Annotated in this window: 171 protein-coding genes, 1 tRNA gene and 2 pseudogenes; 140 read left to right on the forward strand and 34 right to left on the reverse strand. The window is 35.3% G+C overall.

The features are described 5' to 3' along the window. Window positions 1–126 precede the first annotated feature (126 nt). Window positions 127–270: a hypothetical protein gene (locus tag EZV73_RS04020; RefSeq protein WP_240838506.1), complete on the reverse strand. Its 144-nt coding sequence runs from the start codon at window positions 268–270 to the stop codon at window positions 127–129. Window positions 271–397: 127 nt separating this feature from the next. Between EZV73_RS04020 and EZV73_RS04025 the strand changes: the two genes are divergently transcribed. The 5 genes and pseudogenes from EZV73_RS04025 (at window position 398) to EZV73_RS04045 (ending at window position 5,695) form a co-directional block, all read left to right on the forward strand. After that, window positions 398–1,138: an N-acetylmuramoyl-L-alanine amidase gene (locus EZV73_RS04025; RefSeq protein WP_240838508.1), complete on the forward strand. Its 741-nt coding sequence runs from the start codon at window positions 398–400 to the stop codon at window positions 1,136–1,138. A gap of 117 nt (window positions 1,139–1,255) precedes the next feature. Next, a pseudogene (locus EZV73_RS04030) lies at window positions 1,256–1,567 on the forward strand (ArsC/Spx/MgsR family protein); the annotation flags it as partial. A 288-nt stretch (window positions 1,568–1,855) separates the two neighbouring features. After that, window positions 1,856–4,069 (forward strand): methyl-accepting chemotaxis protein, encoded by a 2,214-nt coding sequence (locus EZV73_RS04035; RefSeq protein WP_240838513.1) that lies wholly within the window; start codon window positions 1,856–1,858, stop codon window positions 4,067–4,069. Window positions 4,070–4,246: 177 nt separating this feature from the next. Further along, window positions 4,247–4,786: a DsbA family protein gene (locus EZV73_RS04040; protein ID WP_330636951.1), complete on the forward strand. Its 540-nt coding sequence runs from the start codon at window positions 4,247–4,249 to the stop codon at window positions 4,784–4,786. 87 nt (window positions 4,787–4,873) lie between these two features. After that, window positions 4,874–5,695 (forward strand): nucleotidyltransferase domain-containing protein, encoded by an 822-nt coding sequence (locus EZV73_RS04045; protein WP_240838514.1) that lies wholly within the window; start codon window positions 4,874–4,876, stop codon window positions 5,693–5,695. A gap of 8 nt (window positions 5,696–5,703) precedes the next feature. Here the strand turns inward: EZV73_RS04045 and EZV73_RS04050 are convergent, their stop codons facing one another. Beyond that, on the reverse strand, window positions 5,704–6,396 hold the full coding sequence (locus EZV73_RS04050; protein WP_240838516.1) for a cyclic nucleotide-binding domain-containing protein: 693 nt from the start codon (window positions 6,394–6,396) through the stop codon (window positions 5,704–5,706). 91 nt (window positions 6,397–6,487) lie between these two features. On the opposite strand from EZV73_RS04050, the gene EZV73_RS04055 reads away from it, so the two are divergent. Continuing rightward, complete coding sequence (locus EZV73_RS04055; RefSeq protein WP_240838518.1) at window positions 6,488–6,910, forward strand: DMT family transporter; 423 nt, start codon at window positions 6,488–6,490, stop codon at window positions 6,908–6,910. A 9-nt stretch (window positions 6,911–6,919) separates the two neighbouring features. Continuing rightward, window positions 6,920–7,378, forward strand: a complete 459-nt coding sequence (locus EZV73_RS04060; RefSeq protein ID WP_240838520.1) for a DMT family transporter — start codon at window positions 6,920–6,922, stop codon at window positions 7,376–7,378. 75 nt (window positions 7,379–7,453) lie between these two features. On the opposite strand, the gene srtB is transcribed toward EZV73_RS04060, so the two are convergent. Continuing rightward, window positions 7,454–8,200 carry a class B sortase gene (srtB, locus tag EZV73_RS04065; RefSeq protein WP_240838522.1) on the reverse strand — a complete coding sequence of 249 codons (747 nt, stop codon included), beginning with the start codon at window positions 8,198–8,200 and terminating at the stop codon, window positions 7,454–7,456. Between the two features lie 168 nt (window positions 8,201–8,368). Between srtB and EZV73_RS04070 the strand changes: the two genes are divergently transcribed. From EZV73_RS04070 to EZV73_RS04090, 5 genes are all read left to right on the forward strand, one after another. After that, on the forward strand, window positions 8,369–9,838 hold the full coding sequence (locus EZV73_RS04070) for a fasciclin domain-containing protein (RefSeq protein WP_240838524.1): 1,470 nt from the start codon (window positions 8,369–8,371) through the stop codon (window positions 9,836–9,838). Window positions 9,839–9,851: 13 nt separating this feature from the next. Next, on the forward strand, window positions 9,852–10,694 hold the full coding sequence (locus EZV73_RS04075) for a helix-turn-helix domain-containing protein (protein WP_240838526.1): 843 nt from the start codon (window positions 9,852–9,854) through the stop codon (window positions 10,692–10,694). Between the two features lie 347 nt (window positions 10,695–11,041). Beyond that, the gene (locus tag EZV73_RS04080; protein WP_240838528.1) at window positions 11,042–11,824 is read left to right on the forward strand and encodes an amino acid ABC transporter substrate-binding protein; all 783 of its coding nucleotides are present in this window, start codon (window positions 11,042–11,044) and stop codon (window positions 11,822–11,824) included. Window positions 11,825–11,830: 6 nt separating this feature from the next. After that, window positions 11,831–12,505: an amino acid ABC transporter permease gene (locus EZV73_RS04085; RefSeq protein ID WP_240838530.1), complete on the forward strand. Its 675-nt coding sequence runs from the start codon at window positions 11,831–11,833 to the stop codon at window positions 12,503–12,505. Further along, on the forward strand, window positions 12,502–13,230 hold the full coding sequence (locus EZV73_RS04090; RefSeq protein WP_240838532.1) for an amino acid ABC transporter ATP-binding protein: 729 nt from the start codon (window positions 12,502–12,504) through the stop codon (window positions 13,228–13,230). Before EZV73_RS04085 ends, EZV73_RS04090 begins: the two co-directional genes overlap by 4 nt. A 64-nt stretch (window positions 13,231–13,294) precedes the next feature. On the opposite strand, the gene EZV73_RS04095 is transcribed toward EZV73_RS04090, so the two are convergent. From EZV73_RS04095 to EZV73_RS04120, 6 genes are all read right to left on the reverse strand, one after another. Continuing rightward, the gene (locus tag EZV73_RS04095; protein WP_240838534.1) at window positions 13,295–14,956 is read right to left on the reverse strand and encodes a SulP family inorganic anion transporter; all 1,662 of its coding nucleotides are present in this window, start codon (window positions 14,954–14,956) and stop codon (window positions 13,295–13,297) included. Window positions 14,957–15,253: 297 nt separating this feature from the next. Continuing rightward, window positions 15,254–15,613, reverse strand: a complete 360-nt coding sequence (locus EZV73_RS04100; protein ID WP_240838537.1) for a hypothetical protein — start codon at window positions 15,611–15,613, stop codon at window positions 15,254–15,256. A gap of 149 nt (window positions 15,614–15,762) precedes the next feature. Then, a complete protein-coding gene (locus tag EZV73_RS04105) occupies window positions 15,763–17,295 on the reverse strand; it encodes an S-layer homology domain-containing protein (protein WP_240838539.1) in 1,533 nt (510 codons plus the stop codon). A 174-nt stretch (window positions 17,296–17,469) separates the two neighbouring features. Beyond that, window positions 17,470–17,566: transfer RNA gene (locus EZV73_RS04110), tRNA-Sec, on the reverse strand. A gap of 213 nt (window positions 17,567–17,779) precedes the next feature. Further along, window positions 17,780–18,973 (reverse strand): S41 family peptidase, encoded by a 1,194-nt coding sequence (locus EZV73_RS04115; RefSeq protein ID WP_240838542.1) that lies wholly within the window; start codon window positions 18,971–18,973, stop codon window positions 17,780–17,782. A 109-nt stretch (window positions 18,974–19,082) separates the two neighbouring features. Further along, on the reverse strand, window positions 19,083–19,709 hold the full coding sequence (locus EZV73_RS04120) for a 50S ribosomal protein L25 (protein ID WP_240838543.1): 627 nt from the start codon (window positions 19,707–19,709) through the stop codon (window positions 19,083–19,085). Window positions 19,710–19,860: 151 nt separating this feature from the next. Between EZV73_RS04120 and EZV73_RS04125 the strand changes: the two genes are divergently transcribed. The 3 genes from EZV73_RS04125 to EZV73_RS04135 are packed head-to-tail and all read left to right on the forward strand — an operon-like array spanning window position 19,861 to window position 22,842. Beyond that, window positions 19,861–20,229 (forward strand): GntR family transcriptional regulator, encoded by a 369-nt coding sequence (locus EZV73_RS04125; protein ID WP_240838545.1) that lies wholly within the window; start codon window positions 19,861–19,863, stop codon window positions 20,227–20,229. Then, window positions 20,226–21,125 carry an ABC transporter ATP-binding protein gene (locus EZV73_RS04130; protein ID WP_240838547.1) on the forward strand — a complete coding sequence of 300 codons (900 nt, stop codon included), beginning with the start codon at window positions 20,226–20,228 and terminating at the stop codon, window positions 21,123–21,125. Before EZV73_RS04125 ends, EZV73_RS04130 begins: the two co-directional genes overlap by 4 nt. Next, window positions 21,100–22,842: a hypothetical protein gene (locus tag EZV73_RS04135; RefSeq protein ID WP_240838549.1), complete on the forward strand. Its 1,743-nt coding sequence runs from the start codon at window positions 21,100–21,102 to the stop codon at window positions 22,840–22,842. The genes EZV73_RS04130 and EZV73_RS04135 overlap by 26 nt, the downstream gene beginning before the upstream one ends. A gap of 80 nt (window positions 22,843–22,922) precedes the next feature. On the opposite strand, the gene EZV73_RS04140 is transcribed toward EZV73_RS04135, so the two are convergent. Both EZV73_RS04140 and EZV73_RS04145 read right to left on the reverse strand, forming a co-directional pair. Continuing rightward, window positions 22,923–24,998, reverse strand: a complete 2,076-nt coding sequence (locus EZV73_RS04140; protein WP_240838550.1) for a UvrD-helicase domain-containing protein — start codon at window positions 24,996–24,998, stop codon at window positions 22,923–22,925. A gap of 140 nt (window positions 24,999–25,138) precedes the next feature. Beyond that, window positions 25,139–25,567 (reverse strand): hypothetical protein, encoded by a 429-nt coding sequence (locus EZV73_RS04145; RefSeq protein WP_240838551.1) that lies wholly within the window; start codon window positions 25,565–25,567, stop codon window positions 25,139–25,141. Window positions 25,568–25,752: 185 nt separating this feature from the next. Between EZV73_RS04145 and EZV73_RS04150 the strand changes: the two genes are divergently transcribed. The 6 genes from EZV73_RS04150 to EZV73_RS04175 all read left to right on the forward strand — a co-directional run bounded on the left by EZV73_RS04150 (window position 25,753) and on the right by EZV73_RS04175 (window position 31,154). Next, window positions 25,753–26,436, forward strand: coding sequence for a cytochrome c biogenesis CcdA family protein (locus EZV73_RS04150; protein ID WP_240838552.1), 684 nt, complete (start codon window positions 25,753–25,755; stop codon window positions 26,434–26,436). 11 nt (window positions 26,437–26,447) lie between these two features. Then, entirely contained in the window at window positions 26,448–27,164 is a 717-nt protein-coding gene (locus tag EZV73_RS04155; protein ID WP_240838554.1) for a TlpA disulfide reductase family protein, read from the forward strand. An 8-nt stretch (window positions 27,165–27,172) separates the two neighbouring features. Then, the gene (gene msrB / locus EZV73_RS04160) at window positions 27,173–28,303 is read left to right on the forward strand and encodes a peptide-methionine (R)-S-oxide reductase MsrB (protein WP_330636944.1); all 1,131 of its coding nucleotides are present in this window, start codon (window positions 27,173–27,175) and stop codon (window positions 28,301–28,303) included. A gap of 8 nt (window positions 28,304–28,311) precedes the next feature. Continuing rightward, entirely contained in the window at window positions 28,312–29,046 is a 735-nt protein-coding gene (locus EZV73_RS04165) for a response regulator (RefSeq protein WP_240838555.1), read from the forward strand. Continuing rightward, window positions 29,039–30,691 carry a sensor histidine kinase gene (locus EZV73_RS04170; RefSeq protein WP_240838557.1) on the forward strand — a complete coding sequence of 551 codons (1,653 nt, stop codon included), beginning with the start codon at window positions 29,039–29,041 and terminating at the stop codon, window positions 30,689–30,691. The genes EZV73_RS04165 and EZV73_RS04170 overlap by 8 nt, the downstream gene beginning before the upstream one ends. Window positions 30,692–30,788: 97 nt before the next feature. Further along, window positions 30,789–31,154 (forward strand): RidA family protein, encoded by a 366-nt coding sequence (locus tag EZV73_RS04175; RefSeq protein WP_240838560.1) that lies wholly within the window; start codon window positions 30,789–30,791, stop codon window positions 31,152–31,154. A gap of 31 nt (window positions 31,155–31,185) precedes the next feature. On the opposite strand, the gene EZV73_RS04180 is transcribed toward EZV73_RS04175, so the two are convergent. Genes EZV73_RS04180 through EZV73_RS04195 form a run of 4 tightly spaced genes read right to left on the reverse strand, consistent with a single transcriptional unit; the run spans window position 31,186 to window position 33,948 of the window. Beyond that, window positions 31,186–31,407, reverse strand: coding sequence for a hypothetical protein (locus tag EZV73_RS04180; protein WP_240838562.1), 222 nt, complete (start codon window positions 31,405–31,407; stop codon window positions 31,186–31,188). 56 nt (window positions 31,408–31,463) lie between these two features. Further along, entirely contained in the window at window positions 31,464–32,219 is a 756-nt protein-coding gene (locus EZV73_RS04185) for a RimK family alpha-L-glutamate ligase (RefSeq protein WP_240838563.1), read from the reverse strand. After that, window positions 32,216–33,103 carry a RimK family alpha-L-glutamate ligase gene (locus EZV73_RS04190; protein WP_240838565.1) on the reverse strand — a complete coding sequence of 296 codons (888 nt, stop codon included), beginning with the start codon at window positions 33,101–33,103 and terminating at the stop codon, window positions 32,216–32,218. The genes EZV73_RS04185 and EZV73_RS04190 overlap by 4 nt, the downstream gene beginning before the upstream one ends. After that, complete coding sequence (locus EZV73_RS04195; RefSeq protein WP_240838568.1) at window positions 33,097–33,948, reverse strand: RimK family alpha-L-glutamate ligase; 852 nt, start codon at window positions 33,946–33,948, stop codon at window positions 33,097–33,099. Before EZV73_RS04195 ends, EZV73_RS04190 begins: the two co-directional genes overlap by 7 nt. A 101-nt stretch (window positions 33,949–34,049) precedes the next feature. Here EZV73_RS04195 and EZV73_RS04200 point away from each other — a divergent pair, with 101 nt between their 5' ends. Continuing rightward, the gene (locus EZV73_RS04200; RefSeq protein ID WP_240838570.1) at window positions 34,050–34,400 is read left to right on the forward strand and encodes a hypothetical protein; all 351 of its coding nucleotides are present in this window, start codon (window positions 34,050–34,052) and stop codon (window positions 34,398–34,400) included. A gap of 12 nt (window positions 34,401–34,412) precedes the next feature. On the opposite strand, the gene EZV73_RS04205 is transcribed toward EZV73_RS04200, so the two are convergent. Further along, window positions 34,413–35,342: an AEC family transporter gene (locus tag EZV73_RS04205; RefSeq protein WP_240838571.1), complete on the reverse strand. Its 930-nt coding sequence runs from the start codon at window positions 35,340–35,342 to the stop codon at window positions 34,413–34,415. Window positions 35,343–35,574: 232 nt separating this feature from the next. Here EZV73_RS04205 and EZV73_RS04210 point away from each other — a divergent pair, with 232 nt between their 5' ends. The 23 genes from EZV73_RS04210 (at window position 35,575) to EZV73_RS04320 (ending at window position 55,326) form a co-directional block, all read left to right on the forward strand. Continuing rightward, window positions 35,575–36,402, forward strand: coding sequence for an exodeoxyribonuclease III (locus tag EZV73_RS04210; RefSeq protein ID WP_240838572.1), 828 nt, complete (start codon window positions 35,575–35,577; stop codon window positions 36,400–36,402). A 104-nt stretch (window positions 36,403–36,506) separates the two neighbouring features. Next, window positions 36,507–37,418, forward strand: coding sequence for an SDR family NAD(P)-dependent oxidoreductase (locus tag EZV73_RS04215; protein ID WP_240838574.1), 912 nt, complete (start codon window positions 36,507–36,509; stop codon window positions 37,416–37,418). 67 nt (window positions 37,419–37,485) lie between these two features. Beyond that, window positions 37,486–38,031 (forward strand): hypothetical protein, encoded by a 546-nt coding sequence (locus EZV73_RS04220; protein WP_240838575.1) that lies wholly within the window; start codon window positions 37,486–37,488, stop codon window positions 38,029–38,031. Window positions 38,032–38,133: 102 nt separating this feature from the next. Further along, on the forward strand, window positions 38,134–38,562 hold the full coding sequence (locus tag EZV73_RS04225; protein WP_240838576.1) for a VOC family protein: 429 nt from the start codon (window positions 38,134–38,136) through the stop codon (window positions 38,560–38,562). A 21-nt stretch (window positions 38,563–38,583) separates the two neighbouring features. After that, window positions 38,584–39,429, forward strand: coding sequence for a hypothetical protein (locus tag EZV73_RS04230; RefSeq protein WP_240838578.1), 846 nt, complete (start codon window positions 38,584–38,586; stop codon window positions 39,427–39,429). Window positions 39,430–39,632: 203 nt separating this feature from the next. After that, window positions 39,633–40,475, forward strand: coding sequence for a class I SAM-dependent methyltransferase (locus tag EZV73_RS04235; RefSeq protein WP_240838580.1), 843 nt, complete (start codon window positions 39,633–39,635; stop codon window positions 40,473–40,475). Between the two features lie 72 nt (window positions 40,476–40,547). Beyond that, window positions 40,548–41,576 carry a DPP IV N-terminal domain-containing protein gene (locus EZV73_RS04240; RefSeq protein ID WP_240838581.1) on the forward strand — a complete coding sequence of 343 codons (1,029 nt, stop codon included), beginning with the start codon at window positions 40,548–40,550 and terminating at the stop codon, window positions 41,574–41,576. Between the two features lie 11 nt (window positions 41,577–41,587). Beyond that, window positions 41,588–42,337 carry a hypothetical protein gene (locus EZV73_RS04245; RefSeq protein ID WP_240838582.1) on the forward strand — a complete coding sequence of 250 codons (750 nt, stop codon included), beginning with the start codon at window positions 41,588–41,590 and terminating at the stop codon, window positions 42,335–42,337. Window positions 42,338–42,485: 148 nt separating this feature from the next. Continuing rightward, window positions 42,486–43,310 (forward strand): AraC family transcriptional regulator, encoded by an 825-nt coding sequence (locus tag EZV73_RS04250; RefSeq protein WP_240838584.1) that lies wholly within the window; start codon window positions 42,486–42,488, stop codon window positions 43,308–43,310. Further along, the gene (locus tag EZV73_RS04255; protein WP_240838586.1) at window positions 43,300–44,199 is read left to right on the forward strand and encodes a hypothetical protein; all 900 of its coding nucleotides are present in this window, start codon (window positions 43,300–43,302) and stop codon (window positions 44,197–44,199) included. The genes EZV73_RS04250 and EZV73_RS04255 overlap by 11 nt, the downstream gene beginning before the upstream one ends. A gap of 577 nt (window positions 44,200–44,776) precedes the next feature. Next, the gene (locus EZV73_RS04260) at window positions 44,777–45,265 is read left to right on the forward strand and encodes a hypothetical protein (RefSeq protein WP_240838588.1); all 489 of its coding nucleotides are present in this window, start codon (window positions 44,777–44,779) and stop codon (window positions 45,263–45,265) included. Between the two features lie 53 nt (window positions 45,266–45,318). Continuing rightward, the gene (locus EZV73_RS04265; protein WP_240838589.1) at window positions 45,319–45,783 is read left to right on the forward strand and encodes a hypothetical protein; all 465 of its coding nucleotides are present in this window, start codon (window positions 45,319–45,321) and stop codon (window positions 45,781–45,783) included. Between the two features lie 117 nt (window positions 45,784–45,900). Then, on the forward strand, window positions 45,901–46,251 hold the full coding sequence (locus tag EZV73_RS04270) for a hypothetical protein (RefSeq protein ID WP_240838590.1): 351 nt from the start codon (window positions 45,901–45,903) through the stop codon (window positions 46,249–46,251). Window positions 46,252–46,400: 149 nt separating this feature from the next. Beyond that, on the forward strand, window positions 46,401–47,213 hold the full coding sequence (locus EZV73_RS04275) for an alpha/beta fold hydrolase (protein WP_240838592.1): 813 nt from the start codon (window positions 46,401–46,403) through the stop codon (window positions 47,211–47,213). A gap of 16 nt (window positions 47,214–47,229) precedes the next feature. Beyond that, on the forward strand, window positions 47,230–48,180 hold the full coding sequence (locus tag EZV73_RS04280; RefSeq protein ID WP_240838594.1) for a methyltransferase domain-containing protein: 951 nt from the start codon (window positions 47,230–47,232) through the stop codon (window positions 48,178–48,180). 39 nt (window positions 48,181–48,219) lie between these two features. Continuing rightward, window positions 48,220–48,669 (forward strand): GNAT family N-acetyltransferase, encoded by a 450-nt coding sequence (locus tag EZV73_RS04285; RefSeq protein WP_240838596.1) that lies wholly within the window; start codon window positions 48,220–48,222, stop codon window positions 48,667–48,669. A 77-nt stretch (window positions 48,670–48,746) separates the two neighbouring features. Continuing rightward, the gene (locus EZV73_RS04290; RefSeq protein WP_240838598.1) at window positions 48,747–49,388 is read left to right on the forward strand and encodes a TetR/AcrR family transcriptional regulator; all 642 of its coding nucleotides are present in this window, start codon (window positions 48,747–48,749) and stop codon (window positions 49,386–49,388) included. 23 nt (window positions 49,389–49,411) lie between these two features. Then, the gene (locus tag EZV73_RS04295) at window positions 49,412–51,967 is read left to right on the forward strand and encodes a PEP/pyruvate-binding domain-containing protein (protein ID WP_240838600.1); all 2,556 of its coding nucleotides are present in this window, start codon (window positions 49,412–49,414) and stop codon (window positions 51,965–51,967) included. Between the two features lie 126 nt (window positions 51,968–52,093). Further along, entirely contained in the window at window positions 52,094–52,552 is a 459-nt protein-coding gene (locus EZV73_RS04300; protein WP_240838602.1) for a YbaK/EbsC family protein, read from the forward strand. Window positions 52,553–52,769: 217 nt separating this feature from the next. Then, the gene (locus EZV73_RS04305; RefSeq protein ID WP_240838604.1) at window positions 52,770–53,081 is read left to right on the forward strand and encodes a hypothetical protein; all 312 of its coding nucleotides are present in this window, start codon (window positions 52,770–52,772) and stop codon (window positions 53,079–53,081) included. Between the two features lie 156 nt (window positions 53,082–53,237). Beyond that, complete coding sequence (locus tag EZV73_RS04310; RefSeq protein WP_240838606.1) at window positions 53,238–53,786, forward strand: Type 1 glutamine amidotransferase-like domain-containing protein; 549 nt, start codon at window positions 53,238–53,240, stop codon at window positions 53,784–53,786. A gap of 24 nt (window positions 53,787–53,810) precedes the next feature. Continuing rightward, a complete protein-coding gene (locus EZV73_RS04315; RefSeq protein WP_240838608.1) occupies window positions 53,811–54,095 on the forward strand; it encodes a hypothetical protein in 285 nt (94 codons plus the stop codon). Window positions 54,096–54,117: 22 nt separating this feature from the next. Further along, window positions 54,118–55,326, forward strand: coding sequence for a winged helix-turn-helix domain-containing protein (locus tag EZV73_RS04320; protein ID WP_240838611.1), 1,209 nt, complete (start codon window positions 54,118–54,120; stop codon window positions 55,324–55,326). Window positions 55,327–55,554: 228 nt separating this feature from the next. Here the strand turns inward: EZV73_RS04320 and EZV73_RS04325 are convergent, their stop codons facing one another. Further along, the gene (locus EZV73_RS04325) at window positions 55,555–56,448 is read right to left on the reverse strand and encodes a hypothetical protein (protein WP_240838613.1); all 894 of its coding nucleotides are present in this window, start codon (window positions 56,446–56,448) and stop codon (window positions 55,555–55,557) included. Between the two features lie 151 nt (window positions 56,449–56,599). Here EZV73_RS04325 and EZV73_RS04330 point away from each other — a divergent pair, with 151 nt between their 5' ends. Then, complete coding sequence (locus tag EZV73_RS04330; RefSeq protein ID WP_240838616.1) at window positions 56,600–57,484, forward strand: alpha/beta hydrolase; 885 nt, start codon at window positions 56,600–56,602, stop codon at window positions 57,482–57,484. 4 nt (window positions 57,485–57,488) lie between these two features. On the opposite strand, the gene EZV73_RS04335 is transcribed toward EZV73_RS04330, so the two are convergent. The 5 genes from EZV73_RS04335 to plsY all read right to left on the reverse strand — a co-directional run bounded on the left by EZV73_RS04335 (window position 57,489) and on the right by plsY (window position 61,401). Beyond that, entirely contained in the window at window positions 57,489–58,055 is a 567-nt protein-coding gene (locus tag EZV73_RS04335) for a YdeI family protein (protein ID WP_240838619.1), read from the reverse strand. 3 nt (window positions 58,056–58,058) lie between these two features. Then, complete coding sequence (locus tag EZV73_RS04340; protein ID WP_240838621.1) at window positions 58,059–59,072, reverse strand: low specificity L-threonine aldolase; 1,014 nt, start codon at window positions 59,070–59,072, stop codon at window positions 58,059–58,061. A 48-nt stretch (window positions 59,073–59,120) separates the two neighbouring features. Continuing rightward, on the reverse strand, window positions 59,121–59,621 hold the full coding sequence (locus EZV73_RS04345) for a leucine-rich repeat domain-containing protein (protein ID WP_240838624.1): 501 nt from the start codon (window positions 59,619–59,621) through the stop codon (window positions 59,121–59,123). Between the two features lie 67 nt (window positions 59,622–59,688). Beyond that, window positions 59,689–60,774, reverse strand: a complete 1,086-nt coding sequence (locus EZV73_RS04350; protein WP_240838626.1) for a DUF3524 domain-containing protein — start codon at window positions 60,772–60,774, stop codon at window positions 59,689–59,691. Between the two features lie 36 nt (window positions 60,775–60,810). Next, window positions 60,811–61,401, reverse strand: a complete 591-nt coding sequence (gene plsY / locus EZV73_RS04355; RefSeq protein ID WP_240838629.1) for a glycerol-3-phosphate 1-O-acyltransferase PlsY — start codon at window positions 61,399–61,401, stop codon at window positions 60,811–60,813. Window positions 61,402–61,560: 159 nt separating this feature from the next. On the opposite strand from plsY, the gene EZV73_RS04360 reads away from it, so the two are divergent. The 22 genes from EZV73_RS04360 (at window position 61,561) to EZV73_RS04465 (ending at window position 83,195) form a co-directional block, all read left to right on the forward strand. After that, complete coding sequence (locus EZV73_RS04360; RefSeq protein ID WP_240838632.1) at window positions 61,561–62,448, forward strand: alpha/beta hydrolase; 888 nt, start codon at window positions 61,561–61,563, stop codon at window positions 62,446–62,448. Between the two features lie 10 nt (window positions 62,449–62,458). Further along, window positions 62,459–63,169 carry a response regulator transcription factor gene (locus EZV73_RS04365; RefSeq protein ID WP_240838634.1) on the forward strand — a complete coding sequence of 237 codons (711 nt, stop codon included), beginning with the start codon at window positions 62,459–62,461 and terminating at the stop codon, window positions 63,167–63,169. Beyond that, window positions 63,162–64,175: a cell wall metabolism sensor histidine kinase WalK gene (locus EZV73_RS04370; protein WP_240838636.1), complete on the forward strand. Its 1,014-nt coding sequence runs from the start codon at window positions 63,162–63,164 to the stop codon at window positions 64,173–64,175. The genes EZV73_RS04365 and EZV73_RS04370 overlap by 8 nt, the downstream gene beginning before the upstream one ends. Continuing rightward, window positions 64,172–65,074, forward strand: coding sequence for an ATP-binding cassette domain-containing protein (locus EZV73_RS04375; protein WP_240838638.1), 903 nt, complete (start codon window positions 64,172–64,174; stop codon window positions 65,072–65,074). The genes EZV73_RS04370 and EZV73_RS04375 overlap by 4 nt, the downstream gene beginning before the upstream one ends. After that, window positions 65,075–65,785: an ABC transporter permease gene (locus tag EZV73_RS04380; protein ID WP_240838641.1), complete on the forward strand. Its 711-nt coding sequence runs from the start codon at window positions 65,075–65,077 to the stop codon at window positions 65,783–65,785. Then, window positions 65,782–66,672, forward strand: coding sequence for an ABC transporter ATP-binding protein (locus EZV73_RS04385; protein ID WP_240838643.1), 891 nt, complete (start codon window positions 65,782–65,784; stop codon window positions 66,670–66,672). The genes EZV73_RS04380 and EZV73_RS04385 overlap by 4 nt, the downstream gene beginning before the upstream one ends. 4 nt (window positions 66,673–66,676) lie before the next feature. Next, window positions 66,677–67,405, forward strand: coding sequence for an ABC transporter permease (locus EZV73_RS04390; protein WP_240838645.1), 729 nt, complete (start codon window positions 66,677–66,679; stop codon window positions 67,403–67,405). A 1-nt stretch (window position 67,406) separates the two neighbouring features. Next, window positions 67,407–67,940, forward strand: a complete 534-nt coding sequence (locus EZV73_RS04395; protein ID WP_240838648.1) for a GNAT family N-acetyltransferase — start codon at window positions 67,407–67,409, stop codon at window positions 67,938–67,940. Window positions 67,941–68,034: 94 nt separating this feature from the next. Next, entirely contained in the window at window positions 68,035–68,643 is a 609-nt protein-coding gene (locus EZV73_RS04400) for a TetR/AcrR family transcriptional regulator (protein ID WP_240838651.1), read from the forward strand. An 8-nt stretch (window positions 68,644–68,651) separates the two neighbouring features. Continuing rightward, the gene (locus tag EZV73_RS04405; RefSeq protein WP_240838654.1) at window positions 68,652–69,731 is read left to right on the forward strand and encodes an efflux RND transporter periplasmic adaptor subunit; all 1,080 of its coding nucleotides are present in this window, start codon (window positions 68,652–68,654) and stop codon (window positions 69,729–69,731) included. After that, window positions 69,728–72,796 (forward strand): efflux RND transporter permease subunit, encoded by a 3,069-nt coding sequence (locus EZV73_RS04410; protein ID WP_240838657.1) that lies wholly within the window; start codon window positions 69,728–69,730, stop codon window positions 72,794–72,796. Before EZV73_RS04405 ends, EZV73_RS04410 begins: the two co-directional genes overlap by 4 nt. Before the next feature lie 64 nt (window positions 72,797–72,860). Then, window positions 72,861–73,745: a N(4)-(beta-N-acetylglucosaminyl)-L-asparaginase gene (locus EZV73_RS04415; protein WP_240838660.1), complete on the forward strand. Its 885-nt coding sequence runs from the start codon at window positions 72,861–72,863 to the stop codon at window positions 73,743–73,745. Next, window positions 73,739–74,401 (forward strand): copper homeostasis protein CutC, encoded by a 663-nt coding sequence (locus EZV73_RS04420; protein WP_240838662.1) that lies wholly within the window; start codon window positions 73,739–73,741, stop codon window positions 74,399–74,401. The genes EZV73_RS04415 and EZV73_RS04420 overlap by 7 nt, the downstream gene beginning before the upstream one ends. A 134-nt stretch (window positions 74,402–74,535) precedes the next feature. Then, complete coding sequence (gene pcp / locus EZV73_RS04425) at window positions 74,536–75,174, forward strand: pyroglutamyl-peptidase I (protein ID WP_240838664.1); 639 nt, start codon at window positions 74,536–74,538, stop codon at window positions 75,172–75,174. A gap of 20 nt (window positions 75,175–75,194) precedes the next feature. Then, window positions 75,195–75,443 (forward strand): helix-turn-helix transcriptional regulator, encoded by a 249-nt coding sequence (locus EZV73_RS04430; protein ID WP_240838667.1) that lies wholly within the window; start codon window positions 75,195–75,197, stop codon window positions 75,441–75,443. An 84-nt stretch (window positions 75,444–75,527) separates the two neighbouring features. After that, entirely contained in the window at window positions 75,528–76,616 is a 1,089-nt protein-coding gene (locus tag EZV73_RS04435) for an SPFH domain-containing protein (protein WP_240838668.1), read from the forward strand. Between the two features lie 2 nt (window positions 76,617–76,618). After that, complete coding sequence (locus tag EZV73_RS04440; RefSeq protein ID WP_240838671.1) at window positions 76,619–77,704, forward strand: hypothetical protein; 1,086 nt, start codon at window positions 76,619–76,621, stop codon at window positions 77,702–77,704. After that, the gene (locus EZV73_RS04445; RefSeq protein ID WP_240838674.1) at window positions 77,705–78,769 is read left to right on the forward strand and encodes a hypothetical protein; all 1,065 of its coding nucleotides are present in this window, start codon (window positions 77,705–77,707) and stop codon (window positions 78,767–78,769) included. Between the two features lie 37 nt (window positions 78,770–78,806). Further along, complete coding sequence (locus EZV73_RS04450; protein WP_240838677.1) at window positions 78,807–79,256, forward strand: zinc ribbon domain-containing protein; 450 nt, start codon at window positions 78,807–78,809, stop codon at window positions 79,254–79,256. Between the two features lies 1 nt (window position 79,257). Continuing rightward, entirely contained in the window at window positions 79,258–80,913 is a 1,656-nt protein-coding gene (locus tag EZV73_RS04455) for a zinc ribbon domain-containing protein (RefSeq protein WP_240838679.1), read from the forward strand. Between the two features lie 53 nt (window positions 80,914–80,966). Then, window positions 80,967–82,190, forward strand: a complete 1,224-nt coding sequence (locus EZV73_RS04460; protein ID WP_240838682.1) for a hypothetical protein — start codon at window positions 80,967–80,969, stop codon at window positions 82,188–82,190. Between the two features lie 129 nt (window positions 82,191–82,319). Next, entirely contained in the window at window positions 82,320–83,195 is an 876-nt protein-coding gene (locus tag EZV73_RS04465) for a hypothetical protein (RefSeq protein ID WP_240838683.1), read from the forward strand. Window positions 83,196–83,223: 28 nt separating this feature from the next. Here EZV73_RS04465 and EZV73_RS04470 read toward each other — a convergent pair whose 3' ends face one another. Then, on the reverse strand, window positions 83,224–84,222 hold the full coding sequence (locus tag EZV73_RS04470; RefSeq protein WP_240838686.1) for a zinc dependent phospholipase C family protein: 999 nt from the start codon (window positions 84,220–84,222) through the stop codon (window positions 83,224–83,226). 103 nt (window positions 84,223–84,325) lie between these two features. Between EZV73_RS04470 and EZV73_RS04475 the strand changes: the two genes are divergently transcribed. The 3 genes from EZV73_RS04475 to EZV73_RS04485 all read left to right on the forward strand — a co-directional run bounded on the left by EZV73_RS04475 (window position 84,326) and on the right by EZV73_RS04485 (window position 88,090). Continuing rightward, window positions 84,326–85,561, forward strand: coding sequence for an MFS transporter (locus EZV73_RS04475; protein WP_240838689.1), 1,236 nt, complete (start codon window positions 84,326–84,328; stop codon window positions 85,559–85,561). Window positions 85,562–85,643: 82 nt separating this feature from the next. Beyond that, window positions 85,644–87,023, forward strand: a complete 1,380-nt coding sequence (locus tag EZV73_RS04480; RefSeq protein WP_240838692.1) for an MATE family efflux transporter — start codon at window positions 85,644–85,646, stop codon at window positions 87,021–87,023. Next, window positions 87,020–88,090 (forward strand): Xaa-Pro peptidase family protein, encoded by a 1,071-nt coding sequence (locus tag EZV73_RS04485; RefSeq protein ID WP_240838695.1) that lies wholly within the window; start codon window positions 87,020–87,022, stop codon window positions 88,088–88,090. Before EZV73_RS04480 ends, EZV73_RS04485 begins: the two co-directional genes overlap by 4 nt. 33 nt (window positions 88,091–88,123) lie before the next feature. On the opposite strand, the gene EZV73_RS04490 is transcribed toward EZV73_RS04485, so the two are convergent. Continuing rightward, window positions 88,124–89,470 carry an MATE family efflux transporter gene (locus EZV73_RS04490; protein WP_240838697.1) on the reverse strand — a complete coding sequence of 449 codons (1,347 nt, stop codon included), beginning with the start codon at window positions 89,468–89,470 and terminating at the stop codon, window positions 88,124–88,126. Window positions 89,471–89,576: 106 nt separating this feature from the next. Between EZV73_RS04490 and EZV73_RS28775 the strand changes: the two genes are divergently transcribed. From EZV73_RS28775 to EZV73_RS04575, 16 genes are all read left to right on the forward strand, one after another. Next, a complete protein-coding gene (locus EZV73_RS28775) occupies window positions 89,577–90,113 on the forward strand; it encodes a peroxidase-related enzyme (protein WP_305037106.1) in 537 nt (178 codons plus the stop codon). Between the two features lie 75 nt (window positions 90,114–90,188). Next, on the forward strand, window positions 90,189–92,312 hold the full coding sequence (locus EZV73_RS04505) for a hypothetical protein (protein WP_240838705.1): 2,124 nt from the start codon (window positions 90,189–90,191) through the stop codon (window positions 92,310–92,312). A gap of 78 nt (window positions 92,313–92,390) precedes the next feature. Then, window positions 92,391–94,709 carry an ATP-dependent Clp protease ATP-binding subunit gene (locus EZV73_RS04510; RefSeq protein WP_240838708.1) on the forward strand — a complete coding sequence of 773 codons (2,319 nt, stop codon included), beginning with the start codon at window positions 92,391–92,393 and terminating at the stop codon, window positions 94,707–94,709. A 119-nt stretch (window positions 94,710–94,828) separates the two neighbouring features. Next, a complete protein-coding gene (locus tag EZV73_RS04515) occupies window positions 94,829–97,249 on the forward strand; it encodes a hypothetical protein (RefSeq protein ID WP_240838711.1) in 2,421 nt (806 codons plus the stop codon). 100 nt (window positions 97,250–97,349) lie between these two features. Beyond that, window positions 97,350–97,670: a hypothetical protein gene (locus EZV73_RS04520; RefSeq protein WP_240838713.1), complete on the forward strand. Its 321-nt coding sequence runs from the start codon at window positions 97,350–97,352 to the stop codon at window positions 97,668–97,670. Window positions 97,671–97,961: 291 nt separating this feature from the next. Beyond that, window positions 97,962–98,483: a peroxiredoxin gene (locus EZV73_RS04525; RefSeq protein ID WP_240838715.1), complete on the forward strand. Its 522-nt coding sequence runs from the start codon at window positions 97,962–97,964 to the stop codon at window positions 98,481–98,483. Window positions 98,484–98,633: 150 nt separating this feature from the next. Next, window positions 98,634–99,449 (forward strand): diguanylate cyclase, encoded by an 816-nt coding sequence (locus EZV73_RS04530; RefSeq protein ID WP_240838717.1) that lies wholly within the window; start codon window positions 98,634–98,636, stop codon window positions 99,447–99,449. Further along, window positions 99,433–100,095: an SPOR domain-containing protein gene (locus tag EZV73_RS04535; RefSeq protein ID WP_240838720.1), complete on the forward strand. Its 663-nt coding sequence runs from the start codon at window positions 99,433–99,435 to the stop codon at window positions 100,093–100,095. The genes EZV73_RS04530 and EZV73_RS04535 overlap by 17 nt, the downstream gene beginning before the upstream one ends. Before the next feature lie 51 nt (window positions 100,096–100,146). Then, the gene (locus EZV73_RS04540) at window positions 100,147–100,338 is read left to right on the forward strand and encodes a rubredoxin (RefSeq protein WP_240838723.1); all 192 of its coding nucleotides are present in this window, start codon (window positions 100,147–100,149) and stop codon (window positions 100,336–100,338) included. A gap of 92 nt (window positions 100,339–100,430) precedes the next feature. Then, entirely contained in the window at window positions 100,431–101,354 is a 924-nt protein-coding gene (cysK, locus tag EZV73_RS04545) for a cysteine synthase A (RefSeq protein WP_240838725.1), read from the forward strand. 11 nt (window positions 101,355–101,365) lie between these two features. Continuing rightward, window positions 101,366–102,142 carry a 3'(2'),5'-bisphosphate nucleotidase CysQ gene (gene cysQ, locus EZV73_RS04550; protein ID WP_240838728.1) on the forward strand — a complete coding sequence of 259 codons (777 nt, stop codon included), beginning with the start codon at window positions 101,366–101,368 and terminating at the stop codon, window positions 102,140–102,142. A 105-nt stretch (window positions 102,143–102,247) separates the two neighbouring features. Beyond that, window positions 102,248–103,597: an MATE family efflux transporter gene (locus EZV73_RS04555; protein ID WP_240838731.1), complete on the forward strand. Its 1,350-nt coding sequence runs from the start codon at window positions 102,248–102,250 to the stop codon at window positions 103,595–103,597. Between the two features lie 77 nt (window positions 103,598–103,674). Then, window positions 103,675–104,673 (forward strand): LacI family DNA-binding transcriptional regulator, encoded by a 999-nt coding sequence (locus tag EZV73_RS04560; RefSeq protein WP_240838733.1) that lies wholly within the window; start codon window positions 103,675–103,677, stop codon window positions 104,671–104,673. Window positions 104,674–104,742: 69 nt separating this feature from the next. Further along, window positions 104,743–105,906 (forward strand): galactokinase, encoded by a 1,164-nt coding sequence (locus EZV73_RS04565; protein ID WP_240838736.1) that lies wholly within the window; start codon window positions 104,743–104,745, stop codon window positions 105,904–105,906. After that, the gene (gene galE, locus EZV73_RS04570; protein WP_240838739.1) at window positions 105,907–106,896 is read left to right on the forward strand and encodes a UDP-glucose 4-epimerase GalE; all 990 of its coding nucleotides are present in this window, start codon (window positions 105,907–105,909) and stop codon (window positions 106,894–106,896) included. 2 nt (window positions 106,897–106,898) lie between these two features. After that, a complete protein-coding gene (locus EZV73_RS04575; protein WP_240838741.1) occupies window positions 106,899–108,362 on the forward strand; it encodes a UDP-glucose--hexose-1-phosphate uridylyltransferase in 1,464 nt (487 codons plus the stop codon). A 39-nt stretch (window positions 108,363–108,401) separates the two neighbouring features. Here the strand turns inward: EZV73_RS04575 and EZV73_RS04580 are convergent, their stop codons facing one another. Further along, entirely contained in the window at window positions 108,402–109,523 is a 1,122-nt protein-coding gene (locus tag EZV73_RS04580; RefSeq protein ID WP_240838744.1) for a ribose-phosphate pyrophosphokinase, read from the reverse strand. A gap of 207 nt (window positions 109,524–109,730) precedes the next feature. On the opposite strand from EZV73_RS04580, the gene EZV73_RS04585 reads away from it, so the two are divergent. The 5 genes from EZV73_RS04585 to EZV73_RS04605 all read left to right on the forward strand — a co-directional run bounded on the left by EZV73_RS04585 (window position 109,731) and on the right by EZV73_RS04605 (window position 111,986). After that, complete coding sequence (locus EZV73_RS04585) at window positions 109,731–110,105, forward strand: desulfoferrodoxin (RefSeq protein WP_240838746.1); 375 nt, start codon at window positions 109,731–109,733, stop codon at window positions 110,103–110,105. A gap of 68 nt (window positions 110,106–110,173) precedes the next feature. Then, entirely contained in the window at window positions 110,174–110,731 is a 558-nt protein-coding gene (locus tag EZV73_RS04590; RefSeq protein WP_240838749.1) for an ATP-binding cassette domain-containing protein, read from the forward strand. Then, window positions 110,721–111,143 carry a hypothetical protein gene (locus tag EZV73_RS04595; protein ID WP_240838752.1) on the forward strand — a complete coding sequence of 141 codons (423 nt, stop codon included), beginning with the start codon at window positions 110,721–110,723 and terminating at the stop codon, window positions 111,141–111,143. The genes EZV73_RS04590 and EZV73_RS04595 overlap by 11 nt, the downstream gene beginning before the upstream one ends. Further along, on the forward strand, window positions 111,130–111,630 hold the full coding sequence (locus EZV73_RS04600; protein WP_240838754.1) for a GNAT family N-acetyltransferase: 501 nt from the start codon (window positions 111,130–111,132) through the stop codon (window positions 111,628–111,630). Before EZV73_RS04595 ends, EZV73_RS04600 begins: the two co-directional genes overlap by 14 nt. Further along, complete coding sequence (locus EZV73_RS04605; RefSeq protein ID WP_240838755.1) at window positions 111,627–111,986, forward strand: glyoxalase/bleomycin resistance/extradiol dioxygenase family protein; 360 nt, start codon at window positions 111,627–111,629, stop codon at window positions 111,984–111,986. Before EZV73_RS04600 ends, EZV73_RS04605 begins: the two co-directional genes overlap by 4 nt. Window positions 111,987–112,010: 24 nt before the next feature. On the opposite strand, the gene EZV73_RS04610 is transcribed toward EZV73_RS04605, so the two are convergent. Further along, window positions 112,011–113,744 (reverse strand): ABC-F family ATP-binding cassette domain-containing protein, encoded by a 1,734-nt coding sequence (locus tag EZV73_RS04610; RefSeq protein WP_240838757.1) that lies wholly within the window; start codon window positions 113,742–113,744, stop codon window positions 112,011–112,013. 218 nt (window positions 113,745–113,962) lie between these two features. Between EZV73_RS04610 and EZV73_RS04615 the strand changes: the two genes are divergently transcribed. From EZV73_RS04615 to EZV73_RS04735, 25 genes are all read left to right on the forward strand, one after another. Continuing rightward, the gene (locus tag EZV73_RS04615; RefSeq protein WP_240838758.1) at window positions 113,963–115,603 is read left to right on the forward strand and encodes an amylo-alpha-1,6-glucosidase; all 1,641 of its coding nucleotides are present in this window, start codon (window positions 113,963–113,965) and stop codon (window positions 115,601–115,603) included. A 97-nt stretch (window positions 115,604–115,700) separates the two neighbouring features. After that, entirely contained in the window at window positions 115,701–116,423 is a 723-nt protein-coding gene (locus EZV73_RS04620) for a type II toxin-antitoxin system prevent-host-death family antitoxin (protein WP_240838759.1), read from the forward strand. A 14-nt stretch (window positions 116,424–116,437) separates the two neighbouring features. After that, window positions 116,438–117,031, forward strand: a complete 594-nt coding sequence (locus tag EZV73_RS04625; RefSeq protein WP_240838760.1) for a hypothetical protein — start codon at window positions 116,438–116,440, stop codon at window positions 117,029–117,031. 76 nt (window positions 117,032–117,107) lie between these two features. Continuing rightward, complete coding sequence (locus EZV73_RS04630) at window positions 117,108–117,911, forward strand: hypothetical protein (protein WP_240838761.1); 804 nt, start codon at window positions 117,108–117,110, stop codon at window positions 117,909–117,911. A 1-nt stretch (window position 117,912) separates the two neighbouring features. After that, window positions 117,913–118,455, forward strand: a complete 543-nt coding sequence (locus EZV73_RS04635; protein WP_240838763.1) for a nuclear transport factor 2 family protein — start codon at window positions 117,913–117,915, stop codon at window positions 118,453–118,455. Between the two features lie 61 nt (window positions 118,456–118,516). After that, a complete protein-coding gene (locus EZV73_RS04640) occupies window positions 118,517–118,687 on the forward strand; it encodes a hypothetical protein (protein WP_240838765.1) in 171 nt (56 codons plus the stop codon). A 142-nt stretch (window positions 118,688–118,829) separates the two neighbouring features. Continuing rightward, a complete protein-coding gene (locus tag EZV73_RS04645) occupies window positions 118,830–119,495 on the forward strand; it encodes a hypothetical protein (protein WP_240838767.1) in 666 nt (221 codons plus the stop codon). Window positions 119,496–119,559: 64 nt separating this feature from the next. After that, complete coding sequence (locus EZV73_RS04650; RefSeq protein ID WP_240838769.1) at window positions 119,560–120,090, forward strand: hypothetical protein; 531 nt, start codon at window positions 119,560–119,562, stop codon at window positions 120,088–120,090. Window positions 120,091–120,182: 92 nt separating this feature from the next. Next, window positions 120,183–121,856 (forward strand): sigma-54-dependent Fis family transcriptional regulator, encoded by a 1,674-nt coding sequence (locus tag EZV73_RS04655; protein WP_240838771.1) that lies wholly within the window; start codon window positions 120,183–120,185, stop codon window positions 121,854–121,856. Window positions 121,857–121,940: 84 nt separating this feature from the next. Next, entirely contained in the window at window positions 121,941–123,089 is a 1,149-nt protein-coding gene (gene alr / locus EZV73_RS04660) for an alanine racemase (protein WP_240838773.1), read from the forward strand. 17 nt (window positions 123,090–123,106) lie between these two features. After that, the gene (locus tag EZV73_RS04665; protein WP_240838775.1) at window positions 123,107–125,083 is read left to right on the forward strand and encodes a sigma-54-dependent Fis family transcriptional regulator; all 1,977 of its coding nucleotides are present in this window, start codon (window positions 123,107–123,109) and stop codon (window positions 125,081–125,083) included. A 198-nt stretch (window positions 125,084–125,281) separates the two neighbouring features. Then, window positions 125,282–126,013, forward strand: coding sequence for a gamma-glutamyl-gamma-aminobutyrate hydrolase family protein (locus EZV73_RS04670; RefSeq protein ID WP_240838777.1), 732 nt, complete (start codon window positions 125,282–125,284; stop codon window positions 126,011–126,013). Window positions 126,014–126,037: 24 nt separating this feature from the next. Then, on the forward strand, window positions 126,038–127,567 hold the full coding sequence (locus EZV73_RS04675; RefSeq protein ID WP_240838779.1) for an ABC transporter substrate-binding protein: 1,530 nt from the start codon (window positions 126,038–126,040) through the stop codon (window positions 127,565–127,567). Window positions 127,568–127,719: 152 nt separating this feature from the next. Continuing rightward, window positions 127,720–128,649, forward strand: coding sequence for a nickel ABC transporter permease (nikB, locus tag EZV73_RS04680; RefSeq protein WP_240838781.1), 930 nt, complete (start codon window positions 127,720–127,722; stop codon window positions 128,647–128,649). A gap of 8 nt (window positions 128,650–128,657) precedes the next feature. Then, entirely contained in the window at window positions 128,658–129,527 is an 870-nt protein-coding gene (locus EZV73_RS04685) for an ABC transporter permease (RefSeq protein ID WP_240838783.1), read from the forward strand. A 9-nt stretch (window positions 129,528–129,536) separates the two neighbouring features. Next, entirely contained in the window at window positions 129,537–130,502 is a 966-nt protein-coding gene (locus tag EZV73_RS04690) for an ABC transporter ATP-binding protein (protein WP_240838785.1), read from the forward strand. Continuing rightward, window positions 130,502–131,455, forward strand: coding sequence for an ABC transporter ATP-binding protein (locus tag EZV73_RS04695; protein WP_255812829.1), 954 nt, complete (start codon window positions 130,502–130,504; stop codon window positions 131,453–131,455). The genes EZV73_RS04690 and EZV73_RS04695 overlap by 1 nt, the downstream gene beginning before the upstream one ends. Window positions 131,456–131,546: 91 nt before the next feature. Then, on the forward strand, window positions 131,547–131,876 hold the full coding sequence (locus EZV73_RS04700) for a hypothetical protein (RefSeq protein ID WP_240838787.1): 330 nt from the start codon (window positions 131,547–131,549) through the stop codon (window positions 131,874–131,876). After that, window positions 131,869–132,117 carry a hypothetical protein gene (locus EZV73_RS04705; RefSeq protein WP_240838789.1) on the forward strand — a complete coding sequence of 83 codons (249 nt, stop codon included), beginning with the start codon at window positions 131,869–131,871 and terminating at the stop codon, window positions 132,115–132,117. Before EZV73_RS04700 ends, EZV73_RS04705 begins: the two co-directional genes overlap by 8 nt. Before the next feature lie 55 nt (window positions 132,118–132,172). Then, entirely contained in the window at window positions 132,173–132,931 is a 759-nt protein-coding gene (locus tag EZV73_RS04710) for a TSUP family transporter (RefSeq protein ID WP_240838791.1), read from the forward strand. Window position 132,932: 1 nt separating this feature from the next. After that, a complete protein-coding gene (locus tag EZV73_RS04715) occupies window positions 132,933–133,364 on the forward strand; it encodes a MarR family winged helix-turn-helix transcriptional regulator (protein ID WP_240838793.1) in 432 nt (143 codons plus the stop codon). 59 nt (window positions 133,365–133,423) lie between these two features. Next, window positions 133,424–136,036, forward strand: a complete 2,613-nt coding sequence (locus tag EZV73_RS04720; protein WP_240838795.1) for an ATP-binding protein — start codon at window positions 133,424–133,426, stop codon at window positions 136,034–136,036. Beyond that, the gene (locus EZV73_RS04725; RefSeq protein ID WP_240838797.1) at window positions 136,036–137,085 is read left to right on the forward strand and encodes an HD domain-containing phosphohydrolase; all 1,050 of its coding nucleotides are present in this window, start codon (window positions 136,036–136,038) and stop codon (window positions 137,083–137,085) included. Before EZV73_RS04720 ends, EZV73_RS04725 begins: the two co-directional genes overlap by 1 nt. 98 nt (window positions 137,086–137,183) lie before the next feature. Continuing rightward, window positions 137,184–137,744 (forward strand): CD3073 family putative ECF transporter S component, encoded by a 561-nt coding sequence (locus tag EZV73_RS04730; RefSeq protein ID WP_240838799.1) that lies wholly within the window; start codon window positions 137,184–137,186, stop codon window positions 137,742–137,744. Then, window positions 137,744–138,253 carry a CD3072 family TudS-related putative desulfidase gene (locus EZV73_RS04735; protein WP_240838801.1) on the forward strand — a complete coding sequence of 170 codons (510 nt, stop codon included), beginning with the start codon at window positions 137,744–137,746 and terminating at the stop codon, window positions 138,251–138,253. Before EZV73_RS04730 ends, EZV73_RS04735 begins: the two co-directional genes overlap by 1 nt. On the opposite strand, the gene EZV73_RS04740 is transcribed toward EZV73_RS04735, so the two are convergent. Continuing rightward, window positions 138,250–139,350, reverse strand: coding sequence for a DEAD/DEAH box helicase (locus EZV73_RS04740; RefSeq protein ID WP_240838803.1), 1,101 nt, complete (start codon window positions 139,348–139,350; stop codon window positions 138,250–138,252). The two genes, EZV73_RS04735 and EZV73_RS04740, sit on opposite strands and share 4 nt — an antisense overlap. A gap of 149 nt (window positions 139,351–139,499) precedes the next feature. On the opposite strand from EZV73_RS04740, the gene EZV73_RS04745 reads away from it, so the two are divergent. Both EZV73_RS04745 and EZV73_RS04750 read left to right on the forward strand, forming a co-directional pair. Next, a complete protein-coding gene (locus tag EZV73_RS04745) occupies window positions 139,500–140,465 on the forward strand; it encodes a DegV family protein (RefSeq protein WP_240838805.1) in 966 nt (321 codons plus the stop codon). Beyond that, window positions 140,465–140,992 carry a GNAT family N-acetyltransferase gene (locus EZV73_RS04750; protein ID WP_240838807.1) on the forward strand — a complete coding sequence of 176 codons (528 nt, stop codon included), beginning with the start codon at window positions 140,465–140,467 and terminating at the stop codon, window positions 140,990–140,992. Before EZV73_RS04745 ends, EZV73_RS04750 begins: the two co-directional genes overlap by 1 nt. 14 nt (window positions 140,993–141,006) lie before the next feature. Here the strand turns inward: EZV73_RS04750 and EZV73_RS04755 are convergent, their stop codons facing one another. Beyond that, window positions 141,007–141,381 (reverse strand): VOC family protein, encoded by a 375-nt coding sequence (locus EZV73_RS04755; protein ID WP_240838809.1) that lies wholly within the window; start codon window positions 141,379–141,381, stop codon window positions 141,007–141,009. Window positions 141,382–141,504: 123 nt separating this feature from the next. Here EZV73_RS04755 and EZV73_RS04760 point away from each other — a divergent pair, with 123 nt between their 5' ends. From EZV73_RS04760 to EZV73_RS04770, 3 genes are all read left to right on the forward strand, one after another. Then, on the forward strand, window positions 141,505–143,832 hold the full coding sequence (locus EZV73_RS04760) for a cadherin-like beta sandwich domain-containing protein (protein WP_240838811.1): 2,328 nt from the start codon (window positions 141,505–141,507) through the stop codon (window positions 143,830–143,832). A gap of 65 nt (window positions 143,833–143,897) precedes the next feature. Then, on the forward strand, window positions 143,898–144,797 hold the full coding sequence (locus EZV73_RS04765) for an AraC family transcriptional regulator (RefSeq protein ID WP_240838813.1): 900 nt from the start codon (window positions 143,898–143,900) through the stop codon (window positions 144,795–144,797). A 103-nt stretch (window positions 144,798–144,900) separates the two neighbouring features. Further along, the gene (locus EZV73_RS04770; protein WP_240838815.1) at window positions 144,901–146,205 is read left to right on the forward strand and encodes an extracellular solute-binding protein; all 1,305 of its coding nucleotides are present in this window, start codon (window positions 144,901–144,903) and stop codon (window positions 146,203–146,205) included. A gap of 72 nt (window positions 146,206–146,277) precedes the next feature. On the opposite strand, the gene EZV73_RS04775 is transcribed toward EZV73_RS04770, so the two are convergent. Continuing rightward, the gene (locus EZV73_RS04775; RefSeq protein WP_240838817.1) at window positions 146,278–146,577 is read right to left on the reverse strand and encodes a hypothetical protein; all 300 of its coding nucleotides are present in this window, start codon (window positions 146,575–146,577) and stop codon (window positions 146,278–146,280) included. Between the two features lie 131 nt (window positions 146,578–146,708). Here EZV73_RS04775 and EZV73_RS04780 point away from each other — a divergent pair, with 131 nt between their 5' ends. The 4 genes from EZV73_RS04780 to EZV73_RS04795 all read left to right on the forward strand — a co-directional run bounded on the left by EZV73_RS04780 (window position 146,709) and on the right by EZV73_RS04795 (window position 154,063). Then, window positions 146,709–147,581, forward strand: a complete 873-nt coding sequence (locus tag EZV73_RS04780; protein WP_240838819.1) for a helix-turn-helix domain-containing protein — start codon at window positions 146,709–146,711, stop codon at window positions 147,579–147,581. Between the two features lie 38 nt (window positions 147,582–147,619). After that, window positions 147,620–147,988 carry a VOC family protein gene (locus EZV73_RS04785; RefSeq protein ID WP_240838822.1) on the forward strand — a complete coding sequence of 123 codons (369 nt, stop codon included), beginning with the start codon at window positions 147,620–147,622 and terminating at the stop codon, window positions 147,986–147,988. Window positions 147,989–148,167: 179 nt separating this feature from the next. After that, complete coding sequence (gene gltB / locus EZV73_RS04790; protein WP_240838824.1) at window positions 148,168–152,664, forward strand: glutamate synthase large subunit; 4,497 nt, start codon at window positions 148,168–148,170, stop codon at window positions 152,662–152,664. Window positions 152,665–152,683: 19 nt separating this feature from the next. Then, on the forward strand, window positions 152,684–154,063 hold the full coding sequence (locus EZV73_RS04795) for a glutamate synthase subunit beta (protein ID WP_240838826.1): 1,380 nt from the start codon (window positions 152,684–152,686) through the stop codon (window positions 154,061–154,063). Window positions 154,064–154,083: 20 nt separating this feature from the next. On the opposite strand, the gene EZV73_RS04800 is transcribed toward EZV73_RS04795, so the two are convergent. Beyond that, a complete protein-coding gene (locus tag EZV73_RS04800) occupies window positions 154,084–155,592 on the reverse strand; it encodes a DUF1846 domain-containing protein (protein ID WP_240838828.1) in 1,509 nt (502 codons plus the stop codon). A gap of 271 nt (window positions 155,593–155,863) precedes the next feature. Between EZV73_RS04800 and EZV73_RS04805 the strand changes: the two genes are divergently transcribed. The 4 genes from EZV73_RS04805 (at window position 155,864) to EZV73_RS04820 (ending at window position 160,653) form a co-directional block, all read left to right on the forward strand. Next, window positions 155,864–156,340, forward strand: a complete 477-nt coding sequence (locus EZV73_RS04805) for an RNA polymerase sigma factor (RefSeq protein ID WP_240838830.1) — start codon at window positions 155,864–155,866, stop codon at window positions 156,338–156,340. Further along, window positions 156,333–157,505: an anti sigma factor C-terminal domain-containing protein gene (locus tag EZV73_RS04810; protein ID WP_240838832.1), complete on the forward strand. Its 1,173-nt coding sequence runs from the start codon at window positions 156,333–156,335 to the stop codon at window positions 157,503–157,505. Before EZV73_RS04805 ends, EZV73_RS04810 begins: the two co-directional genes overlap by 8 nt. A 103-nt stretch (window positions 157,506–157,608) precedes the next feature. Beyond that, a complete protein-coding gene (locus tag EZV73_RS04815; protein ID WP_240838833.1) occupies window positions 157,609–159,615 on the forward strand; it encodes a prolyl oligopeptidase family protein in 2,007 nt (668 codons plus the stop codon). 117 nt (window positions 159,616–159,732) lie between these two features. Next, complete coding sequence (locus EZV73_RS04820) at window positions 159,733–160,653, forward strand: HD-GYP domain-containing protein (RefSeq protein WP_240838835.1); 921 nt, start codon at window positions 159,733–159,735, stop codon at window positions 160,651–160,653. Window positions 160,654–160,673: 20 nt separating this feature from the next. Here the strand turns inward: EZV73_RS04820 and EZV73_RS04825 are convergent, their stop codons facing one another. Beyond that, on the reverse strand, window positions 160,674–162,176 hold the full coding sequence (locus tag EZV73_RS04825; RefSeq protein ID WP_240838837.1) for a methyl-accepting chemotaxis protein: 1,503 nt from the start codon (window positions 162,174–162,176) through the stop codon (window positions 160,674–160,676). 180 nt (window positions 162,177–162,356) lie between these two features. Here EZV73_RS04825 and EZV73_RS04830 point away from each other — a divergent pair, with 180 nt between their 5' ends. From EZV73_RS04830 to EZV73_RS04840, 3 genes are all read left to right on the forward strand, one after another. Beyond that, window positions 162,357–163,343, forward strand: coding sequence for a hypothetical protein (locus EZV73_RS04830; RefSeq protein ID WP_240838839.1), 987 nt, complete (start codon window positions 162,357–162,359; stop codon window positions 163,341–163,343). Between the two features lie 116 nt (window positions 163,344–163,459). After that, window positions 163,460–163,729: a hypothetical protein gene (locus EZV73_RS04835; protein ID WP_240838841.1), complete on the forward strand. Its 270-nt coding sequence runs from the start codon at window positions 163,460–163,462 to the stop codon at window positions 163,727–163,729. 23 nt (window positions 163,730–163,752) lie between these two features. Further along, window positions 163,753–164,361, forward strand: a complete 609-nt coding sequence (locus EZV73_RS04840) for a hypothetical protein (protein WP_240838843.1) — start codon at window positions 163,753–163,755, stop codon at window positions 164,359–164,361. A gap of 39 nt (window positions 164,362–164,400) precedes the next feature. On the opposite strand, the pseudogene EZV73_RS04845 reads toward EZV73_RS04840, so the two are convergent. Together EZV73_RS04845 and EZV73_RS04850 are read right to left on the reverse strand one after the other, a co-directional pair. Beyond that, window positions 164,401–165,003, reverse strand: a pseudogene (locus EZV73_RS04845) (DUF3179 domain-containing (seleno)protein); the annotation flags it as partial. Window positions 165,004–165,018: 15 nt separating this feature from the next. Continuing rightward, window positions 165,019–165,255: a hypothetical protein gene (locus tag EZV73_RS04850; RefSeq protein ID WP_240838846.1), complete on the reverse strand. Its 237-nt coding sequence runs from the start codon at window positions 165,253–165,255 to the stop codon at window positions 165,019–165,021. A 146-nt stretch (window positions 165,256–165,401) separates the two neighbouring features. On the opposite strand from EZV73_RS04850, the gene EZV73_RS04855 reads away from it, so the two are divergent. The 3 genes from EZV73_RS04855 to EZV73_RS04865 all read left to right on the forward strand — a co-directional run bounded on the left by EZV73_RS04855 (window position 165,402) and on the right by EZV73_RS04865 (window position 168,003). Continuing rightward, window positions 165,402–166,046 carry a pirin family protein gene (locus EZV73_RS04855; RefSeq protein WP_240838847.1) on the forward strand — a complete coding sequence of 215 codons (645 nt, stop codon included), beginning with the start codon at window positions 165,402–165,404 and terminating at the stop codon, window positions 166,044–166,046. A gap of 132 nt (window positions 166,047–166,178) precedes the next feature. After that, a complete protein-coding gene (locus tag EZV73_RS04860) occupies window positions 166,179–167,624 on the forward strand; it encodes a transposase (RefSeq protein ID WP_240838848.1) in 1,446 nt (481 codons plus the stop codon). A 28-nt stretch (window positions 167,625–167,652) separates the two neighbouring features. Further along, on the forward strand, window positions 167,653–168,003 hold the full coding sequence (locus EZV73_RS04865) for a pirin-like C-terminal cupin domain-containing protein (protein WP_240838849.1): 351 nt from the start codon (window positions 167,653–167,655) through the stop codon (window positions 168,001–168,003). Window positions 168,004–168,037: 34 nt separating this feature from the next. On the opposite strand, the gene EZV73_RS04870 is transcribed toward EZV73_RS04865, so the two are convergent. Further along, a complete protein-coding gene (locus EZV73_RS04870) occupies window positions 168,038–168,814 on the reverse strand; it encodes a TspO/MBR family protein (protein ID WP_240838851.1) in 777 nt (258 codons plus the stop codon). 248 nt (window positions 168,815–169,062) lie between these two features. Between EZV73_RS04870 and EZV73_RS04875 the strand changes: the two genes are divergently transcribed. The 4 genes from EZV73_RS04875 (at window position 169,063) to EZV73_RS04890 (ending at window position 171,118) form a co-directional block, all read left to right on the forward strand. Continuing rightward, window positions 169,063–169,500, forward strand: coding sequence for a MarR family winged helix-turn-helix transcriptional regulator (locus tag EZV73_RS04875; protein WP_240838853.1), 438 nt, complete (start codon window positions 169,063–169,065; stop codon window positions 169,498–169,500). Window positions 169,501–169,632: 132 nt separating this feature from the next. After that, window positions 169,633–170,193, forward strand: a complete 561-nt coding sequence (locus EZV73_RS04880; protein WP_240838855.1) for a flavin reductase family protein — start codon at window positions 169,633–169,635, stop codon at window positions 170,191–170,193. 1 nt (window position 170,194) lies between these two features. Further along, window positions 170,195–170,539 carry a hypothetical protein gene (locus EZV73_RS04885; protein WP_240838857.1) on the forward strand — a complete coding sequence of 115 codons (345 nt, stop codon included), beginning with the start codon at window positions 170,195–170,197 and terminating at the stop codon, window positions 170,537–170,539. A 9-nt stretch (window positions 170,540–170,548) separates the two neighbouring features. Further along, window positions 170,549–171,118 (forward strand): flavodoxin family protein, encoded by a 570-nt coding sequence (locus EZV73_RS04890; protein WP_240838859.1) that lies wholly within the window; start codon window positions 170,549–170,551, stop codon window positions 171,116–171,118. Window positions 171,119–171,264: the final 146 nt, after the last annotated feature.

The raw sequence follows: 171,264 nt of genomic DNA on the forward strand, positions 1-171,264 counted from the left end.
ATGACAAGAACAAATGTTCTGTTCTGATGCTTCATTCCATTTAGTGCCATTTAGAGAATTACACTCACAAATATTGACAAACATTCATGCTCTAACTCACAACTAAAGTAACGAGTGTGCGAGCACTTATTCATCAATTTGGTATACGATGCACTCTGTGTTCTTGTTGTGGCAGAAATCCTCTACATAATGATCAATTGAGTTTAATACCTTAAACTGTGGATCTGCATGTGTAAATGGGCAGTTGTCAAATTTTTCGCAAGTCTTCATTGTATGTACTCCTTGACCATTTTCTACCCACCATTTAAGTAGTAAAACATAAAATGTTTATCCAAATATGTTATAATTTTCAATAGTTTAAAAGATGTGTTCATGGTATCTTTAAAGAGAGGTAGACATGAAAGAAATTATTATTATTACAACAATCATCATGAGGTTAGTCCTTTCTTATGCTCCTTTAGCTGATAACATTCAAATTCAAGCTGGCAGAGAAGCAATAGAACAAGTACAAGTTATAAGAACTGTTTGTATCGATCCGGGGCATCAAGCGGTAGGGGATTATAATGAAGAGCCTATAGGACCTGGTATGAATCAAACAAAACCTAGGGCAACGAATGGCACCAAGGGCATTTCCAGTGGGATTTATGAATACCAGCTGGTACTTGATGTCTCATTAAAGTTAAAGACTGAATTGGAAGAATCTGGTTATGGTGTTGTTATGACAAGAGAAGTACATGATGTTAACATCAGCAATATGGAAAGAGCCCAAATTGCTAATGAATCTGCAGACATCTTTGTTCGAATCCATGCAGATGAAAATTACGATGAGAACCTTACAGGCATCAGTGTCTTGTGTCCAAGTGACAATGAATGGACTGGTCATATCTTTAATGAAAGTTATCAACTATCTGACCATATACTTACAGGGCTTATTGAAAATACTGGTGCCGACAATCTTGGCATCATCTATAGACAAGACATATCAGGATTTAACTGGTCAGAAGTTCCTGTTGTTCTAAATGAGATGGGTTTTATGAGTAACCCAAAAGAGGATGAGTTACTAAATACACAAGCTTATCAAGATCGGATTATTAAAGGCCTTTTGGAGGGGATTGAGGCATATTTTAAAGAAAAGTAGGATTTCTGCTCGACAGGATTTAAAGAATTCTGTATGATTGTGGTGTGGTTATAGAATAAAGAAAAGGAGAATGAGGCAATGTTATTTTTACATTATCCATCGTGAACAAGTAGTAGAAAAGCCAAGGCTTGGCTAGATGAGCACAATATAGAATATGAGTTAAGATTGATTCATAAAGACAATCCTAAAGCTGATGAAGTTAGAAATTGGATGGCAATCAGTGGTTTAGAGTTAAAAAGATTTTTTAATACCAATGGTAAACTCTACAAGGAAATGAAGCTAAAAGATAAATGGGATTCTTTAACTGAAGATGAACTTTTAGAGATTTTAGCTTCTGATGGTATGATTCATAAAAGACCCGTTCTAGTTGGTGATGATTTTGCACTAACAGGTTTTAAAGTAAAAGAATGGGAAGAAAAACTGGGTTAAAAGATGCAGCTTCTAAGGGAGCTGCTTTTCTAATACTATATACAAATTTCTAATGGCCCGATTCATAATATTCAAAAATACTTATAAAAAGACAGAATTAATTGTATAATTGGAAAATAATATAAAAAAATTGCGTTTTGAACTATAATCTACAGAGTTTTGAGGTATATATTACAATAGCAACTTGTTTTCCTTGTAATTTATTTAGAATATCAAAATACTTACTGTTTATATTTAACACAATGTGATAAAATAATCTTGGTATATAAGAACTTTAGGGAGGAACTTATGAGAAGCATTAGAGCAAAAATCTTAATAGCAATCACAGCATGTGCGATCTTATCTGTACTGGTGTCCAGCATGATGATTACAAGGACTGGATCCGATGGTATTTACGATGAAGCAAAGGCAAGACTTGAGTATCAATCAAAGGAAATTGGCTTAAGAATTCAAGCTTTGTTAACAAGTACTGAAGAAACAGTAGGACACACAGCATCTACTATCGAAAATACAGTAGATATGAAAAAATATGAGATTGAGAATTCTTACAGGAGTTTGACATCGAACAACTTAAAAAGAATTTTAACAAATGTTGCTGAAAGTTTAGAAGGTGCTCATGAAGCTTACTTAATAATTGATCCTTCAATTGCAATAGATGAACATCAAATTTCTATCACAAACGATGAAACTGGTGCAGTCCTCAATAAGGTGCCGCTTGATATGTCACAATTTGATGTGAGTGATGAAACTGCACCGCCAGCAGAAATTGCTTGGTTTTACGAGGCAAAACTGGCCGGTAAGCAAGCTGTAGATGATAAAGTACCACAAGAAGGTTTCTGGTCAGAACCTTATTATGATGAAGAAGCTGAAAAGGTACTCATTAGATATACAAGACCAATCTATAGATACTTTACTTTCTTAGGTGTAACTGGTGTAACTATAGACTACGCTGTTATTGAAAATCAAGTAAATGATGCAAAAGTTTATGAAGATGGTTTCGCATATTTATTGGATGAAGAAATGAGATTCCTAGTACATCGTGATTTTGAAGTTGGAGCTGACTTAATGTCGGTTGGTGAAGGTGTTAAACCTTTATATGATGCCATGTCGACTACTGATTTTGATGTAACAGAATATGAACTTGATGGTGAAGACAGAATTACAGGATTTGTTCATTTAAGTAATGGTTGGACAGTGGGTATCTCTCCACCAATGGACGAAATATTTGCAGCAAGAGATGGTATGAATAGGATCTTTATTGGTGTATTAATTGCTGTTATGGTGATTTCATCAGTCATTGCAATTATATTATCAACCATGCTTGCTAAACCACTTAACAAGGTAACCAATGCCTTAGGTCAGGTAAGTGAGTTAAACTTACAAGATGACGAAAATGTTGATAAGTTGATGAAGGCAAAAGATGAAACTGGTAAAATGGCTATTCAGCTGGCAAACATGAAAGTTGCCTTAACTGAAATTGTTATAAGATTACAAGGTTTATCGTCTGAATTGTTTACGAAATCTGAGTCTATGACGATTGTCGGTAATGATTCAATGGAATCTATTAATACGGTTTATGCATCTGTAGAAGACCTAACGATGGGTGCTAATGACCAAGCAGAAGAAGCTCAAAAGTCTAATGAAGAATTACTTGTTTTAAATACTAAGATTAATACAGTTATTGAAAGTGTTGGTAAAGTGCTTGAGTTCTCTAACTCTACAAAAGAAATCAATGAGTCATCGATTGAAGTTGTTGAGTCGCTTAAGAAATCAACTATTGAAAATGCTGAAAATACAGATGTTATGGAATCAAACGTTTCAGAACTTCTTAGAAAATCTAATCAGATTGAAGAAATTGTTAACGTTATTAAAAATATCGCAAGTCAAACAAATCTCCTTGCACTGAATGCTTCTATTGAGGCTGCTAGAGCTGGAGAAGCTGGTAGAGGTTTTGCAGTAGTTGCTGAGGAAATTAGAAAATTAGCTGTTCAAACTTCTGAATCAACTTCTAAGATCGAAGAATTTACTTTAGATATTGAAAACCAAGTTAAGGTTGTTTCTGATAATATTCAGGTGGCAAGATCTAATGCAGACCAAACTGAAGAAGTTACAAAGAACGTTGAGTACTCAATTTCTAATACCATTGAAAGTGTTAAAGGTATTATTGATTTAATCGAAAGATTAACAAATGAGTTAAATGAAGTAAACTCTTCTAAAGATGTTGTTGTTAACTCTATCGGTAACATTGCAGCTGTTACAGAAGAATCATCTGCAGCTGCAGATTCTGTATCGTCTATGATGGAAAATCAGATTTCCAATATGGATCAAATTCAAACCATGACAAGTGATATAGCTAAAGTTGCTGAAATGATTGAAGTTGAAATGCACAAGTTTAAAGTTGAATCAAATTTCGAAGCAAGAAAAGCTGAACATGTAGAAGAAATAATTGAAGATACTATAGAAGAAGTAGAACCTATCAATGATGAGGATTTTGTTGAATAAATGATTGAAGCCTAAGTTAATTCTTAGGCTTTTCTTTTTGTATTATCACTTATTAAGAAAGTATAAGTTGATTGATAAACTAGACCTATGTGGTATAATTTAGTTATTATATGAAAGAAGGTTTATATGAAATATACAATTAAAATGTATTCTGATTATTTGTGACCATACTGCTATATCGGTAATGGTATTATCGACAAGTTAAGACAAGAATACGACATAGAAGTTATTCATAATGGATTTGAAATACATCCAGATGTGCCTGAAGAGGGCATGCTTTTAAAGGACTATTTTCCAAATGCAGGTCAAATGTTTTCTCAGTTAAAGATGTTTGCAGGTTCATATGGTTTAGAAGTATCTGAAGTAACGACGATGCCTAATACCAACAAGATGCTTCAGCTTGGAGAATATGCAAAAGATGTTGGTAAGTCAGAAGCTTTTGAAAAAATCGTCTTTAAAGCTGTTTTTGTAGAAGACAGAAACATCAGTACAATGGATGAAATTATCAGCTTATGTGAAAAAGCCGGCATTACGAAAGAGGAGGTCGATTCAGTCTTATCCTCTGATAAATACAAAGAGAAACTTGAAGACAATAAGAGGTTCTGTAGAGAAAATAACATCACATCAGTACCGACATTTATCATTAATGATCAGGTAGCCATTGTAGGCGCTCAAGGTCCAGATAGCTTCAAGAAAGCTTTTAGTCAAGTTAAGTAGATATTTAAGAACATCGTAAATTGATGTTCTTTTTTATTATCAACTTCTATTCTATGTGATATACTATCTCAGGAAAAGAGGTGTAGTATGTATTTTGAGAAATTAGTAGAAAGAATGAAAGAACATCCTAAAGTGGTTGGTATTATGTTAGGAGGCTCAAGGGCGAATGGTAGTCATGACGATAAATCAGATTATGATGTATATGTTTATGTTGAAGATGAGATTCCTGAAGAAGAAAGAAGACATATGATAGCCCCATTTGTCGGATATATGGAATACTCCAATAGATTTTGGGAGTTAGAAGATGATGGCATCTTGTTAAATGGCGTGGACATTGAGTTTATTTACAGGGCCATAGATGACATAGATTCAAGTCTTCAAGATATTGTACTTAACCATAATGCCTGGAGTGGTTACACAACATGTTTTTGGGATAACTTAGTTCATTCTAAGATACTTTATGATAAAGATTCTAGATTACAAGACTTGGTTGAAAAGTACAGTCTTTCATACCCTCAAGCTTTAAAAATGAACATAGTGGTTAAGAACTGTCTCTTGTTAAGCGATTATATGCCATCATTTTATTATCAACTTGAAAAGGCGGTTAATAGAAATGATATGGTCAGTATCAATCATAGATTAACAGAGCTGTTAGCTTCCTACTTTGATGTAATATTTGCCTTAAATGAGACCTTACATCCCGGCGAGAAGAGGTTAATTGAAAAGACAAAGAATCTTGAAATACTGCCTAGTGATTATCTAGATCTTCTTGAAAAAGCCTTAAACTTAAATGGCCAAGAAAAACTGTCAGCTGTTAAACAGATGATTCTTAATCTATATGACCTCGTTAAGGATCAAGGGATAAGCATTACGGTTGATTCTTATGCAAATGCAAAAAGTGACTTATAGTCACTTTTTTAGCTGTAGAGGTCATTTGCCATCAAATTAAGTGGTGCTCTATTGACGATCTCATAACCTTTTTTAGTTTTTCTAAGTATACCTTTTTCAACAAAGGAGGTAACTGTACGGTGTAAGTGTCTGTAGCTTGTTCCAAGAAGTTCTGAAATCTCAGTCAATGAATCATAAAATGTAAGAACTCTATTTTCTGATGATTCTTTTGTATCGATAGCCATAATGTAAGAAGCCAATCTGTTTTCTAAAGGATACAAGAGATTGATAGAAGAGTTATTAGAACACCTATCTAACTTTTTACCTAAGTCCTTACAGAGCATTTGAAGAAATTTATTGTCCTCAATTAAGTTTGTTCTTACATAATCAATTGGGAGTCCTATACAGTAGGACTCGGAGATAGTTTTGACATTGACTTTTACACAATCCTCATTAAAAAGCTCAATATCTCCCATGATCTGAAGTGGTTTATAAAAGCTTAAAAGAAGAGATTTTCCATTAGATAGTCTGCTAAAGACCTTAGCCTTGCCTTCTACAAAGAAGTAAAAGTAATCGAGATAATCTCCATCTCTGTAGATATATTCACTTGCTTCAAATTTAAAAACACTCAAGTGGTCAAGCACATCTTTATCAAAGAAGTTGAGAATATTGTATTTCTTTAGGTACATGTTCATTCTATGATGATCATCAATTTTTATCATAAAAGCCTCACTTTTTTCTTTTATTATGACATATGTCATAATAAGATTCAAATAACCTGTGTTATTCTCTAATTGAGAAAAGGAGATGTTTATGAATAAATTATCATCAGCATTTGTAGGTTCTTTAATTGCCATTATGATATTTCTTAATGGGACACTTGCAAATGCATTAGGCAACTATACATCATCAGTCATTATTCATGGGATTGGTTTATTAGGTATTATTCTTATTTTGATTTTGAGTAAATCTAAAGTCGAGTTTCACAAGTCTGTTCCTAAGTATGCTTATACTGCAGGGATCATAGGTGTGATGCCCATCATATTTAACAACATTGGTTTTGATGTGCTTGGTGTTTCATTGACCCTTGCACTTGGCATGTTTGGTCAGTCGATTACAGCTATTGTAGTTGATCATTATGGTCTATTGGGTATGCCTGTTGTTAAGTTTAACAAGAAAAAGCTCGTTGGCTTATGCATCATCATGGCTGGTATGATCGTCATGACTGTATTTTAGGAGGAGACTATGTTTATAATTGCAATACTGGTATCTATTATAGCTGGTGGCTTAATTGTCTTCACCAGAATATTTAACTTTAAGATGGCAGATAAAATGGGCTTGTTCCAAGGTGCTTCAATTAACTATATAGCAGGACTTTTATTTTCCATTATCCTAGCACTATTTCTAAAGAGTGATCTGACTCCAAGCTTTCAAGGCATACCGACATGGGCTTATCTAGGTGGCTTATTCGGTGTTGGAGTGATTGTACTTTCTTCTTACTTAACCAAGAGGGTATCATCTTTTTATTTAACACTTCTTATATTTTTAGGTCAACTGGCAACTGGTATGGTGATAGACTACTTTATTAGTGGCGACGTGCCATTATCAAAAATAATCGGCGGTGTATTGGTTGTCATCGGCTTCAGCTACAACCTAGTAGTCGATAGCAAACCGGATCATGAATCCTACTCAAAAGCTGCATAGACTTAATAAAAAAGGAACCATCAGATTGATATGATGGTTCCTTTTGTTGAAAATAAATATTACTATATTGGCTTATCACTTTTTAACCGCATGAACGATCATCCTTCCATTGTTTAGTATATAGTTACATGTTGATAAAGTAAGGATTCTATCACCATTTTGATATTGATAGTCTGTTTTGAAAAGTGAGTTACTAATAAATTTATTGACAACTTCATCATTAATTTCATAATCTAAAATGTAGTCATCCGCTGACACATAATAAGCTGATATTACTTCATATTCATAATCATTGTATAAATCCTTAAATGAAAGGATTTTATTTTCGTTAAAGAAATCCTCCTGCAAGTAATTGTTTATATCAGTAAACATTGAACCGTTTTTCATGTAATGTCCGTAAATGATGGTATGCTTGTCAAACTCGTTGGCTAAGTTTCTTCTATCCATAAAGATGGCGCCTGCAATGTTTTCTTCTAAGTCGTAATTATGATTTAAGTAGTAGTCATTATTTTTTGCTTTTACGACTGGATAATTTATTCTGGTGTTTTTTATTTGGATCCAACCTACGTAGTTTTCGATTTCGTTTATCAAATCTATATTAGGATTGTAATCGAATACAAACTGACTAGGTTCTTGTAAATTGTTTTCTTTAATATAAGTAGGAAAATCATCTTTCTCTTCTTTTGTCATAATTTCTGACTTTAATGTCTGTAAAGTTTTTATCTCATTTTGTGATATAGCTCTATCTTGTCTAATACTAGTGGCAAAAAAGATGGAAAAAAATAAAATTAGGACAAATGTGCTTGAAACAAGTGTTTTCATATGATCACCTCATGGTAATTGTATCACAAAACGTGTTAGAAATCAAGTTAATTGAAAATAATTATCATTCACTCCTTTACAAATACCACATAATGCGATATTGTATAGTTGTAATCAACAATTTCCACAGACGTGGTGAACATAATCATACATAAGGAGGAAGAAATAATGAAACAAATTACTAGTATCATAATGATTGTCATTCTTCTATTTGGAATGACAGGTGTTTACGCAGCAGAGGGCGATATTGTAGATATCGCATCAAATATTGAGGATTTCTCAATTTTAGTCACAGCACTACAGGAAGCAGATTTAGTTGGTGCTTTACAAGGTGAAGGTCCATTTACAGTATTTGCACCTAATGATCAAGCTTTTTCAAATCTATTGTCAGATTTGAACATAACAGCAGAAGAACTTCTAGGTCATCCACAGCTTTCAGAAGTTTTACTATATCATGTGGTATCAGGAAAAGTCATGAGTACAGATTTATCAGATGGCATGATGGCTGGCACTCTACAAGGTGAGTCACTTCAAGTAGATTTATCATCAGGTGTTATGATAGATATGTCAAATGTTACTTCAGCTGATGTTGAAGCTACAAATGGCGTGATTCATGTAATCGATAAGGTTTTAGTACCGGATTCATTCATTCTTGACGTAGATCAAGATGACATTGTAGATATTGCATCTTCAATAGACTACTTTTCAGTTCTGGTAGCAGCATTACAAGAAGCGGATTTAGTTGGTGCCTTACAAGGTGAAGGTCCATTTACAGTCTTCGCACCAACAGATGAAGCATTTGTCCAGTTACTAGGTGAATTAAATATCACAGCAGAGGACTTATTAGGTCATCCTCAATTATCAGAAGTACTTTTATACCATGTGGTTTCAGGAAAGGTAATGAGTAGTGACTTGTCAGATGGCATGATGGCTGAAACTTTGCAGGGGGAATCTGTTCAAGTCGACTTATCGTCAGGTGTTATGATCGATATGAGTAATGTGAAAACTCCTAACATTGAAGCTTCTAATGGTGTTATTCACATCGTAGATAAGGTTTTAGTTCCTGATTCATTTGTATTAGGCGAAAAAGGAACAATGGTTGAAAAAGATATAGTAGATATCGCTTTAGGTAATGATGACTTTAGTATGTTGGTTTCTTTATTACAAGAGGCAGATCTAGTTGAGGTTTTACAAGGTGAGGGACCTTATACAGTGTTTGCACCTACAAATGAGGCCTTTATGGACTTGCTAGATACTTTAAATATCACGCCTGCTGAGCTAATGGCTCAACCAGACTTAAGCAAAGTATTGTTATATCATGTGGTTTCTGGTAAGGTAATGAGTACAGACTTGACCGATGGTCTAATGGCACCAACCGTTAATGGTAATGATATTAAATTCGATCTATCAAATGGCGTTATGGTGAATCAAGGCAATGTGATTTCGGCAGATATTGAAGCAACAAATGGTGTTGTTCATGTAGTAGATTCGGTATTGATACCTTCAGATTTTATGTTACTAAGTGTCAATATGGGCGAATCTTTACCAAAGACTAGTGATATCGGATTAACACCATATGTCTTAATGGCCATAGTCAGTATAGGTGGTATAGGTTTTATCAATAGAAAGAAAAAGTAGTTAGGAGGGTGTGATGGTTACTTTTGGCAATAATCTAAAACAACTTAGAAAGAGAAATAAACTGAGTCAAAAACAACTAGCTGAACTGATCGGAGTAGGTCAAACAACCATTGCAAACTATGAAAATGATTCTAGATTTCCAAATCAGATTATATTAAATAAACTCGTAGATGCACTGAATATAAGTTATGATAACTTAATAGGTAGACAAGAAACCAAGGAATATGGTGAATTGTCTACCTATGTAGATAAAGTTCTTTACCATCTGCTTGAAGGTGGGGAAAAAGAGGCCATTGACTTTATTGTAAATATGGCCAAAAAGGGCGTTGATGTTATAGATATATACTATGAACTATTAACTAAGATCCTTTATAAGGTTGGTGATCTTTGGGAAATGGGTTTGGTCTCTATCCCTATGGAGCATCATATAACAGGCATTATCGATCAAATAATGGTCCTCTTAAGTCCTTATATTAAACTAAATGAAGCAAACGGTAAAAGTGCAGTGTTTATGGCACCGAGTAATGAACCCCATTTGGTAGGACTAAAAATTATCAAAGAAGCGTTTCGCAAGTATGGTTGGAAAACTTACTTCATTGGCAACAGTGTTCCGTGGACCAGCTTGACAAGTTGGATTAAAGAACATGATGTTGATTTATTAGTTATTTCAACAACTATGAATGACAACATCAATCAAGTTGAAGGATTAGTTGATTTTATAAGAAATGAAACAGATGCAAAAGTCATGATTGGTGGCCAAGTGTATGAAATGAAAGAATATTTGATTAATCAGGTGAAACCAGATTACTTCTTAAATACAAAATTAGAGCTTTTATCTTTTTTAGAATCACAATAGAATATCTTCTATCTTAAGCAGTTTCAGTTGATCTGGAGCTGTTTTTATTTTGGAATACGAAAACAAATACATTAATCCTATAGGAAATATGTATAAAAGTGTTGACAGATCGCTTAAAGTCATTTATGATGTTGTCAGAAAGTAAAGTGAGGTAGAAAAATGAAACATTCAATTTTAGGAAATAGCAAAATTTCATATACATGCTGTAGCTGTTGTTGTGTTTATAAAACTTAAGAATGGCATTTTAGCGTGATTTACTTTATTTTAATATAATTGTTTAAAATAGAAGGGATGACCTTCTATTTTTGTATTTCAGAAGGTGTTCAGATAATTATTGGAGGAAAAAAATGAAAAAGATTGGTTTAGGCGTTTTACTTGTTATATTGGTTGCAGTATCAGTAATGATAGGTACTAACATAGGTGGAAACGAAAAAGAAAATGATAAGATTGTTGTCGGCATGAGCGGGGGTTATAAACCTTATACTTATTCTGATGAGAAGGGTAATTTAGTTGGCTTTGAAGTAGATACATGGAATGAAATCGGTAAAAGAATCGGTCGTGAAGTTGAGTTTATGACAGCAGATTTCAGTGGTTTGTTTGGTTTATTAGACTCTGGAAAAATTCATACTATTTCAAATCAAATAACTGTAAACGACAAGAGAAAAGAAAAATATATATTCTCAGAACCTTATGTTTACTATGGTGCTCAGTTAGTTGTACGTTCGGATAATAATGACATCCTTGATTTGGAGTCATTAAAAGGAAAATCAGTGGGGGTTAGCCTTGGATCTAACTATGAAGAGATGATTAAGAAATTTGATGTAAAAAACGAAATTGATGTAATCACTTATGAATCTTATCAGGGCTCTTTACAGGACGTATCCCTTGGTAGAATTGATGCTGTTTTAAATGATAAGTTGGCTGGATTGACAGCTATTGAGGAATCTGGACTTGATTTAAAACTAGGTGGAGAGCCAATAGAAATGCTCTTTAATGCCTTCCCGTTTGTTCAAAGTCAGGACGCAGTCTTGATAGAACAAGTGAATGAGGCTATTAATGCTATGTATGCTGATGGAACTTTTGAAGAAATCGCTCTAAGATGGTTCCCAGTTAATATCACTGAAAAGTAGGTTTTTATGTCAGGATTTGATTTTTTATATTTATTGAGGGTTTTGCCTGTAATACTACAGGCTTTACCCATTACCATCAGTATTGGTACAATCTCAATGGTTTTCGGTCTGGTTCTTGGACTCCTAATTACATTTCTAAGAAGATCAAACCATGTTATTGTAGTGAAGAGTGCTGAGGTATATGTATCCTATTTCAGAGGTACCCCTTTAATGGTTCAGTTGTTTATATTCTTCTTTGGACTGCCACAACTATTTCCTGTACTTTCACAAATAGATGCATATTTTGCAGCCATCATTGTTCTGAGTATCAACGCAAGTGCTTATATATCTGAAGTTATGAAGTCTAGTATTGATGCTGTTGACTATGGACAATATGAAGCTGCCCTGTCAGTGGGGATGTCTAATATGCAGGCAATGGAACGTATCATATTGCCTCAAGCTTTTAAGATAGCAGTTTTGCCTTTAGGTAATACTTTTATCAGTTTGATTCAGGGGACAGCCGTGACTTTTATGATAGGTCTAAAAGACATAATGGGTGTAGCCAAGGTAAGTTCAGCGGCTTCCTATAGATTCTTCGAAGCGTTTTTAGCAGTTGGTTTTATATACTGGATTCTGACTTTAATCATTACTAAGTTGATTAACATATTAGCATTTAAGTTAAGTAAAGGTGGTGTTATATGATTACTCTTAAAGATGTCCATAAGTCTTTTGATGACTTAAAGGTCTTAAATGGTATAAGTTTTACAATGAAAAAAGGAGAAATCATTTCCGTTATTGGCTCATCAGGTTCTGGGAAATCTACTTTATTAAGAGTCATCAATGGCCTTGAAAGCGCCTCTCGTGGACATATGAAAATAGATGATGATACCTTTGACTTAAGCACCATGCATGAAAAGGATAAAAGGCGCATTAGAAAAAGAGTTTCCATGGTCTTTCAAAACTACAATTTGTTTAAGCATAAAACTGCTTTAGAAAATGTTATAGAAGGACTAATTGTCGATGGTATGAAAAAAGACAAGGCCATAGAACTTGGGATCTCTTTACTTGATAAGGTGGGATTAGTTGATCGAAAAAATCACTATCCTTCACAGCTGTCAGGTGGACAGCAACAAAGGGTCGGTATTGCAAGAGCCTTAGCCCTAAAACCCCAAGTGATCTTATTTGATGAACCAACATCTGCTCTGGATCCTGAGTTGGTTCAAGAGGTCTTATCTGTTATAAGAAAGCTTGTAGATGAGTCGGTAACCATACTTATCGTCACGCATGAAATGACCTTTGCAAAGGAAATTTCGGATAGGATTGTTTTTATGAGCGAGGGTGTTATTGAAGTGGATACCCATCCGCAAGCTTTGTATCAATCAAATAACAACAAGTTAAGAGCGTTTTTAGGTAAAGCAGATAAGTAAAAAAATCTTACCAATAGTGGTAAGATTTTTATGGTTTAAACTGATGTATTAAAGTACCTATGCCTTATTCCACTGACAGCATAGCAAACTCGATAGCATCTTTTTTACTGACGAAAAAGTTTTCTTGACCAACACGATCCATGATGCCATGCTTTTTAAGGACATCTTTTGGTTTGTCTCTTAAACCAGTGATAATCACTTTGATATTATTTTTTTCGCATCTGCTGATCACAGTTTCTAATGATCTAAGGCCAGTTGAGTCAATGACAGAAACATGTCTCATTCTTAAAATAAGAAACTCGCAGTCACCAGATATCTTTGTAAAATGGTCGATGAATGTTTCAGCAGCACCAAAAAAGAGTGGACCGTTTATTTCATAGACTTGTATTAAATTGTTGTTTGCATTCATTTCAGTTTTAGAGTCTATGCGGCCACTTGTCACATTGACTTCACCTGCATCATCAATAAGCTCCTTGATGTAGGTGGATTCTGACATTCTTCTCATAAAGATAAATGCAGAGATGACCATACCGAATTCGATGGCTACGACCAGGTCTACAAAAACGGTTAAGGCAAATGTCAATAAGAGGACCAGCACATCACCCTTAGGGCTTTTTAACATTTTCATAAACACATGAATTTCACTCATGTTATAAGCAACAATGATCAAGATGCCTGCAAGTGCTGGCATTGGTATAAGTTTAGCAAGTGGCATAAAGAGTAAAAAGATGACCAAGAGTACAAGGGCATGAACCATACCTGCAACAGGTGTTCTACCACCATTTTTTATGTTTGCTGTCGTTCTAGCTATGGCACCTGTAGCTGGTATACCGCCAAATAATGCGGAAAATATATTGGCAATACCTTGTGCAATAAGTTCTGTATTAGACCTATGTTTACCACCTGTCATCCCGTCTGCAACAACTGCAGATAGCAAAGACTCTATGGAACCGAGCAGTGCGATTGTAAGCGCTGAAGGGAAAAGTTGTCTGATGATATCCATGTTGACGTGAGGTATATTGATTGTTGGTAGTTTAGTTGTCAAGTCACCAAATACAGAACCAATAGTAGCTACATTTAAGTCAAATACCGATACAATAACCGAAGTCACGATTAAGGCGACAAATGCCCCTGGAATTCTCTTTGTTAGCTTTGGCGTTAAGAGAATAATAACTATAGTAATCAAACCGATAAGGAGTGCTTGGTGGTTGATGGTATTAAGATGATTAAATATAGACTCCCATTTGCTTATAAACTCTGATGGCATATCTTCTATTTTCAGACCTAATAAGTCTTTGATTTGAGATGTAAAGATGGTAACTGCTATACCTGTTGTAAAACCAATTGTGATGGTACAAGGAATAAACTTAACAACTGTTCCTAGTCGCAAAAGTCCAAACACCACCATCATAATACCGCCCATGAGTGTGGCAATAATCAGACCGTTCATACCATACTGAGCAACAATGCCAAATACTATTATCATGAAAGCCCCTGTAGGACCACCTATTTGAACGCGGCTACCACCCAGTAATGAAATGATAAATCCTGCAATAATAGCAGTATATAAACCTTGTTCAGGTGTTACACCTGATGATATGGCTAAAGCGATAGATAGGGGGAGGGCGATAATTGCAACAATAATACCGGCTAGAGCATCTCTTGTAAAGTCGGAGAAGGTGTAATCTTTTAATGTTGTTAGTAACTTAGGATGAAATGTGTTCATAAAATCTCCAATCCCGCAATGCGGTTTATGTATGTTTGAAAGTCCCTGATGTTTCGTGTATAGAAACTTTTTTTAATCAACCTTAGTTATCATATGCCAATTATTTTGTCTTGTCAATCCATAAGAATGCAATTTCTTATAATCAAGTATAGTTATAATATTCAGTGAACTATGGAATGGATGTCAATCAAAAATATGGATAAACCTAAAGAAATCTAACTGACTAAAAAGATATTGGACAAGATTTCAAAGCAAAAAAATAAGCGACACATGTCTGCCGCTTCTTGTTAAATCAACTTATCGCCATAAAAAGATTAATGTCAAAACTAGGTGAATCATTGTTAGACTCAAGTAAGAGATTTTTATCTCTAAGTCATTTCTTAATGTAGAAGTATGTCTCGATATTTCATCGAGCTCCTCAATTCTTAGAGACATATAAGTTGGATTGTGAGAAATTCTTGATAGATTTAATCCAGGTGTGACGTGAACACTAGATGTTCTCTCATAGTCAACAAACTGCCTATATAGTCTGATGCTGTAAATAATTCCCCATAGTGCAAATAGGTTTTCTAAACCATAGTGTCTAAACAAAACGATGAACATTACTTCGATTGGTATGAGTACAATAATAACTGTATATTTAGAGTTAACCTTCATAAAGCCCTCCTCTCAATATAATGCTATTACATATATACCCTAAATTAGAGAATCAACTCATATGAAGAGTCATACTGTGAAAATGACCGCTTCTGAGCACTTTGTTTACAAAAAAGCAGCCAAAAGTGAGCATATTGATTAAAGCTTATTCAGTCTAAGTCAAAGAACTCAAGCGCGTACTCAAAGCTTGTTTCTTGGCCAGAATGTGTATAGAGACCACTGACTTCAACTTTGTAGATTTCACCACTCTTATATGTTTGTCCGTTCATGAGCGGTCTGAAAATAATACAATAAGGAATTGCATAGTAGTTGGTTTCTACATTGAAGTATTGGCCTAATTTATCGGTATCATCCCATCCGAGTTGCCAGACCGTGTTGTCATTAACTCTTGTCAGTGTAACACTTATTTCTGAAGTCTTTGAACGATCATACTGTGCTGGGTTTAGAATAATTGACCAAGGTGTATCAGTAGATACAAACTCAGTAGGGAAGGCTATTTCATTTGGCCATAGCACATAGTCATAATCTCTTTCAACAGTCGTCAGATTTCTAAAAACTTTCATGGTAGAAAAATAACGCCAAGATTCTACGCCCTTTACATGTCCAAAACCAACTTCATTTAACTTCGGCAGTAAAAACCATCTTCTGTGTCCAACTCTATCGATATTTGACTCGTCAGCGTCTTCCATAAGATATCTTATAGCTTGAGAAAGATTTCTAGAACCCATGGCTAGATTGCTTGAAGAAGTCGCATCATAAGCTAATTGATAGAAATCATTGTCCATATCAGCGGGCTGGTCTGGTGTATGAGAAAAACCAGCGACTGCATTTAAAAGAGCACCATGTTGGGCTGCAGTGTTAGCTGTTTCAGACACGTAAATATCGTCACTTAGTCCAGATAATATTCTTACATATTTAAGAGTGTTTAAGGCATCTTGAATAAATAAGTCCTCTAGACTTCCGGCAACATAAGGCGCAACAATACTAGGCTGAATCACAAATCGATTACCTTCATAAGTTGGCTTGAGTATAGTCCATTTATGTTTAAGATAAGCTACTCTTTGGTCGAAGTCTGTTTTGTCTGTCAGTACAGGCAGGGTAATTCTATCTGGTTCTAAGAGTTTGTTGAGAACAACAGCAGCCTGTGCACGTGTGGCATTACCGTTTAAAGAGAATGTACCATCAGGATAACCACCAATGATGCCTGTTGTAAAGACTCTTAAAGAAATATCTTGCCAATAAGAATCCATATCATTAAAGTCAACAATCATACCAGCATAGTCTAGATAGTTGTCAGGTACGTCTAGATTACTGGCCCTTAAAATGATACGACTCATTTCACCTCTTGTAATATCTCTTTGATAGTTATCGAACTCACCTTCTAAGACATAACCAAGATCAAGAGATTTTTGAATAAAACCGTCTGACCATCTTTTCTTATCCATGATCACTTCATCTTCACCGACAACCTTAATAGTAATTGTAATAAATTCTTCTACAGATATGTTAGCATTAGGCCTATAGGTGTCATCAGGAAAACCACTTACATAACCTTGGCTTTTTAACTGGATAACATCATAGGAAAACCAGTCCTCATCTGAAACATCAATAAAGTCATTAAAGCCATAAGAAACAGTCGTCATTAAACATAGACATATTAATAGCATTGCTATTTTTTTCATAAAATCACCTCATTTTATGAATACCCATACATAAGTCCTTACTATCAGTATATTGCTTATGTTTATCATGTATAAGAAGATTGATTTATCTAAAGCCTCAGATAGTACATTTTATTGTAAAGTTAAACTCAATCAAAAAAAGAAAAATGACCCTAGTAAACTAGAGTCATTTAATGGCGGGAATGCGTGGGAATCGAACCCACCTAACGGGCTCCTAACCCGCCAAGCTGGTTTTGAAGACCAGAGGACACACCAGCGCCCATCCACTCCCAAATACAATTGAAATTCTAATTGAATTATCAATACAAAAACAAGTTAGTTTCTTGTTTTGCTTGGTTACTGAACTATTATATAAATTTATATATGTAATGTCAAGTAAAGCATGTTTTCATTCAATCGAAAAAATCTATGGTTCTTATAGAAAACCACTCAGTCTTTCCTTTGGTATTTAATTCTACTAAAAAAGATGATCGCTTTGATCATCTTAATTTTGTATCTTGTTCATGATATACTCATAAGCATTTTCTGATTGGTCCAGTAGGACATCAGGTGTTGTACCAAACTCCTCGCTGTTTCTACCGTTTGACGAGATACCATAGTGAGTAGAGTACTTTACAAGAATACCTGTATGAGGTAGCGGTACAAGAATCGGATCAAATCCAATACCATCACCACCAGTGTTGTGTCCAATCAGGGTTGCAAAGTCCGTTACTTTACAGAAGTCAATAAACTCCTCAGAAGCAGAGTAATTGTTTGGACCTACTAGTACATAAATATTGCCCATAAATCCTTCTGAGATTGGCTTGTACTGATGATTAATCGGTACAATATGCGACAGCTTAGTTATGTCATCTAAGTTAATTTCAGTGAAGTTTTCCATATCCATTGAAGAGATGGGTTGGCTATTACTTGAATCTAGCTTAGAGCTGATGAAATCTCTTGTATAATCATTTTCTTTATAAAGAATATAGTTCTCATATTCATAAGACTTAGTTGAAAGTGGTTCAATGATATTTAATCTAGCATAGTCACTTGAGCCACCTGAGTTATTTCGAATATCAAATATCAGATTGTCATACTCTTTGATTTCTTCATAGAAACTCAATAAAGCATCGTGATCGTCTGCAATATACTCAGAACCAAATGATTCAATATTCAAATAGGCTGTACTGTAGTTATCGTATTTGATAAGGGTAATATTACCTTCAGATACTTGATTGTCACTTTCTGGTGCATCTTCTATATAGTCATCATAGAATGACATGGTTGCCTGGTTGTTAAGCGTTCTATACCATTTAGAGTCTTCAGGATAGCTTGAATAGTAATGATTAAAATCTTCTTTTAAAACAAGTCCCATATGGCCATTGTTATTAAATTCTTCAGTGAACTGAATCATAAAATCATAAAACTCATCTTGAGATTCTACACATTCTACACGTTTTCTATATTGCTTGATGATTCTATTTATATCTATATCTTGTCTTTGGATCATACCGATGTAAGGGTAGGTTTCATAGACCATTTTTGTTAAATATTCAAAGTCCTCAACAAAGGAGATTGTTTCACTAGGAAGTTCCTGTATAACTACTTGGGAAGGCTGTTTAGAACCTGTACCTTGAGTTGTACTTTGACATCCTATTAATGATAATGCAAGTAATGCTATAATGATTCTTTTCATAAATTTCCTTTCATTTCAGACTTAGTATAGCAAAGAATGATTACAAAAGATATTAAAAAGTTATTAACATAAGATGAAGATGTTAACAATTGTTAACATCTTCAAGGGTTTATTCTTCTTCGCCAACTTCAGGAACTTCCTCAGCTGGTGTAACTTCTAAATCAGGTTCTTGCTCTAAGTGAACCTTAGATTCTGAAATTGTAAATAGTAGTGTATCTGGTTGATCAAGAATTTCATATGCATCACTCTTAAGTGTTTCTACATCTGCAACCGTAACGGTTGTATCTGTAGTGGCATTGGCTAAATCAACCTCTACATATTCAATTAAATCTTTTGGTAATACCTGAACTTCAATTTCATGATGTAACTCTTGGAAGATAAATCCTGCAGGTACTTGATCTTTATTTAAGTAATGAACAGGTACTTTAACTTTGATTTTTTCACCTTTAGCTAGAGCTTGGAACTCTACATGATAGGTGAGGTTCTTTAGTGAGTTATATTGTACATCTTTTAAGAGTACAAAAGACTTCTTGCCATCTATTTCTAAGTCTAAACTAGCACCAATACCATGCCTTTTGTAGAACTTGTCAAAGTCATGCTCATCAATCTTGATATGTACATTATCAATGTGATGACCATAGAGCACACCAGGTATGAAATGAGCTTTTCTAACTTGTTTAACAGGGTTTTTACCGACTTCGTTTCTTACACTTGCTTTTAAAACTTCATTTGACATAATTATAACCTCCCTTATATTTGTTTCTTTTATATCCAAAAAAACACAAAATATTCATAAAGAATGAAGATTCTTGACAAAAACTGTATTAGACAATATAATACAGTTATTAAAGTGTACTATACTTACTAATACAGTTGGGAGTGGTAATGTGATACAGCTTAACGAAAAAAGTAAGATACCAATTTATCAACAAGTATACGATGGCTTATTAGATTTGATTGTTCTCAAGGTCTTAGACGAAGAAGAAAAACTTCCGTCAGTAAGAGAATTAGCACTTATGTTAGAAATCAATCCTAATACCATTCAAAAGGCTTATAAGGCCCTTGAAGCAGACGGTTATATATTATCAGTCAAAGGAAAGGGTAACTTTGTTGCTAGGTATCAAGAAATTATTAGTGTTTACGAAAATAGCACCGTTGAGAAGTTAAGACAGGTTTTAAAAGAGTTGATGGTAATGGGACTTACCAAAGATGAGATTTTAAAGCATGTGACGAGTGCTTTGGAGGGGTTAGAATGATAAAGGTAATTGATTTAAAAAAGAGTTTTGAAACTCATCATGTCCTGAATGGCATTCAAATGAACGTTGAAAAAGGCAAGATCTATGGTTTGGTTGGTTCTAATGGTTGTGGCAAAACAACTGTTTTAAAACATATTATGGGTATCTATAAGCCAGATGAGGGACAAATACTTTATGAAAATGTGTTTATAGAAAAAACAGACTATCTCGAAAATGTATACTATGTGCAGGATGATTTGTTTTTTCCAATGAACTATTCATTGGATGATTTATTTTCATATGAAAAGATGATGTATCCAAATATGAGTGATGAGAAATATAAGAAACTTGTAGATTTCTTTAAGATAGATCATGGTAAAAAACTGAGAATGCTCAGTAAAGGTCAGAAAAAACAAGCTGCGTTTATTTTGGCTGTTGCTTCGATGACAGAGACGATTTTACTAGATGAAATAGTAGATGGTTTAGATGCTGTTGTAAGAAAGAAGTTTTGGAAAGTTATTTTAGCGGAAGTAATGGACAGAGACTTAACCATTGTGATTTCTTCACATGCACTTACAGAACTTGATAATATATGTGATACAGTTGGTATCTTACACGAAGGCAAAATTGTAAGAGAAGACAATATAGATAAATTAAAAGAAGAGACCAAGCGTATTCAATTCGCCCTTAAAGATCCATTTATAGATGAACCTTCTAATGACTATCAAATTATTAAAACATCTTTAATCGGTAAAGTATATTTTGTGACGGTTAAAGGCGATGTAGAAAGTTTCAGACAAGATTTATATGGCAAACATGATGTACTTATTTATGAGGAGCTTAGCATGAATCTTGAGGAAATATTCGTTACTGAGTTAGGAGGTCTGGGTTATGGAACAGAAGAGTATAATGTCTAAAAGAACCAAAGAGCTTTTGATTCAAAGTATAAAAGAAAAGAAACAATGGGCACTTTTAACATTGGTAGTATTAGTCGTTACAGTGATTGTACTGCCCCTTATGATGGAACATGATATATCAGAAGAGTTTATTGCACTTGGCATATTTGAAATCTTTGTGGTTATGTTTGTAAACTTACTCATCGATTTTAATTATCTTCATGATTCAAGAAAATTTGGCTATTACTTATCAAAACCATTTGGTGCTGTTAATAAGATGCATACTGTTATGTTGTCCAACAGTATCTTTGCCCTAATTTTCTTGGGTGGCTTATTTATCATATCGGCTATAGGCGGTCTTGAGTTGATGGAACTCTTTTTAGTACCTATTGCATGGCTAGCCTACCTGGTATTTATAACTGCCTTAGCCAGTCATATATCAGGTAATACCATCATAGCAGGTTTGGTGACGATTTTCATATATGGTCTACCAGTTCTTATACTAGGTGTTATCTACTATGCCGTATCTTTTGTGAGTGATTTAGCTGTTGGCTTTAATGTTAACATCATTATGGAGTTTGTTTTAAATAACATATATAAGCTGGATGTATTGTATCTCATTAAGTACGTTGACGATTTTTCTATAGGTTACTTTGTGGTTGTGTTCTTGGTCTTGCTTATAGTTTACAGCTTAACCAGATGGATCATACAGCACAGAAAAAATGAGCGTATTGGTGAGTTTATTATGTTTAGAGGATTTAAGTACTTCGTAGCTGTCATTATGTCAGTTATGGTACCATTTATCTTCTCTAATATGCTTAATAGTAACGAAACATTGGTTATGGTTTTATCATTTGTTATTTTAGGTGTACTGACTTATTATGTTGCTCTAGTGATACTTGATAAATCATTTAAGATTAAGAAAATGGCCATTAAAGTACTTCTTATATTTATGTCAATTTTCCTAGCTATCGTCTTGATATCTGGACTTGTTGTGACAAGTGTTCAAGGTAACACCCCTGATATTGATAAAATAAAAGGTATATATGTTTCGACTTCTGGTTCAGTTTATTTACCGAATGCAGAAAATGAGTATGTAGATGTTTCGAGACTAGACTATGAAGATATAATAAAACATGATCTACCTATTTATACATCAAGAGAAGCCAAGCAGACTATTATAGACCTCCATAAGGCCATTGTTGATGATTCTTCATTTAATAGGTATATGGATATAAACATCATCTACTATATGGAAAGCGGCGCAAAAACAAGTCGATACTTCTCTTTAGAATATAGAGGAGAATCCTATAATGCTGAAATTCTAAAATCCATTAAGGCCTTGATGAAAACTGATGAGAATAAGATCATCAGGTTCCCTTTATTCTATGATCCAGCTTATAGAAGTCACTTTAGAGATTTAGATGCCAATATTTATGGCGGTGATTTAGATCTGGAGTTAACATCGAGACAAACAGATGAGTTGATTCAGATGATGCGAAAAGACTTAGACCTTTACATTGGTCAATATGACGATGATATTTATTCTATTGGTTATAACAATTCATATGTATCTTTCCCATATGTTGAGATTTCTCAGGAGACCAAGGGCTACAGAGATTATCTAAGTGTTCAGTTTGTTAATAACAAGACACGTTTTCAAAATTATGATATTCCTGAATACTTTGAGCATACAAGACTTTATGTACAAAAGCTTATAGATGATGGTAATAATTAAAATAATCCCAGCAGATTTCTGCTGGGATTTGCTTATTTGTATGAAAACTTGATTTCATAAGTAAGTAATGTGCAGACTTCTTATTCTATAAATACCAAGTCATGTTTAGCTCGAGTGGCTGCTGTATAGGCAAACTGCTTGTGAAGGGGATGGTCCTTCTTTTTATTTAGATAAATAACCGCATCAAACTCAAGACCTTTGGCAAAGTATACTGGTAAGATGATGCGTTTATGATGAAGGCTTTTGTCGTAACCTGTCATGGCATAAACATCTTTTAGCTTTCTTGAGAGTTTTCTGGCTTCTGAAGATGTATGAACAATAATAGCCGTTGTTGCATGATGATCAAGTCGATCTAGTGCAGCTTGAAGGTCTCTTATCAAATTCTTTGACTCAATAAACTCTGGCTGACTGCCTTGTCTTGAAAAAGCCTTAACTTCATCTTCAATAAATTGACCAGCAAAATCTGTGATGGATGTTGTTGATCTATAGCAGGTTTGAAGCGACAAATGTTTAACATGGCTAGGATCAAAGATTCTTTCTAACTGCATTTCATAATGCTTTTCCTTATGATGATGAAGGGTCTGATTCATATCTCCTAAAATGGTGAAATGACTCCCTGGGAAAAGGGCTTTAATGACCCTTAATTGAACAGGGTTATAATCTTGTGATTCATCTATAACAACATATTTGAAATGCTTGTAGTCGTTTACAGGGTGAATCCAAGTTTTATAAAGTAGGATACCATGTTGGTCCTCATAGTTGTTGTTTCTTATAAAGAAATCATCTGGAATCTCAAAATCTACAAGTGAACGAAGGACTTGTTTGTTTTCAAACATTTTTTCATAAATGTTTCTAGCTTTAAGATTGAGTGATTTGTTTAACCTAGACTTAAAAGCTCTATTATAGAGGGTCATTTTTCTCTGAATGGCCTCTTCTTTATGGAGAGGATAATTGTTCAGTTTTAAGACAATGTCTTTTACTTTTCCTTTTACATGCTTTTGCATGTAGCTTTGATGTGAGTATGACTTGTCCTTCAATTGATTGATGCCCACACTTAAAGGTGTTTTCATAAAGTGTCTAAGATACCATGACTTAATGGTCTGTCTGGTCACAATGGTATCATTATGATAATAAATGTCTTCATATTCATGGATATGAGTTAGGTAGTATCTAAACCATGTTTCTAGTAAGACATAATAGTTTTCTGTGTTTTTAAAGTGTGAAATCTTATTTCTCATGACCCTGTCCATATGGTGGCTGTATGTTTCTACGTGGTCGCCAACACATTCTACCAAGAAGTCTTCAAAAGTCTTTTGAGAAACACTTTTTTCACCTAGTTCAGGCAGTACTTCATCGATGTATTCTTTAAAATATTCGTTAGGGGACACGATAAGCATATTAGAAGAGGTATACTTCTTCTGTCCATGATACATTAGATATGCGAGTCTATGCATGGCAATGATGGACTTACCGCTGCCTGGTACGCCTTTTACAAACAAAAGATCAATGTCATCGGTTCTGATGATTTCATTTTGTCTTTCCTGGATGGTTTCAACAACTGAATGAAGCTTCTGGTCACCCTTTGAAGATAAAACTTCTAATAGTTGTGTATCAACAACATTTTCTTTTAGATCAAAGTAGGCTTCAATGGTTTTATTGTCATAATAAAACTGTCTTTTTAAAGAAACGTCACCATAAACCATGCCTTGAGGTGACTCATAAGACAGCCTGCCGTACTTGTTTTCATAATAAAGGCCTGCAATAGGAGACCGCCAGTCATAGACGACAATATCAAGGGTTTCATCATCAAATAGATGTGAGATGCCTATGTAAAGTGATTCTGTATCATAACCGTCTTCTTTGAAATCCAGTCTACCAAAATAAGGTTTGTCTTTCATACGTATCAACTTTTCTACTTTATTAGAAGAGTTTTTAAGACTGGTCTCTTTCTGTTGAAAGCTTTGAAGATATTGACTGAGCTCAGCTCGAACTTGAGGATCTGAATAATCAGTAGAGACTTCCTCCATCATCTCCTTGTTATAGCTTCTTGCGTCATGTCTTAAATAAGAAAGAAAGGCTTCTTCTTTGTTTAAACTCTTGTCAATGACAGTCAAAGTCTTTTGATGATAATCTTGTTCTAGTTTTAGTATATCCATGGCACCTCCTAGGCTAGAAGTATATTATAGAGCATTTGGCTGCAAATGGGTAGTCTTTAATTTTTATTTTGTTTGTGCTATAATTATTACAGAAGCAGAGAGAAATCTCTGCTTTTTCTACGTTAAAAAGAGGCTTCTTATTAAGCCTCTTTCATCATTTTAAACTCTTCTAAAGCATCTTTAAAGTATTTGGCATTGATGACTCTAGAGCTATGGTTATCTGCAAATGTTTCAAACCTATCTAAATGCTGTTCAACAGTATCTACTGATAAGAGGGTCTTTGAGTCAATGATTAGAAACATAGGGGGATGAAGATCGTATTCATAATGATCTAAAAAAGTCTCTAATCGATTGAGTGAATCTTTTGAATCCAAAACAGTCATATAAATGACCAGTTCAGACCTTGTAAGTATTTCATTGATTTCATGACACTTCTCTTTAGAGGTAATGTTTTTTAAGCTGACGACATTGGTTTCAATGTTCTTTGATTCTAATGTATAAATCAACTCAGATAGTTTGCTATCAGCATTCGAATGATTCATGTTTACATTAATAAGTGTAAATAACATTTTGCCACCTCCTTATCATTATTATACAAGTCTTTTTATGGTAATTGTGAGATTTGTATGATTTCTAATTAGAGTTTAATTTTACTCTAATACAATCGTATCAAAACAAAGTTTTTTGAGATTATATTCTATACCTTATTGGTGTAAATAGGGCTATAATGGTATCAAAGAAAGGAAGTGACACAATGTTAGGAGAACAAATTTTTATTTCTACAGTATTTATAGCAGGACTATTATCTTTCTTTGCACCATGTGTATTTCCATTGATGCCAGTATATGTAGGTATATTGACAGACAATGAAAAGGGGGGCAAGTGGAGACCGTATCTTAAAACATTCTTATTTGTAGGTGGTCTATCAACAAGCTTTGTACTTTTGGGATTTGGTGCTGGCGCTTTAGGAAGATTTATAAACGGCAGATGGTTTTCAATAGTAACAGGTTTACTTGTTGTTATATTAGGACTACATCAAATGGGCTTATTCAATCTGAAGTTTTTAAATAAATACAAAACACTTAAAGTTAAAGAAAGTAAAAACGATTTGATCAGTACATATTTATTAGGTTTTACATTTTCATTTGGATGGACGCCATGTGTGGGACCTGTATTGGGTGCAGTATTGGTTGTATCTGCTGATGGTGGACAGGCTTTATATGGTGGATTTCTTATGATGATCTATGCAATAGGTCTAGCAATCCCGTTTTTAGTAATAGCAGCATTATCAAGTGTAATCATAGATAAACTAGAAAAGGTAGATAAATATCTGCCGATCATTAAAAAAGTAGGCGGGGCGTTAATTGTCTTAATGGGGATATTCTTAATGACAGAAAAATTAACAGCTATTACAGTTTGGTTTGAAAACTTATTATAGGAGGAGAAAAAATGAAAAAAATATTAATCGCTATCTTGGTAGTAGCAGTAGTTGGATTAGGTGCTATGTTTGCATTAAATAGCAATGATGATATGGATAAAAGCATGAATGATGATATGACTAAGTCAGAGATGGGTGAGTCTGATCATATGGAAAAAGAAGACGATATGGCATCAGATGATATGGAAAAAGAAGACGATATGGCTATGGAAGATGACATGGACAAAGAAGATGACATGGACAAAGAAGATGACATGGACATAGAAGACGATAAGACTAAAGATGACATGGTTGAAGTCATGAATGAAGGTGAAATGGCTGAAATGTTTGAGCTTATGACACTTGATGGAGACATGGTTAAACTAGCTGACTTAAAAGGTGACAAGGTTTATGTGAAGTTTTGGGCTTCATGGTGCTCGATTTGTGTTTCAGGCTTAGAGGAATTAGATGAACTTTCAGGTATGGAAAGTGACTTTACAGTACTGACTATTATTGCACCTGATTACAATGGTGAACAAAGTTTAGATAAGTTTAAAGCATGGTTTGAAAAAAGAGGCCATGACAATATGACAGTTCTTGTAGATACTGATGGTGAAGTAACTAGAGCATTTGGTGTTAGAGGTTATCCAACATCTGCTTACATTGGTTCAGATGGTGTGTTAGTTAAGACGCTACCAGGTCATATGGGAAATGACAAAATTAAAATGACTTTCCAAGAGATTAAATAGGAGGCATTATGAAAAATATGATGATTGCAGCAGTGGTCATAGGACTATTGGGTATGGTCTTCTATGGCAGTGCTAGACTCAAGCTAAACAATCAAGTGGCAGAAGATATGGAAGTTAAGGTTGTCGATCAGACAGTCAGTGCAGCACTGATGTCTGACCATTTACCTAAGAATCCAAACAACACACTTGAGTTTGATACAGAAAATTTAAAAGACATTTACTTAGCAGGGGGGTGCTTCTGGGGACTTGAAGCATACTTGACAAGAATCCCTGGAGTCTATGATGCAACAGTCGGTTATGCAAATGGTTTGACAGAAAATCCATCTTATGAGGATTTGATTTACAGGAACTCAGGTCATGCAGAGACGGTTCATTTAAGATATGATCCTAAGTTGGTATCTTTAGAGACCGTTATAAATTATTACTTCAAGGTAATTGATCCAACATCTCTAAACAAGCAAGGCAACGATAGAGGTACTCAGTATAGAACTGGTATTTACTTTACAAGCGAAAATGAAGAAAAACTAGTTGAAGCTTTAATTGAAAAAGAGCAAATGGACTATGACGACAAGATAGTTGTTGAAGTGTTACCGCTTGAACACTATTATTTAGCTGAAGAATACCACCAGGATTATCTAGAGAAAAATCCTAATGGCTACTGCCATATCGATATCAATGAAGTCACAGAAGGTGTATCTAATTATGTTAAACCTTCAGATAGTGAACTTAGAGATATGTTAACAGATCTTCAATATGATGTGACTCAAAATGGTGGTACTGAAAGACCATTTGAAAATGAGTATTGGGACAATAAAGAAAAAGGTATCTATGTAGATATCGTGACAGGCGAACCTTTATTTTCTTCAATAGATAAATACGATTCTGGTACAGGATGGCCAAGTTTTACACGACCAATAGAAGAATCTGTTATAATGGAAGTAGTAGATAAAAAATTTGGTATGAATCGAACAGAAGTGAAGAGTTTAAGTGGCGACAGTCATCTAGGCCATGTCTTTAATGATGGTCCTGTAGATCAGGGTGGTTTAAGATACTGTATCAACTCAGCATCACTCAAATTTATACCTTATGAAGATATGGAAGCTATGGGTTATGGCCACCTAATGTATTTATTTGAATAGAGGATTTTATGTTAAAACTGTTGATAGTAGATGATGAACCACTAATTAGACGAGGGATTAAATCTCTCGTCGACTTTGATTTATTAAATATCAAGGAAGTAAGAGAAGCAAAAAACGGACAAGAAGCATTGGAGATCTTTAAAGACTTTAAACCTCACTTAGTGCTTGCAGACATCAATATGCCTAAAATGGATGGTTTGACCTTTACGGAACATGCCAAGGCAATATCGCCTGATGTTAAGATTGCTTTGGTAACAGGTTATGATTATTTTGATTATGCTGTGCAAGCTCTTAAGTTAGGTGTAGATGATTATGTTTTAAAACCAATATCTAAAAAAGATATTGAAGAAGTCCTTAAAAAGCTTATAGCAAAACTTGAAGTTAAAAACACAGAAGAGATTGTTGGTAAGTTTGAAGAAGAAAATGAAATTGCAGCTTTTTTAAATGATCACCAGTTTGAAATGGATTTTTCACTCAAGAAGTTAAGTGATCTGATGGGTTATTCAAGTAATCATTTAAGCACACTCTTTAAAAAGAAGTATGGCGTTACATTTCAAGATTATCTTTTGCAGGTAAGAATAGATAAAGCCAAAAGATTGATACTGACCACTTCTTTAAAAAACTATGAAATTGCTGAAATGGTAGGTTTTTCTGATGTAAATTATTTTGGTACCCGTTTTAAGAAGATTGTCGGTATGTCTCCTAAGCAATATAAGGATCAGGTGAGAAAAGGTCATGACTAGATTTTTTAAGCAAATAAAAGTTCAAATGACAGCCTATTATCTACTGGTATCTTTATTGATGATTTTGATTATGTCTGGTGTATTTTTCTTTTCTACATCACAGTTAATCTTATCTGATACTTTTGACCAGACTACTTATGCAGTAGAAAAGTCCAGTCAGGATTTAATGAGTTATATTTCAAGAATGAAAACAACAGCTGTCTATATCAGTGAAAATGAATCAGTACTTGACTATCTATCTGGTCAAACCCATCATGCAGGTGAGGTGATAGACCAAGCCTTAAACACTGAACCATCGATTCTTTCTATAGTGATTGTTGGTAAAGAAGGCAAGGTTTTGTCAAATGAAAAGAATCTAGGCATGGCAGTATCTGATGATATGATGAAGGAGTCTTGGTACATAAGTGCCATTGACAATCAAAAAATGCCTGCACTTTCATCCGCTCGCCAACAAGATTTTACCATGGACAAAGATACCTGGGTTATATCACTCAGTCAGGAAATTTTAGATCCTGATGGTAAGAACTTAGGTGTTTTGCTTCTGGATTTAAAATACAATGTTATAGAAGAGTATTTGGATCATTTACCTCTTGGCGAGGAAGGTTTTGCCTTTATTATGGATGACAGTGGACAAGTGGTTTACCATCAAGATCCATCCTATTTTACTGATGAAAAAAAGAAGGCGGAGTTAAAGAACTTACTTACTTTAGAATCGGGTGTTGTCGAAAAGAGATTGGTTCACCAGGTCTCAATTGAAGGGACCCACTGGACACTGGTCGGTGTATCATCTCTAGACCGTTTAAATGTTTTAAGTCGACAGATTATTGAAGTGCTTATTTTTGTAGGTATCATAGCGCTTTTATTCATCATTGGTGGTTCTTATATGATTGCCAATAGGATTACAAGTCCAATTAAGCAATTGCAAAATGCTATGGCTAAATTAGAAACCTTTACACTTGAAAAAGCTTCCTATGAAGTAGAAGATTTATCTTCTTCTTACCATAAGATGTTGGATGAGATAGAATCGCTTCTGAAGGAAATAAAATCCAATGAACAGTATTTAAGAGAATATGAACTCAATGCGCTTCATAGTCAAATCAATCCCCATTTTCTTTACAATACATTAGATACCATTGTATGGATGGCTGAGTTTAATGACAGTGAAAAGGTTATAGAAGTAACAAAAGCCTTGTCTCAGTTCTTTAGGATTTCTTTATCCAAAGGGCAGGAGCTTATTAATCTTGAAAGTGAAATAGACCATGTAAGACAGTACCTCTTTATACAGAAGATGAGATATGAAGATGAACTGAATTATAGCTTAGAACTCCAAGATGACTTAGAAGACTTTAAGATTCCTAAGATCGTTTTACAGCCTTTAGTGGAGAACGCTATCTATCACGGCATTAAAGAAAAAGCTGATGAAGGCCATATCGACATCAAGTGTTATAAGACAGATCAAGTATATATTGTTATAAAAGACGATGGTGTTGGTTTTGATTCTAAAAAAGGTAATCTAAAACTAGGTGGTGTCGGCCTTGAAAATGTTAAGAAGCGTATTAAACTCGTGTACCCAGATTCAGACTTTATTGTAGATTCGAAGAAAAATGTTGGTACTGAGATAACAATTGTAATTCCATATAAATAGTATTTAACCAGTCAAGAGGCTGGTTATTTTTCTTGACGAATTAGAACGTATGTTCTATACTTGTATAAAGAGATAAAAAGATAAATAAGGAGGATTCATGTCAAATATAATTAGAAAAGATGTCAATCAGGACTGGGCACATGCTGGAGTGATTGAAGCTGGCAATATGGTTTTTGTAGGTTACTGTGTCGGCAATACCGGACAATCTATAGAAAATCAAATAGAAGGTGCTTTTGATCATTTAGAAGAGAGACTTGAATTGGTCGGTCTGACATTAGAATCGGTGGTACAAATGGACTGTCTATTTAGGGATATTTGGCATATTCCATTGATGGAAGAAGTCATCAAAGAACGCTTTAATGGCAAATATCCAGTGAGGAAATCTATTCAAACAGAGTTTGCTCATGCAGGAGGACCAAATGGACTTTTATTTCAATTAGACGCCATCGCATTTAAAGGTTAAAAATATCCCTATCTCATGATAGGGATTAGCTTTAATCGTAATTTTCGTATTTGTAACGGTTGTATTCAGTAGAACCGTCATTGTACTTTATTTCACTAGGATCACCAAGTAGGGCAATAACCAGTAAAGCCCAAAAACCGAATATTAAGCCAGCTATAAACCAACCGCCACTGGATCGGTGTTTGTTTCTTGCCACTGTAGAACATGCCGATGCAATAACCAGTGATACAACTATACCCACAATAAAACCCATATTAACCTCCTAATACTTAACTCAATTATAAGCACAATAGGAAATTATTTCAAGTTTTATGATTTTACTTTTAACTTGTCTGCAATTAGCCTTATATAATCTTTGACGATGTTTTTATCTGTAAGGTTATAAAGCATCTTTGCACCTACTGGATCTTCAATTTCATTTAAGACAAGTTTGTCATCCTTGAATAAGAAATCAATCCCTCCATAGAAAATCGGAAGTCTATCCAGTACTTTGTAGACAATTTCAGTTTCCTCTTGTGACAGTGTATAGAGTTCAGCCTTTCCTCCAAGAGAATAGTTGGACTTGAAGTTGTCCTCACATCTTCTTAATACTGCTTCATAGATTTGATTGTCTAGTATGTAAACTCTTAAATCCTTACCAGGTGTCGCCATTTCCTGAGCGACATAGTCATCAGAAAAGTTACTTTTTTCCTTTACTAAATGAACGTCATCCCCACCATGACCATACCTCGATTTGATAATAATCGGGTATATGGTGTTAGAACTTACGAGCCAAGTTTTCATCATGGGTACGATACCTTTAAATGTTTGATAAGTCAGCCACTTATCATTGGCAACTTTGGTCACCTCTGGGTCATTAAAGTGGATGCAGTCGTATTTCACGCTAAGCTCATAAAACCTAGACCTGTTAATTATAAAGTCAGGGGTTTTATCTGGTAATGAATTCTGTGTAACAAGATACAGGTCAAGACCTTGAGCTTTAGCCTCATCAATAAGCCAATTGATAAAGTTTCTATTGGTTGACCTGTCCACATCTTTTTGGTCGTAGATAAGATAACCTCTCATGACATGTCCCTTATGATATACTCTATGATGTCTTTTGACACATCTATGCCTGTACATTCATAGATGCTCTTAAAGTGCGGGTTACCGTTTATCTCACAAAGAACGGGACCCTTGTCTCCGAATAGTAGGTCCACACCTGAAAAGTCTAAGTTGAGCAGTTGACTGCATTTGATAGCAAGTGCTTCTTCTTCAGGAGTAGGTGTATAGGCTTTTGCTTTACCACCATTGGTAATATTGGCTCTAAAGTCACTCTCAGAAACTCTCATCATAGAAGTTATAACTTTATCACCTACAACATTAAGTCTAATGTCTTTACCGTGACTGCTTTTAATATATTCTTGAAAAAGATGCGGTTTGTTACCAATCGACTTAACTGTTTCTAAGAGCTCTAATCTATCATTTACCATGTATACTTGAGCGCCGAATGAACCATACGCTTCTTTGATGATCATAGGAAAACCAAGCATTTCAATGATCTGATCATAGATGGTAAACTCAGTGATTTGACAGTTAGAAAAGACCATAGGTGCAATCACTGTTTTAGGAACACTGATACCGTGACCTGCAAGAAACTTTGTCATTAAGACCTTATTGTCACAGGCATGAATCCCTTCTGCATGGTTGTAAACTTTGATATTCATCAGCTCAAAGTGTCTAGCGAGAGGGATATCCTTGTCCCAAGAAATCACAAAATCAGGTAGTGTCGTTTCTGACATATGTTTGAGTTGTGGAACTGATTCATTGTCGAAGTAGAAGAGGATATCACTGTTCTTTACAGGTATCATCTCAATATCATAATCTTTTGCTGTATTTTGTAACCACTCTACCAGTTCATAGATCTTATCTGATTTTAGGTTACCGTTGTATATGATCCATCCTAACATGATTGTCTCCTTAAATAATCCATCATTGCATAAGGTATGTTAAACTTTGAAGTTAGACCGACAGTCCTAAAGCCTGGTACGCCATTGACTTCACATACAGTATAACCATTCTCCGTAAAAAGAATGTCTACACCTGAAAAGTCTAAACCTAAAGCTTTTGTTGAATCAATGGCCAGTTTTTTGACGATTTCATCAGGCTCATAGTTTTCAGCATAACCACCTTGGGAGAAGTTTGATTTAAAGCCGGAATGAGACTTTCTTAAAACGGAAGTGACTGCCTCGTCTCCAATTACATGAACTCTGATATCTTTACCAAAGGAAGCTTTTATGTATTCTTGAAAGATTGGATGATCACATTCATCTACAGCCTGATAAAACTCTTTTTCATCATTGATTAAATAAACATGCTCACCCTTAGCACCGTATATGTCTTTGATGATGAAAGGTAGCTTCAAGATTTTTTCAATGTCCTCAAAAGTGACTGGATGTTCCGAAAATAACGTTCTTGGAGAAGGGATGCCATGTTTGGAAAGCTCTTGATGTGTTGTCCATTTATCATGACAGTTTCTCATAGCCTGACTAGAATTAAAGACTGGTAGACCTGCAAGTTCTAGTTGTTTTAAAAGGTGGAGGTCATAACATCTTGTTAAGACAAGGTCAGGATAATCTTGTAACTCCCCCTTGTAGTAAATATTAAGTTTATCAGAGGCTTCTATAATAATATCTTCAGCAAATAAAACCTCTGCATCAAAACCACAAGCATTTGCTTCATCAACCATCCATGAGATGGCATTATTTTTATTTGGATTCAAAACAACTTTTGAATAAATTATCCACAATTTCATTTTAACTCCTTGTATATGTTTGAGTTGATTTTCTCTGGGTATTTGTGTTATGAGCATACCATTTTTAGAAGAAAATTAATAGACTGAAAGGAGGAATTTTAATGGCAGATAGTTTCATTCAAGTGAGTGAACCTATAGACTACAAAGCACATCAACATTTGTTTATTCATAAAAACCAACATAAAATGTTTTGTCTTTTAAAGGGCAAGTTGAAAATGATAAATGGAGAGAAAGTATTGTCTGGCGGTGACGCCTTTGGTTTAGAGCATATTTTAAATCTAGAGCCAATTGAGGAAGATTTTGAAGTCTTAGAAGATGCAACAATCATAGCGATAGAAACAATGATGATGCATGAACCTAAGATTATGAACGGTATCATCAACAACATTGTTGACTATATTAGAGAAGTGAGAGAAAAACTCCTAAAAGGAACCACATCATGCAGGCCATGATGTGGCTATTTTTTAGTATAGATACCCTAGTACAGATAAACCGATGATATAAGTTATAAGAGAAAACGCTGTGGTCATTATAACGATGTTTGCAGCAAGGGCTGCATTGTTGTTCATGGCTTTTGCCATTATAAATGAACTGATGGCAGAAGGTGATCCGAATAACATAAAAATGGTTACTGTTTCCACATAGTCAAAACCTAGTAGATAAGCTCCGCTCGTTGCGATAAGTGGAAAGACCACTATTTTCAAAAGGACAGCTAAATAAGTTGGTACTGAAGAGCTAAGTTCTTTAAAGTTTAGATAAGAACCGATACCAATCAAACCAAGTGGTGTACCAACAGCGCCTAACATAGAAAGTGTTGATTTGATGCTGTTATGGATAGGCAGTTTTAGAATAGAAGCCACTAAACCAAAGACTATAGCCAATATTAATGGGTTCTTGGCAATTTTAACAAAGGCATCCTTGTACTTGTTTGCACCTTCTGATTTGTTAAGAACAATGATGGCTAGAATATTGAAAACGGGTATGACCATAACCATTGAAACGGCTAGAGGCTCTGTTGCCTCAGCGCCGAACATGCTCATTAAGATGGCGCCACCAATTAAGATGTAATTACTCCTAAATGCACCTTGGACAAAAGCGCCTTCAATGCTTTTGAAGTAAGCCTTTGAAACGAAAACAGAAATGACAAACATGATGGCGATGACAATAAACATGTATAGTACCAGTTTCATGTTGTCTGGATGAAAGAGCTTAGAAAACTCTGACTGGCTGACTTTTAGAAAGAGTAGTGAAGGCAGTGCAATGGTAAAGACGATTTTCATAGCCTTAGTTACAAAGTCTTCATCTATGATTTGCTTTGACTTTAAGAAATAGCCTAAGTAGATAATAATAAAAATAGGAATAACCACTTCAACTGCTGATAATATATGTGTCATAATAAGCCTCCTAAAGCTATTATATGTTGTAAGAGATACTTAGGCAATGCCATTTTTTTGTTGTTAGTATTAGAAGAAGATACCATTAACTACTAAAACGGTATAAAATATATAATTTAACTAAAATCTTTGTTGATTCATTTCATTTTGGGTATAAAATGCATTATAATATAGGGGAACACTGGCGTGTTTATTATTAAAGATGATGAAGTTTACATAAAGGAGGACGAAATTGAGATTTATTTCATGGAATATAGATTCATTAAATGCAGCCTTAACAAGTGATTCAAATAGAGCTGTTATGACAAGAAAGGTGATTGAAACCATCTTAGAAAAAGATCCGGATGTTATTGCTCTACAAGAAACCAAGTTACCTTCTAAGGGACCAAGTAAAAAACATATAACACTTTTAGGTGAGTTTTTTAAGGGTTACTCTTATGAATGGCGTTCATCTCAGGAACCTGCTAGAAAAGGTTATGCAGGTACTATGTTCTTATACAAGGACAAGTTTACACCTGAGGTCTCTTATCCTGAAATCGGTGCACCGGATACAATGGATTTAGAAGGTAGAATCATGACACTTGATTTTGGTGATTTCTATTTGACACAAGTATATACACCAAATGCGGGTGATGGTTTAAAGAGATTAGAAGACAGACAGGTATGGGATATTAAATATGCTGACTACCTTGCGACTTTAGACAAAGAAAAACCAGTACTGGCAACAGGAGATTACAATGTAGCCCATAAAGAAATCGACTTGGCAAATCCTCAGTCCAATCATCGTTCAGCTGGTTTTACTGATGAGGAAAGAGAAGGTTTTACGAACTTGCTTTCTAAAGGTTTTACGGATACCTTTAGACATCTTCATGGTGATGTGACTGGCATGTACTCGTGGTGGGCACAAAGAGTAAAGACAAGTAAGATTAATAACACTGGCTGGAGAATTGATTACTGGCTAGTCAGTGATAGGGTAGCCGATAAGGTGACGAAGTCTGAAATGGTTGATTCAGGTGAAAGACAAGATCATACGCCGACTATACTAGAAATTGATTTATAGTTATTAAGATACTTTGCATGTGCAAGGTATCTTTTTTAATATATACAGAGATAGTGGGTATAAAAGTAAGAGAAATGATATGAATGATATGATAGGAGGCTTCGATGAGGGTTTTAATCACTGGTGGTACCAATGGTATGGGGAAAGGACTGGCAAGAGCTTTGGCATCTGATAAAGGAAGTCACGAAATAATCATACTGTGTCGCTCTAAAGAACGTGGTTTATCGACTATTGAAGAGCTAGAAGTTCTAGGACATAACCACAAGATTTCTTTTGTTGAGTGTGATTTGATGAAACTTAAAGATGTGAAAAGAGCAGTTAACAAGATTAAGGCGACCTATGACTACCTAGATGCTGTATTCATCAATGCAGGCGTTGGTTATGCACCTAAACGCCTAGTATCTGAAGATGGTATGATGGCACATTTTCAAGTGAATTATCTATCTCAGTTTATATTGACTCTGAATGTGCTGGACTTGCTTGAGGAGTCAAAAGCAGGTGGACGGATTGTTTTTAATGCGACTAGGACTGGAAAAATAAACTGGGATGACCTTCAATTAGACCATAAATGGTCTTATGAGGAAGGCATTCATCAATCTATGGTTGCCAAAAGAATGTTTCTTAATAAATTAGATAAAATCTATAATCAAAGAGAGAAAAAGGTATCTTTTATAGGCTTTGAGATTTCAAAAATAGTATGGACCAATCAGATCAATATCATACCGTTTTATATGAAAGTCATGTCTAGAATTATGAAACTGTTTGGTTCTTTTATTTCCATAGATACATGTGGTTCTATTTTACTACCGCTCTTTATTGAAGAATGGGAAGCTTCACTTAAACGGTCTGGTTCATTTATAACATGGAAAAAAGGTCAGTTCGAAAAGCTTGAAGAAGAAGATTTTGTTCTAGATGATGTCAATCAAAACCGCCTTTGGGATATCAGTTTAGATTTAAGTAAGGATGAAGTGACGAGACAAGTGTCTCAAAGGCTTCATGACTTAGACCAAGCTTAATACTATGTTAATGTATGATTTTCTTATTATGTAGTAGTATTTAATTAGACTATATAATGGAGGCGACATGAAAAGAAAACATTTGATCATATTTGCAGTATTCCTTTTAATATTTAGCGTCGCGATTCTTTCTTATGCCTTTTATGAAGAGGAAGATCATACACCCAAACAAGCGAAATTGAATGCCTTTATACCAGATAAGGAAATCATAGAAGCTCTCGGTATTAAAGGTGATGAAACAAATACAGATACACAAACAATAGAAACGACCATAGATTTCAATGTTAGAAGAGATAAAATATCAGGACAGGGTTATTTTACACTTTATGGTTCTAAAGTGTATGTAGATGCCAGTGGTGAATACAGAACTTATGCATTAGAAGGCTTTGTTGATTTTTATAGCGGAAGATTAAAAGGAGTGATGGATATCAATGGTCATAAATGGGATATTGTTTTGAACTACTCTGACTACGATGGTCACATCAAGTATGTTATAGGTGTTCAATCTAAAGAAGATACTGAACTGTTTTCTGCCTTTAAGTTTAATAACTACAGTTTTGAACCAGGACTTTTAGAAGGCTATAAGTTGAAAAGCAATCATCAGAAGAAATGAGTTTGATGTTTACAGAAATTTTAGACTATAAAATTATGTAATGGGTCATTTGTCTTAAAGGTTTGGTGACTTGTATGGTATATTCTATTGGAGGAGGCTTATATGAAACAATCAATTGTACACATTGCCTTAGTTGTAGATGATTACGATGAAGCGATAGAGTTTTACACAAGAAAGCTAAAGTTTGAACTGATAGAAGATACTTATCAACCGGAGCAAGATAAGAGATGGGTGGTTGTTGCACCACCAGGTGCTAAGGGAACATCTATACTACTTGCAAGAGCATCTAAGCAAGAACAGGAGAAGTTTGTTGGCAATCAAGCTGGTGGAAGAGTCTTTCTTTTCTTAAACACAGATGACTTCTGGAGAGATTACAATAGAATGATAGAAGAAGGCATTGAGTTTGTCAGACCACCAAAAGAGGCTGATTATGGGATCGTTGCAGTTTTTAAAGATTTGTACGGCAACTTATGGGATCTCTTAGAACTTAATGAAGATACACCTATAATCAAGCATCTGAGTAGCTTTTAAGGCACTTAATGGAGAAATATTATGAAGATTATTAACACTTTTGAAGGCATTTTAAGTCTGGCTGATGAATACAAACATTTAGATTGTGACTATATTGAAATATGGGATAAGTACATGTCTGAGTATCCTAGATTAAGAGATTTGTGTTATCAGGATATGCTTGAGTTTAATCAAATGGACTATGTTCATCGAGATGCTGACTATGCATTAACAAGTGGTTTAGATAAGGTTAAACAGGCAAGTGAGAATTTTAATAAGGTCTCTTTTCTTATTAAAGATCGCTTTAATGAGTTTTGCCCATATGGTGATCAAATAAATCTCTATTTCTATATGGGGCTGTCTAATGCTGCAGGTTGGGCAACAGAAATTGATGATGTTGGTACCATATTAATTGGTGCGGAAAAAGTTGTGTCACTAGATTGGCATGGGTACAGTCAGATGAAAAATTTGATTGCTCACGAATTAGCTCATGAAGCCCATCGATTATTCCGCGGTGAAAGTATTGACCAGACATTTGACCAACCAGATATGGCTTCAATATGGCAGATTTATATAGAGGGTTTTGGACAAAGGGCTCAGCAACTGATTTCTGATGATTCAAACTATCATCAGGATGATGGTAAATGGCTAGAATTTTGTCAGTCAAATGAGGAAAGATTAAGAAGTCTGTATTACGAGTTAACTATCAACAATAAGTCTACACAAGATTTCTTTGGAGACTGGTGCAAGATAGAAGGGTATAGTGACATAGGTTATTATCTGGGTTCAAAGTGGGTTGACAGATTACATGAGACCTATTCGTTTGAGGAAATCGCAAGATTTGACTATGATAAGATCAAACAAGAGTTCATTAGATTTTTTTCTTAAATATAAAATGAGTATGTTTTAGGTATATCATAATTATTTATGAAAATGACTTGATATGACTTTAACTTTTGTGATACAATGCTATACAGTTATGTGAGGGATATTCCGACAGGAATATTCTCTTTTGTTTTTTGAGTTTATAACTCAAGACTTATGTGTATTTCCTTTGGAGATACACTTTTTTATGTTTTTGGAGGATGATTATGAAAAAAAATTACAAGAGAAATGAAAAATTGGCATCTACTTTTGATTTGGTAGCAAAAGACTTTGAAAGTATTGGACCAAAATATTTTACTCATTTCGGACATAAGCTTGTAGAAGAATCTGGCTTAAAAGAGGGTCAGGACGTGCTTGATATTGCTTGTGGCAGAGGTGCTTCACTGTTTAAGTCATCTGAACTTAAAGGTCTTAAGGGTAGATTGGTTGGTGTAGATTTTTCAAAAGAGATGATTAAAAATATTCGTGAGACTGCATCGGAGAAAGAAATTGAAGATCTAGAAGCCTATCAGATGGATGCGGAAAAGCTCTTGTTTGATGCAGAAACTTTTGACTGTGTTTATTGTGGCTTATCCATGCATTTCTTTTCTAGTCCTAGATTAAGTCTAGAAGAGATGTATAGGGTCTTAAAAGAAAATGGGAAGGTGGCTATTAGCACTTGGGGCATTAAAAAAGAATCTGGTAAGAAAGGCGTTTACGAAAGAGCTTATGAGAAAATCTTTTCTAAAAGAGCTACTAAAGGTAAAAGTAGAGAAATAGACTTATCCTCAGTAGAAGGTCTGAAAACCTTTCTTACATCGGTAAGATTTATGGATGTAAGGGTAGTAGTTGAATCAAAGAATTTCTACTATAAGTCTAAGGAGGAATGGTGGACAGAACAATCTAATAATGCTACAAGAGGCTTTTTTGAAAGAATCCAGACAGACCATCCTGACTTATTTATGGCTTTCAAGAAAGCCTGCTTTGATGAAGTAGAAAAAGAAATGGTAGAGGGGCGTATTAAATTTGAAGCGACTGTGCTCTATGGATATGGCATTAAGTCCTTTTAGGTCACTTTGGATACGTGGAGGATACATGAGGGTTCTACAATAATTTTAGATATAAATTATTGGAGGTAAGATATGAAAAAATTAGGTTTACTGATATTAGTATTAACCCTATTGGTAAGTGGATGTGGTGTGAACAATCAAGTTTCAAATAAGATAGACTCAGATTTGAAGTCAGAGATAAAAAAATCTTTGCCAGCCTATAAAGTTGCTTTTGCATCTGTCAATAAAAAAGGTGGCAGTGACATTTGGATTGCAGATGTAGATGGTAGTAATGAAAAGCAGTTAACAAGTGGTGATGGACAAGACATTTATCCTGAGTGGTCAAGTAATGGTGAGTTCGTTTACTATACAGGCAACAAGCACGGTGGTGCTCTAGAACTATACCGTGTTAACTCAAAAGGTGAACCAAAACCAGTTCAGCTTTCCATGTTTGGAAAAGAAGTTAGGTCGATTTCTCTATCAAAGGATAACTCTATGATAGCTCTTGGTATTATGAGTACAAATGTGCCTATGGGAGCTGATTTAAAAGATTACAGTGCTGATTTATTTGTACTTAAGATGGAAGTCCTTGATAAAGCGCTTGCAAGTAATCAAATGGTTACCTTAGAGGATTTAGAACTAATATTATCTGAACCTGAGGAAAAACATATTTGGCATGAACAACCTTGTTTTCAAAAGACAGATGAAGAGAATCCATATATTGCTTATGTAAGAACTGAAAATTATGATAACGACCCGATTATGAAGGATGCCGTTTATCTTGTAAAAGCTGACGGAAGTGATAACATGGAACTTCTTTCGCAAGGTTCTATGCCTCAATGGACTTTTGATGATAAACATGTTGTGACTCATGAATTTATGATCTATGATCTAGCATCAAAGACTCAAAAGAAACTTAAAATAGATGGTCTTTCAGGTGATGCGGGTTCACCTTCTATTTCGCCAGATGGTAAATATGTGATATTTGAATCGAGTGACCGTAAGCGTTTAGCTGGAGTGTCTAAAGTCGTTTTAGAAGGTGATAAAACAGAGAATCCTATAGTAGTATTTTCAAAGCGACCAGTATTTGAACCTAGATGGTCACCAGTACCTATAGAGTAGGGAGACATTAAATGAAGAAATTTATATATACATTGATTTGGTTGGTTACAGCATTTTGTCTTATAATTTCGTGTACTTCAAATAAGGAAAGTAAGCTCTTGAGTCAAAGTGTTATAAGTCATGTTAAAGAAAACCTAGAGATGAAGACAATTAAAGATCTATCTCAACAGTTTACATCAGATGACAACTGGTTTGAAGTTGGTGGTCACATGGAACAAGTTGAAAGTATAGGCTACATGAAATCAGACAGTGAAGAAATTGCAGAAGCATGGTATAAATACAATCAAACTCTTTCATCATCAAAAGATTTTATTATCTCGGCTGAGGTAAAAGTACCAAAGCACTGGGATAAGAGTGGTAAAGCGGATGGCCAAGTAGGCATAGGTCTTTTCGTTGGTAAAAGAGGTGACGAAGGCCAGTTGGTCTTTGAATGTGATCTATGTGTAATCAATGAAGGCATGCGTTTTGTACAAGGGCAAATGATCAAAAATCGTAAAGGTGGTGAACCAGTAGCTGTTGAGATGAAAGAAGTCAATGATGAATCTGGTGTGATTGAGATTCTTTATAAAGCAGATGATAATAGTTTGACTTTAATCTTTAATGACCAAGTCATATCAACCCAGAAAATAGATGGAAATGGTCCTGTAAATTTGGAGGTGGCAGAAGGAGATGAGTTTGTTGTAGGCTTTATGGGATTTTCTGAATGGATTAAAATAGAAAGTGATTCCCCGAGCCTTCAAAGCGTAACAATTTCAAATTAAATATACAGACTCCTAACTATAATAAAAGTTAGGAGTTTTTTCGTGCAATATCAAAGTATAGACTAAAGGTAAACAAGATTTATCAGTCATTAGCATTTGATAAATGATATAATTAGCCTGTACTAGTACTTAGTTTAAGGATGGAAATATGAGTTATTATGAGTATATAATGAAGTCTATAGACTTCGTAGAAAATAATTTAATACATGACTTATCTCTAGAAAACTGTAGCAGATCAGCAGGTTATTCAGAATATTATTATCATAAGATATTTAAGTCGACAGTTGGTTTAACCTTGGGTGAATATATTCGAAAAAGGCGATTAACAAAGGCTTCTAAGATGCTATTGGAATCAAGTCTATCAGTATTTCAAGTTGCAATCAATTGTGGCTATAATTCAACAGAAAATTTTGTTCGTTCATTTAAAAAAGAGCATGGTATCAGTCCTTTAGAACATAGAAAACTAAGAAACAGTTTACATCTATTAGAACCTTATAAAAGAACTGATCAGAAAGATGTAATGATCATCCCTGATTTAGTTGAGTTATCACCAATTCCACTAAGATGTAATCGATACAAAATGAATTCAGAAAATAGACATTGTGTAATACCAAGAGCATGGAATAGGTATCATAAATCGATGAAATTCAATGATGATGTGAGTTCCTATGATTATGGATGGCTAGAAGTCCATGATGATCTTTTATATTACTGGATAGGGACAGAATCTGGAGATGGAGAATATATCATGACGATACCAAAAGGTTTGTATTTAAAGTTTGAAACACCAAAGGCCGACGCCTTTACATTTGTTGAAACCATTCATGAGACATTGGATAATGTGTATAAGTATCTAGAGGAAAACAATATTAGACAAAACGGATCCTATGCATTTGAGAGATATATAGAGTCGTCTCGGACTTTTTCTGAAGAAATTTTTATATCTGTCAAGGAGGTAAAGTTTGATGAATAATACTATGAAAAAATTAGGTTACACACATTCATTTGTAAAATCACTTAAAGCTGTATCAGAATGTTTTGTAGACATTCCAATAGAGACAATCGCAAGCTTATCTGGATTTTCTTTTAGAACAATTGTACATAAAGATTTATGTCTGAGTGCCATGAGTGTATTTGATTGGTCTTTACTTAAGCAATCAGCAGAAGATATAGGCTTTGAAGTAGCCCTTGTTACAAGGCTTTGGAATGAGGAACACTTAGAAGTCGAAAGAAGAGAAAAAGCTTACTCTGTTATTGAGAAAAGTAAATACCCGCTTATAGCATGGGATTTGTCTATACCTGAATGGGAGTTGATCACAGGATTTGACTCAAAAAACAGCACTTATAAAGGTATTTCTGTAAGTGGTGAAGACATTACTTTTGAAAGATCTGAACTTGGCAGAAGAGAAATTCCTATCTTATTTGTGATGGCTTTAAAAGGCTACAAAAAACCAGATGGTGCATTGATGAAGTTGATGGATCTAATCGTTAACCATCATGAAGAAAAAGAAGCCATTGCTTTGCCTGATTATCGTGAAGGTTTTAGAGCTTACGACTATTGGATTGACTATATGAAAACTCTTGACAAAGATGATTTTGAAAGCAGGTATTACTTTGAGACTTATACTGTGATGAAATCCTATGCAGCTAGTTATTTCAGTCAACTGGATAATCCGGAGTTCGATGATTTCTGTGGTTTGTTAAAGCACTTATCCGTTTTATATGGCAATATGCTAAAGCACAGAAAGGATGAATCTTTTCCAAATAATAAAGATATTATTATTGAGTATCTTAAAGAAGCCAAGACTATAGAAGAAAAAATCTACTTAGAGGCGAAAGATCTACAAGCCAGTTCTGTATAGCATTCTTACAATCAATTGTCAGGGACGTTTTATGGTCGTACATAGTGAAAAGATGCTAGCCCATGCGGGATGAGCTTTCTTATTGTTATGTTCATCATAAGAAAAAAACTTGCATAGACTGTAGGATAGAATGTGAAAATAAGCCTGTATCCTATCGAAAGGTAGGTTAAGGATTGTGTTAATAGAAAGAAAATTCTTTTTTGCAGTGAGTATCCTTGTCTTATTCTAAAAAGTTAGATGAAAATTACCAAGAGAAATATGATGAAACACTGATAAGGAACTTAATAATCATTGATAAGAAAGGTGTAAATTTTTACTTAAGTCATGAAGGTGGGCGTTTGTAATGCCCTAAGTGCGAAGGTGTCTTAAACATACAGGATAAATTATGTTCGGTGTGTGGTACAACTTATAAAATTGAATAGTAGAAAATGGTTAAAATGAAGGCATCTAAAAATGGACCTTCATTTTTTAAGTTGATTGTTTAAAGAGGGTTTAGAAGATTGACTAGATTTAATAGTTTAATAATGGCTGTTAATTGAAATATCTGGTAAGATGATATTAGATCAAAGGAGGCAATATGGACAAAAAGAGATGGGCCATGTTTATATTAGGGTTAACGCTGATATCTTCAACATTGCTCACATCAGCTAGTCTTATGTCAAGATATTTGGGCGTCAGCTCGTCATATATAACATTAGATCTAGCTTCTAGAGGTGGTTTGGATAATTTAGAGAGTTTTGTAGTAGATGTATTAGATGTTAAAGATTCAGAAGTAAAGGTTTATACCATATGGGATAGAGTTGTCATCTGTTTACCTGATATGAGTCTTGAGGCATTACATGATTTATCTTCTGAAATTGGCGAGAATTATCATGGAGAATACAAGCTCGAAGGTCATGGTCATTACTCGAGACCGGCATTAGATCTTAAAAGTATGAATCCCATTTTACATGTTATTAATATAGGTCATATACTAGTTACACTACTGGGATTTGCTTTAGTAATGACTTCTGTGATACATTTCTTTAGAATTAAGCTTAGACTTAGAAAATATAGGACATACTAGTATGGTAAGTTTAAAAAAATACAGTAAATTAAGTAGAAATTATTGGAGTGGAAATGATAGAAGCTGGTAAAGGGGTCATGAGATATTTTATAGGGATAACACTTATGTTTCTCATTCTGATGGCCCTGTATTCATGTGAACATTACAGTAAGTTTGAATCAGATATCTTGGATGATTATCTAGATGAACTAAGTGAAGAATATGATTTCGTAGTAGAAGATACAAATGCTTATAAATCACAGAGAGGTGTCACCATAAAAATCTACTTTAAAAGTGAAGAAAATAAAGATTTTGATGAAGCCATATATATGGATTTGAAAGTTTTCTTCTGGGAGGTTGAGGTGCAAAATGAAATCATTGAGAAGTCTGATAAGAAGCAGTTAGAAGGTTCTAATTATCCAGAAATAAGGGTTTACTTCATTGATAAAAATGATGTTAGGTCTCATTATATTAGTACACCTGTGGAGTATGTTGACTTTAAATCCAATGATCTTGTACAAAACAGGTACCTTGAATAGAATCCAGCTTTTTATGTCAAAGGACTTAAATAAAATCTGATGAAATTGTGAAGAATCACCTTATTATTGGGTATAGATATACTAACAATATACTCAACAGATAGAAAAGAGGTATAAATGAAATGGTGCAATACTTGTGAAAAAGAATGTGAAGACGTTTTAGATGTTTGTCCTACTTGTGGTGAATCTTTATCTGATGTACTCAAAACAGAGCATGATTTTGATGATATGGTCAGCGGTGATTATGAAGCTTTAACCCATATTAAAGACAATGTAGAAGCCAATGTATTTATCTCATACCTGAATGCCAATGGTATTGAGACATATGTACACTATGAGAATGAAGGTCCTTACAAAGCCTTGTTAACTGAACCTGGTACAGAAGGCACTTTAATTCTGGTTTCAAGTAATCAACTAGAGGATGCAAAAGTATTAATGGAAGCATTTGAATACGATCACGAATCATAAGATTTTAAGGAGGCTAAATGCCTCTTTTTATATTGCATCTTAACTCATAGTTTATGTCACTGATGTTAACAATTGAGGTGAAATTTAATTGTAATGAAAACAAAGACAATAGTATTGTAAAATTATATTATAGAAAATTGGGAGGGAATATGAAAATAGATGTGAGTATGGCAAACATAGATTATGAGATTATTGGCGACGGGATTCCAGTCTTGATGATACATGGATTTTCTTTAGATAAACATGTGATGAAGGGGGCTTATGAGCCAATCTTTGAAAAAATATCGGGTTTTAAGAGAATCTATTTGGATTTACCTGTCATGGGTGATTCTAAGGCAAAAGAAGGTCTTAAAACAAGTGATGACATGTTAGAATGTATCATTGAGTTTGTTGATAAAGTACTTGGAGAGGAAAAATTTATACTTATTGGCCAGTCATTTGGCGGTTATCTTGCCCAAGGACTAGTATCAAAAGTACCAGATAAAACACTGGGATTAGGACTTGTGTGTCCAGTTGTCTTAGCCGATTCTGATAAAAGAAATCTTCCTGATCACAAGATGATGGTTGATGAAAGTAGCATGATAAATTACGGAGATAAAGAAGACTTTGAAGAGTTTTTAGAATACGCTGTTGTAGCAACTCAAACGACGTATGATAGATATGTAAGTGACATCCTAGTAGGTTTTGAAAAGGCAACAAGTGATCTTTTACAGATCATTAGAGAAGAACACTATGAACTTAAGCCAGAACCTTATGAAAGAATTAAGAACTATGATAAGCCTAGTTTAATATTAGTTGGTAAACAAGATTGTACAGTTGGTTATAAAGATGTTTTAAGACTAGATGCAGAGTTTTCCAATCTATCTATTAGTATGATCAACAAGGCTGGACATGGCCTTCAGTATGAACAAGTGGATATCTTTAATGATTTAACATTAAGATGGCTTAAAGAGTTTAAATAATGTAAATGGAGTACAAATGACAAACAGTAGATTAATATCAGAAAGACATTGGAATCTATCGGATAAAGGTGAAAGAGAAAACAAACGAGAGGAAATGTTCATAGATGATATCATCCAAAAGGCACACATTGAGCGAGAAATACTATCTAATCTAGATGGCATAAAGACTGTGTTTGATGGAGGAGCCGGTGCTGGAAGATTTTCGATTATGCTTGCAAAAAAAGGGATACGTGTCACACATTTTGACATATCAGAACCTATGATTAAAAAGGCTAAAGAGCTAGCAAGACAAGCGGGTGTTGAGGATAAGCTTACCTTTATTAAGGGTGCACTAGAGGATTTGGACCAGTTTGACGATCATGCTTTTGATATGGTCATATCTTTTGATGCACCAATTTCATATACTTATCCAAATCAAGAAAAAGTCATAGAAAACTTGGTGAGAATAGGTAAAAAGAAGATAATTATCAGTGTTTCATCTAGACTTGGTACACTACCTTATTTTACGAATCCTATACAGAAAAGCCAGTTTATTATAGATAGAGATTCAGAAGATAACTTTGTTAGATGGTGTGTGGACCATGAAGCATCTCAAATAGATAACTTTAAGTACAACAAAGACTTTGTAGACATGGTTTATAGAGAGGGCTTATGCGATGACTTAGACAATACGATAGAGGCTTTTAATGAAGGCAAGTCACCTTGGCCAATAACTTATCTTTTTATGCCAGATGAGTTAGAAGACTTACTTGATAAAAATGGTGTAGAAAATATACGTTTGGCAGGACCTGGCGCATATGCAAGGACAATTCCTCGTGAGATACTAATGAAACTCATTCATGATGAAAATCAAAAACGTGATTTTTTAGATTTCTGCTACAGATATGACAATAACAAGTATGTTTGTGGTATGGGTAAAGATAACCTGCTTGCAGTTGGTGATTTAAGAGAATCAACTGTGAAATAGAAGGAGTAGGTATAATATTATTTTAGAAAAGGATATGACATGCAAGAAGCAATTAAACTTAGTAAAGAGGATATAGATAGTCTAGTAGAGCTAGAGAAAATCTGTTTTCCAGATGATGCCTATAAGAAAGAGACTTTCATAGAAATGATGAATGATGAAAGAGTCTTTGTGTTTGGGTACAAAGATGACACGAAACTCACTGGGATGATTTTCTTGTACAACTGGAAAGGCCTGAAGGATTTTATTAAAATTATTAATATAGGAGTGCATCCTGACTACAGAAATAAAGGTTATTGTCATGATTTTATAAAACTTACAATTGATATGATGAAAGAAGATAATTTATCAAAAGTAAAAGCAGAGACAAGAAAGTCCAATATACCTATGCAAAAGGTGTTAGAGGACTTTGGATTTACTATAGATGAGGAAATAGATAAATATTATACGAATCCTGAAGAGGATGCTTATAGGTATCAACTGAAAGTTTGATAAGACATAATAGCTCTTTAGGTTAGATGTATAAAAAACAGACCAATATGGTCTGTTTTTCTTGACTTATGTGGAATTTGTGTTTTATACTTAAAACAGACCAAAGTGGTCTGTGGAAAGGTTGTGATTTTATCGATATCAAGAACAAGAAAGTGATAGCAGTTGTAAACGCAGGATTAGAGGAATTTTCAAAGTATGGATTTGAAAAAGCATCACTCAATAATATTTTAAAGACAGCAGGCATATCAAAGGGTGGCTTTTATCATCATTTCAAAGATAAACAAGATTTACTTGATTATTTGTTAGACTACATAAGTGAACTTAATATTGTGCTAATGGAAGAGACCATTGATTTTGATAACCCTGATATATTGTATAGGGTCTGTGAAATTACCAAAAGTAAACTCGCTTATCAGCTAGACCATCCTTATATGGTAAGTTTTACAGAAAACTTTATCGATGTTTTGTTTACAGATGAAAAAAAAGCAGAGCTTGATGAATGGCGTAAAAAGATCTATACCCACAATATCGATGAAAGTCTGTTTAAAGAGGGCATTAGCTTGAAAGAGATACTTCAGATTTCCAGATGGACTTTTAAAGGTTTGTTTATAGATTTAAAGAAGGCAAAAAATAGTGTGTTAGATGCTGAGGATATACATGCTTTATTTAAAGCATGTGATGCTTATTATATAAAGCTTAAATTAGTATTATATAAATGATGGGTTAAATTGGAGGTGCTTTAATGATTTATATGTTCAATGAAAAAACGATACCAGCTATTACCTCTGTAGGAGGTAAAGCCAAAGCATTGATGGAAACTACAAAATTTGGATTACCTGTTCCTGAAGGATATGTCATGTCAGTTGACTTCTTTGGTGATTGGTTAAATGAGATTAAATCATCAGAGCTTTTCATATCAGCAATTAAAGAGACGACAAAGGAAAACTGTGAACTTCTTAAATCATTTGCAGAGAGTCTAACTTTTTCTGAAAACCAAGAAAAATTATTCTTGAGATCTCAGGAGCAGTTAACAGGTGATGTTTTTGCTATACGTTCGTCATCACCTGAAGAAGACTTAGAAGATACAAGTTTTGCAGGTATGTATGATACTTTTTTAGGTGTAACAAGTAAGATGCTTAAAGCTCATATTTCCAGAGCTTTTGCCTCATGTTTTGATTACCGTGTTATGTCATATAAAAAGCAAAATAGCATTGATTTATCTCAAACAAGCATTGCTGTTATAGTTCAAAGACAAATTGCTTCAGATATTAGTGGTGTAGGTTTTTCTTTGAATCCTCTTAACAATTGCTTTGATGAAGTAACGATTAATTCCAGTTTTGGTTTAGGTGAAGCCATTGTTTCTGGTATTGTAACACCTGATATGTACACATATGATATTGTAGATAAGAAAATTATCACTAAAAAAATTAGTATAAAAGACATAGGTCTTTGGCTGAACTCAGATGGTGGTATCGAAAAAAAAGAAAATGAGCATAAGGAAAAAGAGTCACTTATGGATTCTCAAGTCACCGCTTTAGTAGATTTGATAAAGTTATGTGAGAAGCATTATGGATTTCCAGTAGATACAGAGTGGACATTTTCAGATAACAAACTGTATTTATTACAAGTGCGTCCTATAACAACTCATTTTCCTTTCTATAAGGAGTTGTTAACTGAACCAGGGAAGAATAAGAGATTTTACATTGATTTGATAGCCTTAACCCAAGGCTTTGATGAACCGATGAGTGTACTTGGGATGGAACTTTGGTCAGATATGCTGTTAGAGATAAAAATGCACATGATGTCTCCACAAGCCAATGGTTCGACACCTGCACTTTATGGTAAAGAATACTTTTCTATTACTGCTTTTCAAAAAGTTGTGGGGAAAAAAGCTGGCTTAAAATTTGTGAACAGCTATGACAGCAATGTCAGAAAAATATTTGAAGAAATTGATTTAGATTTACATCCTTTTGAGGGTCCTGTAGTTGGAACAGAACAAGCTAAAAAGAGAATGTTTAAATCTGTTCTAACCATGATTCCAGGTGCACTTCAGGGTGTCTTTGGTAACTATCAAAAAGGCATCAAGAACTACTTGAAGATATCAGAAAGCATTCTATCTGATACAGACAAGTTATCTAATAAAGGTTCTTTTTCAAAACTCTCAGCTGATGCCCTTAAAATAATGAACGAAGCTATGGGGACAGCGCCTGTTATATTTGCTGGTATGATTTCTAAAGCTAATATGGCTAAAATATTTAAAGGTGAAGATGTAGAAAAAGAACTATCTGCCATGAATATGGATTTAGATGGTAACCCAACTAGTGAAATGGGACATCTTCTGTATAAAATGGCTAGTGAAAAGACCTTTATAGAAGTTACTTCTAAAGAGGAATTTAAAAACCGTCTATCACAAAAAAGATATTCTAATGACTTCTTAGCCCTGTATGATGAGTTTATGGACAAGTTTTCTGCTAGAGGTTTTAAGGAAATTGATGTAGCCAGCAAACGTGTGTATGAAGATATTGGTATCTTGTATGACAAGCTTAAGGAGATCAATCTAGAAGACAATCAGATGCTTACTGTAAAGTTAAAAAGAGACCAAGCGTATAATAGACTATTAGATGTTGCTAGGAAAAAAGGGAAAGAAAAGAAGTTTGTTAATGCTGCAAATAGGATGAAGGCAACATTCGGTTATAGAGAACATCCTAAATACCTTATTGTTATGATTATGGCAAAGCTCCATGATATTTGCCTTGAAATTGCCGAAAAGTGGGTTAAAGAAGGGCGTATAGATAAATCATATGATATCTTTGATTTAAAATCAGCGCAAATTGATAAAGGTCAAAATGATTCATCCTTTGATCTAAGACAGGCCAGAAAAGAGAATCTAGATGGCTACATTCATAAGGCCGACTGGCCATTAGTGATCGATAGTCGTGGAAAAATTTACAAACCTAAGATGCAAGTTGAAGATGGTGATATCATAGGTGATGCAATTGCACCTGGAAAAGTAGTCGGTAAGGCTAAAGTGCTTCGCTTGCCATATGAGAAGCCTTTGGAGTCCGGTGAAATCTTAATCGCTAAGTTTACTGAACCATCATGGACGCCTATTTTTACAAATGCATCAGGTGTAGTAATGGAAATTGGTGGACCGCTTCAACATGGAGGCATTATTGCAAGAGAGTATGGCATACCATGCGTCAGTGGCTTAATGGGGATTATGGATCTAGTAAAGGATGGCGACCTACTTGAAGTAGATGGTTACAATGGTGTGGTAAAAATATTAGAAAGTAATTAATTAATGCAATCGTTTGATGGTTGCATTTTCAAGTGTATGTTTTTTAAACAATTCTATGAGGCATCTTGTATTTGTATAAATATTCTATTAAACTAATATTTATAATGAATAGTAAGGAGAAGGGCTATGAGTATAGAGAGTGTAAAGAAACAGTTTTTAGATGAGAATCTACCACTTGAAGTGATAGAGATGGATATTTCAACTGCTACAGTGGATTTAGCTGCAGCAGCATTAGGTGTTGAGCCAGCAAGGATTGCTAAGACAATGGCTATTAGATTAAAGGAAAGAGATATCCTACTTTTATCAAGGGGTGATTTAAAACTTGATAATAAGAAGTTCAAGACTGAGTTTAAGCAAAAGGCTAAGTTTATTGGCTTTGATGAAGTAGCTGAAGTTACGGGTCATCCAGTTGGAGGTGTCTGTCCATTTGGACTTGTGAAGCCATTAGAGGTGTATTTAGATGAATCTTTAAAGGATTTTGATTATGTTTATCCAGCAGGTGGTGGTCCAAATACAGCTGTGAAGATAGATGTTGATTACTTATCAAATGTTACTGGCGGTGTATGGGTTGATGTCTTTAAATAATTAAAAGTTTGTAAAGAAGCGGCAGGACAAATAATCCTGAAGCTTTTTTTATTAGTGAATATTTTTCTGAAATATAGCAATATACGGCCTTTGAGACTATGTAACATTTTTACTTTAAATAGCATGCAAAAAAAGCATACTTGACCTTATGTTTATAAGAAAACTCAATTGTTCAATTTTGTATTAATTTGTTATGATGAAGTCAAAGGAGGCGTATATGAAAATACAAACTAATCAAGAAACATTAGATGCTATTAAAACTGTTATGGCTGAACAAGAGTTTGACAGTGTTAGAATTTATATTGCTGGTATGGGCTGTTCTGGTCCTACATTTGGTCTAACGATCGATAAAGAGGGTGTTGATGATGTTAAGAGTGAAGAAAATGATGTAACATTCTTAATGACAAAAGACAACTATGACCAAGTTGGTGATATGATTGTAGAATTAACTTCAGGTGGCTACATGGTGAAGCCGGTTACACCTTTAGAGGTTGGCTGTGCTTCATGCGCTGGAAGCTGCGGACAGTGATGACTTAGAAGAAGTTTTAGGATCCCCTAAAACTTCTTCTTTTTTTACTCTTTATTGCTGCTTGAATGCATCAAATATCTGATATAATCATATATAAGGATATATGAAAGGAAAACATATAAAGTGACTGACACTTTATGAGTATAATAGGAGATTATGAAGAAAATTGTGTTAACATCTGCAGGTTTTGACAATCCAAATATTGCAGATAAAGTAAAGGAATTATTGAGTAAAGATGTCAATAACTTAAGCGTATTGTTTGTGGTATCTGCAGCTGTCACAGAGAGTCAAAAGAAGATTTTGCCACTGTGTAAAAGTGAGATTGTTGATTTAGGTATAAACGAAAAGCAGATAGTAAGTTATGATTTTGATTATGAAATATCTTCAAAGGAGATCCTTGATTATGATATGATTTATGTTGCTGGTGGCTCTACTCAGGCTTTATTAAATAAGATGGGTGACTTTAAAAGCACATTAGATGCTTTTTTAGATCAAGGCGGTGTCTATGTCGGTGTCTCAGCAGGCTCCGTAGCACTTGCCAGTAATTATGAGGATGGATTAGGCTATGTTTCTTGTCCTATAAAGGTACATCAAGCAGCAGGTACTAGAGAAGGCAAAATTGTGTCTGATAGTATAGATGAGATTTTACTAACGGATGTGCAGGCTCTACTTGTATCGGATCAATGTTTGGAAGTCATTAGTTAATATGCTTTTAGGTAAGGGGTGTTTATGAGAAGTAGAATGAAGTTTATGGTTATCATCTTGATAATATGGCTTCTGGTATTCAGCATTGATACAGTATTGGTTTTCGCATTCAATGCAAAACCAGTTTTTACAATAGAGGATTCAAGCGCTCAAAAGGATGGATGCGGTAACTATTATGGTTTAGGCTATCATTACGATATTGAAGGTCATTTCGATGATTGTGACTGTATTTTACAAGGTGTAGTAGAAGCTGACATGTACATCTTTGGACAGCCGGTCCATCATATGATTAGAGTATTTGAACCTTAGAATAACAGATTTGGAGATTTTGATGAATGAAATAAAAGTAACAAAAGCTGATGTAAGACGTTTTCTAGTGGATTACCATGGCATGTTGGATAAGGAACTTGCAAAAGGTAAAGAAGGTGTACTTGATTATGTAAAAAAGGTTGGTTGTATTCAATTTGATCCTTTAAACGTAGTGGGTAGAAATCCTGATCTGGTACTTCAATCGAAGATTGAAAATTATTCGCCTAAGATGTTAGAGGAACTTTTATACAAAGATAGAAAACTAATAGATGGTTGGGATAAGATGATGGCTATATACAGTGTGGATGACTGGCCGTATTTTAAGAGAATCAGATCATCTCATGCCAAATCAACCATCAACACCATGGCATACAGATCAACTGAAGAAGCACTAGATTATTTAGACCATGTCTTAGAAATACTTTATAATGAAGGGCCGAAGTTCTCAAGAGAAATTAATATTGGAGGTAAGGCGAAAGGCAGATGGGCTTCTAGTCGTTTTTCAAATGTCGCCTTAGACCATTTGTTTCATCTTGGAAAGGTAGGAGTTGTTGAGAAAAAGAACAATCAAAAGTTGTTTGATTTGATAGAAAATCTACTGGATAAAGATCTTCTAGAAAAAGAAGATCCATTTGATAATGATAGAGAGTTCGTGAAATGGTACATCTTAAGAAGGATTAAGAGTGTTGGTATCTTATGGTCTAAAAATGGTGGTGGTTGGTTAGGCCACTATCTTAATAAGAAACCTTTAAGAGCAGAGATTATTGAAGAGTTACTGGAACAGGGTCTAATTGAAAGTGTTCTTGTAGAAGGCATTAAAGATAAATTTTATATAGCTAAAGAGCATTTAGATAGTCTCTTAACCGCTAATGAGCCTGAAAATAAAAGTATCAGATTTTTAGCCCCACTTGATAATATAATGTGGGATAGGGGCCTTATCAGTAAAATATTTGATTTTGAATATACTTGGGAAGTATACGTACCTAAAGATAAGAGAAAGTATGGTTATTATGTGCTTCCAGTACTTTACGGAAGTGAGATTGTAGCAAGATTTGAACCTGAAAAGCCAGAGGATGGTAGATTAACCATAGCCAATTGGTGGTGGGAAGAGGGCGTTGAAGTTGATTCTGAAATGAAAGAAGCTGTAAAAGATGCTTTTGAGGATTTTTCTAGGTATCTAAAACTAAAGATTTCAAAAAGAAATATCAATAAAGTCATGAAAACATCCTAAGGGATGTTTTTGACTTTTCTATATTTGTTTTTCCAGCGTAGAAGTTGAAAAAGTATCTACATCCGATAATCTTGATGTACTTACTTGAGATATATTCTTTGAAATGATAACAATTGATTCTGTATCTTGGTCAAATTAAAGATAATATCGATTTTCTTATTAATCATACCCTGGCTTTGGAGTTCAATAAATATTAAGTTGTCTGGTTCTTTTTATGAAATGTTTCCATTATAATGTCTCCAATCGATAAAACCTTTTATCTGAATAACAGGATATAGCCAGCAATTCTATTAGACAGTTTTCTTTTTCGATTTGGTCTAGCTCTGCGACCATGGTAGCGTTGATTTTCATACCATGCGTACTGAGATGTTCAGCTTCAAAATGCAATCCATAATATATCATTCCACTAGGGAACTTATATGAGGGATCTATAGGACATACTTCAAGTTGAATAGATTCGTTTGTTTCATATGGCAAAAATATAGTGATATCTTTATGTTTAGATTTCTTTTTATGCTCTAAATAATCTTGAAGATTATCTTGATTTGCGGTTTGCCAGTTGTATAACTCTAATCCTTTTAGATAACATGTGAATGTTCTATTATCGATAGGATGCTTAAGAGTTAATGCCACTTCATTTTTAAAATCCAAAAGATATTCTTTCTCAATCAAGTAATAGATTTTTCTTGAATCAATCAAGAGTTCTAGACTGTATAAGAATTCTTTAAGACCATATTGATAATATTCTTTGCAATCAATCTTCTCTTTAAATTCAAGTTGAAGAATGATTGTGTTCTCGTTAGTATAGTTTTTATTAAGATAAGATGAAAAATGATTGAAAATTTCTTCATAGTTAGTTGATTTAGGGTAATAATGATTTGCTTTACCATTGCAATAAATATAATTTCTTATTGATAGTCCTAAGATTTCAATATTTGATCTAAAAAGTATGTCGTTCATGAGATGACTTCTTTGACTGTTAACTGTTAGATTCTTATCATGCAATTTTTTATCAATTTGGTAAGCATACCAAAGACTCTTATCATTAATGGATAAGATTTTAATGTCTTTATCATGGTGAGTAAATGTTTTGTTGATGATGATTTCGTTTGAAAAGTTCATGAGTTTCCCCCTTATATAAGCCTACATCCAATTTTATACATTTACAACAGATTCACTAAAACTCATATAAGATATTTGTTTAAAAGGGATTTAACTATATATACTTTTAGTCTTTTGAGATAAGATTGAATAGAAGAGAAAGGAAAATATTATGTCTTTTGAAAGTATTGAAAAAGAGTATTATAGAAAATGGTTTGAAGAAGGCTTAAAAGATCAAGCCCTCTTAATGGTGGAAAAGGCTTATAAAGACTATCCAGAACATCATGAGCAATTGCTGCTTGATCTGATTATGTTATACGGACAATTGAAGCAAGTAGACAAATGTAAGTCCTACTTTAATCATGCTTTAGACAAAGGTTACTGGTATCCATCTCCATATCTAAATGATATTTTGTTTACGCATGACTACCAAGAGGAAACTGTTAGGTGGGAAGAACTTTCAAAAAACTTACGTAAAAAACCCTTTATCAAAGTGGTTAAACCTATAAACTACAAGCCAACTAGAGCCATGCCGCTTGTAGTAAGTCTTCATGGATGGGGTGAGGACTTAGAACTGTTTTCGAAGTTCTGGAAGAGTGACTTGATTGATGAAGACTATGTCCATCTTATGGTGGAATCGTCTCAGCAGATTGGCTACAAGCATTTTTCTTGGAATGACCGCGAAAGGGCGTTTAAAGATGTGGAGAAAGCAATAAAAGACTTAAAAGGGCGTTATGCCATTGGTGACATAATATTCACTGGTTTCTCTCAAGGTGCCACTCTGGCAATTGATATGGCTGCAAATAGCAAGCTTAAGAACATTAAAGGTTTCATTGCCTTATGTCCTGATCTTCCTGAATCTATAAAGGATCAAGAATTAGAACTGAAGGGGACAATTATAACTGGTGATTTAGATCATGCTTATGAATCCCAAGTTAAGCTAAAGGACTACTTAGGGTGTGATTTTGAAGTTGTAAAAGACTTTGGTCACTGGTTCCCAGAAGACCTATCTGAAAGACTTTCAAGAGCTTTAAGAAAGATAAGAAACAACTCGTGAATTTTCACAAGTTGTTTTTTTCTCCGTTTAAAATGCCAATGACTTTTAAACAACGTCTTATTTTTGTTTTTTCTTGTTTGGCATCCAAAATGTAGTGGATAAACATACGCCTCTGACTGTTTGTTTCCTTATTAAATAATTCAAGTGCATTATGTTCTTTTAGTAAATCTAGAAAAAAGTCTGGAATAGTTTGTTTGCCGGATTTAATTTTTTCCTCTTCAGCTTCGAGTTCAGGTAATTGTTCTATCAACTTTAAATCAAAAGTCTTTAGACCGAGTTCTGTCATTTGGCCAGATTCTATCAAGGCTTTCATACGTTTGATGTTACTGATTGACCAGTTACTTTTTTCTTTTCTCTTTGCAAAGTATTGGATGAACTTTATATCATCATAGGAGTTGGTAGTGGCGTCTATCCAGCCAAAACATAAAGCTGTTCTGACAGCATCTTCATAGCCCATCCCCTTGTCTAAATGCTTCTTTTTGTAGATGAAAATCTTTCTACCTACTGAATCATGATTTTTTTTTAACCAGTTTCTAAAATCTTCTTTTGATTTAAAATCTAGAATCTCCATCTATTAGCCTTCTTTTATGATTTCTATCAGCTTATCTACTTGTGATTGATCTGTAGCCCAAGAAGTTACCAAACGGATAGCAGCATAATCCTCATCAATCTGGTCCCATATGTAAAAAGAGAAATGCTCTTCTAATTTCTTTATAAGAGTCATATTTAATATAGGGAAGATCTGATTGGTATTTGAATCTGTATAGAGTTTATGACCTGCTTGGATAAATGCTTCTTTCATACGCATGGCTTCTTGATTGGCATAAGCAGCTAGCTTAAAAATCAACTCATCTTTGAATAGCTCATCAAACTGAATGCCTAGAAGTCTACCTTTTGCAAGCAGTGCACCTCTTTGTTTGATTAAGTAGCGCATGTCTCTTTTAAGATTTGGATTAGAGATAATGAATGCTTCTCCAAGGATGGCACCGTTTTTAGTACCCCCTATAAAAAAGGCGTCAGTTAACTCAGCAAGGTCTTTTAGTGTTACGTCACTTGATACGATTGCTGTAGCCAGTCTAGCACCGTCAAGGTATAAAAGAAGGTCATTGTCTTTACAAACCTTGTTAAGAGCTGTTAATTCTTCTTTTGAATATGTTGTGCCTACTTCTGTAGGATTTGATATATAAACCAGTCTAGGTTTTACCATATGCTCATCTGCATGATACTTGACTTGGTCAATGACTTGATGAGGCTTCACTTTGCCGTCATCAGATGTAACTGTAATCACCTTGTGTCCTGTTGCTTCAATAGCACCAGTCTCGTGAACATTAATATGACCAGAATCAGCTGATATACATGCTTCATGTGGTCTTAAAAAGGAGCTGATGGCAAGAAGATTGGTTTGGGTACCACCTGAAATAAGGTGGACATCTACATGGTCGCCTGTGAATTCCTTTATTCTTTTTACTGCATTTTCAGTATACATATCTTCTGTATAGCCCTCTGCTTGAACCATGTTTGTTTCATGAAGTCTATTTAGGATATTGATATGCATGCCTTCGCTATAATCATTTTTAAAACTGTACATAATTGCCTCCTTTATCCATTATAAAAGATAGATAAGAAAAAAGAAACCTTATTGGTTTCTATGGATTCTCACTTCATTACAGCCCATAAAGGCTTTTTCGTGAATAATGGTATCCTCAGGCACATAAATATCTGTTAGTGCTGTGCAGTCTTTAAAGGCCATGCCGTGGATACGTTTGGTGCCTTTGTTAATATAAACAGTTTTCAAATCTTTACATTGATTGAATGTAAAGGGGATAATTTCTTTAAGTGAACCTGGAATTTCAATGGTTTCAATGGCCATTCTAGTTAATGCGTACTGCCACATGTCATCCAGATGACTTGGAAGCTTGATGGTCTTTAGGTTTTCGCAACCATCAAAAACAAACCCACCAATTTGCGTCACTGTGTCTGGTATTTCAACGGATGTAATCTCTGTATGATTTTTAAATAATTTGTCTCCTAATATAGAAACGGTAATATTTTGTGGAAATTCAACACTAGAAGAATTGCCATTATAGCCTGTTAAACAGTATGTACCATCTGGTACTGCCTTGTAATAAAAACTCATGATGTCCTCCAATCAGGCTTATTATATCATACTCTCATGAAAAATAAAGAAGATTGATAAAAATATATCAATCTATAAATGCTTGGTCATATGTCTCGATGATTGAGTCCCAGTCATAAGGCTTACAAAGGTCTCTGTAGCTTTTATGATCTTTTTCATCAAGTGCATTTCTAAGCTTATCGATAAACTCATCTTGTGTTTCGTAAAAGATTTCAGGATTTTCCTTAATCTTATATAAGTCTGGATAGGTCAGCCTGTTTGGAAGAATAGGGTAGGTATCCATGTAGATGGCTTCCATAACCGAGATGCCAAAGAAATCGTGTATACTTGTTACTGGTAAAATATCGGCTGCTTGTAGCCATGAAGAGTATGTTTCTTTTGTCATAAAACCTGTAACAAGGACATCTTCTTTAAAGTATTCAAGACCATGGCTTAAACTCTTTGGTGCATTTTTATAAACTTCACCTAGAAGGGCAAGCTTAAAGGCATAACCTTCTTTTCTAAGTGTGATTAAGGCATCAAAGAAATCGGCAGGGTTTTTATCAAACTCCCATCTGTGGTTCCATAGAATTAAAGGTTCTTGACCCCTATAAGGTAAATCTACTTCAATGTCATGGTGTTTTAAGTGGATGCCGATTGGTAAGACCTGAGATTTTTTATATAGTTCTTCAATGGTCTTATGTCTCTTGTCTGGCATGGCTTTTAGAATCTTTCTCATGGCTTCATAAAATGATGTCATGTTGTGTTTGGAGTTAAAAAGAATCTTATCAGCAACCAAGGCAGAGTTGTAGTTCATAAAACCGTAATGCAAATCTCGATTGTTCCTTTTGTCTTCGCCATCTTCTTTCCATGGATAAGCCATTTGGTTCTCATGAAAATACAAAAATATTTTCTTATCTTTGACTTTCTCTTTGGCAAGTGCAACAAAAGTTGCCAAATCAAGCATGTCTGTGGCTAAGATGATATCAGGATCAAAATCTAAGTCTAGATACATTTGAGCCAGTGTATATGCGCCACCATACATGCGCCATTTCCAAAACTTACCTGGCAAGCTTAAAATCTCAATATGATGATTCGAGTTATTTTTGAACTGATCTGCCCATGATTTGTGTGAACCTGAGTAGAAGGGTTCGATTAATAGAATTTTTTTCATTATATTTCCTCAAAAGAATAAAAAGTCCCATAGGGACTATTTGTCAAACAAAGTTGTTTTAGATTCATTTCCAGATAGTAATCTTTGTATGTTGGCTCTGTGCTTGAATACGATCAAAGCACCTAAGAAGATTGAGCCTATTCTTACAATTGGTGAATCATATAAAATCCAAAATGTGATTGGATAGATAATCGCTGCTGTAATTGATGCAAGTGATACATACTTAGTTGTCTTAATAACACCAAACATGTAGATGAATAAGCCAAGTGCAACAAGTGGGTTGGTACCAATGATCATACCACCGGCTGTTGCAACACCTTTACCACCTTTAAAACCAAGTGTAATTGGGTAGCAGTGACCGATAACTGCAAAGATTGCACATAAGACTGCGCCATCCATACCTAAGACCATCTGACCGATAATAGCAGGTATAACACCTTTTAGAACATCACCTATAAGCGCGTAGAGTGCTGCTTTTTTGCCAACCGTTCTTAAAACATTGGTTGCCCCAGCATTACCAGACCCATGTTCTCTCACATCGATGTTGCCCATCATTTTGCCAACAAGATAAGAACAAGGGATTGTTCCAATTAAATAACCTACTATAATTAATAAAATGTAATTCATAAATGCCTCCATTCCTTAATATGATACCATTAATTGTTCCCTTGTTCTAGTATAAATATTGAATTTTTCTAATCAGGTATTAATACCTGGTCATAAGTGTGTTTGTTTCTCATTCCATTTTTTATATGATACAATTAAATGAGTCGAAAGGAGCATGTGATGATAAAGAAATTAAACCAAGATGTATCCGTGTTTTACGAGCATTGGCAAGCAAAAGAAGCAGAAAAAGGTGTCGTACTTTTAGTACACGGCATGGCTGAGCATATTATGAGATACAATGAATTTGCAACCTATTTATCAAATAGTGGTTATCATGTCTATGGATATGATCAAAGAGGTCATGGCAAGACTGCTGGAAGCGTAGATAACTTAGGCTATTTTGGGCCTGGTGGTTGGCATGCGGTTGTTGAAGATGTAAAAGATATGGCAGCATTTATAAGAGAAACACATGAGTGTCCAGTTTATTTATTTGGACATAGTATGGGGTCGTTTGTATCAAGAGACTTTGCATCTAAGTATTCTCATATGATAGATGGTTTAATTTTATCAGGTACAGGTTATAAGTCTGGTCTAACAGGCCAGATTATGATTGGATTAGCCTCTTTACAGACTGCTCTTAGAGGACCTAAATATCCAAGCAAGTTGATCAGTGGTATGTCTAACAATGTTTTTAACTCAAAGTTTAAACCTTTAAGAACAGAATTTGATTGGTTATCAATTGATGAAACCAATGTAGACACTTATATAAATGATCCTTATTGCGGGACTGTATTTTCTTCAAGTTTTTATAAAGATCTTTTTACAGCAGTAGAAAGAGTTAATAAAGAGGATCGCGTATTAAACATACGTCATGATTTGCCTATTCATATATTTTCGGGTGAAGATGACCCTGTAGGTGGTCATGGTGATGGTGTTAAGAAGGTTTATAAGCTCTTTAGTAAACATGATGTCAGTATGAAACTCTATAAGGGGCGTCACGAAATGCTTAATGAAGATAATAAAGATCAGGTATATAAAGACATATTGGAATGGCTAGATACAAAGTAGTGGAGGCAAGATGAGAAGATCAAAGATCTTGGTTGTAGAAGATGAAAGAGAGATAGGATTACTTCTAAAAAAATATTTGGAGGTAGAAAACTACGATGTGGTCTGCAAAGAAGACGGCAAAAGAGGCTTGAATGCCTTTAATGAAGATGTTTTTGATTTAGTTATTTCAGACATAATGATGCCAGAAATGGATGGTGTTGCCTTATGTAAGGCCATTAGGAAAATTTCAAATGTACCTATTATTTTTCTAACGGCTAAAGATGATGAAGTGGACAAGCTATTGGGTCTTATGCAAGGGGCAGATGATTACATCACAAAGCCTTTTAGCATCAAGGAAGTGGTAGCACGTGTGAAGGCGATTTTGAGAAGGTATTTAGAACTCAGTCAAGGTGTTATTCCTGTGGCGATACTTGAAGGCGAAGATATTTCCATTGATTTTACAAACAATACAGTTATAAAAAATGGTCAAGAAGTCAGCCTCAGGACAAAGGAATATGAAATACTTGAGCTTCTAGCCAAACAACCAGATAAGGTTTTCTCCAAAGGTCAAATATTTGAAAAAGTATGGGGTTCTGAATACCTAGGTGACGATAATACCGTAATGGTTCATATAAGAAGAATAAGAAACAAATTAGAAGACGATCCTAATGAGCCAAGATATATCCAAACTGTTTGGGGACTAGGTTATAAGTTTACATTGAAAGATGAATCAGATGAATAAAACATATGTAAGAAGCACAGTCATAGTTTTGATTTTTATTGCCATGATTGTGTCATTTATAAATCAAACAAATCAGCTTGCCTATGTTCTTTTAGGCGTGCTTCTTTTGAGTCTATATTTACTCTGGGGAGATTTAAAGGATAAGAAGGATTTAAAAGAGGTTCTTTCGAGTTTGAATCATTTTTCTGAATCCAAGAAAACAAAGAAAATTCTTGTTCATGGTGATTCGACTTACAAGGACTTAATTTTAAAGCTCAATATGCTTTATGAGGCTTATGAGACCATTGATGTTGAAAAAAGAGTCCAGGCAGAAAGATCAAAGCAGCTCTTATCTAACTTATCACATGATATCAGAACGCCTTTAACGTCAATAATTGGTTATGTGGATGCATTAAATGATGGTGTTATCACAGATGAAGAAGAACTGAAAGAGTTTTTTGAGATTCTTTCTATGAAGTCTAAAAATCTCAAACATCTGACAGAACAGATTTTTAATGTGGCTCGTATTGATGCTGAAGATGTCATGATGGCTTTTGAATACCTTGAACTCAATGAGTTTTTAAGGAATATCGTCATTGATTTTATACCTCAATTTGAAAAGTATGAGATTGATTTTATCAATGAAATCAAAGAAGTCAGATATATGGTCTATGCAGATAAAATTGCCCTTACCAGGGTTTTTCAGAACATTCTTAAAAATGCCATTCAACACGGTAAAGACGGTAAAGTTATTGGAGTAAGAACTAGAATTGAAAACACCTATTACAGAGTGATTATATGGGATAAGGGCAAGGGGATTCCAAAGGCCAAACAGCAGCATATCTTTGAACGCCTCTTTAAGGTGGATGATGCCAGAAAATTCGGCGCATCCAACTCTGGCCTAGGTATGTCTATTGCTAAAAAAATTGTCTTAAAGCATAATGGTCGAATTGATCTAAAAAGTCAGGAAAACCAGTTGACTGAGTTTTTCGTAGAGTTACCAATATTGAAAGAGTTAAAGATATGATAATAGAGTTAAAAAACTTGTCTAAGGTTATCAAGGGCAAAAGGCTGTTAAAGCAGGTTTCTTTAGGTGTTGAAGCAGGTTCTATCTATGGCTTAATAGGTTCTGACCATTCAAGAAAGAGCCTCTTGATTAAAATTATGCTTGGCTTGTCATTAGCGACTGAAGGAGGGGTTCATTTTTTTGATGAACCCTTTAGAAGTGACATGTTAAAGGAAATCGGTGTTTCTATCGATGAAATCAGCTTTTATAAGAATTTCACAGGTAAAGAGAATATCCTTTATTATCTAGAAAACTACAAAGATAAGTTTTTAGATATAGACAAGGAAGGTCATATTGAGTATTACTTTAAGAAGTTTGACCTTTTTACCAATATGAATATGGAGGTAGAAAAGTATTCCTTGGGTATGCTTCAAAAGCTTAGAATCATAAGAGCCTTGATCATAGAACCCAAGATACTTATCTTAGATGAACCGGCAAAATCTTTAGATCCTGTTGCCTTGAAGGCTTTAAAAGATGAGCTGATAAAGCAATCTGAGGCTGGTGTTACTATTTTTATTGCAACATCAATGCTGGACTTTATCTCAGATTTGGCCAGTCATATTGGTATTTTGCATTATGGTGAAATCATCTATGAGATGGAGACTGATAAAAGGGAAGAAAATCAGCAGTCTTTTTTAGAAATACATTCTGATGACCTGCCTAAGCTGATTTTAACCATTGAAAGGCAGTTAAGCATCTTTGATTATGAAGTGATTCATGATCATGTCATTAGAATCACAGAGAAGGTTGATAATAACTTGGTTATCAAAACTTTGATTGAAAATGATATTCAGATATCTCATGTAAAAGATGGATTTAAAAGTTTAGAGGAAATTTTTCTGGAGGCAGTAGGGGATTAGATGAACTTATTTAGGTATGAACTGAAAAAGTTAAGTAGCGCCAACTATTTGGTTGCTTCTTTCTTGGTTATGTTATTGGTACCACTGATCACACTCTTGTGGATTTCTTTAAATCCAAGAGCTTTTTTGCTGGGTGACTTTAATAAGATGAACTTGATTTTTCTAGGCCTTATTGGGACAAAAACCATTTTTCCTATGACAGGCATGCTTTTGATGAAGGTAGAATATGATTCAAATGGCTTTATCAGTGCCTTTGTGTCACCTTTAGAAAGACGGAAACTTTTTTTAATCAAGTTCGTAATAGCCAGTGTTTGGTCTGTTTTGCTGATTTTATTTTCTGTTTTGGTTGTTATTGTTACTGAGGTTATTTTGTTTAATGACTTGAGCATAATCGGTTTAATTATCAGTCAAATAGACGCTTATTTTTACTTAATACTTTACACCATTCCATTTATCGTCTTTGGCATGTTTTTGGCCTATGCTTTCAAACATACCATCATTCCTCTAATTGGTATGTCTGTGACCATTGTAACTGGTTATTTGATGCAACTCTTTAACAAGAACTTGTACTTGCCAAGTGCCATTCCGGAGTTTATATTATCACCTTATAGAGAAGCTAAAATCAACACAGCCTATCTTATCCTTTATACCTTTGGGATTTTAACAGTCCTACTTATGGATAGGATGATTTACAAAAGGGACAACATATGAAATACATGATAGAAACACGAGGTTTGACAAAAACATATGGAGAAGAAACGGTTATAGATGGTCTTGATCTAAAGATTCACACAGGGGAAATTTTTGCTCTGTTAGGCCTTAATGGAGCTGGTAAGACAACAACCATTAAGATGTTGATGGGTCTTACTCATCCATCTTCCGGTCAGATTCGATATATGGGTAGTGAAATTGATAAAGATGTCTTTAAAAGAATCGGGAGTGTATTAGAAAGACCTGGCTTTTATAAGAATATGACAGTTTATAAAAACCTGCAGCTCATACAAAATATCGTTGGCAGCCATCAGGCAGATAATATTGACGAGGTTTTAAAGTCTCTTAAGATGGATGCCTTTAAATACGAGAAGGTAAAGAACTTAACAGACGCTCAAATACAGAAACTGGCTCTTTGTAGGGCTCTCTTAAACAGTCCTGAAATACTTATTTTAGATGAACCTATGAACGGTCTTGACCCTAAGTCTGTTAACGAGATAAGAAGGCTTTTGATCCGTTTGTCCAAGGAAAAGAATATGACTATTTTAATATCCTCTCATGTATTATCTGAAGTAGAGAGGATGGCAGATAGAATAGGTATCCTAAAAGAGGGTAAGTTGGCAGAAATTGTTGGTAGGGGGGACTTCTATCAAAGAGCCAGCGACCGTTATTTAATAAAGGTTAAGGATAAGGCAGGGGTGACCTTGTTTTTAAGGTCTCAAGGCTACTACTGCATGGAGTCAAGAAGTGGTGATTTGTTGGTAAGGATAAGAGAAGACCAGGTCAAAGATTTGTTGTCTCTTCTAGTTAAACAGGACTTTGCAATTCAAGAGGCTTACTTTAAGTCCCTTGACTTAGAAGATATATTTTTGGAGTTGGTAAAGTAGGCTTATGATAAGAAAATTAACGAACGAATTTACAAAACTAAGGTATTCACGAATCCTTTATTTCATAGTGACCTCTACTATTCTCATGCCTGTATCTGTACTGATGTTGGTTGTCATTTTAAACTCAGACATAAGATATGACAGTGTGACTTATCTGGAGTATATGGCCATGATCTTAAAGGCTTTGATATCTCTTGTAGCCATAACCATATATAACTGGGTTGCAGCTGATCTTGTGGCCAGAGAATTTAAAATGGATACCATAAAGTCTCAATTGACCATCCCCATTGAACGTGGCTCTTTTATCTTTACAAAACTCTTGTTTATCAGTTTGATTTTGATGATTATGACCCTCAGTGTTTTCTTAATAGCTACTTTTATCTCTATAGGTATGTCCATGAAGGGCTTTACCCTAACAACTGCAGGTGATCTTTTGATTGTTTTTCTAAAGTCAGGTCTTCTTATGTTGCCCTATGCTTATTTTACAGTTTTTTTGGTATTGGTGCATAAGAATACCTTGATACCTATGGTTATTAATATCATCTTACTTTTAATTGCAAGTGCTATAGGGGGAACGGAGATATCGACTATCTTCCCATGGGCAGCGCCTTATCATATCATCTTTATGAACGATTTAATTTTTTCTTTACAGAAATCTTATATATCTATTTATTTGTTGGGTATAATAAGTATGTACTTATGTAACCTGAAGATAAATAAAATGGAGATATAATATGTATGAGACAAAGCGCTTATTGTTAAAGACACCTAAAGAGATTCAGATAGAAGATGTACTGGATTATTATAGGGAGAACAAGACTTTTCTTGAGCCCTTTGAACCTAAGAGGGAACCTGATTTTTATACATTTAGACAGCAATCTATAGATCTATACAACGATGTTTTTCATTTTGAGCATGGCTCGGCTTTAAAGCTTTATATATTCTTGAAAACGGGTGGTCCAATGATTGGTATTTTAAACTTTTCACAAATCATTGGTGGTCCCTTTAAATCTTGTTATGTCGGTTATTCACTGCTTGAAAGCAAGCAAAAACATGGTTATATGACAGAGGCTTTAATCAGAGGCATTGAGATTATGTTTGAAGAGTATGGTCTGCATAGGATAGAGGGCAATGTTATGCCTAGAAATACAGCATCTATTCATATACTGATAAATACAGGTTTTGTATACGAAGGCACTGCAAGAAAATATTTGATGATCAACGGTCTTTGGGAAGACCATGAACACTATGTACTTTTAAATGAATAGGAATGAATTGTTAATTTTGTTAGATGAACACTTGTTTATTGATGGCCATATGGTAGACTATAATAAACAAGTGTTTATTTTAATTGGAGGTAACATGCAAGTTTTAAAGGAAAGTATTAGGGAAAGAATTGATCAGTCTGCAATAGAATTGTTCAGAAGTCACGGATTTGAGAAGGTATCCATGAGAAAAATTGCTGCCGCCTCACATATGACTGTGGGTAATATATACAGATATTATGATAGCAAGGATCACTTATTTGAAAGTCTTGTTATGCCAACCTTTAACAAAATCAAGGGACTGGTCAGTGATGAGATTACAAAGGAGTTCATAGATACACCAGAACGTAATGCACTATTTGTAAAAAGAATCATTGATATATTTTTAGATATTCATGAAAAAGACGAAGCTGTTTTAGATATATTAATCAATTCTTGTGAAGGATCGTCTATTGATAGTCCGGCAGTGGTTATCTCTAACATGCTTGCCATTCGTATGGAGAGTCTCATAGATAGGTATAATAAAAAGCAGAAGTATAAGATTGATTCCAACTTTATGGCATCCATCTTATGCGAGTCTTTAGTAGATAATTTTATTAAGACACTCTTTAGATTTGACAACAACGATCAAAGACGTATGCATATGTATCATTTGACTCAAGTCTATACAGGCATGTTTATATCAAAAATAGTAGAAAGTGAGTAGTGATTGTTATGAAAAAGCTTTTTATTTTTTTCATATTACTATTGGTAGTTGGTTGTAATCAAGAGCCGCCAGTTGATCTTGAACCAATCCCTAAAAGGGTTCAAGTAGAGTCTGTCAGCGTTCGGTCATTTAAAGATTATGAAGTTTATGTGGGCCACGTTAAAAGTGCGGGTCTTGTGAAACATGCCTTTGAAGTTGATGGCAAAGTAGATCAAGTTATGGTCTCCGTGGGTGATAGGGTAGATCAGGGTCAATTACTAGCAACAGTAGATACTGAAGGTTATAGCTATGCCTTAGATGCAGCTAGAGCAGAGCTGTCATCTGCCCAGTCTCAGTATAATAAGGCTCTAGAATCTTTAACCTATGCAGAAGATCTGTTTTCAGATGTAGATAAACTGTATAAAGAAGGTATTTCTACCAAGTCTGAATATGACAAGGTAAAACTTAATTTAGATGTAGCTTCAAGTGATGTTGACAGTGCAAGAGGTCTTGTTAATCAAGCCAGGACACAAGTGGATGTTAAAGAGTATATGCTAGAACAAACGGACCTTTTTGCCAGTAAGTCTGGTATTGTTGTTGATGTATTAAATGAATCAGGTGAACTTGTTTCAGCAGGGTATCCAGTCCTTGTTCTAAGAGATGCATTACCTGTTTTGTCTTTTGGTGTTTCACAAGAGGACCTTGCTTTTCTGGAAATTGATCAAGTCGTAGATATTACTTATAATGACAGGTTGCTTACAGGTGCTGTTATCAGCATCAATCAAGTACCTGACAGGACAACACAGACCTATGAAGTTGAACTGTCTTTAAATGAAGATTTGCCTTTAGGTGCGATTGCCACTATAAAACTTACGACAAAAGACCTTGAAGGTGTTAAGCTTCCTTTATCAGCCATTAGATCTGATGGGGAAGATTATGTTTATGTGGTTGTTAATGGGCGTGTTGTAAGAAAAAACATTGAGGTTCTGGCAATCTTTAATCAAGAAGTAGTTGTGAGAGGATTAGATGGTGATTGTCTTTTAATCATAGAAGGTATTATGGGTTTAACACCTGGAGATGAGGTTGAATTAGTGGGTGACGAGTCATGATGTCCTTTATAAAAGGAGCAATCCTTAAAAGAAAAATCACACTTTTCATCCTTATGATAGCCATAGGATTTGGTATTTACAACTATATCATCTCCCCAAGACAGGAAACGCCAGAAATAGTTGCCCCGGTTGCCTTGGTATCTGTTGTTTATCCTGGTGCTTCTCCTGAGGACATTGAAGGACTTGTGACGTCTAAAATAGAGGATGAAGTTAGTGAGCTTGAAGGTTATGATTACTCATATTCTTATTCTAGAAACTCCATTGGCGTTATCATTGTAAGATTGGTTTATGATACAGATATTGAAGGTGCTTGGGACGATCTTCGTCAAAGAATGATTGACTTACAATCAGAACTGCCTTCTGAATGTGAAACCATCAGTGTCAATACAGACTTAACTGATACAGCTGGTATGCTGATTGCTATGTCTAGTGATACCTATTCTTATGATCAACTGGAATCTTATGCAAATCGATTTAGAAAAGCACTGGGTCGTATAGATGGTGTTGCTAGAATGGATGTTGTAGGTAAGCAGGAAAAGGAATTGGTTGTTGAAGTAGATTATGAAAAACTCAATGCTTATCAGCTGTCTTACAATGATTTTGTTAATCTGATTAAATCTCAAAATATAGAAATTCCATCTGGTACTGTTGGACATGGCAAAGATAAAATCAATGTAAAGGTATCGGGCTTGTTTGAATCTATTGAGGATGTAGAAAATATTGTTATTGCTGTATCAGAAGAGAATGGGTCTATAGCAAGACTTAAGGATGTAGCGACAGTAGAGCTTAAACTTAAAGATTCAAACTATAAGATCATTCATGACAACAATCAGGCGATTTTACTGTCTGTCTATTTTCAAAACAATAAGAATGTAGTTGCCATCGGTAAGGAAGTGGATACAACTATAGAAGCGCTTCAAAAGACACTACCGGATGATATTGTCTTTACAACCATATTGGATCAACCTAAAACCGTAGATGCCTCGGTTAGAAATTTTGCCTTGAATTTGCTACAGGGTGTAGTCTTTGTTATCATCGTTGTTTTTATTGGCATGGGACTAAGAAACGCTGTTATTGTTTCTACAGCGATTCCTTCATCCATACTCATAACCTTTGCACTGATGAAGGTTGCCGGTATCAAGATTCATCAAATTTCCATTGCCGCCCTTATTGTTGCCCTGGGTATGCTTGTAGACAATGCCATAGTTGTTTCTGATGCCATTCAGGTTAGACTTGATAATGACGAAGATAGTCTGTCGGCGTGCTTAAATGGTGTCAAAGAAGTGGCAATACCTGTCTTAACATCGACACTTACAACAGTGGCTGCTTTTTTACCATTGTTACTTTTGAATTCCATTGCAGGTGAGTATATTTCAAGTCTGCCTTTAATTGTTATGATTTCTTTGGCTGTTTCATACTTAATTGCAATTTTAATCACACCAACCATGGCTTATATCTTCTTTAAGAAGAGAGATGATAAAAACAAGGTAGGTTTCTTTAAGAAAATGTTTGACACTTTCTTACAAGTCGGCTTTAAACTCAAATGGCTGATCGTGCTTATGATGATAGGAATCTTTTGTATCACCATTTATCTAGGCTTTGATTTAGGTCTGCAGTTCTTTCCATTTGCAGATACAGACATGCTTTATATAGAGATAAAGAGTGAACAACCTAGTAATTTTTCAGCCACAGAGGATTTGGTGGATAAAGTTGTAGGTGTCATCAACAAAGAAGAAGTAGTTAACAATTATACAGTGGCAATAGGTGATGGTTTGCCAAAATTTTATCAGACCATGCCAGTGCCGACACCTTCTAAAGACTATGCTCAGATGATGGTTATAGTAGATTTGAATCAGTTTGGAAGAGAGGGTCAATATGAAAATATGACCCAGTATATTGATCATTTACAGGTTGAGATGGACAAACATGTTTATGGTGGTTCTGTAACGGTTAAGCAACTAGAACAGGGCGAGCCAATTGGTGCACCAGTAGTAGTTCGAATCTCAGGAGACAACCTAGATGCTCAAGGAAAGTTTGCAAGTCAAGTTGTAGAAATTTTAAAGGAGATTCCTGGAACTGTCAATGTAGAAAGTGACTTTGGCGAGTACTCTTATGAGTTTTTTGTAGATGTAGATGATTACGAAGCTGGTTATTATGGGATATCCAAATACGATATCCAAAATGAAGTCTCTATTGCTCTTTATGGAAGAAATGCAGGCGTTTACAATAAAGATGCTCATGAATATGATATTCGACTGGTTTCAAATATTAAAGACAAGGATTCACTTGATAATTTAGGTATTAAATCGACGGTTGCACCGTCTAAGGTTATGTTAAAGTCAATTGCTGATATTAGAACATCTAGTTCTTTGCCTGTTATCAAGAAGTATGATCGTGCTTTAACGGTTAGGGTTTATTCCAATGTTAAGTATGGTTACAGCCCTGTAGAAATACAGTCTGAACTGGACAAAAGATTAGAGGGCATCGTACCTTCTGGCATGGAGAAAACCTTTGATGGCGAAAAACAAAAGATACAGGAAAACTTTGGTGAAGTGGGGGAATCTGCGGTTATAGCCCTAGTACTTGTTTATTTGATTCTTCTGATTCAATTTAACTCATTCAAACAACCCCTAGTTATTCTTTTGACCATTCCACTTTCAACATTTGGTTCTATTATGGGTCTAACCCTTTCAGGTCAGAGCTTATCCTTTACAGGGATATTAGGTATTGTGAGTTTGCTGGGGATTGTTGTTAACAATGCCATCGTACTTGTGGACTTTATCAATACAGAAAGAGCTGAAGGCAAGTCCATAGAGGTGGCCTGTAAAGATGCAGTTAATAAGCGTTTTAGACCCATTATGCTGTCTACTATTACAACGGTTATCGGCTTAACACCTCTTATATACTCGGGTAGTGAACTCTTTGTACCGATGGCGATTTCATTGATGTCCGGACTCATGATATCAACTATATTTACATTGATTGTGATTCCTGTTGTTTATAGCATTTTTATGAAAGACTATAAAAAAACAAGTCATGCTCTTAAGATACATGTTAGGCGTTAAATTGACCTGCAAGGATGTTCATCCTTGCAGGTTTTTGTTAAAATAGACAGAGGAGGAGATTTTTATGTGGGGAATAATTGGTACTTGGGCTATGGTAGAAGAAGGTATCCTATTAGGCGGCAGACATTTGAGTGAAAATGGGTCTGTCATGGATGCGATTGAAATGGCTGTTAAAGATGTAGAAAAGAATGAAGCGTACACTTCTGTGGGCCTTGGCGGTCTTCCTAATGAAGCTGGTCAAGTGGAACTAGATGCAGCCTTTATGGATGGTAAAACACTTTCTGTAGGTGCTGTTGCTGGTATTAAAGATTTCTTACATCCGGTTTCTATAGCCAGAAGTCTATTGGATGGTGTATTTAATAACTTTCTAATAGGACCTGGAGCTGAAAAGTATGCTATAGAAAATGGCTTTGAAAGATATCCTATGTTAACACAAAAGGCCAAAGAAAGATGGGAAACACATAAGCTGGAAGTCGAAGGTGGTTTAGCGCCTTATATAGGTCATGATACAGTTTGCGTTGTTGGTATAGACAGTCATAAACATATGGCTACATGTACATCTACAAGTGGTTTATTTTATAAAAAGGAAGGTCGTGTTGGTGACTCTCCAATTCCTGGTTCGGGCTATTATGTCGATGAATCCATAGGTGGTGCAGCAGCAACAGGTCTAGGTGAGGACATTATGAAGGGATGTCTCAGTTATGAAATTGTTATGAAGATGAAAGAAATGTCACCTCAAGCGGCATGCGAAGAGGCTGTTAAATCATTTAATGACAAGTTAATCGAAAGACGAGGGAAGGCTGGAGATATTTCTGTAGTTGCTATGAACTCAGAAGGTGAGTTTGGTGCAGCAACAAACATAGAGTGTTTCCCGTTTGTTGTGATGACACAAACGCGTGGTCTTATGAAGTTTGAAGTCAATCAAAAAGGAGAAATAAAGTCATGTTAGAAGTAATCGCTCAATCAGTAGAAGATGCTAAGGCCATAGAACTTGGTGGTGCAGACAGGATTGAACTTGTCAGTGCTATTTCTGTTGGTGGTTTAACACCTTCTTATGCCATGGTAGAAGAAGTTGTAAAAGCTGTCTATATACCAGTTAATGTAATGATTAGACCGCACGGCTATCATTTCAATTATAAGACTGATGAACTGAAAGTTATGAAAAGAGATATGGAACTGCTGCAAGATCTTGGTATCAATGGTTTTGTTTTAGGTGTCTTAGATGGCAAAAAAGTAGATACAAGGGCTTTAGAATATCTTTTAGAGAATATTAAGTGTCAGGTGACTTTTCATAGGGCTATAGATGAGACAAATGTTGTTGAATCTTTTAAGGCTTTGAGTAAAATCGACAAAATCACCCAAATTCTTACGTCAGGAGGGCCTGGTAAAGCATATGATCATCAGGACATCTTAGATCAACTTTATGAAATAGCGCCAGAAAAACTGCTTTTAGGCTCTGGTATAACCATTAACAATATGAGTGATTTGTTAGAAAAATATCCTCAAGCAGGCTATCATATTGGATCGGATGCCAGAGTTAATCAAACATTTAGTAATAGAATTGATGAAAATCATATCAGAATGATAGTTGATTTGATGAAATAACGACTAAGGAATATTTTTACATTTTCTTGGCTAAATAGACACATATACGGCTATATAAGATAAATAAGGTGAAAAAATGTGTTGTTTGCTATAACATTAGAATATACTTTTATAGCGAATCACAGGGAGGAACTATGAAAGTCTTGTTAACAGGGTTCGACCCTTTTGGTGGCGAATCCATTAATCCTGCATATGAAGCAGTTAAATTGGTAAGAGATAAAATCGGACAGTGCGAGATTATCAAACTCGAGATACCGACTGTATTCAAAAAATCAGTTGAATGTATTGAGGATGCAATTGAAAAATATAAGCCTGAGATGGTGCTGGCAATAGGTCAGGCTGGTGGAAGAGCAACAATTGCCGTTGAGCGTGTTGGTATCAATGTAAATGATGCCAGGATACCGGACAATGAAGGTAATCAACCGATTGATGAAGTGATTTTCGAAGATGGAAACACAGCATATTTTTCTAACTTGCCAATCAAGAAAATGGTAAAGGCTATGCAAGAGCAGCATGTGCCTGCAAGTGTGTCGAATTCAGCTGGAACTTATGTATGTAACCATGTGCTTTACAGCATCATGTATCTGGTTGATAAAAAGTATCCTCAAATGAGAGGAGGCTTTATACACGTACCTTTTATACCTGATCAAGTTAAGGGGAGAGAAGTCGCTTCTTTGCCTGTTGAGACGATCAAGATAGGTATTGAGATTGCCATTGAGACTGCTGTTCATAACCTTAAGGATGAAAAGTTTGTAGGTGGTTCAATATTCTAGAGTAGGTTGGAGGTAAAGGGATGTCGAGAGTAATAGGCAACAGAATAAGGATTTATCGTAAGATGAATGATATGAGACAACAAGCTTTGGCTGATGAGTTAGGTATTAACAGAACATATTTGTCAAAACTGGAGAATTACATTCATAACCCTAGTCCTGAGTTAATGATTAAGGTTTGTGAAGTATTTGAATGTAACTTAGGAGAGATGTTTACAATCGGTACAGACCATTTGGATACAATGGCACCGAGTTTTACAAATCGCGACTAATGAACTGGAAACAGTTCATTTTTTTTTAATGTTTAAATCATCGATTTTGTATTATAATTATATTAGTTATAGATGGAGGTCAAAATGGGATTATTTAAGAAATTTATTAAGAGTCAGTTTATTGAAGTAATTGAATGGACTGAGGTTCAATCTGACCGTATGGTGTACAGATTTCCTGTAGAGAATAAAGAAATTAAGATGGGGGCTCAACTGACAGTAAGACCCTCTCAAATAGCTGTGTTTATTAACGAGGGACAAATAGCGGATGTGTTTGCGCCAGGTCGTTATGAATTAACCACTCAGAACATGCCTGTCATGACAAAGTTAAAGTCTTGGAAGTATGGTTTTGATTCACCTTTTAAGGCGGAGGTTTATTTTGTTTCAACCAAACAGTTTACCAATATGAAGTGGGGAACCAAGAATCCTGTTATGATGCGTGATCAAGAATTTGGTCGTGTGAGAATCAGAGCGCTTGGTGTTTACGCTTTTAAGGTGAATGATGCTGTTCTATTCTTGAGAGAGATTTTCGGAACAACTGGTGATTTTAGAACGGAAGCTATTCAAGATTATTTAAGGGGGATTGTTGTAGGTTCTTTATCAGACCTGTTTGCAGAATCAAACATCCCTGTTATGGATTTCACTTCAAACTTAGATGAACTTGCACAAGGTGGTAAAAGCAAACTTCAGGAAGCCTTCAATGAAATTGGTTTTGAACTGACTAAGTTTGTGATAGAAAATATATCACTACCAGAAGAAGTGATGTTAGCTATGGATGAACGCAATAAGATGTCAATGTTAGGTGTTGATAATTATGCAACTTATAAGACCCTTGATGCTGTAGGCAAGGCTGCAGAAAACCCTGGTGGCGGTATGGCAGGAGCTGGTGTTGGTTTAGGTGCTGGTGCAGCACTTGGTAATATGATGGCTGATGCAATGAAGACCAAGTCAGTATCTTGTAAACATTGTCAGGCTTCAATTCCAGAAGGCTCAAAGTTTTGTCCGTCATGTGGACAGGCAACGACTGATTTAACACCTTGTATTTCATGTGGTCAGCCATTAGAAAAGAACAGTAAGTTTTGCTCATCATGCGGCGCTAAACAAGAGAAGACTTGTCCATCTTGCAATAAGCCTGTATCGGGTAATTTCTGTCCAGACTGTGGTACTAAGGTATAATTATGAGTGAAGAATTATTACAAATAGATTCGGACCAGTTTCCTTGTCCATCATGTGGTGCTTTTATGGTCTATTCTCCTCAGTCACATGGTCTTAAGTGTGATTACTGTGGTCATGAAGTAGATATTACAAAAGACAATAGAGAAATCAAAGAGCATGCCCTTGATAGGATGGATGAAACATTTAACCATGAATGGGCGAGTGATAAACGGGTAATCAAGTGTGAATCCTGTGGTGGTGAAAGTATGATTACGACCACAGATTTGACATCAGCGTGTGTTTTTTGTGGATCGGCTCATGTGGTCGTAGAAACTATGAAAGAGGGGATACCGCCTGAGGGCATCCTGCCTTTTATGATTACAAGACATGCTGCAAAAGAGGGCATAGACAAGTGGGTTTCATCTAAATTTTATGCACCAAAAACATTGAAGGACTTAAAGCGACTAGATACCATTAAGTCGGTTTATATACCCTATTTTACATACGATGCAGAGACTTCAACTTTCTACACCGCTAGAAGAGGTGACCATTATTATGTGACCCGTACAAAGGTTGTTGATGGTAAGACCAAAACTGTAAGAGAAAGACGAACAAGATGGCGAAGGGTTGAAGGTGTTTACAAGGAAGCTTTTGATGATGTGCTTGTACATGCCTCTAAGAAGGTTGAAGAGTCCTTGATTGCAAAGATGAAGTCCTTTGATCTTTCTAAGGTAGAAGCTTTCCAGGAAGCTTACTTGATTGGTCATCATGCAGAAAGGTACAACAAGTCCTTAGGGGATGGCTTTGATGACGCATGTGAGATCATGGACCAGGCTATATACTCAGGTATCAGACATCAAGTTGGTGGCGACGAGTTTCAACTGACTCATCATCAAACCAATTATGGCAACACAACTTACAAGCATTTGCTATTACCTGTGTGGATGACTCATTATACATTTAAAGAAAAGATGTATCATGTTTATATCAATGGCCAGACAGGTCGTGTGGTAGGTGATTATCCAAAGTCCATATGGAAAATTTTATTAACCATAGGTGGTTTCTTGGCTGTGGCCTTTATCATCTATTTTGTACTGACGAGGTTTTAAATGAAGAAGTTTATATTGATCCTTTTTGTGGTCTTATTGGTAGGCTGTCAGAAGGAAGTTGAAGTACCTGTTGAGGAAGAAGTTATTCCTTTGGATTTAGATAATGTTCATAATGTTAAGTTAAAGACTTACAACAACACACTGCCTCATATTATCAGATCTTATGTTGAGATGGATGATAATACTTATGGTACATATAAAATAGAAATGTATGATACCAATTATGATTCTGTATGGGCCTATTTATGGCGTGATCTCAATAAAGAAGATGGCGACTTGATGTCGAATTATGTCATATACGAGAATTTTATCATCGTGAATGTTCAAGGGGCTGTTTCGGTTCATAACCTGTCAACAGGAGCCTTCTTGTGGGAGTTAGAAACCAATAAAAAACAGGGCCAGATGACGGCTTCTGGAAACATATTGTATGTACTGGGTTATGAAGAAGATTTTATTACAGGTGTTTCTCTTGAAAATGGAGAAGTCCTACTTAGAATAAAAGATGAGAATTATCTTGATGCGGATGCCCTTGTAATGAAAGATCAGGAGTTGATTGCCTATAAGCAGTCAGATAGGGTGACTAGAAATGCAGTCGCATTTGACATGGAAGGCAATCTTCTTAAGACCTTTAACCATATGCAAAAGGAAACCCTAAAGGCGACTTGGGATAAGATAGAATCCTCAGATGAATCTGAAGATGCCGTTCGTTTGATAGATGGTAATCTTAAAACCTGTTATTCTGAGTCTGTGAAAGGGTATGGTGAAAAGGAATGGATAGAACTCACACGTGTTTTACCAACAACGGTTCATAAGTTAAGAATTGCCAATGGTGATCATTCGTCAGAAAAGGCCTACAAAGAAAATGCAAAACTCAAACAGGTAACCCTGTCAGTTGGTGATGGCAAGAGTTTTACTTACAAGTTTTCAAATTTTGAATATGGCTATGTAGATGAAATATGTTTTGTTAAACCGATTATTGCAGACTATGTTTTAATGACCATTATTGAAGTAGAACCTGGTGAACTGTATAAGAATACATCATTTAGTGAGATTGAAACTGAATGATAAGGATATATCAACAAGTTGAAAAGAGGAGGTAATTATGGGTTTTTTAGATGATTTAGGAAAAAGTTTAAACAAAGTAGGTCAAAAGACAAGTGAAATGGCCAATGAAGCCAAGTTGAAGTTAGAGATTACCAAGAACAAGTCTAACATTGATAAAAAATATGAGGAACTTGGTGCAAGAATTTATTTCTTAGCTAAAGAGAACATGGAACCAGATGAATCTGTTGCTACAATTATTGAAGAAATTGATCAACTTTTCTTAAATATTGCCAACTTAGAAAAAGAGTTAAGTGATGGTCTTCAGGAAGAGGAAGCTGTAGAATCAAACTTATGTAAAAACTGTGGTGCGGCGCTTGCTGAAGGTGTTAAGTTCTGTGGTTCATGTGGTGCTCAAGTTGAGGAAGAAAGTAAGAAGTTATGTCCTAATTGTGGTGCTGAAGTTGGAGAATCTAAGTTCTGTAATTCATGTGGGACGAGTTTAGAATAATATGACGATAATATGTAAACATTGTGGACATGAGAATCATTTAGAAGCAGATGAGTGTGTAGAATGCGGTCAGCCTTTTAACAAGGATGAAGTCTATGTGGTATGTAGTACATGTGGTATCAGCAATCCTGAGTCATCAAAGACGTGTAGATCTTGTGGTGAAAAGCTAGAAGGCACTTCTTCCTTTGTAGTGAACACAGAGGACAAGCCGGATCAGAAAAAAAGTGATCCACTAAAAAAAGATAAAACTAAAAGGGAGAAAAAAGACTTAGGCAAACTGAGACAATATGGTATTGTAGGTGCTTTAGGTCTATTGGTTCTTGCTTTGATTTATCTTATTGTCATGCTCTTTTTAGGAAGACCGGTTTACTTATCACCTGACGATGGTTTTTACTATGTGACTGAAACCGGCGTCTTACATGTCGTTGACGAAACAGGTAAAGATTTTGAAGTTGCCTATGACATTTCTGATGAGCCAGACGTAAGAGTTTATGGTTCTAAAGTTTATGTCCTTCATGATGAAATTTTAACCTTATTTGATGGTACTTCTAAACTTATTTCGAATGAAGTAACATCTTTTAAGGTAAATCTCTATGGTGATCAAGTGCTTTACACTCGGTATACTGGAGATGGTGTAGGTGATTTATACAAGTATTCTTCAGAAGGCAATGTAAGAATTGATGGTAATGTTGGCCTAAGTAGGTACATATTCGGCTTAGGTGATGATGTCTATTATGTCAATCAGATAACGGACGATGAAAGTCTTGGTCTGCTTTATCTGAAAAGTGGAGATAAGGAAAGTCTCATGATTGCTGAAGATGTCTATGAGCCCTTGTTTTCTTTAAGAAAGAACTCGGTTTACTATGTAAGAGAGGATATAGAAAACGCTGTTCGATTTGACTTATTTTACATTAGAGACAATCGAGTGACTGAGATTAGAAGAAATGTTTCTCAGATATATTACAATCCTAAGGATGAAAGCTTCACCCTGGTCCAGTTAAAAGATGATAAAGAGCATCTTTATGAGATTTACAGAGATAAAAGCGATCTGATCCAAGGTGATTTTGTTAAGTCTGGTTTGTACTCATTTAATGATTCAAAACCTGTGACTCAGGCTCAATCATTAAGGCTGATTTTACAAGACGACTTAGCCATGAACCATTTATACGATGGCAGTTTAAAATCTTTGTTTAACTTTGATGAGTTCTATTTAAAAGAGTCGAGTGAGACCATCTATACAATCAAAGATGAAGAACTCTTTTATAGTAAACTTAAAGGTGGTGCTGGTCCTCTTAGTCTTGATAGGCATGTTCAAGTACTGGATATTTCGAGTTCGGGATCTAGTCTTGTCTATAACTCAGACAAGATCACTAAAGTTTATGGTCAGACACCATACACTTATGAAAAAGATTTAGAAAAAGTCTGGTTTTCTGATGATGAAAAGTATATCCTGTATCTAGAGGATACAGATGCTTATGTTTTAAAGTTAGGTGCCAATGAACCTGTATTTTTAGGTAGTCATGTATCGAGTATATTCAATAAAGGGGTTTATGTTTATACGGTAATCGATCAAGAAATCTATAGATACAAGTTAGGTAAATTTTCATCTAACGAGCAAATAACTCGATTTAGGTATTGGGATTTTTTGAATAATTAAATGAATGACTCGGGCAAACAGCCCGAGCATTTGTACGCTAGTAGGGAGGATACATGGGTTTTTTAAAAGGCATATTAAATTTTATACTGATGATTGTTTTAGCAGTGTGCCTAATGGTTTGGTTTGGCTATGGTTTGTTTGATGCATCGGTTTTATCATTTGATGAAAACCAAAAAATGATTGAGCAAACTGAGTTTACAGAAGAAGTCACCAGTGAGATTTTATCTAGATACAATACAAAGCTGACAGACTTGTCGGTAGATGATGACGTCTTATTAAATTTTGTCAATGAATCTGGTTTAGGTGTTATGGGCTATATTTTTTCTGAATATGATGAGATGCCTTCAGTTGACGTAACTTTCTTAAAGGATTATGTTATCAGAGATGTTGCAGTCATGGAAGCTGGTAAGCTTTATGGAAATGTGGACTTCAATGACTTGATAGCTGCCCTTAGAATGATACCGGAGGGAGAAAGTGTTACCAATAATTTTGAATCTTATCTAGATGAAAATAACTTATCTGTTCATCAAGAAGATGTCGATCAAGTGATCAAGCTTTATCTTGAAAACAAGGATTTAGATGATCAAGCTCTTATTGACAAGATTATCGGAGAAATGGCCTATGAAAAGCTTAATGTTGATCAGATGTCGACAGACTTATCTTTACAATCATTGTTTGATTCTTTAACAGATAGAAATCCTTTTACACTAGTAAGAGATTTATTGAATCATGTTAAGAGAAATGTTTATGGCTATATAACCATTACCATGGTGGTGGTTGTTTTGATGATCTTGGTTTCTGAATTTAGAGTTTCAACGTTTTCAGTTTGGATGTCGCTAGCTTTTCTATTGGCAATCATTCCACTTCAGGCAATCAGACTTGTTGATTTCTTAGTTGATAGAAATTACTTTGACTTGATCAATGGCATGGAGTCTTATAAGAATTACATGCTTGATGTGATGATACAAAAGCTCAATGTTTATACGATTATTACTTTGGTTTTAATTGTTGTATTATTCATTTTAAGTAAGATTATAAGCAAACGAGTAGACTCCAAAATTGAGGGGTTAGAAGAGAAGCGTTCAAGACCTTATGCCTTGGTTAGATTTGCTATTTTCTTAGTATTGGCCTTAGGTTTGTTCCTTAATGTAAAGGGCATGTACAGATACAATATGCAAGTGGTTAATGAAATACAAGCCATTTCGCCAGACGATTTTGATCCAAATGACTTGGATGTTACATTAAGTAATTTATTAAATATTGATTATGATTTTTAAGGAGCGCAAGCTCCTTTTTTCGAGTTTCTTAAAGGTTATTAAGGAAGAATTAAAATACAGAAGTTCACATTTACACTCTGTTTTTTGAGTGGTAGGATATAGTTAATAAAAAACAGTTTGGAGGAATGTATGCAATTTACTCACTCGGTGAAAATCGCTGAGATCTTAAATAGGGGGTTTAAGAACTTTAAATCGACGTTTAAGCCATTCTTCAAATATGCATTATTGGCTGTTGTAATCTCTTATATTATACAATTATATATAGCTGTAATGGATACGATACTCTTCGACAATGAAGTATTGTATATTGCAAGCATTGTTTTAATGGTATTGGTTTTTCTACCTGTTGCCTACTTCACCGTAAGGATGAACATGACTGCATCAGGAAAATATAAAGCAGTTAAAGAAGGGCAACCTTTTGACTTTAAGGAAAAATTTAATGACAGTAAACATGAATTTTGGCGTGTATTTTTTGTACTAGCTTCAAAATTCTTTATAAGAGTTATTATGATGATCTGCTTTATGCCTTTAGTAATGTTTATTTTTACACCAGTCCTTCCAGAAGGATTAAGTTTCTCTGGTTTTAGTGGTAGTTTGGTCTTAATTGTATCGACCTCTGCAGGACTCGCGTTTTTATACTTACTAACAAGGTTAGAATTTGCGACCTTGATTATCTACTGGCAAGTAGACACAGAACATTCAGATCTCCGTACGAGTATGGAGATGACCAGAACACAATATTTAGAGAAACTCAAACTTATCATCGTAGCACAAATTCCTAAAATTATCATGAACATGGTTATGTTTATGAATGTATTCATCATGCCATTTGGTCAAACGCCAATGGGCAGATGGACTTATTTAATTGGTTTAATCATATTTGAAGCCGCTTCTTACGCATGGCCATTATCATTCTATTATCCACTTTTTAAACAGATGAAGGCTTTTCCATTACAATCGGATGTTCTTATCGATGAGGAAGGTAAGGAATGGTTAACTTTCTAAAGTAAAAAAACTCCCAAAGGAGTTTTTTCTACTTATAATGAACAATGATGTTATCATTTTTCATTTCACATTCATAATTTAGACCAGTATCGTACTTGAGATTACCAATCTTATCAAGAAACTGTTTTTCTGTGACAGTATTGATCATGTAATAGGATAAAACCTTGATTAAATCACTTGATCGTTTGGATCCGCTAGAGATGAGTTCTAGAAAACTTGTCTTATAAACAAGATTGTCATCACAAGGGTGAAACCACTCTTTCTTTTGGATGTTTAAGTGGTCCACCTTAGGGTCAAACTTAGCAGGAAATGTTGCTGTGGTTATTTTGCCATCAGCTTTTTTTATTTTATCAATCCATTTAAAAGGATGTCTTTTAATTTTCATTGGATCATACATGGCCTTTAAAGTTCTGCCCATATCTTTTATACATTTTGAAATGATTTCTTCATTAACACTGATCTTATGTGAATCTCTTACAACCTTTGAAAGAAAAAGACTGATGAGTTTATTATCTGAGTTTGTAAGTTCAATGGCTTTACCGGTATTGTGAACCTTTAACTTCTTACCGTCATAGATATCTGAAATAAGGGTGTCTAGTATACATTCAAAGTATTTATGATTGTAGCCAGAATCTACTCCAGAAAAGTAAAATATAAATGGGTGACCAATGGTGTCCATGGCATAGTGACTAAAGAAACCTGATATGTAGGCAAACTCTTTATGTAGTGCAGTATCTTTTTTCTCTGATTTAAAGAATCCTATGGGATCGGCTGCAATGGCATGCTTGATTCTATTGGCACCAGCTAAGAAAAAATCATTGATGCCATCTTGGTGAAGTTTTGATCCATAGTCTCTAATGTCTTTTGCTTCGCCACCTGATAGGGGCTTGTAATAGAAAAACAAATCGGGTCCCTGAGCACCAAGATGGTATATATGCTTGTTATTAATTAAAATCTCTTTAATGTCCTCGTTTAAATGATTGAGTGTTTCTTCAGAACATACCATGTGAGTTAAAACGTCAGGCATAATGACTCCTTTCAAATTATCTAAATATTCTTAACTTGATTATAACAGGTTATAAGGTTTTATGTGCTATAATTATGATATAAAATAAAAAAAGGGGATAATTATGAAATTTAATAAGCAAGAAATCAGCTGGATTCTCTATGATTGTGGTAATTCGGCTTATTCTATGGCCATTACAACAGCCTTGCTGCCAGTGTATTTTGGTATGTTTAAAGCAGGTGATTCCATGGATTTAGGTTATTTTAATTCTATAGCAAGTATTATAGTCGCTATATTAAGCCCGATTTTAGGTACCATAGCGGATTATAAGGATACTAAGAAACGTTTCTTTACCTTCTTTGCCATACTGGGGATTTTCTTTACAGCAGCCCTTACATTTGTACCATTTGGTGTATGGCAAATGCTGATTTTATTCTATGTCCTGACTGTAGTCGGCTTTTCAGGTGCAAATATATTTTACGATTCTTTCTTGGTGGATATTACATCTAACGAAAGAATGGACAAGGTATCTTCAAATGGTTTCGCTTGGGGTTATATCGCCAGTGTTATTCCTTTTGCCATTTCTCTTGGGATTATAGCCTTAATAGGCTTAGATGAAATTCTTGGTTATCAACTGAGTTTTCTAATCACAGCATTATGGTGGGGCCTCTTTACAATTCCGTTTTTTAGACATGTCAAGCAAGTTCATTACATAGAAAGAGAACCTAGTCCAGTTAAGAATAGCTTTAAAAGAATCTGGAAAACAGTTAGAGAGATTAGAAAACATAAGGTTATTGCAATCTTTATGTTGTCTTATTTCTTCTATATAAATGGTGTGGGTACTATTATAAAAATGTGTGTACCTTATGCTCAAGTTGTGTTAGGTGCAGATTCCATGGATATGTTTGCCATGTTAGGCATCCTTCTAATTGTTCAAATCATTGCTTTTCCATGTGCTATATTGTATGGCATACTTGCAAAAAAGTATTCATCAAAACGCATGCTTATTATAGGGATGGTTACCTATATCATTGCGACCATTTATGCTTTTAATATGAACTCAATAACAGATGTTTTTATTCTAGGTGCTATGATTGGTTCTGCTCAAGGTGGTATGCAGGCGCTATCTAGATCCTATTTCGCCAAGTTAGTGCCTAAAAAGCAATCCAATGAGTTTTTTGGCTTTTACAACATCAATGGTAAGTTTGCAACAGTACTAGGACCTTTTATGATGTCTCTAACAGCTGATATAACAGGCAATGGCCGTTATTCCATACTAGCTATCATTCCACTCTTTATTATTGGTTTGATTGTATTCTTACGATTACCAAGTGACAAGTTAGTGAATGAAGGATCTTAAGACACGATTCGTGTCTTTTTTTGTTGTATAATAGTCATTCCTTGTGTATAATCTGTATTGGGTAATTATTTAGGAGGGCGAAATGAATAACAAAAACGATTTAACCAAAGATAGAATATTTACATCCATTCTATTTTTAGCATTACCTATCATGGGTACATCCTTCGTTCAGATGGCATACAACTTAATCGATATGATATGGATTGGTAAGTTAGGTTCATCTTCAACAGCAGCTGTAGGCACTGCTGGTTTCTATATGTGGTTTTCTATGGGTATCATATTCTTATGTAGAATTGGTGCTGAAGTGCTGGTTGCCCAGAGTGTTGGTAGAAAAGACTTGGATGCAACAAAAGAAACGGTTCAAAATGTATTACAGATGACACTCTTTTCGTCACTGTTTTTTATGATAATTGTTTTACTTTTTAAAGATCAGATGATTGCTTTCTTTGATATCAAAGAAGCACATGTTGTAGAAATGGCTGTCAGTTATTTGGGCATAGTTGCTCTTGGATTTGTTTTTACTTTTTTAAATCCAATCTTTACGGCTATTTTCAATGGCTATGGTAAGAGTGGTGTGCCTTTTGCAATTAACACCATTGGTCTTGTTTTTAACATTATCTTTGACCCTCTTTTGATATTTGGTCTAGGACCATTTCCAGCATTAGGTGTTAAAGGTGCGGCCATTGCTACTGTAACAGCTCAAATGATAGTAACGTTAGTCTTTATCTTCTATATCAGAAGAAATAAAGATATTCATATGTTTGAAGGGCTTCATATCTTTAACAAGCCCAATAAGGACAGAGTATTACGCATCTTAAAGATTGGTTTGCCGGCTGGCTTACAATCTATGCTTTTTACCATCTTTGCAATGATTATTGCTAGAATCATTGCTGATTGGGGTGCAGTTGCCATCGCAGTCCAGAAGGTTGGCAGTCAGATAGAATCTGTATCATGGATGACGGCTTCAGGTTTTTCAACAGCAACGTCTACCTTTGTTGGACAAAACTATGGTGCAGGTAAATATGACCGTATCAAGTATGGTTACAGAATTTCCTTAATCATTATGACAGTGATTGGTTTGATGACGACATTTGGCTTGATTTACTTTGCTGAACCACTCTTTAGGATATTTATCAATGAAGAAGTCGCTCTAAAAGAAGGGGTTATATATCTTCAGATTTTAGGTGTATCACAGCTCTTTATGTGTATTGAGATCGTAACCAATGGCGCCTTTAACGGACTGGGTAAAACCATGTATCCAGCGGTTAACTCAACGGTCTTTAACTTCTTAAGAATTCCTTTGGCCCTATACTTGTCATCAACGGTACTTTCTTTGCAAGGTGTATGGTGGTCTATCTCCATTTCTAGTATACTAAAAGGGATAGTGATTGTTTCGCTATTTATTTGGACATTGTTTAAAGTAAAAAGAGAGTTAGAACAACCTTTTAAGGAGGCCGTATGAATCAATCGAGACTAAATAGAATTCTAGAACAGATGAAGTTGAATAACTTAGATCAAATTATCATAACAGCACCAAACTCGTTGTATTACTTGTTAGATCAAATGTTTCATCCGGGTGAAAGAATGTTAGCCTTGTACATCAACAAGGAAGGCAAACATGCCATGATTGCCAATGCTTTATTTCCAAGTGCCAAACATTTAGATACTCAAGTGCTTTTTTACGATGATACTCAAGATCCTGTAGAAATCCTAAAGGGGCTATTAATAGATGGAAACTTTGGTGTAGATAAAGAATGGCCATCGCATTTTCTTGTGCGTTTGATGAAGAAGGTGCCGAATTTAACAATTGAAATCGGCTCTGTTTCTGTAGATACACCGAGAATGATGAAAGATGCAGATGAAGTTAAACGTATGAAACATGCATCAAAGGTTAATGATCAAGCTATGGAGCAAGTTGTTGCTGCCTTAAGAGAAAAGAAATACTCAGAAATTGAATTAAAGAAGTTGATTCCAACTTTTTATGAATCATTAGAGACCCATGAAGTATCGTTTTCGCCATCGGTTTGTTATGGTGAAAATGGTGCTGTACCACATCATGATTCGAATGAAACCATGCCAGGTGAAGGTGCAGTTTTAATTGATATGGGTGGTCGTACAGATGGTTATTGTTCAGATATGACCAGATCATTTTATTATGGTCAGCCTACAGAAGAATATAGGAAAGTCTATGATTTGGTCCTTGAGGCAAATTTAGCAGGTATTGCTGCAGTAAAGCCGGGTATTAAGATTTATCAAGTAGACGATGCCAGTAGAAAAGTAATTGCAGATGCAGGCTATGGCGATTACTTTACACATAGAACAGGACATGGTATTGGTATTGAAGTTCACGAGTTCCCAGATTGTTCTGGCGTTAGTGAAACGGTTCTAGAAGAAGGCATGACCTTTACAATTGAGCCGGGCATTTACCTAGAAGGCAAGTTCGGTGTTAGAATTGAAGATGTTGTCTTAGTGACTAAGGATGGTTGCGAAGTTTTAAACTCATATCCAAAAGCATTACAAAGTTTATAAAAAGAGTCCGCTCAACCGAGCGGACTTAATTTTTTAGTCAACTTTTATAGATGCCCATTTCTTAGAATTGAAACGTCTATATATGATGAATGAGAAGAAGGCAATGGATGCAATTTCAGCATACCATACACCTTGAACACCAGATCCTATGATGACGATGAATAAGAATGACAATGGAATAAAGAACAACCACAATCTAGCAATTGTATAGTACATGAGTCTTCTTGTATCACCTGCACCCCTTAATGCACCACCCATAACAATCATAAAGTTAAGAAGTGGTTGATTAAGGGCTAAAAATGGAATGACAGGCACGCCTAAAAGTACGATGGCCTGGTCAGTCGTAAATGCCTTAATTGAAAGCTCAGGTATCAGCATAAAGACAATTGCCATGAATATGCCCCAGGCAACACCCATAAATGCTGATGCAAAACCTGTTTCAGTACCCTTATCGACATCCTTTTCACCCAGTGATTTACCAACGAGGGTTGCTGCTGCAATTGAAATACCAACTGCTGGCATGAATGACAGTGATTCGATTTGAATGAGAATCCTAAAGAGTGATTCTGAATCTGAGTTGAGTTTGGCAACAATAACACCAATCACAACAAAAGATAGCTGCATCAAGCCCTGTTCAATGGCACCAGGCCAAGAAATTCTAAAAAGAGGTTTAATGATCTTCTTGTCAAAGAAGAGTTTAAATCTAAGTTTTAAATGACTGTCTCTAATATACAATCTGTAAATATAAATACATGTGGCTATGATTCTTGAGATACTTGTTGATAAAGCTGCACCAGCTATACCCATTTCAGGAAATGGTCCGAAACCTGTAATCAAGACGTAGTTACCGATAATATTTAGGATATTTACCACACCTGTAACATACATAGGTGTTTTTGTATCACCTGAGCCTCTTAAGATGGCTGCAAATGAAAAAGATAAAAACATTGGTATGATGCCTAAAAGTATGATTGTAAAGTAGGTAACTGAATCCTTATAGACTTTTGGTTCAATGTCATAAATGCCAAATACTGAATCTTTTATCAGAAAAGACACAACCAATATAATGGCACCTACTATGAGGTTTAACAGCATATTCTGCTCAGCTATGTGCTTGAGTTTTTCATAATCTTTTTCACCATAAGCTCTTGATATAAGGGCAACTGCTCCTGTGTTAAATGATGAAAAGGTAAATATAAGTAGAAAGACTATTTGATTTGAAAAACCAACTGAAATGATGGCTCTAGAATCAATTAATTGTCCCAGCATAATGGTATCTGCTACACCTAGCATAGTATTTAGAGCCATTTCGATAATTGCCGGTAGAGATAGTGCTAATATGGAAAGAATCAAAGCTTTCTTGTTTTTTAATAATGTCATGATGACCTCCAAATATAATCCCTAATATTCTATCATATAATGGTTTAAAGTAAACGCATAATTCAAATAAACTTGTTTTTGTTGTAGAATTAAATAGGAGGGCATTATGGCTTGGATTAAAGTGATAAAAAAAGAAGAAGCAGAAGGTGACTTAAAAGACCTTTATGACCATGTTTTAGAAACCGATGACGATATTGACAACATCTTGTCTATACACAGTCTTCATCCTAAAACATTAGAAGCACATCTGATGATGTATGAGGAATTAATGAGAGGTCCTGGTAACCTTTCAAAAGCTCAAAGAGAGATGCTGGGTGTTTTGGTTTCTACTCTTAACGCCTGTGAATACTGAACGACCCATCATAGCGAAGGTCTTCGCAAGGCGTCAAGCAGTGACTTACTTACAGCTATAAAAAAAGATTATAAGTCTGCTGATATCTCTAAAGCAGATAAAATCATGTTAAGATATGCAGAAAAACTGACACTAACACCTGGACATATGGTAGAAGGAGATGTTTTGATGTTGAGAAAAGCAGGCTTTTCTGATCTTGATATTTTAGACATCAATCAGATTGTGGCCTATTATGCATATGTCAACAGGACTGCAGATGGACTTGGTGTAAAATTAGAAAACTTTTGGTAGATTGGGCTTATGCTCAATCTTTTCTTTTAGATTCAAATAAATGCTGAGCTTTGGTATAATAAGCTGAGGTGTGATATGAAAAAACTACTAGAAGATATAAAATCAAAATTTAAAACAAATAAACAAGTTGCCTTTATCATCAAGCCTGTATTTTTTGTAACACTGATGGTCTATTCAGGCTATATTATTTATACATTTGGTCATAGAAGACCTCTTGATCTGATAATAGCTTTAGTGGTAACTATTTTAGGACTTCTTTTAGCGTCTTTTGCAGGTATATTTTTAATGGATTTCATTAAGAAGCTACCTTCAGCCACTATATTTTATCTTGGCTCTGTGATAGCCATGCTTTATATCATGTTTGACTCGAATCGAGCTGAGCGTAGCAATATCTTGGCTATTCTTGTCATACCCTTGTTTTTTATGAGCCTGGGTTATCTGATATACAGATTGGTTTACAAACATAAACACTGGATAGTTTGGCCTGTTAGGGTGATTTTTATACTAAGCTCATCTTTACTTGTTATGATGTTCTTTTGGAATGGGCTAGAGCCCTCTTATGAGAATGCCTATTTGAGTCTTCAGACAGATTTTGCTATTGGTGAAATGAAACCTATTTATCAAGTTGATGAAGGCATTTATGGTAATGAGGACTATTTAGAAAAATACGATATAAAAGGACGTGTTTCTGAAACGACCAGCATTGCTTACTTTCTATCTAAATGGAATAAGGCTAGAGAAAAGCAGGTGGGCTTTAATGTTTATAACGTCCCTTTAAATGGCATGTATTACATGCCTGATGAAGTCGGTCAGTATCCTCTTGTTTTAATAGTCCATGGTAATCATGAAATGACGCATGATTCAGAAGACGGATATGGCTATTTAGGTAGATATTTGGCTGAAAGAGGTTATATTGTGGTCTCTGTTGATGAGAATTTTCTTAACTTTTCTACTTATGATTCAGAACTTTTAGGACATTCTCTGGGTTCTGAAAATGATGCAAGAGCCTATGTACTCTTAGAGCATCTTGATTACTTGTTAAAAGAATCCAATAATGATACGTCGCCATTTTATAATAGGATTGATTCAGACCAGATAGCACTTATTGGCCACTCGAGAGGTGGTGAAGCGGTGGCTATCGCAAGGTACTTTAATGAGTTGAACTATCTACCTAATAACTCAAATAAAACTTTTGATGAAGATTTTGAGATAAAATCCATTGTATCCATAGCGCCGACGGATTCTCAGTACAAACCTGCAGGTAGAAAAGTTGAGCTAAAAGATGTCAATTATTTGCTCCTACAAGGTATGCATGATATGGATGTTTCTTATATGGCGGGAATCAATCAATATGAACGTATTTCTTATGAAGAAACTGATCGCTTCAAATCGGCGGTCTCTATATATGGTGCCAACCATGGTTACTTTAATCAGTCTTGGTTAAGATCTGATAATTCATCTTTGGGCGGCCTTCTTCACAATTCAGCCCAGCTTTTAGAGCGAGAGGTGCAGGAAGAAATTGCCTCAAGGCTGGTATATAATTTTTTAGAAGCTACTTTAAAAGAAAATAAGGATTATAGACAAGGCTTTATGAATTTAAAGGTATTTGATGGCTTACCAGAGACACTTTATCAATCGATCTACTATGATGGTTCATGTGTGGATCTTGTCAATTACAATGAAGACCACTACATTGAGACAGGGTTAAATCACTCAAGAATATCAGCTAATCTTTCTAAATGGTCAGAAGGCGCCATGAAGTTAGATGGTAAATCATCAGATGTTTATGGAGCTTACTTAGGCTATTCCAGCTCAGGCCAGTATAATATTGAACTTAAAGAGCCTCTAAAAGTAAGTGCGGACGACTACCTTTATCTAACACTTGCAGATGCCTCAGAAGACAATGATGAACTCTTAAACTTATGGCTTGAAATTGAAGATACTTATGGTCATATCCACCAAGTATCTTTGGATAAGTTCTCAAAAATACAACATAAAATAGACATCAATCTGGCTAAACTCTTCTTTATAGAAGATGTAAATAACCATGAGCTTATTTTACAGACACATCAAATTCCTATAAAATGGTTTATAGAAGATGATAGATCTATTGATATAAAAAAGGTATCCCTCATCTTTAAGGATGGTCATGACAATAAATTATTTTTAAAAGAATTAGGTATACGCTTTCATGATTAAGAAAGAATAAATCACCTTTATATTTCATTTAGGTGTGATATAATGACATAACTAATAGGCAAAAATGGAGTGAGGAATATGAAACTTTGTACAGAATGCAACAAGAATGTTGCCGTAATCTTTTTATCAAAGATGGAACATGGAAAACCTGTGTCTGAAGCTTTATGTATAGAATGTGCTCATAAGAAAAACATCCCAGGTGTTGAGCAGATGATTAAAGAAACAGGCATGAGTATAGATCAAATAAAGAATATGACAGCTGGTATGAATGATATACTGGGGGACATGGATTTAGAAGACATCGAAAGTCCAGAGCAAATGATGGAAATGCTTATGGAATCTCAAGACATGGAAGAAGAGTATCTTGACGACGAGCCACCGATTATTGATGAAGAAATCGGTGTAAGTGAAGGTTCGACAGAAGGCTCAACTGAAAGTAAAACATCTGGTAAAAAGAAAAAGAAGAAAAAGAAATCTAAGAAAAACCTTGAGTTATATGGTACAAACTTAACTCAAAAAGCTAGAGATTTTGAAGTAGATAGAATCATTGGTAGAAATCGTGAGATTGATAGAGTGGTTCAAATTCTTAACAGAAGAAGTAAAAACAATCCGGTCTTAATTGGTGAGGCGGGTGTTGGTAAAACCGCTATCGCAGAAGGTCTTGCAGTAAGAGTTGCTCAAAGGCAAGTACCAACAAAATTATTTAACGTAGAGATTTACCTTTTAGATATGACAGCAATAGTAGCTGGTACACATTTTAGAGGTCAGTTTGAATCTAGAATGAAAGGAATCATCGAAGAGGCCAAAGCCCTCGGTAATGTTATTTTAGTTATTGATGAACTTCATAACATTGTAGGTGCAGGTGAAGTACAGGGTGGTGTTATGAATGCTGCCAATATTTTAAAACCAGCACTTGCTAGAGGTGAAATTCAGATTTTAGGTGCAACAACTTTAGATGAGTATAGAAAACACATCGAAAAGGATGCAGCACTTGAAAGACGTTTTCAACCGGTTGTTGTAGAAGAGCCGACCCTTGATGAATCTATTGAAATCATCAAGGGTATCAAGGATTACTATGAAGATTACCATCAAGTAACAATTGATCATGATGTTATAGAAGCATGTGTACACTTGTCTTCTAGATACATTAGAGATAGATTCTTACCTGATAAGGCCATTGATGTCTTAGACGAGGCTGGTTCTAGAGCCAATCTTAAGAACCAAGGCTTAGTAGAAATCATGGCTTTAAAAGATCAATTGAATAAGTTACATGAAGAAAAGGACAAGTATGATGAACTGGCTAATTTTGAAAAATCAGCTGAAATAGGTTCTGACATTATTCACATAGAACAAAAGATTTTTGAACTGGAGCAATCTGGTACTCAAACCAAGTTAACAAAAGAAGATATTGCCTATGTAATTGAAGCTTGGACAAAGATTCCTGTTCAAAGAATTACTGAAGAAGAAACAGATAAGCTGCTTCAACTTGAAGAAAGGCTTTCGGGTAAAGTTATAGGTCAAGATGAAGCCATAAAGAGTATTTCTAAAACAATCAGAAGAAACAGAGTTGGTTTTAAGAAGGTCAAAAGACCGGCTTCATTTATCTTTGTTGGACCAACAGGTGTTGGTAAAACTGAACTTGTTAAGAAGCTTGCTTTAGAACTCTTTGGTTCTGAAGACTTGATGGTTAGACTGGACATGTCAGAGTATATGGAGAAGCATTCAGTATCTAAAATTATAGGTGCCCCTCCAGGGTATGTTGGCTACGATCAAGGTGGTAAACTTACAGATATCGTTAGAAGAAAACCTTATACAGTGATTCTTCTTGATGAAATAGAGAAGGCACATCCTGATGTATTTAATGTCTTGCTTCAGATTTTAGAAGATGGTAGATTAACTGACAATCAAGGTCGAACTGTTCACTTTGACAACGCGGTTATCATTATGACTTCTAATGCTGGTACGCAAACAAAAGCCTTAACTATGGGCTTCTCACAAGGGGAGGCAGTTGAAACAAAAGAAGCTATAAAATCTGCTTTAAAAGAGTACTTTAGACCTGAGTTCTTAAACCGTATCGACGAGGTTATTGTCTTTAATAAGCTTTCAAGAGATGTTCTTAGAGAGATTGTTAATCTGATGATTAATGAAGTTGAACTAGAACTCAATGAAAAGCGTATGAGACTGAAGGTTTCAGAAGCGGCTAAAGACTTCATTTTAGAAAAAGGTTATAGTGACACATATGGTGCTAGACCGCTTAGAAGAGCAATACAGACCTACATTGAAGATGAAATTGCAGAACTTTACTTAAAGAATGTGATTTATGATGGGTGTACGGTTATCGTTGCAAGAGAAGGTGACGAACTTTCTATCTATGCGAGTGAAGGCGTAAAACATTAATTAAAAGACTGGGAAACCAGTCTTTTTGTGACTTCAGGAACTGAATCTATGACGTCTGGATATAGATATTAGAAGTGATGAATCTTATTCTGTTATTAGATGAAGATAAGGAGTCTGAAATGTTTAAAAAAATTATATTACTTATGTTATGGTTTGCATTAGTAGCTTGTCAGGCAACTGACTTAGATCAAATTACAGATAAACTGTCAGTAAACAGCGATGATTTGATCGATGTTGCACAGGAAGCAACTCAAAGTTTGTCAGGTTCTCATGAAACTGGTGTGGTAGAAGTGAATACTGAACAAGAAGTTGAATATATTTTTGATGAGGATGGCTTTAAGCTTATAAGTGGTGATGTTGGAAATTTAGCAAAATATTTTCCTGAAAGCATTAGTCATGAAAGCGATCAACCTTTGTATTCGCTAGCCTATACAACTTTGGAAAGTTTTGATGACGTCCTATTTTATTTTAATGAATTGCTAGAAGGAACGCGTCTTTATTATGCTATGAAAGTAGATGAGACTGCAGAGTTGACAGGACGTATGAATGACAAGCATATAACAGTTCGGATACATGTTGAAGATGGTCAAACACATGTGGATTTTTTTGAATCTGAACTTGCCATAGAAGATATAAATGAAGCTACTACAATAGATAGTAATTTGTCTGATTTTACAGATTACCAAGGACAGGATTTCGATTTGACATCAATTGATACAAGTCCTCTAAGGCCAGTATCATCAAGATTTGAGTTGTTTGAAGAAGTTCAGTTTTCAGATGACTTTTCAATGTATGTCTCGTATTATAGGTATGAAACTTATGAGGACAATACCTATATGCTTTTAAACGATGATCTAGAAGGGCTCGATATAGAAGGAATATATGTATCAGAAAGCGATGTGACACAAGTTTTTTCGTTAGACGATTATTCTTTAATGTGGGAAGAAGATGGCTATGCCTTAAGAGATGATATTTACAGTCTTGATTACCAAATCAACAAGTGTAGACCGCATTTTGATAAGATAACAGCCTATAATTTATCGACTCCAGATGATGAATTGGTAGATATTCATCTTACAGCAAAAGATTATCATGTGATTTTCTGGTTTGATAAAAGGACGCATATGGTCATGAAAAAAGAGAGCAAAATAAGAGACGAAAATGGTAGAGTGACTTCTAGTTTCTGGATGGTTGAAAATCTTGAAAGAGACATTGAGGTAAACGAGCTCATTTCTGGCCCAATTAGCGTTGAGTTTAATCCTCTTGAATATGGTTTTGACTTTAACTTTGAAGGGTTAAATATAGATGATACTCCTTATTACAGTTATAAGGTATCAAATTACACTAATAAAGAAAATGATGTCTTGAGACTGAATGCTTTCGATCATAGAGGTTTCAGTGGTCAAAAGCTTAATTATTATGTCAAGGAATACTCGTGGAACAACAAGGAAAAATATTACTCAGACAGGTTTGAAACTGTATGGATAAAAGGTGTAAATTACTACAAAGAAGTCAAAGTTAATGACAATGAAAACTACCAGTATTATTTTATAGATGATATTTTATACAAAATTGACTGGTTGACTCATAATGGTCAAACTAATAAAGCGGGTTATTTCGTAAATTACAATAATCTGTATGGACCAAAGAAGCCTTCTTATCATCCATTTGATTATCCGGATGAAACTTACATTGTAAGAAAAATCACTGTCGATATAAATGGTCAACCTATGTGGTTTGAAGAAAGCTTATCACCTAAAGAAATGATTCAACGCTTGACCAATATAAAAACAGGGATCATTGAAAATGAACGACATTTTGATTTTGCAGGAAAACTCATATTTGAGATGACTCTTACTGAAAGTTTGGATGTGGATATTTCAGACGAAATGTTAACGCCTCCAGATATAGATTATCAAGATTTAACCAAAGATAACTATATGAATAGAGGTTACTTAAGAAGCTTTGAAATAGCTCTAGATCGTATGTTTGTGAAGTCAAATGATATGATAATGTTGTTAAATGAGTCAGAAAATCAAAAAGAGTTGATTGAGATTTTTTATCGAAGTTATGAACTTGGGCAACTGATTGATCCTGTTTATCGGATTGAAAAGGATGGTTATGTCATCAGGACAATGAGAGACGGATTATTTTATAGGATATGTGACACCTCTGAAGAAGCAGATGCCTATGGACGTAGTGTTGATGAAGACAAGTTCTTTGATATTAATGCCTTGGAAATTCTGTTTGCAACTTATGATACGCTTGCCTTATACAATCCTGAAAACATAGGTGTTAGTGAGCAGTATAAGGTCTATGAATATCAATTTGATGACTTTGGTATTCTTAGTATTCAAACCTATTATATTGAGGATCCCAAAAATCTTGATTCTATCATGGACAAAACGGATTATACGCTTTCATATGGTGATTTTGATGAAACTGTTTATAATAAGGATTTTAAAAATTCCTACAAAATATATGATTATGGGGAAACCAGCATAGATGATGGTGAGCATAGACCATTTTGGTTGGATTAAACATGGTTTGTTAATGACTTGTAACTACAAATCAGTTACTTGAGGATTAAGATATTTTCTTTAGTTATTGTTAAAGTAAAAGTATAGGGAGGATTATCTTATGGAAAATGTAAGAAGTGAAAAGAAAAAAGAAACCAACAAATGGCTGTGCGCATTAGCATACTTGATCTTTTTTGCACCACTATTAGCTGATAGTGAAAATCAGACTTATAAGTTTCATGCTAACCAGTCCTTGATTTTGCTGATTCTTTATATTGCCGTTAATGTAATTGGTGCAATAATACCCGTAATAGGATGGTTGATTATTTTGCCTCTGGGTGGTTTGTTCTGCTTGATACTATTTATTATGGGGATTGTTAACAGCATCAATGAGAATGAAAAAGAATTGCCTTTGATTGGCAAATATCGTTTAATTAAATGATTAAAATGTGTTATCAAGATGTGATAACACATTTTTATTTTTCTGGATTAAGGTCATATTCTATATATTATAATTTACGTATCGAAGAGCTGAGGAGGTCGATAACTTGACAGAATCAGACAATATAGTTTATATGCTTCCTTGTAAGTTCGTTAAAAAAGACGATTTTATAAACTGGATATAATGTTATAAATTAAACTGTAATGATTACAAAAGTGTATTGACAACGATTATCAGTTAGGTTATGATGTTTATGAACTAATAAATAACAACCAAATGGAGGACAAATAAATGAGTAGATTAGTAGGAAAACAAGCACCAGATTTCAAATTTAACGCTGCAACAGGTGATGGAAAAGAGTTTGTAGAAATTAAGCTAGAAGATTACAAAGGTAAGTGGTTAGTATTATTTTTCTATCCTTTAGATTTTACATTTGTATGCCCAACAGAGATTACAGGCTACTCTAAGCAAATTGAAAAGTTTAAGTCGCTTGGTGCAGAAGTATTAGGTGTAAGTGTGGATTCTGAGCATTCTCACAAAGCATGGATCAACAGTTCTTTAGGTCAGATTAACTTCCCACTTGGATCTGATATGACTAAGAAAGTATCTGATGATTACGGTGTGCTAATTGAAGAAGAGGGTATTGCATTAAGAGGTTTATTCATCATTAATCCAGAAGGTGTATTACAGTACTCGGTTGTACATGACTTAAATGTTGGTAGAAGTGTTGATGAAACTTTAAGAGTGTTACAAGCGCTTCAAACTGGTGGATTATGTCCAATGGATTGGGAAGTTGGAGAAGACTTGTTATAAATTAAAGTTGAGGACTCACATTGTGGGTCTTTTTTTAATGGAAACATTTTAACTGTTTATACATAGATATGGAGGATATCTTATGATTTTTGAGTAATCTACTAACTTTTTTGGTATAATAGATATAAGTATATTATAAAAGGACGGGATATGAGAACGAAAAATAATAAATTACTTTACATTATACTTGTGATAATGCTTCTAATAAGCATAACATTGGTAGTCTTATTTTCAGATATGCTGATTGTAGATTGGCTGATAGTGGTAGCTGTATTTCTAGTTGGCCTATTGTCTATTAGAAAATCGATGGTGGCAGGGCTAATCACTGCATTTGTGATTACCTTATTGTATGGTGTGTCAGTCTTAGTCACTGGCACTAATGAGTCTTTTTCACCTATAGGCATCAATTACTACAACTTATTTATGCCTTCGATAGCAGCAATGCTTCTTGTTGGTCTAGGTTTGGTAAATCAAAATAACCAAGAAGAACTTGAAGGTGATGAGGATGATTTTAGCAATCTGTTTGAATACGAGAAGACACTCGCCATTGAAGTAGAGAGAGCTAAACGATATGAACTACCTCTTTCTTTGTTGGCTATTAGAATTGAATCTTTGAATGCTTTGATTAAAGCTTATGATAAAAGCACTGGCGATAAGTTTATCAATCACTTTGCGTCTTTTATTGTTGAAACAACAAGGCAATCAGATCAACATTATCGACTAGAGGAAAATCTATTTCTTATGATTTTGCCATGTACTGATAATGAAGGTGCCATGCTTTTAAAAGAAAGATTCATAGAGGAATTTGAGTCCATGGAAATAGTGGTTAAGTCAAGTCATCAACCCATGTTAATAGAAGTTGATATCATCGTAGAGTCTTTAGAAGATCATATCTCGGCTTCAGAGTTACATGAACTAATTGAGATTGAGTTGGCTCAGAGGGGAAAAAATGAAGAAAATAATTAGTATAGTGATGGTGCTTTTGATCATAATGAATATGAGTATGGTTTTTGCAGAAGACTATTATGTTCAAGTCGGTGCATTTGAGTCAGAAGCTAAGGCTGTAAAATACACCAACTATTTAAACGATATAGGCTATACAGCAGTTATGATACCTGTTTATGACTTGTACAAAGTGTTTTTAGGACCTTTAGAAACTGAAGAGGCTGCAAGGGCTGTTTTGAAAACCTATAAATCAAGTGGTCAAGATGCTTTTTTTGTCATAGGCAGTCAAATGTATTATCAAAGACCAGTTCTAGAAGAAGTTGAAGAACAAGTGACAGAAGAGCCTGTAGAAGAAACAAGTGATGAGGAAACCGTTGAAGAAGTGGTCGAAACAGAAAGCGAAGATGTTGAAGAAGAGGCCGTAGAAGAGACCGCAGAAGAGACGGATGATGAGACTACCTCTACAGATTCTGAAGAAGAGCATGTAGAGTTAGAAGTCGTTGAACCTATAGATGTAGATGAAACAATTGTTACACGTGTTGTTGAACAGCCAGGAAGTGAAGAAGCTGATTATAAATTATTCACAATTACCTTAATTGTGGTTTTATGGTTACTATTTATTGCTGTTGTAGTTGTTGTTAGGTTAAGACAAAGCAAGAATGGTTAAAGATCACATTTGTGATCTTTTTGTGTATAGATATAGAAACGAGGAGGGCGTATGGATAAAAGAATTTGTGAATGCGGTTACATTTATAATCCTACTTATGGGGACATTACTTCTGATATAAATCCAGGGACAAAGTTTGATGAACTACCTGAAAATTGGCAGTGCCCTTTCTGTGGTTCTAAGAAAGAAAGTTTTAGAATAGAGCATAAAAGAAAGAAAGCTAAATTTGTATCTTTCAGATAATGTATATTATTCCGGTATAGTATTGACAAGATAAAAAACATCTGTTATATTATACGTAATTCCGATAGGATTAACGTATAAAGGAGAGCTTGATGAAAGTTGCAAATAAATTAACAGACTTAATTGGCAAGACGCCAATGCTAAAATTAAATAATTATAATGAAACAAAGGGTGTAGATGGTATCATTGCCAAATTAGAGTATTTTAATCCACTTGGTAGTGTCAAAGACCGTGCTGCATTTGAAATGATTGATGCTGCAGAAAAAGATGGTAAATTGACACCAGGAACTGTGATAATTGAACCGACAAGTGGTAATACAGGTGTTGGTCTAGCATTTGTTGCTGCATCAAAAGGTTATGATCTGATTTTAACCATGCCAGATACAATGAGTGTAGAAAGAAGAAACTTATTATCTGCTCTTGGTGCTAAATTGATTTTAACACCAGGTGCTGGCGGTATGAAAGCTGCTATAGATAAGGCTTATGAATTACAAGAAGAGTATGAGAAGTCTTTTATTCCACAGCAGTTTGAAAACAATGCTAATCCAGATGCACATAGAAAAACAACAGCATTAGAAATTTTAGAAGATTTAGATGAAAAAGTTGATATTTTTGTTGCAGGTGTTGGTACAGGTGGTACAATAACAGGAGTAGGTGAAACATTAAAAGAAAAATTAAAAGACGTAAAAATCGTTGCTGTAGAACCTGAAGGTTCAGCTGTTATTTCTGGTGAGTCACCAGGTCCTCATAAGATTCAAGGGATTGGTGCAGGATTTATTCCAAAGAATTTAAATACAGAAGTGATAGACGAAGTTATAAAAGTAAAGAATGAAGATGCCTTTGAAACAAGTAAACAAGTGGCAAGATCTGAAGGCCTTCTTGTAGGTATTTCTTCTGGTGCGGCTTTACATGCTGCAACTGTATTGGCTTCAAGACCAGAGAACAAAGGTAAAAACATTGTCGTTTTATTAGCTGATTCAGGGGAACGTTATTTATCAACAGCACTTTATAGTTAGTGAGGTCAGTTATGTATGAAAAAGCTTTATCAGTAGCAAAAGAGGCTGCCATCGAGGCGGGAAAAGTTATAATGCAGTATTATAAATCATCTTATGAAGTGGATATTAAGGAGGATGACTCTCCTTTAACATGCGCTGATAAGGCTGCTGATGAAGTGATTGAAAAAATGATTCGAGATGCCTTTCCAGATGATGCGATTTTATCTGAAGAATCTGTTGATGACATGAGTCGTTTAGAAGAGACCTATGTGTGGGTCATAGATCCCATGGATGGCACCAAAGAGTTTATCAATCATACCGATGAGTTTACTGTTAATATAGCTCTTGTAAAAGATGGTCATCCTGTGATAGGTGTTATATACGTACCTGTTACAAGGGAAATGTACTATGCTTATAAAGGACAAGGCAGTTTTTATGAACATGATGGTGTGATTACAAAAAATCAAGTTTCCGATAGAAAAGAGAACTTGAGGCTTGTGTCTAGTAAATTCCATAAGTCAGAAGCATTTCTTGATTTTGTTGAAAAACATGCAAAAGACATCAGTGCAGTAGAAAGTGTCGGCTCATCACTGAAAGGTTGTATGATAGCAAGAGGTCTTGCTGAAGCTTATTTCAGATTTGGTTACACAAGTGAATGGGATACAGCAGCTCAGCAGATTATCGCTGAAGAGGCAGGTGGCTATTTTATGCAGCTGGATCATACAGTCATGACTTACAATAGAAAAGATGTACTTAATCGAAAAGGTTTTTATATCGTAAACAACGCAAATAGTATTTTACTGGGATAGCTTAGCTATCTCTTTTATTTTCTTAAAAATGTTAGAATTCTAATTTTCTTATTGACTCTATACCTACTATATGGTTTATAGTATTAAGGGTACGGAGGTGACATTATGATAGATACAACTAAGGGTAGTATAGGAAAACATATTAGAGACATGGCAATTCCAACTGTTGGTGGTGGTATTGCATTTGCTTTATTTAATATTACAGACACATATTTTGTAGGTAAGTTAGGTACAGAAAGTTTAGCGGCAATGGGCTTTACATTTCCAGTGGTTATGATAGCTTCTTCTTTATCATTTGGTATAAGTACAGGTGCTTCATCACTGGTATCAAGACTGGTTGGTTCCAAAAATCATGAGAAAATGGAAAGGGTAACAACTGATGGTATTATTTTATCATTGATCCTTGTAGTGCTTTTTTCAATTCTTGGTCTAACAACTATGGATTTTATCTTTCCGCTTTTGGGTGCCAATACTGAAACATTACCGCTTGTAAAAGAGTATATGACCATATGGTATTCGTGTGTTTTTGTGGTTTTAATGCCACCGATCAGTGATGGGGCCATGAGAGCCTTAGGGGATGCCATTAGGCCATTTCAAGTGATGATTACTTGTGCGGTTTTAAACATCATTTTAGACCCGATTTTCATTTTTGGTTGGTTTGGTTTCCCTGCAATGGGTATTAGGGGAGCTGCAATAGCAACTGTCGTCTCTAGATTTGCAGGTATGCTGGTATCCTTATTCTACTTGCATTTTCATTACAAGTTGATTTCATTTAAAAATATGACCTTTAAGAAGATGATGGCTTCATGGAGAGAAATACTGCATATTGGTGTGCCGAGTGTTGGCGTTTCAATTGTACCGCAACTTCTTAGAACTTTACTAACTGCTATGGCAGCATCTGTTGGTGGTACTGTTGCAGTTGCAGCAGTAGCGGTGGGGTCTCGAATAGAAGGCTTTGTTAATATAGCATCAGGTTCAATTTCAACAAGTATCATTCCGATCATTGGCCAGAACTGGGGTGCTAAAAAGTATGATCGTGTTTATGAAACTAAATCACTCTTAATGAAATTGGCGGTAGTAGTAAGCGGCGTGGTCATCATTGCAATAAATGTATTCGCTACACCGATTGTCAATATATTTACCAGTGATCCAGAGGTGGTTGCTATGGCGATTACCTATCTAAGAATCATGCTTTTAGGATACTTTGGTCTAAACTTCTATACTTGGAATGGTAACATTTTAAATGCCATAGGCAAGTCAAGTGTTACTTTTAGAATCAATGTAGGCGGTACGCTTCTTTTGATGATGCCAGCGGTCTTTATAGGGTCAAGAATATCATTTTCATGGATGCTCATAGGACTTATTATTGCACAGTCTATTGTTGGATTTATTTCTATAGGAAAAACGTCTCAAACATTGCAGGAAGAAGAAGTAAAACTTCAAAAAGTTGCTTAAACACCTTCGGGTGTTTTTTTAGTAAACAATTGCAAAAGTTTACTAAGTTTTGTATAGTAAACTAAAGGAGATGAATTATGGCAACGATTAAAGATATAGCAAAAGAAGTTGGGGTCTCAGCTGCAACTGTTTCAAGGGTTTTAAATCATGATAAATCACTATCGGTTTCAAATGATAAAAGAAAATTGATACTAGAGACTGCTGAGAGAATGTCTTATATACCAATGAGAACTAGAAAAAAGAAAACAGTTAACAACAAGTATAGATTGGCTCTTATTCATTGGTACACAATTGATCAGGAGTTAGAAGACCCTTATTACCTGTCTATACGTATAGGTATCGAGAAAAAGGCTGTCGATCAGAAGGTTGAGGTTATTAAGCTTTATGCACCTTCGAAAGATGACTTGAAAGCTTTGACTTCTATAGACGGTATGATTTGCATGGGTAAATTTTCAGATAAGGAAATCAAACTTTTCAAAGCTGTTACCAGCAACTTGGTATTTGTAGATTCTTCACCCTATGAGGAAGTTTATGATTCAGTTGTTTTAGATGTAGAAAGAGCAGTTGTAAAGATTGTAGACAAGCTTATTATAGATGGTTGTGAGACCATTGGTTATATTGGTGGTCGAGAGTATGCCGGTAGTGATCAAGTGCCTATCGGTGAAAAAAGAGAAGGTGTTTTTGAAGCTTATCTGACATCAAAAGGCATGTTTGATCCATCTCATGTATACATAGGCAAGTTTTTAGCAGAGTCTGGTTATAGACTCATGTTGGAAGCCATTGAGAAGGGACTTCCTTCAGCATTTTTTATAGCCAGTGATTCTATGGCTGTAGGGGCAATGAGAGCCTTGCATGAAAAGGGGATAAAGATACCTGATCAAATTTCACTAATTGGTTTTAATGATATTCCAACGTCAAATTATACGGTACCGCCGCTTTCTACTCTAAGAGTACATAAGGAGTTTATGGGTGAGACAGCTCTTAACCTTATGATGGAAAGAATTATCGATCATCGTCTTATTGCTAAAAAGGTGGTTGTACCAACAGAACTTATTATTCGTCAAACTAGTAAATAAAAGTTTACTAAATTTCTTGACCTTTTTATAAAAGTTTACTAAAATAAAATTATAGAGAAAGGACGGATTATGAAACAAGAGTTAAAAGATATATTCTATAAAGTTTATGGTGAAAGACAAGTGTCTTATTTCTTTTCGCCAGGTAGAGTGAACTTAATTGGAGAGCATACAGACTACAATGGTGGTCATGTATTTCCTTCAACGATTTCTTTAGGCACCTATGGTGTTGTATCTTCAAATGAGGATATGATCATTAGGTGTTATTCTGACAATTATCCTGCTTTAGGTATTGTTGAGGTGGATTTAAATGACTTATCATTTTCAGAATCTGATGAGTGGGTCAACTACTTAAAAGGTGTGATCATTCAGTTTAAGAAAAAGGGCTTTGAGTTAAACCATGGTTTCGATTTGGCTATAAAAGGCAACATACCAGGTGGTGGTTTATCATCTAGTGCTTCATTAGAGCTCTTGGTATGTGTGATGTTAAGAAAAGTCTATGGATTTGATCTTGATATGTTAGAAATGGTAAAAATGAGCCGTGCTGTAGAAAATGAGTATATTGGTGTTAATTGCGGTATCATGGATCAGTTTATCATTGGTATGGGTAAAAAAGATCATGCTATTTTACTGGATACAAATACACTTAATTACAAACATGTGCCTTTAGAATTAGGAGACTATGTTATTCTAATCGGTAATACCAATAAGAAAAGAACTCTAGCAGATTCTAAATACAATGAACGTTTCTCTGAGTGCCAGACGGCTCTTAAGATGATGCAGGAAAAACTTGATATCTCTTCATTAGGTGATATGAGCATTGAATGTTTTGAAGAAAATGCAGGTGCTATCACAGATGGTGTTTTACTTAAAAGGGCAAGACATGCTGTTTACGAGAATCAAAGAACATTAAAGTCTTATGATGCTTTAATGGCTGGAGATTTAATTGAGTTTGGTAGACTGATGAACGAGTCTCATGAATCTTTAAAAGAGGATTATGAGGTATCGTGTAAAGAACTGGATACCATGGTTTATGCTATGAGAGAACAAGAAGGTGTCATTGGATCTAGAATGACAGGTGCAGGCTTTGGTGGCTGTACAGTAAGTTTGGTTAAAAAAGACTCAGTAGATAAGGTTATCTCTGTAGTCAGTGAAATATATGAAAATGAAATTGGCTATAAAGGCGATTTTCATGGTGTAGAAATTGGTAATGGTGCTGGAGAATTGGAGGCTTAAATGAGTATTCTAGTTACAGGTGGAGCAGGTTATATTGGCTCTCATGCCGTAAAAGGTTTGCTAGACAAAGGCTATGAGGTTGTTATAGTAGATAATTTAGAAACAGGTTTTGAGTCAGCCCTAGACTCAAGAGCAAAGTTTTATAAGGGTGATATTAGAGACAATGCTTTTTTAAATGATATGTTCTCCAAAGAGGATGTGAAGGGTGTGATTCATTTTGCTGCCAACTCACTGGTTGGTGAGTCGATGACAAATCCTCTTAAGTATTTTGATAATAACGTACATGGGACGAGAGTTTTACTTTCTGCCATGCTTAAATATGATGTGAAACACATTGTATTCTCATCAACGGCAGCGACTTATGGTGAACCAGTTAGAATCCCAATAGACGAGAGTCATCCAACAAGCCCAATCAATCCATATGGTGAAGCTAAGCTGATGATGGAAAAGGTCATTGACTGGACGTCTAAGGCTCACGACCTGACTTATGTATCTTTAAGATACTTTAACGTAGCAGGCGCACATCCTTCTGGTGAAATTGGAGAAAGTCATGATCCTGAAACCCACTTGATTCCAATCATACTTCAAGTACCAAATGGTCAGAGAGAAAAATTATCTGTATTTGGTAATGATTATGATACAAAAGATGGCACATGTATCAGAGACTATATACACATTGAGGACTTGGTTGAGGCCCATGTACTGGCTTTAGAATATCTACTGGCAGGCAAGAAGAGTGATATCTTTAACTTAGGTTCAGGAGATGGTTATTCTATTTATGAGATGATTGAAGCTGCAAAAGAAGCAACTGGACAAGAAATCGCTTATGAAATCGCTGATAGAAGACCGGGTGATCCTGCTGTTTTAATTGCTTCAAACAATAAGGCCAAAGATGTTCTAAATTGGTCGCCAAAACATACAGATGTAAAAGACATTATTAAGAGTGCATGGCACTTCCATAAGAAGTATCCAAATGGATTTAAGGGGTAGAGATGACAATATATGAAGCGGTAGAAGGATTATGCGGTTATGCTGTAGAGAATGGTTTAATAGATGAGCTGGATAGAATCTATTGTAGAAATCAAATACTAGAGCTAATGGGTCTTACAAGCTATGATCAGGCTCTGGAAGTGACCCGTGACCATTTCAAATGTTTAAGTGTCTTAGTAGAAGATGCTTTTAAAAGGGGGATTATCGAATCAGATAAACCACCTTATAGTGATTTGTTTGAATCAAGAGTGATGAATGTGTTTATGCCAAAGCCATCTCAAGTCATCAAAGAATTTAAGTCCTCATTGGCTATGTCTCCTGAAAAGGCAACTGAGTATTTCTACGACCTGTCTAAAAAGAGTCATTATATCAGACTCGACAGAACATCAAAGAATCTTTTATGGCAAGTAGAAACTGACTTTGGTCTTATTGATATTACTGTTAACTTATCAAAGCCTGAAAAGGATCCTAAGGCCATTGCAGCTGCCCTAAACAAGGTAGAGAACAATTATCCAAAATGCCTTTTATGTAAAGAGAATGAAGGCTATTCCGGACATGTGAATCATCCAGGCAGACAAAATCATAGGATTGTGCCTTTAAGTCTAAATAAGGAATCGTGGTATTTTCAGTATTCACCATATGCCTACTTTAATGAGCACTCGATACTCTTAAAGTCTCAGCATGAAAATATGACAATTACTCATGATACATTTACTAGGTTGATGGACTTTTTAGATACATTCCCGCATTATTTTATCGGATCAAATGCAGATCTACCTTTAGTTGGCGGTTCGCTTTTGACGCATGACCATTATCAGGCTGGACGTTATGAATTTGCCATGGAGTGTGCAGAGACTTTAGAGACCTTTGACATTGAAGGGGTTGAGGTCAGTCATATGAAATGGCCTTTAACAGTCTTAAGACTTAGAGATTTAGACCGCAAAAAGCTAGAAGCTGTTGCATGTAAGATATTTGATGCATGGAAAGACTATTCTGATGAGGCGTATCGAATTGTCTCTTTTACATCACAAAGACATAACACAGTAACACCTATAGCCCGTAAGAAGAATGGCTATTATGAACTGGACTTAGTACTTAGAAATAATCGTTGTGACGATGAAAGTCCTACAGGTATTTTTCATCCTCATACAGATGTACATGCTGTTAAGAAGGAAAATATCGGTTTAATTGAGGTTATGGGACTGGCTGTTTTACCAAGCAGGCTGGTAGGAGAAATGGATAACATTTCAAAAGCACTTATGAAAGAAGAGAGCTTAAGTGGGGACTTAGAAAAGTTTTCACATCTATTTGAAGGTGTAAAAGCACAAGCTACCTTTGAAGAGACACTATCTGATGTTAAGTCGATTATCGGTAAGACCTTTGTAAAGGGTCTTGTAGATGCAGGTGTTTTTAAACTAGATGAAAACGGCTATAAAGGCTTGAAGAAGTTTATAGAGAGTATTTAAACGGTCCTAGGACCGTTTTTTTCACTAGAAAAGCGAATCCTAAGATTCGCTTCTGTTTTTATTAAGTAAACGTCTGATTAAGCCAGTAGAATCTAGAAGTGGTGAAATAGACTCGTCATGGTTAAGGGTATCGATGACATTAGCTGTAAAGCCTGCCATATCTACTGTTCTAAACCATTCAGCTTCTTTAATGTGGTCAGGTACATAAGATAGGTTGGTTGCATACACTCTGTCTAACAAACCTTTCTTGTAGTACTCTTCAAACTTATCAGGGCCGCTAGTAAATAAGGCAAATGTTACTGCAACGAAAATCTTCTTTGCACCACGTGCTTTTAGTTCGTTGCAAATATCAAAAACAGATTGGCCAGATGCAATCATATCATCAACGATTAAAACGTTACAACCTTCTACATCTCTTCCTAAATAATCATGTTGAACAATAGGGTTTTTACCATCTACTACTTTAGAGTGGTCTCTACGCTTGTAGAATAAACCGGTGTCTACACCTAAATTGCTAGAGTAGTAAAGAGCTCTATCCATAGCACCAGTATCAGGACTGATAACAACCATGTTTTCAGGCTTGATATCCAAAAGATTTTCTTCTGTCACAAGTGCCTTGATGATTTTATAAGTTGGATGTAAGTTTTCAAATGAAATTAATGGGATAGCATTTTGAATTGTAGGGTCATGGGCATCAAATGTGATGATGTCTTTAACACCTAATCTTTCGAATTCTTGTAATGCTAATGCACAATCAAGTGATTCTCTACCTTTTCTTCTGTGTTGTCTAGATGCATATAATAAAGGCATAATCAGTGTGATTCTTCTTGCTTTACCTGCAATGGCTGATAGGGCTCTTTTTATATCTTGTAAATGGTCATCTGGACTGTAGTGATTTTCAAAACCAAACATCTTGTATGTACAACCGTAGTTGCCTACGTCACATAAGATATAAACGTCTTTACCTCTAATTGATTCGTTGATAACAACTTTTCCTTCGCCGTTTGAAAATCTAACTTCTTCTACAGAAATTAAATGTGATGATTCGTCTCTTGTGTTTGATAGCTTTTCATCGATTGGCTTTGCAATCTCAGCACATGACTTTAATGCAATGATTGCTAAATCACCATACGGTAACTTGCTTTTTTCTTCTTTGGTCAAAACTGCCTCCTTGTTTGTACAATACCCATACCCTAATATAAAGGAATTACACATGGATTTCAATAGAATTAGCCAATACCTTGTTAAAATAATTGAATGCTTCAATAAATCATTAAAAAAGTATAGAGAAATTAAATTATTGGTTTAGGATACCAATTTAGTGGTATAATCAACTTAGGCGATAATATAAGAGATCAAGGAGGAAAAATGGCAAAATATAATGGTGTTTACAAATGTGAAGTATGCGGTAATATAGTTCAAGTTAATCATGAAGGTCCTGGTTCTTTAGTTTGCTGCAATCAAGAGATGAAATACTTAGATGAGTTAACTGCAGATTCTACTACTGAGAAGCATGTTCCAGTAATCGAGAAGATTGATGGTGGTTACAAGGTATACGTAGGTTCTACACTTCATCCAATGACAGAAGAGCATTACATAGAATGGATTGAACTATTAGCTGGTGCTGAAGTTATGAAAGTATTCTTTAAGCCAGGTGATAAGCCAGAAGCTATTTTCAAAACACATGCAGAAGAAGTTACTGCTAGATCATATTGTAATCTACACAGTTTATGGAAGTCATAATTTTAAGGTAGCTAAAGCTACCTTTCTTACTTTTTTGCCTCGTGTTATAATGTATGGGTGAGGTAGATATGAATATAAAAAATAAAACAGTCAAGTATGGAGACTTACTTGTCTTAGACAAGTTCAGTCACAGCTTTGAAGCAGGTAAAATAACAAGCATATTTGGCCCAAGCGGATGTGGAAAAACATCTTTATTAAATGTTATTTGTGAAGAAGATATACAAGTGTCTTATGTCTTTCAAGAGGATAAACTCATGCCTTGGTTAAGTGTTGAAGACAATATTAAACTGGTGTGTCAAGATGACCAAGCCATCAAAAAAGCTTTAGATATTGTTAAAATGTCTGACTATAAGGCTTTCTATCCTAAAGAGCTATCTGGTGGTATGAAAAGAAGAGTTGCACTTGTTAGGGCTTTTGTACATGATGGTCTTCTCTTAATGGATGAACCATTTAAGGGCTTAGATGACGATTTGAAGTTTGAAATCATTGAATCCTTTCTTGACCTTCATCGACAAGTTCCTAGAACAGTTATAATGGTGACTCATGATGAAAAGGTTGCTAAGAAAGTCAGTCATAAGATACTTTATGTAAAAGGCCTACCGCTGGAGGTGACACATGAAGTATAAAACGTGGTATGTCCTATTAGCCATTGGCTCTGTGACTTATACATTTGTCATTACCTTTTTAAACATTTTTGTATATGGTAGTGTGATTCAGTGGAACTTATCAGTACTGTCGCTTATCAATATCATGCCACTTTATTTAGGGTTTTCACAAAAAAGGTTTGATAAGAAGGCTGCTAGAATGATGACCAGCTTCATGGCGATAATTCTTGTAATAACCATGCTTGTACTGCCAAAGTACACTTACAAACAAGCCTATGGTCATTTTGATAATGGTATAAGCACTTTAAGAAAACATGTCGGTCAATCAAGCTTTTTCTATCAAGGGGATTACTACATAAAGACGGAAGCTGGTAGTTTTTCTTTTGACATACGTACAGGGGAGATAAAAGGAGTTGAAGATGAATATAAATAATGAATTTATTGGTATTAGAAATATTGTAAGAGAAGATATGGACTTCATTCAGAAGCTTTGGGGTGATGAAGAGTCTATGTTGGCATCTGGTGGTCCATATATGATCAGGGACGAAGACAAGGATGATCTTTTTACCATTCTCAATAAGGGTCAGGCTATCAGCAACCATTATATGATCTCAGTAGGAGATCAGTTGATTGGTGATTTAAGTATCAGAGACCATTCTGATGATAAGGCACAGCTTGATATGAAAATTATGAACGATGAAAGAAATAAAGGTTACGGTAAACAAGCCTTGTCTTTAATATTAGATTATTTCTTTAATGAGCTTGGTGGAAAAGAAGTTTACTTTGAACTATGGCTAGTCAACTATTTTGCCAACAAGAAGCTTAAGGATTATGGCTTTGAAGCGACATCTGTCACTGAAGATTATAATGTCATGACATTAACTAGAGAAAACTATCAAGAAAGTGCCTTGAAAAGATGAAAAGAATTCTACTTCAAGGATACGTAAAAGATAGTGTTAAAGCCGTTGACATGTATAAAAAAGCTTTTGATGCTCAAATAGTCAGTGAGTATATGGAAGAGGGCGTCTATTTTCATGTGGAGTTAGACATAGAAGGTACCATCGTTTCTTTATCTGAAAATCATGATGCTAATATTGGTGATAACATGCAGTTTTGTCTTCACTATCATGAGGATGAAAAAAATAAAATCAGTAAAGCCTATGAAGTTCTAAAAGAAGGAGCGACTATATACCATGATCTAGGTCCTGTTTCATACAGTGAGCTTATGGTAGATTTTATCGATGCTTTTGGTATTCGTTGGTGTTTGTTTGTATAAGAAAAGCTCCTTTTCAGGAGCTTTTTAAAATGCTTTTATGATTTCTTCAAGTTCTAAGGAAATCATTTTTGCTGATTCAAAATCATGTTTTTTAAGGGCCGTTTCGATTCTAGTTTCGATGGCTTTTTTCTTTTGCTCAATTTCTAGATAATCTTTATCGAAGTGTTTCTTATAGATCATGCGCTTGAATTTTTTCATTTTTACTTTTCTGATGGTTTGATCTTCTATCAAAAGGACATAGTCCATAGAATTCACGATGGTATAATAATCGTGTGAAATCATAAGTACAGCACCAGGATAATTGTCTATGGCTCTTTCAAGTGCAATTTGAGAATAAGTATCCAGATGACTTGTAGGTTCATCTAGAAGCAGAAAATCAGCCTTTGAAGCTGCAATCTTAGCAAGTTGCAAGATGTTCTTTTCACCACCCGATAAGGAAGAAATGGTTTGTGTTAAATTCTTTTCTTCAAAACCATATGAGAATAAGTGGCTTTTGATATCAGAGTAAGTTGCAAAACCTGCGTCAAAGAACTCATCCACAATCCTATTGGATTCTTTAAGAGATTCATTTTGATGCTGAGACAAGAAGGCTACCTTTGTATCTTCATCTATCTTTATATGTTTGTTCTTGTTAAATATGTCTCTTAAAAGTGTTGTTTTACCTGTACCATTCGGACCAATAAGAGCAACTTTATCTTTTGCACCAATTTCGAAGTTGGTGTTTTCTAATAAAATCTCATCGAAAGCAGCAGAATAATCTGTAGCTGTTAAAATAATCTTGTCTTCTAAGTCTTTATCATGTTCAAAATAGATACCAGGTTGCTTGATGTCCACAAAAGGCATCTGCGTTCTCTTGGCTTCAAGTCTTTCCTGAATCTTGACACGTGCTTTTAATGACCTACCTTTAGAGGCTTCTGCATGAGCAGTTGCAGCTTCTCTTAATTGATCGATGAGGGCTTCGTTTCTAGCGATTTCCTCAGTATCTTTAATGGCCATTTCTTGAAGCTCAATCTTCGTTTGCATAAGAGACAGGTTGTATTCAATGTATCTGCCTTCAAATTCATTCAGTTCCATATTTTCAAGGTGAATGATCTTGTTGAAACAGTGGTTTAATAGGTACCTGTTATGGGTGATAACCAGTAAAACACCTTTATGTGAGTTCATAAGATTTTTTAGACCATTTAGGTTTTCAAAGTCTAAAAATACATCTGGCTCATCCATGATGATCAAGTCTGGATGCAAAAGCATTTCCTTGATAACTTGCAGGAGTTTGAACTCGCCACCAGACAGTTCTGATACCTTCTGGTCACGAAGTTTCATCAGACCTGCTTGACCTAGTTTTTTCTCAATGGCATTTTCATAACCGTCACCGCCAAGTGCTTCATAAGCATCAAAGGCATTTTGATAATCTTCTAATAAAGGTTCAACGTCTTCAGCAGTCGCCATTTCGTTGCAAATCTTGTCTATTTTCCCTTGTAGGTCTAAAAACCTCTCAGCGATAAAATCAAATACAGTCTTGTTGATTTGATGTTCTTCAATAAACTGACTGATATAACCCATTCTGCATGTTGGATCTATTTCTAAAAGGCCATCATATAGGTAATCATTTGGATTTAGGATCATATCTATCATTGTACTTTTACCGCTACCGCTTGTTCCAATAAAGGCACAATGCTCTTTTTTTTCTAATGTAAATGATATTTTATTAAACAGATCTTTCTGTGGAAATGAATAAGATAAATTTTCTACTTTAATCATAAAGAACTCCTTTCTAGGTATTCTAGCAACCGCAAGCATACCATCTTTTTATAGAAATTTCAATGATTATCTGGATTTTCGACGAAATAGATGATTATTAGATGGCGGTGTTTTACATTAGAATAAGAATTGTTTAAATATTTCGAAAGCTATCTATATGTTCTTTACAGATATGTCTTTTAGTATTATCATAATATATAGCGTTAAGTGAGGTAATTATGAAAATTGATAAGAAGAGTATAGATATTAATAAAATCCCCTTTTCTAGATTTGGATCTTTCTTTGTTATTTCTGTTTTAAATAATAAGTTGTGGATCCGAGATATCAGAGGTGGAGACAATACAGAAGGTAAGATATTTGAAATGTGTTTTTCTGAGAATGTGACTGTTTTGATGACAGAAACTCAGTTAAATATTTTGGGCAAACAAGGGGCTCTTCACATTACTTTTGTAAATGAAGATACCCTGTCATTTAAAGGTAACTTAAAAGTGAAATTTAAGTATCAGTTAAAAAGGTATGATACCATTTGTTCTTTAAATGAAGATGTCTATGAACTGACTTCTTACTCACAAGAAGTTAAAATCGGCATTAAAAGAGAAAAGGGCACACTTCATGTTCTTGACCCATGGGAAAAAGTTGGTAATACAAAAATTGAACTCTGTTGTGAACATTATTATCATTTTTATATGTGTTCTTATAAGACGGTCTTTACTGAATCTATTATCAAACATAGAAGTCATGGCTATACATTTGAATATTGGAACACTTTGATACCAAATGATAATACGGATGCTTCTTATATTACATGGATGAACTTTGTTAAGCCTGAGGGGCAGTTGAAGCGTTATGCCATGTATATGTCAAAAAATTGGATGACCAATATATGGTCTTGGGACAATTGTTTTTCAGCTATATTTTTAGCTCACATTGATTCTGATATTTCACTTGATCAATACCTGATGTTTGCAGATCACCAGGACCGTTCAGGTATGTATCCTGATTTTATGAATGATAAGTACGTCTCATTTTCATGTGCAAAGCCACCGATTTATGGCTGGGCCTATGAACAGATGTGTCAGATCAATCCAGTATTTAAAAACGTCACATTACAAGAAAAAGTATATGATACCATTTCAAGATTTACGAACTTCTGGTTAAAACATAGGATGAGTGATCAAGGATTGCCTTACTATATTCATGGTAATGAATCTGGCTGGGACAATGGTACCTTTTATAAAAGAGGTGTACCAATGATCACACCTGACTTGGCAAGTTTCTTGATCAGACAGTTGGATTTTCTAGCTAAGTTGGCTTTAGAGTTAGGCTTAAATTATGAATCCAACAGATTGACAGCTGAGGCAGACCACTTGTTTGAGCGTCTCATGTCTATGTTATGGACCGATGATGGTTTTGTTGGTTATTCTTTAAAAGAAAAGAAATACATTGATGGTTCAAATACACTTCAAAGTTTATTGCCGCTGATCATACACTATAGGTTAAAGGACAGTGTTAAAGAAAAGCTACTTGCAACTTTAAAAGATGAAACGAAGTTCTTAACAAAATATGGTTTGGCAACTGAATCAATAAAAAGCCCAGATTATCAGGCTAATGGCTATTGGAGAGGACCTATATGGGCACCAGTCATGCTTTTATTTACATCTTGTTTAGAAGATATGGGTGAAAAGGACTTCCATAAATCTCTGGTTACACGATTCTTTAACTGTATGAAAGAGTTCGGTATGGCTGAAAACTTTGATGCTAAAAAAGGTAAAGGACTCGTTGATCCTGCATTTGCTTGGACATCTTCTGTTTACTTACACTATTTATTTAAATATGACTTTCTAAAGGAGAAACATTGATTGTTTCTCTTTTTTAGGTATGTGAGTATACACTTTAGCTAAAATTGTTTACATATTAGCTAAAGAGAGGTAAGCTTGATTTAAAGGAGGGATGATTATGAGAGTACCGACAAGTAAGTTCCAAAATGCTTTTGGTAAGTACTTAAAACATGTACAAACAGGTGAAGAAGTTATTGTAACGAAAAATGGAAAAGGTGTGGCCAAACTGATTAGGTATTCAGATCCTCTTATACATCTTGTAAAAGAGGGGGCATCAGACTACGAAATCTCTAAGTATATGACTTATCAGGATTTTTTAGAGGTGTCTGAATCCTCTGATTCAAGGTATGAACTTATAGACGGTGAAATATTTCTACTGTCTTCACCAAAGCGTAAACACCAAGTTGCAGTATCAGAGATCTTAGGTCAGATGTATATTTATTTTAGAGGCAAGACCTGCCGTCCTTTGACTGCTCCCTTTGATGTGAGGCTTTATAATGATGCAGGATGTTTTGAAGATGATCCAAATGTTGTTCAGCCGGATGTTTTAGTCATTTGCGATCATGAAAATATAGATGAAAGAGATACCTATCAAGGTATACCTTCGCTTGTTGTTGAGGTTTTGTCATCATCTAGTCGTTCAAAGGATTTGATTAAGAAGATGAGACTGTATGTAAATAGTAATGTACCTGAGTATTGGGCAGTTGATCCAGATAATAAAAACATTACTGTATATGAGATTATAGATAGAAAAATTGAAAGAACCAGCACCTATAGATATGGAGAAATCATTGAATCATTTTACTTTGAGGATTTGATGGTTTCTACAGAAAATATGTAATGTTTAGGAGGCTTATGAGAAGAGAAATAGTAAATACCCAGTCCAAGTGGCAAGAAGACTTAAAACATGACTATTTTGATTTGAGCAGTGATACTCTAGTTGTACTTTTACCAGGCAATGGCTATACAGTAGAAGGTCCAATATTTTATTACCTGATTGGGGAAATATTTAAATTAGGCTATGATGTATTAGGGATTAACTATGGCTTTCAACTGGCCCAAGTCAAACCGGAGCTAGATGAGTATGATGGTTTGATAGATGAGATTATTGATGCCATCGAGCATACAAAGAATTATAAGTCTTATATCTTCATTGGAAAGAGCCTAGGCACAAGGTATTTAAAAACTTTGCAAGATAAATACGGAGGAAAGTGTATCTATATAACACCAACTGATATCATGTTAGGTTATGGTATAGCAAGAGAGCCTGTCTTTATTTATGGTGATAAAGACAAGTATTTGAGTGATAAAAGGCGACTTGAACTATCCAAATATAAGCATCATGTTGTTAAAGGTGGCGGGCACAGTCTTCTATGTGATGACCTTGAAGAAAGTCTGAAAGAATTATTAGATGTGGTTTACTTTGTTAAAGGTTGTATTCAGATTTAATCAATCTTGGTATTTGCGGATTGTGTGAATTGAAATATAATGAGAAGAGTATTAATAATGAGTAAAGGAGTTTTAATTGAAAATAGATTTAAATAATCATGAGTTCTCAATTGTTTGGGATGGTGTTTATTATAAGGCATTAAAAGATTATCCTAACATCAGTTCTTTTGAGCTGAAGTGCATCCAGGATTTTATTAACTATGAGAATAGATATGGCAGACAAGTAACCTTTCAAATAGGTGATAAGGACTTAGAAGCTTCTATTGAAAAGCTATTGGAAATAGAGTCAGAAGCTGAACTGCCAGAAACAATTCATGAGTGTACAGCTTGCAAGCAAGGTGGCTGTTTAACTAGTTTTTTGTGTCATACCACCAGTCTAGATAATGCAAAAAAGATTCTTGAAGCGGATAAGCTATTATCTGCTGTAAAAGTCGGAGGCAAGTCCAAAGAAGACTTGTTAAAAGAAAGTCGAAATGCAGCCAATGATCCCATTGATTATTTTGAGCATATTATGTTTTCTTGGGGTAACTGTCAAGCCGGTGATAGACTCGTTATGGAAAGAACGCTGAATAGGATGCCAGAAGAAAAGGACTTGTCGGATGACTTCGAACCAGGCATTAGGTTCTATTTCAAATACAGTGATTTAAGACATCATAAGGGAGCTGTGCTTGATGGCTATCATGCTTTAAAAATAAAAGATGAACTGATTGTAAGTGATTATTTGCATGCTCTGATTGTACCCACAAATCTAAAGAATGACATTAAAGAGGTTTTATCAGAGGCTATGATGGAAAAGGTACATTATATTGAAAATGACTGTAAAGATATATGGGATTGGTCTGAGAAAGTTTACAATTATGTAATTGAGTTGGGGAGATAAGATGCAAGATATTTTGAAAGTATTAGAAAGATTTCAAGAAGCTTATGCAAACAGAGATGTTGCGTATATTGATCAGTTTGTAGAAGATTTGTTTGTAGATTCTGATGAAACCATGATTATTGGAACTGGTCATGGTGAATGGTGTAAGGGACTAAAAGAGATAAAAGAACTTGTAAACATTGATTGGACCTATTGGGGTAATTTTAAACTGGACTTGGACAAGGTTCTTATTAAGAACTTTGGTGATTTTGCTACTGTGACGACAAGTGCTGTACTTCAAAAGGAATATGCAAATGGACTTTTAGACGAATACAACATTAACCGTATGAAAAAGATTCTTGAGTCTGATTCAAGTGATAAGGATAAGATTTATTTAGCGCTAAAAGGCATGGCTTATTATTTACATGAGGACAATGTAGGTAAAGACACCAAGAGAAAGATTAGGTTTACTGCCAGTCTAATAAAAGTAGAGGAAACTTGGAAGTTTACTGACATCCATTTTTCATACCCAGTTGCACCTCCTACTGATATTAAGCTCATATAGCAAGAATCGTCGAGTAATTTTTATTAATCTTCACTATACTTAACATATTGGAGAGAGGCGTATGAAAAGTAAATTCATTAGAGACTGTCATAAGCTTGCCTTGGTAGTCGCGCCATATGGTTTTGAAAGTGACCTTAAACAGGTGATTTTAGATAATATGTCAAGTAGGGTAAGAGAAAACTATCTGGAACTAGATAGTTTGTTTGTGAAATCATGTCTGCTCATGTGGTAGATGCCACTGGTGAAGTTTTGGTTATTCTCCAAAAGCTTCGAGTAGATGGAGATATATGGGGGGGACTTATGCTTTTGTACTGTACAAATCGTTTGCGTTTCTAACATGTCGTTAACCATTATGATATGTAAAGGAGTTAGAAATGGATATTAAAGAAAATGTTTTAAAATACTATTTAAGAAATTGTTTGTTTATTAATGGCACGTCTTATGCTGGTAAATCAACCATGTGTAAGTTACTAGCTGAGAAATACGAGTTACATCTTTGTGAGGAAAACTATAATTCAGATGTAATCTTTAAAGTGATAAATCAAAAGGATCAACCTAATTTGTCTTATTTTAATCATAAAGAAAGCTGGGAAGCTTATTTGAATAGACCACCAAGGGAATACGAATCTTGGATGAGAGGTAATTCAGAAGAATTGATTGGCTTTGAGATAGCTGAATTGATCAGATTGTCTCAAGACAGAAAGGTCATAGTCGATACCAACATACCTTTAGATATACTTGAGAAAATTACAGATTATCACCAAGTAGCTATTATGGTATCTGAACCTGATGTATCTGCAGAAAAGTTTTTCAAAAGACCCGATGCAGAAAAGAAGTTCTTATTAGAACAGATAGGTTTATGCAAAAATCCTCAAGAAACTTATAGTAATTTCATTGCATGTATGGCTCAAGTGAACTCAAATGAATATTTAAAATATAAGGCTTGCGACTACTTTAAAATTGAACGAGTTAAAGATAAGTGGTTGGATAAAGAAAGCACACTGGCTATTCTAGCTAAACATTTTAGATTGACGCGGTAAACTGCGTCTTTCTTTTTATTTACGATTTACTGTATAATAATCTTATTACAGTTAAGGAGCAACCATGAAAATATATATAGTAGGTTCAGTCGCAAGTGGTAAATCCACGCTTGCGAGAAAGTTATCTAAGATAACTGGTATTAGTTGTACCCATCTAGATGGTTTGATACATATTAAAGATAAATCAAATAAAAAGTGGGGTAATACTAGAAGAAGTGAAGAAGAAACTGAAGATTTATTTGCAAAGCTTATGAAGGAACCTTCTTGGCTAATAGAAGATGCTGGCAGACTCTGTTTTTCTGAAGGTTTTGATAAGGCTGATAAAATAATCCATCTGAAGCCGAGTTTATTTATTAGAAAAACAAGAATTTTTACAAGATACATCAAACAGAAGCTTGGCATAGAAGATTGTCTATACACACCTAACCTTCGTATGGTTAAGTTTTTATATGGTGCACTCGACAATTATGAGAGAGGTGATGATAATCTTGAAAAAAGATTAGAAGCCTATTCAGCGAAAACAGTTACTCTTGTTAAACAATCTGATATTACTTCCTTTATTACTGAGATAAATTCGGATTGGCGTAGAAAATGATGTTTGTTGTATACTTTGATGATTATTTTGTTAGAACTATTGATGTTGCTATTAAAGAACTGACAGTTAAATGTCGTTAGAAAAGAGTGATTATGAAATATAAATTAGGTATTGTTTTAGACCTGCATAGAGGTTTAGGTGAAAAATTAATAAGGGATTTAAAGCTTGTTTTTTCAGATAGTCTGGACTATGAGCTTTTCTATACAGATAATATGACTTCAATGGACCATTGCGATTTGGTCCTTGTTATGATCAAAGAAAAAGTTCTGGAGATTTTGCCTTATATCTCTCAACCTGAGAAAATACTTACAATTAAAAGAACTTTAACATATGACAGTGTAGCCAGAATTAAAGGGCTTGAGTCATCTAATGTTTTAGTTGTTAATGATAAAGAAGAAACGACCCTTGATTTAGTGATTACACTACACCGTCTAGGACTTACACATATCAACTGGTTGCCTTATTATAAAGACCACAATTACGATACAAGTACCGCTCTAACGGCCAATGAGGCTCATTTGGTTCCTAATGGCCATGAGATTATTGATATTGGCTTTAGGCCTATGGATATCTCTACAATCATAGATATCATGCATGTTCTACAAATGGATTCTAAGGATTTTTATCAAGGTCTGATGAACTATAAAGAAATGAATGTACCGCTTGATAAAAGTGTTCTTACACGTCTTGAAAAGAGTCATGAAGCCATGAAGCTTTCTGATGTCTTAGAAGGTACGAATGTTAAGAGTGGCCATGTGTCTTATTATGAGTTTAAAGATATTATTACTGAATCAGAGGCCATGCATCAAATGATAGAAAAGGCTAAGAAATTGTCTAAGCATGATATCAATGTTTTGATTATTGGAGAGTCAGGAACTGGTAAAGAGCTGATTGCACAGGGCATACATCAATCTTCTTATAGAAGAAAGTTGCCTTTTGTAGGTGTTAATGTGACAGCAATTCCAAATAATCTTTTAGAGAGTGAGTTGTTTGGTTATGTACCAGGCGCATTTACAGGTGCCAATAAATCAGGGCACAAGGGGCTCTTTGAACAGTGTAATGGCGGTACTTTGTTTCTTGACGAGATAGGTGATTTACCACTTGAACTTCAAGGCAAACTTTTAAGAGCTTTAGAAGAAAAGTGCATCAGGCCAATAGGTTCTAACAGCTTGACTAAAATCAATGTTCGAATTGTTGCAGCTACCAACAAGGACTTAAGAAAAGAAATACAGGCAGGAAGATTCAGAGAAGATCTTTATTATAGATTAAAGGCATCTGTATTGATGATTCCCCCTTTAAGAGATAGACAAGATGATGTATCACTTTTGATAAGGCATTTTGTAGGTGATCATTTCACTTTCGACCAGGAAGCTCTTAATGTTTTAAAGTCATATGATTGGAAGGGAAATGTCAGAGAGCTAAAGCATGCTTGTGAGTACTGTAAGATAATGGCTACAGGTGGCTTGATTACCATGGATGATATTCCCGATGACTTGATGACTGATACATCAGACCCTTATTTTGATCAGGAAAAAACTTATTGGGTTTTAGATTCGATAGACAGATGTTCTAAACTTTCTGCTTCTGTTGGGAGAAAGAGTATTTTAGAAGATTTAAATGCTGAGGGTCACCTACTAGGTGAGGGAGAATTAAAAACGATTTTAAAGCACCTTAAAACAACTGGTTGTATTGTTCAAGGAAGGGGAAGAAAGGGTTCGGTCTTAACAGTTAAAGGCAAAACTGTTTTATCCAATTACGTCCAATAAAATCCTAATAGACGATTTTTACATGAAAATGCCAATTTTTCCTTGGCATTTTTTTTGCGTCTTAAATCTATGGAGGTAATATTTATGAGTATTTATGGACCAGCATGGTTGGAAGTAGAATTAAGTGCAATACAAAAAAATCTAAGAGCTTGCCAAAACTTTGTGAAAAATGCAAAGGTACTGGCAGTTATAAAAGCAGATGCCTATGGGCATGGTGCTGTAGAAGTCGCAAAAACAATGGAAGCTGAAAATGTCGATTACTTTGGTGTGGCAACTGTATTTGAAGCCATTGAGCTTAGAAATCATGGTATAAAGACCCCTATACTAGTCTTTTCCGTAACTCCAAAACCATTTGCAGAAGAAGCCATTAAAAAAGGAATTACCTTAACGGTTTCTGATCTTGATATGGCTAGACACATTGAAAGTACAGGTAGTGAGTTAAAGATTAGGCCTATTGTGCACATAAAGGTAGAAACCGGTATGACCAGGCTTGGTTTTTCTACAGACAATCTTTCAGACATGATGGCTGTCTGTGACATGGACGTCCATGTGGAAGGCTTGTTTACCCACTTTGCAAAGGCCGATAGCCCGGATTTTTCATTCACAGAAGTTCAAGCTAGGCGTTTTATGAAAGTAGCTGATGAACTTTCAAAAGCAGGTTATAATATTGAAATTAAACATATGTCAAATTCTGCAGCTATGATGAGATGTCCTGATTACAATCTTGATATGGTCCGTGCAGGCGGCATCTTGTTTGGTCATTTTTGCCTAGGTCATTTTATGGAAAAGCCCTTTGAAGTCAAACGTGCCATGTCTATAAGAGCTGTACTAACCCATATAAATGAGGTAGAGGCTAGGACTGGTGTGAGTTATGGTCATTTATATGAGACCAAAAGACATTCTTTTATAGGGGTCTTGCCTATTGGTTATACAGATGGTATCAGTAGAAGAAACACCAATCAAACATCATTTTTACTTCGTGGTAAGCGTGTACCTCAAATAGGGCTTATGTGTATGGATCAAATGATGATAGATGTAACAGACGTAGCCTGTGAGGTTGGCGATGTGGTCACTTTACTAGGGGAAGATGGTGAGGAAATAACACTAGAAGAACGTGCAGGTGATGCTGGTATTGGTAAAGCTGAACTATTTGCATGCATTGGAAGGCGTCTTCCAAAGGTTTATTTTGTAGAAGGTCACTATAAAAATATTGTTAACTATTTGTTACAATAGCCTCTAAGGAGTAATTTATGAAAAAAACGATAGGTGTTATTACAAATACAAACTCAAAGGTTGCAGCCCACATAAAGTCTAATATTGAGTCATTGATAGGTGAGTATGTTGAGGTTAGGAACTACTATTTAAGCAACTTACCGGCAGATTCTATAGACGATGATGTTGTAGTGGTCATGATCAAGGAAATGGGCCTTCATGTTGTTAATCAACTCAAGAACAAGGATGCTTTGATTACCCTTCAAAGGACTGTTAAATCAGCCCCTCTCTTAAAAGTCTTCTCAATACCAGAAGGCATGGAAGTGTTGGTTGTTAATGATACCTATGAGACAACTTTAGAGACCATAACCCTCTTGTATCAACTGGGTGTTAATCACGTTCAATTGGTGCCTTTTCAAAAGGGGATGGACTTTTCTGATATCAAGGTGGCTATTACGCCGGATGAGTTTTCGCATGTACCAGACCATATCCAGTCTATCATCAACATCGAACAGCGTGTTATTGATGTGTCAACTTTTATACAAATTATGACAAGACTAGGCATTGATTCTAGAGATGTTTCCAAGAGACTACTGGATTATACCAATGAAATTGTTTCTTTGGCCCATGGTATGAATAAGACCTTGTTAGATTTATACAGTAAACATGAGGAGATGTCTACACTTTTAAATCTATCACATGATGGCATCATACTAGTAGACGACCAGGGGCAGGTTTTACAAGCCAATGCAGCCTTTCAGGACATGTTTGAGTGTGAGATCTCCTATCATTTGATGTCGTGCTTTGGTAACAAATTTTTAAGCGACTTTTCTGAAGATGCATATGATGAGTGTTTGTACACCCTTAGAGATAGGGAGTACTTGGTTAGTAAAAAGCCAATCAAGTACTATGGCAAGTCTAAAGGCTTTTCATACATCTTTAGAGATGTAACCCATGTCCTTGCATTAGAAAGTTCTTTGCAACAACAGATAAAGACCAAGGGTTTGATTGCAAAATACACCTTCGATGATATTTTAACCAGGTCAGACAAGGTGATAAGAACCATAGAAGCAGCTAAAAGATTTGCATCTGCTGATTTAAGTATTATGATCACTGGTGAAAGTGGTACGGGTAAGGAGCTCTTTGCCCAGTCTATTCACAATGATTCTGAAAGAGCCAAGTATCCCTTTGTAGCAGTAAACTGTGCTGCCATGACCGAAAGCCTACTAGAGAGTGAACTCTTTGGTTATGAAGGCGGTGCCTTTACAGGTGCTCTAAAACAAGGCAAGCAAGGTTTGTTTGAAAGAGCCAATAGAGGGACCATTTTTCTAGATGAAATCGGTGATATGCCCCTGTCCATGCAGTCCAAACTATTAAGAGTTTTACAGGAACATCAAGTGATGCGAGTAGGGGGGAAAGAAGTCATTGATGTCGATGTCAGAGTCATTGCAGCGACTCATAAAGACTTGTATGAGCTTGTTGAAAGAAATGAGTTTAGACAAGATTTATATTTTAGAATCAATGTATTGCCGCTTGAAATTCCTTCTTTAAGAGAACGTCCTGAAGATATTTTGCTTCTTTTAGAAGACTTTTCTACTGAAAGTTATCATCTGACAGACTCTGTTAAGGACTTTTTAGTAAGATATCCTTGGAAGGGCAATATCAGAGAAATTAAGAATATTTCACAATATCTCTCTTTTATGAGAAATGATTGTTTAGACATTGACGATTTGCCACCTTATATGAGACGTGTTTTATCAGAAAGTCCTAGACTTAGTGAAAATAATGACAAGTACAGTCCAGTCTTTATAAAGGTTATGCTGTCACTTTATCTACAAAAGAAGTGGGCTGGTAGACAGGTTATCTTAAAAGGATGTCATGAACTGGGTGGTCATGAAACAGAAGCAGATATTAGAAGATTTCTTCAGTCGTTGAAGGAAGAAGGCTACTTAACAGTTAGGGAAGGTCGCGGAGGTTCCCAATTAAATGTTAAAGGGTATGACACATTATCCTAATAGGTTTTATAGGTTTTGCAGGTGCCTGCAAAACCTATTTTTTATTTTTTGTCCCAGCAACCGTTTTCAATGTGATATATTTCACAAATCATGAACCTATTGATATTTGGACAAATATGAAAAAATATTAACAGTTGAAAAAAGTTGGCACGTCTTTTGCATAATAGGATTACGAAATAAAATAGCGGAGGGATAAAAATGAAAAAACCTGTTATCGGTATTTCAGGATCTATTACCATTTTGGAAAGTGGTAGATTTCCAGGTTACCGTAGAACCTATGTTAACGAAGACTATGTCAAGTCGGTTATCTTAGCAGGTGGTGTACCACTTCTATTGCCATTAACTACTGACCCAGAAATCGTAAAAGGCTACTTAGACTTGATTGATGGCTTGGTATTATCAGGTGGACATGATGTGTCGCCTTTGGCTTATGGAGAACAACCACTTCAAAAGATAGGTCATACTTTACCAGAAAGAGATGTCTTTGATAGATTGCTGATTGAAACAGCTCTTGAAAAGAAGTTACCTTTACTAGGTATTTGTAGAGGCATGCAAATTCTTAATGTGGCACTTGGAGGTACATTGTATCAAGATTTAGACTATGTACCAGATAGCCAGTTAAAACATGATCAATATCATGATCCTTCTCTAGCAACACATGAAGTGAGTGTTGATACGTCATCAAAGCTTTTTAACATTATGGGTGATAAAAGAGTCAAAACAAATTCTTTTCATCATTTAGCTGTTAAAGATTTAGGAGAAGGTCTTGTTATTACAGCAAAAGCAGATGATGGTGTGGTTGAAGCGATTGAGCATAATGATTATCCATTTGTACTTGGTGTCCAGTGGCATCCGGAAATGATGGCATCGACAGATGTAAAAATGAAAAGTCTTTTTGAAGCGCTTATGGAAGCGGTTCTTAAGAAATAGAACAAGATATAAGGGGGAAGAAAAATGAAGAAAATTCTTGCAATGTTATTGGCTGTTGCACTAGTGGCAACTTTATTTGTAGGATGTGGATCAGACTCAGGTGCAGGTGCAGCTGAAGAAAAGAAGGTATTAACTGTAGCGACACCAGCAGACGCTAAGTCAATGGATCCGCATCTAACAAATGACTTACCATCAAACAACGTATTCATCAACATGTATGAAAACTTATTAACACTTGATGAAAATGGTGAGTTAGTAGGTCAATTGGCTGAATCTTGGGAAAAGGTAGATGACTTATCTTACAGATTCCACTTAAAGAAGGGTGTTAAGTTCCACAATGGTGAAGAGTTAAAAGCTTCAGATGTTAAGTTCTCATTATTAAGAGCTATGAACATCGAAGGTTCTGCTGTATCACATGTTGTTGGTGAAATTGATCCAGAAGGTTTTGTAATCGAAGATGACTACACAATCGTAATTAAGCTTAAGAAGCCATTTACAGTATTCTTAACATACTTAACGCATGTTCCAGGTGGTACAATCCTTAACGAGAAAGCTGTTACAGAAGCTGGCGAAGACTATGCTCAAAATCCAGTAGGTTCAGGTCCTTACAAGTTCAAGGAGTGGGCTAAGGGTGACAGAATCGTTCTTGAAAGATTTGATGATCACAGAGCAGTTAAGCCTGCTTATGAAGAAGTTGTATTCAGAGCAATTCCAGAAGAAACTTCTAGAACAATTGAATTAGAAGCAGGTAATGTAGATATCATTTACGGTGTAAGCGCTGACGATATCACTAGAATTGAAGAAAATCCAGACTTAAAAATGGCTAGATCAACAAACTTAAATACACAGTACATGGGCTTTAACTGTCAAAAAGGTCCTTTAGCTGATGTAAGAGTAAGACAAGCTATTTCTAAAGCATTAACAGTAGATAAAATTGTATCTACAGTACTTCGTGGTGTTGGTACACAAGCGACTGGTCCTATTTCACCATCAGCTAAATACTACAACACAGACTTAAAAGCAAAAGAGCAAAACATCGAAGAAGCAAAGGCTTTATTAGCTGAAGCTGGTTACCCAGATGGTTTCGATACAACATTATGGTTAAATGATAAGACAGTAAGAATCAACATGTCAGAGATTATCCAAAACCAATTAAAAGAAATTGGTATCAATGTAGAAGTTAAGGTGTTTGAGTGGTCAACTTACTACGAAGCACTTAAGAATGGTGAAATCGACTTATACTTAGTAGGTTGGACTATGTCAGCTCCAGACCCTGACTTTGGTTTATTCCCATTATTCCACACTTCAAACATGGGTACCAACAACTTCTCATTCTACTCTAACGAAGAAGTAGATGCTATGTTAGAAAAAGGTCGTTTACTTGAAGATGGTGATGAGCGTCAACAATTATACTTTGATGTTCAAGAGAAAATCTATGAAGAATCTCCATGGGTATTCTTATACAATGGTGAAGAAACTGTTGGTTTAAAAGCTGGTTTAGAAGGTTTCAGACCGAGTCCATTAGGTACTCACATTATATTCAACGTAAAGTAATAAATTGAAGAGAAACTGTCTCTTGGCAGTTTTCTCTTTCTATTTTTTAGACTAATAGAATCGATTGAGTAGGTAAAATCTTACTCTAATTGTTATGAAACCATATTAACATAAGTGCTTAGATTTACTGAGTGCTTATATGGAGGTGACACATGCATAAATATATACTCAAGCGTTTGTTATTTCTCTTACCTGTAATTTTAGGTGTATCTTTTGTCGTATTTACCATGCTATACATCACACCTGGTGATCCAGCTAGAATGGCACTTGGCGAGCAAGCAAGTGAAGAAGCAGTACAAAAGTTTAGAGAAGAAGAAGGCTTAAATGACCCATTTCTCGTTCAATACGGACGTTATTTATACAACGCTGTATTTAAGGGAGACTTGGGCAGATCATATACAACAAAAAGACCAGTTGTACAGGAAATCCTAAATGTTTTCCCATCAACTTTGTTATTAACCATACTGTCCATGATTATTGCTGTGGTCATAGGGATACCCTTTGGTATCATATCGGCCGTCAAACAGTATTCATTATTAGATTCAGTCATTATGTTTTTAGCACTGGTTGGTATTTCTATGCCAGTATTCTGGTTAGGACTTATTTTGATTTTAACGTTCTCAGTAAAACTTGGATGGTTCCCACCATCAGGCTTTTACAGTTTTAAATACATGGTGCTACCAGCAATCGCATTATCTGCACAAGCAATAGCCATCATTACGAGAATGACACGCTCTAGTATGTTAGAGGTAGTAAGACAAGATTATATTAGAACGGTTAGGGCTAAGGGCCAAAAGGAATCTGTTGTAATTGGTTTCCATGCACTTAAGAATGCATTAATTCCTATTATCACAGTTATTGGTACTCAGTTTGGTTATTTACTAGGCGGTGCTATTTTAACAGAAGTTATCTTCTCTATAAATGGTGTTGGTCGATTAATGGTTGAAGCAATAAAAATGCGTAACTACCCTGTAGTACAAGGTGGTGTATTATTTACAGCTTTAGCATTCAGTATTGTAAACTTATTGGTAGATCTACTTTATGCATATGTAGATCCTAGAATCAAAGCACAGTATAAGTAGGAGGGACTATGAGTAAAAATAATACACGTCCCAAAAGACAATCTAAAGGGAAAGAGATTTTTAAGAGACTAAGAAGAAACAAGATGGCTATGGCTGGTCTTGTGATATTAGCTTTTCTTATTCTTATTGCGGCATTTGCCCCATGGATAGCACCGTATGGCTATGATGAGCAAAACCTTGATAAGAGTTTAATGAAGCCAAATGCAGAGCACTGGTTTGGTACAGACCTTAAGGGTCGTGATGTGATGAGCCGTATGATATATGGTGCAAGAGTATCATTGATGGTTGGTTTTTTAGCTGTGAGTATATCGGTTGTGATTGGTGGTCTTTTAGGGGCTATAGCAGGTTACTTTGGCGGTAGACTAGACAATATCATCATGAGGTGTATGGATGTTTTATTGGCGATTCCATCTATACTTCTGGCCATATCCATTGCAGCATCTCTAGGGCCAGGTCTTGTCAATCTGATGATAGCCGTAGGTATTTCGTCTATTCCTGGTTATGCAAGACTTGTTAGAGCATCCACTTTATCGATTAGAAACATTGAGTACATTGAAGCTTCTAAATCAGTTGGTTCAAGTGACTTCTCGATTATCATAAAACATGTTATTCCAAACTGTATCAGTCCTGTAATTGTACAGGCTACACTTGGTGTGGCATTTGCAATATTAACAGCTGCATCTTTAAGTTTTATCGGTTTAGGAATAAAGCCACCACAACCAGAGTGGGGTGCTATGTTATCTAGTGGTCGTACTTATATCAGAGACTACTCTTACTTAACATTGTTCCCAGGTCTTGCGATTATGGTGACAATTCTAGCACTTAACTTCTTAGGTGACGGTCTTCGTGATGCCCTAGATCCAAAGTTAAAGAATTAGGAGGATCCAATGTTATTACAAATAAAAGACTTATCAATTAAATATAGAAGTGACAATGGTGATGTTAAGGCCGTTAACAACTTAAACTTACAAGTGGATGAAGGTAGAACGCTTGGTTTTGTTGGTGAAACAGGAGCAGGAAAAACAACGACTGCACTAGGTGTTATGCGTCTGATTCCTAATCCACCAGGTGAAGTAACTTCAGGCCAAGTATTGTTTGAAGGTCAAGACCTTTTAAACGCTAGTGAAGATGAAATGAGAGATGTACGTGGTGGTAAGATCGCAATGATTTTCCAGGATCCAATGACTTCACTCAATCCTTTGGTTACAGTAGGTGACCAAATTGCTGAGATGATTTTACTCCACAAAGATGTAGATAAAGAGCAGGCTTCTGTTTTAGCTGGAGAAATGCTTGAAAAAGTAGGGATTCCTGCAGGTAGAAAGGGTGAGTATCCTCACCAATTCTCAGGTGGTATGAGACAACGTGTGGTTATTGCCATTGCACTTGCTTGTAATCCAAAGCTGATTATTGCAGATGAGCCGACGACAGCCCTTGACGTGACGATTCAAGCTCAGGTACTTGAGCTGATGAAAGAGTTAAAGCACGAGTTTAATACAGCAACAATTATGATCACACATGATTTGGGTGTTGTTGCAGAAATTTGTGATGATGTTGCTGTTATTTATGCAGGTTCTATAGTAGAGTATGCATCGATTCAGGAACTCTATGAAAATCCTAAACACCCATATACTTTAGGTTTGTTCCAGTCAATTCCTGACTTAGAGGATGAATCAGAGTTTCTACATGTAATTGATGGTATGCCGCCAGATCCAACAGATTTACCGACGGGTTGTTCTTTCCATCCTAGATGTCCAAATGCTATGCCGGTTTGTAGCCAAAAGACACCAGGTACTTATGATGTGAAAGCAGGACATCAGGTATCATGCTTCTTATTTGAAGGAGGTCAGGAATAATGGAAAAACTCGTACAAGTAAAAAATCTTAAGAAACACTTTAAAACAAAAAATGGTTTGCTTCATGCCGTTGATGATATCAGCTTTGATATCCTAAAAGGAGAGACGCTTGGTCTAGTAGGGGAGTCTGGCTGTGGTAAATCAACGACAGGTAGGCTTTTGATCAGGCTTCTAGAAGCTACAGAAGGTGAAGTTGTCTTCAAGGGAGACGATATACTTGCTTATTCAGCTAAGGATATGAAAAACCTTAGAAAGAATGTTCAAATTGTATTCCAAGATCCGTATTCTTGTCTGAATCCAAGATGGACAGTAGCTGATATCATTGCCGAACCTTTAAGAGTTAACAAGGTATATAAGAATCCTAGAGATTTAGAAGCTAGAATCAAAGAACTTATGGAGATTGTTGGCCTCGCAGACCGTCTTTACAATGCCTATCCACATGAGCTGGATGGCGGTAGAAGACAACGTGTAGGTATTGCAAGAGCGCTTGCCTTAAACCCAGAGTTTATTGTTATGGATGAGCCTGTATCAGCACTTGATGTTTGTATCCAAGCTCAGATTCTTAACCTTTTAAAGAAACTTCAAAATGAACTGGGTTTAACTTATTTGTTTATTGCCCATAACCTAAGTGTTGTTAAGCATGTGTCTGATAGAATTGCAGTGATGTATCTAGGTAAGATTGTAGAACTTGCCCCTTATAAAGAGATCTTCAAATCGCCTAAGCATCCATACTCGCAGGCTCTATTATCTGCTATTCCAGTTGCAAAGTTTGGTGTGGAAAGAGAACGTATTATTTTAGATGGTGATGTGCCATCGCCTATAAATCCACCAGACGGCTGTAGATTCGAAGCTAGATGTAGACATAGACAAGAAATTTGTAAGGTGAAATCTCCTGATTTACGTGAAATGAAGGATGGTCACTTTGTGGCATGTCACTTTGCAGAAAAATTTTAATTTTAACCGCAGCGTAAGTTGCGGTTTTTATATACATAAAATTTGTTTTCATGTAAACTCTAATTATAGTTTCAAGTGATAAGGAGAGCTTATGATTAAGGTTAGACATGTAAAAACATATGAGGAGTTTTATTTATTAGGCACAGGATTCGGTATGTACAAATCATCAAGACCCGGTATTTTATGGGGCAATTTAGATCCGCATGAAGAAGAAGGGTCAGTAGGCATGCTTGCTGTATGTGATGATTACGGCATCATCAAATGGTTCAATTCAAAGTCTTTAAGAGTCATAGAAATAGACGGTCATGAGATTAAGTCTAGTCAGACAGAGTCTGCACTCTCATGTCCTGCTTGCGGTAGTTCAGTTACTGAAGCAGATGCTACATGCCCGTCCTGTGGTATAGGGTTTATAGATGGTTAAGGTCATTATTAAAGTAATTGATGGGATTAAGGTCATTTGCCTTCTTGGCCTTTTGTATTATGTATATGGTTATTTCTTTTGGCAAGTTATTCATGATAATATGCTATTATTCATGACACTTTTACTTTTGTTAGATGCTGTCAAGCAGTCTCTTCTAGAAAAAAAGAAGTGGTGGTTCATTGTTTCAGAATTATCCTTAGGACTTTTAACGGGCTTTATCTTTTATAAGATGACATCATAATATTTGATGACACATTTTTCAGTCTATGTGTTATAATAGGCCTGTTGGAGGTCTTATGATTATAAAAATATTATTGATCTGCTTAGCAGGTTTTTTAGGTGCAATGGTAGATGCCATTGTGGGCGGTGGCGGACTTATAACCATTCCAGCCTTATTTGCAACGGGTATGCCATCTCATTTGGCTTTAGGAACCAATAAGTTTGCATCATCTATGGGGACAATTTCATCAGCTTACCATTACTATAAAAGTGGTGTTGTAGATTTAAAATTATTAAAATACTTTTTACCCCTGTCACTTGTAGGTTCTGCGGTTGGTGTATGGGCAGTACTTCAAATGGAAGCAGATTTTCTAAAGAATCTTGTGATTGTTATGGTCCTTATAATAGGAGTTTATACCCTGGTTAATAAGGAACTTGGTCTGCATCATAAGTTTGAAAGCATCAGTAGAAAGAAGATCATTCTTGGTATGCTCCTAGCAGTCACGCTTGGTTTTTACGATGGTTTCTTTGGACCTGGCACTGGCTCTTTTATTATTTTTGGTTTGATTGGTATTTTTGGCATGGATTTTAAGCATGCTTCTGCCAATGCCAAGTTTATGAATTTTACAAGCAACTTTACAGCTCTAGTACTCTTTTTAATCAATGGAAAAATCTACTTTGTTTATGGTGTGCCGATGGCATTTTCTATGATGTTAGGTGCTAAAGTTGGGGCTTCATTAGCTGTTAACAAGGGTGCAAAATTTATTAAACCAGTCTTTGTACTTGTCTCATTTGCACTTGTTCTAAAGATGGTATTTGATTCATTTGGAGGTTAAGATGATTAGAGATTCATTCAATCAAGTATATTTTCAGTTTATCTCTGATGTACAAAGGGCTGCTTTTGAAATTACAGAGAACTTTCAACCTGAAGGCATCTCTCAACACGAATATGGTGTTCTAGAATACTTATATTTCTTTAAAGGCCACTTGTTTGATGACATTGTTAAAGACTTATATCTTAGTCACTACAAAGGCAGAAAGGTCATCAAATCTTTACATGAACAGAGATACATAGAAGCTAAGCCTTATGATAAAGATAAAAGAAAAAGAGTCTATCATATTACTCGAAAAGGTAAGCAAAAGTTGGATGCATGTTTCTTTCAGGTCATGAAAAATGTCCAAACCAGTCATGATCATTTGGATGAAGAAACTTTAAAAAATCTAATGGAGTGTATGACTTACATATCAAATAAATTATACAAAGAATAGCAGATTGAAAAATCTGCTATTTTATCTTTTTTGTGGGTATAAAGACACCAGGTGATAATATGAATAGACTTCTTGTGTATAACTACTGGTCAGAAAACCTAGATGACATCTTGAAAAGTATGGATGTAAACTACTGCTTTTCAGATGACTTAAATATAGAAAAAAATGATGTGATACTTATTACAGAAAAAGAGATGTTAAGTGTAGGTCAGGAGATACTTTCTAAAGGATGTCCTGTTCTTGTCATGTGTAAAACATTGACCAGAAGAAAGGTCAAACAGTATATAGACCTTGGTGTCTCTGATTACATTTTGATGCCTGTTATAGAAGAAGAGCTCAAAAAGAAACTGGCTGTCATTCAACCTAGTTTGGGTGGTAAGTATTATGAAAATGACCAGGAAATCATAAATAGGAATAAACGTCTGACAAGGCAGCAGTGGATCTTGCAGAGTTTGACACAAAATAAGGCTTTAACCACAGAATCGATGTTTGAAAATACCAGTCCTAGCTTGGGGATCATTTCAAAAGCTGTTGTGGATGGTCTTGATGTGTCAGGCTGTTCTATAGCCTTATTTGAGGAAATGAATGTTGTACTAAGATGTCAGGAAAGGTACTTTCCAGGCGTAGATTTTTCGGGCTCGTGTGAGTTGCATAAAAAAGACTTTGTTGAGTACTTTGAGGCCATTTTATCTGGTACACAGATTACAATTTCTTCTATGGAAACAACCCTTTATAAAAAGATAGCTGAGTTTCTCCAGGTCCTTACGTTTCAATCTTCTCTTCACTTACCTATTTGGTTTAGGGGGGAGGTTGTTGGTGTTGCTATTGCTGACTCTGTTAAAAAAGATCGGATGTGGAAGCCTGATGAAATCAGTTTTTTAAGAGCCATCACAGATTTGATTACCATCAATATGGAAACAAAAGAAAGGTTGAAGGCTCAAAAAGAGGCCGAAGAAGCATCAAGGGCCAAATCAGATTTTCTTGCCAATATGAGTCATGAAATTAGAACCCCTATGAATGCTGTTATAGGCTTGTCTCATCTGGCGCTCCAGACCCAGCTTTCTGATAAGCAGAAGGATTATTTGACCAAAATCAATGATTCCGGCAAACATCTCTTATCCCTTTTAAATGATATTCTAGACGTTTCAAAAGTTGAAGCGGGTAAGATGACTTTAGAGCATTTGGTTTTCAACATGAAAGATGTTATGAATCATATATATGGGATGATGAACGACAAGGCTCAGAATAAAAATTTATCATTTGAAATAGACATAAAAAAAGGCGTACCGCTAGCCTTAAAAGGCGATCCTCACAGGCTCAGTCAGATTCTTATTAATTTAATCAGCAATGCCATCAAGTTTACAGAAAGAGGCTCTGTAAAGGTGCTTGTAGACCGTGTTTACAGCGACATGAACAATGATGAGCTTATTATGCTTCAATTTGATGTGATTGATACCGGTGTTGGCATAGCCAGTAGTCTTGTGGATAAGCTCTTTGATTCTTTTGAACAAGGTGATTCTTCTATTACTCGCAGGTACGGTGGCACTGGTCTTGGCTTGTCCATTTGTAAACAATTGGTTTCTCTCTTTGGAGGCCAAATCAGTGCAGAGTCTACTTTGAATCAGGGGTCATGCTTTTCCTTTACTGTGAATCTTGAAGTTGCAAAAGAAGAGGCAGTAAAAGATATCTTTGTTTCTAAGGATGTTACAGCTTCTCATTATGTGGTTTTAGTCGTTGAAGACAATGAAATCAATCAGCAGATTATTGAAGAAAATTTGACCAGTCAAGGCATCATCACAGTTGGTGTTTCTAATGGTCAAGAGGCGGTGGATTATTTGGAATCAGGTGAACCATGCGGTATGATACTTATGGATTTACAGATGCCTGTTATGGATGGTCACACCTGTGCGAGAACCTTAAGAAAACAGTCTAAATATGACCATATACCTATACTGGCTATTTCTGCTGATGCTAGAAAAGAAATGAAGATGATGACCATCAATGATGGTATGAATGATTTTATTCTTAAGCCTATAGAACAAGCCAGTCTTTTAAGATCTGTTTATAAGTGGATGGATAAGAAAATGCCAGACCTTTATATAGAAGACATAGATGTTGGCCTGGGACTGACTTACTGTAATAACAATATGGACTTGTATAAGAGCCTTCTTAAGAAGTTCTCAGACAATCATGGCGATGATTTATTAAAGGTTAAAGAGGCTATTCGAGATAGAACTGGTGAGGAGGCCAATTTGCTCCACGCTCTAAAGGGTGTATTAGGCTCTTTAGGTGCCAGTCTTTTGAAGGAAGACTTAGAGACTTTAGAGGATTTTGTTAACTATAGAAAAAGAGGTTATAAGGCTAAGTTAGAGGAAACAGACCAAAAGCTTAAACTACTGGTAAGTAGGATAAAGGCTATTTCATTTGACCAGGAAATCTTTGACAAAGAAAAAGATTTTGATAAAGTTAAAGAGCTTCTGACGAGTCTTCAAGTACCTTTAAGAAATGGTAGCATAAATGAGGTGTCTGATCTTTTAAATCAGCTAGAAAGCTTTCATGTGGAAAATGATTTGCTTAATAGCTATAAGGAAATGACATCGCAGATCAGACGTTACCAGTATGATTATGCAGAGCTTAGTTTGGAAAATATGTTGAAGAGATTGGAGAAATGATGAGACAGACAATTCTAATCGTGGATGATACAGAAGAAAATATTGATATTCTAGTGGATGTTTTGTCAGACGAATACAAACTGATGGTGGCCCTCGAAGGCAATAGGGCCTTAGACCTTGTCAAACACAACCAACCAGATTTGATTTTACTTGATGTCATGATGCCAGGCTTAGATGGCTATGAGGTTTGCAAACGTTTAAAGGAAAGCAGCTTAAGCAAGCGGATTCCAGTCGTGTTTTTGACAGCACTTAGTGATGACCATGATGAAAAGTATGGTATAGATCTTGGTGCCGTAGATTATGTTAAGAAGCCTTTTAATCCAATGATTGTTAAGTCAAGGGTTCAGAATATCATGCAGGCCAAGAAGTATCAAGACAGGCTTGAAGAACTGGTATTAGAAAGAACCATAAAAATTGAAATCACCAAGGATGTTATTATTAAGGCCATGGGCAGACTGGCGGAGTTTAGAGATCCTGAAACAGGTGCCCATATACAGCGTACTCAGCACTATCTATTATCTCTAGCTGAGTATTTAAGCAAGGATCCTTTTTATGCAGATGAGTTGTCTCAACCGGTTATAGAGGCCTTGTTTAAATCAGCACCTCTACATGATATTGGTAAGATAGCCATACCAGATTCTATTTTAAGAAAGCCTGGTCCTTTGTCTATTGAGGAGTTCAATGTGATGAAAGAACATGCCCTTCATGGTAAAAATGCCATTGCTGCTTTAGAAGAAGACTTACCAGGTGAACTCTTTATAAAGTTTGCAGGTGAGATCGCCTATACCCATCATGAAAAGTGGGATGGGTCTGGTTATCCAAGAGGCTTAAAGGGCTCTAACATCCCAATCAGTGGACGGATTATGGCTTTAGCGGACGTCTATGATGCCTTAACAACAGAAAGGGTCTACAAGCCTGCATTTTCTCATGAGCATGCCAAGGACATCATTTTAAAGGGGAGGGGTGTCCACTTTGATCCTGATGTAGTAGATGCATTTTTAGCATTAGAAGAAAAGTTTCTTGAAATCAAAGATCAGTACATTGATTGATGGATTCAGATTCTAAATAGTTTTAAGTACAACTATAAATTTTTTCCATTAGACAAATGATTGATGCCTCCATATACTTTTTATGGGAGGGATTATTTATGAATAAAACGAGATTAATGACTTTTATTGCAACAGGTATCGTGATTAACATAGCTCTAAGCCTTGTTGTAAAAACTTTGGGTATTCCACTACTGTTTTTAGATACAGTTGGTACGATTTTCATTGCAGCGGTATTTGGTCCACTAGCGGGAGCGATTACTGGAGGCTTAACAAACCTTGTGAATGGGGTCTTGGTAGGGCCTACTGAAATTCCATTTGCACTTGTTAACATTACAGTTGCAATAGTAGTTGGACTTATTGCTAAGAGATTTAAGTTCGATATTAAGACGGCAGTGATTACAGGTTTGATTTTATCTGTTGTTGCACCACTCATTGGCACGCCAATAGCCGTATTTATGTTTGGTGGTTTAACAGGTGGTGGAACAGACTTATTATTTGCATGGTTAAGAGCCACTGGCCAAACAGTATTTGCATCTGCATTTATTCCGAGAATTACTGGCAACATCATCGATAAGGTCATCAGCTGTATTTTGGTTGCAGTGCTTATCACGAGAATGCCAGGTGATTTACTGAATATGAAAAAAGATAAGGCAGCATAATGGAAAGAGGTAAACGCATTGTTTTAGTATCCCACTGCATTTTAAATCAAAATAGTGTTGTAAAACCACTTGCTAGAGCAAAGGGAGCTTATAAGACGATTGTAGATGTTATAAACAATGAAAATATTGGGATTTTACAACTGCCTTGTCCTGAGCTTATTCACCTAGGTCTTAAGAGACCGCCTATGTCAAAAGAAGCATATGATACAAAAGCCTATAGAGACTTATGTAAAGACTTACTGTCTACGATCATGATACAATTAAAAGCCTATAGACAAGTTGGTTATGAGATTGTTGGTTTAATCGGCATTGATGAAAGTCCTACGTGTTCCTTGTCTAATAAAGGGATTTTAATGGAAGAGTTATTTAAATGTCTTCAGATAGAAAAAATAGATTTAAGGCATATTTCTGTACCGACAAGCTATCTTGAAACTCAAGATACAAGTTTTGCCATAGAGTTAAAGGATTGGCTGAATTTATATAGAGATGTAAAAAAGAAGCTTTTTTAGCTTCTTTTTTCATACCTTGGTATTTCAAGTTTTAAGGTTTCTTCTATGGTTTTTAACATATCTTGTTCCTCTTCATTAACAAATAAGAAGGTCTTACCCTTGTCTTTAGATCGACCGGTTCTACCGATTCTGTGAATGTAGCTCTCCACAGTTTCAGGTATATCATAGTTAAATACATGGGTGATACCTGTAACATCTAAACCTCTAGACGCTACTTCCGTAGCAACAAGATATTGAATCTTTAAAGCTTTAAAGCCTTTAATAGCCTTTTGTCTCTTAGACTGAGGCATACCACCATGGAGTTTAGCAACATTATAGCCGGCTTGGTGTAATGCTTCTTCTAGATTATCAACACGACGTCTAGTTCGACAGAAGATGATGCCCATAAAGGCATTTTCAGAAGTCAATACACTTTCTAAGTCTTCTAGTTTTTTTCTTGGTCTTGTGATCACCACGTGTTGCTCAATTTGATCTAAAGGTATATCTGCTTCTTTAGCTGAAACAAAGACTGGTGACTCTGTAATTCTGTAAGAAAGTTTTTTTACAGAAGCAGAGATTGTCGCTGAATAACCGATAACCTGCATGCTTTTAGAACACACACTCTGAATGGTGATGATATCATCTCTAAAGCCCATGTCTAGAAGCTGGTCTACTTCATCTAGTACAAAAAATCTGAGTTTTTTTAAGTTGATTGTTTTTCTTTTTATATGGTCAATCAATCTACCAGGTGTTGCTACCACGATATCAACTTCTTTGTTAAGCTTCTTTAACTGACCTTGAATGTCTTTTCCACCGAAGATAGATAGAACTTTATATTCAGTAGCCAGTTTGTTTATTTCTTCAGTAATTTGAATAGCCAGTTCTCTGGTGGGTGCCAGAATCAAAGCTTGAATATCACTTGATGGTGTCATTTTTTGTAGGATAGGTAGTAAAAACGCCAATGTTTTTCCTGTACCAGTTTCAGCTTCTGCTATAACATGATTATCCTCAAGTAAAAGAGGAATAGTCCTGGCCTGTACAGGTGTTGGTTCTACAATATAATTAGCCTTAAGTGCATCGATTAAGTGCCCCTTAATGCCTAGTTCTTGAAATGTCATAATACGTCCTTTCTTTAACTTATCTATTATATCAGAAAAGAAATGTCTTGGATAGTGATTAGTGATAGGAAAAAATAGGTATCTTAATAAAAAATAAAAACAGTTGTTATTGCTTAGATTTCTGTGTATCTTTAATATAGGAGGATTTTATGATTAAAATATTAGCAGATTCAACATGTGATTTATCGGATGAAATATTAGAAAAATATGAGATAGGTATTGCACCTTTAACAATTAAGATTGGTGATAAAGTATATAAAGATAGAGTGGATATTCAACCAGAGGAGTTTTATGGTATGTTAGGGGCATTGCCTGAACTACCAACAACAGCTATGCCAAGTCCTACAGAGTTTATAAACTTATATGAGGATGCCCACAATAGTGGTCATAATGAAATACTTTGTATATGCATGTCAAGTGGTACAAGTGGCTCTTATCAATCAGCAGTTATCGCGAAAGAATACTTCGATGAAAAGTATGGAGATCAAGTTAAGGTTCATGTGGTTGATTCTAAGTGTATGAGCCATGGTTCTGGTTATTTGATTTTAAAATCAGCTATGTTAAGAGAACGTGGTGCTACTTTTAATGAACTTATAGATTTCAATGAAACTTACAAGACTAATATTAAGCACTTTTTATCAGTAGATGACTTAGATAACTTAATCAAGAGTGGTCGTTTAACAGAAGTTTCGGCTATGATTGGTAAGGTTTTAAAAGTTAAGCCTGTTATGTCGATGAGAAATGGTAAGGGTGCCATTGTTGCCAAAGTAAGAGGCAGTAAAAAAGTCTTTAAACACTATGTGGATGAGTATAAAAAGCGTGTGGATATTGTCCTTACAGATTTTATCATCATCGGTTACACATCAGATAAATCTGTTGCTGAAACAATGAAAGCTAAGCTTCAAAATGAAACGCAATTTAAAGGTGATATCTATATCATGCAAATGGGTGTATCTGTAGGTACCCACGTTGGCCTCGGTGGCTTATCTATGTACTTTGTTGAAAAAGGTGATAGACATGACGGTCTTATTTACAATGAAATGAGTTCCTTACTTGATAAAAAAGATGAAATGTTAGAAATGCTTAAAAAATATAGAAAAGAAATGAGTAGATAATGGATTGGAGAACTTTAAGAAGTAAACGATTGATATTCGAGCCACTTTCTGAAGATATTCTTAATGATATGCACACCTATGTTTCTGATGAAGATGTTTCTAGATTTATTGGATGGCCTCTCACTAAAGAGTTAGAAGAGACCAAAGATTATTTAAACAAGCTTTTTGAGAATGAAAAAAACAAAACCCACGAGTATGCTTCTATGGTATTTGACGGTAGACATATTGGAACGGTTATGTTGTTTAACTTCTCTTACGAGGCTAAAAACTTAGAGATTGGTTATGTCATGCATAGAGATTTCTGGCATAAAGGTTTGATGACAGAAGCTGTTTCTTTAATGATGGACTATATTGAGAAGGAAACAGACTTTCATAAGGTTTGTGCAAGAGTTGTTTCTGGCAACATGGCTTCTGGCAAGGTGCTTGAAAAGAATGGCTTTGATAGAGAAGGACTTCTTAAAGACCAATATTACATTGATAATAAATACTATGATGCCTTGTATTATGGCAAAATAATAAATCGGTGATTTCACCGATTTTTTTATATGGTAATTTCAATAATGTTACCATCGGGATCCTTTATAGTTGATTCATAATAACCATCGCCAGTTGTCCTAGGTTGAGTAGTTTGGTAACCATCTCTCTTAATAACTTCTGTTAAACGGTCTACTTCTTCTTTACTTCCTACCGAAAATGCAAGGTGTGCAATACCGACTGCAGGCATGAAAGATTTTTCTAAGTTCATTTTGGTCATGAGTTCTACTCTAGCACCTGAATCAAATGAAATAAAATAAGATTCAAAGTGCTTAACCTCGTTGGAGTATTTTTGGCCAGAAATACCATTGAAATACTTGCAATAAAAGGCTTTCATAACATCTAACTGATTGGTCCAAATTGCGATATGTTCAAGTTTCATTGTAACCTCCTCTTAATTTAATTTTAATATAGTTATTTTTTTTGTCAAATTTAAAAAAAGGGCCCTAAAAATCCATTTTAAGTTGTATATTATGCGAGTTGATGAAGGGAGATTGTGATTTATATGAGAAGAAGAATATTAAGTTTTATTATGGTTCTAATACTCATTGTACCTGCTAGTCTTGTATATGGTGAGGAAACACCACTTCAAGAAACGATTATTGGCATGAGTGTTTCGCCTGGTGAGTTAGATGAGGCTTTTACAATGAATGACCAGAGTTATGAAATTGGTCTGGATTTTGATCTTGATGAGATTGTTTTCACACCTGTTTTTGCTTCTGCAGATGACCTGCCAGAAAATTATTTGGTTGAGTTTAAGGTAGGAGAAACAGTTCAAGAACTTTCTGATGACGATTATACAGTTGATCTAAGTGGTCTAAATGTACTAGATGAACTTTTGGTTCAGATGATTGTGACCGAAGGAGACCAAGATTCTATTATCTATGATTTTAATATCTCTAAACCGGTAATTATTGAAAACATGACTGTAGAACCTGAATTTGGTAGTGCTGTACTGAGCCCTGATTTCGATATGTCTGAGGGGGAATACTTTAGTTTACTAGATCTTTATTCTCTAAAAGGTCCTGTAACAATAAATGTTGAGTTAGAAGATCCTCAACTTGTACGAGTCTATTTAGACGAGTTTGATAATGAGTTTACATTAGACGAAAAGATCTTTAGTTTTGATTTGAATGATTTAACTGATGAAGAAGATATCGATTTAGGTCTTCATCACAATGAGTTCGAAATTTATGTAGATGTTTTAACTGGTGAAGATCCAGAAATACCTGGTGACTACACCAATGTTTCAACATACAAAGTAGACCTTTATGTGGCTACTCTAGAATCCATTCAGGTTAACGAGGGAGATGTCGAGTTAACACCTGAGTTTGCTGGTAATTTGCTCGATTACACAGGAACTATTGCTTACGATGAAGATGAAGCATCAATTTCCGCACAAGTTGATGCTGATTCGTTGGCGGTTATTACCCTAAAATTCGGCACCGACCTCGTAACACCTGAACCTACTACGCTTGTCATGAATGAAGGTGAAGATGATGAAATGGCTTTCTCACTTTATACTTGGGACCTTGAAAATCTCGAAGTTGGAGTTAATGAACTAGAATTGTCTATGATTTTAGAGAATGACGTTGAAACAGAAGAAGATGATTTAAACTTAGTATATTCATTAGATATTGTAAGAGATGACGCCATTACAGATTTATCATTTAAATATGACAGTGATCCTGATGAAGATGAAGTAGATTACAAATTCACAAATGTATCACCGGAGTTCTTAGCTGGAATTTATGAATATGAAGTCATGATACCTTATGATGTAGAGAAAGTTAAAATGTCTTACGACATACTCAATAATTCAACACTCTACTTAAATGGTCAGCCTTATGAAGGTGAGTGGATTGATACTGATATTGGTACAACTTCAATTGAAGTTTCACTTGAAGCAGATTCTGAAATGCCATATACAGTGCACTTAAGAAGACCAGTTTTAATTGAGGATATTCAAGCTAACATTGATGACTTTGATTTTGATCAAACTGACTTTATTTATAAGGAAAAGGTTGATTATGATAAAGAGACGGTAACTTTAACCATAGTAGTTGATGCAGATGTTGATGTTGTCATTAATGACGAAGTGCTCGAAGAAAATGATGATGTAGATATGTTTGTAAGTAGTGGAAGTGCTTACTATACGACTACCATGGATTTAGAAGTTGGTTTGAATAAAATTATTATTCAAAGCAAATATGAGGAAGTGTATAAAACTTACAAGCTTTATGTCACAAGAGATGATTCTGATGATGATAACTGGTATTACACTAGTAAGCGATCTTGTAGGCTTCACTTGTTAAGAGATTACTTTGATTATGACGACGATGAAATAGATTTCATGTCTAACTCATATGGTCCAATTGTGAGAGCTTTCAAGTGGGGATCTAATCAAGATAATGTCATCTTGGTTGATGTGGATGATGAGGACTTTGAGTTGAAGTTACCATATCCTATCTATAAATTTATGTACCAGAGAAAGGTCACTGTCAGGTTTGTTTATGAAGAAGATGAGCATGATTTTAATCTTAGAGATGAAAAGCTAAATCAAACAATTAAGGGGCCACATCATGTATCGTATGTTATATTTGACATTGATTTAAATGAGGATGAAATTGTTGTTGGAACAAGCGTCAAAGAGAGTGATTACTATAATCGTTACAAATCGTGGTATGATAGGAACGACGATGACGGCGATGATGATGACGACGATGACGACGACGATGATGACGACGACGATAATGATAATAAATGGAGTAGATGGAAACATTGGAAAAGATGGAGAAACTGGAAAAAATACTATGATGAAGACGAGGACTAGGAGATGAGTAATCATCTCCTTTCTTTAGCCCAAAAACATGTGCTATACTTGGGACGGGGGATTATATGGAGAAATGTAAAATTAGGTCCATGATGGACGTTATCAATGATGAAAAACTATTTGTTGATTCTGATTTAAAAGTCAGATATGAAATACATAAAATAAAAGGTAAGAGAGATCTACACCAGATCAGACACTTTCATTCAAGTCTTGAGATATCTATGGTTGAGTCTGGTTCTGGCATGTACTATATAAATGGTAAAGTATATCCTTTTACGATGGGAGACATATTTGTTATCAACAATGTAGAAGAGCATGGGATTGTTTTAAAAGAAGATGAACAAATGGTCAATGTGGTCATCCACTTTGAGCCAAGGTTTATATGGAATGATGACAACTTTTCTAGACGCTTTTTAAAGATATTCAATGACAGAGAGGATGACTTTAACCATAAGTTCTCTGGTGATTCTTTGGAAGTAAAGATGATTAGAGATTTGATAATAGACCTAAACAATGAGTTTGAAAATAAGTTGCCAGAATACAGTTTGATGGTCAAGGTAAAGATTCTCAATATCCTGGCTTTGATGTTAAGGGCTAAAAACTACGACCAAAGTAATGAATCTAAGAGTTTTAAAAAACACGAAATGAAAGTCATTGATGATGTGCTTGATTACATTGAATTTCATTTTACTGAGGAAATCTCTTTAGATGAACTTTCTAAAATGGCTTATATGACACCAACTTATTTCTCTTCTTTTTTTAAGAAGTTAAATGGTGTTTCCCCTAAGGTCTATGTCATTCGAAAACGTATTGAAAAGGCCATGGAAGACCTGACTACAAGTGATGATACTGTTTTATGTATCTCACACAACTGTGGCTTCAAAAACTCAGCCAATTTTAACAGACAATTTAAGAAACTGATAGGCATGACGCCTTCTCAATACAGAAACGCTACTAGACAGTAGTGTTTTTTTCTTAAAAAAGTATCATGTCATCATAAAAAAGTAGAAGAGAAAACATAGTTAATTTGTTAGACTTAGTTTGTTATTAAAAAGCGAGGAGGAAAAAGTGAAAAAATTACTATGTTTGATTCTAACAGTATGTTTGATGTTTACCATGATTGCTTGTCAAGGTGAAAGCAGTGGTTCAGGAGATAGTGAAACTATTAGTGCTGAAATTACAGTACAAGCTGAAACAGAGTGGGTACCGCATTACGAAAAGGCCATTGAAAGAGTATTGGTTAAGTATCCAGATGCAAAGATAACAATCATTGAATCAGGTGTGTTTGATCATCTAGATGTTCTTAACTCTACGGATCCAATGAATCCTGATGTTGCAGATGTATTTTCATATGTATTTGATGGCGTTGTAAAGATGGATTCATCTGATCAACTGGCTCCAATTGATGCAAAAAGAATTGCCGGTGAAGTTGGTGGTTATGAGGATTACGATTCATCTGTAGGTGGTAACCTTAAGATTGATGACAGATACTTAGGATTTCCTATGAATATAGAAACGCTGATCATGTTTGTAAATACAGCAAATAGTCAAGCACATGGCATTGATATTTCAGGTCCAGTTGAATTTAATGATTTAAGTCCTGAAGATATGCTTGCAGTTGTTTATAATGGCTGGTTTGGTGTTGCTTATACAAATACGGTTGGTTTAGAGTTTTTAGATAAAAACGAAGAAGGTTTTTATTCAGACTTGACCAAAGACTTTTCTGACTTAAGAGAAGACCAACAAGAATTGTTCACATCTTTATTTAACTATTATAAAGCACATGAACAGATGAAAACGGATCTTTGGGATAATACTGCAGCCTTTGGTTATTTAGATGCTTCTTTTGTGACAGGTGGCCAAACATCTTTAAGATTAGACGGTCCTTGGGCGACACCATCTCTTATTGAAAAGACAAATGGTGGTGCAGACATTGAAGTCTTGCCAATTGGATCTGTTGTGGTTAATGGAAAGCCTTTGTCTCACTGGCAGTCGGGTTGGGCTTTAGGAGCCAACATAAGACTTGAAGGTGAAGACGAAAAAATGTTTTTAGCTGAGGAACTGATCAAAGAACTGATCAATCCCGAATATGCTGGTGACTTCTTTAAGGCTACAGGTAAGATCTTACCGAATGTATCTTCAGATGATTATCTTGAGATGGACTTAGATGAACTTGATAAGAAAGTTATTGCATCAGTAATAGAATCTTATGAAAATGCACTTCCGCGTCCTATGATTCCAGAATGGGATAATGTATGGGGCACATGGGAAAGTGGTATGCTTTCATGGTCTGCAGTTAAACCTGCAACTGTTGAGGAAGCTTATGAATTGGTACAAGCATCATTTATTTCAATGATGAAAAATTTAGAATAACCCTATAATGCAAAAGGACGAGTCATCGTCCTTTTTGCGTGCATGAAAATAGGTAGCTTTCGCTACCTAGAATTATTGTTCTTGTTGCCATATGTTTTCTAAAGCTTTGTAATTTGGTTCGTAGTTAAAGTTCAGCTTAGCCATCTTATGTGTTGTTGGGTGCTGGAATTTAACAACGTATTGCCCTCTGTTTCGAGAAGTGGTTTTGTAGGTATAGTGATCATTTAACAGTTTTGTGAGGGTCTCTTTGTTATGGCTTAACTCATGTTCCATTTCCTTCTTTTCATCAATGAACTTGTCTCTTGATGTTTCCTTAATCATCGCTCTTGCCTTATCATGCATACGACATGTGTTGTGGTTCTTTTGACTCATTTAACCGCCTCCTTATATTAAAAGCATACCCGGTCATTTTTTATCTAAACATTAAGTTAACAGCATTTTTTGTCCTGTCATCTTTCTTACATATGGTATGATTAAGATAATTCCGGAAGAGAGAGGTTAAGATGAATATAAAAAAATACATAGAATCGGTTGTAGACTTTGTTGAAGAACATTTAGAAGAAAAATTATCTGTTGATATAGTGGCGGATAAAATAGGCTATTCCAAGTTTTATTTGCACCATATTTTTAAGGTATACACAGGTATGACCATTATGGCTTATGTCAGAAAGAGAAGGCTAGAAAGATCTTTATCTGACTTGCAAACAGACTTGAGAGTCATAGATATTGCCTTTAAATATGGCTATGGCTCAGAAAAAGCTTATGCAAGAGCTTTTACGGCCTATTTTGGTAAGTCACCTTCCTGTTTTAGAAATGTTCAAGTAGCCGAATATAAGAGGCTGTCCGTCTATGATATTAAACTACCAGATGAGGAGTGGATAAAGATGGTGAAAGATTATTTAAGTGATGTAAGATATGAAAACATTGGTCCTATAAGGGTTGTGAGCGGTAAAAGAGTATCTCATGAACCAGAAGAAGAGATTATTGGTCTTATGCAATCGTGGAAAGAAAAACATGGTGTTAAATCAAGTCGCTTCTTTGGCTTTGATTCGCCAGTGACAGAAGAGGAGTTGGAAAAGGGTTCTAGGGGTTATGAGTTTTGGTTGGTGCTTGATGAGGAGACGGATGCAGATTTAGGTGAGTTTGTTATTAAAGAGATTCCTGCCTATAAGTATGCTTCTTTAAGAATTACCAATCCCTTTGAAGATGCAATGGTCAAGATTCCTAATGGTTGGAAGTCTATGGTTGCCTGGTTGGAATCTAATGTAGAAGAGATTCTTGCTAGAGATGACAAGTTAGATTGCCTTGAAGAAGTCGTTGAAATCGACGGTGTGACCTATATGGATATCTTTGTACCGATTTCTTGCGTAAAATAAAGATTTTGGGATATAAAATACTTTGAAAGGAGTATTTTATGTTAGGAGCATTTTCATTAAGTTTAACAGTTAAAGATATTAAAGCGTCAAAGGCCTTTTACGAGTTATTAGGATTTGAGAAGTTTCATGGTGACATCGAACAGAAGTGGTTAATCCTAAAAAATGGTGATGTCACCATCGGCTTATTTGAAGGCATGTTTGAAAGAAACATCATGACATTCAATCCAGGATGGAACGATCAAGCTGAGGAAGTAAATCCCTTTAAAGACGTAAGAGAATGGCAAAAAGAACTCAAGGCTAAGGGGGTTGAGTTTATCGATGAGGTAGATGAAACTACTGAAGGTCCTGGTAATTTCATCATTCTTGATCCTGATGGTAATCCAATTATGTTAGACCAGCATAGATAAAATACAAACAGCATCTTTATAGGTGCTGTTTGTTTGTCTAGAAAAGACACTTGAAAAAAGGAAAACGTTATTAGGAAAAATCACATTGAACTTAGAAATCATTTAGACTATAATCACTAACAAGACTTCAATTGTCTGAAAATTCAGATATCGAAGAAAATGAGTGAGGAGGCGTGTATATGGACTTAAATGATCAATGCCCTAATAGACAGGGCTTATATGATCCAGTGTATGAAAAAGGCTCTTGTGGTGTTGGTTTTATCGCAGATGTAAATGGTGTAGCGACCCATAAGATTGTAGAAGATGGTCTTCAGATTTTAAAGAATATGGCACATAGGGGGGCAACTGGTGCAGATCCTGAAACAGGTGATGGTGCAGGACTTATGATTCAGTTGCCGCATGATTACTTTTCTTCGGCATTAAAAGAAGAAGGAATATCATTACCTCAAGTAGGTGACTATGGTGTAGGTATGCTTTTTTTACCACTTCAACCAGGTGATCGCTATAGGTGTGAAGGTATTTGTGAAAGAATCATACATGATCAAGGTCATGACATCATTACTTGGAGAAATGTAGAAGTCAATGAAAAGGTATGTGGTCATTCGGCTAGGGGCACAAGACCCATTATTAAACAGGTATTTATAAGTTCCGATGGACTTGATGAGGACAAGTTCAAGCAGACTTTATATATAATACGAAAAAGAATAGAAAATGAGATAAGAGAATTAGAGATTGACAACTTCTTTATATGTTCCTTATCGACTAGAACAATTGTCTATAAGGGGCTCCTATTGGCTCATCAAATTGAAGGCTTTTATCCAGAACTGAACAAATCTGATGTAACAAGTTCCATAGCTGTGGTACATCAGAGATATTCGACCAATACCTTTCCTTCATGGAAACTGGCCCATCCTTATCGATATGTCTCTCATAATGGTGAGATTAACACCATAAAGGGTAACGTGAAATGGATGGCAGCGAGAGAAGGAGAAATGACATCAAAGGTTTATCATGAAGACCTTGATATGCTACTGCCTTTAACAGATATTTCTGCAAGTGATTCTTATAACTTTGACTCAGTCTTTGAGTTTTTACTAATGAACGGCTATTCAGCAGGTCATGCACTGAAGATGCTAATGCCCGAAGCTTGGCGATATGATAGGACCATGCCACTGGCTTTAAGATCATTTTATGAGTATCATGAAGGCATGCTGGAAGCTTGGGATGGACCTGCAACCATTGTTTACTCTGATGGCATTCAAGTTGGCGTCTCTTTAGACCGTAATGGCTTAAGACCAGCCAGATACCTGATTACTGAAGACAATCAACTTATAGTAGCTTCAGAGGCTGGTGTCTTAAAGATTGATGAAAATAGGGTGAAAGCCAAAGGTAAACTTGGTCCAGGACAAATATTAATTGCTGATACAAATAAGCATACCATTGAGTTTGATGAGACGGTTAAGTCAAACTTGATTACTTGTAATGACTATGCATCTTGGATTGAAAGAAACAAGGTAGATCTTGATAAGATTGAATCTTCTGAAGATCTCATGTATTCACAAGAAGACTTACTTAAAAAGCAGAAACTATATGCCTATAGTGAAGAAGAACTAAGACGTGTGATAGCGCCTATGGCTGAATCAGGCAAGGAGGCCGTCAGCTCTATGGGAAATGATGTGCCTTTAGCAGTCTTGTCAGATGAAGCTGAGTTGATGTTTAATTACTTCAGACAGATGTTTGCCCAGGTGACCAATCCACCTATTGACCCTATTAGAGAAAAAAAGGTCATGTCATTAAATCAGTATCTAGGACGGTCGGGTGATATTTTAAAAGCTTTTTATGATCAAGGAGACGCACCTTATATAGAGCTAGAACAGCCTATCTTGTATGATGAAAAAATGAGTAAAATAAGAACTATTGGTATGGATTCATTAAGAAGCATAGATGTACCTATGGTCTTTTCAAAAGACCAGAATCTTAAAGAGGCTTTAGCGCTTATGTTAGACAGAGTTGAAGCTGCCGCTGAGTCTGGCTATAGGATAGTCATTCTCAGTGATCGATCTGCTGATCGCTACAATGTACCTATACCAAGTATACTAGGCGTTTCAGCTGTGCATAACCATTTGATCAAGAAGAAACTAAGAACAAAAGTTGATATCATAGTAGAAACAGCAGAGGCGCGTGATGCTTTTCATATGGCGCTTCTGATTGGCTATGGTGCAACAGCCGTATATCCCTATCTGGCGTTTATGTCGATTAAACAACTTGTAAAAAGTAATTTATACTTAGATATTTCATCAGAAAAAAAGGCCTGTATGAACTATGTTAGATCTCTTGGCTATGGTATCAGAAAGATAACTTCCAAGATGGGCATATCAACACTGAGGTCTTTCAATGGGGCTCAGATATTTGAAATACTGGGGTTGAATAAAGACTTGGTGGACGACTATTTTACTGACAGTATTTACAGATTGTCTGGTATCAGCTTGGATATCATTATGGAGGAATCACTTATTAGGCATAGAAAAGCATATGGGCAGAAGGACTATAAAGGTTTAGATGTTGGCGGAAAAATTCATTGGCGTAAGGGAGAGTCTGTCCATTTACTAGAACCTGAAGTCATAGCAGATTTACAGCATGCATGTAAAACGGATGATTATGACTTGTACAAGACTTTTGCAGACCGTGTGAATGATCAATCTAGACAGCTTAAAACCATTAGGGGTCTCTTTAAGTTTAAAGATAGACTGCCTATTGATATTGGACAAGTTGAATCTGTTGATGAAATTGTCAAAAGGTTTGCTACAGGAGCCATGTCATTCGGTTCACTTAGTAAAGAAGTTCATGAAACCCTTGCCATAGCAATGAATAAGTTAGGTGGTAAAAGTAACTCGGGGGAAGGAGGAGAAGACCCGTCTAGATATAAACCTTCTGAGAATGGAGACAATAAGCGGTCATCTATCAAGCAGGTAGCTGCAGGACGTTTCGGTGTGGATACGGAGTATCTGACCCAAGCAGAGGAACTGCAGATCAAAGTTGCACAAGGTGCAAAACCTGGAGAAGGTGGACACCTGCCTGGCAAGAAGGTAACTGAGGCAATTGCCAAAGTCAGACATGCATTACCTGGCATTGATTTGATTTCGCCGCCACCTCATCATGATATCTATTCCATAGAAGACTTAGAACAATTGATATTTGATTTAAAAAATGTCAACTCAGAGGCCAGAGTGAGTGTGAAACTGGTTTCTGAAGCTGGTGTAGGTACCATCGCAGCTGGTGTGGCCAAGGGGGCTGCAGATATGGTCTTGATAAGTGGTCATGACGGAGGTACAGGTGCAGCACCTTTAACTTCTTTAAAGACGGCTGGTGTTCCGTGGGAAATTGGTCTTTCGGAAACACATCAAACGCTTTTACTTAATAATTTAAGGTCAAGAATAGCGGTCCAGGTAGATGGTCAGCTTAGAACGGGTCGGGATGTCGCCATAGGTGCCATATTAGGTGCTGAAGAGTTTGGTTTTGCAACAGCCCCCCTAATTGTATGTGGTTGTATCATGATGAGAAAATGTCATAACAACACCTGTCCGGTTGGTGTTGCTACCCAAGATCCAGAACTTAGAAAAAACTTTAGAGGTAAGCCTGAACATGTCATCAACTATTTTAGGTTTATAGCTGAGGAGTTAAGAGAAATCATGGCTGAACTTGGGATTCGTAAACTAGATGATATGATAGGGCGTACTGAACTCCTTGAGATGAATCAATCCTTATTGTCTTGGAAGCATAAAAACTTAGATTTAAACGATATTTTATATAAGCCAGATCTACCAGAAAGATTTGGAAGAAGAAAGCTCATTGACCAAGTAGATCCAACTTTAGATGTTATGGACAAGATGCTTATAGTAAGAGCTGGTAAGAGCTTTAAAGACTGCTTGCCTACAAGACTTCAGACCAGCATTTGTAATGTAGACAGATCTGTTGGTGCTATTTTATCTAGTCAGGTGGTTAAGAACTTTGGTGCAAAAGGCTTAGAAGAGGATACCATTTATATATCATTTTATGGTACTAGTGGTCAAAGTTTTGGCGCTTTTTTAGCCCCAGGTATCACCTTTGAGCTAGAAGGTGAAACCAATGATTATGTGGGCAAAAGTTTATCTGGTGGCAAACTGATCATTAAACCCAGCCGATTGTCCAAGCTCGAGGCTTCAGATAATATCATAGCTGGTAACACATTATTATATGGTGCAACAAGTGGACAAGCCTATATAGCTGGAAAAGCAGGTGAACGTTTCTGTGTTAGAAATTCTGGCGCTGATGCTGTAGTAGAGGGCATAGGCGATCATGGTTGCGAATATATGACAGGTGGACATGTCGCTATCTTAGGTCCGGTGGGAAGAAACTTTGCTGCCGGTATGAGTGGTGGTACCGCTTATATATTAGACGACCAAAATAATCTGGATAAAAAATGTAATCAAGAACTTGTATCGATTTCTAACCTAACATCATATGATTATAAAGTCTTAAAGGACCTTATTGAAAAACACGTCGAGTATACATCCAGTAAGAAAGCTGCAGCACTTCTAGCAGACTGGCATCAGACAAGACATCGATTTAAGAAAGTGGTCAATCCAAGTTATGAAAGTTTGATTATGAAAAGTAGAACTGAAAGATGTGTGGGGTGATGATGTGAAGAGAATAAACATGAAAAAAGAAAGCGTTCTTACCAGGGTATCTCATTTTAACGAATTCTATGTCCTTCATGATAAAGAAACAATGGAAAAACAAGCTGACAGGTGCTTGGATTGTGGTGTGGCCTTTTGCAATTATGCATGTCCTCTTGGCAATATAAATCCAGACCTAAACTATTTGATTGCCCATCAGAAGTGGGATAAGGCCCTTGATTTACTTCATAGGACCAATAATTTTCCAGAGTTTACTGGACGTCTTTGTCCAGCTCTTTGTGAAGCAGCTTGCTCTTTATCCATCCATGGCCAGGCCATGACCTGTAAAGACATAGAACTGTCTATTGTGGAGTATGGATTTAAAAATGACTTAATTAAGCCTATCAAGCCTTTTGTCAAGTCAGGTAAGTCAGTAGCGATTGTTGGTTCTGGTCCTGCAGGTCTAGCAGCTGCTCAAGAGCTTGTTCGACTAGGCCATAAAGTGGTTGTATACGAAAAGTCTCATGAGTTAGGTGGTTTATTAAGTCTTGGTATACCTGATTATAAACTAGACAAGTCTATTATAAAAAGAAGAATCAAACAGTTAAGTGAAGAAGGTGTTATGTTTATTACAAACTGCCATGTGGGAGAGGATGTTAAAGCCAAAGAACTCTTAGACAAGTATGACGCCTTATGTTTGTGTGGCGGTTCTAGTGTACCAAGACAATTAGATGTGAAAGGTCAGACTTTTAAAGGCATTCATTTTGCTATGGATTACTTGACTCAGCAAAATATGATCAATCAAGATTTCGAAATAAAGAGTGATTTGATAAATGCTAAAGACAAGCATGTGGTTATCATAGGTGGTGGTGATACTGGAGCTGATTGTTTGGGTGTTGCCCTAAGACAAGGTGCTAAATCTGTCTCTCAAATAGAAATTATGTCTAAGCCACCGGAGGAGAGAACAACAGATATGCCATGGCCTTACTGGCCAATGACCTTAAAGACCAATTCTGCTCATGAAGAGGGAGGAAAAAGAATGTGGAGCCTCCTTACTAAAAGATTTGAAGGTCATAATGGTCATGTATCTGGCTTGTCATGTGTAGAAGTAGCCTGGCATAAGTCTGAAAGTGGCTACAAGATGGTTGAACTAGAAAACAGTGAATTTGTAATTGAAGCAGACCTGGTACTCTTTGCCATGGGCTTTTTACATCCCAATCAAGAAGGGGTTATAAAGGATTTGGATATCAAGATAGACGAAAGAGGTAACATCCATGGTACTAAGAATCAAACCAATCATAAAAAAATATTTGCAGCAGGGGATATGCACAGGGGACAATCTCTTGTTTGTAAGGCGATAGCAGATGGTCGTCATGCGGCTAAGCATATTGATGAGTATTTAAAAACAGCAGAGGTCTAATGACTTCTGCTGTCTGTTTTTTAGTTGTTATAGAATAAGCTGTTTGAAGAGAACTGTGGGTCACAAGTTACTTCAATGCCTAAAGATCTTAAGGTATTCTCATTGTTTGCAATTAACATGACTGTAGAATGTGATTCACAGTTCCTTAAGTCGTTTAGGTGATCTAAAGCGACTTGAGCGATAGGGTTAAATGCAGCACTGATTGAAAGTGCTATAAGAACTTCCTCTAAATTTAAGAGTGATTTCTTGTTACCAAGAGATTCAGTCTTTAAATCGATGATTGGATTTAAGATAGCAGGTGATAGTAAGTGGACATCATCTGATATACCAGCATGGCTCTTAAGTGCATTGATTACACATGCTGCTGTAGCATCCATTGCCTTACCATTCTTACCAGTTACAATCTTACCATCAGACAATTGTAACGCCATAGTTGCTACTGCTGTATCACTTTCAGTTGTTTTAGAAAGTTCTTCAGCATATTGTCTAGCTGGCTCAACAACCACTCTATCCGTTGCCTTTAATTGAAGTTCTTCCATAATCATCTTTGAACGGTTGTATGTATCAATGTCACATAAACCTTTCTTGTATTCAATACCAGTCTTAAAGTATCTTCTGATGATTTCTTGCTTAGATGCTTCCTGTACAATATCATCATCTGTAATACCAAAGGCAATTCTGTTAACACCCATATCAGTTGGTGATTGGAACATAGACTTTGTGCCAGTAATCTTTTCTAAGATTCTCTTTAAAACAGGGAAAGATTCAATGTCTCTGTTGTAGTTTACAGCCACTTCATTATAAGTGTCTAAGTGGAATGAATCCAGCATGTTGACATCTTTTAAATCAACGGTTGCAGCTTCATATGCAATGTTAACAGGGTGCTTAAGTGGTAAGTTCCAAACAGGGAATGTCTCAAACTTTGAGTAACCTACTTTTTTACCACGTTTATTCTCATGATACAACTGGTTTAAACAAGTTGCCAATTTACCGGAACCTGGACCAGGTGCCGTTACAACTACGATTGGCTTTGTTGTTTCTATATATGGATTTTGTCCGTAACCTTCATCACTTACAATCACATCTACATCTGTAGGGTAACCCTTTGTAGCGCGGTGCTTGTATACTTTGATGCCTTTTTGCTCTAATTTATTGATGAAGACCTTTGTAGCAGGTTGATCATCAAAACGTGTAATTAATACACTGTTGATTTCTAAGTCATATCCTCTTAAATCGTCAATTAATTTAAGGACATCCATATCATAAGAGATACCGAAATCTCCTCTGATCTTATTTCTTTCAATGTCGCCAGCATAAATACATACGATGATTTCTGACTGGTCTTTTAGCTTTTGTAGTAACTTGATCTTTGCATTTTCATCAAAGCCTGGTAAAACACGCTTAGCATGCATATCGAATATCAATTTACCACCGAATTCTAAGTATAATTTGTCAAATTGCTCAACGCGTTCAAGGATGAACTTTGACTGCTCTTCTAAGTATTTCTGAGAATTAAAACCTGTTTTCATATCTACCTCCATAGTCTCAGTATATTATGCCATAGATAGGTCTTATGCTCCAGTCAAATAGTCTCTTTTTGTAGGAAATAATAAGGGCTTTTTTGAACTTGTAGTAATTATACAAAAGCAAAATAATCATTTGTAATATATTGGTGAAATCTGATCAAATATTAGTTTGTTATTAAAGAAAAGAAAAAACATATCTATGAAATGAATTTTTATTTATAATTAGTGTGACATTTCTTGAGTTTATTCGTTTATATAGTGAGGGGGTGATGATTTGGAAAGTGATGTATTAGATAAACTGTATAAAAGTTATTATAGAGAACTCTACCTGTATGTGTTTTCCCTTTGCAAAAATCATCACCTTACAGAAGAGCTGGTCAGTGATACATTTTACAAGGCGATAATGAGTCTTAATGGTAATGAAAAACATATGAAATACTGGCTTCTAAGAGTTGCCAAACACTTGTGGTTCGACTATTTGAAGAAAAAGTCTTCTATATCCATCGACAATTTAGAACTTGAAAGCACTGAAAGTGGTCCTTTAGACAACTTATTAAAGACTGAAGACAAGAGGATGCTTTATAAGTCAGTTCTTTCTTTGCCGAACAAGTACAAGGAAGTTTTAATCTTGTACTACTACAATGATTATTCATTAAAAGAGATAGCTATGATACTAAAAATCAGTCCAGGTGCCGCTAGAACCTTATTATACAGGGCAAGAATAAAGTTAAAGGAGATAATTCATGAATGATTTTAAATCTTTGTTAGAGAAATATAAAAAGGGTCAGGCAAGTGATCAAGAGATCATCATTGTTGAAGAAGCCATAGAAAAAAATAAGGCCATAAATGACTATTTAGCTGAGTCAATAGAAGATTTCTCTATGGATGACATTGAGGATATTTCAGTCGATCTAGTTCATAAGAAGGTCAAGTCAAAGTTAAGAAAAAATATCATCCTATCAGTTTTGATTGTTATGAGTATCTTTGTCTTTGCAAATTTTATTCTGTCACCTGTGATGGATCGTATTTACTATGATCCAACAACTGTTACATATGGTCAGTATCATAAAGATATTGCCTATGATATGGCAGCTTTTACAGAGTTAAATGTGCCAGGATACAAAGCTTTAAATCCCTTGGTTATTGAAAAGGGGTATGGCTCGTATGATTTGGTTTTAAGAAGGAAAAACCTCTTTGAAGGCTTTGACCACGTTGCTCTTGGAGATAGGGTAGAAATTCAACTTAAGAGAGGCAAAAGACAAGGTTACTTTGATTACCTGTACGGCAATGGTGTTTATTTGGTTAATGACTCAGAGGAGTTTGATTATATGCCGTTTTATTATGAAACACCGCTTAAAGAACTTAGAGACATGCACAAGAAAAATTATATATCAGTCTTTCTTGAGCCAGAAGAATCGCTTGAATTATTAGATGTGGTAAAGCTAATGGATAAAGAAACTGATTTAGACTATAAATGGTTGTCTGTTAAAAATATGGACCTTGTAGAAGGTAGACCCATTGGATTTAATCCAAGTATCAGTGATACCTACAGTGTCGTCGAGGAGTTTGATAGAGAAAGGTATCCCTATTTTGATTTACATGAATTCTTCGGTGATATGGTTGGTTCTTTTACAGAAGATGAATATATGGTGAAGACATCTGAAATTTATCAAAAGCACTTCATATCACTTGTCAACTACTTAAATGACCGTGAAGATTTTGTTAGATTATTTGGTTACAATACTTATCATTATGAGCTTTACCAGGAGACACTTGATTATGTTGAGAAGAATGGTGTTAAAATTAATGGCTTTTTAGTTTACGGTGAAGCGGAAGCCCTTGTATCATTTATTGAAAACAATGATATTAAGACCATACAGATATTAGATGTTAAAACTTCAAAGTACTCGAAATAAAGGCAGACGCAAGTCTGTCTTCTTTATATAAAAATATTTCGTGACACAAAGTAATTTTACATTGTATACTATAATAGGACAATGAATCAAAAGGGGGATGGTTATGAAGTATCCAAATTCAAGTAAAGCGTATTTTGTAGAAGAGATCTTTGGTACAAGTGTGGAGGATTCCTATAGATGGATGGAGAACGAAACAGATGAGAGACTAAAAGTCTGGATTGATGAGCAAAACAAGGTGACTCAGTCTGTACTTGAACAGATAGAAGGTAAGGACCAGATTAAAGAAAGACTAAAATCACTCTACAATTATCCTAAGTATGATGATGTAAGAGTGATTGGAGAAAATATCATTTATCAATACAATGATGGTCTTAATAATCAGAGTATTTACTACATACAAAAAGGGCTTGATGGGCAAGCTAAAGTCCTATTAGATCCAAATACACTGTCAGAAGGCGGTACGGTAGCCATAGACTTAAATGGTGCTTCAAAGGACAACAGGTATCTTGCTTATCTGCAAGCTGATGCAGGTTCTGATTGGCATGAAATCAGAATCATTGACTTAGAGACCTTAGAGATTTTAGAAGACAAGCTTGAATGGGTTAAGTTTACTTTTGTTTCTTGGAAAGACCATGGATTCTACTATTCGGCTTATGAAAAACCAGATGAGGACAAAGCCTTGTCTCAAAAGAATACCAATATGAAAGTTTACTATCATGTATTAGGCCAGTCTCAAGATCAAGACGTCTTAGTTTACTCTGATGATGACAATCCTTTAAGGTATCATTCTACATTTGTAACAGAAGACCTAAAGAACTTGATTCTTATTTCTAGACAAGGTACTTATGGCAGTCAAGTAGGTGTCTTAAAAGATCATAAGCTTGAGCCAGTATTCGAAGGCTTTGATACACAACAGATTTATATAAATTCAAAGGGGAGTAAAGCTTATTTCATTTCTGATGAGCAAGCTGAAAATAAGAAAGTCGTATGTTTAGACACAGAATCATTAGAGGTGTCTTGTATCATAGAAGAGTCGGATGATAATATTCAGACGGCTCATATAGTCAGGGACAAGTTAATCGTCACTTATTTAAAAGATGTAAAGTCTATCGTTAAAGTATATAGTCTTCAAGGTGACTATATGGGGGATATTGACCTGCCTGGAATAGGAACACCTTTTAACTTTACTTCATCAGATAATTATAATCAGGTGTTTTTCTCTTATACATCATATATAAGTCCAACAACTCTGTTTGCTTATGATTTTGAACTTCAGAGGACTGGTGTGTTTAAAGAGTCGAAAATCTCTTATGACAGTTCAGATTACATCACAGAGCAGATTTTTTCAAAGAGTAAAGATGGTACCATGATTCCTTCTTTTGTGACTTATAAAAAAGGTACTAGCCTAAATGGCAGTAACCCAACCATGTTATATGCTTATGGTGGTTTTAACAATGCAGTAAAACCTAACTTTAAGCCATCTGTAATTTACTTTATAGAACAGGGCGGAATCCATGTGGAAGCCGGTATCAGAGGTGGTTCTGAGTACGGTCAAGCTTGGCATAAAGACGGCATGCTGTTTAAGAAACAAAATGTATTTGATGACTTTATCTCTGTTGCTGAAGATTTAATCCAGAGAAAGTATACATCTAAAGAACATCTTGCTGCATCAGGTAGGTCTAATGGCGGCCTCTTAATGGGTGCAATTTTGAATCAAAGGCCAGACTTGTTTAAAGTGGTATTTCCTATAGTAGGAGTGATGGATATGCTCAGATATCACAGATTTACTGTAGGTTGGGGTTGGGCCGTTGAATATGGAAATCCAGAAGAAAAAGAGCACTTTGAAAATATCATCAAGTATTCTCCATACCATAATATAAAAGACAAAGATTATCCAGCTACCATGGTTTTAACAGCTGACCATGATGATAGAGTAGTACCATCACATTCGTTTAAGTATATATCAAGGTTACAAGAAACGAATACAAGTGACTATCCGGTTATTATCAGAATTGATAAGGATGCAGGACATGGGGCGGGTAAGTCCGTTGAAAAGCTTATGGACGAAGAGTCAGATAAATTGTCATTTATGTTGTCTTATATAAAATAGGTTTATTTCCTCGTATTTTGTGTATTTTATACGAATTGAGGTAGTTATTAAGTAACATGTAATTTGTAGAATAGCTACTAATGTGGTATAAATAAATATAGAGAAATGGAGGATATATTGAGAATCTTAGTAATTGGCATGATTCTAGTCGGTGCAATAATCATGCTGATAAGCATCATGAAATACTCAAAATTATTTGAGTTTCCACTGAATCTAAAAAATGATAAGCATTCTAAAATTTCAATGATGATTAGAATCAACTTTTATATGATGTTCTTTTTCTTTATTGGTTATTTAATTACCACATTTATGTTGGTTACTGGTATAGAAATTTCTATTTTGTTGATTGGTATGATTTTTCTGTTCGGCGCATTGTTCGTATTTAGTGTAATATTCATTCAGTTTGAATTAAGTGAAGTCATTAATGAAATATATTCTTTTCATACTGTGGAAGCACTCGTTAATACCATAGAGGCTAAAGATGTTTATACACAAGGTCATTCAAGACATGTTGCAAACTTAAGCGTTTGCCTATATGAACATCTGCCAAAAGATATGAAAAAACAAATGAATCCACATATGATCAGGTATGCAGGATTTCTACATGATATAGGAAAAATAGGCATATCGGATACCATATTAAATAAGAATGGAAAGCTGACTGATGAAGAGTGGGAGATTATGAAAACCCACCCTAAGATAGGTAAAGATATCATTTCTTCCAATGTGATCTTATCATCTATTGGAGATTGGATTTTGTACCATCATGAAAGAGTAGATGGCAAGGGTTATTATGGACTATCAGGTGATGAAATACCTTTAGAAGCCAAGATCATTGGTGTGGCAGATACTTACTCAGCCTTAACTACTAAAAGAGTTTATCATACTGCTAAGACTCATGAACATTCTATAAGACTTCTTAAGGAAGCTTCAGGACACCAGCTGGATACAAAGCTTGTAAATGTTTTTTCAACAATAAATGAATCTGTTTTAGATGGATGTATTCCTGAAGAAATGTATGTTAATAAAGAAGAGTAAAAGCCGCAATCGCGGCTTTTTTAGTTGGCATTTTCTTGATTTTCAGTAAGTTCACTTAAGTCATCGACCACACCTTTGAGTGACTCAATGTGTGAGGATGCTGTCTTAATACATGTCAACATGGTATCAATCCTTGATTTTGTCTTTTCCATAATGACATGTGTTTTGTGTGAGTTGTCTACAACATCTTCAATACCGGATTTGATTTGATGACTTTCATCTTGAATATTTTTGATGTCTTTGTTAAGTAACTGCATAAGTTCTTCGTTGGTTTCGCTGATATTGGCGATTTCATTAACACCAGATGTAACATCTTGAACCAAAGCATTTTGATGGTTGTTAAGATCTGCAAGTATGTTCATTTCCTCACTAACAAGACTTGTGTTGGTATTCAGTACAGCTATGTTTTCTTTGGTTTTTTCAGTTAACAACTTTGATTCTTGAGCAAGTTTTTTTACTTCATCTGCAACCACTGCAAAACCCTTACCATGTTCTCCGGCACGTGCACTTTCAATTGATGCATTAAGTGCTAGTAAATCTGTTTGCTCTGCGATTTCTTCAATGGCTGCTGCAAGTGTAAATATGGTTGCGGCCGCTTCTTCAAGCTTGCCGACATTGTCTAAAACCTCACCTGTTTTCTCATTTACTTTCGAGCCGTTGTCTTCAAGTTGAACAAAGTCATTTTTCATCTGTCGGATTTTAGAACTCTCCTGTAGAAATTGATTGTTAAGCTTAGCAGATAAATCAGATACTGAGTTGATTTTATTATCTATTTCATTGATGGAAACATGTTGTCTATCTGTCGTATCTGATGTGCTTTTGGCTCTGTCTAGGACATGAACAGAATCGCTATCTAGGCCGTTAGAAACATCCTCAATGGTGCCGTAAGAACTCATGAGTTCTTTGTGACTGGATTTTAACTCACTAGTTGTATAGTTGATAGACTTCATCATCAGCTTTTGATTATCAAATGCGGTTAGAATACTGTCCATCTGGTCTTTGTTTGACTTTTGATAACCGTATATCCTGTTGGCTATAAGTACGTTTGAGTATAAAATTAAGACCATTATAAATATCATTAAAACATATGAGAGCATGTTGTCACTTGTCGCTAAGCCTGATTGAAGATCCATAAGCGTTTTGGTAACGATGATAATCAACTGAAGACCAGAATTGATCCATGTAAAGGTTCTCTTGCCGTATAAGGCAAATGTAATTGTAAATGGGATATAAAAGGCATATATGGTGATGACCTCAGTTGTCATAAATATACCTGTCCACACTAAAAAGAAGATGATAGAGACAATGACACCAGGTGTAAAAATATTGGGATTTCGTTTATACATTATATAAGCCGCTAGCACAGAACCTGGTATGAAAATGATAAATCCTATTAAAACGGCCATACTTCTAGCACCTGTGTAAGCCTGGTAGCCTATAGAAAGTGTTGATAAGATGGCTATAAAGGTACTTACACCAAGAAGTGATTGATTGATACGCTTTATGTAATCATTATTATTCATAGAAACTCCTTCATTTGTTTTATTTGAGTTATATCCTTTTAGGGTAGTTTTTAAACGGTTATATTGAGATTTGTTTATATATTTCATTTGTGATTAGCTCTTTCACTTAAGTGAATTAGTGGTGTGATTATTGGGTAGAATTAAGATGTATTTATCCAAAAAAAGTTAGATGGAGGTATTATGAATGGTTCAGATAAAGTGAAATATATTGAGAAACTGGTTAATCCAATTCATGTTGGTACTTTGCATTTTATTCAATCTTTTAATAATTTGATTCCAAAAAATGTACAGAAAAAAATGGTGCAAGCACAAGGAAAGAAAACACCATATATGGGATTCGTTGTCGAACCGTATAGTAGTTTTTTATTCTATGAATTAAAAAACCTTGAGTATGCTAAATCTTTTCTACCAGAAGGTTTTGAACTGATGAAAAGCAAGGTTTTTGATGATGATGATGAAAAATTCTATGGGATTTTAGGAAGTTTTACTGCTCATACAAGTGGCTTCTGGGGCATGAGAACAGAGTTTTACGTGATTGCGAGAAATATGGCTACCGATATGCTGAGTTGGATTATCATAGATTATGATACCAATACCATTACTTATGATCCAAAGAATATACTTAGTGATCCCAATGTAGACGAAGGTATTTTCACAGTTGATTTTAATGGTCAACTTCATGTTGATATGATAAATCAAAATGGTCGTAAAATTATCTACGACTATGATGTCAAAAAAGGTCGAATGGAAGCTCTAGACAGAAGGCTTTGGATAGAAGGAAACCTTTCGATTGCATACGGTACTAATAAAGTAGATGATGATCCAGGTGTATTTTCATTAATTTTTGATCCAAAGGAGTTTAACCAAGCTTTGAGAGTACCTAGTGAGGTATTCAACATGAAGACGAATAATTGGTTTCCTGGTTTAATTGAAGATGCACCATCCGTTTTAGTTTGCTTTCCATTTTCACAACATTTCTTATCTGATAGTCCTGGTCATAGCAGCCAACTAAAAAGTGAGGAGGAGTTGATCGAAAAACATGAAAATGTAGACTATGAGAGTTTAAACGTGTTTTCCACAAAATCTTTTAAAGCATCTATATTAATAGGGGGAATCCTCTCTTTGCTAACGAACTCTATTCTCTTGTTATTGTATATTTTAAAGTAGGACCATAATCATACTCAGATTATGATTTAATACTTCCATAATACTTTGACTTAGAAATATCTGGTAGAATGAATATAAAGTATAGACATGTTTTTATCTTAAATAGGAGAAGTAAAATGAATGAAGTCTTTTTAATAATAGCTTTTATAGTAAATATCCCGATTATCATATTTGTTCAGAAAAAGATTTTCAAAACGAATGAAGAGATTATCAAAAACATCGAATATGAAAATAAACCAGATTTGGTATCTGTTTACGATGGGTCTATACTAGAAGATATGAAGTACAGGAAAAAGAACAGAAGTTTCACCTTCATTTTATGTTTGATTGGTCTAGCTGAGTATGGTTTATTCAAAGGTGTCATGTGGTTAATTGATAAGATGTGATTAAATAAGTCTGTGGAGGAATTATGTTTGATTCAAAGCCTAAAACAATCTTTGTCATTATACTAGTCTGTGTGCTTGCTTTTTATGTTGGCGGCAAGTATAAGACAAAGGTCCATTATAACAAAGACAGTCAGTATATCATCAATGACCTCTACATTTCCTGTCATCATTTGATTGATGATATTGAGTATATAGAAGAAAAAGTGATAAATGATCCTGACAATCATGAAGCTATCAACCATAGCTATCAAAGCCTTGTGAAAGAGTTGAATGAACTAGAAAGCAACCTACACCTGTCTAGAAAATTGATGAGCAAATATAATAAGGATGATATAGGCGTTCTTTCTAATATGGAGTTTTCTCTTCACCATATTAGGCTAATTCTTGGAGGCGTGAATACAAATGATGTAACCATCAGTCATGATTTTTTAGAAGACGGCATCTTAACTTCTGAGGAGGTGACACTCCTATCCAAAATCAAAGGTGAGTTTGTTGAGATAGTGGATGAACTGATGGATGAATCAGGACAGGCAGACCAGTCGATTACAATGACTCAGTTAAAAAACGTTCTTGAACCATTTACAAATGACTTTATAGAATCAATAATTTATGAGCCTATTAATAATTGGTAAGTAAAAATACTACCCACAAGTTTTTGTAGGTAGTATTTTTTATTTATGGTCATAGATCAAACAGCCTTTGTAAGTATAGGAAAAACCATACCACCTAGTATAGAGTTGAAGCGGCATATTCTTACTGTTTTTATAGAAACATCTTGGTGTTCTAGATATATCATCAAACTGAATGATTAGGTCTTCTCCTCCAAGATTATCATGAATTTCTCCAGCTGTAATGATGGTATTTACTTCATAAAATTTAGCTTGTTTATTAACGACAACACCGAGGCCGATATCATGTTCGTTTAAACGCCCGTCTTTTGCAGCCATGCTTTTTCTGAAGTGAGGGGGGATCAGCCCCTTATTGCCTCTAAGAAGTTTGTCTGAAACTTTTGCAAAAATGCTAAAAGGAAAGGGGATTTGAGATATAGCGATTTGCAAGTTTGGATGTGTTTCTATGGCCATGTCCAGCATGTAATGAAATAGATTATCTGTTTCTAATGTTCGTCCTTCGTACTTGCCCATGATGCATTCACCTGTAATGTGATTCCAATAGGATTTTGTTTCTAAATCTCTTAAGACAACCAGGCCGTCATATAAACCACCTGCCTCAAAAGTTAGATGCTTGCCATCAACTATTGGTGTCATCCTAACACCAGTGTTACAAACACCTCAAAATGAAATCATAAAGGATTCATTATCAAGCTTTCCATTTGCTACATGATGATAGGTCATTTGCTTGGTCATTAAACCGTAGAAGGTGTTGTGATGTTCAAATACCAAGACGCCTTCTTGACCTGACAAAATACCGTCTCCAATAAGTTGTTTTGCAGTCACAAAACTGGATACCTCGAAAGGTTTGAATTTGGTTTTCTTGTGTATGATCAGTCTACTTTTGTCAATTGACATTTGTTCACCTCTTTCAAATAACAGGTAGAAAAATACCTTGTATTATATTGATACCTATTAGGACTCTAAATAAACGACTTAAAATATGATTAATAAATCTAATAGTGGGCATTTAATCAATGTAGTGTGAATCAAAGGAGGTTAGAGTGACATCAATTATTAGTAAAAAGAAGCTGGGTTTTCATTGGGAAACGCAAGATCCTTTTCTATTTTGTGCACACCATGAAGACAAGTATCCAAAAGGTAATGAAGACTTTGGACCTGACAAGCCACTAATTGGAAGAAACTTAGGCAATGATTTTGATCTAAGCAATGATTGGAAAATGTACCATGGAAGTACTGTGCCAGGTTTTCCAGAACATCCTCACAGAGGCTTTGAAACTGTTACCATTGTGTTAGAAGGTTATGTAGACCACTCTGATTCAGCAGGTCAAGCTGGCAGATACGGAGAAGGTGATGTTCAGTGGATGACAGCAGGTAAAGGGATGCAGCATTCAGAGATGTTTCCTCTCTTAAGTCAGGACAAGGAAAATCATTTGCACTTGTTTCAAGTATGGCTGAACTTGCCAAAAAAGAATAAGTTTGAAGAGCCTCATTTTAAAATGCTTTGGCATGAGGAAATCCCTATTATCGAAATTGGTAAGCAGTCTAAACTAAGGTTGATAGCAGGCATTTATGAATCTTACAGTGCGATTTCACCTGCTCCAGATTCATGGGCAGCAGAGGAGTCAAATAATCTGGATATTTTTATAAAAAATCCGAGAACACTCGTGTTTTTAAACATGAGATGAATCGGATTTAATAGTTGGTATAAATAACTTTGATCCAAAAAAAAACGGAACAAAACTATTAAAATTGAATACGAACACCTGTTCTTTTCTCCTGAAACATGGTATAATATTAGAGAGAGAGGAGGTGAATAAATGAGTAAAAAAGGTACTTACAGAACAGTACAAATTAGGATAAAATCAGGTCATGATATGTATAATTATTGTGATGAAATGTGTTTTAACTCAAAAAACCTTTTTAACACAAGCAACTATCATTTCAGACAAGTGTTTTCAGGAATAGGTAAGAGTAAGCGTCATAAAAATGAAGATGAAGTCATCAATGACATTAATGAGAAAATCCCTCTGATTAACAAGAAACTTCGAGAAAGTCATAAGAAGAAAAATAAGAAAGGTAAAAAAGCAAAGGGGCCAGTGCAGTTTAACTTGCTATCAAAGGATAATAAGGTTGTGACTTACAATCTACTAGATGCATATTTCAAATACATCAATCAAGTAGATTATAGGTCAATACCAGCTCATACAAATCAGAATACAATCAAACAAGTTATTCGGGCATGGAAGAGCTATTTTAAGTTAATGGAACTCTATAGAAAAGGTGAGTTAGAAGACGAACCTAAAATACCAAAATATAAAAAGAAAAATGGCAGATATGTTGTGGTTTTGTCCAATCAGGTGTGTGTGATAAAAGACGATAAGGATCCTTATAAAAAAGATAAATATTTGAGATTTCCAAGGACTAACTATCAATTGAATATCACAAAATGCATGGACTATGAAAAATTTAAATTAAAGGAAGTGCGTATTGTACCAGGTTCAAGTTTCTATACACTTGAGATTGTACTGGATCTTGGTGAATCAGAAGAGCTGTCACATGAAAGTAAGCGTCTATTGGGTATTGATATCGGTGTAAACAACTTTGCAACTATTGTAAACAATGTTGGTCAGCGACCAGTTATTGTAAATGGCAAAGGACTTAAAAGCATCAATCAATACTATAATAAGAAACGTGGACGATTAATGAGTACCTTGAGAAATGGCAAACAGAAAGATGAAGGTCAGTATCGTTCAAAGCAACTGAATCGATTAGATGAAAAAAGAAATGCAAAGGTAAAAGATTTTTTACATAAGTCCAGTCGTTATATTATAGATTATGCTGTAGAGCATGGTATAGATACGATTGTAATCGGTTATAACAAAGAATTTAAACAAGCCTGTAATATGGGAAAGAAAAACAATCAAAAGTTTACAACAATCCCATTCAAAAGATTCATAGATATACTTGACTACAAAGCAAATGATGCAGGCATCAAATTAATCGTTACTGAAGAAAGTTATACATCGAAAGCGTCATTCCTAGATGGTGATGAACTACCAGTCTATGATGAAAATAATAAGAAGACTTATAAGTTTTCAGGCAAGCGTATAAAACGAGGCTTGTATAGGACGAAAACAGGTATAATCATCAATGCGGATGTTAATGCAGCATTTAATATCATAAGAAAAGTATTTCCAAATGCGAAAGGCGAATGGAACAGAGGCGTCTTGGAGGTGCCAATTAGGATAAGGGCAGTTTGCTAATCTCCTAAGGAATCTCGTGATTTTAATCATGAGAACTTCAATTAAAGGTGATGACCTGTTAATTGATGATGAAGTCTTGCCTAAAGACCATCAAGCATTTTTAAGTGATAAGGCAAAAGTGTTTAAGGCAAGTAGGTCAAAAGTGAGTTTTTTAATATTACAATCTGAGCCTATTGGTGAACCTGTAACCATGTATGGGCCTTTTGTCATGAATACTGAAGAAGAAATCAACCAAGCTTATAGTGACTATCGATCTACTCGATTTGGTGGCTGGCCATGGGAAAGATCAGATCCTGTTCATGGAAAGGAAAAAAAGAGATTTGCTAAGTATGCTGATGGCAGTAAAGAAGAGAGAAAAATAAGCTCTTTGAATATATGATAAGAAAAAGTTTTGAGGAAAATCTCAAAACTTTTTAATCGTTTACTATAGGCATAATGGCATATTTGTTTTTATAGAGTTGTATAGCTGACATACCTATTAGAACAACCATGCCGATCAAGGCTATAGTTTGTAATAGTCTGTATGATCCGAGTGCGCTTAATGAGTTATTTATTCCGTAGTAGGCCCATGCAATTGGCATTGGAAAAATAGCATTTTCAGTCTTTAGTAAGACTACTGCAGTTAAAGCTACCGCAACAAGTAAGACAATAGATGACCAGATTTCTGGAGATACATTAAAACCATTCCACTCAATTTTAATCAACCAGGCTGAAATGTTAACAACTGTTGCAATGAATAACCAACCTCCATAAAGACCGAATGCGGCAGGTAAAAGCAAGCGTTTTTGACTCTGAAGCTTGCCTACTGCCTGTATCATTAAAACAAGTACAATAGAGAAGGCAAATATAAATATCGATGAAAGGCCAATTAGATCATATGAAAATGAGATGATCCAAATAATATTTAAGCCACAGGACAGCCAAAACAAGTAACTGAGTTTTTCTGTTGCCTGTCTGTAATAGTTATAATCTTTTTTCACTATCATCATCACTATGGAAAGAATCAGCAAAATATAAATCACACTCCATATACTAAAGGTAGCTGGTGAAGGCGTGATAAGTGTCTGATACATATCAGATATTTCCTTTTGGGACATGTTGTTGATAAAACCAGATGCACCAAGGCCGTTAACAATCAGTGTTAAAAGCAGTAGTATGCCGTTAATCCAAGCTTTTCTTTTAGTAGTCATAAAACCTCCAATTCAATTTTCTCTTATTGTTGGTATTACCCATTTATTGAGTTTCTAATTATTTTGTTATCCATAATTAATATACTCAGTAAAAGGGCTTTTGATAGCATTCTATTATCAGTAAGAATAATCGAGTGACTGAATGAAAACATACAATTTGAGGTCATAGTAATTTTGACGAGAATGTGTTTGCTTGACTAAAGTTCATTATTGAATTAATATAGTCTTAGTACATGTAAGGAGATCCTATGAATAATGAAAAGATAAAGGGCGTTGCAACCTATAACTCTATATTAAGGACTAAGTTAAATGATCATATCAAACATAAACTTCGTGAAGTAGGTAATACAGAGCTAGTTCCAAGTCATGGTTCAATATTAAATGCACTGTATGAGAACGGTGGCAAGATGCAAATCAAAGATTTGTACGATCTTTTGCTAAAGCAAAAGTCTACAGTGACAGAGATGATCAAACGTTTAGAGAAACTAGGCTACTTGGAGAAAGAAGAGTGTCTTAAAGATAAGCGTGTCACATTTGTTGTTGCTACTCAGAAGGCCATGGACTTTAGAGAAGATTTTAATCATGTATCAGAGTCACTATTAGAAAAGGTATTTACAGATTTTACAGATCAAGAAGCCGAGGAGTTTTTAAGACTCCTGAAAAAGGCTATCAAGAATTTCACCTAATCTTATTAGGTGTTTTTTATTTATGTATTTTGTTCAAAGTTGAATAAAAATTATAAGAACTGTTGACTTTTGTTCAATGTTGAATTAATATATAAACACAGTTCAAAGTTGAACGAAATTAAGGAGGCTTAAATGCAAAAGAATATAGGTAATGTAATAGGCATGTATCCAATGCCAATAACAATTGTAGGTACAGAAATAGATGGTAAGGTCAACTGGATCAACATTGCACATGTTGGTGTTATTGGTATGGATTCTATGATGTTAAGTATGGGAAAGGCTCATTACTCTAACATTGGAATTAGAAAAAACAAAACGGTTTCTATCTCTTTAATCACTGCTGATATGATTCCGGCAGCAGATTATGTCGGTTTGGTATCTGGTAAAAACACTGATAAATCTGACGTGTTTGAGTTCTTTAATGGCCATTTACAAGGTGCGCCATTGATTAAAAATGCACCAGTTACCATGGAATGTGAAGTTGTGGATGTATTTGAAACGGAAACCAATGAACAGTTCGTTGTTAAGCCGATAAACACATATGTTCAGGAAGAGTATTTAGATGAAAATGGAAAAATAGACTTCGTAAAAGTGAGTCCGGTCTTATTTGAAATGCAAAAGAGACGTTATCTTTCAACAGGTGGGGCGCTAGCGGATTGTTGGCATATCGGCAAAACATTTAAAGGAGAATAAAATGAATAGTGTCTACATGATATACAGTCACCGTATGGCGCCAGGCAGATCAAATGAGTACTTAGAATACTCAGCTGAAGCATTTCCATTGGTTGAAAAGCATATGAAATCAGGCTTGATTAAAGAAATGAAGGTTCTTAGAAAATTGACAGGAAGTGAATCTTTCGCTATGATTGCAAGATTTAATAGCATGGCTGACGCAACGGTTTACATGGATGATTTCAACAAAAGCGGTCTATCACTTAAGTATCAAGATGTACAGTTAGATACAAAAATAGAACTGTACGAGATCTTAGAAGATGATGATGTTCAAAGTATCTTTGATATATTAAAAACATTAAAGTAGGGGTGTAAAATGAGTAAAGTAGCAATCGTATTTGGTAGTCCAAGAAAAAATTCTAATACGCACATATTAGTGGATGAGGCTATCAAAGGACTAAATGAAAAAGGTGTTGATCATGAAATTTTATATTTGAATGATCTGAATATCAAAGGTTGTCAGGCTTGCTATTATTGTAAGCGTAATGACACAACGAAATGTGTTATAGATGATGATATGCAAAAGGTTTATAAGGCCATGGAAGAATCAGATGGTCTGATTGTAGCAGCGCCAATCTACTTTTGTGAAGTAAGTGCCCAAACAAGATTGTTTGTGGATAGATTGTTTCCGTATTATGATATGCATTTACAGTCAGCTTTTCCACAGGGCAAGGCTTTGTCATTTATCATCACTCAAAACCAACCAAATAAGACTCTGTTTGAGAGGCATATCAATGATTTTAAGATGGTTGTCGGTATGCTTGGTTATGAAAGAAAAGAAGATTTGTTAGTAGAAAATGTTGATAAAGGTTATAAGCCAATGGTTACAGAAAGACCTGACATGATGGATAAGGCTTATAAGATTGGATTAGAATTATTAAATTAGAGACGTACTATATGAAGTCAAGTGATTCATGATAATTTTTTCAAAATTTGTGTCTAACTAAAAAAATGCATGCTTAATAGAAGTAGTGTTAGCTACTTCAAAAATTAATATGGAAGTTAATGCTTATCGATTAAACTTTGTTTCGG

Source organism: Acidaminobacter sp. JC074 (genome assembly GCF_022496765.1).
Taxonomy (GTDB): Bacteria; Bacillota; Clostridia; order Peptostreptococcales; family Acidaminobacteraceae; genus JABXKX01.

What these genes read in the sequence shown, in the direction of transcription:
- alr (WP_240838773.1), top strand. Translation starts at nt 121,941, where the DNA reads ATGAGTATTTATGGACCAGCATGGTTGGAAGTAGAATTAAGTGCAATA.
- EZV73_RS04020 (WP_240838506.1), bottom strand. Translation starts at nt 270, where the DNA reads ATGAAGACTTGCGAAAAATTTGACAACTGCCCATTTACACATGCAGAT.
- EZV73_RS04165 (WP_240838555.1), top strand. Translation starts at nt 28,312, where the DNA reads ATGTTAAAACTGTTGATAGTAGATGATGAACCACTAATTAGACGAGGG.
- EZV73_RS04240 (WP_240838581.1), top strand. Translation starts at nt 40,548, where the DNA reads ATGAAAAAATTAGGTTTACTGATATTAGTATTAACCCTATTGGTAAGT.
- EZV73_RS04310 (WP_240838606.1), top strand. Translation starts at nt 53,238, where the DNA reads ATGAAGAAAATTGTGTTAACATCTGCAGGTTTTGACAATCCAAATATT.
- plsY (WP_240838629.1), bottom strand. Translation starts at nt 61,401, where the DNA reads ATGAATTACATTTTATTAATTATAGTAGGTTATTTAATTGGAACAATC.
- EZV73_RS04760 (WP_240838811.1), top strand. Translation starts at nt 141,505, where the DNA reads ATGAGAAGAAGAATATTAAGTTTTATTATGGTTCTAATACTCATTGTA.
- EZV73_RS04220 (WP_240838575.1), top strand. Translation starts at nt 37,486, where the DNA reads ATGAAAAGAAAACATTTGATCATATTTGCAGTATTCCTTTTAATATTT.
- EZV73_RS04505 (WP_240838705.1), top strand. Translation starts at nt 90,189, where the DNA reads ATGAAAAAACTACTAGAAGATATAAAATCAAAATTTAAAACAAATAAA.
- EZV73_RS04835 (WP_240838841.1), top strand. Translation starts at nt 163,460, where the DNA reads ATGAATGAAGTCTTTTTAATAATAGCTTTTATAGTAAATATCCCGATT.
- EZV73_RS04340 (WP_240838621.1), bottom strand. Translation starts at nt 59,072, where the DNA reads ATGTACAGTTTTAAAAATGATTATAGCGAAGGCATGCATATCAATATC.
- EZV73_RS04380 (WP_240838641.1), top strand. Translation starts at nt 65,075, where the DNA reads ATGAACTTATTTAGGTATGAACTGAAAAAGTTAAGTAGCGCCAACTAT.
- EZV73_RS04305 (WP_240838604.1), top strand. Translation starts at nt 52,770, where the DNA reads ATGAAAATACAAACTAATCAAGAAACATTAGATGCTATTAAAACTGTT.
- EZV73_RS04075 (WP_240838526.1), top strand. Translation starts at nt 9,852, where the DNA reads ATGGTTACTTTTGGCAATAATCTAAAACAACTTAGAAAGAGAAATAAA.
- EZV73_RS04615 (WP_240838758.1), top strand. Translation starts at nt 113,963, where the DNA reads ATGAAAATTGATAAGAAGAGTATAGATATTAATAAAATCCCCTTTTCT.
- EZV73_RS04860 (WP_240838848.1), top strand. Translation starts at nt 166,179, where the DNA reads ATGAGTAAAAAAGGTACTTACAGAACAGTACAAATTAGGATAAAATCA.
- EZV73_RS04555 (WP_240838731.1), top strand. Translation starts at nt 102,248, where the DNA reads ATGATAGATACAACTAAGGGTAGTATAGGAAAACATATTAGAGACATG.
- EZV73_RS04665 (WP_240838775.1), top strand. Translation starts at nt 123,107, where the DNA reads ATGAAAAAAACGATAGGTGTTATTACAAATACAAACTCAAAGGTTGCA.
- EZV73_RS04585 (WP_240838746.1), top strand. Translation starts at nt 109,731, where the DNA reads ATGGCAAAATATAATGGTGTTTACAAATGTGAAGTATGCGGTAATATA.
- EZV73_RS04475 (WP_240838689.1), top strand. Translation starts at nt 84,326, where the DNA reads ATGAAATTTAATAAGCAAGAAATCAGCTGGATTCTCTATGATTGTGGT.
- EZV73_RS04515 (WP_240838711.1), top strand. Translation starts at nt 94,829, where the DNA reads ATGTTTAAAAAAATTATATTACTTATGTTATGGTTTGCATTAGTAGCT.
- EZV73_RS04890 (WP_240838859.1), top strand. Translation starts at nt 170,549, where the DNA reads ATGAGTAAAGTAGCAATCGTATTTGGTAGTCCAAGAAAAAATTCTAAT.
- EZV73_RS04055 (WP_240838518.1), top strand. Translation starts at nt 6,488, where the DNA reads ATGAATAAATTATCATCAGCATTTGTAGGTTCTTTAATTGCCATTATG.
- EZV73_RS04135 (WP_240838549.1), top strand. Translation starts at nt 21,100, where the DNA reads ATGGAACAGAAGAGTATAATGTCTAAAAGAACCAAAGAGCTTTTGATT.
- EZV73_RS04685 (WP_240838783.1), top strand. Translation starts at nt 128,658, where the DNA reads ATGAGTAAAAATAATACACGTCCCAAAAGACAATCTAAAGGGAAAGAG.
- EZV73_RS04720 (WP_240838795.1), top strand. Translation starts at nt 133,424, where the DNA reads ATGAATAGACTTCTTGTGTATAACTACTGGTCAGAAAACCTAGATGAC.
- EZV73_RS04025 (WP_240838508.1), top strand. Translation starts at nt 398, where the DNA reads ATGAAAGAAATTATTATTATTACAACAATCATCATGAGGTTAGTCCTT.
- EZV73_RS04045 (WP_240838514.1), top strand. Translation starts at nt 4,874, where the DNA reads ATGTATTTTGAGAAATTAGTAGAAAGAATGAAAGAACATCCTAAAGTG.
- EZV73_RS04070 (WP_240838524.1), top strand. Translation starts at nt 8,369, where the DNA reads ATGAAACAAATTACTAGTATCATAATGATTGTCATTCTTCTATTTGGA.
- EZV73_RS04815 (WP_240838833.1), top strand. Translation starts at nt 157,609, where the DNA reads ATGAAGTATCCAAATTCAAGTAAAGCGTATTTTGTAGAAGAGATCTTT.
- EZV73_RS04415 (WP_240838660.1), top strand. Translation starts at nt 72,861, where the DNA reads ATGTGGGGAATAATTGGTACTTGGGCTATGGTAGAAGAAGGTATCCTA.
- EZV73_RS04190 (WP_240838565.1), bottom strand. Translation starts at nt 33,103, where the DNA reads ATGTTAGGATGGATCATATACAACGGTAACCTAAAATCAGATAAGATC.
- EZV73_RS04430 (WP_240838667.1), top strand. Translation starts at nt 75,195, where the DNA reads ATGTCGAGAGTAATAGGCAACAGAATAAGGATTTATCGTAAGATGAAT.
- cysQ (WP_240838728.1), top strand. Translation starts at nt 101,366, where the DNA reads ATGTATGAAAAAGCTTTATCAGTAGCAAAAGAGGCTGCCATCGAGGCG.
- EZV73_RS04345 (WP_240838624.1), bottom strand. Translation starts at nt 59,621, where the DNA reads ATGAGTTTTTATTACAAGGCAGTACCAGATGGTACATACTGTTTAACA.
- gltB (WP_240838824.1), top strand. Translation starts at nt 148,168, where the DNA reads ATGGACTTAAATGATCAATGCCCTAATAGACAGGGCTTATATGATCCA.
- EZV73_RS04145 (WP_240838551.1), bottom strand. Translation starts at nt 25,567, where the DNA reads ATGTTATTTACACTTATTAATGTAAACATGAATCATTCGAATGCTGAT.
- EZV73_RS04440 (WP_240838671.1), top strand. Translation starts at nt 76,619, where the DNA reads ATGAGTGAAGAATTATTACAAATAGATTCGGACCAGTTTCCTTGTCCA.
- EZV73_RS04540 (WP_240838723.1), top strand. Translation starts at nt 100,147, where the DNA reads ATGGATAAAAGAATTTGTGAATGCGGTTACATTTATAATCCTACTTAT.
- EZV73_RS04655 (WP_240838771.1), top strand. Translation starts at nt 120,183, where the DNA reads ATGAAATATAAATTAGGTATTGTTTTAGACCTGCATAGAGGTTTAGGT.
- EZV73_RS04155 (WP_240838554.1), top strand. Translation starts at nt 26,448, where the DNA reads ATGAAAAAAATATTAATCGCTATCTTGGTAGTAGCAGTAGTTGGATTA.
- EZV73_RS04405 (WP_240838654.1), top strand. Translation starts at nt 68,652, where the DNA reads ATGAAAAAGCTTTTTATTTTTTTCATATTACTATTGGTAGTTGGTTGT.
- EZV73_RS04590 (WP_240838749.1), top strand. Translation starts at nt 110,174, where the DNA reads ATGAATATAAAAAATAAAACAGTCAAGTATGGAGACTTACTTGTCTTA.
- EZV73_RS04195 (WP_240838568.1), bottom strand. Translation starts at nt 33,948, where the DNA reads ATGAAATTGTGGATAATTTATTCAAAAGTTGTTTTGAATCCAAATAAA.
- EZV73_RS04795 (WP_240838826.1), top strand. Translation starts at nt 152,684, where the DNA reads ATGAAAAAAGAAAGCGTTCTTACCAGGGTATCTCATTTTAACGAATTC.
- msrB (WP_330636944.1), top strand. Translation starts at nt 27,173, where the DNA reads ATGAAAAATATGATGATTGCAGCAGTGGTCATAGGACTATTGGGTATG.
- EZV73_RS04525 (WP_240838715.1), top strand. Translation starts at nt 97,962, where the DNA reads ATGAGTAGATTAGTAGGAAAACAAGCACCAGATTTCAAATTTAACGCT.
- EZV73_RS04225 (WP_240838576.1), top strand. Translation starts at nt 38,134, where the DNA reads ATGAAACAATCAATTGTACACATTGCCTTAGTTGTAGATGATTACGAT.
- EZV73_RS04395 (WP_240838648.1), top strand. Translation starts at nt 67,407, where the DNA reads ATGTATGAGACAAAGCGCTTATTGTTAAAGACACCTAAAGAGATTCAG.
- EZV73_RS04775 (WP_240838817.1), bottom strand. Translation starts at nt 146,577, where the DNA reads ATGAGTCAAAAGAACCACAACACATGTCGTATGCATGATAAGGCAAGA.
- EZV73_RS04460 (WP_240838682.1), top strand. Translation starts at nt 80,967, where the DNA reads ATGGGTTTTTTAAAAGGCATATTAAATTTTATACTGATGATTGTTTTA.
- EZV73_RS04205 (WP_240838571.1), bottom strand. Translation starts at nt 35,342, where the DNA reads ATGACACATATATTATCAGCAGTTGAAGTGGTTATTCCTATTTTTATT.
- EZV73_RS04600 (WP_240838754.1), top strand. Translation starts at nt 111,130, where the DNA reads ATGAATATAAATAATGAATTTATTGGTATTAGAAATATTGTAAGAGAA.
- EZV73_RS04530 (WP_240838717.1), top strand. Translation starts at nt 98,634, where the DNA reads ATGAGAACGAAAAATAATAAATTACTTTACATTATACTTGTGATAATG.
- EZV73_RS04620 (WP_240838759.1), top strand. Translation starts at nt 115,701, where the DNA reads ATGAGAGTACCGACAAGTAAGTTCCAAAATGCTTTTGGTAAGTACTTA.
- EZV73_RS04705 (WP_240838789.1), top strand. Translation starts at nt 131,869, where the DNA reads ATGGTTAAGGTCATTATTAAAGTAATTGATGGGATTAAGGTCATTTGC.
- EZV73_RS04100 (WP_240838537.1), bottom strand. Translation starts at nt 15,613, where the DNA reads ATGAAGGTTAACTCTAAATATACAGTTATTATTGTACTCATACCAATC.
- EZV73_RS04565 (WP_240838736.1), top strand. Translation starts at nt 104,743, where the DNA reads ATGAAACAAGAGTTAAAAGATATATTCTATAAAGTTTATGGTGAAAGA.
- EZV73_RS04375 (WP_240838638.1), top strand. Translation starts at nt 64,172, where the DNA reads ATGATAATAGAGTTAAAAAACTTGTCTAAGGTTATCAAGGGCAAAAGG.
- EZV73_RS04320 (WP_240838611.1), top strand. Translation starts at nt 54,118, where the DNA reads ATGAATGAAATAAAAGTAACAAAAGCTGATGTAAGACGTTTTCTAGTG.
- EZV73_RS04215 (WP_240838574.1), top strand. Translation starts at nt 36,507, where the DNA reads ATGAGGGTTTTAATCACTGGTGGTACCAATGGTATGGGGAAAGGACTG.
- EZV73_RS04245 (WP_240838582.1), top strand. Translation starts at nt 41,588, where the DNA reads ATGAAGAAATTTATATATACATTGATTTGGTTGGTTACAGCATTTTGT.
- EZV73_RS04830 (WP_240838839.1), top strand. Translation starts at nt 162,357, where the DNA reads ATGAATGGTTCAGATAAAGTGAAATATATTGAGAAACTGGTTAATCCA.
- EZV73_RS04635 (WP_240838763.1), top strand. Translation starts at nt 117,913, where the DNA reads ATGCAAGATATTTTGAAAGTATTAGAAAGATTTCAAGAAGCTTATGCA.
- EZV73_RS04080 (WP_240838528.1), top strand. Translation starts at nt 11,042, where the DNA reads ATGAAAAAGATTGGTTTAGGCGTTTTACTTGTTATATTGGTTGCAGTA.
- EZV73_RS04735 (WP_240838801.1), top strand. Translation starts at nt 137,744, where the DNA reads ATGGAAAGAGGTAAACGCATTGTTTTAGTATCCCACTGCATTTTAAAT.
- EZV73_RS04270 (WP_240838590.1), top strand. Translation starts at nt 45,901, where the DNA reads ATGAAATGGTGCAATACTTGTGAAAAAGAATGTGAAGACGTTTTAGAT.
- EZV73_RS04365 (WP_240838634.1), top strand. Translation starts at nt 62,459, where the DNA reads ATGAGAAGATCAAAGATCTTGGTTGTAGAAGATGAAAGAGAGATAGGA.
- EZV73_RS04800 (WP_240838828.1), bottom strand. Translation starts at nt 155,592, where the DNA reads ATGAAAACAGGTTTTAATTCTCAGAAATACTTAGAAGAGCAGTCAAAG.
- EZV73_RS04490 (WP_240838697.1), bottom strand. Translation starts at nt 89,470, where the DNA reads ATGACATTATTAAAAAACAAGAAAGCTTTGATTCTTTCCATATTAGCA.
- EZV73_RS04865 (WP_240838849.1), top strand. Translation starts at nt 167,653, where the DNA reads ATGAGAACTTCAATTAAAGGTGATGACCTGTTAATTGATGATGAAGTC.
- EZV73_RS04350 (WP_240838626.1), bottom strand. Translation starts at nt 60,774, where the DNA reads ATGAAAAAAATTCTATTAATCGAACCCTTCTACTCAGGTTCACACAAA.
- EZV73_RS04235 (WP_240838580.1), top strand. Translation starts at nt 39,633, where the DNA reads ATGAAAAAAAATTACAAGAGAAATGAAAAATTGGCATCTACTTTTGAT.
- EZV73_RS04185 (WP_240838563.1), bottom strand. Translation starts at nt 32,219, where the DNA reads ATGAGAGGTTATCTTATCTACGACCAAAAAGATGTGGACAGGTCAACC.
- EZV73_RS04485 (WP_240838695.1), top strand. Translation starts at nt 87,020, where the DNA reads ATGAATCAATCGAGACTAAATAGAATTCTAGAACAGATGAAGTTGAAT.
- EZV73_RS04180 (WP_240838562.1), bottom strand. Translation starts at nt 31,407, where the DNA reads ATGGGTTTTATTGTGGGTATAGTTGTATCACTGGTTATTGCATCGGCA.
- EZV73_RS04140 (WP_240838550.1), bottom strand. Translation starts at nt 24,998, where the DNA reads ATGGATATACTAAAACTAGAACAAGATTATCATCAAAAGACTTTGACT.
- EZV73_RS04535 (WP_240838720.1), top strand. Translation starts at nt 99,433, where the DNA reads ATGAAGAAAATAATTAGTATAGTGATGGTGCTTTTGATCATAATGAAT.
- cysK (WP_240838725.1), top strand. Translation starts at nt 100,431, where the DNA reads ATGAAAGTTGCAAATAAATTAACAGACTTAATTGGCAAGACGCCAATG.
- EZV73_RS04410 (WP_240838657.1), top strand. Translation starts at nt 69,728, where the DNA reads ATGATGTCCTTTATAAAAGGAGCAATCCTTAAAAGAAAAATCACACTT.
- EZV73_RS04295 (WP_240838600.1), top strand. Translation starts at nt 49,412, where the DNA reads ATGATTTATATGTTCAATGAAAAAACGATACCAGCTATTACCTCTGTA.
- EZV73_RS04595 (WP_240838752.1), top strand. Translation starts at nt 110,721, where the DNA reads ATGAAGTATAAAACGTGGTATGTCCTATTAGCCATTGGCTCTGTGACT.
- EZV73_RS04870 (WP_240838851.1), bottom strand. Translation starts at nt 168,814, where the DNA reads ATGACTACTAAAAGAAAAGCTTGGATTAACGGCATACTACTGCTTTTA.
- EZV73_RS04335 (WP_240838619.1), bottom strand. Translation starts at nt 58,055, where the DNA reads ATGGAGATTCTAGATTTTAAATCAAAAGAAGATTTTAGAAACTGGTTA.
- EZV73_RS04090 (WP_240838532.1), top strand. Translation starts at nt 12,502, where the DNA reads ATGATTACTCTTAAAGATGTCCATAAGTCTTTTGATGACTTAAAGGTC.
- EZV73_RS04390 (WP_240838645.1), top strand. Translation starts at nt 66,677, where the DNA reads ATGATAAGAAAATTAACGAACGAATTTACAAAACTAAGGTATTCACGA.
- EZV73_RS04825 (WP_240838837.1), bottom strand. Translation starts at nt 162,176, where the DNA reads ATGAATAATAATGATTACATAAAGCGTATCAATCAATCACTTCTTGGT.
- EZV73_RS04520 (WP_240838713.1), top strand. Translation starts at nt 97,350, where the DNA reads ATGGAAAATGTAAGAAGTGAAAAGAAAAAAGAAACCAACAAATGGCTG.
- EZV73_RS04695 (WP_255812829.1), top strand. Translation starts at nt 130,502, where the DNA reads ATGGAAAAACTCGTACAAGTAAAAAATCTTAAGAAACACTTTAAAACA.
- EZV73_RS04840 (WP_240838843.1), top strand. Translation starts at nt 163,753, where the DNA reads ATGTTTGATTCAAAGCCTAAAACAATCTTTGTCATTATACTAGTCTGT.
- EZV73_RS04785 (WP_240838822.1), top strand. Translation starts at nt 147,620, where the DNA reads ATGTTAGGAGCATTTTCATTAAGTTTAACAGTTAAAGATATTAAAGCG.
- EZV73_RS04095 (WP_240838534.1), bottom strand. Translation starts at nt 14,956, where the DNA reads ATGAACACATTTCATCCTAAGTTACTAACAACATTAAAAGATTACACC.
- EZV73_RS04575 (WP_240838741.1), top strand. Translation starts at nt 106,899, where the DNA reads ATGACAATATATGAAGCGGTAGAAGGATTATGCGGTTATGCTGTAGAG.
- EZV73_RS04130 (WP_240838547.1), top strand. Translation starts at nt 20,226, where the DNA reads ATGATAAAGGTAATTGATTTAAAAAAGAGTTTTGAAACTCATCATGTC.
- EZV73_RS04765 (WP_240838813.1), top strand. Translation starts at nt 143,898, where the DNA reads ATGGAGAAATGTAAAATTAGGTCCATGATGGACGTTATCAATGATGAA.
- EZV73_RS04480 (WP_240838692.1), top strand. Translation starts at nt 85,644, where the DNA reads ATGAATAACAAAAACGATTTAACCAAAGATAGAATATTTACATCCATT.
- EZV73_RS04035 (WP_240838513.1), top strand. Translation starts at nt 1,856, where the DNA reads ATGAGAAGCATTAGAGCAAAAATCTTAATAGCAATCACAGCATGTGCG.
- EZV73_RS04510 (WP_240838708.1), top strand. Translation starts at nt 92,391, where the DNA reads ATGAAACTTTGTACAGAATGCAACAAGAATGTTGCCGTAATCTTTTTA.
- EZV73_RS04690 (WP_240838785.1), top strand. Translation starts at nt 129,537, where the DNA reads ATGTTATTACAAATAAAAGACTTATCAATTAAATATAGAAGTGACAAT.
- EZV73_RS04645 (WP_240838767.1), top strand. Translation starts at nt 118,830, where the DNA reads ATGGATATTAAAGAAAATGTTTTAAAATACTATTTAAGAAATTGTTTG.
- EZV73_RS04710 (WP_240838791.1), top strand. Translation starts at nt 132,173, where the DNA reads ATGATTATAAAAATATTATTGATCTGCTTAGCAGGTTTTTTAGGTGCA.
- EZV73_RS04605 (WP_240838755.1), top strand. Translation starts at nt 111,627, where the DNA reads ATGAAAAGAATTCTACTTCAAGGATACGTAAAAGATAGTGTTAAAGCC.
- EZV73_RS04640 (WP_240838765.1), top strand. Translation starts at nt 118,517, where the DNA reads ATGAAAAGTAAATTCATTAGAGACTGTCATAAGCTTGCCTTGGTAGTC.
- EZV73_RS04810 (WP_240838832.1), top strand. Translation starts at nt 156,333, where the DNA reads ATGAATGATTTTAAATCTTTGTTAGAGAAATATAAAAAGGGTCAGGCA.
- EZV73_RS04700 (WP_240838787.1), top strand. Translation starts at nt 131,547, where the DNA reads ATGATTAAGGTTAGACATGTAAAAACATATGAGGAGTTTTATTTATTA.
- EZV73_RS04450 (WP_240838677.1), top strand. Translation starts at nt 78,807, where the DNA reads ATGGGTTTTTTAGATGATTTAGGAAAAAGTTTAAACAAAGTAGGTCAA.
- EZV73_RS04780 (WP_240838819.1), top strand. Translation starts at nt 146,709, where the DNA reads ATGAATATAAAAAAATACATAGAATCGGTTGTAGACTTTGTTGAAGAA.
- EZV73_RS04260 (WP_240838588.1), top strand. Translation starts at nt 44,777, where the DNA reads ATGGACAAAAAGAGATGGGCCATGTTTATATTAGGGTTAACGCTGATA.
- EZV73_RS04560 (WP_240838733.1), top strand. Translation starts at nt 103,675, where the DNA reads ATGGCAACGATTAAAGATATAGCAAAAGAAGTTGGGGTCTCAGCTGCA.
- EZV73_RS04280 (WP_240838594.1), top strand. Translation starts at nt 47,230, where the DNA reads ATGACAAACAGTAGATTAATATCAGAAAGACATTGGAATCTATCGGAT.
- EZV73_RS04370 (WP_240838636.1), top strand. Translation starts at nt 63,162, where the DNA reads ATGAATAAAACATATGTAAGAAGCACAGTCATAGTTTTGATTTTTATT.
- pcp (WP_240838664.1), top strand. Translation starts at nt 74,536, where the DNA reads ATGAAAGTCTTGTTAACAGGGTTCGACCCTTTTGGTGGCGAATCCATT.
- EZV73_RS04625 (WP_240838760.1), top strand. Translation starts at nt 116,438, where the DNA reads ATGAGAAGAGAAATAGTAAATACCCAGTCCAAGTGGCAAGAAGACTTA.
- EZV73_RS04420 (WP_240838662.1), top strand. Translation starts at nt 73,739, where the DNA reads ATGTTAGAAGTAATCGCTCAATCAGTAGAAGATGCTAAGGCCATAGAA.
- EZV73_RS04730 (WP_240838799.1), top strand. Translation starts at nt 137,184, where the DNA reads ATGAATAAAACGAGATTAATGACTTTTATTGCAACAGGTATCGTGATT.
- EZV73_RS04755 (WP_240838809.1), bottom strand. Translation starts at nt 141,381, where the DNA reads ATGAAACTTGAACATATCGCAATTTGGACCAATCAGTTAGATGTTATG.
- EZV73_RS04115 (WP_240838542.1), bottom strand. Translation starts at nt 18,973, where the DNA reads ATGAAAAGAATCATTATAGCATTACTTGCATTATCATTAATAGGATGT.
- EZV73_RS04275 (WP_240838592.1), top strand. Translation starts at nt 46,401, where the DNA reads ATGAAAATAGATGTGAGTATGGCAAACATAGATTATGAGATTATTGGC.
- EZV73_RS04105 (WP_240838539.1), bottom strand. Translation starts at nt 17,295, where the DNA reads ATGAAAAAAATAGCAATGCTATTAATATGTCTATGTTTAATGACGACT.
- EZV73_RS04300 (WP_240838602.1), top strand. Translation starts at nt 52,094, where the DNA reads ATGAGTATAGAGAGTGTAAAGAAACAGTTTTTAGATGAGAATCTACCA.
- EZV73_RS04880 (WP_240838855.1), top strand. Translation starts at nt 169,633, where the DNA reads ATGCAAAAGAATATAGGTAATGTAATAGGCATGTATCCAATGCCAATA.
- EZV73_RS04470 (WP_240838686.1), bottom strand. Translation starts at nt 84,222, where the DNA reads ATGCCTGACGTTTTAACTCACATGGTATGTTCTGAAGAAACACTCAAT.
- EZV73_RS04885 (WP_240838857.1), top strand. Translation starts at nt 170,195, where the DNA reads ATGAATAGTGTCTACATGATATACAGTCACCGTATGGCGCCAGGCAGA.
- EZV73_RS04150 (WP_240838552.1), top strand. Translation starts at nt 25,753, where the DNA reads ATGTTAGGAGAACAAATTTTTATTTCTACAGTATTTATAGCAGGACTA.
- EZV73_RS04875 (WP_240838853.1), top strand. Translation starts at nt 169,063, where the DNA reads ATGAATAATGAAAAGATAAAGGGCGTTGCAACCTATAACTCTATATTA.
- galE (WP_240838739.1), top strand. Translation starts at nt 105,907, where the DNA reads ATGAGTATTCTAGTTACAGGTGGAGCAGGTTATATTGGCTCTCATGCC.
- EZV73_RS04330 (WP_240838616.1), top strand. Translation starts at nt 56,600, where the DNA reads ATGTCTTTTGAAAGTATTGAAAAAGAGTATTATAGAAAATGGTTTGAA.
- EZV73_RS04610 (WP_240838757.1), bottom strand. Translation starts at nt 113,744, where the DNA reads ATGATTAAAGTAGAAAATTTATCTTATTCATTTCCACAGAAAGATCTG.
- EZV73_RS04200 (WP_240838570.1), top strand. Translation starts at nt 34,050, where the DNA reads ATGGCAGATAGTTTCATTCAAGTGAGTGAACCTATAGACTACAAAGCA.
- EZV73_RS04325 (WP_240838613.1), bottom strand. Translation starts at nt 56,448, where the DNA reads ATGAACTTTTCAAACGAAATCATCATCAACAAAACATTTACTCACCAT.
- EZV73_RS04455 (WP_240838679.1), top strand. Translation starts at nt 79,258, where the DNA reads ATGACGATAATATGTAAACATTGTGGACATGAGAATCATTTAGAAGCA.
- EZV73_RS04400 (WP_240838651.1), top strand. Translation starts at nt 68,035, where the DNA reads ATGCAAGTTTTAAAGGAAAGTATTAGGGAAAGAATTGATCAGTCTGCA.
- EZV73_RS04170 (WP_240838557.1), top strand. Translation starts at nt 29,039, where the DNA reads ATGACTAGATTTTTTAAGCAAATAAAAGTTCAAATGACAGCCTATTAT.
- EZV73_RS04740 (WP_240838803.1), bottom strand. Translation starts at nt 139,350, where the DNA reads ATGACATTTCAAGAACTAGGCATTAAGGGGCACTTAATCGATGCACTT.
- srtB (WP_240838522.1), bottom strand. Translation starts at nt 8,200, where the DNA reads ATGAAAACACTTGTTTCAAGCACATTTGTCCTAATTTTATTTTTTTCC.
- EZV73_RS04250 (WP_240838584.1), top strand. Translation starts at nt 42,486, where the DNA reads ATGAGTTATTATGAGTATATAATGAAGTCTATAGACTTCGTAGAAAAT.
- EZV73_RS04265 (WP_240838589.1), top strand. Translation starts at nt 45,319, where the DNA reads ATGATAGAAGCTGGTAAAGGGGTCATGAGATATTTTATAGGGATAACA.
- EZV73_RS04650 (WP_240838769.1), top strand. Translation starts at nt 119,560, where the DNA reads ATGAAAATATATATAGTAGGTTCAGTCGCAAGTGGTAAATCCACGCTT.
- EZV73_RS04175 (WP_240838560.1), top strand. Translation starts at nt 30,789, where the DNA reads ATGTCAAATATAATTAGAAAAGATGTCAATCAGGACTGGGCACATGCT.
- EZV73_RS04745 (WP_240838805.1), top strand. Translation starts at nt 139,500, where the DNA reads ATGATTAAAATATTAGCAGATTCAACATGTGATTTATCGGATGAAATA.
- EZV73_RS04315 (WP_240838608.1), top strand. Translation starts at nt 53,811, where the DNA reads ATGAGAAGTAGAATGAAGTTTATGGTTATCATCTTGATAATATGGCTT.
- EZV73_RS04435 (WP_240838668.1), top strand. Translation starts at nt 75,528, where the DNA reads ATGGGATTATTTAAGAAATTTATTAAGAGTCAGTTTATTGAAGTAATT.
- nikB (WP_240838781.1), top strand. Translation starts at nt 127,720, where the DNA reads ATGCATAAATATATACTCAAGCGTTTGTTATTTCTCTTACCTGTAATT.
- EZV73_RS04675 (WP_240838779.1), top strand. Translation starts at nt 126,038, where the DNA reads ATGAAGAAAATTCTTGCAATGTTATTGGCTGTTGCACTAGTGGCAACT.
- EZV73_RS04465 (WP_240838683.1), top strand. Translation starts at nt 82,320, where the DNA reads ATGCAATTTACTCACTCGGTGAAAATCGCTGAGATCTTAAATAGGGGG.
- EZV73_RS04445 (WP_240838674.1), top strand. Translation starts at nt 77,705, where the DNA reads ATGAAGAAGTTTATATTGATCCTTTTTGTGGTCTTATTGGTAGGCTGT.
- EZV73_RS04715 (WP_240838793.1), top strand. Translation starts at nt 132,933, where the DNA reads ATGATTAGAGATTCATTCAATCAAGTATATTTTCAGTTTATCTCTGAT.
- EZV73_RS04120 (WP_240838543.1), bottom strand. Translation starts at nt 19,709, where the DNA reads ATGTCAAATGAAGTTTTAAAAGCAAGTGTAAGAAACGAAGTCGGTAAA.
- EZV73_RS04360 (WP_240838632.1), top strand. Translation starts at nt 61,561, where the DNA reads ATGATAAAGAAATTAAACCAAGATGTATCCGTGTTTTACGAGCATTGG.
- EZV73_RS04085 (WP_240838530.1), top strand. Translation starts at nt 11,831, where the DNA reads ATGTCAGGATTTGATTTTTTATATTTATTGAGGGTTTTGCCTGTAATA.
- EZV73_RS04750 (WP_240838807.1), top strand. Translation starts at nt 140,465, where the DNA reads ATGGATTGGAGAACTTTAAGAAGTAAACGATTGATATTCGAGCCACTT.
- EZV73_RS04230 (WP_240838578.1), top strand. Translation starts at nt 38,584, where the DNA reads ATGAAGATTATTAACACTTTTGAAGGCATTTTAAGTCTGGCTGATGAA.
- EZV73_RS04670 (WP_240838777.1), top strand. Translation starts at nt 125,282, where the DNA reads ATGAAAAAACCTGTTATCGGTATTTCAGGATCTATTACCATTTTGGAA.
- EZV73_RS04385 (WP_240838643.1), top strand. Translation starts at nt 65,782, where the DNA reads ATGAAATACATGATAGAAACACGAGGTTTGACAAAAACATATGGAGAA.
- EZV73_RS04285 (WP_240838596.1), top strand. Translation starts at nt 48,220, where the DNA reads ATGCAAGAAGCAATTAAACTTAGTAAAGAGGATATAGATAGTCTAGTA.
- EZV73_RS04060 (WP_240838520.1), top strand. Translation starts at nt 6,920, where the DNA reads ATGTTTATAATTGCAATACTGGTATCTATTATAGCTGGTGGCTTAATT.
- EZV73_RS04725 (WP_240838797.1), top strand. Translation starts at nt 136,036, where the DNA reads ATGAGACAGACAATTCTAATCGTGGATGATACAGAAGAAAATATTGAT.
- EZV73_RS04050 (WP_240838516.1), bottom strand. Translation starts at nt 6,396, where the DNA reads ATGATAAAAATTGATGATCATCATAGAATGAACATGTACCTAAAGAAA.
- EZV73_RS04850 (WP_240838846.1), bottom strand. Translation starts at nt 165,255, where the DNA reads ATGTCAATTGACAAAAGTAGACTGATCATACACAAGAAAACCAAATTC.